Source organism: Sediminibacterium sp. FW305-C-61, from assembly GCF_058231065.1.
In genome coordinates this window covers 461,374-692,059 of the sequence record NZ_JBIQXR010000001.1, presented here as the reverse complement: position 1 = coordinate 692,059, position 230,686 = coordinate 461,374, and the positions used below count along the sequence as shown (strand labels likewise).

Annotated in this window: 166 protein-coding genes, 2 tRNA genes and 1 pseudogene (2 of these 169 running past the window's edge); 52 read left to right on the top strand and 117 right to left on the bottom strand. The window is 40.6% G+C overall.

The window, feature by feature from the left end; translation table 11 throughout:
* The 33 genes from ACH30E_RS02885 to ACH30E_RS02725 form a co-directional block, all read right to left on the bottom strand.
* On the bottom strand, nucleotides 1-471 hold the 5' portion of the coding sequence (locus tag ACH30E_RS02885; RefSeq protein WP_490823597.1) for an alpha/beta fold hydrolase. Its footprint begins 252 nt before the window's first position; 471 of the gene's 723 nt are visible here — the first part of the coding sequence; its start codon is at nucleotides 469-471; its stop codon lies off the left edge, out of view.
* Nucleotides 472-577: 106 nt separating this feature from the next.
* On the bottom strand, nucleotides 578-1,429 hold the full coding sequence (locus tag ACH30E_RS02880) for a methylated-DNA--[protein]-cysteine S-methyltransferase (protein ID WP_490823596.1): 852 nt from the start codon (nucleotides 1,427-1,429) through the stop codon (nucleotides 578-580).
* Nucleotides 1,430-1,645: 216 nt separating this feature from the next.
* Entirely contained in the window at nucleotides 1,646-3,115 is a 1,470-nt protein-coding gene (locus ACH30E_RS02875; RefSeq protein WP_490823595.1) for a serine hydrolase domain-containing protein, read from the bottom strand.
* A gap of 100 nt (nucleotides 3,116-3,215) precedes the next feature.
* Nucleotides 3,216-3,773 (bottom strand): helix-turn-helix domain-containing protein, encoded by a 558-nt coding sequence (locus ACH30E_RS02870; RefSeq protein ID WP_490823594.1) that lies wholly within the window; start codon nucleotides 3,771-3,773, stop codon nucleotides 3,216-3,218.
* Nucleotides 3,774-3,843: 70 nt separating this feature from the next.
* Nucleotides 3,844-4,314: a hypothetical protein gene (locus ACH30E_RS02865; protein WP_490823593.1), complete on the bottom strand. Its 471-nt coding sequence runs from the start codon at nucleotides 4,312-4,314 to the stop codon at nucleotides 3,844-3,846.
* A gap of 58 nt (nucleotides 4,315-4,372) precedes the next feature.
* Nucleotides 4,373-4,903 carry a GrpB family protein gene (locus ACH30E_RS02860; RefSeq protein ID WP_490823592.1) on the bottom strand — a complete coding sequence of 177 codons (531 nt, stop codon included), beginning with the start codon at nucleotides 4,901-4,903 and terminating at the stop codon, nucleotides 4,373-4,375.
* Nucleotides 4,904-5,019: 116 nt separating this feature from the next.
* Entirely contained in the window at nucleotides 5,020-6,108 is a 1,089-nt protein-coding gene (locus ACH30E_RS02855; protein WP_490823591.1) for a serine hydrolase domain-containing protein, read from the bottom strand.
* An 82-nt stretch (nucleotides 6,109-6,190) separates the two neighbouring features.
* Nucleotides 6,191-6,760: a Crp/Fnr family transcriptional regulator gene (locus ACH30E_RS02850; RefSeq protein ID WP_294988792.1), complete on the bottom strand. Its 570-nt coding sequence runs from the start codon at nucleotides 6,758-6,760 to the stop codon at nucleotides 6,191-6,193.
* A gap of 145 nt (nucleotides 6,761-6,905) precedes the next feature.
* Entirely contained in the window at nucleotides 6,906-7,253 is a 348-nt protein-coding gene (locus tag ACH30E_RS02845; RefSeq protein WP_490823590.1) for a VanZ family protein, read from the bottom strand.
* Between the two features lie 632 nt (nucleotides 7,254-7,885).
* On the bottom strand, nucleotides 7,886-8,833 hold the full coding sequence (locus ACH30E_RS02840) for an alpha/beta hydrolase (RefSeq protein ID WP_490823589.1): 948 nt from the start codon (nucleotides 8,831-8,833) through the stop codon (nucleotides 7,886-7,888).
* Nucleotides 8,834-9,057: 224 nt separating this feature from the next.
* Nucleotides 9,058-9,516, bottom strand: a complete 459-nt coding sequence (locus tag ACH30E_RS02835) for an SRPBCC family protein (protein ID WP_490823588.1) — start codon at nucleotides 9,514-9,516, stop codon at nucleotides 9,058-9,060.
* Nucleotides 9,517-9,968: 452 nt separating this feature from the next.
* Nucleotides 9,969-11,624, bottom strand: a complete 1,656-nt coding sequence (locus ACH30E_RS02830) for a serine hydrolase (protein ID WP_490823587.1) — start codon at nucleotides 11,622-11,624, stop codon at nucleotides 9,969-9,971.
* 125 nt (nucleotides 11,625-11,749) lie between these two features.
* Nucleotides 11,750-12,190, bottom strand: a complete 441-nt coding sequence (locus ACH30E_RS02825; protein ID WP_490823586.1) for a DUF6249 domain-containing protein — start codon at nucleotides 12,188-12,190, stop codon at nucleotides 11,750-11,752.
* 41 nt (nucleotides 12,191-12,231) lie between these two features.
* Entirely contained in the window at nucleotides 12,232-12,699 is a 468-nt protein-coding gene (locus ACH30E_RS02820) for an anti-sigma factor family protein (RefSeq protein ID WP_490823585.1), read from the bottom strand.
* A gap of 2 nt (nucleotides 12,700-12,701) precedes the next feature.
* Nucleotides 12,702-13,268 carry an RNA polymerase sigma factor gene (locus tag ACH30E_RS02815; RefSeq protein WP_490823584.1) on the bottom strand — a complete coding sequence of 189 codons (567 nt, stop codon included), beginning with the start codon at nucleotides 13,266-13,268 and terminating at the stop codon, nucleotides 12,702-12,704.
* A 235-nt stretch (nucleotides 13,269-13,503) separates the two neighbouring features.
* Nucleotides 13,504-15,228, bottom strand: a complete 1,725-nt coding sequence (locus ACH30E_RS02810; protein WP_490823583.1) for a tetratricopeptide repeat protein — start codon at nucleotides 15,226-15,228, stop codon at nucleotides 13,504-13,506.
* A gap of 210 nt (nucleotides 15,229-15,438) precedes the next feature.
* Nucleotides 15,439-15,909, bottom strand: a complete 471-nt coding sequence (locus ACH30E_RS02805) for a DUF559 domain-containing protein (RefSeq protein WP_490823582.1) — start codon at nucleotides 15,907-15,909, stop codon at nucleotides 15,439-15,441.
* A 105-nt stretch (nucleotides 15,910-16,014) separates the two neighbouring features.
* A complete protein-coding gene (locus ACH30E_RS02800) occupies nucleotides 16,015-16,146 on the bottom strand; it encodes a hypothetical protein (RefSeq protein ID WP_490823581.1) in 132 nt (43 codons plus the stop codon).
* Nucleotides 16,133-18,595 carry a hypothetical protein gene (locus ACH30E_RS02795; RefSeq protein WP_490823580.1) on the bottom strand — a complete coding sequence of 821 codons (2,463 nt, stop codon included), beginning with the start codon at nucleotides 18,593-18,595 and terminating at the stop codon, nucleotides 16,133-16,135. The genes ACH30E_RS02800 and ACH30E_RS02795 overlap by 14 nt, the downstream gene beginning before the upstream one ends.
* Nucleotides 18,596-18,849: 254 nt before the next feature.
* Nucleotides 18,850-19,611 carry a GIY-YIG nuclease family protein gene (locus ACH30E_RS02790; RefSeq protein WP_490823579.1) on the bottom strand — a complete coding sequence of 254 codons (762 nt, stop codon included), beginning with the start codon at nucleotides 19,609-19,611 and terminating at the stop codon, nucleotides 18,850-18,852.
* A gap of 226 nt (nucleotides 19,612-19,837) precedes the next feature.
* On the bottom strand, nucleotides 19,838-20,560 hold the full coding sequence (locus ACH30E_RS02785) for a hypothetical protein (RefSeq protein WP_490838977.1): 723 nt from the start codon (nucleotides 20,558-20,560) through the stop codon (nucleotides 19,838-19,840).
* A 171-nt stretch (nucleotides 20,561-20,731) separates the two neighbouring features.
* Nucleotides 20,732-21,487, bottom strand: coding sequence for a hypothetical protein (locus tag ACH30E_RS02780; protein ID WP_490823577.1), 756 nt, complete (start codon nucleotides 21,485-21,487; stop codon nucleotides 20,732-20,734).
* A 172-nt stretch (nucleotides 21,488-21,659) separates the two neighbouring features.
* On the bottom strand, nucleotides 21,660-23,507 hold the full coding sequence (locus ACH30E_RS02775; protein ID WP_490823576.1) for an amidophosphoribosyltransferase: 1,848 nt from the start codon (nucleotides 23,505-23,507) through the stop codon (nucleotides 21,660-21,662).
* Nucleotides 23,508-23,561: 54 nt separating this feature from the next.
* Complete coding sequence (locus tag ACH30E_RS02770) at nucleotides 23,562-24,125, bottom strand: NADPH-dependent FMN reductase (RefSeq protein ID WP_490823575.1); 564 nt, start codon at nucleotides 24,123-24,125, stop codon at nucleotides 23,562-23,564.
* A 282-nt stretch (nucleotides 24,126-24,407) separates the two neighbouring features.
* Complete coding sequence (locus ACH30E_RS02765) at nucleotides 24,408-24,791, bottom strand: OsmC family protein (RefSeq protein WP_490823574.1); 384 nt, start codon at nucleotides 24,789-24,791, stop codon at nucleotides 24,408-24,410.
* A 173-nt stretch (nucleotides 24,792-24,964) separates the two neighbouring features.
* Complete coding sequence (locus ACH30E_RS02760) at nucleotides 24,965-25,492, bottom strand: YceI family protein (protein ID WP_490823573.1); 528 nt, start codon at nucleotides 25,490-25,492, stop codon at nucleotides 24,965-24,967.
* Nucleotides 25,493-25,632: 140 nt separating this feature from the next.
* Nucleotides 25,633-26,505, bottom strand: coding sequence for a pirin family protein (locus tag ACH30E_RS02755; protein WP_294988820.1), 873 nt, complete (start codon nucleotides 26,503-26,505; stop codon nucleotides 25,633-25,635).
* 1 nt (nucleotide 26,506) lies between these two features.
* The gene (locus ACH30E_RS02750) at nucleotides 26,507-27,226 is read right to left on the bottom strand and encodes a pirin family protein (protein ID WP_490823572.1); all 720 of its coding nucleotides are present in this window, start codon (nucleotides 27,224-27,226) and stop codon (nucleotides 26,507-26,509) included.
* 52 nt (nucleotides 27,227-27,278) lie between these two features.
* Nucleotides 27,279-27,737, bottom strand: coding sequence for a MarR family winged helix-turn-helix transcriptional regulator (locus ACH30E_RS02745; RefSeq protein ID WP_490823571.1), 459 nt, complete (start codon nucleotides 27,735-27,737; stop codon nucleotides 27,279-27,281).
* 207 nt (nucleotides 27,738-27,944) lie between these two features.
* Nucleotides 27,945-29,336, bottom strand: a complete 1,392-nt coding sequence (locus tag ACH30E_RS02740; RefSeq protein WP_294988828.1) for a peptidylprolyl isomerase — start codon at nucleotides 29,334-29,336, stop codon at nucleotides 27,945-27,947.
* Between the two features lie 160 nt (nucleotides 29,337-29,496).
* Nucleotides 29,497-32,394, bottom strand: coding sequence for a translation initiation factor IF-2 (infB, locus tag ACH30E_RS02735; RefSeq protein ID WP_490823570.1), 2,898 nt, complete (start codon nucleotides 32,392-32,394; stop codon nucleotides 29,497-29,499).
* Nucleotides 32,395-32,530: 136 nt separating this feature from the next.
* A complete protein-coding gene (gene nusA / locus ACH30E_RS02730; protein WP_294988834.1) occupies nucleotides 32,531-33,781 on the bottom strand; it encodes a transcription termination factor NusA in 1,251 nt (416 codons plus the stop codon).
* A 68-nt stretch (nucleotides 33,782-33,849) separates the two neighbouring features.
* Nucleotides 33,850-34,320, bottom strand: coding sequence for an LSm family protein (locus tag ACH30E_RS02725; RefSeq protein ID WP_294988837.1), 471 nt, complete (start codon nucleotides 34,318-34,320; stop codon nucleotides 33,850-33,852).
* A gap of 180 nt (nucleotides 34,321-34,500) precedes the next feature.
* On the opposite strand from ACH30E_RS02725, the gene ACH30E_RS02720 reads away from it, so the two are divergent.
* Nucleotides 34,501-34,737, top strand: a complete 237-nt coding sequence (locus tag ACH30E_RS02720; RefSeq protein ID WP_490823569.1) for a hypothetical protein — start codon at nucleotides 34,501-34,503, stop codon at nucleotides 34,735-34,737.
* Nucleotides 34,738-34,839: 102 nt separating this feature from the next.
* Here the strand turns inward: ACH30E_RS02720 and ACH30E_RS02715 are convergent, their stop codons facing one another.
* The 18 genes from ACH30E_RS02715 to ACH30E_RS02630 all read right to left on the bottom strand — a co-directional run bounded on the left by ACH30E_RS02715 (nucleotide 34,840) and on the right by ACH30E_RS02630 (nucleotide 67,603).
* Nucleotides 34,840-35,454 carry an HAD family hydrolase gene (locus tag ACH30E_RS02715; protein WP_490823568.1) on the bottom strand — a complete coding sequence of 205 codons (615 nt, stop codon included), beginning with the start codon at nucleotides 35,452-35,454 and terminating at the stop codon, nucleotides 34,840-34,842.
* A 42-nt stretch (nucleotides 35,455-35,496) separates the two neighbouring features.
* A complete protein-coding gene (locus ACH30E_RS02710; protein WP_490823567.1) occupies nucleotides 35,497-36,375 on the bottom strand; it encodes a PfkB family carbohydrate kinase in 879 nt (292 codons plus the stop codon).
* A gap of 173 nt (nucleotides 36,376-36,548) precedes the next feature.
* Entirely contained in the window at nucleotides 36,549-38,618 is a 2,070-nt protein-coding gene (locus ACH30E_RS02705; RefSeq protein ID WP_490823566.1) for an alpha-glucuronidase, read from the bottom strand.
* 56 nt (nucleotides 38,619-38,674) lie between these two features.
* Complete coding sequence (locus ACH30E_RS02700) at nucleotides 38,675-40,048, bottom strand: family 43 glycosylhydrolase (RefSeq protein ID WP_490823565.1); 1,374 nt, start codon at nucleotides 40,046-40,048, stop codon at nucleotides 38,675-38,677.
* A 9-nt stretch (nucleotides 40,049-40,057) separates the two neighbouring features.
* Nucleotides 40,058-41,725 carry a glycoside hydrolase family 43 protein gene (locus tag ACH30E_RS02695; protein WP_490823564.1) on the bottom strand — a complete coding sequence of 556 codons (1,668 nt, stop codon included), beginning with the start codon at nucleotides 41,723-41,725 and terminating at the stop codon, nucleotides 40,058-40,060.
* Nucleotides 41,667-42,626 carry a glycoside hydrolase family 43 protein gene (locus tag ACH30E_RS02690; protein WP_490823563.1) on the bottom strand — a complete coding sequence of 320 codons (960 nt, stop codon included), beginning with the start codon at nucleotides 42,624-42,626 and terminating at the stop codon, nucleotides 41,667-41,669. Before ACH30E_RS02690 ends, ACH30E_RS02695 begins: the two co-directional genes overlap by 59 nt.
* Nucleotides 42,627-42,642: 16 nt before the next feature.
* Nucleotides 42,643-44,703 (bottom strand): alpha-L-arabinofuranosidase C-terminal domain-containing protein, encoded by a 2,061-nt coding sequence (locus ACH30E_RS02685; RefSeq protein WP_490823562.1) that lies wholly within the window; start codon nucleotides 44,701-44,703, stop codon nucleotides 42,643-42,645.
* A gap of 7 nt (nucleotides 44,704-44,710) precedes the next feature.
* Complete coding sequence (locus ACH30E_RS02680; protein ID WP_490823561.1) at nucleotides 44,711-47,170, bottom strand: glycoside hydrolase family 95 protein; 2,460 nt, start codon at nucleotides 47,168-47,170, stop codon at nucleotides 44,711-44,713.
* A gap of 5 nt (nucleotides 47,171-47,175) precedes the next feature.
* On the bottom strand, nucleotides 47,176-49,590 hold the full coding sequence (locus tag ACH30E_RS02675; RefSeq protein ID WP_490823560.1) for a glycoside hydrolase family 127 protein: 2,415 nt from the start codon (nucleotides 49,588-49,590) through the stop codon (nucleotides 47,176-47,178).
* Nucleotides 49,591-49,607: 17 nt separating this feature from the next.
* On the bottom strand, nucleotides 49,608-50,453 hold the full coding sequence (locus tag ACH30E_RS02670) for a sialate O-acetylesterase (protein ID WP_490823559.1): 846 nt from the start codon (nucleotides 50,451-50,453) through the stop codon (nucleotides 49,608-49,610).
* 24 nt (nucleotides 50,454-50,477) lie between these two features.
* Nucleotides 50,478-52,397, bottom strand: a complete 1,920-nt coding sequence (locus ACH30E_RS02665) for an alpha/beta hydrolase-fold protein (RefSeq protein WP_490823558.1) — start codon at nucleotides 52,395-52,397, stop codon at nucleotides 50,478-50,480.
* 58 nt (nucleotides 52,398-52,455) lie between these two features.
* Entirely contained in the window at nucleotides 52,456-53,502 is a 1,047-nt protein-coding gene (locus ACH30E_RS02660; protein WP_490823557.1) for an alpha/beta hydrolase, read from the bottom strand.
* A complete protein-coding gene (locus ACH30E_RS02655) occupies nucleotides 53,474-55,414 on the bottom strand; it encodes a glycoside hydrolase family 97 protein (RefSeq protein ID WP_490823556.1) in 1,941 nt (646 codons plus the stop codon). The genes ACH30E_RS02660 and ACH30E_RS02655 overlap by 29 nt, the downstream gene beginning before the upstream one ends.
* A gap of 9 nt (nucleotides 55,415-55,423) precedes the next feature.
* The gene (locus ACH30E_RS02650; protein ID WP_490823555.1) at nucleotides 55,424-57,532 is read right to left on the bottom strand and encodes a thioredoxin domain-containing protein; all 2,109 of its coding nucleotides are present in this window, start codon (nucleotides 57,530-57,532) and stop codon (nucleotides 55,424-55,426) included.
* Between the two features lie 5 nt (nucleotides 57,533-57,537).
* A complete protein-coding gene (locus tag ACH30E_RS02645; RefSeq protein ID WP_490823554.1) occupies nucleotides 57,538-60,879 on the bottom strand; it encodes a VCBS repeat-containing protein in 3,342 nt (1,113 codons plus the stop codon).
* Between the two features lie 13 nt (nucleotides 60,880-60,892).
* Nucleotides 60,893-62,350 carry a vanadium-dependent haloperoxidase gene (locus tag ACH30E_RS02640; RefSeq protein WP_490823553.1) on the bottom strand — a complete coding sequence of 486 codons (1,458 nt, stop codon included), beginning with the start codon at nucleotides 62,348-62,350 and terminating at the stop codon, nucleotides 60,893-60,895.
* A gap of 291 nt (nucleotides 62,351-62,641) precedes the next feature.
* Nucleotides 62,642-64,429, bottom strand: coding sequence for a RagB/SusD family nutrient uptake outer membrane protein (locus ACH30E_RS02635; protein ID WP_294988890.1), 1,788 nt, complete (start codon nucleotides 64,427-64,429; stop codon nucleotides 62,642-62,644).
* A gap of 18 nt (nucleotides 64,430-64,447) precedes the next feature.
* On the bottom strand, nucleotides 64,448-67,603 hold the full coding sequence (locus ACH30E_RS02630; protein WP_294988893.1) for a SusC/RagA family TonB-linked outer membrane protein: 3,156 nt from the start codon (nucleotides 67,601-67,603) through the stop codon (nucleotides 64,448-64,450).
* A gap of 1,049 nt (nucleotides 67,604-68,652) precedes the next feature.
* Between ACH30E_RS02630 and ACH30E_RS02625 the strand changes: the two genes are divergently transcribed.
* A complete protein-coding gene (locus tag ACH30E_RS02625; RefSeq protein ID WP_490823552.1) occupies nucleotides 68,653-69,693 on the top strand; it encodes a LacI family DNA-binding transcriptional regulator in 1,041 nt (346 codons plus the stop codon).
* A gap of 55 nt (nucleotides 69,694-69,748) precedes the next feature.
* On the opposite strand, the gene ACH30E_RS02620 is transcribed toward ACH30E_RS02625, so the two are convergent.
* From ACH30E_RS02620 to ACH30E_RS02575, 10 genes are all read right to left on the bottom strand, one after another.
* Nucleotides 69,749-70,519, bottom strand: a complete 771-nt coding sequence (locus ACH30E_RS02620) for a GLPGLI family protein (protein WP_490823551.1) — start codon at nucleotides 70,517-70,519, stop codon at nucleotides 69,749-69,751.
* A 6-nt stretch (nucleotides 70,520-70,525) separates the two neighbouring features.
* Nucleotides 70,526-73,228, bottom strand: a complete 2,703-nt coding sequence (locus tag ACH30E_RS02615) for an outer membrane beta-barrel protein (RefSeq protein ID WP_490823550.1) — start codon at nucleotides 73,226-73,228, stop codon at nucleotides 70,526-70,528.
* Between the two features lie 364 nt (nucleotides 73,229-73,592).
* Nucleotides 73,593-74,495: a transporter gene (locus tag ACH30E_RS02610; RefSeq protein WP_490823549.1), complete on the bottom strand. Its 903-nt coding sequence runs from the start codon at nucleotides 74,493-74,495 to the stop codon at nucleotides 73,593-73,595.
* Nucleotides 74,496-74,521: 26 nt separating this feature from the next.
* Nucleotides 74,522-75,538 (bottom strand): cytochrome-c peroxidase, encoded by a 1,017-nt coding sequence (locus ACH30E_RS02605; protein WP_490823548.1) that lies wholly within the window; start codon nucleotides 75,536-75,538, stop codon nucleotides 74,522-74,524.
* A 4-nt stretch (nucleotides 75,539-75,542) separates the two neighbouring features.
* A complete protein-coding gene (locus tag ACH30E_RS02600) occupies nucleotides 75,543-76,322 on the bottom strand; it encodes an MbnP family protein (RefSeq protein WP_490823547.1) in 780 nt (259 codons plus the stop codon).
* 214 nt (nucleotides 76,323-76,536) lie between these two features.
* Nucleotides 76,537-76,911: a hypothetical protein gene (locus tag ACH30E_RS02595; RefSeq protein WP_294988913.1), complete on the bottom strand. Its 375-nt coding sequence runs from the start codon at nucleotides 76,909-76,911 to the stop codon at nucleotides 76,537-76,539.
* 117 nt (nucleotides 76,912-77,028) lie between these two features.
* Nucleotides 77,029-79,212, bottom strand: coding sequence for a multicopper oxidase domain-containing protein (locus ACH30E_RS02590; RefSeq protein WP_490823546.1), 2,184 nt, complete (start codon nucleotides 79,210-79,212; stop codon nucleotides 77,029-77,031).
* 4 nt (nucleotides 79,213-79,216) lie between these two features.
* A complete protein-coding gene (locus ACH30E_RS02585) occupies nucleotides 79,217-79,699 on the bottom strand; it encodes a DUF3347 domain-containing protein (RefSeq protein ID WP_490823545.1) in 483 nt (160 codons plus the stop codon).
* 40 nt (nucleotides 79,700-79,739) lie between these two features.
* On the bottom strand, nucleotides 79,740-79,955 hold the full coding sequence (locus ACH30E_RS02580) for a heavy-metal-associated domain-containing protein (RefSeq protein WP_294988922.1): 216 nt from the start codon (nucleotides 79,953-79,955) through the stop codon (nucleotides 79,740-79,742).
* A gap of 126 nt (nucleotides 79,956-80,081) precedes the next feature.
* On the bottom strand, nucleotides 80,082-80,657 hold the full coding sequence (locus tag ACH30E_RS02575) for a helix-turn-helix domain-containing protein (protein ID WP_490823544.1): 576 nt from the start codon (nucleotides 80,655-80,657) through the stop codon (nucleotides 80,082-80,084).
* A gap of 156 nt (nucleotides 80,658-80,813) precedes the next feature.
* Between ACH30E_RS02575 and ACH30E_RS02570 the strand changes: the two genes are divergently transcribed.
* From ACH30E_RS02570 to ACH30E_RS02560, 3 genes are all read left to right on the top strand, one after another.
* Nucleotides 80,814-83,051, top strand: coding sequence for a heavy metal translocating P-type ATPase (locus tag ACH30E_RS02570; RefSeq protein ID WP_490823543.1), 2,238 nt, complete (start codon nucleotides 80,814-80,816; stop codon nucleotides 83,049-83,051).
* Nucleotides 83,052-83,289: 238 nt separating this feature from the next.
* Nucleotides 83,290-84,087 (top strand): helix-turn-helix domain-containing protein, encoded by a 798-nt coding sequence (locus tag ACH30E_RS02565; RefSeq protein ID WP_490823542.1) that lies wholly within the window; start codon nucleotides 83,290-83,292, stop codon nucleotides 84,085-84,087.
* A 171-nt stretch (nucleotides 84,088-84,258) separates the two neighbouring features.
* Nucleotides 84,259-84,903: a cupin domain-containing protein gene (locus ACH30E_RS02560; protein WP_490823541.1), complete on the top strand. Its 645-nt coding sequence runs from the start codon at nucleotides 84,259-84,261 to the stop codon at nucleotides 84,901-84,903.
* A gap of 726 nt (nucleotides 84,904-85,629) precedes the next feature.
* Here the strand turns inward: ACH30E_RS02560 and ACH30E_RS02555 are convergent.
* The 4 genes from ACH30E_RS02555 to ACH30E_RS02540 all read right to left on the bottom strand — a co-directional run bounded on the left by ACH30E_RS02555 (nucleotide 85,630) and on the right by ACH30E_RS02540 (nucleotide 88,708).
* A complete protein-coding gene (locus ACH30E_RS02555; RefSeq protein WP_490823540.1) occupies nucleotides 85,630-86,280 on the bottom strand; it encodes a response regulator transcription factor in 651 nt (216 codons plus the stop codon).
* Nucleotides 86,280-87,062: a sensor histidine kinase gene (locus tag ACH30E_RS02550; RefSeq protein WP_490823539.1), complete on the bottom strand. Its 783-nt coding sequence runs from the start codon at nucleotides 87,060-87,062 to the stop codon at nucleotides 86,280-86,282. Before ACH30E_RS02550 ends, ACH30E_RS02555 begins: the two co-directional genes overlap by 1 nt.
* Entirely contained in the window at nucleotides 87,041-87,691 is a 651-nt protein-coding gene (locus tag ACH30E_RS02545; RefSeq protein ID WP_490823538.1) for a hypothetical protein, read from the bottom strand. The genes ACH30E_RS02550 and ACH30E_RS02545 overlap by 22 nt, the downstream gene beginning before the upstream one ends.
* 84 nt (nucleotides 87,692-87,775) lie before the next feature.
* A complete protein-coding gene (locus tag ACH30E_RS02540; protein ID WP_490823537.1) occupies nucleotides 87,776-88,708 on the bottom strand; it encodes a hypothetical protein in 933 nt (310 codons plus the stop codon).
* Nucleotides 88,709-88,876: 168 nt separating this feature from the next.
* Between ACH30E_RS02540 and ACH30E_RS02535 the strand changes: the two genes are divergently transcribed.
* The 3 genes from ACH30E_RS02535 (at nucleotide 88,877) to ACH30E_RS02525 (ending at nucleotide 93,432) form a co-directional block, all read left to right on the top strand.
* Entirely contained in the window at nucleotides 88,877-90,175 is a 1,299-nt protein-coding gene (locus tag ACH30E_RS02535) for a hypothetical protein (RefSeq protein WP_490823536.1), read from the top strand.
* Nucleotides 90,176-90,178: 3 nt separating this feature from the next.
* Nucleotides 90,179-91,507 carry a hypothetical protein gene (locus ACH30E_RS02530; RefSeq protein ID WP_490823535.1) on the top strand — a complete coding sequence of 443 codons (1,329 nt, stop codon included), beginning with the start codon at nucleotides 90,179-90,181 and terminating at the stop codon, nucleotides 91,505-91,507.
* Nucleotides 91,508-92,190: 683 nt separating this feature from the next.
* Entirely contained in the window at nucleotides 92,191-93,432 is a 1,242-nt protein-coding gene (locus tag ACH30E_RS02525; protein ID WP_490823534.1) for a tyrosine-type recombinase/integrase, read from the top strand.
* Between the two features lie 89 nt (nucleotides 93,433-93,521).
* Here the strand turns inward: ACH30E_RS02525 and ACH30E_RS02520 are convergent, their stop codons facing one another.
* Both ACH30E_RS02520 and ACH30E_RS02515 read right to left on the bottom strand, forming a co-directional pair.
* Nucleotides 93,522-95,939: a TonB-dependent receptor gene (locus tag ACH30E_RS02520; RefSeq protein ID WP_490823533.1), complete on the bottom strand. Its 2,418-nt coding sequence runs from the start codon at nucleotides 95,937-95,939 to the stop codon at nucleotides 93,522-93,524.
* 71 nt (nucleotides 95,940-96,010) lie between these two features.
* Entirely contained in the window at nucleotides 96,011-96,535 is a 525-nt protein-coding gene (locus ACH30E_RS02515; RefSeq protein WP_490823532.1) for a phosphatase PAP2 family protein, read from the bottom strand.
* A 187-nt stretch (nucleotides 96,536-96,722) separates the two neighbouring features.
* Between ACH30E_RS02515 and ACH30E_RS02510 the strand changes: the two genes are divergently transcribed.
* The 12 genes from ACH30E_RS02510 (at nucleotide 96,723) to ACH30E_RS02455 (ending at nucleotide 106,733) form a co-directional block, all read left to right on the top strand.
* A complete protein-coding gene (locus ACH30E_RS02510) occupies nucleotides 96,723-97,400 on the top strand; it encodes a response regulator transcription factor (protein WP_490823531.1) in 678 nt (225 codons plus the stop codon).
* The gene (locus tag ACH30E_RS02505) at nucleotides 97,397-98,656 is read left to right on the top strand and encodes a sensor histidine kinase (RefSeq protein ID WP_490823530.1); all 1,260 of its coding nucleotides are present in this window, start codon (nucleotides 97,397-97,399) and stop codon (nucleotides 98,654-98,656) included. Before ACH30E_RS02510 ends, ACH30E_RS02505 begins: the two co-directional genes overlap by 4 nt.
* Before the next feature lie 66 nt (nucleotides 98,657-98,722).
* A complete protein-coding gene (locus ACH30E_RS02500; protein WP_490823529.1) occupies nucleotides 98,723-99,145 on the top strand; it encodes a PepSY-like domain-containing protein in 423 nt (140 codons plus the stop codon).
* Between the two features lie 127 nt (nucleotides 99,146-99,272).
* Nucleotides 99,273-101,681 (top strand): TonB-dependent receptor, encoded by a 2,409-nt coding sequence (locus tag ACH30E_RS02495; protein WP_490823528.1) that lies wholly within the window; start codon nucleotides 99,273-99,275, stop codon nucleotides 101,679-101,681.
* Nucleotides 101,682-102,181: 500 nt separating this feature from the next.
* The gene (locus tag ACH30E_RS02490; protein WP_490823527.1) at nucleotides 102,182-102,511 is read left to right on the top strand and encodes a helix-turn-helix domain-containing protein; all 330 of its coding nucleotides are present in this window, start codon (nucleotides 102,182-102,184) and stop codon (nucleotides 102,509-102,511) included.
* On the top strand, nucleotides 102,508-103,401 hold the full coding sequence (locus tag ACH30E_RS02485; RefSeq protein ID WP_490823526.1) for a DUF8464 domain-containing protein: 894 nt from the start codon (nucleotides 102,508-102,510) through the stop codon (nucleotides 103,399-103,401). Before ACH30E_RS02490 ends, ACH30E_RS02485 begins: the two co-directional genes overlap by 4 nt.
* Before the next feature lie 89 nt (nucleotides 103,402-103,490).
* Entirely contained in the window at nucleotides 103,491-103,847 is a 357-nt protein-coding gene (locus ACH30E_RS02480; RefSeq protein WP_490823525.1) for a plasmid mobilization protein, read from the top strand.
* Nucleotides 103,844-104,758: a relaxase/mobilization nuclease domain-containing protein gene (locus tag ACH30E_RS02475; RefSeq protein WP_490823524.1), complete on the top strand. Its 915-nt coding sequence runs from the start codon at nucleotides 103,844-103,846 to the stop codon at nucleotides 104,756-104,758. The genes ACH30E_RS02480 and ACH30E_RS02475 overlap by 4 nt, the downstream gene beginning before the upstream one ends.
* Nucleotides 104,759-104,773: 15 nt before the next feature.
* On the top strand, nucleotides 104,774-105,307 hold the full coding sequence (locus tag ACH30E_RS02470; RefSeq protein ID WP_490823523.1) for a hypothetical protein: 534 nt from the start codon (nucleotides 104,774-104,776) through the stop codon (nucleotides 105,305-105,307).
* A 33-nt stretch (nucleotides 105,308-105,340) separates the two neighbouring features.
* Entirely contained in the window at nucleotides 105,341-105,634 is a 294-nt protein-coding gene (locus ACH30E_RS02465; protein WP_490823522.1) for a DUF6922 domain-containing protein, read from the top strand.
* The gene (locus ACH30E_RS02460; protein WP_490823521.1) at nucleotides 105,609-106,352 is read left to right on the top strand and encodes a nucleotidyl transferase AbiEii/AbiGii toxin family protein; all 744 of its coding nucleotides are present in this window, start codon (nucleotides 105,609-105,611) and stop codon (nucleotides 106,350-106,352) included. The genes ACH30E_RS02465 and ACH30E_RS02460 overlap by 26 nt, the downstream gene beginning before the upstream one ends.
* Nucleotides 106,353-106,385: 33 nt before the next feature.
* The gene (locus ACH30E_RS02455; RefSeq protein ID WP_490823520.1) at nucleotides 106,386-106,733 is read left to right on the top strand and encodes a DUF6922 domain-containing protein; all 348 of its coding nucleotides are present in this window, start codon (nucleotides 106,386-106,388) and stop codon (nucleotides 106,731-106,733) included.
* A gap of 204 nt (nucleotides 106,734-106,937) precedes the next feature.
* Here the strand turns inward: ACH30E_RS02455 and ACH30E_RS02450 are convergent.
* The 7 genes from ACH30E_RS02450 to ACH30E_RS02420 all read right to left on the bottom strand — a co-directional run bounded on the left by ACH30E_RS02450 (nucleotide 106,938) and on the right by ACH30E_RS02420 (nucleotide 123,342).
* Nucleotides 106,938-107,011 (bottom strand) — tRNA-Ile (locus ACH30E_RS02450).
* A gap of 297 nt (nucleotides 107,012-107,308) precedes the next feature.
* Nucleotides 107,309-107,890, bottom strand: coding sequence for a PhnA domain-containing protein (locus tag ACH30E_RS02445; RefSeq protein WP_490823519.1), 582 nt, complete (start codon nucleotides 107,888-107,890; stop codon nucleotides 107,309-107,311).
* A gap of 248 nt (nucleotides 107,891-108,138) precedes the next feature.
* Nucleotides 108,139-118,221 (bottom strand): LamG-like jellyroll fold domain-containing protein, encoded by a 10,083-nt coding sequence (locus tag ACH30E_RS02440; RefSeq protein WP_490823518.1) that lies wholly within the window; start codon nucleotides 118,219-118,221, stop codon nucleotides 108,139-108,141.
* 228 nt (nucleotides 118,222-118,449) lie between these two features.
* Nucleotides 118,450-120,489, bottom strand: a complete 2,040-nt coding sequence (locus ACH30E_RS02435; RefSeq protein WP_490838976.1) for a tetratricopeptide repeat-containing sensor histidine kinase — start codon at nucleotides 120,487-120,489, stop codon at nucleotides 118,450-118,452.
* A gap of 13 nt (nucleotides 120,490-120,502) precedes the next feature.
* Nucleotides 120,503-121,231, bottom strand: a complete 729-nt coding sequence (locus tag ACH30E_RS02430) for a LytR/AlgR family response regulator transcription factor (RefSeq protein WP_294988992.1) — start codon at nucleotides 121,229-121,231, stop codon at nucleotides 120,503-120,505.
* A gap of 350 nt (nucleotides 121,232-121,581) precedes the next feature.
* Nucleotides 121,582-122,268, bottom strand: a complete 687-nt coding sequence (locus ACH30E_RS02425) for a hypothetical protein (RefSeq protein WP_490823516.1) — start codon at nucleotides 122,266-122,268, stop codon at nucleotides 121,582-121,584.
* 39 nt (nucleotides 122,269-122,307) lie between these two features.
* A complete protein-coding gene (locus ACH30E_RS02420; RefSeq protein ID WP_490823515.1) occupies nucleotides 122,308-123,342 on the bottom strand; it encodes a toxin-antitoxin system YwqK family antitoxin in 1,035 nt (344 codons plus the stop codon).
* 51 nt (nucleotides 123,343-123,393) lie between these two features.
* Here ACH30E_RS02420 and ACH30E_RS02415 point away from each other — a divergent pair, with 51 nt between their 5' ends.
* The 5 genes from ACH30E_RS02415 to ACH30E_RS02395 all read left to right on the top strand — a co-directional run bounded on the left by ACH30E_RS02415 (nucleotide 123,394) and on the right by ACH30E_RS02395 (nucleotide 128,711).
* Nucleotides 123,394-124,074, top strand: coding sequence for a GNAT family N-acetyltransferase (locus ACH30E_RS02415; RefSeq protein WP_490823514.1), 681 nt, complete (start codon nucleotides 123,394-123,396; stop codon nucleotides 124,072-124,074).
* Nucleotides 124,075-124,145: 71 nt separating this feature from the next.
* Nucleotides 124,146-125,051 carry a sugar phosphate isomerase/epimerase family protein gene (locus tag ACH30E_RS02410; protein ID WP_490823513.1) on the top strand — a complete coding sequence of 302 codons (906 nt, stop codon included), beginning with the start codon at nucleotides 124,146-124,148 and terminating at the stop codon, nucleotides 125,049-125,051.
* A 79-nt stretch (nucleotides 125,052-125,130) separates the two neighbouring features.
* Nucleotides 125,131-127,302 (top strand): penicillin acylase family protein, encoded by a 2,172-nt coding sequence (locus ACH30E_RS02405; RefSeq protein ID WP_490823512.1) that lies wholly within the window; start codon nucleotides 125,131-125,133, stop codon nucleotides 127,300-127,302.
* A 41-nt stretch (nucleotides 127,303-127,343) separates the two neighbouring features.
* Nucleotides 127,344-127,778: a hypothetical protein gene (locus ACH30E_RS02400; protein WP_490823511.1), complete on the top strand. Its 435-nt coding sequence runs from the start codon at nucleotides 127,344-127,346 to the stop codon at nucleotides 127,776-127,778.
* Nucleotides 127,779-127,964: 186 nt separating this feature from the next.
* A complete protein-coding gene (locus tag ACH30E_RS02395) occupies nucleotides 127,965-128,711 on the top strand; it encodes a DUF2490 domain-containing protein (protein WP_490823510.1) in 747 nt (248 codons plus the stop codon).
* A 75-nt stretch (nucleotides 128,712-128,786) separates the two neighbouring features.
* Here ACH30E_RS02395 and ACH30E_RS02390 read toward each other — a convergent pair whose 3' ends face one another.
* Nucleotides 128,787-129,227, bottom strand: a complete 441-nt coding sequence (locus ACH30E_RS02390; RefSeq protein WP_490823509.1) for an SRPBCC family protein — start codon at nucleotides 129,225-129,227, stop codon at nucleotides 128,787-128,789.
* 120 nt (nucleotides 129,228-129,347) lie between these two features.
* Between ACH30E_RS02390 and ACH30E_RS02385 the strand changes: the two genes are divergently transcribed.
* Nucleotides 129,348-130,328 (top strand): GlxA family transcriptional regulator, encoded by a 981-nt coding sequence (locus tag ACH30E_RS02385; RefSeq protein ID WP_490823508.1) that lies wholly within the window; start codon nucleotides 129,348-129,350, stop codon nucleotides 130,326-130,328.
* A gap of 90 nt (nucleotides 130,329-130,418) precedes the next feature.
* Here the strand turns inward: ACH30E_RS02385 and ACH30E_RS02380 are convergent, their stop codons facing one another.
* Genes ACH30E_RS02380 through ACH30E_RS02370 form a run of 3 tightly spaced genes read right to left on the bottom strand, consistent with a single transcriptional unit; the run spans nucleotide 130,419 to nucleotide 131,709 of the window.
* Entirely contained in the window at nucleotides 130,419-130,877 is a 459-nt protein-coding gene (locus ACH30E_RS02380; RefSeq protein WP_490823507.1) for an SRPBCC domain-containing protein, read from the bottom strand.
* 48 nt (nucleotides 130,878-130,925) lie between these two features.
* Complete coding sequence (locus tag ACH30E_RS02375; protein WP_490823506.1) at nucleotides 130,926-131,315, bottom strand: hypothetical protein; 390 nt, start codon at nucleotides 131,313-131,315, stop codon at nucleotides 130,926-130,928.
* Nucleotides 131,305-131,709 carry a hypothetical protein gene (locus tag ACH30E_RS02370; protein ID WP_490823505.1) on the bottom strand — a complete coding sequence of 135 codons (405 nt, stop codon included), beginning with the start codon at nucleotides 131,707-131,709 and terminating at the stop codon, nucleotides 131,305-131,307. Before ACH30E_RS02370 ends, ACH30E_RS02375 begins: the two co-directional genes overlap by 11 nt.
* 536 nt (nucleotides 131,710-132,245) lie before the next feature.
* On the opposite strand from ACH30E_RS02370, the gene ACH30E_RS02365 reads away from it, so the two are divergent.
* Nucleotides 132,246-132,974, top strand: coding sequence for a YoaK family protein (locus ACH30E_RS02365; protein WP_294989036.1), 729 nt, complete (start codon nucleotides 132,246-132,248; stop codon nucleotides 132,972-132,974).
* 471 nt (nucleotides 132,975-133,445) lie between these two features.
* Here the strand turns inward: ACH30E_RS02365 and ACH30E_RS02360 are convergent, their stop codons facing one another.
* The 4 genes from ACH30E_RS02360 to ACH30E_RS02345 all read right to left on the bottom strand — a co-directional run bounded on the left by ACH30E_RS02360 (nucleotide 133,446) and on the right by ACH30E_RS02345 (nucleotide 139,011).
* Complete coding sequence (locus ACH30E_RS02360; protein ID WP_490823504.1) at nucleotides 133,446-134,474, bottom strand: S41 family peptidase; 1,029 nt, start codon at nucleotides 134,472-134,474, stop codon at nucleotides 133,446-133,448.
* Between the two features lie 76 nt (nucleotides 134,475-134,550).
* Nucleotides 134,551-135,165 carry a WG repeat-containing protein gene (locus tag ACH30E_RS02355; protein WP_490823502.1) on the bottom strand — a complete coding sequence of 205 codons (615 nt, stop codon included), beginning with the start codon at nucleotides 135,163-135,165 and terminating at the stop codon, nucleotides 134,551-134,553.
* A 137-nt stretch (nucleotides 135,166-135,302) separates the two neighbouring features.
* Nucleotides 135,303-135,692 (bottom strand): hypothetical protein, encoded by a 390-nt coding sequence (locus ACH30E_RS02350; RefSeq protein WP_490823501.1) that lies wholly within the window; start codon nucleotides 135,690-135,692, stop codon nucleotides 135,303-135,305.
* Nucleotides 135,693-135,804: 112 nt separating this feature from the next.
* Nucleotides 135,805-139,011, bottom strand: coding sequence for a S41 family peptidase (locus tag ACH30E_RS02345; protein ID WP_490823500.1), 3,207 nt, complete (start codon nucleotides 139,009-139,011; stop codon nucleotides 135,805-135,807).
* 591 nt (nucleotides 139,012-139,602) lie between these two features.
* Here ACH30E_RS02345 and ACH30E_RS02340 point away from each other — a divergent pair.
* The 5 genes from ACH30E_RS02340 to ACH30E_RS02320 all read left to right on the top strand — a co-directional run bounded on the left by ACH30E_RS02340 (nucleotide 139,603) and on the right by ACH30E_RS02320 (nucleotide 147,115).
* A complete protein-coding gene (locus ACH30E_RS02340; protein ID WP_490823499.1) occupies nucleotides 139,603-140,685 on the top strand; it encodes a DmpA family aminopeptidase in 1,083 nt (360 codons plus the stop codon).
* Between the two features lie 102 nt (nucleotides 140,686-140,787).
* The gene (locus tag ACH30E_RS02335) at nucleotides 140,788-141,603 is read left to right on the top strand and encodes an aminotransferase class IV (RefSeq protein ID WP_490823497.1); all 816 of its coding nucleotides are present in this window, start codon (nucleotides 140,788-140,790) and stop codon (nucleotides 141,601-141,603) included.
* A 195-nt stretch (nucleotides 141,604-141,798) separates the two neighbouring features.
* Nucleotides 141,799-144,870 carry a ligand-binding sensor domain-containing protein gene (locus ACH30E_RS02330; protein WP_490823496.1) on the top strand — a complete coding sequence of 1,024 codons (3,072 nt, stop codon included), beginning with the start codon at nucleotides 141,799-141,801 and terminating at the stop codon, nucleotides 144,868-144,870.
* Nucleotides 144,871-145,075: 205 nt separating this feature from the next.
* Complete coding sequence (locus ACH30E_RS02325) at nucleotides 145,076-146,497, top strand: S41 family peptidase (protein ID WP_490823495.1); 1,422 nt, start codon at nucleotides 145,076-145,078, stop codon at nucleotides 146,495-146,497.
* A 6-nt stretch (nucleotides 146,498-146,503) separates the two neighbouring features.
* Nucleotides 146,504-147,115, top strand: coding sequence for a class I SAM-dependent methyltransferase (locus tag ACH30E_RS02320; RefSeq protein ID WP_490823494.1), 612 nt, complete (start codon nucleotides 146,504-146,506; stop codon nucleotides 147,113-147,115).
* A gap of 96 nt (nucleotides 147,116-147,211) precedes the next feature.
* On the opposite strand, the gene ACH30E_RS02315 is transcribed toward ACH30E_RS02320, so the two are convergent.
* Together ACH30E_RS02315 and ACH30E_RS02310 are read right to left on the bottom strand one after the other, a co-directional pair.
* The gene (locus tag ACH30E_RS02315; protein WP_490823493.1) at nucleotides 147,212-148,213 is read right to left on the bottom strand and encodes a PorP/SprF family type IX secretion system membrane protein; all 1,002 of its coding nucleotides are present in this window, start codon (nucleotides 148,211-148,213) and stop codon (nucleotides 147,212-147,214) included.
* Between the two features lie 157 nt (nucleotides 148,214-148,370).
* Complete coding sequence (locus ACH30E_RS02310; protein ID WP_490823492.1) at nucleotides 148,371-154,658, bottom strand: PKD domain-containing protein; 6,288 nt, start codon at nucleotides 154,656-154,658, stop codon at nucleotides 148,371-148,373.
* Between the two features lie 1,319 nt (nucleotides 154,659-155,977).
* Here ACH30E_RS02310 and ACH30E_RS02305 point away from each other — a divergent pair.
* A complete protein-coding gene (locus ACH30E_RS02305) occupies nucleotides 155,978-157,375 on the top strand; it encodes an MATE family efflux transporter (RefSeq protein ID WP_490823490.1) in 1,398 nt (465 codons plus the stop codon).
* A gap of 107 nt (nucleotides 157,376-157,482) precedes the next feature.
* Here the strand turns inward: ACH30E_RS02305 and corA are convergent, their stop codons facing one another.
* The 9 genes from corA to ACH30E_RS02260 all read right to left on the bottom strand — a co-directional run bounded on the left by corA (nucleotide 157,483) and on the right by ACH30E_RS02260 (nucleotide 171,333).
* Nucleotides 157,483-158,580 carry a magnesium/cobalt transporter CorA gene (gene corA / locus ACH30E_RS02300; protein ID WP_294997092.1) on the bottom strand — a complete coding sequence of 366 codons (1,098 nt, stop codon included), beginning with the start codon at nucleotides 158,578-158,580 and terminating at the stop codon, nucleotides 157,483-157,485.
* An 87-nt stretch (nucleotides 158,581-158,667) separates the two neighbouring features.
* On the bottom strand, nucleotides 158,668-160,401 hold the full coding sequence (locus tag ACH30E_RS02295; RefSeq protein WP_490823488.1) for an ATP-binding protein: 1,734 nt from the start codon (nucleotides 160,399-160,401) through the stop codon (nucleotides 158,668-158,670).
* The gene (locus tag ACH30E_RS02290) at nucleotides 160,401-161,525 is read right to left on the bottom strand and encodes a sensor protein KdpD (protein ID WP_294997095.1); all 1,125 of its coding nucleotides are present in this window, start codon (nucleotides 161,523-161,525) and stop codon (nucleotides 160,401-160,403) included. The genes ACH30E_RS02295 and ACH30E_RS02290 overlap by 1 nt, the downstream gene beginning before the upstream one ends.
* Nucleotides 161,525-162,604: a porin gene (locus ACH30E_RS02285; RefSeq protein ID WP_490823486.1), complete on the bottom strand. Its 1,080-nt coding sequence runs from the start codon at nucleotides 162,602-162,604 to the stop codon at nucleotides 161,525-161,527. The genes ACH30E_RS02290 and ACH30E_RS02285 overlap by 1 nt, the downstream gene beginning before the upstream one ends.
* 7 nt (nucleotides 162,605-162,611) lie before the next feature.
* Nucleotides 162,612-163,163, bottom strand: a complete 552-nt coding sequence (locus ACH30E_RS02280; RefSeq protein WP_490823485.1) for a K(+)-transporting ATPase subunit C — start codon at nucleotides 163,161-163,163, stop codon at nucleotides 162,612-162,614.
* Nucleotides 163,164-163,261: 98 nt separating this feature from the next.
* Nucleotides 163,262-165,304, bottom strand: a complete 2,043-nt coding sequence (gene kdpB, locus ACH30E_RS02275; RefSeq protein ID WP_490823483.1) for a potassium-transporting ATPase subunit KdpB — start codon at nucleotides 165,302-165,304, stop codon at nucleotides 163,262-163,264.
* 10 nt (nucleotides 165,305-165,314) lie between these two features.
* Nucleotides 165,315-167,015, bottom strand: coding sequence for a potassium-transporting ATPase subunit KdpA (gene kdpA / locus ACH30E_RS02270; RefSeq protein ID WP_490823482.1), 1,701 nt, complete (start codon nucleotides 167,013-167,015; stop codon nucleotides 165,315-165,317).
* 480 nt (nucleotides 167,016-167,495) lie between these two features.
* Nucleotides 167,496-168,833 (bottom strand): sigma-54-dependent transcriptional regulator, encoded by a 1,338-nt coding sequence (locus ACH30E_RS02265; RefSeq protein WP_490823481.1) that lies wholly within the window; start codon nucleotides 168,831-168,833, stop codon nucleotides 167,496-167,498.
* A 148-nt stretch (nucleotides 168,834-168,981) separates the two neighbouring features.
* Nucleotides 168,982-171,333 carry an ATP-dependent helicase gene (locus ACH30E_RS02260; RefSeq protein WP_294997105.1) on the bottom strand — a complete coding sequence of 784 codons (2,352 nt, stop codon included), beginning with the start codon at nucleotides 171,331-171,333 and terminating at the stop codon, nucleotides 168,982-168,984.
* 331 nt (nucleotides 171,334-171,664) lie between these two features.
* Between ACH30E_RS02260 and ACH30E_RS02255 the strand changes: the two genes are divergently transcribed.
* The 3 genes from ACH30E_RS02255 (at nucleotide 171,665) to ACH30E_RS02245 (ending at nucleotide 173,188) form a co-directional block, all read left to right on the top strand.
* The gene (locus ACH30E_RS02255) at nucleotides 171,665-171,895 is read left to right on the top strand and encodes a helix-turn-helix domain-containing protein (protein ID WP_490823480.1); all 231 of its coding nucleotides are present in this window, start codon (nucleotides 171,665-171,667) and stop codon (nucleotides 171,893-171,895) included.
* 118 nt (nucleotides 171,896-172,013) lie between these two features.
* Nucleotides 172,014-172,670, top strand: a complete 657-nt coding sequence (locus ACH30E_RS02250; RefSeq protein WP_294997109.1) for a response regulator — start codon at nucleotides 172,014-172,016, stop codon at nucleotides 172,668-172,670.
* Between the two features lie 227 nt (nucleotides 172,671-172,897).
* Nucleotides 172,898-173,188, top strand: coding sequence for an isoamylase early set domain-containing protein (locus ACH30E_RS02245; protein WP_490823479.1), 291 nt, complete (start codon nucleotides 172,898-172,900; stop codon nucleotides 173,186-173,188).
* Between the two features lie 86 nt (nucleotides 173,189-173,274).
* On the opposite strand, the gene ACH30E_RS02240 is transcribed toward ACH30E_RS02245, so the two are convergent.
* On the bottom strand, nucleotides 173,275-174,471 hold the full coding sequence (locus ACH30E_RS02240; RefSeq protein WP_490823478.1) for an NAD(P)/FAD-dependent oxidoreductase: 1,197 nt from the start codon (nucleotides 174,469-174,471) through the stop codon (nucleotides 173,275-173,277).
* Between the two features lie 167 nt (nucleotides 174,472-174,638).
* On the opposite strand from ACH30E_RS02240, the gene ACH30E_RS02235 reads away from it, so the two are divergent.
* The 3 genes and pseudogenes from ACH30E_RS02235 to ACH30E_RS02225 all read left to right on the top strand — a co-directional run bounded on the left by ACH30E_RS02235 (nucleotide 174,639) and on the right by ACH30E_RS02225 (nucleotide 176,688).
* Nucleotides 174,639-175,601, top strand: a complete 963-nt coding sequence (locus ACH30E_RS02235) for an L-threonylcarbamoyladenylate synthase (RefSeq protein WP_490823477.1) — start codon at nucleotides 174,639-174,641, stop codon at nucleotides 175,599-175,601.
* Nucleotides 175,567-176,211 (top strand): annotated as a pseudogene (locus ACH30E_RS02230) (ATP-binding cassette domain-containing protein); the annotation flags it as partial. The gene ACH30E_RS02235 and the pseudogene ACH30E_RS02230, both read left to right, overlap by 35 nt.
* A 69-nt stretch (nucleotides 176,212-176,280) precedes the next feature.
* A complete protein-coding gene (locus ACH30E_RS02225; RefSeq protein WP_490823932.1) occupies nucleotides 176,281-176,688 on the top strand; it encodes a TOBE domain-containing protein in 408 nt (135 codons plus the stop codon).
* Here ACH30E_RS02225 and ACH30E_RS02220 read toward each other — a convergent pair.
* From ACH30E_RS02220 to ACH30E_RS02200, 5 genes are all read right to left on the bottom strand, one after another.
* On the bottom strand, nucleotides 176,685-177,767 hold the full coding sequence (locus ACH30E_RS02220; RefSeq protein WP_490823476.1) for a serine hydrolase domain-containing protein: 1,083 nt from the start codon (nucleotides 177,765-177,767) through the stop codon (nucleotides 176,685-176,687). The two genes, ACH30E_RS02225 and ACH30E_RS02220, sit on opposite strands and share 4 nt — an antisense overlap.
* Nucleotides 177,768-177,829: 62 nt before the next feature.
* Nucleotides 177,830-180,271, bottom strand: a complete 2,442-nt coding sequence (locus tag ACH30E_RS02215) for a TonB-dependent receptor (protein ID WP_490823475.1) — start codon at nucleotides 180,269-180,271, stop codon at nucleotides 177,830-177,832.
* Nucleotides 180,272-180,322: 51 nt separating this feature from the next.
* The gene (locus ACH30E_RS02210; protein WP_490823473.1) at nucleotides 180,323-181,630 is read right to left on the bottom strand and encodes a sugar porter family MFS transporter; all 1,308 of its coding nucleotides are present in this window, start codon (nucleotides 181,628-181,630) and stop codon (nucleotides 180,323-180,325) included.
* Between the two features lie 144 nt (nucleotides 181,631-181,774).
* Nucleotides 181,775-182,734 carry a 3-keto-disaccharide hydrolase gene (locus ACH30E_RS02205; RefSeq protein WP_490823471.1) on the bottom strand — a complete coding sequence of 320 codons (960 nt, stop codon included), beginning with the start codon at nucleotides 182,732-182,734 and terminating at the stop codon, nucleotides 181,775-181,777.
* 510 nt (nucleotides 182,735-183,244) lie between these two features.
* Entirely contained in the window at nucleotides 183,245-185,122 is a 1,878-nt protein-coding gene (locus ACH30E_RS02200; RefSeq protein ID WP_490823470.1) for a CocE/NonD family hydrolase, read from the bottom strand.
* A 377-nt stretch (nucleotides 185,123-185,499) separates the two neighbouring features.
* Here ACH30E_RS02200 and ACH30E_RS02195 point away from each other — a divergent pair, with 377 nt between their 5' ends.
* A complete protein-coding gene (locus ACH30E_RS02195) occupies nucleotides 185,500-186,747 on the top strand; it encodes a hypothetical protein (RefSeq protein WP_490823469.1) in 1,248 nt (415 codons plus the stop codon).
* A 153-nt stretch (nucleotides 186,748-186,900) separates the two neighbouring features.
* Here ACH30E_RS02195 and ACH30E_RS02190 read toward each other — a convergent pair whose 3' ends face one another.
* The 6 genes from ACH30E_RS02190 to asnS all read right to left on the bottom strand — a co-directional run bounded on the left by ACH30E_RS02190 (nucleotide 186,901) and on the right by asnS (nucleotide 194,328).
* Nucleotides 186,901-187,539, bottom strand: coding sequence for a response regulator transcription factor (locus tag ACH30E_RS02190; RefSeq protein WP_294996699.1), 639 nt, complete (start codon nucleotides 187,537-187,539; stop codon nucleotides 186,901-186,903).
* Nucleotides 187,540-187,549: 10 nt separating this feature from the next.
* Nucleotides 187,550-188,323 (bottom strand): sensor histidine kinase, encoded by a 774-nt coding sequence (locus ACH30E_RS02185; protein WP_490823468.1) that lies wholly within the window; start codon nucleotides 188,321-188,323, stop codon nucleotides 187,550-187,552.
* A 1,548-nt stretch (nucleotides 188,324-189,871) separates the two neighbouring features.
* Nucleotides 189,872-189,944, bottom strand: a tRNA-Phe gene (locus ACH30E_RS02180).
* A 242-nt stretch (nucleotides 189,945-190,186) separates the two neighbouring features.
* Entirely contained in the window at nucleotides 190,187-191,785 is a 1,599-nt protein-coding gene (locus ACH30E_RS02175; protein WP_490823467.1) for an MORN repeat-containing protein, read from the bottom strand.
* Between the two features lie 185 nt (nucleotides 191,786-191,970).
* Nucleotides 191,971-192,747, bottom strand: a complete 777-nt coding sequence (locus ACH30E_RS02170) for a DUF3050 domain-containing protein (RefSeq protein ID WP_294996691.1) — start codon at nucleotides 192,745-192,747, stop codon at nucleotides 191,971-191,973.
* A 132-nt stretch (nucleotides 192,748-192,879) separates the two neighbouring features.
* Nucleotides 192,880-194,328 carry an asparagine--tRNA ligase gene (asnS, locus tag ACH30E_RS02165; RefSeq protein WP_294996690.1) on the bottom strand — a complete coding sequence of 483 codons (1,449 nt, stop codon included), beginning with the start codon at nucleotides 194,326-194,328 and terminating at the stop codon, nucleotides 192,880-192,882.
* Nucleotides 194,329-194,597: 269 nt separating this feature from the next.
* Here asnS and ACH30E_RS02160 point away from each other — a divergent pair, with 269 nt between their 5' ends.
* The gene (locus ACH30E_RS02160; RefSeq protein WP_294996687.1) at nucleotides 194,598-195,569 is read left to right on the top strand and encodes a PAS domain-containing protein; all 972 of its coding nucleotides are present in this window, start codon (nucleotides 194,598-194,600) and stop codon (nucleotides 195,567-195,569) included.
* 327 nt (nucleotides 195,570-195,896) lie between these two features.
* Nucleotides 195,897-197,474: a transcription termination factor Rho gene (gene rho / locus ACH30E_RS02155; RefSeq protein ID WP_490823466.1), complete on the top strand. Its 1,578-nt coding sequence runs from the start codon at nucleotides 195,897-195,899 to the stop codon at nucleotides 197,472-197,474.
* A 182-nt stretch (nucleotides 197,475-197,656) separates the two neighbouring features.
* On the opposite strand, the gene ACH30E_RS02150 is transcribed toward rho, so the two are convergent.
* The 10 genes from ACH30E_RS02150 to ACH30E_RS02105 all read right to left on the bottom strand — a co-directional run bounded on the left by ACH30E_RS02150 (nucleotide 197,657) and on the right by ACH30E_RS02105 (nucleotide 212,215).
* Nucleotides 197,657-199,123, bottom strand: a complete 1,467-nt coding sequence (locus ACH30E_RS02150; protein WP_490823465.1) for a calcineurin-like phosphoesterase C-terminal domain-containing protein — start codon at nucleotides 199,121-199,123, stop codon at nucleotides 197,657-197,659.
* 124 nt (nucleotides 199,124-199,247) lie between these two features.
* Nucleotides 199,248-200,687 (bottom strand): SusD/RagB family nutrient-binding outer membrane lipoprotein, encoded by a 1,440-nt coding sequence (locus ACH30E_RS02145; protein WP_490823464.1) that lies wholly within the window; start codon nucleotides 200,685-200,687, stop codon nucleotides 199,248-199,250.
* Between the two features lie 48 nt (nucleotides 200,688-200,735).
* Nucleotides 200,736-203,966, bottom strand: a complete 3,231-nt coding sequence (locus ACH30E_RS02140) for a SusC/RagA family TonB-linked outer membrane protein (RefSeq protein WP_294996675.1) — start codon at nucleotides 203,964-203,966, stop codon at nucleotides 200,736-200,738.
* Nucleotides 203,967-204,042: 76 nt separating this feature from the next.
* Nucleotides 204,043-205,098, bottom strand: a complete 1,056-nt coding sequence (locus ACH30E_RS02135; protein WP_490823463.1) for a FecR family protein — start codon at nucleotides 205,096-205,098, stop codon at nucleotides 204,043-204,045.
* A gap of 73 nt (nucleotides 205,099-205,171) precedes the next feature.
* Nucleotides 205,172-205,738: an RNA polymerase sigma factor gene (locus ACH30E_RS02130; RefSeq protein WP_294996669.1), complete on the bottom strand. Its 567-nt coding sequence runs from the start codon at nucleotides 205,736-205,738 to the stop codon at nucleotides 205,172-205,174.
* A 138-nt stretch (nucleotides 205,739-205,876) separates the two neighbouring features.
* Nucleotides 205,877-208,342: a S9 family peptidase gene (locus tag ACH30E_RS02125; protein WP_490823462.1), complete on the bottom strand. Its 2,466-nt coding sequence runs from the start codon at nucleotides 208,340-208,342 to the stop codon at nucleotides 205,877-205,879.
* A gap of 457 nt (nucleotides 208,343-208,799) precedes the next feature.
* Nucleotides 208,800-209,630, bottom strand: a complete 831-nt coding sequence (locus tag ACH30E_RS02120) for a universal stress protein (protein ID WP_490823460.1) — start codon at nucleotides 209,628-209,630, stop codon at nucleotides 208,800-208,802.
* A 39-nt stretch (nucleotides 209,631-209,669) separates the two neighbouring features.
* Nucleotides 209,670-211,229, bottom strand: a complete 1,560-nt coding sequence (locus tag ACH30E_RS02115; protein ID WP_294996662.1) for a carbon-nitrogen hydrolase family protein — start codon at nucleotides 211,227-211,229, stop codon at nucleotides 209,670-209,672.
* A gap of 156 nt (nucleotides 211,230-211,385) precedes the next feature.
* A complete protein-coding gene (gene nadD, locus ACH30E_RS02110) occupies nucleotides 211,386-211,958 on the bottom strand; it encodes a nicotinate (nicotinamide) nucleotide adenylyltransferase (protein ID WP_490823459.1) in 573 nt (190 codons plus the stop codon).
* A 29-nt stretch (nucleotides 211,959-211,987) separates the two neighbouring features.
* A complete protein-coding gene (locus ACH30E_RS02105; protein WP_294996657.1) occupies nucleotides 211,988-212,215 on the bottom strand; it encodes a FeoA family protein in 228 nt (75 codons plus the stop codon).
* 85 nt (nucleotides 212,216-212,300) lie between these two features.
* On the opposite strand from ACH30E_RS02105, the gene ybeY reads away from it, so the two are divergent.
* The 10 genes from ybeY (at nucleotide 212,301) to ACH30E_RS02055 (ending at nucleotide 228,568) form a co-directional block, all read left to right on the top strand.
* Nucleotides 212,301-212,744 carry an rRNA maturation RNase YbeY gene (gene ybeY / locus ACH30E_RS02100; protein ID WP_490823457.1) on the top strand — a complete coding sequence of 148 codons (444 nt, stop codon included), beginning with the start codon at nucleotides 212,301-212,303 and terminating at the stop codon, nucleotides 212,742-212,744.
* A gap of 512 nt (nucleotides 212,745-213,256) precedes the next feature.
* On the top strand, nucleotides 213,257-213,871 hold the full coding sequence (locus tag ACH30E_RS02095; protein ID WP_490823455.1) for a hypothetical protein: 615 nt from the start codon (nucleotides 213,257-213,259) through the stop codon (nucleotides 213,869-213,871).
* A gap of 29 nt (nucleotides 213,872-213,900) precedes the next feature.
* Entirely contained in the window at nucleotides 213,901-215,769 is a 1,869-nt protein-coding gene (gene mnmG, locus ACH30E_RS02090) for a tRNA uridine-5-carboxymethylaminomethyl(34) synthesis enzyme MnmG (RefSeq protein ID WP_490823454.1), read from the top strand.
* Nucleotides 215,770-215,893: 124 nt separating this feature from the next.
* A complete protein-coding gene (locus tag ACH30E_RS02085) occupies nucleotides 215,894-216,898 on the top strand; it encodes a proline iminopeptidase-family hydrolase (protein WP_490823453.1) in 1,005 nt (334 codons plus the stop codon).
* A gap of 177 nt (nucleotides 216,899-217,075) precedes the next feature.
* Nucleotides 217,076-220,138 (top strand): amidohydrolase family protein, encoded by a 3,063-nt coding sequence (locus ACH30E_RS02080; protein WP_490823451.1) that lies wholly within the window; start codon nucleotides 217,076-217,078, stop codon nucleotides 220,136-220,138.
* 11 nt (nucleotides 220,139-220,149) lie between these two features.
* Nucleotides 220,150-221,469 (top strand): amidohydrolase family protein, encoded by a 1,320-nt coding sequence (locus ACH30E_RS02075; RefSeq protein WP_294989859.1) that lies wholly within the window; start codon nucleotides 220,150-220,152, stop codon nucleotides 221,467-221,469.
* Nucleotides 221,470-221,760: 291 nt separating this feature from the next.
* Nucleotides 221,761-224,208, top strand: a complete 2,448-nt coding sequence (locus ACH30E_RS02070; protein WP_490823450.1) for a DUF5916 domain-containing protein — start codon at nucleotides 221,761-221,763, stop codon at nucleotides 224,206-224,208.
* A 101-nt stretch (nucleotides 224,209-224,309) separates the two neighbouring features.
* Nucleotides 224,310-227,162 (top strand): DNA polymerase I, encoded by a 2,853-nt coding sequence (gene polA / locus ACH30E_RS02065; protein WP_490823449.1) that lies wholly within the window; start codon nucleotides 224,310-224,312, stop codon nucleotides 227,160-227,162.
* A 48-nt stretch (nucleotides 227,163-227,210) separates the two neighbouring features.
* Complete coding sequence (locus tag ACH30E_RS02060; protein ID WP_294989850.1) at nucleotides 227,211-227,678, top strand: nuclear transport factor 2 family protein; 468 nt, start codon at nucleotides 227,211-227,213, stop codon at nucleotides 227,676-227,678.
* 119 nt (nucleotides 227,679-227,797) lie between these two features.
* On the top strand, nucleotides 227,798-228,568 hold the full coding sequence (locus tag ACH30E_RS02055; protein WP_490823448.1) for a sterol desaturase family protein: 771 nt from the start codon (nucleotides 227,798-227,800) through the stop codon (nucleotides 228,566-228,568).
* A gap of 53 nt (nucleotides 228,569-228,621) precedes the next feature.
* Here ACH30E_RS02055 and ACH30E_RS02050 read toward each other — a convergent pair whose 3' ends face one another.
* Nucleotides 228,622-229,140, bottom strand: coding sequence for a DUF2480 family protein (locus tag ACH30E_RS02050; protein ID WP_490823447.1), 519 nt, complete (start codon nucleotides 229,138-229,140; stop codon nucleotides 228,622-228,624).
* A 148-nt stretch (nucleotides 229,141-229,288) separates the two neighbouring features.
* A protein-coding gene (locus tag ACH30E_RS02045) for a peptidylprolyl isomerase (RefSeq protein WP_490823446.1) crosses the window boundary here: on the bottom strand, nucleotides 229,289-230,686 show its 3' portion. 693 nt of this gene lie beyond the right edge of the window; 1,398 of the gene's 2,091 nt are visible here — the last part of the coding sequence; its start codon lies beyond the right edge, outside the window; it ends in the stop codon at nucleotides 229,289-229,291.

Sequence of the window (230,686 nt, the reverse complement as noted above, 5' to 3'; positions counted from 1 at the left end):
GGCTAATTCAGTAATATAGTCTTCACAATCATGGTACAGGCCTTCTTTATAAATTTCCGTTTGCAAAGTATGTGAGCCTGTTTCAGGGTAACGTGTAACATAAGGTTTCAATACCCCGTTTATATCCTGTGCAGAATATTCAACTTGCGTTTTCCCGTTGGGAATAAGATAGGCAGCCAGGTAAATAAGTTTTTCTATTTTATGCGGGCGATACTCTGCTGCCTGCGAAATAACGATACCGTTTTTGCTATGTCCTACCAGTATTACTTTTTCATCTGCTTCATCAATCATCTTACATAATTTATCTACTGATTTCTGAAGGGTTACTGTTTCAATTGGTGTTTTATCTCTTCCCATTCCCGGAAGGTCGATAGCAATAGCGGTATGTCCCTGCGCCTCCAGGATAGGAATTACTTTATGCCAGTTCCAGGCACTATGCCAGGAACCGTGTACGAGAATAAATGTTTTCATTATTGTATGTTTATTATCAGACCTGGTGTTCTGCGTTTAAGACAGAGTGGGAATGAACAGAAAAACAGAAGAATAATGAATATCCAACTTCGAAGTTGGATGTTCATTATTCAATATTCTTCTGTTCTTTCGCGCTTTCCCAGCCTATAATCGCTGCTTTGCGTGTTGGCCCCCACATATACCCTCCAAATTGGCCTGTGGATTGTATTACCCGGTGACAGGGTATCAAATAAGCTACGGGATTACTTCCTATTGCAGTACCTACTGCACGTGAGGCTTTTGCATTTTTTATTTGTGTGGCTATATTTCCATAGGTAGATAACTTACCCATAGGAATTTTTAAAAGTGTTTCCCATACTTTTAGTTGAAAGTCGGTTCCTTTTAAATGAAGTTTTATATTTTTTAAATGAGACCAGTCGTGCTGAAAAATAAACAAGGCATTTTGTTGCAGCATATCTAACTTTTGCTGATAATCCGCATTGGGGAATTGTGTTTTTAGATCATTTAAAGCTTTTGTTTGATCTTCTTCAAATGCCATATAACAAATACCTTTTTGCGTAGATGCAATAATGAGACTGCCAAATGGACTTTCTGCATAACTGTAGTTGATGGATAGTTGTTTGCCTCCATTTTTATATTCGGCTGGTGTCATGCCTTCAATATTGATAAACAAATCGTGCAGTCTCCCTGTTCCGGACAATCCAAGTTCAATAGCTGTATCGAAAAGAGTTGCCTGTTGTTCTTTTAGTAATTTTTTTGCGTGTTCTGTACTGATGTATTGCAGAAATTTTTTTGGGGTAGTACCTGCCCATTCGCTAAAGAGGCGTTGGAAATGAAAAGGGCTCAGGTGTACTTGTTGTGCAAGTTCTTCCAGACTGGGTTGTTGTTTGAAATGTGTATGAATATATTCAATAGCAGTAGCTATACGATTATAATTGAGCTGTTGCTGTTCGTTCATAATATTGATTGGAACACAAATTTCAGGGTTCATCAACCCTTACACAACCCGAAAATTGCGGAATATGAAGATCAGAAAAATCTTTTTTTTCTGTGCCATTCAGTGTCTTCAGTGGCAAAATAGTCCGAAAGTCAGCCCTTCCTTCGTTAGGGTGACCGAAAGTCCGGCGGAAATTGCCACTGAAGACACAGAAAGACACAGAAAAAAAGGGAAGATTTATTTTTTGTTCCAGAGTTCAGCACCCATATAAAGCTTTTGGGTGAGCAGCTTTTCGATCAGTTTCATATCATTATCTCCATTCAGAAATATGAGCCAGCCATTTTTACTTTTCGGAAATATAACAGCCAGTGTACTTACACCGGGGTCTTTCCCAGAATGGAGCAATACAAATTCATCATTGCTGAAGCCGGTTATTTTTTCCCAGCCTAAACCGAAATAGTCATTTTCCTTAAGCTGTACCTGATTTTTGTGCATTTCATCCTGCACCTGTTTTGATAAACCTGCTCCCTGTAAAACATACACCAGAAACTTACCATAATCTTCAACGGTGGTTAATAGGTTAGCAGCAGCATTTGCTTTGTAATACTTTACTGTTTCATGCGCATTGCCATTCTTATCATAATTGCGAACATACCTTGTCGTATCCATTGTTGTATCCCACCAGAAATGCGTATCCTTCATATTTGCCGGTTTAAACAACAGTTCATCTGCCAGTTGCTCCAGGCTTTTCCCAAATTTTTGTTCCAAAGATTTACGTAGGTACTCAAACCCTTCTCCAGAATATTGAAAGCGGGTGCCGGGTTCAAATTCAAAGCTTAGTTTTTTATCTGCATGCAAATAGCGCCAGTTTGGAAAACCGGTTTGGTGCGATAAAATAATCCTTGGTGTTAGTTTATGCATCCATAGATTATTTGTCAGGTCAGGGTCTTTCCAGTATTTATCCAGAGATTCATCAAGTGCCAGTTTTCCGTCGCTTACTAATTTTAATGTTACCAATGCTGTAATTGGTTTAGTAAGGGACGCCACTTTAAAAATCGCATTATAGGGAGCGGGTCTTTCTTTATCAAGGGTTCCGAATACATTTATTTTTTGCAGCTTACCATTGTTTATGATTCCTAAACCCATTGCAGGTACTTTTTCCTGCAGCATCAATTGTTCAATTTCCTTTTCAAAGTTCGAGGAAACTGGCTGGCTCGATGGATTATGATGGTCATAACTCAACACCTCTTTTAGCAACCATTCCCCATTATTCAAAAGCCAAACATGGGTAAATCTGGCTTTAGTGGTTGGTCTGTCTGGTTTATTGGGTTCTCTGATATAAAAATTATGTACCCCATGTTGAATGGCGCCATATAATTTCCCCTCCTTGTATAATGGGAATACTTCGAGACTGTTAGCCTCGAGTTTTCTGATGGGTTTTTGGTTTGGATTACCACAGATGTTCTTTTTCACACTTTCCAGGAAATCTGCCCGGTTTTGTATACCGCCCTGGTCGTGGAAGAAAATCAGGTCGGGGTGGATAGCTTTACTGAGGTATTCAAGGTCGCAAAGGTTAAAGCTTCGTTCAAAAAAGACGCTGTCCTGCTTTTGCAATTGCACGTAGAGTTCAGCGTCTTTAGCCACTTGTGCTTGTGTATGACTATAGGTAAACAGGGTCAATAACAGTAGTGCAAACCATTTTTTCATCTTAGGATCTTTTGAAGCAAAGATGAATGGTTGAACTGGTTTTTGGGTTGAAAACAGCCCGCCAATATGCCGCCAGCCAGGCGCCAAATCCTTTACAGGCTTATATCAGGCTGAATTTCACCCCTATTGCGGGTTTTTTGTGTTTATCAAGTGAAATGGCGTTCCAGATGATGAGCATAATATTGCTGAGGGCCAATAATATCATTACGATTAAAGTGAACTTATTACTCCAAAAAAACCAGTTTCTGACAAAAGCTGCCAACATAAATAATACAAAAGAACCAACCGTCCATAGTATCTGAATGGTGACCAATTGTTTGGCCATGGCACCAAATTCCTTTTTAAGGAACATAATCAGCAGGGGTAAAATAATATTCAGGGGCGGCAGAAACGCTATCGGTAAGGAAGCCAGGTTAATCAATTTCATCAAACCTATGTTTACTGGCCGGGGTACTTCATTTGTACTCACCGGGTCATTTTTACTCACCAGTTCATTAGGCTCAATATGTAAGGTTTTGGCTAATGCTTTTAAAGTATATCCTTTGGGATCGGTTCCGGCTTCTATTCGTTGTATGGTTCTTACTGATACGCCCGATTGAGTGGCCAGTTCTTCCTGGGTGAGGTTAGCTTTCTCACGGGCTAATTTTAATTTCGACATCCCTATCCCTTTGTTTTACTGCCTGCAAAATATAGATAAGTGTTGGTTGAACAGTAAAAACGGGTAAGATTCATAGCCCTTGTCTTACCATTTCCCGGTATTTATTTCCGGCAATATCACTTCTTTTAAGTTCTATAATATATGCTTTAGCCATTGCTGTTGTAAGGATAATACGATAGGGGAAACGTGAAAAATAGGTCGTGTCGTTGATTTTTGTCCAACGGTAATACTTATCAGCTAATATATTATTCAGGAATTGCTGGTAACAGCTATCACAGGTTAATACTTTTCTTTCTTTATAACAACGGTTCTTGTTGTCGAAATAAAGTATAAGATCCAGGTCTTGAACAGTTTTGTCGCGTACCAGATAGCTGAGGGTTGTATCTGTTGCTGAAATACTGATATTCATTCCGGAATTATTCAATTTTGACTTTTCCAGCTTCTTCATGGCTTTTTCCTTTGTCAAATCAATATAACCCTGAGCAAACAGGGTTTGACCAATGCCGCAGAATAATAATAATAGTAGTGGAAGTTGTTTCATACTATCCATTTGCGTGAATTATTGTAAAGGTTGGGGTTTAAATGTAAAAACAAAACTATTACTGTGTATTACTCTCTTCTTCTATCATGATATCGATAAAGTTATTTACCAAATCCTCTTTTAATGTTGCATATTTCTTTCTGTCTTGCCCGGCCCGATCCGCAATTTCATATTTCATTTGCTGGTATTTTTTCCTGGCCCATTCATTTTTCCGAAGGTAGTTTCTGGAAAGCAGGTGTCGTTCAAGTGCTTTGCTGTTTGTAGAACAAACATAAAGATGATGAGGAATGGTATCTAGTATACCATGTTTTTGAAGACCATCTCTCTTAAACACTTCACGATCTTCAATACCCTGGTTGCCATTATGATAGTACCCGGCTTTTTCAAGCCTGGTTTTTATAAGCTGGAAATCATTTTCATTATAAAAGATGATATCTATATCTATAATGGGCTTGGCATCCAAGCCGGGAACAGCAGTGCTGCCAACATGCTCAATAGTAAAGTTGAGGTTTTGAAGGAATTTTTCAAGTGCGTCTTTGATATTGTTGAACTGATGAACCCATTCAGGCCTGTACTTTTCAATAAGCATGTTACCTATTTCTTTATATAGCTAATTAGCATTGAAAATTACTAAAAATCAGTACCGTAAAACAGGCATTCGGATAAATGGCATCACAACTGGTACGACTGGTTAAAACAGGGGTACTACTTCTTGTTATGATTCTCTTTCAGTTTTCTCATAAGAAGTCTTACCCCCTGATGGGTTTCATCATTGTAACAATTGGTAAAGATAATATAGGCCATCTTATTTACCCGGTCAATTTGTGCAATAGTATAATAGGTGAATGCACCGGTTCCGGAATGGGTAGAAAATTCCTGATTGTTTTCAGTTATATTGAACCAACCCATTGAGTAATGTTCTGCACCTTTATGAAGAAAATGATAGGTTGAGCTTTTTAAATAATTAGACTGACCTTTTAGTCCTTGCAAATTCAGTTGGATAAATTTAATGTAATCTTTGAGTGTAATATTTATATCCCCGGCAGGTTCTGTATAATCTAAATGATAATCGAATGTTGAAGGAATCGGTTTAAGTTGATTGCTATCGGTACTATGTCCCCAGGTATCTTTTCGTTTTTGGTTCTCGGGCCATGACAGTTGTACATTCAGTTTTAGGTCTTTATTGAAAACCAGATCTACCAGCTCTTCCCAGCTTTTACCAGATGCCTTTTCTACCATTAATGTTGCCAGGGTATAGCCTGCGTTTGAATAAATAAAAGGATTTGTTGTATCAGGTTTAACCGGGTCAAGGGTTAAAACAAATTTTCCGAATTGTCTTCTTTTTTCCTGATTGGTTCCCGTAAAATCTGGAATTACCGGATCATTCTCTCCCTGAAATGGTTGTATTCCTGCTCTGTGTGAAAGTAAGTCTTGCAGGTTTATATCCTTATAAACTTCTTTGCCTGCTTTTTTCCATTCAGGGTAGATTTCATAAAACTTTGTGGTCCATTTTAATTTTCCCAATTCTACATATTTGGCAATAATGAAGGCAGTCATCGCTTTAGTGTTAGAGCCAATATGAAATCTGTCTTGCAGTGTTGCTGTATCTGGCAGAGCGATAGAATGATGCCCCAAAGCGGCTATTTCAATAGTTTTTGCATTATCTATTACAGCATACGACAATTCAGGAATATGGTAATAATTCCTGATAGAGTCTGCAAAGCGAACTGTTTTTTGACTGTAAACAGTAGTAAGCTGTGTAAGTATAAGTACCAGTAAACAAATTCTAATCATAAACAGACTTGCATTTACGCTCTTTGTAATTTTTACTTAGTACAAATGTAAAAGAGTAATGCCTGTAATGATTTGACCTAGGTCAAGTCTTTAGTTTTTGTCTGATGCGGCTTAGTCTTTCCTGCGTTATCCCTAAAAAAGAAGCTATTTGTGAAAGCGGTATATTTTCAATAACCGAAGGTTGTTGCTGTAACAACTGTTTGTATCGCTGCTCTGCTGTTAATGAAATCACTTCAATTACCCGGTTTTCCAGGATTGAAATATAATTAGCCATTATATTGTTGGTAATAGTTGTATACTTTTTAGCAGAACAGGCTTTCTGAAAATCTTTTAATTCACAAATCAAAACACTGCTATCTACGACTGCTTCGATGGCAAAATTATTAGCTATCCCTTTTAACAGGGAAGTTGGACAACAATCTACATCACCTTCAAATGTGAAGCCGAGAGTGTAGGCTTTATCGTTTTTAATAATTGAAGTTTTAAATGCTCCATGCAGGATGTAAAAAAAGAAAGAGGGATGGGCGCCATAGCGTACAATAGTTTCCCCTTTTTTAATCCTTTTCTCTTTCCCAATTTTCTGAATGATTGAGTAAAAATATCTGGACTGTTTTTCTGATATTTTTCCAAATAGGAATTCAGGTGAAATCATGGTATAAAAGCTGTCATCATTTTCTTATGTGAAGCAGACAAGCAAGTTTGGGAAAGTTTCGGAACTTTCCAAAAGCTAAGGTTCAAGGGGTTGGATTATCCCTTTTTCACCGGCGACAGAAAAACTTCGAATTTTAGTGTTAAGGTCAGGATTTACTATTCCCATTGCTTTGGCTCGTTGGAGGCTTTTTAATAAAAAAACTAAATCCAACATAAACAATCCATAATACAGAAAAAGCAATAATTCCTTTAAGGTTAGCCAAAACATCTTCTTTATCATAACGGCCATGTATTCTTACCTGAAAGAATTTGTTAGAATAGGCCTGAGCATATTCAATAGACACACCTAGCAGGTAGAGGAAAGCGAATATGAAAAGGTGAACAGTAAATTTTTTATTCGCAAATAAGATATTTAGAAATGCTGCTGCTAAAAAATAAAATAGTGAATGCAACTCTTTATCATGGTGTCTGAAGACTGATGGTAATTTCACCATGAAGCCGATAATTGAACACACTAAAAAAAGACAGGTTAAAATTATTTTACCCTTTCTACTTAATAACAACTTCATTGATGGTGTTTATTGATTGAATGTTCTGGTAATAAAATAGTTGCAGCATTTCTAAACTTAAGTGTGTTCTTTCCTTTCATAATCTTTGGCTACAGCTTACTTAAATGCTGAAAGTATTAGCTTCTTTTGTTTTAAGGTATTCTTCATCACCTTCTCTTTAATTGCCGGATTTTCACTATATCTAAATCAACATACTCAGTTGGTACAACCTGTCATGATAACCTATAATTATCCTTACATCGTCCGTAAGAGCTTTCTTCACCGCCATTTTCGTGAGTGCATCGCAATAGTAAACTGTTTCTGCCTGTTCTTTTGTATTGATCACATAAGAAGCAGCTTCATTAAATTGAATAGCACCCCGACTGCTAATATATGGAACTATTGAGCAGAGAAGATAATTAACGAACCAATTAAATTTTGCCGAAGCTTTTACTCCAGGAAAAATTTATGAAAATCTGTACAAGCTTAATTAGGAGGAAGGCTATTTACATGCCTGGAGACAAGAAACTTTTGGAAAGTTTGGGAACTTTCCAAAAGTTAGCATGCAAAGGATCAATTTATTTTGCTTTTAAAAATTTGTTGACGTCTAACCAATGTACAAAAGCATCAAACCAACGGTTACTGGTTCTACCTGGGTTACCAAGTCCGAAACCATGACCACCATTCTGGTAGAGGTGAAATTCAACAGGTATACCTGCTTTAAACCAGGAGTCGATCACACCAAACTGACCACGGAAAAGAAAATCATCGGATGCGATTACATTAAACATAGGAGGTGCATTCTTTGGCACATTAACCGGACCCATTCCACCGTAAATCGGTCCTATGAAAGCCAGCTTCATAGTCTTGGAGTTAAGTGTTGAATGCATGGTTAAACCAGCACCGGCTGAAAATCCGATCATTCCAATTCTATCGGTATCTACTCCCCACTCTTTGGCACGATTTACAATCATGGCATAAGCTGCTTCAGCGTCTGCAAGCTGATTAGACAAATCCATTTGCTGCGGAGGTGCGGGTGCTGTACCTTTTTTTGACGTGTCGGCTGGTGGAGGTGCTGCTGTGCGTGGGCGGTTCATCCAGGCAGTAAAGTCTTCCAGTTTATCCGGAGTAGGGTGAAGACGGTATTTGAGAACAAAAGCAGCTATGCCCTTATCGGCGAGTGCCTGTGCTACTTCCCAGCCTTCATTACCTAAGGAAAGCCAACGAAACCCACCGCCCGGTGCTACTATTACTGCTGCGCCGTTTGCTGTACCTGGTTTTGGAAGAAAGGGAGTAAGGGTTGCAGTTGTAATATTTCTTGCCATAGGATCACCCCATTGGCGGAACCATGATTCAGATGCCGGCTGGTCTTTAACACCACCGGTACCAAGTAATATGGCATTGGGTTCTGGGGGAGCTTTTAATGGATAAATGGTACCATCTTGTGCCATCGCAGAAACTGAAAAGATCAGTAAGGCACTTGCTAAAAAAGATGATTTAGCAAAGGTTTTAAGATTGCAAGTCATGTTAGTGTTGTTTTATGATTAAAAAGAAGGTCAGTCTTTTTTGCACTAATAAAGAGGACTATGCGAAGAAGCATGGCAAGTTTCAATCGTTAATAGACCCAGATTAGTATTGACCAAAATACTAAAATTAATTGTAAAAAATACAATTAATAAGGTGATTTTTAGTTTTGTTATCCCAGATGAAAATCATGTGGAAGATTGATTATCAGCTATCTGTGTGCCTTTTATTGTTCTGAAATTTCCTTTAGTTTATCCAATGCATTTGGATAAGTTTTGTGAAAGTAGTCCTGGTATTCTTCAAGTGAGTCGATCTCTACGGTTACAGTGGTAGTATTGTTGTTTTCCAGAAACTGATAATTTTCATGACTACCTGCCCATTTTTCTACCTGCTCTCCTGTTGTTATTTCCTGATCTCCATCAATGAAACCGTAATGGCGAATGGAAATAAAGCTGGCAGGTATATGTTCCTCTATTTCCGAAATCATACCACCTCTTTTGCCATTTTCATCTGTTCCCACAAAAAGAATTTTACCCCCTTTGTCCCAACTGCCTTCATAAGTAGATGTTGGGTTGAAGGCTGCCGTCCAATATTCGTAAGTGGCTTTGTCTTTTAAGCCCAGCATGGTTTCATATACTTTCTGAGCCGGGGCATTTATTGTTTTTGTGAACTGTATTTTTTGCATATGCGTAATTATTTGTGTGAATACTGTTGCATCCTTGCATCTCTAACCATGATCCCCTTTGCAGGAAATCATCCTCCCGGATATAGTGAACAAGCTGCCCTATCCACAGAAAAAGACCCAGGTTAGCTTAACCAAATTACAGAAGTTTAGCCAGTACTAAGGGCAAAACTGTATGATATACATGCTAATTCTGCCCATATCTCTTTTCGATTTTTCTTTTGCACTAACTCCTATATAAGCCCGATATAAGCCCGATATAAGCCGGATATAACCCCGATATAAGCCCGCTCTTTAAAGGAGGTGGTTAAATAGGTGTTTTAACGGGTTTAAATAAGCTAAGTATATGGTTTATTGTAAACAATGCATCGAAGCAGGTGCTTAGATGGTTCCTGTAAAACGGCTAAAATGACGTATGAATGGAGTCGCTGCGGGTTAATGCCTGGTGATTTCGCCTACTTCACTTTCTTTCCTTCCATCTTGTTTCCACCCTGAGCAAATACAAGGCTTTGTACTGTTCCGTCGGTATTAATGTGAAACAGCACCTGGGCGCCTATTTCTTTAATAAAAAACGCCTGCTCGCTTGCTGCAAAAAGTTCAACTGGCGGCTGTCCGGTTGCGGTGGCCATCAGGCGGCCGTTTTGTATTTCAATGCTTACCTGGAATGAGGGTGCCAATTCATACACACCTGTATACCTTGCAAGTTGTGCTGGTGTCAATTGTATGGCTTCCTGTGCTGTCAATGGTTGTTTATCTGTTTCAACACCCCTGCTTTTGGCAATCCGGTCTGCATAAAGCACTCGCTTTTTTCCATCGCTTACAGCAAACTGATAGGTAGCGAAACTGTTTTCAAACTTATATGCATCAGCTGCCAGTGGCACCAATTTGAGTGGGCAGCCGCCCTCACGCGTGCTGTAAAGCGCCCCTTTTTCGTAACTGATAAAGCGTACCACATCTTCAAACTGATAAGCTCCCACCCATTTTTGCAATGCCTGTTCCGAAATGGCTGCAGCGGGTTGTTCGGTTATGGGCTTTCCTAAAAGTGCCGCTACCGCTTTTATATTATAGGTTGCCGGACCCTTACCATCATCGAGGTTGCTTAATACAATGGCATACATGTTTTGTTCCGGTACATAAATACCAGATGTAGTAAAACCATTGATTCCACCCGGGTGTTCTATGGTGCTGGTTCCTGCTATTTCATTGATCTCCCAGCCGTATCCATAATTGTTGTGTTTCCCATTGTTTAATGCATAGTTGGTAAAAGCCAGTTGCCTGGTTTTTGCCGAAATAAGTTTATTATGGTGTATGGCTTTACTCCATAAAAACAGATCATCGATTGTAGACATTAATGATCCTGCAGCATATGGAATTGTTGGACTCATGTATTCAGCGTTTTCGTATTTGCCTTCGTACAACAGGTAACCATTTGCCCTGTTCGGAATTATGCTATAACTATCCGCATAATAAGAGTGCTTCATGCCGAGTTTGTCGAATATATTTTGCTGGATAAACGCTGCATAACTCAACCCAGTTACTTGTTCTATGATATATCCTAAAAGCAAATACCCCGAATTGCTGTATGCATATTGTTCATTGGGGTTAAAGTCCAATGGCAGGTTTTTAACTGTGTTAATGATTTCTTCCGGGCTGAGGTCAAGCCGGGTTTTGGTGCTGAATGCTGGCAGGTTGGTATAGCTTTTTATACCTGATACATGATTCAGCAAATGGTGAATGGTTATTTCGTTTCCCCTTGGATAGTCTGTTATGTATTTCGATAAGCTGTCTTGCAGGCTTAGCTTTCCCTGTTCCATTAACATCAAAATAGCTACACTGGTAAACTGTTTGGTAATAGATGCCAGTTGCATTACTGTTTCTGGTTTCATGGGTGTGTTCAATTCCAGGTTCGATTTACCAAAGGCTTTTCGATACATAATTTTGTCGTCTTTGGCAATCAGCACTGTTGCTCCTGGCCCGTTTACCGGGTATGCTTTGTTGAAAATAGCATCCACAGCTGTTGCTGTATTTTTTGTGAAAGCTGTAGCCTGTTTTGTCTGTGCAATACTTATTTGCGCTACTAAAATGGCGATACATATGCCTATATATTTCATGTTTGCTGTTTTTAAGATTCGTGTGTATAACCCTTGCTGCTGATGTGCAGGCAATGGTTTACCAGGCCCAGGACATTGAGCATTTTTGGGGTTTGCCGGAAATGGGTGAATGGGTTTGGCCTTTGTTATTTACGCAGGTAGAAGAAATACGCCAGGTAACTCAGTCCAATGCTAAATGCCATGATAGCGAGGGAATGAATGTCAACGGGTGCTGTTAGATAGGTTAGTGCCAACCCTGCACCTATGCCACAAAACAGTATCGCCATTTTAACGATTTCCTGCTGTTTTTCCTGGTCGTTTTTGTTTAATAAATAGGCTGATAGTTGTTCGGCCATGCCCCGGTCGATCAGTTTGTTTTTCAACCGGTATTCTAAAAAATATTTCACCAGTGAGGTGAGTATGAATACCAGAAAGGCAATAAACAACACAGGTAGCAGGATGGAACTTACAGGATCTGTGGATGCATGCTTCACAGCGTTTGATGTATCAGCTGTGGTTGGATTGTGCTGTGCGAATACCGGCACTGTGGCCAGTGGAATGAGTATAATTGAAGCTATTTTTTTCATGATTGATTTGATTTTGAATGATACTTTAATTAGACAGCACATTAAAGTGTCGGTTGCAAATTATGGTGGAATATTTTTTTCATTTTCGATTTGTATTGCCGGGTTATATCGGCCAATAAAAATAGGAAAACAGCTATGCCGGTACCTATTACCAATAGTGCTGTGAACATGGGTTTTAAGGCTAACATGGTTAGTATATCGGGTAGGTATGGAATGGAAAAAGCAGCAATGCCGGTTACCAGCAAAACCAATAGACCCCAATAAACAATGTTTTGTTTTTTCTCTTTTTGCTGTTCATAAAGCGCAATCTTTTGCATGGCCAATGTGGTGAGGTCGAAAGCAAAGGTTTCGGCTTGCATTTGCTGCACGCCTTCGATCAACAGCTGGTATTGGTGCAGTTTTTCGTGGCAGTTGGGGCATTGGGCCAGGTGTTCGGATATGCGATCATCCGCTATCTCTTTTAATAAGTATGCCTGCAACATGTCGTCTGTTAAATGGCTGTTTTCCATGATTACTTATTTTTTGCTTGTTGATTGATCTTGTCTTTCAGTATTTTTCTTGCCCTGTGCAGGTAACTTTTGATGGTTCCTTCGGGCAAATTGGTAATGGCGGCTATTTCTTTATTGGGCAATGCTTCAAGGTGGTACAGTATGATCAGTGTTTTATACAGGGGTGGCAGTTGTTCAATGGCTGTATGCAGCATGGCCAGCGTTTCTGTTTTAATGGCAGTCAGCTCCGGCGTTTCGGTTTCAACGAACTGGTTTTCCATGGGTGTTTCCAGTTCTATGATGGGAATCTTTTTCTTTTGAAGGTGGTTGATGGTGGTATGGTATGCAATACTTGCCACCCAGGTTGATAGTTTGGATTTGAATTGAAAGGATGGCAGTTTTTGGTAGGCTTTCAGGTATATTTCCTGTACCAGGTCTTTTTGTGCTTCTTCATTGCTTACCATCTTACGCACTATCTGGGTTACCAGTTTTTCCGTATGCTTTACCACAAGCACAAAACCCTGTATGTTACCATTCAGGATATTGGTTACCATAAGTTTATCAGAAAAATGATCGCCTTCTTTGCGCATATTTCTTTATTAGACCAGCAACGGTAATTTCGGTTGCAAAATATTTGGTTTTAACTGGTTCGGCAACAGGTACTTGTAATTGGTTGTTTATACCAGCAATTGCGGAGCTGGTGTATTGATAGGTCTAATTGTTACCTGCTTTTCGCATGGTAGTAAAAATTGAATCGGGTGTTTAGGTGCTTTGTCAGCAACAACATCCAATTCATGCTTATCTCCCTTCTCCTTTGTAACATTATTATAGGCCAAAAGACGCGTTTATTTTAATGTCGGCGTACCTCCATGCTTTTTCAAAGCGACTTTGCACAAGCTGTGCCTCGGCTGTTTTACCCTGCTGTTGAAGTGCCTGCTGCAAACCAATCAGTGCCCAGCCATTTTCTTTCCAGGTGCTCAAATCTTCCAGGTATATTTTTTCAGCTGCTGCATAGTTTCCCGCCTGCAGCAAAGCCGTACCCAGGTGGTGGCGTACTGAGAAAAACCAATCGGGTGGTTCGTTATAATTCAGGTTGTCCTCAAAAGCAATGGCTTTGCGGAAAGCGACAATTGCTTTTTCATATTCTTTTTTGCTTCGGTAAATTTCTGCGGTGAGCAGGTTTTGTGCTATTTGCACAATATCATGCATGTTGTTAATGTCCCAGATGGTCAGTTCTTTTAACACAGGGTTTTTAGCCAATTCATTTAATTGAGATAGCTCCTTTACTGCTTTTGTCAAATCCTTCTTTCCCAAATAAGCCATTCCTTTGGCATAGTGCAGTATCGCCCTTGGGTATACCAACTCGTTTTCCAATGGTTTTATGGCAAGTAGTGAATCCCACATACCCAGTTTTACCCCTACATACCAGGGAATGGTATAATAATGCTGAAGCGTTCCCCAGCCCGGCTGCAGCATCACATCTTTAGCCGTTTTTTCCTGCACTTGTTTTGCGGCCTCCCAGGCCAGTTTTGCATTTCCTTCGAACATGGCCATAGCTGCTAAATAGTGGTAATTGTGCGGATAATAAGCAAGTGGGTATGCGCCTTGTGCATGACAGGTGGTTACATATGTACTATCTGTTTTTACTGCTGCTATATTGGATAGCACACCCAGGTGGTAGTCGCCTGTCCAGATGTAAATATGTGAGGGCATATGCACCAGGTGTCCGGAGCCTGGTACCAGACTCATCAGCAGGTTGGCAGCTGCAAGTCCACGCTCAGGCGTTTTCGAAGCTTCTACAGCATGGATGTAAAAATGAGGTGCACCGGGATGTTTGGGATATTGTTTGATTAATTTTTCCAGCACAGCTACAATTTCCTGCGCCCAGGGTCGCGGTTCTTTTGTTTTTTTATCGTACATATCCCAGGGATGCATATCCATCAGCGATTCTGCATAAAGCGCGCTGATATCCGGGTCTGTGCTGTATTTTTCATAAACTCTTTTCATGGCGCTGGAATAGGCCACATCGAGCTGACTGCGGTCTTTGGGTGGCTGCGGTGCATAACGATAAGTGAGTGCCTGAATAAGCGCTTTTTCTTTGTCGGTACTATTAACAGCATGCAACAGGGCTTTTTGGGTTGCTTCATATGCTCTCTGGTAATTATCGTCTTCCATACCGGCATTGTAGTTGGGGCCCAGTACATAAGCAAAACCCCAGTATGCCATGGCACAGGTTGAGTCGAGCCTTGTGGCTTCAAAAAATGACCGGGCCGCTTCTGCATGGTTAAAGCCATACGACAACATGAGTCCCTGGTTGAAATAATACTGTGCTTCCCTGTTGCTGGTAGTAATTTTAAAATCAATGCCCGCGAGTCCATTTAGCTTAGGGGCTTTGGTGCCTGCTGAATACCAGGCTTTATCTGTGGTTGGCGATGTACAGCCTATTACATTCTTTTTTCCAATAGCTGTTTGCGCATTTTCTTTTTCATTTGTTTGATGGCAACTGATTACCATCACAAAAACCAACACATAAGGAAACAGGTTTTTCATGTTGCTGCGTTTTAGGTGAATGAACGAAAAATAAATACTACTAAGGGATGTTGCTTTCGCTAGGGGTTGTTGCGAAGAGGTGTTGTCTGTGATCTGCCAGTTGGGGTGTCTTCGCGTAGGTTAAGATACAAAAGATGATGAGGATTGCAATAGGGTGAGGGGGATATTCTGTTGGGGAGCTTTAGTAAAAAACTGATATCACTCGAATTATTAGAAATACCGCTTTCTATTTTGACGCCTACTCTCAGTCAGGTAGTCTGTTATTAAATCTGCAGTTTGCTCTAAATCGTATTCAGCAAGCGAGTTTGGAATACGCAATGTCGAATACCCTTTTTTAAATGAGTATAAAGTTCGCTTTAAGTCAGACATGGCTTGCAGTCCATTATAAGCATGATGCATACCATCTACTTCAATATTCACCTTTGCATGTGGAACTGCGATATCAATCGATTTGAATCCATCTGACTTCTCAAGTTTTGCTGGTACTCCTCGATCCTTTAGAGCAAAATATAATTCAATTGCATTGTCTGTCACGCTAGTATATTCTAAAATATCATTGAACCAAATCTGACATTTTCGGCACAGTGGGTGACTATAATTTTCTAGTGAATAATTAAATACTCTAATGTCTATTATCGAATCACATTCTATACAACCAAGATTTCGATTATATTTTTTCATATGAGTTTTGATATTTCTGCGACGTTAAAGCATTGGCGATGTGGCGATATTCTGTGTTCCGTCTGCCCGGTGCCGCTGCTGATTAAAGATACAAAAGCTCATTGTTTATTCTGTTGCCTCGGCGTTATTCGTCTGCTGAAATCGAAGCTGAATAGTGAACAAAAAGCTGAGAATATATTCGTCGCCCCGCCATATTGCCAATGCCATGTTACCGGCAGTATTTTTAGATGTCTTCATAAACCTCGTCTTTGTCTAAGAAGCCAAATTCTTCTATTTGCGGTAAAATCTTTTTGGCAAGTGATTCGTTTGTCTTGCTTAGTTCTTTTATTTCGTCTGTAGCTAAATTGTGTTCGGTCAAACAACGTCTGATTTGATACCAACCTGCATCCCAAGTGTCAATTTTCCATTTGTTGGTTGCCATTTGGTTTAGGTTAGCGTAAAAGATTTTGTAAACTTCTTTTGCTTTTTCAATCACCTGGTTTGCTTCATCCGACAAGTTGTTTTTTGAAAGCCAATCCGCAACAAACCGATTTTGATCGTTTATGATTTGCAGTTTAAAGTCGGTGTCTTTAATTTCCCATTTTTTTATTTCTTGAAGTCGAAAAGGAAAGAAGTTGTTTTTTATTTGGTAAGTGTTTCCCAAATATTGAACATTCTTTAACGCTGTTGTTTCGTTAGAATTAGCGAACAAACTCCAAACTACACAGTCACTTAAAAACTCTTGTGTAGGCGCGTTACGTGGAATTAGAAATTGATTTCTGTCATTCAACCAAGTTTGTTTTGGGATTTTTCTTACTGCATGAAGTGTCAATGCTTTTTCAAAATTCTCTTTGTTTACTGTAAAAGCACCAGCACTTACACTTGGCGATGAAAGAATAGAAACGTAGCTATTATTTTGAAAGTCGTTGCCTTTACTACAAATAGAAGCTAAAAAATCAGGTCTTGCACGGTGTCTTGTATCTGTGTTGTCATCTCTTACAGTTATGCCATTACTCAAAGGTGGTAAGATGTACTCGTTAGAATTTTGAGGTCGAGGAAACCAATTGTTTAAAACATCTTTCTTTTCAATTAGCTGCAAATGTTTAACTCCAATGGTTTGAGCTTCTTCATTTGAAATGTCAATTTCAACGGATTTCTTTTGGCTTGGACTTGACAAGTTCCAAATCAAAAAACCGATTGGATATTTTCCTTTTACACCATGAAAAGTTGTTGACTTAAATAGAAATCCTTTCTCGTATTTGAAATTAAAAAACTTATCCCTATATTCGATGCTGTCTGGGGCATTTAAATACTTCAATTTGGAAAACATTCCTAAGTAAGATTTCTTAGGAAGTTCGTGAGCAATGCGAAACATAAATTGAGCAAACAACTCTCTTTTTACATGCCCTGCATCTTCTTTATCCATTGCAAGTTCAACTTTAGTTTTACTTACACCTTTTTTGCTTTCTCCTGTTGCCCCGCCAACTTGTGCTGTAGCAAATGGTGGGTTAATGTAGACAACCCACGTAATATTCGGGTCTGCTAATTCGTCTCTTAGTTTTTTTGGTAATTTCCAATTAGGTTCAAATGGCAAGTTGCCTTTGTTAAAAACGTATTCTACATCGTCATTCAGGTAATCGTATTGAAAACAAGTGGCGTTTGGAAAAACTTTTTTCAAATGGTCTGCTTCGCTTCCATGAAGCGTGGACATATACAGATACTTGTATGCTTCGGCAGGCAAATGATATTCAAGGTTACCCGTTCCAGCAGCCATATCCCAAATTCTGAACTTACCTGATTTGTACCAATTTTTTCCAAGAACTTCGTTCCAATAATGAACAGCCTTTTGTCCAAAACGCAAAGGCGTATAAAACTCACCTTCAAACCTTCTTTGGCTTTCGTCTGTAAGTCGGTCTAGCTTTGCGTGAATGCCATTTATGGTTTCAGCCTTTTCTACATAATCATAAACACTCCAAAAATAGTCGTAGTCCTTCATCAGGACTTTTTGTGTTTTTGAGTTTTTATCTTCAAATGTGAAAACTACACGGCTATTATCTTTATCTATAATTACTTTATCTCGCTGGATATTGGCAAGAAAATAAAATGATGGTTTGTAGCCATTTACGATGTAAGGTCCAATAACAGATTTCCAATGTTCAAAAACGGCTTCAAAATTTTCTTCATTGATTACCTTCTTATCACCAAAATCCAATATCATTTGTGGATTTAAAGCATTGTCCAGATTTTTCTTAAATGCTTCCTGCTCTTGTTTTTTAGTAATAGAATAAACATGAAGTTTCCCTGTTTCTGGTTCTTTTACCAAATGGTCAACAAGTTTCGGGTCAGGCTTGCTTGCTGGTCTTTCCCAATCGTAAGCGTCGTTGGTATAGTAAGTTGTCCACTTACGAGTTTCCGTAATTGTAGCTTCGTTTTTGTCGGCAATGCAAATAAAAAATGGAATTGCCTTTTCAACCTCAATATATTTCAGTCGTCTAATGTAATAGAGCGATTGAGCAAGAATTGTCGCAAGGGCTTTTAAGTTGTGAAAGTTCTTATCTGCTTTAAATTCAAAAAGAACTTGAGGTGTATATAAGTCGTTTCTGTGTGACGTGTTATACTTAATCTTAAAATAAGTAGCGTAAATACCTCTTACTTCATCCTCCTGTGTCGATTTGTCAAGCTGTCTTTTAAATTCTTCAAATGTCATTTGTCCTGTTTGCTTGTAAATTTAGGGTGTCTCGTAATATTGCCGGTAACGGACAGGGCTTTATGCAGGCTGGGAATTAGTATTCCGTCTGCCCACAACCGCTGCTGATTGAAAATATAAAGTTGAATTTAAGAACTAAAGTTGAAAGTTGTTTGTCCAGCCCTAACCAAAGCCAGGATTTGCAATTTGTTGATGTTTGCTGGTCACGCCCAACTTGCATAAAACCCAATGTTGTGTGTTCGTTTTTCTTCGTGTCAAGATAAACGAACTGCAATTGGCGAAATAATGTCAACCTTCATTGTGTCGTTAGGTGTAAAATTATTTTTAATCCAGTTCCGAAGTTCTTTGCCACCCATTATTCTTGGTGTTCCGTTTTTATTTGCTGTCCGATTGATGTAACCTTGAATTGTTGTGTCGCCACTTGAGCCAAGTTGTATGTCAATAGTAGCATTGTCAGCCCCAAACATTTCCGAATATTCTCGTCCAACATTGAAGAAGCCTTGATTGTAATAAGCCTGTCCAAGTAAAATATTAATAGTCGATAAAACAGGAATGAGTGCGGTAGTTGGTTTTGGCTCTTTTGAAAGCTCTGGCTTTTCACTTTCTGTGTCAATTGGAATTAGATTTAGTCCAGATAAATTCCAGTCAGGATTTATCTCATAAATCAACGTGTCTTCAAGTCCTGCTGCAAGATTAATTCTAAAGTCGCCATACCTTAAAAGTCCATTGTCGGTTAAAATGAAAATGTCAACTGGCTGGTCGTTGTCAAGTAAATTTTTAATTGCTGTATTTACTCTAATGTTTGTTGTCTGCGAAGGACCTGGGTTTTGATAGCCATACATTCTTTGCGACAACTGCATTTTGGTTTTGCCAATATATTTGATGTCGCCATTAGAAATAAAACTATAAAGAACATTTGTTGTCGTGTGGTGTGAAGTCAAATTGTATTTAATTGCTTCGTTATTAAGTGTCCAGTGTCCTACCGAAATAAAACCGATGTTTAATAATCTGTTCATAAGTGAAGGGTCGTTTTAAAATGAAATACAACGTTGAAGCATTGGCGATGTGGCGGCATTCATTGAACGTCCAGCCCGGAACTGCTGCTGATTAAAGATACAAAAGCTTATTGTTTATTCTACCGCTCGGCGTTATTCGTCTGCCAAAACCGAACCTGATTAGCGAACAAACAGATGAGAATTTATTCGATCGCCAGCATAGCAGCAAACCCCATGTTTTACTCAGTCATTGAGTTTTATAGTCCAAAAAAATCAAAATACTTGCTAGTCTTTCACCCGATATTTTATCAAGTGATTCGCTCAACGACTTTAACTCTGGATCAGCTGTTGATACTTTTGCCTTTCTTGATTTTAAGTCATTTAATGCGATAGAAAGGAACTTTAAAATATTTCGGTTAATATTTCTTGTAAAAACTCTTTTTAAAACATTTTGATCCTCATCTAAAAGTTCTTCTTTAGAAAGTAAATATTTAATGAAATCAATTGAGTCAGATATAAAAGTTACCGTTTGAATAATTCGATCTCTATTATTATTTGTGAAAATTTCAATACTCTTATCCGAGTCCTTTATCGTATCATAAAAATCAACGGCTGCATTAAAATCAACAAAGTTTGGTTTTTTCCAAATTTCATCTAGGTTATTGTCGAATTTAAATTCTCGAAGCGCTGAGTTAAATGTGTTTACTTGAGATGAAAGTAGATTTAGGAGAAATTCTAATTTAAACCGGTACTTTGAATCTTCAATTTCTTTTTGTTGCAATATAAAGGTGTATGCAATCCCCAAAAATGCTATTCCAGAAAAAAGTGCATTTATTGCACCGAACATATCGCCAAAAGTTCCTCGCTCGGTAGGTTCTTTAAAGATATAAAATATCGCAAGACCTGAACCGGCCCAAAGAATAAAAATTGCAATGGCTATTTTAATTATAGAGTTCATATTTTTCATCATGATAGGTTGGAACTTTTGATGTCATCAGCATTGCGTATAAAGGTTTACATATTGCTGATGGTTGAGAATTTGGAAAACTCAATCCAATCATTTGCACAAATTCCCAGTTGAATTACAAATGTTAAGTTTACACTATCAGCCCTATTGTCAATGCAATGTTATATGCAGGATTTACCTAGTTCTCAGTGCCTCAAAAACTTCTTTATCCTGAAATGTTGAAATACCTGACTTTACATTGTTACAAAAATAGTCAGGATATTCATTTACAATTATTCTGTCAGCTATCTTTTGGGGTGTTGGATATTGTTTTCGTTCTGGCTTGGTAGCTGTCGCTATAATAAAATCAAAGTCATTTAGTTTGTCTGTCCAATTGAAATTTAGTAAACCTTGTTTATTAAGTACTGGCAATTCCTGTCCAATCTTATATTCGTCTGGATTAAAGCCATTACTGTATTTTTTGCTCCAATAGGACAACATCAATTTTGCTTGATTAAATTTCTCTGAAGTTTCAATTAGAATTTTAGGGTTTACCGAAATTGTCAGTGTACCCCAACCCCAATTAAATTTGTCATTGTCAATAATTGTTTTTTTACGTTCTGATTTTATTAGCTCTGCAGTTTGTCCTTCCAATTTTTTAAAGTCTATTGGATTGTTCTTAAAGGGAACAAATACTGCTTGTCCTATTTGGCTGTCTTCGTTACAGTCGTTTGAAAAAACCATAGAAAACGTACAACTTCTTTCCGATGAAACCCTACCATAGCGAATTGGTGCTGGAACTAAAATTTGTTTGTCAACCGCTAAAGAGTTATTACGCCAATTTTTTCTCTGTTCGTCGTTGTCCCAAAGAAGAGAACCAATTATAAGAATTCCACCGTTTAGAGAAATATCCATTTTTTCGTTTTCTTTAATCTTTTGAAGTGTGTCCATAAGCTTGCATACAATTCATAAATATACACAACCACTCACATATATACAATATATAAATACAATTGAAACTCAATATTCTACCCAATTTTCAATAACACATTACTTACCAAAAAACAAAAGCACCCTATTCTTCATAAGATGCTTTGCGTTCTATCAGTAAAATCAATTTGTATCAATACCCCCTCACATTCTTTCCTTCAATAAAATTCAAAAATGCTTTATTCACCACTTTATTACCGCCCGGTGTTGGGTAATTACCGGTAAAATACCAGTCGCCGGTATTGGTGGGGCAGCTGTGGTGCAGGTCTTCAATGGTTTGGTAAATGACTTCTACCGGTGTATCTATTTCAGCCGGTGTAATGAGCTGTGCAATTTTCTCTGAGATCTCTTCAGGCGTAAATGGCTTGTATACCTGGCGAACCACGTTCTCGGTATGTAACTGACCATTACGTGCCAGCTCTTTTATTTTCTCATGTACTTCGGTAAGTACATGTTCCATATTCTTTTCTTTCAGTAAAGCAATGGCGGCACGGAAAGCAATAAAATCGCCCAGTTTACTCATGTCTATACCATAACAATCCGGATAGCGGATCTGCGGTGCAGATGATACCACGATTATTTTTTTGGGCTTCAGCCTAGCCAGCATGCGCACAATACTTTCCTTCAGGGTAGTACCTCGTACAATACTGTCGTCTATCACCACCAGTGTATCTTCACCCGCACGTACGGTACCATAGGTTACGTCGTATACGTGCTGTACCATTTCGTTACGGTTGGCATCCTCAGTTATGAATGTGCGGAGCTTTACGTCTTTGATGGCTATCTTCTCCTGGCGAATTTTCCGGTTCACCATTTCTTCCAGCTTATCGGGCGTAAAATCGTTGCCCCAGCTAAGTATACGCTCTACCTTTATTTTATTGAGGTATTGCTCCATTCCTTTTACCAACCCATAAAATGCTACTTCGGCGGTATTGGGTATATAGGAGAAGATGGTATTTTTTAAATCGTGGTTAATACGTTCCAGCACCGTCTGGCTCAGGTGATGACCCAGCGCAATTCTTTCGCGGTATATTTTTTCATCGCTGCCACGGGAGAAATAAATGCGTTCAAAACTACATGCCCTTCTTTCCTGTGGTTCCAGTATTTTTTCTATCGCATAATTGCCCTTATCGTCTACAATAATGGCCATACCCGGCATCAGCTCCATCACTTCATTCTCACCCACATTAAAAGTAGTTCTGATGGCAGCACGCTCACTGGCCGCTACAATTACTTCATCATTGATATAATAATAAGCCGGACGAATACCATGCGCATCTCTCATAACAAAACTCGATCCGTTACCCAATAAACCTCCAATGGTATATCCTCCATCGAATAAAGGCGTGGCTTTTTGTAAAACAGCTTTTAATTCTGCCGCATTCGGACGTAACTCATCTTCCTTAGCCAGAAAATGATGTAATACTTCCATCATGGCAGCCAGGTCACTTTGTTTCTGGAAATCACCAGGACTCATATTAATGAGGTCGAACAATTCATCGGTATTTACCAGGTTGAAATTACCTGCCAGCGCCAGGTTTTTACCCGGCATGAGGTCGCGTTTGATAAAAGGGTGACAGAATTCAATATTATTCTTACCCTGTGTACCATAACGCAGGTGGCCAAGCAACAGTTCTCCCATAAAAGGCAGGTGGCCTTTCATTAAACCAGGATGTTGTTTGATGTCGGCCTGGTATTTCTCCAGTTCCTGAATCTCCTGGCCTATTTTAAAGAAAATATCGGCGATGGGTTGTGGCGCACTGCTTCTTAAGCGATAGAGAAAGGGGTTTCCTGGCTCGGTATTCAGTTTCACAGCGGCGATACCCGCACCATCCTGGCCACGGTTATGCTGTTTTTCCATCAGCAGGTACAGCTTGTTCAGGCCGTAGGTTACCGTTCCATGCTTTTGCAGATAATAAGAGAAAGGTTTCCGGAGTCGAATATAGGCGAGCCCACATTCGTGTTTGATCTCGTCGCTCATGATATATTTTAAAAAGAAGTGGCGAAGTTAACAACTCCGCCACGTTTTATAAAGTTAATTGTACAATGTGCTCATTTCCGGTCTCAGGGTTTCGGCCAACCAAAGGAACTCATTGGTAAACAGGTCGATAGACTTACTAAAAGATTCATCTATCAAATCACCGTTTTCATTGAATTTTTTATCTACAAAGGGTGTTACCAGCATATATGGTGATGTAATACCAAATAAAGCCGGTACCAGCAGCAATAATTGCTGACTCGCCCTCATCCCCCCCATTGCACCGGTTGATGCGGTAACCAGTCCAAATGGCTTATGGCTCTGCTTAGGGAAATGATCCATCAGGTTCTGTAATGCCGGCGAATAACTGCCATTGTATTCCGGTGTTACCAGTATAAAAGCATCTGCGGCAAACATTCGTTCTGCCAGTGGTTTGAAGGCTTCTGGTGTATTTTCTACCGAATTAAATACTTTCTCAAGTAGCGGTAATTTCCAGTCGCGCACATCAATAATATTTACCTGGTGCTGTGTAGTGGCTGTAAGGTGTTTTTGTAAGAACAATGCCAGCCTGTGTGTTACGCTATTTGTTCTGGGACTTCCAGAAATTATTTCTATGTTCATTTTTTGCAAGTTTGGGGTGCTTGGTCCATGGTTAGCGCCATTTTTTTTCTTTTCCATGGACTATGGACCATCGACTATGTACTAATAACAATAATCTTTCTCTTCTGTTCAGTATGCAAGCTACTATACTATGCTGCTCGGGTACTTGTTGCAGCTCATTTCTATGAGATTCTTCCGTTTATCGAAAATTCTCTGCGAAACCACTGCTTACTCCTTTCTCTGCGGTGAACCTACACGAATATTCACCGCAGAGAAAGGAGGTAACGGAGTTTTCACAGAGATTTATTGGGTTATGGAGGTATGCATTTCAATACTTCCACTCAGGGTTTTGGAGACGGGGCAGAGTTTGGCTATTTGTAAGAGCCTTTCTTTCTGTTCAGTATCCAGGTTGCCTTTTAGCGTAATATTTCTGGTGAAGACTGTTTTGCCATCTGTTCTTTCCAACTTTACGTCTACCTCTACTCCTTCCAGTTGCCACTGTTTTCTGTCGGCATACATGCGCAGGGTTACTGCAGTACAACTAGCCAGCGATGCTTCCAACAATTCATCAGGTGTTGGAGCTGTATCCTGTCCTCCCTTCTCCTCGGGTTCATCCGCTGCAAATAAATGCCTGCCGTTATCCAATTGTACCCGATATTTTGTTGTTGCAATGCTGGCTTTTGTCATACTGATAAATTTTTGGGTGAATTGTCAATCGTGAATGGTGAATAGGGAGTGGTTATAAATTATAGCATTATATTATTTCCGGGACTTTTGTAATTTAATCAATCTATCGTCATTTCTTCCTACCGTAAAACTAAATGCTCCTCATTCACCATTCACCATTGACAATTCACAACTTACGCCTGCTTAATCATCTGAACCGCTAAGTGCAGTTTTACTTCATCGCTTACTACTACACCACCTGCTTCAGTTACAGCTCCCCAGCCGAGACCGAATTCTTTACGGTTGATTTTACCGTTGATTTCGAAACCGGCTTTTGCCTGTCCCCAAGGGTCTACCATTGAACCACCAAATTCAACTGCCAGGTCTACTGTTTTCGTTACATCACGAATGGTTAAATCGCCTGTAAGGGTGTATTCATCGTCAGATTTTTTAGTAAAGCTTTTTGATACGAATGTAAGCTTAGGGAATTTTTCAGCCGCAAAGAAATCATCACTTTTCAGGTGACCATCACGTTGTTCGTTATTTGTATTCACACTATCAACATCTGCTTCGAAAGAAATTTTCGCATCGCTGAAATCAGCGGCTTCGCTTTCCATGGTTGCATCAAATTTGGTAAAGCTACCGGTTACATTGGTGATCATCAGGTGTTTTACTTTGAAAGTAATTTCACTGTGTGCTGCATCGATTTTGTAAGTTGCCATTTTGTTTGAGTTTTTATTTTTGTTTTAATATTTATTGCCACTGAAGGCACTGAATAACACTGAATTTTTAGTGAATGGTCAATTGTGAATGGTGAATGCATTGAACTATTATTCACCATTCACAATTGACCATTCACACCTCACTCCTCAATCAGCACCCCCATCTTACCAAGCTGATAGTCGCGGAAGGCTTCCATGAGTTCGGTTTGGTTATTCATTACGAATGGACCATGAGAGGCTACGGGTTCGTTGAGGGGTTCGCCGGTTCCGATGAATATTGTACTGTCTTCTGTTGCTGTTACTTCAAAACCTGTACCATCGTTGTTGAATACGGCTACGTATTTCCCATCTACTTCTCCGTCTCCTGTTATGTTTACTTTTCCCTGTAATACATAAATGAATGCATTATGTGTTTCAGGTATTTCAAAAAAGAATTTTCCGCCTTTGCTGAATGTTGCTGTGAATGTGTTTACGGGTGATAAGGTTTTGATCGGACCTTTTACGCCATTCAGCTCACCAGCAATGATGTTTATGCTAACGAGTCCATCAGCCGTTTTTACAACAGGTGTCTCTTCTGCGGTTAATGGTTGATAAGAAGGCTGATCCATTTTATGTTTAGCAGGAGTGTTAACCCATAGCTGAATCAGTTCCTGGCGTCCGCCAATTTCATGGATATCTGCTGGTGGTCTTTCGCTATGAATTACGCCCATACCTGCATTCATCCATTGTGTACCACCGGCATAAACAACATTATCGTTACCTCTGCTATCGCGGTGGTGTACGCCTCCTTTGAATATAAAACTCACGGGTGAGAAGCCACGGTGAGGGTGTGCGCCTACACCTGCATGTTTTACATCAATATGTGTAGGTACTTTTATATCTGCGTGGTGCAACAACAGAAAGGGATCTATTCTTTCTGCTTTCTGTGATGGAAAGGGTTGCCTTATCGGCATTCCGCCCATATCCATCGGTGTTGCGTATAAAATACTTTTTATGGTTCTGTATGTTTCCATGTTATGCCTCCTTTACGGTCATTGGAACATCAATTAATAAAATTTCTGCAGCGGTATCGGCTTTAATGTCGAGGGTAGTTGTTTCTGTAATACCTAAACCATCTCTTGTATTCAGTTGTTGTCCGTTAACGGTAACATCTCCACTGATTACAAAAACATACACCCCGTTTTCTTTTCTTTTGATCTCGTATTTTTTCTCAATACCTGCTTCCAGGTTAGCCAGAGAAAACCATGCATCCTGGTTAATCCATACTGCATTATCATCATCGGGAGCTACAACGGTAAGCACCTGGTTCAAACGATCTTCTGGTTTGAAGGATTTTTGCTGGTAGCGGGGTTCAATATCCCTTTCTTTAGGGAAAACCCATACCTGTAAAAATTTTACTTCTTTGTCATGATTAGCATTGGTTTCGCTATGTGCTATACCACTGCCTGCACTCATTATCTGAACATCGTGTTGGCGGATTATTTCATCCCTACCGGTTGTGTCTTTATGGTGCAGGTCGCCATATAAGGGTATGGATACGATCTCCATATTATCGTGTGGGTGTTTGGAGAAACCCATACCGCCCTGCACGCTATCGTCATTCAATACACGCAATGCACCAAAGTGTAAGCGATCTGGATTGTAATAATGACCAAAACTGAATGTATGAGAGCTATTGAGCCAGCCATGGTTTGCATGTCCACGTGTACCGGCTTTGTGTAATACTGTTTTCATTTGATTTCCTTTTTTATAATACATGTATATACATGTATTTGTTTAAAAAATTTTAGTTTTCGTTTTCCCTTATTTTTTCCAGGAGCTCATTGATACTTGCTGCATCTGTTTCACAGATGGTAATGTTTTCAGCATAGGCTGCATCAAGTTGTTTGGTGCTGGCTTCCAGTACTGCAATACCACTTTGGGTAAGTGATATCACGGTTTCTCTTTTGTCTGTTTCAGAAGTAGCCCTCTTTACCAGTTTCTTGATTTCCAGTCTGTCAATGATCCTTGGAACATTAGAGTTCTTCTCAATCATTCTGCAGGCTATATCTTTTACACACATCAATTCAGGGTGTTTCCCCTTGAGAATGCGCAAAACATTGTACTGCTCATGTGTTAATCCGAACTCCTTCAATTCTTTACTCATCACTGTCTTTAGCCACCAGGCCGTGTACAGTATATTCAATCCTGCCTTCTGCACTTCGCTTTTGAATTTTGTACTTTGTATGGCTTTTTCGAGTTTCACAATACAAATGTATGTACATACATCTAATTTTCCAAATAAATTTTTATTTTCCTGTAATATGACTGATTATCAACAGTTTACAAGAAACTCTATAGCTCAAAAAATTAGATGTATAAATCAAGGAGGGGTTGGAAACAGAAAAATGTCCAATCTCCAACCCTTCATTTGGACATTGGACATTGGACATTTCTCTGTTCCTCTGTTGTCTTAGTTCTTTCTGTCTTTAGCTGCTTTATCCGCGGCTGCTTTCCAGTCTTTCAGGCTTTCGCAACTCACGAAATCCTTATCGATGGAAACAAAATAGGTTGGGATATGCGATTTGAACCATTTCTCCAGGGCCTCATTCTTCTTATACTCCAAAGCACGCTGTGCAATACGGTTATAATCGTCCATCAGGTTTTCTCTATGTGGTTCTGTTCTGCGTTTCAGGTATAGTAGGCGTACTGCTTTTCGGCCACGCTCATCGGTATAAACCTGTGGTGCAGAATATTCACCTGGTTTCAGGTCTTTTAATGCAACAACCATATCCTTATCGAGCATATCAATACTCAGGAAGATATTGCCATCCTGACCAGAAGTAATCGCACCGGCATTGAACTTACTGTTTTCGTCTTCACTGTATTTGCTTACGGCTTCACCAAAACTGATTGTACCAGCTTTCAGTTGTGTTCTTACGGTATCTAATTTAGTTACGGACTCTTTAATTTCATCTTCCGTTACCGGTGGTATACGCAATATATGACGTACTACCGCTTCATCACCCGAACGCGACAATAACTGAATAATATGTAATCCGAATTTTGATTTAATTACCTGTGATACCTGGTTTTCCTTCAAACGGAATGAAGTCGAAAGAAAGGTAGGATCCCAGTTGCGATCGTTTCTATTCAATGTGTATTGTCCACCAGCGTCTTTACTTCCAGGATCTTCTGAATAAAGTTTTACCAGTGCCTCAAATTTCTGTGCGCCACTTTCTACCAGCTTTTTGTATTCATTCATCTGCTTCATCACATATTCTTCCACATCGCGGTTGGCTTTTGGAATCACTACGATCTGACTAAGCTCCACTTCACTTTCATAGAAGGGTAGACTGTCTTTCGGAATTTTATTATAGAAAGCTTTTACCTCAGTAGGCGTAATTTTTACCGTTTCAATGATTTTGCTTTGCATCTGCTCGGCCATCTTCTGCTCACGGAAACTTGACCTGAAATCTTCTTTTAACTGGTAAATGGTTTTACCAGCGATTTCTTCGAGGATATCTTTTGAACCATATTGCTGAATGGCAGCTCGGATACGGTTATCGATGGTAGCATCAATTTCTTCTTCGGTTACCGACAGCGAATCTTTTTCTGCCTGCAATACCAATGCTTTTTGGATGAGCTGGCTTTCAAGAATCTGGCATTCGGTAGGAATAATCACATTTTCTTGTCCCTGGTACTGCCTTTTCATATCTGAAATAGCATTCAGTACATCAGAACGAAGGATGATCCTATCACCAACCTGACCCACAATTTTATCTGCCACTACTTTTTTAGTCTGGCCCATTACAGATACCATTGCGGCACCAAGCATCAAAACAATCAGAAATACCTTTTTCATATTTATACTATGATCGCCAAATTTAGGCATTTGGCTCTTCTTTCCCTTTTCAGGTCTACGTTTTAACAAAAAAGCTACAAGCTTCAAGCCGCAAGCCGCAAGCTTCTGGCTTTTTGGCGTTTGGCTTACCGCTTGTAGCTTGTGGCTTGAAGCTTATGGCTTATAAAGTTCTCTTCACTTCCTCTTCCTCAAAAGCTTCCACGATATCACCTACTTTAAGGTCGTTGAAGTTTTTGATGGTAAGACCGCATTCCATATTCGATACTACTTCTTTCACATCGTCTTTGAAACGTTTCAGGCTGCCCAGTTCTGCTGCCTGTCCTTCACCTTTCGGATATTCCACGATACCATCACGGATGATACGGATTTTACTGTTCCGGCTGATTTTACCTTCGAGTACAAAACATCCGGCAACGGTGGCTTTATCGAATTTGTACACTTCGCGTACTTCCACGTTGGCAGTAATTTTCTCCTGAATCTTCGGTTCAAGCATCCCTTCCATCGCACTTTTAATTTCGTCGATAGCGGTATAGATGATTGAGTATAACTTAATCTGTACACCTTCATTTTCAGAAAGGCGGTTTGCCTGCATTGATGGACGAACGTTAAAGCCAATGATGATGGCATCTGATGCAGTTGCCAGCAATACATCACTTTCAGAGATTTGTCCAACCCCTTTGTGTACCACTCTTACCGCAATTTCTTCGGTAGAAAGTTTCTGTAATGAATCGCTCAACGCTTCTACAGAACCATCCACATCACCTTTGATGATGATATTTAGTTCCTTAAAGTTTCCGAGTGCCAAACGGCGTCCGATCTCATCAAGTGTAATATGTTTTCTTGCACGTAATCCCTGCTCACGTAATATCTGTGCACGTTTGGTTGCTGTTTCTTTTGCTTCACCCTCGTCTTCAAACACTTTAAATTTCTCACCGGCCTGAGGTGCACCATTCAAACCAAGTATTACTACCGGTGTAGATGGTGGTGCTTCTTCAATACGCTGATTACGTTCGTTGAACATGGCTTTAACACGACCATAGTGCTGACCCGATACAATCAGATCGCCCTGGCGAAGGGTACCGTTCTGTACCAGGATGGTGGCAACATAACCACGTCCTTTATCGAGCGATGCTTCGATGATGGTTCCGGCAGCTTCTCTATCCGGGTTTGCTTTGAGGTCGAGTAATTCAGCTTCAAGCAATACTTTTTCCAATAATAGATCTACATTCAAACCTTGTTTTGCAGAAAGTTCCTGGTTCTGGAATTTACCACCCCATGCTTCTACCAGGATATTCATCTGGGAAAGTTGCTCGTATATTTTCTGCGGATTAGCTCCGTCTTTATCAATTTTATTTACCGCAAAAATCATCGGCACATTCGCTGCCTGTGAGTGACTAATAGCTTCACGGGTTTGTGGCATCACTGCATCATCTGCTGCTACGACGATGATAGATATATCCGTCACTTTCGCACCACGTGCACGCATCGCGGTAAAGGCTTCGTGACCCGGTGTATCCAGGAAGGTAATGGCTTTACCATTTGGTAAGGTTACTTCATAGGCACCGATGTGCTGGGTAATACCCCCTGCTTCACCAGCTACCACATTCGCATTACGGATATAATCGAGCAATGATGTTTTACCATGGTCAACGTGACCCATGATCGTAACGATCGGTGGTCTTGGAACCAGGTCCTCTTCGCTGTCATCATCATCCTCATCATCAAATTCATCTGTTTCATCAACACCGATAAACTCAACTTCAAAACCAAATTCACTTGCTACCAGTTCAATAACTTCTGCATCCAGGCGCTGGTTAATAGACACCATGATACCGAGGTTCATACATTTACCAATTACATCGGCAAAACTTACATCCATGAGGTTAGCCAATTCACTTACGGTAACAAATTCTGTTACCTGCAGTTTATTGTCTTCCGCCATTTCATTACCCATGGCTTCGGCTGCTTCATCACGTTTTGCTCTTCTATATTTTGCTTTCAGGCTCTTTCCGCGACCACCTGTACCGGCCAGTTTGGCCTGTGTTTCACGGATTTTTTCCTGAATTGCTTTTTGATCTATTTCTTTTTCTTCTACCTGACCACCGCCACGTTTTCTATCGCGGTTACCACCTCCACGGTTATTACCGCCGGCATTATTACCACGGTTAAATCCACCGCCGCCTTGTTGTCCGCCACGGTTATTGGCCGGTACGATCGGACGGTTTGGACCTGTTAACGGACGGCCATCCGGACCAACCTGCGGTGGTGCGCCACCTTCTTTTTTGTCTACAGGAATGCGTTTGCGTTTACGCTTTTCATCCCTTGCAGCAGGTTTTGGACGTGTATCGCTGTTAACAGGAAGTTCAATTTTGCCGAGGATTTTTGGTCCTTCCAGTTTTTCTGCCCTGATATTTTCAATCACGGGTGGTGCTTCTGTTTCCTCAGGAGCCACAACCGGAGTTGGTGCTGGTGCCGGAGGTTCAGGCGTTGCGGCCGGAGCAGGTTTTGCTTTTGTTTCCGTAGGTGGCGGAGCCGGTGTTTCTTCTTTTTTCTTAGCCGCTTTTTTAGGGCGGGTAGAAGAATCGATAGCCGAAAGATCAATTTTATTGATCACTTTTGGCGCTTCTATTTCCGGTGCTTCTGCTTTTACTACCTCTGGTGTTACTGGTTTTTCCTCAACTGGAGCTGGTGCCACCGGTGGTTCAGGTGCTTTTTCTTCTGCTACCGGTTCTGGTTTCACTTCCGGCTTAGGCTCTTCTTTCGGTGCTGCTTTCTTTTCCTCTTTTTTAACAAAAGAAATTTCTTCTTCGTCTTTTTTCTTCTTCGCTTCTGCCTGTGCGGCTTTGGGTATCTCTACCTGATCGGCCTTGTTTTTGGCAACCTTATCCCCCTGGAACTCTGCCTGGAGGGCATAGTACTGGTCTTCCGTAAGCTTTGCGGTAGGCTTCAGGTCATCTTTAGTAAATCCTTTCTTCACCAGGAAGTCAATCAGGGTATCCTGACCTATATTAAACTCCTTGGCGGCTGCTAACAGTCTTGGTAATTTCAGTTCTGACATTCAAAGTTTTTTGGTCCATAGTCCATAGTCAATGGCCCATGGACTATGGACTATTGTCCATGGACGAATTTATATGGCTATATCTGACCGGGCTTAATACTTAAGTTCCGTACAAATATAGCTTGTTATTAGCTGCTTACTCCTCTCTGTCGAATTCTTCCTGCAAGATTCTTCGAACTTCTTCGATTGTTTCCTTTTCCAGGTCTGTTCTTCTTTCCAGTTCTTCGGCTGTAAGATTCAGGATACTACGGGCAGTATCGCAACCGATGCGTTTGAACTCATCGATAACCCATGGTTCAATTTCATCGCTGAATTCATCCAGGTCGATATCAAATTCATCTACTACTTCTTCATCTTCTCTAAACACATCAATTTCATAACCGGTTAACTCACAAGCCAGTTTAATATTTACCCCGCGGCGACCGATAGCCAATGATACCTGATCGGCCTTGAGGTATACTTCTGCGTGTTTCTTATCGTTATCCAGCTCCATATAACTAATCTTAGCTGGTGTTAATGAACGTTGAATCAATAACTGGATATTGGTAGTGAAATTGATTACATCAATATTCTCATTCTTCAACTCACGAACAATACCATGAATACGGCTACCTTTCATACCCACACATGCACCTACAGGATCGATACGATCATCATAAGATTCAACCGCCACTTTCGCACGCTCTCCCGGATCACGAACAATTTTCTTGATAGCGATAAGTCCATCAAAAATTTCAGGTACTTCAATTTCAAGGAGCTTGGCTAGGAAAGTCGGACTTGTTCTTGACAGGATAATTACCGGTGTATTATTTTTCAGATCTACACGTTCAACTACAGCACGGATATTTTCTCCTTTTTTGAAATAATCCTGAGGTATTTGTTCAGACTTTGGAAGGATGAGTTCATTGCCTTCTTCATCAAGCAGTAATACTTCTTTTTTCCAAACCTGGTACACTTCTGCACTGATGATTTCACCAATACGATCGCCATATTTTTTAATCAATACATTCTTCTTCAAATCGCTGATACGACTGGCCAATGTTTGCTTTGCAGCAAGGATGGCGCGGCGACCAAAGTCAACCATATCAACCTCTTCATACAGTTCTTCCCCAACTTCGAAATCTGGTTCAATCTTCACTGCATCAGAATAACCTACTTCAGCCAATGGATCAATTACCTCTCCATCTTCCACAATCATTCTTCGACGAATAATTTCCAGATCACCTTTCTCTGCGTTTACGATTACATCGAAATTTTCATCGCTGCCATATTTTTTACGGAGCAGTGTTTTAAACACATCTTCTACCACTTTCATCATCGTGGGACGATCGATATTTTCTGCGTCTTTAAACTCCTGGAACGCTTCAATGAGGTTTATACTAGCCATGTCTTTAGTTTTAGAAATTCCTTGCGGGAAGCTATTAGCTATTAGCTATTAGCCATTAGCAATAAGAATCAGAATTTGATTTGAACTGTTGTTGATTTTATATGATTAAATGGAATAACCAATTGTTGAGTAACCGCCTTCTTACCTTTTCCTTCCGTATGCTCCACAATAATATCTGCCTCGGCTACTTCAAGCAGCTTACCTTCTTTTTTGGTGCCATCCAAAAAAAGCACTTCAATAAAACGACCGATATTTTTCTTGTATTGGCGATGTAATTTCAAAGGCTCATCAAGACCAGGTGAAGAAACTTCAAGCGAAAATTCTCCTTCAGGGTACATACCTGTTTCTTCAATGAGTTTATAAAGCCTGCGGTTGAAAGACACACATTTTTCAATAGCCAAACCTTCATCCCCATCTAGAAAAACTTTTACATTATTGGTAGGTTTGATACGGATGGATACCAGAAAATAGGCAGTTTCCTCTGCCAGCATCTCTGTTATCAGCCCTTCTATCCTTGTAATTTGTGTTTCTGTTGACATATTAAAATAGAAGAAGGGAACGCTTCCGTTCCCTTCTGTTGTTCTTTTCCTGATGCAAATGTACGATAAAAGAAGTGAATGTTCCAAATTTACTCCTCACCCCGGCTTTGCTTCGCTCGCCACCCCTCTCCACTCCGTGGAGAGGGGCAGGGGGTGAGGAGAATGTTTTATTTTTGTGGGATGAAGATTATTTTATGGGGTTTACTGATCTACTTTCTGTACAACCTGATATTTAAGATTGTTGTACCGGCTACCAAAGTGGCTTCCGACATGAAAGACAAAGTGCGTGAAATGCAGGCGCAGCAAGAGGAAGCACGTAAAAAATTCGAACAGCAACAACAATACCAGGCCCAGGCCCAAAAAGCCGCAGAAGCTAAGAAAAGCGATGATTATATTGATTTTGAGGAGGTGGGGTAGTGAATTGTCAATTGTGAATGGTCAATTGTGAATGGTCAACAGGTAATGGCAGGTTATTACAAAAACCAAACTACCTTCTTCTTAAAATTGACAATTCACAATTCACATAAAAACCTCCTGCAGCACCATCCCTGGCTGCAGCCAGAGGGTTTGGAGGCCTGCTGCCTTAGCTCCTTCTATGTTTTTTAGGGTATCGTCTATAAAAAGGGTTTCGCCTGCTTCCAAGTTTTCTAATTTTAGGAGCTGTTTGTATGAATCTGCATAGGGCTTTCTCAAGCCAAGTTCGTGTGAATAATAGGCTTTTATGAAATAATCATTGAAGTTTTTACCCCCGAATTTATCTTCAAACATCTTCATAAAGCATTGATAATGAATGATATTTGTGTTTGAATAGAGGTAAACCGGGTATTTTTCTTTGATACCCTCCAGCCAAGTGAGTCTTTCAGGAGGAAAATCCAGCAAAAGTGCGTTCCAGGCCACCTCGATTGTCTTATTACTCAAGTCAGTGCCTGTTTCTTTTCTGAATGCCTCATAAAATGTCTCTGGATCAATTTTACCCGTTTCCAAATCCTCGAAAAGTGTATTGGAGAATTGCTGGTTAAAACGTTGTCCAAAATCAGCTATGCCCAAATCAATAAAAGCCTGTTCAGTTAACTGGTAGTTGATATCAAGAAAAACACCACCAAGATCGAAGAGAATATTTTTGATGCCTATCATGGTACAAAGCTATTGACTGATTCCTTACGCTTAGCTATTCGTTTATAGTATGACGTTATCGTGTATAATCTTTTTAACTGCTGCTGCTGTTTCGTTAAATGGACCAGAAGCTGCAATTTTTATGGTGGCCATGGCTGCACCAAATTTTCCGGCGGCTTCTATCTCTTCTCCCTCAATACGCTTATATAGGTAGCCAGCCATATAAGTATCCCCACAACCGGTAGCATCTTTTACTACTGCAGGTTTGTAAGCAGGAATATTGAAGATTTTATTTCCATCATATATCAGTGATCCTTTACTGCCCATGGTAATGACTACTTCCTTCACTCCCATGTCAAATAATATTTTTGCAGCATGTTCCACATTATTGCTTCCTGTAATGGTAAAAGCTTCTGTTTCGCTTGCTTTAATAATGGTAATATGTGGAAGAACAGTTGCTTTTGCTGACCAATCTATGGCTTCCACATGCTGGTTAATTACTGTTCGCAAAAAACCTTGTACATCCAATGAAACGGTTGCCCTTTTGGATAAAGATTCAATAAAATCTGCAGACATATCGCGTGCCAGTAATGGCCCGAGATGAAAATGTTTAGCCTGGATATTTTGCAGGTCTTCTATGCTAAAAGGGTCTGCTTCAAATAATACTTTTTGCTGTCTGTCATCGCTGTTGCTGGTATAAATATTTTCAAAGTAAACAGTGTGCTTACTGGGAACAATCGTCAGGTCTATACCCTCCTGTTGTAATGCCTCGGTAAAAATCAGGTCGTCTGAAGATAAGGCTGTAACCAGATGATAGTTTAAAGGAAAATTTTTCAGTGCATGAGAGAAATAAAAAGAGGTACCACCAGCCATATGCACAGTATCGGATGGTGTAACTATTTTATCGTGTGTGAGATGGCCTATGCAACAGAGATCGTACATGTAAACTAAATAATACAGAAAGATACAAATACTGGATTAGTAACGACTTTGAATTTAGGTAAATTGAATATTGTAAGTATTGATATGCCACAGAGGGCACAGAAGTACACTGAAAATTTCTGTGTTATTTCTGTGCCCTCTGTGGCATAATTAATCAATCAGGAGCTAGCTGATTAACTCCCCGGCCTTCTCCTTACCATATCATTCGCAATAATTTCATCCAGATTATGAATCGGCTTTTCTACATCCATCGGAATAGGCATTCGGCTGAATGTTTGAAAATAAAGAATACATGCATCTTTCCACAAAACAGCATTCGCCGTTTGTGTTCTTAGTTTTCTTTGAATGGCTTTATGTCGGGCGGTATCAATATATGGCGCAGCACCATCCCAGATTTTTTGAAATACACGCACCTGCTTAACTCCCTGGTCATACTTAGTACAAATATCATCCCATAGTGTACGCCCCGATTTCATTTTATAGGTCCAGGGTAAATGATGAAACCACAACAATAATGTTTCAGGACAAGTAGATGGATCATTGAACATGGATGCCAATGGTTCTTTATATTGACTTACCGCATCACTACCCATTTTTGTTCTATTAAACCCTACTCCATTTGAATCGGCCTGGTGATAATATGGCGGTGTCCAGTCTGCACGCATCCTTGCCGGCCCCCACCATGGGCCCGGACCATAATGTTCATTGGCCGACATGATATGATGAAAGCCATAAGGCATCATATAATTTACAGCAGCCTCCCTGCTATCAAGCATCATTCGCTTAACCGGTACCAATACATTTTCGGTCCAGTCAATACCATGCACCGTTTTAGATGGTTGATCGCTGTTTCCAGCAAATGTTTGCTTGATCCACTCATCCGCAATGGCTTCACTTGTTATACTGTTGTTCCAGGCAAGTCTGCCAAAGGCATACCAATTTGATTGTGCGAAATCATGACCACACCAGTTGGTATCCAATCCTACATTCGATACCCCGGCAATGGCTGTATATTTTTGATTGAATACTGTTCCATCAGTACAACGCGCCACTGTACTACCTGGTCCTTCCTGGTAAGTATCGCTTTGCAAACACTCTTCCCACATGGTTGATAGGAAAACAAGGTGTTTAGAATGACCAAGGTACTCTTGTGTAATCTGAAACTCTGTCATCACCGGTGTTCTTTTCATTGCACCGATCAGTGGACTAAATGGCTCTCTTGGCATAAAATCAATCGGACCATTTTTTACCTGTATGATTATATTGTCTTTGAATTTTCCATCGAGTGGTACAAATTCATTGTATGCTTGTTTAGCCCTGTCTTTGTCATTCGGACTATACACAAACGCCCTCCACATGATGATGCCACCAAAAGGTTGTACCGCATCGGCCAACATGTTGGCACCATCGGCATGGGTACGACCAAAATCCTGCGGACCTGGCTGGCCTTCACTATTTGCTTTTACCAGAAAGCCACCAAAATCAGGTATCAACGCATAAATTTCTTTTGCCTTTTCTTTCCACCAATTGATCACGGCAGGGTCAAGCGGATCTGAAGTTGGTAATCCCCCAATCACTTTAGGGGAAGAAAAATTAATCGACAAATAAGCTTTCACACCGTAAGGCCTCAGCACTTCTGCAATAGCTTTTACACGTTTCAGATAATCTGCATTGAGGATATTGGGCGATGCATTCACATTATTGAGCACAGCACCATTAATACCAATCGATGCATTGGCACGTGCATATTCCTGCCAACGCTTTTTATCATTTTCTGTTACTTCATAAGGGTTGTCTCTCCTCCAGAAAATAGAGAAGCCCGCATAACCTCTTTCAATAGTTCCATTTAAATTATCCCAATGGTTAAGGGTCCTAATATCATAAGACGGATTAGAAACCATTTCCTGTATTAACTGTCCGGTTTGTTGTTTGCGTAGCAATTCATATACCCCATACAGCAAACCAAATTCAGTATTTGCCTCAATAGCATTATTGAGCAGGCGAAAACCATCTTTCTTTAGGGCTTTGTCTTTTTTGATGACGAGGCTTATTGTTGCGCCAGCTTTACCCAACCAACCTTGTATGAGTTCCTGTTTTGCAATAGCGATTGTTGGCGAATTCAATGCACAGTTTACCGTTACCGGCAAAGCCTTTTTGTTTCTTAACCAAAGTTGATGTCCATCTTCTGCCTGTATGTTCAAAACAGCACATAGCAGCAATAGACTACAGAGAAATGTTTTCATTTTTTTTGTTTTGGTATCGTTTATCAATTTGAGCTGAAAGGTTTTATGCAGGGGTATTACTCAAATTTGATCCAGTCTATGTCTAAGGCCGATCCTTCTTTTAGCACAAGCACCAAATCCTGTACACCTGTGGTCTTTTTTTGGATATCGGCTCCAATAGTCATCCAGTTATTGTCTCGTTGTACACTAGCTGTTCCTATCAAAGTACCATTTATTCCGCCTATCCTTATTTCTACTTTACAGTTCTCACCGGCTTTTGTTTTTAAAATAATTTTCTTACCAGGTTGTTTACCAAAATCAACTGCATTGTATTGTATCCAGGCTCCCGGATTTTTGAAAGTTGTTTTCCATCCCTGGAATGTATTTGATGTATCCAGAAAGCTGATCTCCGTGTTTGCTGCATCGAGTTTACTGTATCGGTCTATTTGAATTTCACTCTTAGCATTTGTTAACCCGGCACCCCTTAAAGTTGGTATCACTTTTTGAATGGTACCATCTGCATTAAACGACAAACTATCCATCCTTATTGATCTTGCTTTGTCGAATTTGGGTGAGTAATCGTTGTGGTGATAAAAAAGATACCACTGTTTTTTGTATTGAATAATAGAGTGATGGTTTGTCCAACAACCAGTGGGAGATTCATCCATGATTACACCTGTCATCTTAAAAGGCCCCATTGGGTTATCGCCAATTGCATATTCAAGTCGCTCTGTCTTATTTTCTACATGTGGGAATGTGAGGTAGTAAAGTCCATTTCTTTCAAAAACAAACGGACCTTCTTTCAATCCCTTTGTTGGTAAATTAGGAATGGTTACTACTTCAGATGCCAGTTCAACCATGTTTTCTTTCAGTTTCGCCACATAGATATTTCCCTGCGACCAATAGAGATAGGCCTGGCCGTCTTTATCAATAAATACATTCGGATCTATTCCCCTAACTCCTTTAATAGGTGTTGGTTCGGGTACAAACGGACCTGTAGGTTTGTCTGATACAGCCACCCCTATGCCAAAGCTTCTGCCATATACGGCAGTGTCTTTAGGTAATGTTGGGAAGTAGAAATAATATTTACCATTGCGCTCTACACAATCGGGAGCCCACATACTATATCCGGTAGGATTAGCCCAGGGCACGGTAGTCTGACTAACAATCATACCATGGTCGGTCCAGTCGGTAAGATTTGCTGATGAAAATACATGGTAGTCTTCCATGCAGAACCAACCAACTCTTCCTTTTCCTGGCTGGGCAAGGATATCGTGAGATGGGTAAACATAGACCCTATCGCCAAAAACCCGTGCAGTTGGGTCAGCAGAGAACTGGTTTCTAACGATAGGGTTTTGTGACCTGGCTGATTGGCAGATACAGGCTACAAATAACATCACTACAAAAGATTTGATGCAGTGAATGGTGGTTTTATGAACAAGCTTTTTCATTGTATGGATTTATTTTTTGTCAGCAATAGTATCTGTGATATGAAAGAAGTCGAAATCAGCTGCACCTCCCGTTGTTTTGGTGGCATAGTTGAACAGGGTAAATCGATAGCCAATAAATTGTGGAATGGTATAAGCCATTTTTAGTTGTGTGCCTATCGCATTCCAGGTTTTATTATCCAAACTATAATAGAAATGGGCGGTATCTTTTCTATTGGTGAAATCGCATGCTGCTTTTAGGTAAACTACTGACTGCGTTAAAGGAAGTTTGGCTACCTCTACCGGTTTTCCTGAGCTGGCATTGATCATCACCAATTCTTTTTCAGTTCCATTGATCCTCACGCCTAATTGTCCAAAATTCTTTTGTAAAAGTGCCAGTCCGGCAAAATCACCATCTTTCATATTGCTAACATCCAATGCTGTGCTGCCAGAACAAACAGGCCCGATGGTTCTTTGTGTAAGCGAGTTTCTTGCTAATAAAAAACTGGTATCAATTCTTCCTGTTTTCAAGCGCAGGTATCCTTTTCTTTCTGTTACCGACCATAAATTGTTATCCGGATTATGGTCCCACTGCCATACTAATGGTAAAGCGGGTTCGCCTTTTTTGCGGGTGAAATCATCTGAAGCTACAATGCCAGGTATAAATCCTTTACCTGCCGGAAGGTCAAGTGTAGCAGGCACTTTACCATCTATTCCCAATACAGGCCAACCATCTTTCCATTCAACAGGCACCAGATAAGGAATACGCCCTACTGCACCATAATCGCGGAATAAATAAGAAAACCATCTGCCATCGGGCATGTCTATTAACCCACCCTGCGCTACACCCAGATCCTGCAAGGCAAGCCTGCCTTCCCATGGACCAGTTAATTTATCCGCACGATGAATAACCACTGTTCTCATTCCGCCGCGTGGCCAGGTGATATTGAAGAGATAATATTTACCGTTTACTTTAAAGAGTTGAGAGCCTTCTCCTAAACCACTATTGCCAACTGATTGACTCGGTGCGGTTACATCTTCAATAACTGTCTGGTTAACGCCTCCTTCTTTTATTCCGGTTAAATCATCTTTCAATTCTACCAATACAAGTTTGCGGTTGCTATAAAGCATATATACTTTACCATCATCATCAAAGAACAATGAATGATCGTGTAAGCTTGGCTTAAATGACCAGGATTTCCATGGCCCCTTTTCAATATTTTTGGTGGAATAGATATGCGTTCTACCAGTAGTTTGCGCAAATGTGGTTACATAAAAAACTCCTTTATGATAGCGTATACTACTGGCCCAGGAGCCGCGTCCATAGGTACTTTTACCATTGGTGAGGTTTAATTCATCCAAGCTGGCCAATGTATCATAAGCATAACCAATCGTTTTCCAGTTTACGAGGTCCGTTGATTTCATAATAGGTACACCCGGACTCATGTGCATAGTGGTACTGCTCATGTAATAGGCATTTCCTACCCTAATCATAGCAGCATCGGGAACATCGGCAAAAATGACTGGGTTGGTAGCTTTGTCAGATTGTGCAGTTACTGGATTAACACAAGCCAACATCATCAGCAACTGTGAAAACAAGACGCTATATGTAGTGTTGATTTTTATACGCATGATCTGGTATTTATTGGGTAACAGGTTTAACGCCTTCTTTTGTCTGAATAATTTTTTGGATCGTTCCATCTTCATTGTAATACATATAGTCTACGCAAACAGATCGCCTGTAACTTCCACCTGTTGGTAGTGTTCCGTTGTGATAGAAGAAATAAGATTTCCCCTTATAGTCAATAATTCCTGGGTGTGTCGTAAAACTATTGGGAACATTTTCCTGGATGATACCCTGGTAATTCCAGGGACCCATTGGACTATTTGAAGTGGCATATTCAATCATTTCAGGTTTTGTGCCTCTGCCTGCATATACCAGGTAATAGAGACCCTTTCGTTTGTACAACCATGGACCTTCAATAAAATTTTTCACATCTACAACTGTTATCGGTCCTTCGGTTTCAGTCATATTTTCTTTGAGCTTTACCCATTTACAACTACCATTACCCCAGTAGAGGTAAGCCTGTTTATCATCATCTATAAATACTGTTGGATCAATATCATCCCAGGCATGTGGTTTGTCTTTGGTCATTTCATTGGTGATTAAGGCTTTGCCAATGGCATCTTTAAACGGACCCGTTGGACGATCAGACACTGCTACACCAATAGCAGCCCCACCATTGCTGTTGCTGTCTTTTTTATGAAAAGTAGATACAAACCAATAGAACTTGCCATTTCTTTCAATACACTGAGCTGCATAAGCATCTCCTGTAGCCCATGAAAAGGTATGTGGTGAAAGAAGCGCACCATGGTCTTTCCAATTCACCATATCGGTTGTTGAAAACACATGCCAGTCGGGCATTTTATAATTTGGTGCTGTAACTGATGCAGTATCATGACCTGTGTATAGGAAGAGTGTGTCTTTGTACACAATGGGAGATGGGTCTGCAGTAAAAATGTGTTTGATGATGGGGTTTTGAGCGTCAGATTTTTCTGCCGCTACAAAAATCAGCATAAGAATGATTATCCTAATTTTCATGGTGTATGGTTTATGATTATTGGGTATTTACTTTTATAAGTGTAAACGACATAGGTGGCAATGACTGTTCAAAATTTTTAGCTATTGCAATCTGCTCAGACACTGGTTGAACAATATTCTTTGATTCAAATCCATTTTTTGCATCAGCACTTGCGCTTAGTATTGTCTTTGTTCCGGCTATACCTACAGCTTTAAACGCTGACAAATCTATCTTTACAGATTTTGTGGTGTTTCCCGCGTTGACAAGTTTAACAATGATATCTCCAGACTTACTATTATAAACACATGAGCTTCCAACTAATGAGTCTAAATTGTCTTTTAAGATTATACCATCGACATAGTAGTCGCCCTGGTTAGCGCTGAACATTTTTTGAACATGATAATTAGGTGTGAGGTAATAATCACTATTGTTGAAAAATATCATATCAGTAGTCCATTGTGTAAAATTTTGTTTAGCAAACAATGGCGCATAAGATGCCATACTTACCACATCACCGTTACGCTCAAGTCCTGTCATAAACAACGCTTCAGTAATTGCATTGTACTGTTTATTCCCCCATGATGCATATTCACCTAAGTAAACCTTTCCGGCATTGCGGTTATAATTATCATATCGATACTGGTTTGCAATAAGCCATTCGGGTTGTACATAATAATGTTCATCTACAACCGCAACTTTCAAATCATTCGCCAGTTTCCAGCCCTTATCAAAATCCTCCCCACTATGAAAAGGTCCGCTTGTTCCGATTAATTCTATATCAGGATATTTTGCTTTTACTGCATCATGAATCATTTTAAACCGCTGCTCAAATTCAGGTGTAATCTTATCTTCATTACCTATGCCAATATATTTCAGGTTAAATGGCGTGGGATGCCCGGCTGCTGCGCGTTTTGCACCCCAGGTAGAACTCGCAGAACCATTTGCCCACTCCACCAGATCAAGCACTTCCTGTATATAATCTTTCATTTCTTCCATTGGTAATGCCTGCTGTCCGGTTCCACCAACCCGCCAGGTGCCACCAGAATTCTGGCAACTCACTGCTGCAGGTAATACAGGTAAGGGCTTTGCGCCTATGTCTTCACAGAACTGGAAATACTCATAGTAACCTAAACCTGCAGTCTGGTGATACCCCCATAGGTTTTTTTGTTCTACCCTTTGCTCCAATGGACCAATCGTATTTTTCCACCGATACATATTTCCTACACCATCACCATGGGCCAAACAGCCACCCGGAAAACGAATAAAGGCCGGCTTCATATCGGCCAGTAATTGGGCCAGGTCTTTACGCAAACCATTGGGCCTGTTTTTAAAAGTGTTTTGTGGAAACAAAGACAAAACATCCAACGCCAGCTTTCCTTTTGAAGTGGCAAGTAAAACTACCTGGGTGCTGTCGCAGTTTTCATCTGCTATTAATGAAGTACTATAATTGTTCCACGACTTTTTATCAATGACTATTTTACTTTCAGCAAGTACTTTGCCTTTTGTGTTCTGTAAACTCACATAAATATCTACGGGTGAAACAGACAGTTGTTTTGCAAAAACTGAAAAGGTAAAACCTTCCCCCTTTTTTACCACAATGTTTCCAAATCCGGAGTTTTTAATCCCAACACCTGGTCTACCAGTGGTGATTGATGCTGGCAAAGGTTGCTGTGCGTTTCCTCCGGTTCTTGGTGGCACTGTTCCTATATGTTCAATGTTTAAGACAGCATAATGCGGATTATTTATATGTACCGGCTGATTGGTTTCTACATTAAAAGACCCATAAGAAAAACCGGGTGTTATATACTCCCAAAAAGAAAGTGGATGCCACTGCCGATTATCTGTCGGACTGTATTCAAAAGACCTGTTTTGTATCAACTCTGCATACAATCCGCCATCTGCCGCATAATTAATGTCTTCAAAGAAGAGCCCAAATAAATCTGTGCTGATTTTTTTGGCCGTTTTTGGGATCAGCGTATTTTTTGGTTGTGCATAGGTTGACAGATTTATGGTAAATGATAACCAAAGGGACAAACAGATACACCAGCAATGAAACCGTAGCTGTGAATGATTTTTCTCAAAAAATTGTTTAGCCATAGTACTACTATTGATGCATAATAAATTGATAGGTTTTACCTTTCTCTGTTGGCAAATCGTATAACCATGTTGTATTTAGTATCGGAGTTTCAATATTTGCCTCAGACGATACAATCGGATCTGTTACTGCTACGTGATAAAAAAACGGGTTTGGATTTTCACCTGTAGCTTTTTTCAAACCTGCACTATTGTTTGCGTTCATTTCATTCGGCACCCTTATCCTTAAGTTTCCGCCAAGTGTTGATTTAATGATCAGGTTAACCAGCTTACCAGATTTCCATTCCATTTTTACTATCTCAAACCCACCAATGGTTTTCAGGCCACTTATCGTTCCCCTATCTTTCCAGATATCTGGTATTGCAGGTAACAGATGAATTGCGCCATCAGCGCTTTGCATGAGCATTTCGGTAATACCGGAAGTACAACCAAAATTGCCATCAATCTGAAATGGCGGATGGGCATCAAATAAATTATTGTATGTACCGCCACCACCTTCATTGGTACCTACTGGTGTTAACTGTGCCTGAATGAGTTTATATGCATGATTACCGTCGAGCATTCTTGCCCACCAGTTTACTTTCCATCCCATACTCCAACCGGTGGATACATCTCCTCTTTGTATCAAGGTATTCTTTGCTGCACTGTATAAAGCAGGTGTGCGGTAAGGAGATATCTGGTTGGAAGGAAATAATCCATAGAGATGTGATATATGTCTATGCTTGTCATTCGGATCATCCAGGTCATCTAACCATTCCTGTAACTGACCATGCCTGCCTATTTGCATCGGTGGCAATTGTTTCCTTAATGCTGTAAGGGTATCAGCAAAACTTTGGTCCCTTTGTAAAATACTGGCAGCCCGAATAGTAGTACTGAAAATATCGTATACTATCTGGTTAGTCATAGTTGTACCTGCATCAATAGATGCTCCCTGATGGCCGGCAGGAGAATTTTCGGGCGACATATCCGGGTTAATAACCAGCCATTGTTTCTTTGGGTGCTTCACTAAAAAATCAACATAAAATGTAGCTGCCGATTTTAAAATGGGGTAGGCCGTAGATAGAAATTTTGTATCACCTGTATAGAGATAATGTTCCCACAAATGCTGACTCATCCAACCTCCTGCTGCATTCCATACGCCCCATAAAGCACCATCAACCGCGCCATTGGTGCGCCATATATCTGTATTGTGATGCGCAACCCAGCCTCTTGCACCATACATTACCCTGGCTGTTTGTTTACCCGTTTCAGACAATTCCTTTATCATTCTCAAAAACGGTTCATGCAGTTCCGATAAGTTGGTTTTCTCTGCAGGCCAATAATTCATCTCTGCATTGATGTTGATGGTGTATTTACTATCCCATGGTGGTCTTATTCTGTTGTTCCAGATACCTTGCAGGTTGGCCGGTTGTCCACCAGGCTTTGATGAGCTGATGAGTAAGTATCTTCCATATTGGTAATACAGGGTTACCAGATTTGGGTCGTTTGTTTTATTAAAATTTTTTAATTGCTGATCGGTAGGTAAAGTGCTCACTTCTGCATTACCCAGGTTGAGTTTTACCCGATTAAAATATCGCTGGTAAGCTTTTACGTGCGATGCTGCTACGGTGGTAAATGATTTACCATAAGACTTTACCATGTCTTCCGTTGCCCGCTTTTTTTCGTCTCCTGAAATATCCTGGTAATTATTAAACCCTGTTGCTATAGTAATATAGATCGTGGCTTCATCGGCATTTGCTATTACCAAAGATGTATCGGTTCGGTGTTGTGTTCCACCCTTCGCATTAATTTTTACTATGCCCTTAAACTTCAATAGTCCTTTTACAGATTCATGGTCCATGGATGTTCCGGTAATGGATAGTTCATTGTTGCTCGCAGTTTGTATCGATACTTTTGGTTGTTGCGTTTTTAGATAGGCAGTAAAAGAAATGCTTGCTTTTTTACTTGCAGTTAAATGCAGCACTATTACCGGATCGGTAAAGGATGTTAAAGCTTTTCTTGTATAAGTAACACCCGCCACATCGTAGCTTGTTTTTGTAATTGCTTTTTCAATGTCTAATTCACGGTAATAATTGGTGTATTGATCATGCCCGTTGAACAACAATTGCAGGTCACCAAGCGGCTGAAACATTTGTCCATGAGATAACTTCGTAATGATGGTTTTATTGGCTACCCGTTCTGCCTCCTTAAACCTGCCGTCGAAAATGAGTTGTCTTAATAATGCCAGTGAGTCTAATGCCAGTGGATTGTCGTTCCTGTTCGGACTTCCACTCCAAAGCGTATGTTCATTTAGCTGGATGGTTTCTTTAGCAACATTTCCGTAAACCATAGCCCCTAGTTTTCCATTGCCGATAGGCAATGCATTTTCCCATGTATTGCCTGATGGTTGATTATACCAGAGTTTTAAAGGCTGCTGGGCATAAAGCATCACATTAATACAGCAGCAGAAAAAGAGGCTTAGTTTTTTCATATTGCTTAATTTTTTCTGACCAACCGAACCTGATAGAATGCACCTGCTGTACTACCTTGTTTTGCCTGAAACTTTATAGTTACCTGTTTTTTATTTGTCAGCATGGATGCAGGAATCTGGTAAGTCACATCTTTAAACTCTTGTACATTCCATTTATCGGTCAGGTCTTCTGAAATCAATAATTGATCATCGATCATGATATCAAATTTTCTACTACCCCTTTCAGCACCCCAATAACGAATCATCAATGAGAGGGAGGTTTCGTTATTGGTTGATAATTGATAGCTTATAAAACCTCCGTTACGTGCTTCCCGCCAAAATTCATCGAGGCGGTTACCGGTACCAGTATTTATTTGCTGCATCTGATGATCTGCTTCAGGTTGTTGTTCACCTGCTATCACTACATCAACAGTTTTTTGTTGTAAAGCAATCCTGTCGGCTTCTTTTTTTGCTATTGAATCAACATAGGTTTTGTACTGGTTTTTGTTAAGTGTCATCCAGTACATCATATACCTTGCGTCATGCACCTTGTAAAAAGGCTCAAGTTCAAGTGGTATTTCATTACCTATTGCAATATTTGAAAACTTAAAGTGTAAGGGTTTATCTTTTATCTGCACCAGGCTATTAACAATACTTGCCGGCTTTTCAGTAATTAATATAGGGGCTTTATCAACAGGCAGTCTTTTACCATGTGCAATATGTCCCCAGCGACTATCATCGGCCACGAGCCCGTTTAATGACTCATTGCCAGTTTTGGCAGCCAGTAATATCGGACCATACATCACAGCATTGTAATCAACCACATAAGGTAATTGCTCAATATTGAGATGCATGGGTAATGCAATTTCAATTATATCTCCTTTTTTCCATACCCGGTCAATGGAAACATAAGATGATGGTTGGGAGTTGTGTTTGTATTCTTTGCCATTAATGGCTATACGAAATGCACCGGGGGCTACCCAGGATGGATAACGGATTTTAATATTCCTTTTCCCTGATCCTTCCCTGATACGTAAAATAGTTTTTTCACGTTGAGGAAATGCTGTTTCCTGTTCAAGCATAAAATGCTTTGCTTTCCAGTTTAATGTTGAAGCTACAAAGAGGTTTACAAACAAAGTATCCTGTTGGTGCGTATAAATTAACTCATTGTATTTACCATGATTCTCCATACCACTTCCTACACAACACCACATGGCTTTATTAGGAGATGAATAAACCCTGTAATGTCTTGGACGAACAGGTGTAAAATATACATATCCGCCATGTTCAGGATGCTGTGTAGACAGGATATGATTATACATGGTTCGTTCATAATAATCAATATACTTTGCATCTGCATTTACCCTGAACAAATCAGCGGTTAGCTTGAGCATGTTATAAGAATTGCAGGACTCGGGGCCTTCCACTTCTGTAATAAAATCAGTACTGGATGCTTTGCTCGGAAAAAACTCTCTTCTGCTATTACCACCAAATGCCAGTGTTCTGTTTTGTGTTACCGTTTGCCAGAAAAATTCACCGGCAATGGTGTAAGCCGGGTCTTTGGTTAGTTCTGCTATTCTTTGAAATCCTATGGCTTTGGGAACCTGTGTATTAGCATGTTTATTATCCAGGTTATCATTTCGCTGGGCCATGGCATCTAAAATTTGACGGTGTGAAAACCGTTTAGCTGCATCCAGGTACTTTGATTCTCCTGTTATTTGATAGGCATCTGCAAAAACTTCATTCATGCCACCATGCTCAATATCTAACATAGATTGCATCTGCGTTTCGTTAAGTGTTGAAACGACATTTATTCCCCAGGCACAAAAAATTAAGAACAGTTGTTTTGCCTGCTCATTACCGGTATATAACCATGCATCGCGTAAGCCATTGTACATTTTATGGAGGTTATACCAGGGTACCCATGCAGCTCGAAATGTAGTAAAATCACCTTGTTTGAGTGTAGACCATATTTTATTGCTATTTGGTACGGCACCGATATAACCAACTCCCCAATCTGGGTATAGCTTACCATTGGCAGCAGCACAGGCGCCCAGTTCTTCAATGATATAATCAAGCCGCTTTTTACATTCCGGGTTATTAGTGGTAGCATAATTCATAGCCATTGCTGTCAGGTAGTGTCCGGCTATATGACCATCTAAACCATCCCAGTTTGAATAAATTTTAGCTTTTTCCGGGAGTCCGGCTATTTTTCTAAACCCAGCTAACAAGCGATCAACATCATATTGTACCAGCGTTTGAATATTCAGGTCGCGGGCATGTTTAAAGATTTGATCCTTTAACACCACATCGCCCAAAGGGAAACTATTGTTATACAAACTCGTTTGAGCTTTTATATCATTGCCCTGAATACTTAACAGACATATCCATAACAATAAAAGTTTGGCGAATTTGTATGTCTGGTGTTTTATTGTTTGCATACCTTTTTAAATTAAGGTTACTTTCTTTTGTTTAGCAATGCGAGCATTTTTTCTGCATAACGTTTTCCAAGTATCCGATAACCCTCTGCATTAAAATGCAGGTTGTCTCGAGCATCTGGCACTCCACTCGATGAAATTACATGCGCATTTGGAATGGTATTAGGCAAGGTAGCAATGATGGCATTCATGCTTGCGCATACACCACCCTGATCAGCATTTACGGTTTCACCAGCTAATAAGGGCACATCTTTCGCCTTTAACTTCAGGTCTTTTAAAAGATTGGTATAGACCTTATTTACTTTTGCAGGCCAGGTTGAATCGTTGGTATTCGATTCTCCCTGGTGGAGTAAAATACCTTTTATCACTCCATCTTTTTGGGCCAGCTTCGCCATTTCAACGAGACGCTGGTAAGGATTACCATCATATTCTTTGATCATGCCCAACATCCAGTTAGGTGCCGTAGTAATATAGGTTTGATAATTGTCCTTGTCGAACAATTCAATCTTACAGCCTCCAATGGATACATTGATGACACCTACTTTAATTTTTTCCGGCAAACTATCTACCAGTGTTCTGCCGAAATAATCAGCGGGAGTTAATCCTGTTTTACACCTGCATAAAGGAGGCACTGCAGTATACCATTGCCCTTTTGTTCTACCCAGATTAGGACAGTCTACTGCTTCCATTACTTTAAACCTGCTGTTTACAATCGTATCCTGTGGTTCAAACCTTGCATTGCCTTCCATATTCGACTGGCCAAAGCATAGGTATATATGAAAGTTTTTGTCTTGCGAATAACCAGCGATGCTGAACAGCATTATAACTGCCAGAACGATTGATCTTTTCGGTTGCTGCATATTCATAGTGAATGAATTAGTTGATAAATACTACTTGAACAATAATTGTGCAAAGTTGAACAGGTTATTTCTCCATACCGGCCATGTATGTCCACCAGGATATTCACTATAGGTGTACTTAATACCTATTTCATCAAACTTGCCCATCATTGTTTTGCAGTTGTTGTAGGCAATATCTTCTTTACCACCCATGGCAATCCAAAATGATTTGATATTACTATTGATAGCCGCCGCATTCTCTTTCATGAACTGGTATTGCGGGTTTGATAAAGCAGGTTGGTTACCGAACCACCCTGAACTGAATACACCCAAATGCGAAAACATGTTATGATTGCGTACACCTGCATACAAGGTTTGTATACCTCCCATTGATAGTCCGGCCAAAGCTCTCTGGTCAGGCGTTGTGTTTACGCGAAAATTCTTTTCAACAAAAGGAATAACATAATCTTTTAGTTCATTCTCGAAATTCTTGAGTGCCTGCTCCCCAAAACCACCGATACCGCCACTACTCAAATTACCATCCATCATTACTACCACCATTGGTTTTGCTTTTTTTACCGCAATCAGGTTGTCGATGATTAAATCTGTTTTACCCTGTGTGGCCCATCCAGTTTGGTCTTCGCCACCACCATGTAAAATATAGAGTACCGGATATTTTTCAGACTGGTTCTCGTCGTAACCGGGAGGTGCATAAACATACATCTGTCTCCAAGAATTGGTTACACGTGAGAAATACTTTTTGATACGGATATCACCATGGGGCACATTCTTCATCGCGTAATAATCGCCGCCAGCAAAAGGTATTTCAATACCACTTGCCATGCGTCCCATTCCGTAAAATGTTTGACTACCCGGATCTGCTACGGCCAGTCCATCAATGATTATGGAATAATAATGGAAGCCTTCACCAACCGAATCGGTAGTTGCACGCCAGTTACCTTCTTCATCTTTTACCATATCATATTTCTTACCCAGGTCTACCTGTACTTTTTTCGCATCAGGTGCTTTTATGCTGAAGATGACACGGTTGTCCGGTAATATCTGCGGATAAGCTGCATTCCTCACATTGCTGGCAGCAGGTGCTCCTGCAACAGGGTATTTTGAGAAAGAGGAGGTGTCTACCGGTTTAAATAATAATTGGGAGAACATGTATAATCCATTCTTCCAAACTTTAAAATCATGCACCCCTGGTTCTATAAAATAAATATGCGGCAGTCCATTCTTGTTGGCATATTCATGTAGGCGTGTGCTGAACCTTATAAGGCCGTCGCTGGCTCCGCATGACAAATACAACAACTTGATTTTTTGTTTTGCAGCTGCAATATCCGGTAAGAGTTCTTCAGGAGTCTTTGTATTGGGCGCAGACGAGAATCCTCCGATCCATGCAAATTTGTCCAGGTTACCTAATCCAAAATTCAGGGATTGTCCACCACCCATTGATAAGCCGGCAATTGCCCGATGCTCTCTGTCGGTTAGTGCTGAATAGTTGGTTTCAATAAAAGGGATAAGGTCGTTCAGCAGGTCCTTTTCAAAAGTAGCGAAGGCCTGTACTTTATCTGGTGCCATTATATTACCTGTTGCCCTATCATCTTTCATGGCCCTTCCGTTTGGAAGTACCACAATCATTGGTTCTATTTTACCTTCTGCCAATAGGTTATCGAGGATAATATGTGGCTTACCACCTGTTAACCATTCTTTCTCATCTCCTCCAATACCATGTAATAAATACAGCACCGGATATTTTTTGTTTTTGGAATACCCCGGCGGTGTATACACCAATAATTTTCTGTCGTTACCTACTGTTTTAGATGGGTAGGTAATAGAATCAATTTTTCCATGCGCGATATTTTCTTTCAAAACATCAAATCCTGCAGATGCTGGTTTTATGATGCCTTGTGCGAGTCCATTCAGGCCAAGCGCAAGTAGTAAAATAATTAGTACTGGTTTCATGATTGTTGCTTTAAGTGTGTTCGTTGTTTTTATAGGTATTAAGTTTTTTATAGCCTGTTTAATTCGACATAGGTTTTGGTTTGATCCAGTTGTTGTTTTTCAACCATAAAAAAAGCGGGTCAACCCAATCCTTTTGTCTAAAAATAAATCCATGCCCACCCTTTTGGTATAGATGCATTTCAACGGGTATCCCATTTTCCTGTAATGCTTCATAGTAGCGAATACTATTACGCACATCTACCAACTTGTCGTCAGATGCATGTGTTATATAGGCAGGTGGCGATTGCTTGGTTACCTGTAATTCGTTTGAAAACAAATTCCTTGTTTCATTGGTACTATTGGCTCCCAATAAATTTTTTCTTGAATCAGGATGTGTCAATGCATCCTGCATACTAATAACCGGATATACCAGTATTTGAAAATCAGGCCGTACACTGGTGTTTTTTGAGTCTTTAATCTGCGGTTTATCAAAATGTGTAGCAACAGTTGAAGCAAGGTGGCCACCAGCAGAGAAACCCATGATACCAATTTTTCCAGGGTCTATACCCCATTCTGCTGCCCGCTCTCTCACAAGTTTTATAGCCTGCTGTGCATCTTGTAAAGGACCAACCGATTTATCCTGCATTAATGCATTATCCGGTAAACGGTATTTTAGAACAAATGCAGTGATTCCTTTTTGCTGAAATGCTTTCGCCATTGTTACCCCTTCTCCATCATAAACAAGCACGGCATAGCTGCCTCCCGGGCAAATAATTACTGCTGTACCAGATGCTATTTCTTTTTCGGGCAAATAAGCTTCAAGTGTTGGGTTGGTTACATTACGAAATAGCCCACCATCTTTAGTTTCTGTTTTATTATTAGCTATTGATCCGGGTATTGAACCAGAGTAGATATTTATTATTTCCTGTGCTTTTATAACAATGGGGTTCATGCATATAAAAACAAAAATGGCCATTGCGGCAGCGGGTTTTATCCTGCACTGTACAACTGATAATTCACCCATTGCACTTGCAATCGATTGCACATAGCGGGTAAAAAAAAGGTGGCTGTTTTTATGCATAACTGTTACAGGTATTTTATTGTATGATGATAATAAAGCCATCATTCGCTTTGAGTGAAATATTTACTTGCCCTGATGCCAAACTAAGCTCCTTCGATTGGAAGGATGTTTCTGTCTGGTTGGTATCTCCTGTGCAGATTAATGTTGCTTTTTTATTTTTCAGGAAGGAAAGATCAAGGCTTAGGTCTTTTGTTTTATTCTCTCCATTTATACCTGCGATATACCATTTAGTTCCTGCCTTTCTGGCTACCACATAATGCTGACCTGGGTATCCGTCTATAAACTTTACATCGTCCCAGTTATTTGGTAACTGACGCAGGAAATCTTGGATGTTTGCAGGTACATGTTCCATTCCATCCGGACTCTCCGCATAATGCTGTATGCCAGACAGGAATAATACTGCGGTTGCCAGCTCAAATACCGGTGTGGTTACTTTCCTGATCCTTGGAATTTTATAGAGATTCATCGGGGTAAAATCCATCGGATCAAATGCATTCCTTACCATGGCACTCATGACGGCATGAGCAGGATACATATTTGCATCTCGCTGGTTAAAAGTGATCATTTCATAACCGAGTACCGCTTCAGCGGTCATAAGGTTGGGGTAAGTTCTATGCAATCCCCTTGGTAATGTGGCCCCGTGGAAATTTACCAGTAATTTAAAGCTGGCTGCGTCTTCAAGTATATCCTGGTAATAATTGATCATTGATTGTCCGTCGCCGGAAAAGAAATCAACTTTAATACCCTTTATACCCATTTGCTGAAGCTTGCTGAATTCTTTTACACGACTTTCATGCGTGAGTAATTTATCTTTCGGCGTAAATTTTACAGTATTCCATGAGCCTGCTGAGTTATACCATACAAGCAATCCAACATTTCTTTCCTTGGCATATTTTGCCAGTATCGCTGCAGAATCGTAACCAATCAGTTTATCCCACATTGCATCCATAAGGCAATATTGCCATTTCATATCAGCAGCAAAATCAATGTACTTTTTCTGTACGTTGAATACGGTTGAATCGTCCTTCTTAATTATCCAGCTCCATGATGCTTTGCCTGGCTTAATAAAGGATGGATCCATTTTTTTTGCAGGGAATGCCAGATCGGTACCAAGTGTTGATTCAGTTACTGTTTTTAAGTCCCCGATTACCAAAATGCGCCAGGGTGTTTTCCATGGCAGTGATGATTCAGGATTGAGTGTGGGTACGCCATTGGTAAATACTTCCGGTGTTTGTGGAAAGTTTATTTTGTATTCGTTGTTGATTGAGAACTGTTGTAAAGCGGTTCCACAATAAGTTCTACCCAATGCGGCTTCAGTAAGCATGATCCAAACATCATCATACCTGAATAATGCCGGATATACCCATCCATTTTTCCCAGGAGATGCAGTACCTGTTGCAATATCCATCATATAATGAGCCTCGTAAGATGGGTTGGTATGTTCGAACCCTGTTTGTGCTTCCGTTTTAGGTTGCAACCAGGCCCTTGTTCCATTAAAAAAATGAAAACTGGTTGCTTCTGTATCTATTTTCTTTACCGTTTTGTCTTTCTCAGGAAACTCATATTGAAATGCCACCCCATCATTCGATACCTGAAATACAAGGTTCATTTTCTTACCACCTTCCGTCTCTAATGCAATGATGCTTTTTGTGGCAACATAAAGCATACTTCTTTTTTTTGCGTTAAGCATGCTATACTTGTCTTGTATCTGTACAGGAGCTGAAGCTTTAATGAATCGTATTTTACGGGTAAAATTTTCGTCGCTTCGTACCAGTCCCAATTTTGAACGTTCCATCACTGCCCGACCCTTATAAAACACCTGGTAGCTGATGGAATCATCAATAGTACAAGACACTGCAATTGTTTTATCTGGACTTGCAATGCTTACTTCTTTTTTTTGGGCAACACAGAACAGCGATGAAGAGCATAAAACAATTATAGCGCTTAACTTTTTCATGTATCCTTTTTATTTATTCGGTTTTATTTGATCAACAGCTTTAGGCACTTCTTCTTCAGGTCGTTTACACACTTTATTACTGCATACATATATCAGTGTTTTACCAAGCACTTGTTTTTGTTGTAACAATGGCAATTTTTCATCCGCCACACTTCCGATGATAATACTGGTAGGCAAATAATATTCCTGTAAAGAGCGGTTTTGTATCAAGGCATTTTTTCCTGTAATGGCTACCTCATAACTATTTGCGGCAAAAAAGCCACTTATGATGGCCCATTGAAGGTGGTATCTCGACATTTGTTTTACCCTTTCAAATACTGCAGCCGACATTCGGTTGCTTTGGTTTACATAGTCTTCCAGGTCGTAAACTGTACCAATGGTATACAATACTTTTGCCATTACCGCATTTGCCGATGGAAGATCGTCGTCTGTGAGTGGTGTTTTTTGCATGACCAGATTGGTCTTGGCAGGATCAGCATAATGGAAATAATCGTTTTGTGAATTGCGCAAATTAGTTACAGCATATTCTGTAATTTTTTTTGCGGCGTCAATCCATTTTTGCTCAAAACTCACTTCATATAAACGGATAAAAGCGGTGGCTGTCCACGCATAATCATCCAGAAATCCATCAATCGTTGCTTTACCGTCTTTGTAAATGCGTTTGAGTGAACCATCCTTTCCAAGCATATTTGTTTCAATAAATCCGGCACAGATCTTTGCTTTTTTAAGATAGTCCTCATTACCTGTTGCTGCATAAGCATCCGCATATCCCTTTATCAGGATTGCATTCCAGGCAGTTACTATTTTAGTATCTACTGTTGGTTTTTTTCTATCGCCTCTTGCTATTATTAATTTTCTTTTTGCATTAGACAGATAGTTTTTAAAATCTTCAATCAGCATATTGTTGCGAAGTGCAAATGCTGATGCTGATAAACTTGTATAGAGTATGTTTTTCTTTTCTTTCCAGTTTCCGTTTTCTTTGACATTGTAATAGTCAAAAAACAACTGATAATTGGAGCCGAGTATTGATTTTAATTCTTCCACTGTCCATACATAATATTCCCCTTCTCCTTTTTCCGAGTCTGCGTTTATAGAACTGTAATAGCCGCCACCGATTGCCAGAAAAGTTTTTTCAACAAATTCAATCGTCTCTGCAATCACGTCTTTATAGGCAGGATCTTTAATCAGTTGGTAAGCATGTGCATACAGACTGATTAACTGACCATTATCGTAGAGCATTTTTTCGAAGTGAGGTATTCTCCATAAGCTATCGGTAGTATATCGTGCAAAGCCTCCTCCTATTTGGTCGTATATACCACCCATGGCCATTCTGTTCAGCATGGTTCTTGCAGCTTCCAATGCTTTCTGTTCGCCGGTAACATAAAAATGCTGCAATAAGAATTCAGCTAATACCGGTGTAGGAAATTTTTGAATCCCTTTCAATCCTCCATGGCGCAAATCTAGTGCAGCATAAACGCTGTCGAAAATTTGGTTGTATTGTGTCTTACTGTTTTTAATGGCGTTAGTGGCAGCGGTATCAATTAACCTAAACTCGTCTGTTTTCATGCCATTCAGTAAGGCATTCGCCTGGGTTATTACCAGTTGTTGTTTTGTGTTATAGGTGTTGCTGATACTTTGGAGTAAGCTCTTCCAGCTTTTATTGGTATAATAAGTTCCTGCAAAAAAAGGTTTGCCGTCTGGCAAGGCAAATGCATTCAAGGGCCAGCCTGCATTACCAGATATTAGTTGTAATGCATTCATATAGATATTGTCTATATCTGGCCTTTCTTCCCGATCTACTTTTATACAAACAAATTTTTCATTCATGATCCTTGCTACAGCGGTATCCATGAATGATTCTTTCTCCATAACATGGCACCAGTGGCAGGATGCATAGCCAATACTGATGAGCAGGGGCTTATTTTCATTCTTAGCTTTTGCCAAAGCTTCCTCACCCCATTCATACCAGTCTACAGGATTATCTGCATGCTCCTGTAAATAAGGACTTGAGGCGTATTGCAACCTGTTTTTCTTTGCTGAACAGGATACCAATAAAATAGTGAGCAACAGAAAGCTGCTGTACAAGACAGAAGTAGTAAAGTAATTCCGCTTAAACATATTCTTTACCTCGTTGAAAAAATCCTTAAACGATCATTATTCGCAGTCACCAAAACTCCCCAACCTGTATTTGTTTTAATGAGTTGCAGGTCTTTAACATTATACGGCGCAAAAAATCCACTCTCCAATGGTTTTTTTGACATGAAGTTCATGTTTCCATCTCCTTTCAGGAATAAGCCAGGTGATGCATCAGCTGGCGTTGTTTCTACTTCCACATCAAATTTATTTCCAGCCAGCAGGATGTCTTTTTTACCATCTCCGTCAAAATCTTTTACAATAAAACCATTCACCGTTGAAAGCTGCGCTTCTATGGGCAATCGTTTAGGAGTAAACTTCCCTTTATCATTTGTAAATACCACCGTTGAGAACAGATGTGTTTTATAATGCAATGCTGTTTTCATTTCTGCCTCTCCTAAAATGCCGGTGAGGTCGCTTTCTGCAAAGGAGAGATAAGTAGGAAATTTCTGCGCAATCATCGGGCACTGTTGCGATGTACATTCTCTTCCCCTGATGGGCACTATAGTATTATCGCTCAGGTGGCGGGCAAGGAATATATCATTGGTGCCATTGCCATCAAAGTCTTTGGCCCAAACTTCAAATGGTTTTTGTGCCGATGCTTTAAACTTATAATTTTCGCCCAGGTTACCAGCCAGTAAATCCACATCTCCGTCACCGTCTATATCATCTGCTACCAGTTTGTTCCACCATCCTTCTGTTTCACCAAAACCATAACCGGCAGACTGGTCTTTTAACTTACCGCTTTTATACGCAAATACTTTTATGGGCATCCATTCGCCAGCTAATACAAGTTCCTGTTTTTTATCGCCATCAAGGTCGGCCCATAATGCAGATTTTACCATACCAATTCTACTTAGTTCTGGAGCAACATCATTGGTGCGATCTACAAAAGTTCCTTTTTCATTTACAAGTACATAGCTCTGCGGCGCTTGAGGATATTTATGTGGAAGCACTTCACCACCTCTGAAAATATCGAGGTCGCCATCACCATCCATATCGGCAACCGCAATACATGAACCACTACTGGCAGTTACTGGCAATGACTGGCTCGACCTTGCAAAGTTGCCCTTGCCATCATTCAGGTATAGCCTGTCCTGGTACATCGGCGACCCCTCATCAAACTCACTTCCCCCGCTTACCACATACAAATCCATATCGCCATCTTTGTCGGCATCAAAAAACATGGCTCCCATGTCTTCAAATTTTTTGTCTGCCTCGAATGCCGGTATCGACTTTGCAATAAATTTTCCTTGTTGTTGCAGGTATAAACTACCCGACTGGTCCTTAGCGCCTCCTACATAAAAATCATCTTGTCCATCACCATTGATATCACCAGTTGTAACAAATGGCCCGCTTCTGCTGAATTCGTGTGGCAGCAATACCTGGTCTACGTATTCATCGTATTTATTCTCTTTGTGCTCAAATGGTGTGCTTAATAATTGATTGCTTGTTTCGGCAAATAATGGTGCATAAGCAGCCATATGGTTGATGCCTGAAACTGCTGCTTTATATTCCGCTTTAACTACCTGATTGATGCCAGGTTTTTGAATGGTATTCGATTTTCCGTCGGGCCATATCACCACTATACTGTCAACCGCTGTTGTTTTACCGAGTCCGAAATGCACTGCCGGTTCATTGGTTGACAAATAGCCCCTAACGAGTTTTTGCTGGAAGAACTGTTGCAATTTTCCATCCTGGTACAGTGCCACTTTTGCACCGATGCCATCTCTGTTTTTATCTGGCCCTTCTAATTTTATACGGAGAAAATTGTTTTTGTTGTTTACCACATTTTCAAACAAATCAGATTCACCATCTAGGTTATTTACCACAAGATCGAGGTCGCCATCATTATCAAAATCTGCTACGGCTGCACCATTGGAGAATGTGCTGTCTTTAAAACCCCATGCTTCAGATACATTTTCAAATTGCAGTTCGCCTTTATTTTTAAACAGGTAATTACGCGCTTTAATGGGTGTATAAATTTCCATGTACTCTTTAAAGCCTTTGGTAAACATTTCTTCTGATGAAGTATACTTATGTGCATTGGCCTGTATATACATATCCTGCTTCTGCTGCAGGTCGCCATCAAATAAATCGCGGCGATAGCCATTGGCCACAAAAATGTCGCGGTTACCATCGTTATCGAAGTCTGCTGCGATGGTAGACCAGCTCCATTCTGTTTTTGAGATACCTGCCATTTGAGAGATATCGCTGAAGAATCCGTTACCATGGTTCAGGTGCAGGGCATTGTGCATGTACTGTTTTTGGAAGCCGCTGTCTACAATGGCCCAGAAACCTTCCACATCCATACGTGGCATGGATACTTTTGAACGCTTATAGTTTTCCGGTAACATCTCCATTACGAGTATATCTTCCAGTCCGTCATTATTGATATCTGCGATATCTGCACCCATGGAGAACAAGGAGAGGTGATTGGTCATTGACTTCACTTCATCTTTGAATGTGCCGTTTTTCTGGTTGATGTAGATATAGTCGTTGTCAGCATAATCGTTCGAAACAAAAATATCTGTATAACCATCGCTGTTAAGGTCTGCAGTAACTACCGACAATGCATAACCGAAATTGTGGTTAATGCCTGCCTGCTTACCTATTTCTACAAATTTACCATTGTCGTTTCTGAATAATTTATCCCTTGCATCATCTGGTGGATTTCTTTTTCCTGCAACCATTTGAGAGAGTCCTAAATAAAAATCTTTCGGGCGACTGGTCAGGTACATATCCAGGTCGTTATCGTTATCCATATCGAAAAAAGATGCATGGATAGAATAACCAGCATCATCGAGGCCATATTGTTTTGCTTCGTCTTTGAAAGTGAGGTCACCCTGGTTTATAAAAAGCTGGTTTCTTCTTTCTGCTGCTGTTTCTTTGGTTGTACCACCTTTACAAACATAAATATCCAACCAGCCATCGTTATTGATGTCTATTAGTGAGACGCCATTATCCCAGCCGGTAGTACCTTCTACACCTGCCGATTTACTGATATCGGCAAATTTCATATTGCCTTTATTAAGGTAGAGTTTATTGGCTACTTCATTGCCCGTGAAATAAATGTCCATCAGGCCGTCGTTATTAAAATCTCCGGTAGCTACACCTGCGCCATTGTACACATACGCGAATGTGTCGAAATAATTTCGCTCATAATTTTCGTCAATACGGTTACTGAATGAAATACCACTTTCAGTACTGTTTACTTTTCTGAATACGGCATCTTCTTTTTTTACTGTTTCCGTTTTACATCCTGGTAAAAGGGTTATGATAAAAAAAGCGCTAAACATAACCGATAAGGCTAAAGCAATTTTTCTGGACATACGCTAATTTTTTCTATGCTGGTTTCCCGGTGATATGATAGAGGTATTTCTTCCATACTGCGTGTGCAACATTTCGGCCTAATTTTAATCCTTCTATATTTTCACACTGTATATGATATCCGCCCAATACCCGCGATATACCTGCCATTTCAGCGGTTGCGGTGAATGTAGGGAACTGAAGGGTAACTTCTTTTCCTACATGATCTGGTTCTGTCATTTCTCCCGGAATTCTTTTTACAGCCACTCCGAAAGTATCTGCTCCGGTATACAATTTAAGTATTTCGGCACAAGCGCCGCTTATGGTGCTATGTCCGGATACATAACTCGGAAAAGGCGGGCATAAAAATGTTTCCGGAGAATAAGGGCGCCATTCCTGGCCAAGCATGTCGATCATGCCTTTTCCCGGGCCTCCCCATCCTTTAATTTTTTTGTCTTTATAGTAATAATGCACCAGAGAATAAGGTCGTGCATAATCATATTCCATTTTAGTATCCCAGCAGGCAATAAAACCATCCATAGCGGCTGCTTCTACGGCAAAATACATTTTTACATCTTCATCTAAAGTATGTTGATCGCGTACAGAAACATCCTGGGCAAATATGAGCCAGTGTCCGGCCTGTTGAACTGATCTTGGACCATCGCGCATAAATTCAACCAATGCTTTTTGGCTATCGCTAAGGTTAGCCTGCAGCATTACTACTTCTTCAATTTCTTTGGCGAGTTGTTCAGATCCGATGGCGGGTGGTGCAATGCTTCTGAATTGGCTGGCTGAGTCTATCAACAGTGGTTTTACCTTTCCCCAATGTGGTGTAAGGCAGCCGGGGGCAAATTTTCCTCCTTTACCGTCTGCAAAATATTTAGGTTGCCAGCGTTTGATATCACGTAAAGTGTCTGCGCTATTTTTGGGGGCATAGCCGGTATAATCGGCATAGGTATTTCCGTTTGAACCTGCCATGGTTCCCAGTTGGTTTGAGCCATCGGCTAACCTGGCTTCGATAATGGTTTTGGCAGCGAGATTACCAATGCCTTCTGGTGTAGAAGGGTCAAGTGAATTGTTATCGGGATCAAGGCCCAGGTCTTCCATCTTCTTTCGCAGCATTGCTTCATCTGAGAAAAAATAAGTGAGCATGCTTCTGTAGGCAGCATAGCTGATGGCAATTTCTTTGTTGGCGAGGGTTCTTTCTTTTTCGGGTACACGTTCAACCTGTGTCAGGTAAACGGGAATGGCTGTATTGTCATACCTCGACCATGCATCGAATACAGCAGTTTGAATGAGGGCCAGCATACGGGATGTTACGGTTGGCCTTGGTCTGAATTTTTCGGTATCGTTGGCTGTGGCTTCGAGGGCTGTTTTTGCCCATTTATAAGCGATGTTCTGGTTTCCTTTTGGCTCATCACTTTGTTTATTTCCGCAACTAAGAGAGAAGAAAACGGAGAGAACGGTTACTATGGCTAATGCATATTTTTTCATGCAAATACAATTCAAAACAATTACAGAAAGAATGATAAGAGACTCATTGGGTTATAAGAGCCTGTTTAAGATATAATCTACTAGTTTATTATGAGCTATTTTCGAGCGAACCAAGGCGAATTTTGCAGCCATAGTCTAAACGCCTAAGGCGAAAAATTCAACGAAGGTGCAGCCGAAAAGAGCCATAAGAAACTAGTAGATTATATCTTAAACAGGCTCTAAAGCTAATAAAACCGGGGACTTATTTATGGGTCCCCGGTTTAAACAATCACGCTTCATTCAAATATTTAATTAATATCCGGTATTCTGCGGGTATTTAGGTCCTTCTGTTACCAGATCGATCTGCGATTGCGGTATCGGTCTTAACATATTAAACGGTTGTACACCAGCAGCTGCTTCGGTATTGTGTAGTTGAACCCTTTCCACCAGTTTTTTGGTACGGGCAAGATCCCACCAGCGGCAGTCTTCTGCATAAAGTTCGCGGCTTCTTTCATCCAGGAGGAAGTCGAGCGTAACCTGTGCAGCAGTAATCTGCTGTGCCACAACAGCTGCAGCGTATTCAGCAGGAGTTTGTCCGGCTTTCAATGCTGCCCTTGTTCTCAGTACATTGATCATATTTGCTGCATCCTGTAATGTTGCACCACCTCTTAGAGCTGCTTCTGCGGCTATCAGGTATACTTCAGAAAAACGGAAGAGTATGTATGGTCTGTCTGAGTAGTCGTTCATGTGACCTCTTGTAGAGTCATCGAATTTGCGAACGCTTGGGAACAGTGCTGCGGTATATTTTACAGTAGATCCAGGGAGGTGATCAGGCTCAAGGATAACTCCTTTAAACCTGGCACGCTCTGCAGGTGTTACCACTCTGTCGGCCATCCAGATAGAAGTATCTACGCCATTGATCAATACACCACGTGGTGTAGTAGCTCCTGTTGTTCCGGTTGCAGATTCAGGAGTAGAATTTGATAACCAAACTGTTTGGAAAGTACCTTCATAACGTGAGTCTGTAGCTCTGTTTGCAAATGCTACATCCATTACGTATTTGGTATTTGGTCTGAGACGCACGAATGGACGACCATTTCTTGTATCACGAACGGTTACGTTTGCGCCACCACCAGCTGGGAAGTTGGCATTCAGTGTAGGATAGTTAGGTCTCCAGAAGAAGTTTGCCTTGTTTTCACTGAAGCTGGTAGCACCTGCACCTACTGCAGAGTTCTGACCGAATTTCAGGTCTTTGGTATGGTCAATAACCATTAATACTTCTGAACTGTATTCATTTCCTTCTCTGAATACATTACCGAAATAAGGTAACAGGTCTAAACCATAAGTTGCCTTGTTATCGATGATACTTTTAGAGATGGTATATGCCTGCTGATAGTCGTTCGCTTGTGCAGCAGCAGACCAGCCTCTCCATAAATAGGTTTTAGCGAGCAGGAATAATGCAGTTGATTTAGTAGCGGGTTTACCTGTACCAGGTGCTGGTACATTTGGTAAATCGGCAGATGCTTCTGTAAAGTCTTTGATGATTTGTGCATACAAATCAGCAAGTGGTGCAGGAGCATCGGCTGCAGAAGCTGTAGTACTAAAGGTTGTGTGCAATGGCACCTGACCAAAAGTAGTTACGAGGTAGAAATAACAGAAACCGCGCAGGAATTTAGCCTGTGCCAATAACTGTGTTTTTGTTGCAGCAGGAATATTGGCATTGGCACCATATTCCAGTACCCCGTTGGCGGTATTGATATCAATAAACAAAGTATTCCAGAAACCTTCGTAGTTATTGGTATTACTTCTGATAACCGGGTTATTGTAAACAAACCAGTGTACAGCTCCGTTGTCTACGGAACCACCGCGTAAACTTTCATCAGTTCCGCTGTTGAATAACTGGGTCCAGATCTGAGTGGCCCACTGACCTCTGAAACTGGAATAGATACCCGCTATCGCGCCCTGAATACCATCATTGGTACTAAAGAACGAGGGAGTAAATCCTGTTCTGGGTTGTTCCTCCAGTAGCTTTTTACAACCGCTGGCAGTAAAAAGTACGATGCCAAGGAAAAGGCTGTATTTTAATATTTTATGTCTCATTAAATTAAATTTTAGCAATTAAAATTTCACATTGATACCGAAAATAATCTGACGTGTTGGAGGAACACCCATACCAACAGTGATAGCACGACCAGCAACAGCAGTTGCACCACCACCTTGTGTTCCTACAGCATTACCATTACCATTACCCTCTGGATCAATACCCAGACCATCTCTTACAAGTGGAGCCCATAAGATGAATGGATTCTGTGCTGATACATAAGCTCTCAAAGAAGTGATACCAGTTTTTGCCAGCAGTTTACTTGAGAAATTATAACCAAGATCAATAGTTCTGATTTTGATGAATGAACCATCTCTGTAAGTAAGGGTAGAAGTAAATGGAAGACCATCTACAGCAGCATCAGGCTGAGGGAAATCGTTGGTTGCATTTCTTGGTGTCCAGTAGTCAACTTTTTGTTGGTTCACACGGCTATTCAGGAAGAATGGATAACCTGCGCCACCACCATCAGCAGACAAATAAGTAGCAACTACTGTTTGACCGAAACGACCAAACATAACGATGTTCAGATCAAAGTTTTTGTATTCAAAACGGTTCGTTAAACCCGCAACAAGTGTTGGTTGGAAATTACCTACTACACTTCTGTCAGCGGCTGTGATAGCATTGTCTTTGTTCCTGTCTTCAATTTTGATATCACCTGGTTTTGCACCATATACAGCTGCCTGAGTGGCTTCGCTGGTTTGCCAGATACCTAATTTTTTGTAGTCAAAAATTACGGTAACAGGGTAACCAACAAACCAACCATTACCTAAATCCTGTGAAAGGTTATTCTGTAATGCATCGATACGCTCTCTGTTAAAGAACATGTTCAGGTCAGAAGTCCAAGTAAAGCCTGTTCTGCTCTTAATGTTCACACTGCTTAAAGAGAACTCCATACCATAAGATGAAGTACGTCCGGCATTGGTTAAGATTGAGTTGGTACCATTACTACGTGGCAACTGACGTTGTAAGAGGATATCTGTTGTTTTTGTATTATAGTATTCAATAGAACCACTCAAACGATTTTTAAACAATGAGAAATCAACCCCGATATTTAAACCTGCTGTTTTTTCCCAGGTAAGGTTCGGGTTAGGACTTGTATTGATTGAATAACCATTTACATAGTTCGTTCCGATATTGGTTCCTTGTCCGAAATTGTAGAAGCTGGTTCCTAAACTACCCAGGGTAGTATAAGGGTTGATACCGGCATTTGAGCTGATACCATAACCTGCTCTTAATTTCAGGCTTGAAACAAACTTCACATTCTCCATGAATTTCTCTTTGTCAATATTCCAACCTGCAGAAACGGCGGGATAAGTTACCCACTGGTTTCCTGGAGAAAGTACAGAAGCTCCATCTGTTCTAACGGTAGCGGTGATGCTATACTTATTATCGAAAGTATAGATAGCACGACCCATATAACCAATTACAGCAGACTCACTGAAGTTACCACCTTGTGGTGTAACAGTATTAACCTGCTGCCAGTTATAGTCTTGCATGAAGTCTGCAGGTACACCAACACCATTAAATTGTTGTGCCCTGAAATGGTTCTTCTGAACTTCCTGTAAGGCAAGTACCTGTAATTTATGTTTGGTACCGATGTTTTTGTTGTACTCTAATGAGTTGTTCAACGTGTACTGCCATCCTTCTGAGTTAGCAGTGCTTAAGCCAGCGTTTGCTACGTTGGTGTTAACATTGAATACGGTATTTGGACCAGTATAGTTGCTGTTGAATGTCTGTGACCAACCAAAACCGAATGTTGATTTAAATTTCAGGTCTTTGATGATACCCACTTCTGCATAAAAATTATGCTGAACCTGGTATCTGCGCTGAAATGCTTTGATGAGGTCGTTGTTACCTATAGAGGTAAGTGGGTTGATCTGCTGATCATCCACACCCTGGCTTGAAGCCGGACGGAAATTCAGCGTACCATCATCATTATATGGTTTGAACAATGGTCCGAGTCTTGTACCCGCACCATATGCGTTTGTTCCAAGTCTGTTTGATCTTAATAAAGTATTGAAACTGGTAAAACCAACTTTAAGGCGATCAGATACTTTATGATCGATATTTACATTGAATGAGAAACGCTCCAATTTCTGATCGGTAATAATACCAGTTTCCTGATAATAACCCATACCAAAGAAATATTGCGTTCTATCATTACCACCTCTAACATTAAGGTCGTGACTGGTTCTTAAACCAGTGGTAAGTAAAAGTTTCTGCCAGTCTGTGCTTACACCTGCTGCGAGGTTTGTTTGTTCAATCGGGCGAAGTGCATAGAGGTTGGCACCAGCAGTGGTTGAATTACCTTCAGCGGCATCTGCCTTGAACTGGGCATATTCAGCACCATTGAATAAACGGTAAGTATTAATAGCGCTTACCACACCTACATAACCATTATAGGTTGTTTCTGGTTTTCTGGAAGAGCTACCACGTTTGGTAGTAACGATGATTACACCGTTCGCACCACGAGAACCGTAGATAGCAGTTGCAGATGCATCTTTTAAGATATCTACACTGGCAATGTTTTCCGGGTTCAGGTCGTTTACGCTACCGCCGTAAACCATTCCGTCTACTACGATCAATGGGTTATTATTACCTGTAATTGAACGGTTACCACGAATTCTGATTTCACCACCTGCGCCGATTTGTGAGCTATTGCTTACAATATCAACACCTGCAGCGCGTCCTTGCAACTGGTTAAAGATGTTTGGCGCTTTGATTTCGTTGAGGGTTTCACTTTTAATGGTGATGGTTGAACCGGTAACATCTTTTTTCTTCTGTGTACCGTAACCAATTACCACTACTTCACCGAGGTCGTCGGTGATACTGGTAAGGCTTACATTCACTGTATTACTACTACCGACCGTTATTTCGCGGGGGGCATAGTTAACACTAGAAACTACCAGTACGGCACCACGTGCTGCGGCAATACTATAATTACCTGCATTGTCGGTGGTGGTACCGGTGTTGGTGCCTTTAACCTGTACGGAAGCACCTGATAAAGGCTCGCCGGAAGCATTTGTTACACGGCCGCGCACAGTGTTTGTCTGTGCAAGCGCATTGTCGGATATGCTAAGCAATCCCAACAATATCACTCCAGACAGCACCCATGCTTTAACCCGAAACAAGCTCTGTAAGATTTGTTTTGTTTTGTTTAGAGGCTTTTTCATATTTAATTATCGCTTTGAGAAGTATACATAATTATAGATAGGTTGTGTTGAGTAGCCAGAAAGCTATCCATCCCTAATGTTGAACTTAAAAGGATGCCTGTCGCGGATAGAAAAGAGACAGGATTGCAGTACCGCTGAGGTATTGGTATGATGAAGTAAGTAAGGTTGGGGAAACAGAACTGCCCGGCCATCGTGCATATAGACGCGCACGATGCATGGAAGAGAAAGTGGCAAGTTCATTCTATTCATCATATAGCAGCAATTGGTCGTAGAACTTTGTTTGACAAAGTTTTTATGCAATCCGTTGCACAAGTGTAAAAAAAACAATTATTCTGGTGCTGATTGCCTTTTCAGGCTATCCCCAGCTTATCCGGCACACTGCATACTTTCGTATGTATTGGCTTTTGAAATGCAGTGTGGATAAGGGTTTCACAGCTCTTTTACCACTATTGCTTCGGAATTGCGCTTGATTTTCGTTTGACTAATGTAAACAAATTTTTAATAAAAATGCAATCGCTTGCATAAATTTCTAAAAAAATTGCTTTTTAGCCCATTTTCGCCCACCCATCATACCCGGGATTCGAAAATTTCTCATCAGTCAAGCGCCACTTAGAACCAGGCCAGCCGTATAATTCGGATTATGCGCACTACCAAACCTACCCAGGCTCCTGCTCCAGTCAAAAGTTGACTATCGTTTTACCATTTGAAGATGAAGACAAGACTGTTTTAGGACCAAAACGAATTAATTATGCCCACTCTTTGCATATTTTAACCCTGCTCACGCTTATAATAACCCATTAATCTCTCTGGTACTTCCTTTAGGCTACATTATCCCACCTCAAGCGTGTTGATTTATGAAATCGGTGGAATATATTCTGGATTAATTTTGCGATCCGGTTGACAATTGGATGACTAAACCAACTGATTTTTGTTCGAAATGATCGCTTTGCAAAATTTTTAAACCCGCAATTCATATGCCCGTGAACACTTTATGATTGATTTCTTTGTAAATTGTATTTAATATAAAAAGCCCTCGCAACCGATTGCAAATGAAGCCTAAAAAAGAGACTACGATCTATGATATAGCGGCACACCTTAACCTCTCATCAGCCACGGTGAGCCGCGGATTACAAGATCATCCCGCTATTAATAAGAATACCAAGAAACGCATCCAGGTTGCCGCCAAAGAACTCGGTTACCGACATAATAATTTCGCCAGCAACCTCCGCAAACAAAAAACCAATACCATTGGTATCATGATGCATGAGTTGAACAGTAACTTCATGTCTTCTGTACTTGCCGGTATTGAAAAGATTACTACAGAAGCCGGATATGATATCATCATTGCACACTCTTCAGAAAGCTATGAGAAAGAAGCAGCCAATGCCATGAACCTTTTTCATAAAAGGGTCGACGGACTAATCGCTTCTCTCTCCTTCAATACAAAGAACCTCGAACATTTTGAACCCTTTAATGAAAAAGGTATTCCCATCGTATTTTTTGACCGTGTGGAGGAACAAAGTGAGAATACCAAGGTAATTATTGATAACCAGAAATGTGGTTACCAGGCAACCGAGCACCTGATTGAACAGGGTTGTAAAAGAATTGTACTCGTAACCGCCAACCTTCAGCGAAATGTATATGCCCAGCGCCATAAAGGTTATGCAGATGCACTAAAAGACCACCATATCCCATACGATAAAAGCCTTGTACTCATTAAAGACCTTAGTGAACAAGGTGGCAGAGAGGCCGCCATGGAAATCCTGAAAATGAAACCATTACCGGACGGTGCATTTATTACCAACGATTTCTCCGCTGCTGTTTGCATGAAAACACTCAAAGAAAATGGCATCCGTATTCCGGAAGATATTGCCATCGTAGGTTTTAACAACGATGCCATTAGTAAAATTGTAGAACCACAACTTACCACCATTCATTACCCCGGTATCGATGTAGGAGAAATTGCCGCACGTAACCTGATTAACCACCTGAAAGGGGTTTCTAATTTAAAACATACACAAACTATTGTGGTGAGGTCGGAATTGGTGATCCGGAAATCGTCTTTGAAAAAAGGTTTGAAGAAAAATTAGTGTTGTTGATTAGGCTACTAACAACGGCAGTATCGGCTATGTTGTGAATCTATACTTATAAAAAGTACCCAGAAGCGAATACTTGTTTCGCAAATGCTTCCGGATCAGCTATGCCAAGTTCTGTTGCCATTTTTTTCAGTTTGGCTTTTTGCTCCTCTTTCGTTAGTCGTTTTCCCTTGGTTGTTGGAGGCGCTACTTCCGACTCATCTACTTCCGCAAGTTCAATTTTAGTGGCAGTCCATACGGAACTAAGTCTGGGTATTGCCAACTGCAAAATCATCCCGGGCAAGCCAGAAAAACCTTCTGGTCCACCTTTTATTACCAACTCTTCCGCATAAAAAGCAACTACATACAGTGTATCGAAAATGCGTCCTATCGCTTTGCGGCAATTATATCCGGCAATACTCCTTGTTTCCTGCTCAATTTTCCATTGAACAGGAGATATGCTGTCTTCAAGGATTAGTGTTTCCTGAATTATTTGTTTTTTAACCACACGCTCACCTTTACCATAATGACTGTACATGATGTTTGGGGTTTTACCAAAACTCACATCTTGCCCATCCATCTCTTCCGATAAACGTGTTTCTTCTTTTCCAGCCTTATATAATGCCCTTTCTCCAGAAAATGTTAACTCAAAAAAAGAAGTTACTGATTCCGGGAATACCATTCCATTCGGTAATTGAGCATTAGAACGTGCGAACTGCTTTCGTATGTTATCTTTTTTTTCATAAAAAATTTTTCCTTTTGTAACAAAATCCTGGGCACAAATTGTGTTACCCGCTAGTAGCAGTATAACAAAAGTTAGTAAGCGATATTTTAATTTCATATTCAGTTATAATCTGGTAGAGAAATTCCAAATAAAGGACAATAGTGCATACCTGGGTATATAATTATTCGACGATTCATAAAAACCATTTCCATTTATACTTCTATAGAATCCAGTATATTGATTTAAAATATCAAAAACAGATAAATTAAGTATCGCCTTATCATTTTTTAAAAACTTCTTTTGTAAGGAGGCATTCCATTTAACTATATTTCGGGCATTTCCGAACGACCCGTTTGCCGGCTGAAACTGCATATTGGCATTGGTTTCCAGCTCTACCCTCCAGGGTAAATAAATAGTGGCTTTGGGGGTATGATTATGTGTAAACATTTTGGTTGCACCGATATTACCAATATTGGCATTACTCGCAGTAAATCTAACTTCAAAAGAATATTGGAGCGTTAATTTATTGTATTTGAAATACATCAAATTGGCTCCTACTGATAAACCCTTCTGTCTGGTAATGATCTCCTGATCATTCAATATTTGCAAATAACCATAACTAGATCCATTAATATGAATACCTAAATTGACAGATTTTGTTGAGTTTGATTTTAAGAGTGGTTTGTTGAAATAAAGAAAGAAAGAACCAGAAGGAAGATTGTTTCGATTGATGTATTCTGTTACAGATCGGTTGAATTGGTCAACGGTTTGCTTACTTGTAAAAGCATTAATTGTTTGTTGCCAGCTAGCTGATAAATTCAAACTATTTCCTTTGAAATCATATTTTGAAAAACTAATTCTCAGCGAATGATCAAATGATGGGCGAAGATTTGGGTTACCGATAATGGTATAAAGCGGATTACTATTATCTCTTAACGGTTGTAGTTGTTCAATTGAAGGCTGGCTGGTATTTCCGTTGTATTGAAACTCTATTCTGCTATGTTCTTTCAACGAAAGACTTATCCTTGCTGTTGGAAAATAATTGTTGAACCTTCTTATTACCGTTTGTTTAAGGTTCAGGTTCTGCTGTTCCAGTTCGCTAAGATTAATTTTACTTCCCCCTGAGATGGAAACTTTTTTGGTTTTAAACTGTATTGTCAGACCGGGTATGTGTGAACGAATATTAAAATGATAATTATTACTCAATGTATCAATCGGATCATCGTATTTACCCATTGCACTTTGACCAAATACATTTCGGTTTCTGTCGCTGGCAATGGAGCTCCAGGTATATTCTGAACTAATGAGCAATTTTTTGGAAATTGGTTCTGTGAAAGTTAACCTGGCCTTGGTTTTATTTGTTTTCCCCGAATTATCCTGTAATTGGTTCAACGTGTCTGCAGTTGGGTTGTTATTACTATAAAAGAAATTAGTTGTTTCTGCCAGCTTAGTAGATGTTCTCTCCTGGTTGTCCTTTTCAAAATACAAACTAGCCACTCTGCCTATTTTGCGAAACCTTTTTTGCCAGATAAAGTTACCTGCTACCGATTGCTGTTTGCCATTCTGGGTAACTTGCTGATTGCTTTTATTCAGAAAATTACCCATCCCATCTTTTGATTCTTCATAATTATAGTTGGCACTGCTTGTTTCTCCTGATAGGCCGTTCAATGATATTCTTACCATAGAGAAAGAATCAATCTTTGTTTCATATACTGCAACTGCATTGTGTTTATTGTTTAATGAAAAGAAATTGTTATTGCCTTTACTTGCCCTGATACTATTGTCGGGCAGGAGTTGTGATCCGCTATGTGTTTCCCACCCAGTTGACTGTACCCTGCTGAAGGAATAATTAAGGTTGATGTACTGTTTGTCTTGTTTCCATTTATTTACATACTGCGAACCCACATTTGTACTGGTTGGAATACCTGAAGAATAGCCTTCATCAAAATCCATTTCATACATTATTTCATCGTCATCCTCTATGGAAATCCTACTCTGTGTATTAGTTAAGAATTTAGCTCTGTCATCGTAACCTAACCCCATTCTACCAGTATTAGAAGAAATCCCAAAAACAGCCATTTTCTCTTTTCTGTTGAATTTATTAACCATGCCTTCATGGCTGTAAAAGCCATCCCCATTTGAGCCTGCAGATAATTTTCCGAATAAACCTTTTTTACTATCTTCTTTAAGGGTGATATTCATGGTTTTGTTGGTAACACCATCATCAATTCCTGAAAACTCCGCTTCTAAGGATTTTTTATCAAAAACCTGTACCTTATCTACGGATGATGCTTTCAGGTATTGGGTTACCAAGGTTGGGTCGTCCCGAAAAAATTCATCCCCATCTACCAAAACAGTATTTACAATTTTTCCCTGCGCTTTTATTTTTCCATCCGGACCTATCTCAATACCTGGCAACCTGCGCAATAATGCCTCAACATTTGCACCAGGTGCAACCTGAAAACTATCTGCTTTGTACTCAAGTGTATCTCCCCTCATCCTGATGGCTTTTCCAGCCCTTACCGTTACTTCCTCCAGGAGGTGGTAGCGTGATGTCATTACTATTTTACCAATATCCAATATACCTGTGTCAGCCAGGTTTATGTCTATCAGAAAATCTGCCATTTCCGGATAGGTAAGCATCACCGTATATGATCCAGGTTTAATTTTTTCTAATTGAAATTTACCCTCCGTATTACTGCGAATGGAATTAATTAATGTAGAATCTGCTTTACTGATTAAAGCAATTACAGCATAATGTAATGGCTGCTTTCCGGTTGTGTCAGTTATTGAGCCTTTAAACCCCGCTTTTTGTCCATATAGCACCGCCGTACTGAATAGTGCCAGTAGAAATGTAAGCTTTAAACGGTTATAGAATTGGTGCAGATAGCAGGCTTTGAACTATAAATATAATAATAAAATATATAATAAAAAGTTATAGTGAGGCTTTTAACTTTTGGCTATTAGTCTTTGCGCTCTGATTGCCATTAAAGTATGTAGACTGAACTCTTGCGAGGAACAAATGGAACACGGATTTATCATGATTATCATGATTTATCATGATAAATCTGCGTTCAATTTATTTCTTCTAAAAAATATTGAAATCTATTATTTATAAGGCCTTCTAATTGTCATTGAGTAAATCACCACCCTAAACAACTGCTAATAGCTAATAGCTAATAGCTAATGGCTACAAAAAAACACTACAATGCACCATCACCCTATTCTCTGCCTTAATCATGCCCTTCATCAGGTTTTGCCGAAGCGGTGTTTGCCAGTTGGCGCCGAATGAAAATTTACCGGTTCCGCTTTCAAGTCCAATGGTTCCCATGAGCAAATTACCTCCCGATAAATTTACTTGCAATTGTTGGTCGCTGTCTTGTGAGGATTGTTCATATTGTAAACCCATATTTGGTGCAAACAACCATTTTCCATGAACCCGGAATTTATAGTATGCCTGTAAACTATTACTCCATTTATTGCCATACTTATACTGATAGTTGTTTACTGTATTTATCTTGTACATGGTATTGGCATTCAGTCCAACATCCTGAAAGCGTATATCATACATGGCATGCAAACTAAAATCAGTACTGCCTGTGCCTAACTGAAACAGGTTTGTATTTTGTGCAGATACATTTTTATCTGTCGGGTTATATTTTCCTGTTGCGAATTTAATAGAGCTACCTACCCAAAGACTTTGCACCAATAGTTTTGTATTGACTTGTTTTCTTGTATTGATCAACGGATAATATCCTGCCACACTTATATCGCCTATTCCCTGCTTTGCCTGTTTCAATCCCTGGTTATATTTTTCATTCAGGTGATAAGGCAGGTTTGCCATTATCCTGAAACGTTTTGAGATATTGAAGCCCGTCCAGCTTTCTAAGGTTCGGTAATGCTCTTCGGTAGTGAGGTATGAAGCTGTACCACCTGTTGCAACATGCGTTAGTAATGCATTCGTCCGATATCGGATACCAAATACCTTTTGCTGAAAATCTGGAAGTATGCCTATATATGCATTGCCTACTCCGCACCCGCATATATCACATGCATAAACTTTTACCCTGCCCGATGCCATCATTATTAGCATACATATTATTATTCTGATTTTATAATTCATGGTTCTGACAATAATTTATTGGTGATAAAACTGCGATCGTTCAGTGTTTGTAAAAATGCTAATAGTGCTGTGCGCTCTTCTGTTGTAAGACTGATACCATTCACTAGTAAAGGATCGAGGTTAACGGTTGACTGCACCCCACTTACATAATGATCAAGAACTGCATCTAATGTGAGTAGCCTTCCATCATGCATATAGGGTGCTGTGTATGCCAGGTTGCGCAGACTCGGTACTTTAAACCTATACCTGTCTGTAACCTGCTGGGTAACGAGGTAACGGCCTTCGTCGTTTACCAAAGAAGGAGCTAAACCATTGTTTCGAAATGAATAATCTGTAAACAATGGTTCTACATGGCAGGTACTGCATTTTGTTTTGAATAAGGCATACCCTTGATTTTCAAGTGGCGTAAATACTGCTTGCTTTCTCATCACACTATCATACCGTGCATTAGCACTTACACAGATCAGCATAAATTGAGAAAGCGCTTTTAAAAAACGCACCCCGGTAATTTCAGGATCACCGTAGGCTTTTGAAAACAGGGTTGGATAAACAGCACTTGCTTTGAGTTTTTTCAGCACATTATCCATCGTTTCATCCATTTCCAGGTGGTTGGTAATGGGTGCTATGGATTGCAGGTCGAGATCGAATATGCCACCATCCCACATAAATGATGTATTCCAGGCAAGGTTCATGATGGGTGGACTATTACGCGTTCCCATTCTGTCGTAAATACCGTGACTCAATGCATGTCCGTGGTGCGTAAAAGCGGATGTTTGAATATGACAGGTTCCACAACTAATGGTATTGTTGGCAGAAAGAATGGGATCATAAAATAATTTCCTACCCAGCTCAAATGTTTCTTTATTTAGTGCATTGGTAGAAAAATGATAGGCCGGTGCAGGAAATCCTTCGGGTTGCACAAAGCCGATAAATGCATCGCGGATCACTTCCTTGCTGCACGCTATTAAAGCGGCAGCAAGGAAAAATCCGATGACCAACTGATTTCGTTTCATGGTTTTAGTTTTCAGTATGATCGTGTGTAAACATGAAGGCTGCATTGTTGGCCACCGGTGTTCCGGCAGTAGCTGAATGTATCATGGCTACCGATGCAAAGCTCATATTGGTTGTTCCGCTAAAAGCTTTCAGCAGATCTGCAAACAAGTGTATGTTGGATGATTTGTTTGCTTTCACTTTGGCCGTGCCTCTTTCCGTAAGACTTAAGGTTATTTTTCGCAGGTTATTTACTGTTGCAGTATTGTAGCCACCAAAGCCACCAACATGGTAGGCAAAATTTCCGCCATTGGCTGCTGTACTTGTTCCTTCTGCTTTAAAGAAAATATATCCGCTGTTCCATCCCCAATACATATCGGCCGCGGATGTTGTTGGGTCTAGTACACCTGTGCGTTTCGATACATCCATGGTGTTTCGTAAACTGTCTACACCCAACACAAAACTGAGGGTTTTATATTCACCCTCGGGTACTTTTAACATTGGTCTAGTGGATGATGAAGCTGATTCATCAATCAGAAAATAGCAACTGTCTTGCGGAACAGTATAGGTACTGCCATCAACTTTTGTTAAGCTAAAGTTGCTTACATAATATTTCAGCTTGGTTACTTTAAAGCTCTCCCCTGCTGCATTGATATAAGTAGCGGTATTTAATTGCAGATCTGATGATCCTGAGATATTATCGAACTCTACAGAGAGGTTTCCTGTAAGATTACTATTATATGGGTTGTCAGCTTCTTTTTTGCATGAGGCAAAAAGAATTACTGACGCAAAAATGATGCGTTTCATTTTGTATTAATTAAAATAAATCAATAGAATTACTGATCGCTTGCGAACGAACGATTAAAATGCGGGACTATCAATGGTTGAGAATTGGGAACTTGCGTATGGGCCATAGACCAAAGACCATAGACCATAGACCATAGACCAAAGACCATGGACCATGGACTATGGACTATCGACCATAAGCTCTTCCAACCCTTGATTCGCCTAATATGTACTGTTAAACCGTGGGTGGATGAAACACAGATTGTGCAATGCCAGAAAATTTTCCTGGCTGGTAGTAATCGAAATAAGTTGATCTTAATGTAGTAAGCTTTGTAAGAGAAGGATAAAATGATTTAGAAGAAAGCACCACTTCATTTTTATTATCTAACCTTCGCTCAGGATTCTGCTGGTCTTTTTTCTCTTCCGCTTTAAGTTGCTTCATCATCTGGCATTTACCATGACAAGCCAGCTGTGGTTTTGCTTTGTTCTCACAGTTTTTTTCGTAGGCTGCTTTATTGGTATAATAGCTGGTAACAATGGCTGCACGGTTAAATAACTGACAACTAAATGCCAGTAATATTATTGCCGTGAAGAATTGTTTGAGGAACAAGAGAAAAATTTTTGCAAAGATATATTAAGCATGATATGATTGAACTAAATGACTAAAATATATTCTTTTGAAATAAAGTCATAACCGACTTGAAAAAAATTTATGAAATAGAAAACATCAATAACTAATAGATACACCAGCTCCAAATCCCATATCACTGTCGTAATGCGATGAGAGAGATATGTACTTACTAAGTATGTACCTAAAGCCGGTCATATACTCTTTATCTGTGTTCCACATAAAATTAAAACGAAGTCTGCTGGTGAGTGGCATATCTTCTCTGCCAAACTGAACCCTGATTTTTCCATCCATATCAACTCGCGCATCGGCTCTTAACAACATTGGTAATGTATATTGTACTCCTACACAAATAACTCCCCGTTGATCTTTTGTATTTGTTTGCCCAAACAGATTCTTCTCAACCTTATCATGCTTTCGATATCGCCAATCGAAACCAAGGTATGGCATTAGCCACTGATTACGACCTACTAAACGGCCCACATGAAATTCATTTTCGAAACCCTGTTCCTTATTGGTACCCAGTCGCCATTCATTTTGAATCATCCACCTGGTATTAGAATACATGAGTTCACCATCGGAACCGTTTGTTTCCAAACCAATTTGTACCCCGAGGTAAAAACGCCTATCGTCAGCATAAACTTTTCGTAAAGCTTTTTTTGCATCTGGTATTTGCGGATTAGGTGGTGAGTTTTCATAAGAAAAAATACGTCCCATGCCACTCATCATGTGATAGAGAATATGACAATGAAAATACCAGTCGCCATATTTTTCTGATGCATGAAACTCAATTGTATCGGTTTCCATTGGCATTATATCCAATACGGTTTTCAACGGCGAGTAATCGCCCTGTCCATTCAGCGTACGAAAAAAATGTCCATGCAAATGCATAGGGTGTCGCATCATGGAATTATTGGTCAGTATGATCCTGATATTCTCACCTTGTTTGATCAATATTTTATCTGATTCCGAAATTGTTTTATTATTCAATGTCCAAACATACCTGTTCATATTGCCCGTTAGCTCAAATTTCATTTCGCGTACAGGGCCCTCGGGTAAAGTGGTTTTCTGTGGAGCTTTCAGCATGGCATAATTCAGTGTAACAATATTTTGGTTGCTGTCTACAATCTCCGGATACATCACCGTATTCATATCCATCTGTTGCAGGCTCATTTTCATACCCATATCATTCATCGTACCATCGGCATTCATCATATCGTTCATCATCTTCATTCCCTCGAAATATTTCAGCCTTGGTAAAACCGGTGCGTACTTTTTTTCTCCCGAACCCAACCAGAGTGAGGTACTGCGTGTTCTGTCTTCCGCTGTTGCCCGTAACTCTACACTGCCCGATTCTGGAACCGTTACCAGCACATCGTAAGTTTCTGAAACGCCAACAATAAATCTATCCACTTCAACCGGCGTTACTTCAGCCCCATCATTAGCAATAACAGCCATTTTCCCTCCGCCATAACCAATCCAGAAATAAGTTGATGAACTACCATTGATGATACGAAGGCGAACCTTATCGCCAGGCTTATACGATGGTTTTACCTCCTCTGTTTTACCATTGGTAAACAGCGCATCATAATACACATCACTTACATCCATGGCCATCATACGTTTCCACTCATTCGTTATTTTTACGCCTAACTTCTTTTCTTTAATTGCCTGCCAATAATTTTGTGTGGCCCCCTTTTTAATGGCATACCAGTCTGTTGCATAATGAAGTGATCGTTCAACCTGGTTCGGATTTTCATCTGTCCAGTCGCTCAATAACACCACTTCTTCCGGAATATTGGTTTTTTCTTTCGGTTGAATAACAATTGCGCCATACATGCCACTCTGTTCTTGTAACATGGTATGCGAATGATACCAATAGGTACCATGTTGTACTATTGGAAACCGAAATACATGGGTACTATGCGCTTTAATAGGAGCAGTTGTTAAATAAGGAACCCCATCCTGTTCATTGGGCAATATCAATCCATGCCAGTGAATGGATGTTTCCATGTGCATCAGGTTATGCACCTGAATTTCTACGCTATCTCCTTCCGTGAAATAAAGTGTTGGCGCCGGTATACTGCCATTAATAGCAACTCCATTTGCTTTTTTACCAGTATAATTCACCACAGTATCTGTAACATATAAATGATACAACAGTTTATTACCTACCCTTGTAACAAAAGGCTTTCTATTACCTTGTTCCATCGCAGGCATGTACTGTGCTTTAACACCGGCGAATAATATCATCACAAAAAAGAAAAGAGCGCAGCGTTTCATCCTTCTATTGTTTAATGGTTTCTTTTATACTTCCACAGGTTAACATCATATTTCCATAATACGGGTTCTTAATGGGTTTTTCGATGCTTAACCAGGATGCTTTTTTCATCGGGCAATAATCCACATATAATTCTGCTTCGCTTAGTGAAGTGGTTTTCGCCAACCGTATCATCTGGTCAGATAGTGCGGCAAAAGCTTCCCTTTGCTGGGCTATTGACTGTTCTTTTAAGAACAGTTGTAAACTGCCTAACAGTTTCTCCTTTATCGGACTAACTGCTTTCCAGGTTTCTTCATCAACAGACTTTGACTGAATAGCTTCAAGTGCTGTTTTTAAATCTATTGCTGATTTTTTACTATTTGCTACATTACCGGCCACCAGCTCATTTTTTAAACCGATGTAGTTCTTAAGCACATCCTGCATAGGCTTTAATTGTGCCGATACCAGTTGTGTAATAAACAGGAAAAAAAGTGTTACTAATTTTTTCATATAATGGTTTGTTGGTTACATAATAGTAAAGCAGTACCTGTTATTCAACAGGCGCTGCTTTATATCCGGCCTCCTGTACTGCTTTAATAATATCCGCCGCCTGCACTGATCCGTTCGTCTGAACCTCCAGAATTTTATCAGGATGCTGAATATCTACCTTCCAGTTGTCATTACCGGCTACTTTGTTGAGGTTGGGTGTAGCATTAGCCACACAACCCATGCATTTAATGGTTGTTTTAAATTGTAAGGTTTCCATGTTGCTTCATTTCATTATCTGAGGGAATATCCCATTAGATTGATAATGCAAAGCTAGTATTGGCTCAAGGCTGAATTGTTATATAATCGTTGTTCCGATGTATATAATTTTCCGAAACAGTTACAATTAGTCGTTGATTTTATCCAACGGTTTCCTTTTATTGTCTTTCAGTTGTTTAAAATGCGAGGGAGTAAGACCGGTTGTTTTTTTGAATTGTTGTGATAAGTGCTGTACGCTGCTGTAACCCATTTCAAAAGCTATTTCACTGAGGCTTTTCTCATCATACATCAACAATTCCTTCACCCGTTCAATTCGCTGTAAAATAGCATACCGTTCAATGGTGATGCCTTCAACAGCCGAAAACAATGAGCTTAAATAGTGATAGTCCAATCCTGTTTTTTCTTCAAGAATTGCAGAGAGTTTCAGGTTGAATTCTTCATCCTGGCTACCATGTATCAATGATACAATGACCGTTTTGATGCGTTCAACCGTTTTTGCTTTCTTGTCATCCAGTAATTCAAACCCAAGCTCCTGCAGCCTGTTTCTAAGTATTTCCAGTTGTGTGGTATCAGGTTCTGTATTCAGGGTTATTTGTCCGAGTTGAATATTAGAGAGACTATGTCCGTTTTGTTCAAACAAATCCTTTACCACCATTATACAGCGATCGCAGACCATATTCTTTATGTGGAGTGTAACAGACATTGTACAAAGGTAAAATATTCCTGCTTGACTGCTAGCTTTCTCTATGATGGTCTATGGTATTAACAATACCGGAACAAAAAATTATATACATGTTATAACTAATTGTGTAAAAATACAACCAGTGGGTGAAACTAGCTTTGCAGTAAATATTTCTTTATGCAAACAGAACAGTCATCCTCTTCCTTTATAAAAAAAAGATTTCCGGTTCTTGAAATGACCTGTGCCGCATGTGCCGTAAGTGTAGAATCGATGTTACAATCCGTTGAAGGCGTGAAAGAAGCCAATGTAAACTTTGCCAACCAGGATGCCTGGGTTATTTATGATCCCTCCATTGCCAGTCCGGAGAAGTTTCGATTAACAGTTCGTTCCATAGGTTACGATCTTGTTATTGAAGAAGACAACCAGCAACAGGCAAAAGAAGATGCTCAACAAAAGCATTATGCCCGTCTCAAAAAAAGAACGCTCTGGTCTACGGTTTTATCTATACCGATCGTTATGATAGGTATGTTCTTTATGGATATGCCTTATGCCAATTATATCATGCTGGCGCTCTCCACGCCTGTGGTATTTTATTTCGGACGCAGTTTCTTTACTACTGCCTGGAAGCAGGCTAAATACGGGAAAGCCAATATGGATACATTGGTGGCCTTAAGTACAGGTATTGCCTGGGCTTTCAGTCTTTTCAATACTTTCTTTGCTTCCTTCTGGCATAACCGTGGTTTGCATCCGCATGTTTATTATGAAGCCGCGGCAGTAATCATTGCATTTATATCGCTGGGCAAATTGCTCGAAGAAAAAGCCAAATCAAACACTTCTTCTGCCATTAAAAAGCTGATTGGTTTACAGCCCAAAACAGTAACCATTGTATTAGACAATGAAGCAACACAGGAAATACCTATTGCTGCTGTACAACAAAATGCAATAATACTGGTGAAGCCCGGAGAGAAAATTCCTGTGGATGGTATCGTAACCAGTGGCAGTTCTTTTATTGATGAAAGCATGATTACGGGTGAGCCGGTACCTGTAGAAAAGAATGCAGGAGCTGCTGTTTATGCAGGTACCATCAACCAAAAAGGAAGCTTTCGTTTCCGGGCTGAAAAAGTGGGTGCAGAGACTTTTCTTGCACAGATCATCAAACTGGTTGAGCAGGCACAGGGTAGTAAAGCGCCTGTACAAAAACTGGTAGATAAAATCGCCGGCATTTTTGTTCCTGTAGTAATGGGTATTGCCCTACTAACTTTTATCGTTTGGTCTTTTTCGGGTGTAGAGAACGGCTTTACACTTGCGCTCCTGAATGCGGTAACTGTTTTAGTCATTGCATGTCCATGTGCTTTAGGACTTGCCACACCAACTGCTATTATGGTTGGTATTGGTAAAGGTGCTGAAAACAATATACTGATTAAAGATGCTGAAAGCCTGGAGTTGGCACATAAAATAAACAGCATAGTATTAGATAAAACAGGCACTATTACAGAAGGAAAACCGGAACTGAGTGATATCGTGTTTGCTGAAAATACGGATGAACAAAAAATGAAAAGCCTGCTACTGGCTATTGAAGCACAGTCTGAACATCCATTGGCAGAGGCCGTGGTTAGGTATCTTGAAAATGACCATACCACAAAGGTGATGGTTGAACAGATAACCAGTATTACCGGTAAAGGCATTCAGGCAAACTACCAATCGCATGTTTACCTCCTGGGGTCTCCGGTATTGATGAAGGAGCAGCAGGTAATAGTTGATGCTGCTTTAAGTGAAACCGTACAACGTTTACAGCAGCAGGCAAAAACGGTGATTCTTTTTGCAGAAGACCGGCAGGTGAAAGCAGTTATTGCCATTACAGATAAAATAAAACCCAGTTCAAAACAAGCTGTGGAGGCATTAACAGCAATGGGTATTGAAGTATTTATGCTTACAGGCGATAATGAGCAAACAGCGAGGGCCATAGCAACAGAAGTGGGAATTACACATTATAAAGCGGAGGTATTGCCAGCAGATAAGGGCGCATTTATTGCTGCATTGCAGCAGCAGGGAAAAACTGTTGCCATGGTTGGAGATGGCATTAATGATAGTCATGCACTTGCATTGGCAGATGTTAGTATTGCCATGGGTAAAGGAAGTGATATAGCGATGGATGTTGCTAAAATAACCCTCATCGGTTCTGAGCTTACAAGTATCACCAAGGCAATCAGGCTTTCTAAGTCTACCGTTGTAACGATTAAGCAGAATTTATTCTGGGCATTTATCTATAACCTCATTGGTATACCTGTTGCTGCGGGTTTGTTGTATCCTGTAAATGGATTTCTGCTGAATCCTATGATTGCCGGCGCAGCAATGGCACTAAGCAGTGTAAGTGTGGTGGGTAATAGTTTGAGGCTAAAATTTTCAAGGCTTTAGGGGAGGTGGAATAGTTTATCGTGCGATTGGATGGAGGAATTTTTGGAAAGTCTCCATTGATTGTTGGTCGGGCGACCAACGATGGCGAGCGACCAACAATGGCGAGAGACAAACTTCTCTGGATGTAGATGAAAGATATGTCCACATAGCTGCACCATACCGCTTATGACCCTAAAATACCAATCAGCCTAAAGCATTCGATACATTGATCGGCTTTTATCAGTTTTGCAAACTGAAGATGAAGTCGAAAGTTTATATACCATCACGGTCTGCACTGAGTAGCTATATAACTACTATATGGGAAACCCAATCGCAGGGTATTTCTAAAGAAATGATTTTACCAAAAGGGATGGTAGAAATGGTCTTCAATTTATCGGACCCCATGATGGGTATTTTACCTCATCAATCGAAAGCCAGTAATGCCCCCAACTGTTTTGTTCAGGGCTTAAATACACACCTGGTAAATGTTCGTTATTCAGGCGAACAGCATTTGTTTGGTATTAACCTGGAAACCTATATGGTAAAACCTTTGCTGGGAATATTGCCATCTGAATGCAAGGATACTTTAATTGATCTCACTTTAATCAACCCGCTTTTTAATCAAGTCTGGCATCAATTAAAGGAAGCTGCCAGCTTTCAGGAAAGAGTGACTGTTATTGAACATGTTTTCCCTGATTTGGACCAGGTAAAATGTACCAGGACACACCATTTCTGTAACATCTTCTCCAATTCAATGATGGAAGTGCCAACTTCTGTTGATATGCTTACAAAACATATCTGCTATTCTTCGAGGCAGTTGAATAGAAAATCTCAAAGTTTATTTGGACTAACCACCGAAGAACTCCTGATCCACAAAAAATTCCGGACTGCAGTATCACTCATGCATGATGATGCCAAACCATTGACCAGTATTGCCTATGAAGCCGGATTTTATGACCAGGCACATTTCTGTCGTGTGTTTAAAAATTATACCGGTCTCACCGCTAAAGATTACCAGCTCCAAAAAAGCGACCTCCCCTTTCATATTTTTTCATGAGCTGACCAGAACCATGGACGATAGACCATAGACCATGGACCATGGACTATGGACTATGGACTCCTATAACAAACATGTCCGATACGTACAATTTGAGTGATCGTACTATGAACACCTTTGTACGAATAAATGACAACTACTATGTTCAAGAAAAAATTAAAAAAGACAGCTATGTATTTTCTCATTATGCTGGCAGCCTATCTCGCTATTGGCTACTTATTGCATCTGGTAATCTTTCCAGAGAAAAAACCCGAAATCAGTAATTATTTTAAACCGGGCGATGTTTTTTATTCTACCCAAGAAAAGGTTAGTCAAACCGTTGTTAAACAGGAGAATGGATATGTGTACTGTGCCTCCGAAATTCAACCTTATGCGCCCGGACCACCCGTACATATTCATACCACATTTGATGAAGTGTTTGAAGTAACCAATGGCGAATTGAGTATACTGGTAAATGGTGAAGTGAAAAAGATACGTCCGGGTCAGTCGTTACATATTCCCAAAGGCACACCCCATAAGCCTTTCAATGAAACGGCAGATACCATTCGCACCAAAGACCTGATTGCATTTCCGGAAGAGTTTGCTTTTTACCTTGTACAGGTGTATGGTTTGCTAGATCATGATCCCAAATTTGGTAAGTCGATTGGTACCATGTTTCAGATGACAATGCTAAACAGTGCAGGGTTCGATTCTTACCTGGATAAACCACCGGTAATTTTACAAAAGCTAACCGGGTTTCTGCTAACACCTGCCATCAGGCTATTTGGGTATAAGAGTTACCAGAAAGTGTATGATGTGAATGTGAGAAAGCAATAGAAGTAAAGCGTTTTGGAAAGTTTAGGAATTTTTCGAAATGGTTCGATGGTATGAAAAATGCCACTGAGTACACAGAAGGTCACTGAATATTCCTCGTATCAAAGTCGTGTTTTCTTCGGTAATCCTTCGGTACTTCCCGAAGCCTCTTCGGGGTTTCCCGAAGGATCTCCGAAGGATGTACGAAGGATCCCCGAAGAAAACTACCATTTTCCCGAAGCGCTACCGAAGAACGCCACCCTTTTGATCGTTTTTTAGGTTGAAGAATATGAATTTTATAACAACTATGATTTCATTTTCAATAGGTTAGCAGGGGTGGCGCCACCCTTGCCACCCTTTTGGTTTCATTTGCTGGTTTAGGTTTGCATTGATATAGGTATAGATACACACTCCTTTAGGATTGTCAAAAGTTATTGCTGACAGCATTATAAAGTAACTAGCGATGATGGATATAGCAAAACGAAAGCCGCAAAAAGCTGCTAATCACTTAACTGGCGTATTTAACTAAAAACTTGGCATGTAAACCACAGTTCAGGAAGCAAATGACAATGACTACAATTTCATTTTTTACCTGGGAATACAAGGCTAAGACAGTCACGCTGGAATACTTCAGTATCATTCTGTCTAAACATTACTGGTACCTGTATTCAACATTGAGCATCAGGCAAACACCGGCAGATAATGTTATAAGCAAATAAGCAGCGAGAGAAACAAGTTTTTACTACGCAATCAAAACGAGACCATTTTATTACGGATGGCGAAAAGAACGAGCCCGACCCTGCTTTTGATCTCGAGTTTTTCAAAAAGACTCTCCCGGTAGTTGTCAACCGTTCGCGATGCAACACCCATAATATCTGCAATCTCCTTATAAGTTAATTCCGACACGCATAAGCGTATGAACTCTTCTTCTCGTGACGTAAGATGAAAAGTTTCAATGGCGACACCTGTTGGCGATTGAAAGCTCCGCAGCATTTTACCCGATACGCGTTCGTTGAGATATACACCCCTGGCTTTAATTTCCGTAATAGCGCGGTAGAGCTCGGCCGGTTCCGATTCTTTGAGTACATAACCTCCAGCACCTGCTTTTAGCATATCAATAACAGCAGCGTCTTCATCAAACATGCTTAATGCAAGTATGTGTACCTGTGGGTACTCTGTTTTCACCCATTTGGTGGCATGGTAACCATCCATTACAGGCATATTGATATCCATCAAGATCACATCAATATCGGAATGTGCAGCGAGTGCTTGCTGCAGCTCCTTACCATTGGAAACGTCAAATTCAATATGGATATCCGGTAATTCAAGCAACAGATTGGCAATGCCGCGTCGAAACAATGCATGGTCATCAACCAGCGCAATATTTATTTTTTCAGTCATCAGGGATATGGAATTTCAAATGTTATTGTTGTGCCTTTCTGTAAAACCGATTGTATGTTCATCGAGCCATGCAACAGACTAATCCTTTGCTGCATATTCACCAGTCCGAGGCCACTCTGTTCCTGCATTGCTTTTTCAACATCAAATCCTAAACCATTGTCGCTAACCATGAGTCTGATATTTTCTTCTTCATAATCAAGTCTCACCTTGAACTGGTCGGCACCCGAATGTTTGAGTGCGTTGTTGATCGATTCTTGCAGAAGGCGGTATAGAAAAAGATCTTTGGTGGTATTGCTTTCATGAGATAAGGACCCGCATGAAAAATCCACTTTATAAAATCCGTTGCGTTGCAGCCAGGTTACTTCCTGCTCGATGGCTGATATCAGACCTTTCCGGATCAGGTGTTCACCATGGATCACTTTGGAGAGCTGGCGTAGCTCCTTGATCGATTTACCGATCAGTAACTGTATGTCATTTATCTTCTGGCGTGCTTTTTCTTTGTCGTCGAAGTTAACGGATGCGGCGGTTACATGCGTAAGACTTAACAATTGGCCGATATTATCATGAAGATCACCTGCCAGTGTTTTACGTGTCTGCTCCTGCACTTCTACTTCTGTTTTGATGAGCTCAAGTTTAAATTTTTCTTCTTTGATCAGCAGCTCTTCATTGTGCTGCAGGCGTTTTTTTTGGTATCTCCATAAGGAAAGAACGATCACAACCGTACTGGTTATGAATAGCAGCAGAACCGTGATAATTGCTATCAGTATTTCATTTTCCGGCATAGGTAAGCGTATGTAAAAGAATAATACATGATTGCATTGATACACATGGTAACAAGCAACATGGATTTTGAAAGCGACAAAGAAATTTTATTCAGCACATTCAGTATACCGAAGTAGGGAATCTGGCAAGAATAAAAAAGGATCATGCCGATTGCTATCCAGAACTCCGATCGGTTAGCCAGCCGCGTAGCATCAGTATGTGCCGATGAATGGTACACATACAGCAGCGAAAACAATACGGTGAAATAGGCGCCGATGGTAAGAGCGGTGCTGTTCCAGGCCTTGTAACCATATTCAAAAAATGTGGTGTATACCCAAAGAACAGGAAACAGACAGATAAAAAAAATAATCAATTTTTTTACCTGCCTGTTTTGGATCACCTGATAATAAAAAACGCCGTATAGCATAAACTCAAACAGCGCAAAATGGTTGTATAGAGCAGATCTGTATCCTTTTATATGCATCATTTTCAAAAAGAAATTGGCGGTTAACTCTACCAGCAGGGTAATTCCCAATAGGATAGAAAACATTTTAAGATGCTTCGGAAAATTATATACAAAGCTGCGCAGGCTGGCTATCCAGGCAAGTGCCACAGCAGACAAATAAAAATACAAGACCAGTGTAAACATCTTAAAGGGTATGTGCTTGTTTAAAATAACAAAAAATGTAATAGATCGGTCATTTTCTTATCTTTTAAACAAGCCATCTGCGTTTTACAGCGAATAACCATAATCGCAGTTTTCAGCCGGTGGACAAGGAACACCGGTATCATACTCACCCGAAAAAAATGGGGGTGCGATACCTGCGATCTTTTTTTTCTTCTTGTATGCGTTGAACATTTTCAAGAATAATTGCTGGCGGGCATCCTGTTGTAAAATGGCTGCATCCTTAACATGAAAAAGTAGGGTAAGCTTACCGCTAATAGCTAAGTCGCCTGTGGGCTTAGGATTCGCTACCCCCGTGAAAAAAGAAAGATCCTTATCATACACACCCCAGAAAAGATCGATCGTGTTAACAGGCGAATTGATTTGTTCGTGCTGGCAGATCATTTCATCGTGCCATTCCATTACATCACTGCTCCTGAACCAGAGGGATTGTGTTTCATCTTTTTTTGGGGTCAGTTCAGGAATGAATTTATTCCTGTAATGGTTAACCCATGCTTTTGCAGTTGTGTCGGTGATTTTCCTTAACCCGTTTTTCTGCAGCACATCGGGTATATAATAGACTTTCAGGTCTTCGTTGTAGACAATGCTCCCATTTGTTTTTTCCATCGTGGGCACAAATATGGGTATTAGTGTGTTTTCCCGACCAGTAACATAAGGTGCGTCTTTGGTGCCAATATTGTTTTTTGTAATGGCAGCGAAATAAATACGAACACCATTGCCCTTGTTGGCGATTTCTTTCAGCTTGGCGAAGAATTCTGAAAGATTCAAACCGATGATGCCTTCAGGATGCAGCGAACCCTGCAGGTTATTGAGTTTTTGATACTTTCCTCCATTTTTAAAATCGAGGATGCGCTGGTCGAAGCTGGATCTCTGGATCTCGAGCTGTAAACGCGCGGGAGAACAAATTTCAGCTTGGGCCTGAGCCTGTGCCATCCCGTAGCCACCCAGCAGGAAAAGTAACGCGATGCATTTGCGTGTCATAATATTTGGTTTTAGTTGGATACAATGTTGATACAAAAAGCCAACAATCCAATAAGGTAGTTTTCCCAAAGTACCCACGTAAAAATACGTGGTACTAAAACGTTGAATCACCCTTTCCTGCCGCTGCGGCTGTTTACATATTTGTTTTTTAAAACAAAACTACCGCTTATGAAAACGTTTATGGCTCTCTTTGTTCTATTGTCGCTTACCGCATCGCGGGTTGTGGCGCAGGATATTTTGATCTACCACGGACAAAACAGTGAAACATCTGTGTATGATCACCTGAAAAATCCTGTCCTCAATCTTACGTTAAAGAAAAAACAGGGTGATCATTTCAGGGTAAGGATCGTGAATCCCAATCCCCTATTCTATAAATATGAAATAAAATACGAGCAGCAGGCAGTGCAATCCGAAGAAGAATCGATCACCGCCTTGCTGTTGGCTTTTAACCAGCAACTCACCGACCGCTATATGGCTGCAGAAAAAGGGCAAGATGAGAATGAGGATACAGATTATATTAATTATAAAAGAGCGATTGAATCGATCGCCCGGGAAATCATCTCGGCAAAATCTATTGTGGAAGCTTCCGATGTTCCCGAACTACCACTTGATGCATTAAGCTATGCACGCACAGGCGGACTTCGCTACGCCATTGAACAGTTAACCAATCCTGCCAGGTCTGTTAAGCTTTCCACCTCTGCAACAAAATTCCATAGCCCCACATTAGCTGCCGACCTGGATGCATTGCTGGAAAAGGCTTCCAGCAACAGTATTGGCTCGCTTGCCAAAGAGGAATTGAAACTCTTAAACCAATCGCTGGTAAAAAAAGTAGAAGAGCTGAAAGTCGGTATGGCCGGCTCCAGAATTACCACGGTGATCAATTCCGACTTCGTAGTAACCGATAAAATAACAAAAGTGTTTCTGTTAATCACACCTATCGATGCGAACAATAAAAACCTGGTAAGGGATACCTACACGGAAAGCAACAAAATAGAAGTTGCCACCATCATTCCCTTATACGATCGTAAAACGCTCGAACTGGTACCCGTGGGTAATTTTCTTTTTGCGAATAATGTACTGGAGTATTACCTCGAGAATAAACTGGTTCAGTCGCGACAGGTAAACAAAGTTTCTTTTTCGCCGGGGGTGGTGCTTAATATCAATGCCGCAAGATTTGGTGAAGCAAAAGAAATGTCCGTAGGTTTTGGTGCAGGGTATAAATTTTCGAATGATTCAAAACTGTTACAGAACTTTTACCTGTCTACCCTTTTTAGTTATAAAGATTTTTTCAGGATCGGTATCGGTGTCGGCTTCTCCCAGTATCCTTCGCATCTAAAATCCGGCGCAGCCGTTAATCAGGCTTTGCCAGACAATATTGCGAACCTGAAGGATATGATCGATTACAAAGACAAACTCACGGGCTTTCTTTCCATTGCTTTTACAGGACTTAAACTTTCAAAAAAATAAAGTATGAAAAATAAATCATTGCATACGCTGATAATCTCTGTTCTGTTGCTTGCTTCCACATCTTTGCTTGCGCAGGGTAGCAAGTGGCCAAAAGAATTGACCGAGGCAGAACAAAAGGAACTGATCCGAAAACTGAATAGCCTTAAATTTCTTATTCCTCATGGAATAGCATCGAAATTATTTTCTACAGAATCACCCCTGCTTCCGAAACAGGGACTACCAGCTGTAAAAGATTCGGATGGCGATGGATTAACTGATGTACAGGAAACCTCCATCGGCACCAATCCGCTTGATCCCGATACCGACAAAGACGGTTTAAAAGACGGTTGGGAAACAGGTGTGCTGGATGGAATGGATCTGAAAAAAATGGGTGCTTCGCCCTTGCACAAAGATATTTTTGTGCATATGGATTATATGAAAAGAAGCACAGCCACTAATGGTTTGGGTCCTAACACAAATGTGTTATTCTCCATACAGCAGGCATTTGAGAATAGTCCTGTGCAGAATCCCGATGGGAAAAGCGGTATTAATATCCATCTTATTACCGGTAAGGAAATTCCTTATGACGATGACTTGCAACCCTTACAGATTGAATTTGCAGCTATCAAAAAAGCCAATTTCCCTTCGGTGCGGGCGCGTGTTTTTCATTACATGATCTGGGCAGATGCTTATGACTCGGGTACTTCAAGTGGTTATTCGTTCGGTATACCCAGTGCCGATTTTGTGGTTACACTAGGACGATGGAACGATGGCGCAGGTGGCATTGATGATGAAAAAATCGGCACTTTTATCCATGAGTTGGGGCATAATTTAGGTCTGCACCACGGTGGTACAGAAGATATTAATTACAAACCCAATCACCTTAGTGTTATGAATTATTTTTTCCAGGTGAGTGGAGTGATCCGCGAGCAGAACAGCGTGCGGCAATACATGCATACCTATCAGCCCTTCCGTCTTCCCGAATTGGATGAAAACCTGCTGCATGAAGAAAGAGGGATTAACGGTATGCCTTATACAAAAGATTATTATACGCATTATTTTACTCCTTACGGAGACCTTACAACCGTAAAGGCATGGGAGCGTGTTGACTGGAACCAAAATAATAAACAGGATAATACTGCTTATCGGCAGGACATCAATCTCGATAACAATATGGGTTTATTACGTCCCACACCCAATGAATGGATGATGTTGAACTTTCGTGGCGGATTGATCGGCTCTCCCGGTCCACTCGCTGGCGTACTTGAAAAAAGTGTGAGCCTGTTTAAATTGCTGCCCTTTAAAGAGCTTGACGAATCGCTCTCGCGCAGACTAAAACTTTTAAAAAAATAATCGGTAATTAGGTGGATATAAAAAAACCTCAATAAAATAAAAATCCTGACAACAATCAAACTGTCAGGATTTATTTCTGCTATTAGTCTTCTGCTTCCTGGGCCTCGTTGTTTACATAAGTTTCGGCAACCCGTATAAGCTATTCGTTTGCCTGCTTTTCTTGTTGAGTTTTTCCACAAGCAGATTTTAAATTGCTTCCAGTCTAAGCACACCAGCCTGTCTAGAAAGTTCGCCGTAGGTTGCGATCTCGTAGTGTTCCACTTTTATGCTGCAAGAATATTACCCACGTCGGGTATGGCCATGCATGCTTCCGTTTCTTCAAGGATGCACTGATCAGCCGAGCTTCTTTAAACTAAAAAAGCGAAGATTTTCATCTTCGCTTTGTGGGCCCACCTGGGCTTGAACCAGGGACCCCCTGATTATGAGAGCGATTTTTGCCCTTTTCTCAACTTTACCCAGCGTTACCTAAATTCAATGAAACCGTTTGCCAGTAGGGGTTTTAGCGAAATTTTAGCATCGCAGCGTTACCGGCTAAAAACCGGCTTAATGTACTTTTGTTTGCAAATTGTTTGCACACTTTTCGGCACTTTTCCCTTGGGGAGACCTCCAAATTCAGGCCATTTTGTTTGCAAATTTCAGCTATCTCTATTCAGAAAACCAGTGCCTAAAAATCAGGGGGTCCTATGATTACAGTTAAATTGTTCCATGATACCAGACGTGAAAAAGTGACCGGAACCTACCCGGTTAAAGTCCGCATAACCAGCGATCGCCGGTCAAAATATTACGAAACCGGCGTAAGCCTATCCGAAGCGGAGTTTAAGCGCATATTTATGACGCGCGTTCCGGCAGAGCTGCTGGAAAAGAAGGAAATGCTTGCAGAAGCCGAATCGAAAGCAGTGTATCTCGTGAAAGAGATCAAGCCGTTTAACTTTCCGGTTTTCGAGCGACGCTTTCTTCAAAAATCTTTCGATGGATCTTTTGTTGAAACCATCTTCAATGAAGTGATTGAGAGATTCAGACAACAAGATCGCATCGGCACTGCCGAAAGCTACAAAGTAGCGCTGCGAAAACTTTTAAAATTTAAGCCCAGGCTCCGGTTCGAGGATGTAGATGCCACCTTTCTCTATAAGTTTGAAGAATGGATGCTGGAACAGGAAAACTCGATAACTACTGTCGGTATTTATACGCGTGCTTTACGGGCAATTTTTAACGAAGCGATTGAGAGAAACCTGATTTCAAAAGAGTATTATCCTTTCACTAAGAGGCGCTACCAAGTGCCCATCGGTAAAAGCGTCAAGAAAGCCTTACCGCTGGCTGATATAGGGAGAATATATCATTACGAACCTAAGACACCACAGGAGGAGAAATCAAAAGCCTATTGGTTATTTAGCTATTTCGCTAACGGCATGAACATAGCAGATATTGCGCGGCTGAAGTACAAAGATATTTCCGGCGATTTTATTCACTTCGAACGGGCGAAAACGATCCGGTCGATGCGAGGCAATCCTAAAGTGATTAGTGCTGTTATGAATGATGATATTCGGTCAATTATTAAGAAGTGGGGCAACTGGAATAAAGCGAAGGACAACTATATATTTCCGGTATTAGATGCAGGATTAACTTCAGCGCAAGAGCGCGAGCGGATCAAAGATCTGATCTGGCGCATCAATAAAGGATTGAAAGCTATCGCAACAGAACTGAAATTTGACAAACCACTAACCACTTACACTGCACGCCACTCGTTTTCGACGGTCTTGAAGAGATCCGGTGCAAGTGTTGAATTTATTTCAGAATCGTTAGGCCATCGTTCAGTACAAACCACTGCACATTATTTAGACAGTTTTGAAGATGACATGAAGAAGAAATACAGTGCATCGTTGTTGGGCTTTATGGATACTGGTGCGGCAGCCTCTACTGCGAATTAAAGACAGTTTTTTCAAACGATATATGTTGAAAGTGAATGGCGAACAAAATCAGTTTCCCCAATTGATCTAAGATTTAATATACTTAACTCCTAAAATTTATAGCTGTACCCGATTCGTATTACCTGTGTTTCGAGATAATCTGTGCTCGTCAAAACGAAACCATTTCCAGTAAGTTGTTTATTAATTCGAAGTGTGTTAAAGAGATCGGTTGCATTAAGGAAAAGTTCGCCTTTACCTTTTTGAATTTGCTTTTTCGCACCTAAATCAATTGAAAACCTTGAGCCAATTCTGCCTTGCGGGATGATATCCGGTGCTAACCAAACGGATGTCAACTGGACATCTGTTTTGCCTGGCAGCTTGAAAAATAGGTTTGCCTTTATGTTACCGGACGTTATACTTTCCTCCGGCGCGGAATAAGTTGTGGGAACAGGGTATTTGTTCTGCACGGTAAATGCGTGTATCGTGTTACGGTAAACAGCAGCGCTGAAGTTTGCGGTTAATTTTCCGGAAAGTTGATGCTGGAGGAACGTTTCTATCCCGGTGGCCGCGCTTGTACCTGCATTCTGGAACACATTGTAGATGATCGTGCTTCCGGGAACGATGGTAGCGATACGGGTGATGGTTGCGGTAGTTGCCTTGTAGTAAAGCGAAGTAGCCAGGTTACTACGCTGCCAGCTTGTTTTGTAACCTAACTCGAAACTGTTTGTGAATTGCGGGCGAAGACCGGGGTTTCCTACTTTCAATAATTCCGGTTCATCGTATTTCGGAAAAATGCGGATGTCAAGTTCGCTCGGGCGGTCCACGCGTCGGTTGTAAAATGCTGTGAGCGTATTTTTAGGATTGAGTTTGTAACCGAAACGAACATTGGGAAAAGGTTGTGCGTAATCGTAGCCATCGCTTTTGTAAGTGTTGTGATTGGGGTTTACGTCGTAATCCACTTTCACGTATTCGAGACGAAGTCCTGCCTCTAGTTCCACTTTACTGTTTTCATACACGTAATTTCCATAGAGTGCGGGGATCGTTTCGCGGTAGGTTGCGGGGCCACCTGCGTTGGAATCGATCGGGCTATTAATACCAGGATAAAAATCCATGTTAGTCGGTATAGAACGGTAGCGGAATTTCAATCCCGTTTCCAGCCGTCCATGTTTTAAAGGGCGGATATAATCGACAGAGAGATCGGATACATGTTCATCAGATAATAATTTGAACGCATCCGTTCCGGTATAGCTGGGCATGATGTTGGTGAAAAAATACTTTTCATCCTCCCTGTGGAACGTGTAATTTAAACCAATGTTGAGTAACCTGCCGGGCTGAGGGAATTTGTGCTGGTAGGCAGCGGATGCAACCGCCGTATACTTCACTTCATCTTCTAGGAACTGCCAAAGGCGCAAGCGTTGGGTAAAATCTTTGTTGAAATAAGGAATGTCGCCGTTGTCAGCAATTTTCTCGCGGTTGAAATAGCCTGATATAGTAAGGCTGTTCTGTGCATCAGGTGTCCAGTCAATGCCGGTTTTTGCCGTACTGAATGTTGTTGTGCGGTTTCGTTTTACCTGCTGGTTGATCATTGTTCCATCGGTATAGATTCGCTGCGCAAATTCGTTGCGATTCAGGGTTTGCGTGTAGAGCCAATCGGCCTGCAGAAATGTATTCAGTTTGTTTTTTCGATAATTCAGTGAGAGCGATGGATTGAGCTTTGGTGTAGCGTGGTATTGTGGGCGGATAGTGGGCAAATTCGCCTTTCTTTCCCAGAGCGCACCCAGGCCACCGGTGAACCCAATCTTTCCGTTGAAACCTTCCTGCCTGCTTTTCTTGTAAATGATGTTGATGATACCCGCGTTGCCGTTGGCATCATACATCGCGGAAGGATTGTTGATGATCTCAATGCGCTCGATGGCGGAAGCGGGCAAATTATCCAGACCGGTTTGTGCGTTAAATCCGGTAAGTGCACTTTGTTTACCATCAATGAGAATCGCTACTTTATCGTTGCCGCGCAGTTGAACCTTACCGTCTTGCACCGTTACACCTGGCAGGTTCTGCATGGCTTGCAGTACGGAGCCGCCGGACTGGCTCAAGTTGTTTGAAAGCGTGAAAACTTTTTTATCCATCTTATCACTCACGCCATCTTTCGCCCGCGAAGAACTGACGGTTACACCTGCGAGGGCGGTTTCGTTTTCTTTGATTAGAATCGTACCTAAATCAAGAAATGGGCTGAGTGTACCGACGACCAAATCCTGTTGTGCTTTTTCATAACCCGTGTAAATGGTTTGCAGCATGTAAGTGCCCGGTTTTACATTGCTGAATGTAAACCTGCCCTGCTCACCGGTGATCGTTCCCGCTACAAAACTGCTGTCTGTTTTTGCGCGAAGTACGAGATTTACATACGCTATGGGCGCTTTGCTTTTTGCGTCATTCACGACACCAGAAACGGTTACCAGGGTTTGCGCCTGAGAAATATATGGAAGAAATAAAAGACAGAGAATGACCGCGGGATTGAACAGGCGTTTCATAACATTTCCGGTTTAATGGTTCCGGTGCAAGTACCATCCCGATCCTGTAGGAATTCTGTAGATATTAAAAGTTAGCGTTTACGGGGAGGCCAGATCTTGCGGGAGAGCCAAGCCGACAAGAGCGCGCTACCGGCTCCCACTGCTGCACCTGTGGCGACATCGCTTGGATAATGTGCGCCGAGGTAAAGACGCGAATAACCAACGCACGAGGCCCAGGTAAAAGCTGGTACTACTACCCACCATTTTTTGTAACGTAAACTCAACGACATGGCTGTGGCGAAAGCAAAGGAAGTATGTTGCGAAGGAAAGGACGGGCTGAAGTCCTGAGGTTCGAATGGATGGATCAAACCGGGGTAAGTCACGTAGGGTCTATCACGCTGAATGGTGTATTTGAGAGATTGGGTAATCGCAGCTGAAACAACAATAGCACTTGCAACGTACAGGGCGGTAATCTTTCCCTCCCTGTTTTTTGCGAATTCATTTACCGCATAAAGTCCTACCGGAAGACCGATAGTAACCGGGGCGACCGATGCGCTGAAACCCCGCCAGATACCGCTGGATGGGACGCTTGGATTGATCGCTTTTAAAACATCCATGTCTACGTTTTGCGCGAGGCAGTCAAGGGAACAAATGATTAGGAGACATAAGAAAAAAGTGCGTAACGGGGCAGTCATCATCATTGTGCAAATCAAGCTAGCGATCCTGTTGAAATTCTGAAATGAAGTGGCGGATTTCTACAGAATTACTACAGGATTATGCCGAACTTTGCTGAAAAGTCGTGATTTGAAGATTCTGGTCATAGAAGACGAAGAAACGCTGAATCTTTCGATGGTGGAATTCCTCACCTCGGCCGGTTACCGCTGCGAATCAGTGTTCAGCTATAAGGACGGTCTTGAAAAGATTGATTACCACAGCTATGACTGCATTGTGCTGGATATCATGCTGCCGGGTGGTTCGGGGCTGGAGATACTACGATACATTAAAGAAGATCGGAAGACGGACGGAGTGATCATTATTTCCGCTAAAGGCGCGCTCGAAGACAAGATCGAAGGGTTGCAATTGGGCGCAGATGATTATCTCATCAAACCGTTTCATTTATCGGAACTCAGCGTCCGCATCGCAGCCATCATCCGGCGCAAACAATTTAATGGCCAGTCGGTGGTGAACGCCGGCGAAATACAGATCGATACGATGAGTAAATCGGTGCGCGTGAACAACACACCCGTTGACCTTACACAGAAAGAGTTTCAGCTGCTTTTGTTTTTTGCGGTTAACCGTAACCGTGTGCTTTCCAAAAACGCGATCGCGCAGCACCTGTGGGGAGACGATATGGACTACCCCGATAACTACGATTTTATTTATTCGCATATCAAAAACCTACGCAAAAAAATTCTTGCAGCAGGAGGCACAGATCCTGTGCGTTCCGTTTACGGGGAAGGTTATAAAATGCAGTCGCCATGAAACTATTCACACGGTACAACCGCATGAATATTGCGGCCACTATGTTTACCTTCCTGGTGGGCGCTATCGGTTTTTATTTTGTGCTGGATCTGGTACTCACACGCCAGCTTGACCGAAGCCTTTTTGTAGAGGAGCAGGAGATTACTAAATATGTGACGGAACATGGTAAACTGCCGTACATCCCTGATACCAAACACCAGTGGATCACGATCGACAGTGCAAGGGAAATCATTCGACAACCCAAAGCTGAAAACGCCAACGCTTTCAATTCCGCCGAAGGTGAAGCGGAACCCATACGCAAACTTGTTTTTTCGATAGGGGCAGGCGGTAAAAATTACCAGATTACGGTCAACCAATCGAAGACCGAAAAAGAAGACCTGCTGCAACTGATCATTATAGTTACCACCGGCATGATAGCGCTGCTATTACTCTTGAACTATTTTATTAACAGGCGGCTGATCGGTTCGCTGTGGAAGCCTTTTTATGACACACTTGACAAGATCCGCCGCCATCAGGTTTCGGTGCAAGAGCCAATCCATGTCACAAAAACCGGAATCGATGAGATCGACTTGTTAAACGATGACCTGCATAAGATGACGCAGCGAATAAACGATGATTATGTTGTCTTAAAAACTTTCACAGAAAATGCTTCGCATGAAATGCAGACGCCGCTTGCGGTGATCCGATCCAAGACAGAAAACTTGTTGCAGTATGCAGAACAGAATAAGGATCTGATGCAGCAGGTGCTGGCCATCGAAGCCGCAGCAACCCGGTTATCCAAACTTCACCAATCGCTTCTCTTGCTTACCAAGTTGGAGAATCGGCAATTTACTATACAGGAACCGGTCAACCTGGATGCGGTTGTAAAAGAAAAACTGCAGGAAAAAGAAGAATTGTTTGCAGAGAACAAAATCGAGATGGTCGTGATCACCGAACCGGTGTTTCTCAACTTTCATTCCCACCTGGCAGAGATCCTTGTCAATAATTTGTTAAGCAATGCGATCCGCTACACACCTAAAGGCGGCGTGGTTGAGATCAGGCTCGGGCATGATCACCTGACGATCCGCAATTCAGCCAACGGCGGTACGCTCGATACCCATAGAGTGTTTCAGCGGTTTTACAAGGAACACGTTTCCGCCGATAACACGGGGCTCGGCCTTGCGATCGTAAAAGAAATCTGCGTGGTAGCGGGATTTACACCCTTGTATGCGTTCCAGGGAGGCAAACATTGCTTCAGCATCCGATTTTCTAAGTAAGGTTTTCAGTCTTCAGAATGTCTACAAAATGGAGCAGGAGATTTGGGTTTCAATAAAACAACTACCATGAAAAAGATCTTATTAGGGCTCGCGCTTTCGATCGTTGTGATCGCGGGCGTACTTGCCCAAAAAGGCGGCGCGCCTGATGCGGCCAAAGCCGCGTTTGCCAAAGCACACCCCTCTGCCAGCAAAGTGAAATGGGAAAAGGAAGACGGTAACTATGAAGTGTCGTTCACAGAAAACGGAACCGGGTATTCCGCCATCTATGATGCGAAAGGAACGAGGCAGGAACTGGAGCAGGAAATCAAAGTAAGCGAACTGCCGGCAGCGGTGACCGGGTACATGGCCTCACATTACAAAGGGTCAACCGTGAAAGGTGCAGCCAAAATCACCAAAGCGGATGGATCCCTGGTGTATGAGGCTGAACTGAAAGGCAAAGATGTTTTGTTTGATGCGAAAGGGAATTTCCTGAAGGAAGTAAAAGATTAAGTATAGCTGGTTTTAAAAAAAATCTAAAAGGTCCTGCCGCAAGCGGGGCCTTTTTTATCAAATTAATTAGCTTCAAATTGTCTACAGATTCGGGCAATAGTTTTGGCCCTCAAACATCAAAACTATCGTGAAAAAAACCTCTTTACTCAGCACTTTTATACTGCTTACTTTTTCTACACTTAGTGCTCAACAAAATACAGCAACTGTTTCGGGAACCGTTGCCGAATCTTCCTCCAAAGCAACGATCGAATTTGCAAATATCGAGCTGCTTCGTGCGAAGGACAGCAGTGTTGTAAAAGGAACGGTTACCGATGGAAAAGGTAAGTTTTCAATGGAACAGGTGTCTTACGGCAATTATTTGCTGCGTTACAGTTTTATCGGGTATGAAAAACGCTACACGCCAGTTATTGTAAACAAAGAAAAGATCAATCTTGGGCAGCTTCTCATTACGCCGGAAAACGCACCGATGCAGAATGTTACAGTCATTTCCACAAAACCGATGCTGAATACTTCCATCGACCGCAAATCTTATGATGTGACCAAAGATATCATGGCGCAGAGCGGAACGGCGAGCGATGTACTAAAAAACATTCCTTCAGTTGAAGTGGATATTGAAGGCAATGTGGCTTTGCGCGGTTCGGGTGATGTGATGATCCTGATCAATGGCCGCCCTTCGCCGCTGCTTGGTAAACTCAACAAAGCCGAAGTGCTGCAGCAGTTTCCTGCGAACACGATTGAGCGAATAGAAGTCATCACCAACCCTTCCGCGCGTTATCGACCAGATGGCACTTCGGGGATTATCAATATTGTGTTGAAGAAAAATGTAAAAGGCGGGTGGAATGGATCGCTCACTGCGAACGCCGGTAACCGCGAGCGATATAACGCATCGGCCACTTTTAATTACAAACCGGGTAAGCTGAACATTTTCGGTAATGCGGGTATTCGCAAAGACAACCGACTTCGAACCATCACCACCACGCGTGAATACGATGATGCAACCACGGGCGCACAAACGGGTTTTTATGATGAAAACGGAAGTGGGATCACAAAGCCGTTGACGAAACTCGCCACACTCGGGTTCACCTATGCGCCGGATAGTGTCAACAGTTTTGGCCTGTCGGGAAATTACCAGCAACGTGACCAGTTAAAAAATGAGATCAACACAAAAATCTTTTCAGATAAGGCGCATGTCTATACCAATTATTTTGACCGTTTGCGCACCGACCCTGAAACGGAAAAAGAAAAAGATGCAACGGCATTTTACGAACGCAAACTCCCCGGAGAAGACCATACTTTGCGGGCAGAGTTAACCGTATCATCCTCCAAAGAGCAGGAGAACAACGCGTACAGAAATGTTTACCATGCGCCGGGCAGCGGCAGCACGATGGACAACAGCCGCATCTTCCAGGGTGATGACCAGCAACAGTTCACGGTTGATTATACGCATACGATCTCAGAAAGTTCCAAACTGGAAGCAGGTTATTCGGGTTCGTTTAACCAGCAGGATTTTTCTTTTTTCTTTGAGAACTATGATCTGGGTTCTGCCAAATTTATTACCGACGCTGTAAAGACCAATCGCTTCCTGTTTCGACAATCGATACATGCGTTGTACGCTACTTATCAGAAGAACTACGAGAAGTTTGGGTATTCGATCGGGTTACGACTGGAAGATGCAAAGATCAACGGCTACCAGGTGACCAAAGACACATTGATCGAAAATCATTACCTCAAATTCTATCCTACACTTCACCTGGCTTATGAGCTGAATCAAAAAAGTCAGCTGCAGCTCAACTACAGCCGTAGGGTTCACCGCCCGGAAGGAGACGACATCAACCCGTTCCCGGAATACCAGGACCCCTATAATGTTCGTGCCGGTAATGCGAAACTGTTGCCGGAGATCATTCATTCTGTAGAGTTTGGTTTCAAGTGGCAGAACAAACAATACTCTTTTGTTCCGAGCCTTTACTACCGATATAAACAAAATGGTTTCACGCAAGTGACCGTTCCGTTAAATGACAGCGTGTTACTCACTACGCAGCAGAATCTTTCGAATGACCAGTCTGCAGGTCTTGAACTTATCTTCAGCGCGAAGGGAAAATTCTTTTCATCCAACCTAAGCACAAACTTTTTCTACAACCAGATCAACGCTGGCAACTTAGGGTATTTCGATAAAAAAACGATCTTGTCTTTCAGCACCAATTTCAACAGTACGATCACGCTTTCACCCGTAACCATGATACAGGTCAGTGCTAATTACCGATCGGCAAGGCTTACGCCACAAGGGAAAAACTTTCCTTCGTTTGTGCTGAACATGGGTGTCCGACAGGATTTTTTAAAGAAAAAAATGTCGGTGATCCTGGCAGTGTCGGATGTCCTGCAAACGCAGCAGCAACGCTCAATCCTGAACACAAAGACCTTACAGCAAAATACCGTTCGGCTTGCTGATAGACCGGTCATTTATTTAGGTGTGAGTTACCGTTTTGGAAAAGCGATTCGTAAAGGGGAGGAGAAAATGCAGTTTGATGCGGGGATGTAAAAATGATAGTCGTACCACATTTATCCAACCAAGATCATTAACGTTTTCCTGGCCGAAAATTCGAAATGACAATTGTTAAATATTAATTGAAAAATTAAGCGCTAGAAGTAGGCTTGTTCATATTTACTTTTCTCAACTTTCCGTCCCTTTACTTCTTTTTACCGTTCAACCACTGCCATGCAGCGCATTTTACCATACGAATGTTAAAGACATCAAATGTTACTTGCCTAAATTTCAGGCAAGTAACATTTTGTTTCCTAAAGCACTATAACTTTACATGTCGATCGATTGTGTGATAGGAAATGATGTGTAGAATGGAAATGACAAAACTAGAATGGCTTACTTCTCTTGCCGTGTCCGGCATTTATCTTCATTTATTTCGCTTTTCTATCTGTTATAATCGCTCTAAAAATGGAGCCGACTTGGAATTCCCGCGTACTTCTCCCTGTAATTTGACAATATACCAGCTAACCTTTTGTGAAACAGATAAATCGTGATGTATGCAGGAAACTCCTATGTTGTTCCCCTATGCTCCCTCAGAATTTTGGAAGCAGATTAAAGTTGTTGTGTCAGAAGTTGTAGATGCGAAAATTGCCACCTTGCAAATTGAACAACCTTCCAGCCAGGATATGCCGGAAAGGACATTGTTAAAAGCGGCGGAAGTCTGTGAAATCTTTCGTGTTTCGAAGCCGACGTTATACGCGTGGATCAGGCAGGATAAACTCAAAAGCTTCAAAATCCGATCCCGTCGCTATTTCTCGCGAGCGGAAATTGAAATGCTTATCCGGCAAACCCAACCAGGAATAGCCATTAAAACGAATTGCAAATGAATTGCCAGCAAGTCAATCAAATTGATCTGGTAGACATACTCGCATCCATTGGATATACGCCAGATAAAATCCGGGCCGGTGACTATTGGTTTAAATCACCATTCCGGTCTGAGAAAAATGCCTCCTTCAAAGTAAACCGTGTGCGCAATATTTGGTATGATCATGGTGAAGGTGTCGGCGGCAGTGTAGCGGATTTTGCTATGCGATATTACAAGTGTGATCTTTCGACAGCTTTAGAACAGATTTCATCAGGTCATACTACCGCCTTAAATAGCGACTTTGTACCACCGGTAAATTCCGATTCCAATAAGGCAAACAAATTAGTAGTAATTGATGCCATTTCGCCGATCCAATATCAACCCTTGCTTGACTACCTCAAATTCAGAAAGGTAGATCCAGGTGTTGCGTCAAGATTTTGCCGGGAAATTGTATATGAAAACGATTCAAACAAATTCCGTGCAATCGGGTTTAAAAATAATGCCGGTGGCTTTGAACTTCGTTCACAGCACTTCAAAGGAAGTAGCTCACCTAAATATGTCAGTTGGTTTAACAACCGGACGAACACGATTACCGTATTCGAGGGTTTCTTTGATTTTCTCACATGGCAAACCATGAATAAGTCGCGGGCGCAGGTACAGACAAATTTTCTAATCCTGAACTCCCTTTCTTTTTTCACCCGCAGCTTACTTCTTCAGGAAAAGCATGAACGTATCCATTTGTATTTGGATAATGACGATGCAGGCAGGAAATGCGCGCAAGAGATTGTCAAACGCAATCCCGGAAAAGTAATTGACGAAAGCCGGCAGTATAAAGATTTCAAAGACCTAAACGACTGGTTCATTGAAAAGAGCATCAATGTTGTAAAGCAATCGAATCGTTTGAGGCTATAAATTTTGTTGTAGCAAGCGGTGTTTTTGTTGCACAAAAACCTTTCCGCTTGCTTTTTCTCCCGTTGGTCGCAAAAGAAAAAAATATTGAGATGAGTGGTATCAGTTCGGAGAGCAAACGACAAGGCGGCAGGCCAAAACAGGCGATAAGGCGAGAGGCTGCCACAGGAGTCCGATTTACGAAGGCAGAATATTTCATCGTTAAAAGCAAAGCCGCTAAGTCAAATCACAAGCTTACAGAATACATCAGAGTGATGGCCGTTGAAGGTGTTGTGATTTGCAGGTTTAGCCCAGAGGAAAAGGAGATCATGAGGAAGTTAGCCGGTATGGCCAATAATCTGAATCAAATAACAAGGTTGGCCCACAAAGAAAGGTTAATAACAGCCGTATTTGAAATTGAGAAAATAAGATTGGATTTTGATCGGTTACTAGAACGATTCCGCAAATGATCAGTAAAGTTATTTCGCCGGGAAAATCATTCATCGGCTTGTGCCGATACCTGTATCAAAACAGAAGCGGTGCGGAGGTGATTTTAAGCTCAGGCGTGCGCGAATATGACCATTCAAAAATGGCCGCAGATTTTACCGTTCAGGCTTGTCAAAATCCGAAACTTAAATCGCCGGTGTTGCACATTATTTTGTCATGGCCACCCGGCGAAACAGTGTCCTCGGAATTTATGGCAACAATAGCGAAGGAATACATGGAGAATCTTCAAATACAAGATACACAGTTTGCCGTTGTCAGACATGACGACAGGAGCCATCAACATCTGCATTTAGTGATAAACCGGGTAAGCAATAATGGTAGGACAATCAAGGATAATTATATCGGGCTGCGAGGGAAAAAAGTTGCGCAACAACTCAGCGTAAAATATGGCTTACAGCAGGCAATTCAAAAAGACTTGGTTCGCACCAATCTGGATCGACTAAACGGTTATGATGCGATGCGCTACGAGCTATTTGAAATTATTCATAAGTCGTTGCCACACTGCAGGAATTTTGAGGAGTTCCAAAAGTTGCTTGACCAAAAGGGAATAACGGTTATTTATAAGTACAAAGGTCAGACAAAAGAAATCCAGGGAATAAGTTTTAGCAAGGGAGAATTCAAGTTCAAAGGAAGTGAGGTTGATCGGGCTTTTTCTTACCTGAAACTTCAGAAGCTGTTTGCAGCCAAAAAGCAGCAGCAGTCCGTTAAAACCGGTCGCCCGAATCGTGTCCAGATATTTAAAGAAGGACCGGAGCAACTACCGGCTGCTACTAAACTTCTTTATGAATTAATGAAGCCTGAGTTCACGCCAGATTGGGTGCCAAATGAACTTATGAAAAGAAAGAAGAAAAAGGGTAAATCATTGGGTCTATAATTCAAAATCGGGTATATGTCGGAATTACTATTACAAACTATTGTCGAGCGGCTTGATGCGCAGGATTTGTTGCTCCAAACTATGTCAAAGGATGCCGATAAGGCACAGATTGAATGGAGGAAAAAGATGGTCGATCTAAGTATTGAAATCTCTTCTCACCAACCGCCACAAATAGACTTAAAAGAAATCAAGCAACTAAGCCTTACAGTTGAATCGTTAAGCAATTCGATTTCTCAATCAAAACCAGTCAAATCTGAAACCAAATTTCTATACAGAAAGTCAACATGGTTGGTATCTACAGGGTTTGTAATTTTTGTATTAATGGCATGGGGTTGGGGTTATACATTTAGGTGTTTGACATTTTCAGAAATGGATGCGTCAAAATATCGGTATTTACAGAGAATTGACAATCCGGCGCTCGTCCGTTTTTGTCGGCAAGCGGACAGCTTGTTTTTCCTCAATTCGGGGCACCCTTCGGATACTCTACCGCCTTTTTTTGCGGGTGAAAAAAGAAAGGGTGGGGCTCGTTCCAATCCCAAAACTCACTGAGGTTCCGCCTTTAAAAAGTCGTACCTTTATATCATGAAAAGCAAGTCAATTTCAGCCAAAGATCTCGCACCATATGCCTTTTGGGATACGGATGCAAGCATGTTGGACTTGCAAACCGATAAGGATACGATTGTTTCCAGGATTTTTGAACGGGCCAAACTGGAAGATGTTTTGAATACAATTGCTTATTACGGTGTTGACGTGTGCGCATCCGTAATGACAGCAAACAGATATATTTCCCGGCAAGCTATGTTCCTGGCCCATCTACTGCTCTCGGTTCCGTTGAAAAAATTTGAAGCGTATGCTACACCGCGAAACCATTTCTGATGGTCTTTTTGAAACTCTGCAAACGTTAACCAAGGTTCCCGAGTTAAATGATTTTTATCTGGTTGGAGGAACTGCGCTAGCATTGCAGATTGGGCATCGTAAGTCCGACGATCTTGACTTTTTTTCCGAAAAATCTTTCGACACCCATAGCGTAAAACAGGCCTTAAATAATTTATCTGGTGAAGCCACGTTGCTGGCGGAAAAACCCACTGGCCTAAGCTATATTTATGACCCCCCAAATAAAGACGAACACTTTAAAATTGACATTTATAACTGGGGTGTAAAATTTATCAGGCCTGCTGTTGTAGTTGGAGATATTAAAATGGCCGGGTTAGAGGATATCGCAGCATTTAAACTGGATGCTATTAGCTCCCGAAAAGAATATAAGGATTATGTTGATCTGGCTAAACTACTGGAACACTTTTCATTTCGCGATCTGATGAACTTTCACAGGGAAAAATTCCCTTATGCTGATCCGCGTGTGATTTTGTCGGAGATCAGTAATACGGATGGCATCGAAAAATCGGTAAAGCCCAAGATGCTACACACACTGTCGCCGGTTGAAGGTGTGATGAAAGTGTATGAAGCAGTAAAAAGGTACAGTCATGATCTGGTTGAAAACCGGATAAATCAGAACACACAGAGAGAGGATCAAATTAAAAAACTATTGGAAAAGAAATCACGATCGCAATCAAAAAAGCAAGGCCCATCACTCTAGCAGTTATCCGGAAATTATCTGTAAAGCAAACCTGTGAAAGCTAATAGGACACGGTTAAAATGGAGGTGTTACTTCAAGAAGGTAAAACCGGTTCTGAAACCAAACTTACCTAAGAGACTTTTTTGGGAATTCAGATATGAGGATTTCGATTGGCAGAAAGGTGCAAGTATTGTTATCGAACGTGTTGCCGAAAGAGGGTCTGCTGAAGAATGGGAAGAAATGATCAAGTTCTACGGCTTCAAAAAATCAAAAACATCGCTTAAAAGAACCCGGTATTTAAATGACAGGGCCATTGCGAAAGTTTGTGACTATTTCAATCTCCGACCGGAAGATCTTAGATCGTATCGGCGAAAGCAAACTCTTGCCCGCCATTGGTATTAATAGGTACCAACCCAGTTTCCATAGCCGAAGACTCTATCAATATTATCGATTACCCCAATATAACTTACCTTAGATAAACCGATGTTTACCATCAATGTACATATAACCCCATCTTCACCCTCAAGCAGTTATGTTTGCAAATTGTTTGCACAAGCACAAAAAAAGGCTTCCATCAAAATCGATGAAAGCCTTACTGGTAAAGGGTGGGCCCACCAGGGCATGATCCTGGGACCCCCTGATTATGAGTCAGGTGCTCTAACCAGCTGAGCTATAGGCCCGAAAACAACATATTAAGTTGTCTTCAAAATTTGTTCCTAAAGCAAGCACTATCAGGTGCTCTTACTCCGCCTCAGGCGGAAACTATAGGCCCAGAGTACCCTTTTCAGGTTGCTCGTGGGCGGCAAAAATAGTGAATTGTCATTAATTTTTGAAAGCTATTCAAGGATAATGCTATTCTATGGCGTTTATTAGGAAAGGAGTGAGGGGTTAGGCGTTAGGGATTAGGGATTAGTTTTTTCAACCTAGTACCTAACCCCTCACCCCTCAGACCTCACACCTACTCAAATCCATAGACATTAACCTTGTTTTTTTACGTATTTAGTCAATATCACAATCATCTGGTTTTCAATCTTACCCTCAATCTGCTCTATATTATCCCTTACCAAACGGATATTCTTTACCACCGTTCCCTGGCGGGCCGTAAAACTGGTGCCTTTTACATCGAGGTTATTTACCAGTACCACCGTATCGCCTTCCTGTAAAAAATTGCCAAAAGCATCCGTATGTAATGCAGCTTCCCCATCCAGTTCATGATCGCCCAGCGCCTTGGCCCAGGCAAGGGTTTCTTCGTCGAGGTACAGCATATCCAATTGATCTACCGCCCAGCTTTCTTTACGTAACCTGTTCAACATGCGCCAGGCCATTACCTGTACCCCCGGCACTTCACTCCACATTGTTTCAGTTAGTTTCTTCCAATGGTTGTAATCCAATGGCTCTTTTTTTTCTGCCTGCGCCTCACATTTGGCACAGATCATCACGGTGTTTTCTGGATAAGCATGGTCTTGCGGCGGCACTTTATACATTTGAAGTTTTTCATTCGCCCCGCATAACTCACAGGCTTGTCCTGCTCTTTGCTGTAAAATTTCTTCCAGTTTCATTTTTAAGGATTAAGCCCACAAGGTAAAGAAACAGAAGAATAGAAGAACAGAGGAATATCGAATGTCCAATATCCAATGTCGAAGTGGTATGCTGCTGGTAGCTGTATATCACTTCGACATTGGATATTCTTCTGTTCCTCTGTTCTTCTGTTAAAAAAAGACCCGCCATTAATCACGGCGGGTCTGGGTTGTATTCAGCAGGGGGTAATTTAAGTGCAACTCGTTTTTAATCCCCCCGGACTATGTACTTATCGCACTTTTATTAGCTGAATAGTTTTTCTGCGATTACCCTGCACAAACTCGGCGAAGTAATTGCCAGCATTATAATTGTGTCCTACCTGTATAGTGCTGTTCGATCCGATCTGAGTACGGCTCTCTACCACTCTGCCTGATGCATCTACCATTCTCATGGTTACCGGTGCATCATACTTGCTTTCCAGCTTGATGGTAAAGAATGTTCTGGTCGGGTTCGGCATCACTACCACTTTCAACTCTTCTTCAGATTTGCTTGCAGCCTGCAGCTTGAGGCTTGAAGATTCTTCCGTAACAGTTGCTTTGTTGTTGCTCGATACTACTGCATCTACCGGTGCAGAACCTGCACCACAACTAAAGCTGTTCCAGATTACGTTTTTACCCTCGCTTTCTACTTCTTCTGCAATGAAGAGACCTGTCATGTAAACATCATCACGACAATCTTTGTCTCCATGTCCGCGGTGGTCGCAATCATGGTGACCATGGCCTCTGTGGCGGCAACTGTTTGAACTGTGTGGTCTGTGATCACACTTGTCATCACCATAATTACCACCCGTTACTTTCAACTTACCATCTGGCAGTATGATATTGGCTGTAATACGTGTATCATCGCCCTTCACATGGAATTTCTCTTCATCTCTTCTGTTATCGGCCATATAGAATGTTACCTGGTAGGCTTCCGGATTCACAATTACATCGCTGCCAATTGTTACCTTCTTACTCACCCTGATGCTTGTGTTCGGTGCAAATCTGATATAGCTGTAACCTCCGTTCTTAGGTCCTTTTTCAATTTGTATTTCAGCTACATCAATGGTGGTTGAAGTAAAGCGTACGCTTGCGCCTTCTTCCAGTTTAATTTTGCCAAACACCGTACCCGTTAAGGTTACATTCGATCCTTTCTTCAGGGTTACTTCATCATAGTTTCCACTTACCGTTGCAGTAACATTTGAGTTGATGGTTTTATCCTGCAGGTATCTTGTGTTACTTACATTATACTGCATCGTTGGCAGGGTTACACTTGCTACTCCATAGATCTTACTGTTGATGGTTACACCTTTATCAGTATCGATTCTTGGTGCTTTTACAAAGCTTCCCGCGCCTGTTACTGAACTGTATTTCTCAAACTCTGCCTCTCCTCTGCTGCTCATTACACCTACACTTCCGCTTTCTACCTTATCGTACTGACCGAGTTTTACTTCTTTTGTAGCTAAGATGGTATAGCTGCTCACCAGTGTTTGTTTCTGGTAGTTATAGGTAGCAGGCAGTTCACTTCTGCAACCATTTGCATCAGTTGTGTATACGCTGTATACTCCATCTGCATCTGTTAAGCCAAGGCTTAACTGTTGGGTAGTTGCTTTGGTGTTGTTGCCGAACATCCACTGGTAGGTGAATGGTCCGCTGAGGGTGCTGTTGGCAGTTAATGTAAACTGGTTACAGAATGCATCTGCTGTTGGTGCCGCAATGCTGGCTACCGGTAGCGGATTAATGGTTACGGTGAAACTACAAGTGCTTACATTTCCATGGATATCTGTTACAGTATATGTTACTGTTGATGTTCCGATGGCGAAGCTTCCGCTTGCATTTGTGCCGCTTCCTGTTCTATTGGTTGCACCGGTTATACTGTACGTAGTACTTGCAATACCACAGTTGTCTGACTGGTTAAGTGCAGGAACAGTGTATTGTGTATTTCCACCAGTGTTGGCACAGAATACCTGATTTGCTGCACAAGCGATTACTGGTTTTTCATTGTCAGTCACCACAATGGTTTGTGTGGCTGTTTTAACATTACCATTTACGTCTCTTACAGTCCAGGTAATGATGGTTGTTCCTACAGGATAATCTTCTGTCAACAGTTTATTATCGCTGCGAACACCCATTACTGTTGCCACACCACAGTTGTCAGCGGTTTCAGGTAGACTAATCGCTACGGTTGCTCCACACTTACCGGCATCATTATTCACGCTGATGTTATTTACCGTTATGGTTGGGTTCTCATTGTCTATCACCACCACCTCCTGTGTGGCCGTATCTGTAACATTACCGTGGATATCGGTAACTGTCCAGCGAACAATGGTTGTACCCACTGGGAACAATGCTGGTGCATTATTCGTTACAGTTGCCACTCCGCAGTTATCGCTGGTTACCGGAGTACCCAGGTTAACACTAGCTGTGCATAAGCCTGGTGTATTTACCACGCTTACCATGGCTGGTGCTGTTATGCTTGGTTTTTCATTATCTGTTACTACAATGGTTTGTACCGCTGTTTTAATATTTCCGTGTATATCGGTAACTGTCCAGGTAATGGTTGTTGTACCTACAGGGTAAGTTGCGGTTAACGGTTGGTTATCGCTACGTACACCAACTACCGATGATACACCACAGTTGTCTGCTGTTTCCGGCTGATCTACGGTTAGAGTAGCAAAACATTTAGTAGCATCGTTGTTTACACTGATATTACTTACAGTGATGGTCGGATTCTCATTATCGATCACCACTACTTCTTGTGTAGCCGTATCTGTTACATTACCATGTATGTCGGTAACAGTCCAGCGAACGATGGTAGTACCTACAGGGAACAATGCTGGTGCATTATTGGTTACTGATGCCACACCACAGTTGTCACTGGTTTCAGGTGTACCCAGGTTTACTGCTGCCATACATGAGCCAGGTGTATTCACTACGCTCACCATGGCCGGTGCTGTAATAGATGGTTTGATATCATCTACCACAGTTACTACTGCAGTTGCTGTTGATACATTACCATTTACATCTGTAACAGTTAGTATCACATTGTTTGTTCCAACATTGTTGCAACCGAAACTGGTTTTGCTTAAGCTGATAGATGCAATACCACAGTTGTCGCTTGATCCGTTATTGATCTGCGCCGCAGTTACGCTTGCTGCACCATTCGCATCAAGGTTCACTACCAGGTTTTGTGCAATAGCTATTGGCGGTGTGATATCTGAAACAATCACATCAAACTCATTCACTACCGTACTACATGGGTTAACAGCAGTTACCACCACATGTGTTGTTCCTTTGTTGAAGGTTTTTCCACTACCTGTTCCTGCACCGCTACCTGTGGTTGCGCCGCTGAAACTATAGCTTAATCCCGGTGCAGGTATACCTGTTACCGACAATGGATAGTTTACTACTGCATTACATGTTGTGGCTGTTGTATTGGCCTGTACCTGTGCATTGGTATTTACAAATACCGGATTGGTACAGGTTACTTCTGCTTTCACGGTAAAGCTGTAAGCCGCTTCTGTGCAGTCGTTGTTATTTACCGTTACCACCGCAGTTTGTACACCAAGTGATACTGAAGCAAAGCTCAGGGTAAAGCTGGCCGACTGACCAGGCTGTATGGTTGCTGGTAAGCTGATACCACTTCTGGTGAAGGCTGCATTGCTGATATTGATTGATGATATAGTAAGTGCGGCAGTACCGTTATTGGTAATTACATAAGTTTTACTGATTGAACTACCTGGTATGGTGCCTCCCAGATCTGTATGATCTGTTGCAGATGGTGTATTATCACCACTTACTATTTCTGTTGCATTACCACTGATGCTGATCTCTGGTGCATTTACCGTTACGGTAAAGCTACAGGTTGATTTATTACCTGCCAGGTCAGTAGCTTCAAAGGTATTGGTGGTTGTACCGATCGGGAAGGTTGAACCTGATGGCAAACCTGCTTTCTGTACAATTGATATAGATGGACCAGAACCGATACCGAAGGTTCCGCAGGTGGTGCTTGCACTACCAATGCTCCATCCGGTATAATCGCCTGTTTCAAAGCTACCGTTTACGAGGCTGCTGCCTGGTAAAGTGATATTGTCTAATTGTACATCTATAAAGTAATTATTAATAGTTGCATCTACTACCTGCAAACGCACTTGCTGACCAGCATAAGCCGACAGATCGAATGTGTAGTGCGTCATAGGTGTTGATTGTGCTGCACCCGGATTTGTTTTAAACAGGGTTGCAATGATTGCATTGGTTGAAGGATTTCTTAACTCAATAGCAATAAACTGACTTGCACTGAAACCAGATGCATAATGGTTGGTGTACTTCATGTCTAGCCCAAGTGAAATAGGACCACTTGAAGGCAGGGTAACATTCTGGTACATATAATGGGTAGAACCACAGTTCACAAGGAATACCGCGAGTTTCTGTCCGTCTGTTGGGAAGAATGTCATTGGTAAACCTGGACTGTTCTGTGTTTCCATCCTGTTGTCTGCATAGTCAAAGAACTGAGTACCGCTCGTTAATGTATGCACGCCTGATGTGCCAGATGAACAATTATCTGTTACGGTAGGCTGAGGGAATGTTACTACCGCACCACACTGGTTATTTGATGCTATGGTGGTAATAGGTGCAGGGCAGTTGATTACCGGTGGTGTAACATCTTTCACAATCACAGTTTGTGTTTGTGTGCTGAAGTTACCTGCGGCATCTGTGTATTTCCATACGATGGTATATGTACCCTGTGTATTGTAAGATAACGGACTGGTAGTGGTTGCTGTAATTTGTGCGTTACAGTTGTCCGTAGCTTTCGGAATAGCTGTTACAGTTACTGAACACTTTCCATTGATATCAGGCAATGTAGCCACATTTGGTACAGGTGCTGTTTGATCTTTCACCGTTACCGCCTGAGTTGCCGTTGCAATATTACCTGAAGCATCTGTTACTGTCCATACCACATTGGTAGTACCGATTGGGAATACCGTTGGTGCATTATTGGTTACTGATGCTACCGAACAATTATCTGAAGTTACCGGTGTGCCGAGGCTAATGCCTGTTGCACTACAGCTAGCGCCTGCCGGTACAATAAGGTTGGCCGGTGCTGTAATTACAGGGTTTACGTTATCTGTAACGGTTACAGTAAATGAACAGGAAGCTGTCTTGCCACAAGCATCTGTTACGGTTGCTGTAACGGTTGTCGTTCCTATCGGGAAGAATGAGCCCGATGGATGAGAATAGGTGATTGTTGGGTTAGCAGGACCAGCCGTTACCACTGCATTAGGATAACTAACATTGGCACCACACTGGTTGGCCAGGCTGTTAGTGGTAATATTTGCAGGACAACTAATTGTTGGCAATGCATAATTACTTATTGATACAGGTGCTGATGTAGCTGAGCAACCATTTTCATTGGTTACAGTTACTGCATAATTACCTGCAGCGGTTGCAACAATCGACTGACTGGTTTCGCCGGTTGTCCAGAGATAGGTATTGTTTCCGGATGATGCTGATGCAGGTGCATCTGAAGAACGTGTTGGATTATTTACCAGCGTTCCATTGTTTACGCCAGTAGCATCAGTGATCACATTACCCGAAGCTTCATTGAATGAATAAGCAGCAACCAGTCCACTGGTTGATGGGCTTACCGATTGATTATAGAATGCACTAATATCTGAAGCTGTTCTTGCGAAGTTCCATACACGTACTTCATCAATTTTTCCATTGAAGAACCTTGAATTAGCACCCCCATTAACACCATTACCCGGACCATCATATCCACCAAAATACATATTAGCTACATTCGGCGTAAGGGTATATGGCCAGCTTGTTTGTGATGTTAATGCACCATTTACATACAGTTTAATATGGTTTGATGAAAGACTTGCATCAAATACCACTGCAATGTGGTACCATGTATTCAGTGAAGGTTGGAAGCCGGTGTTCCACTGAATCGGGTTGGTCCAGGTACCAAGTCTTGAATGAACAACCGATAATTTAGTTGGATCACCTGTTTCACCCATATTCACCATCCAGCCTCTGTTGTTGTTATCATCTTCAAATTTAGAAATGATGGTTCCGTATTGGTAACCATTCACTTTAATCCATGATTCAACGGTGTACTGAGAGGTGAAGTTTAAACTATTATTATGTGGTATTACGATATTATTAGATCCATTGAAATCAATAGACTTACCAAATGTTTGTCCGCCAGGAGCTGTTAATGTAACCGGGCTACCAGCACAAACCAATGTAGGACCAGATGTACTGATTACCGGTGTGGCTGGTAAAGGATTTACTGTTACGGCTACCGCTGCAGAATTATTGCCACATCCGGTTGCACTGGTAACGGCAACACTATAATTTCCGGATTGTGATACAGTGATAGATTGCGTTTGCTGTCCGCTGCTCCATAAATACGAAGCGCCAGCAGGTGCAGATAGTGTTACAGAACCTCCCTCACAGAAAGTGGTTGGTCCATTAGGTGTAACAGTAACCACTGGAGTTGGGTTAACCACAAAGTTTACCAGTCTTGAAGTACCACAACCCATTGTTTCACCTTGGAAATAAGATACAACCAGGTAGTTGGCATTCACTGGCTGACTGCTGCTGTTAACCGCAGTAAACGAAGGAATCACCGCGCCTTCTCCATTGGCTAAACCAATGTTTACAGAAGGATCGAGGTTGGTCCATTTAAAGGTAGCACCTGGTACAGGGCTGGTAATATTTATAACTGCCGATTGTGCGCCATTACACAATGTTTGTGTGGCAATCGGATTGATAACAGGAATTGGGTTCACACGAATCACAAAACTTACCGGTGTACCAGTGCAGGTATTTCCATCAACAGTAAATGATGGTGTTACTGTAATGTTGGCATATACTGGAACTGTACCTGGATTTTGTGCCGTAAATGAGGAGATATTACCTGTACCACTTGCACTTAAACCAATAGAAGGGTTATCGTTTGTCCAGCTATAGTCGGCACCTTCAACAGAACCGCTGAAATTGATAGCTGGAACAGCTATACCATTATGACATACTTCAATATTGGTAACCGGGTTTACAGTTGGTAATGGGTTTACCGTAATGGTCGGTGTTGCTGACATCTGTTGGCTACATACAGCTCCACATACAACATTTCCGGCAGCCCAGGTTGCAGTTCCTACAATATTGCCATTATTAGCCGATTTTGAATCAACAACTGTTGAACCATTTCCATCATCCATTTTATACAATGCAATGAGGCCTGTTTCAGTACCGGACAAACAATTGTTCATGCCCCCAGCAATTTCTGAAGCTGAGCGAACTGTGTTCCAAACACGAACATCGTCTAATTTTCCGTTGAAGTAATTACAGCCACAACCAGTACCCTGACGACCGATAATCAGGCTTTCTGTATTATCATTGATCTGAGCAATAGGGGATGTTTTATTGCCCACATTAACACCATTCAGGTAAAGTTTAACCGAAAGGCTGGATCCGTTATCCTGTACAGTAACTGCTACATGACTCCATGTATTAGCTGGTACAGTTACATTAGACCAGGTATCATAAGCATTTCCGGCTCCCTGATCCCAGAAATATAATCTGTTAGATGCATCTATCGCCATTCCATAACCATAAGCACCCTTCATCAGAATATTTCTCCATTGGCCAGTGATAGCCGGGTTAACCCATGCTTCCATGGTTAACTGTCCACCTGCGCTAACATTCAGGTTTGCATTATGTGGTATGGTTACGTAGGTTGACCCATTTAAACTAAGTGCACCTGTAGGACCAGTTTCTGCCAAAACATTATAAGTAGTTGTGGCAGAAATATTTCCTGTATTGAAGTTAATAGCTGCACCGGTTCCAGCGATAGGACCTGCTATAATAGTATTATCAGCATTATTACGTAGGGTATAGTTAACGCCTAACTGAGAGGCAGCAAGTGTTATTGTTGACGACCCAGTTCCACAAATATTGATAGGTGCTGCTGTAACAGATTGATTATTGATAGTTGTTACAGTTACCGTTTTTGCTACCGAAGTAGCTTTACAGCCTCCTGCTGAAGCCACTGTTACACTGTAGCTACCTGCCGCACTTACTGTTATTGATTGAGTAGTTGCACCATTGCTCCACAGGTAACTGCTTCCCGCTGACGCAGTTAATGTTACAGATCCTCCTGCACATAAATTGGTTGATCCATTTACAGTTATTGTTGGAAGGGTTGTTACATAAGCGCCACAAGTACCGGTATTCGTAGATCCTGAAGTTGCCCAGTTTGAACTAGTACCATTCAGTGTAAAATTATTAAGGGTACCATTTCTGTTCTTGCCACTAAAATCAGTTAAAGTAGTAACACTAGAATTGTTTTCATTTACATAGCCCTGATTGAAAGTATAATATTCTTCAAGACCATTTTGCGTAGCTGGGTTTAATAGCTGGCAATTCTTATTATTGTTAATTTCATCTGCACATAGCTCGCGGCTCCATATACGCACTTCATCAATGGTCATGGTTGCATACCTGTTATTCGGATCATTATTTGGAAAATTGCGGGTTGCGTATCGTACATCTTTCCCGATATGAATAACTGAAGCAGCATCAGTTATAATATTACCAGATACACCAGGACCAGTATGCACAAGCACTCCGTCCACATAAAACTTAGTGCTTGTTGCACTGGATGTTGCCGCATAATGATGCCATGAGCCTGCTATTATGTTACAATTGGTTCCCCTTAAAGTACCACCATCATTCACATAGAAAGTCATGGTGCCATTCGTATTCGGGTGCATTAACCATGAATAATTCTGATCAAGATTTGTAGGGCCCTGACCCATTACCGACCCGAAAGGCAGGTTAGCATCGGGAGCGTACATCCAGAATTCAACTGTCATTTCTTTTTGAAAGGCTCGGAATGGATTAGCTATATCCACATAATTGAGTCGGCTATTATCTCCTGCCGGTAAGCTAGGGTCAAACTTCAAAGCACTGGCAGGTATTAACACCGGTGCAGTAACCGTAACAGTAAAGCTGGTACTTCCTGCATTAAAATAACCTGATGCAGCCTGATTAGCAGTAATGGTAGCCGTACCCTGTGCATTCAATGTAAGTGTATTACCACTTACTGACACAACAGAAGGATTGCTGCTGGTGTAAGTAATTGCACCATTGCTATTGCTGGTAGGATTGGTAAGGGTAATAGGGCCCTGATTAAGTGCCCTTGAAATATTAGGCATCGCAGATATGGTAGGAGCACTATACACCGTGATGGTAAAGTTTTGGTCGGCTGTAGCAGAACCATTGGAAACACGCACACTGACATTATTTACTCCCATTGCTGATAATGGTGGGGTTCCGGTTAAAGAAGCACCAGTTTGTAATTTGGCTATACGGTTTCCACTATAATCTCCAAATACTAATGCACCAGTTGGCGTAATTGACATACCCCAAACATAACTTGAGGTAGTGTAAACGGTTATAAAAGAGGAAAAGTTAGGTGTATATTTTCTTACATACTGGTACCCTGAAACATATACATTGTCGTAGGCATCTACTTTTACATCACTCGGATTTTGTAAACCTGTGACTACAGAAGTTAACACATTTGTAGCAGGATTAAACGAGTAAATGGTTCCACTTGTGTAAGATGCAACATATAAAATACCGGAAGAATTAAAACCAAGCCCGAAAGGACCGCTAATGTTGGTTATAACATCGTTTGCAACATTGTTGCTCAAATTAACCCGAATTACCTTAGACAATCCATAACCAGCAATATATAAATAACCTGCTCTGTGAGTCATCGAGAGAAAGGCAGAGCCAGAATTAGGATTTAGGTAAACATCTGTTTCTCCTGCTCCGGGATTTGTTAAAGAGATTTTAGTGATTTTACTCCTCGAAACGGTAGAATTATAATAGTATGAAACATACAAGTAACCATCGTATGCAAACATACCATATACGTTTCCGGATTGTCTGGTAAACCAGTTTGTAGTAGTTCCATCCGGAGCAATTTTATAAATAGCGGTGCCATTTAACTGGGTTGCATAAATATTTCCTAGATCATCGCCTGCTACACCACCTGGTGTTGAAATAGTTGAACCAAACTGTGAAGCAGTACTTTGGCCATTATTATTCAACGTTAACCACGATGGCAATGTAAGTGCCGAGAAATTGAGCGTGTTGTTCGACGGATCAGTTGCCGATATACCATAGGTATATGGACTTCCCACTGTGGCTGTTGTTACCGGCGTAGAGGTAAAAGTTGGTTGAGCTGTTAAAACACCGATCGCCGTCGTACATGACAGCAATAACAGGCTTACTACTTTGCGTAGAGCTGATTTCATAATAGTTAGTTTGGTTGTACAAAACGTTATCCGCAGATAATCGTCTGATTCAAATAATCACCTGGTAATGATCTTTTCGGGGATATTGGATATGTATGTGATGCTGAATAGCTACGAAATAATGGTTCGCAACCATTCGAAATCATATGAAAATTATAAAGAGGGAAGCGCAACTTTGAATAAATGGTACCAAATGCAACAAAAAGGGTATGAAATATAAATATGATACTATGCCTTAAGCCTGCTTTGAGGAATATTGAAAATAAAAGATGTTCCGTTATTGACTTCGCATCTAACAGTGCCTTTTAGCTGACGCGTTAATTCCCGTATAATCAGGAAGCCTAAGGATTCGGACTTATGTTCTTCAAATGAGAAAGGCAATCCTCTGCCATTATCCCTGACTATAATAGTTAATATCTCATTCGAATTAGACTCGCAGGAAATGGTAATCGTGCCTTGCTGATTTTCATCAAATGCATATTTCAATGCATTGGTGATTACTTCGTTTAGTATGAGACCTAATGGAACAGACCTTTCAATATCAAATTCAAACTGTTCTGCCGGTGCGGTGCAGATCAGTTCAATATGGCCTTTATTATATAATTGCCGCAGATCGCTGTATAGTTCACGGATATAGTCTGTAAAAGATACGGTACTCAGGTCATCAAATGCATAGAGGTTTTGGTGTATCAATGAAATGGCTTTTACCCTTTTCTGACTCGCCATCAATGCATCAATAGCTTTCTGGTCAGTCATGGTAGCAGCCTGCAGGTTCAGCAAGCTCGATACTACCTGAAGGTTGTTTTTAACCCTGTGGTGTATCTCTTTTAATAAAATATCTTTCTCCTCGTTCTGTCTTTCGATCAACTGTTTCTGGTTTTCGAGTACCTGGTTTTTCTGTTTGATTTTTCTATTAGCAAAAATGATGAACAAGGCGGCAAGTAATAAAACACAGGCAACAGCAGCAACAAAGAGATTACTATTGCGCAATCTTGCGTTTAAGGACTTCAGCTCAACATTCTCTTTTGCCTGTAATGTTTCTTTCATCCTGTTTTCTGCATCAGCGATGGTTTTCTCTTTGTTCTCATTGAAGATGCTGTCGTTCCAATATTTATACTGCTTAAAGAACAGCATGGCACTGTCCAACTGTCCGCGCTTTTCCGCTACTTCAGATAATACCTTATTGGCATTCCGCAGGAATAGTTTCGATTTATATTGTTGGGCCAGGTATAAGAGAGTTCTTCCAAAATCACTGGCTTTATTATACTGGTTACTTTCAATGTAAAGGTTGGATAAGGCGGATAATACGATGAGTTTATTGTCTTTTGTTTTTAAGCTATCGAGAATCTGGTAGGCTTGCAACAGGTATTGTTCGGCTTCTTTGTAGTATTTAAGTTTGGTGAGGATCTCTCCAATATCTGTTGCACAGGTTGCATACACATAACCTTTGGTCTTTACTTTATTCAGGTATCCAATAGATATGTTGGCTTCCAATTTGGCGGAATCGGGTTTGTTCACCATCATATATTCTTTGGCCATATTGGAATGAATCATTCCGGCATATTGCCAGTTTTCCCTGGGTAATACTTCTTTCAAAGCCTTCTCATAAAAGGGTCGGGTAAAACTGATGGGTCTTCCGGCATCTGAGTAGGCTTCTGCTATACAGTTGGCACTGAAGGCAATCATTTCAGAGCTTTTGCTTTCTTCGGCGGCTTTATTTGCTTCTAAAAAATACTGTATGGCTTTATCGAAATCAGCTTTATCCTGGTACATGCCCCCTATCAGGTTCAGGATGGATGACTCATAATATTTACTTTTTGCCTTCTTTGCATAGAACATCGACAGTTCATACATTTTAAGACAACCTTCGATATCCTGGTTCACCACTTTTACAAAACCCTTGATGCGGTAAGCTTCTGCCAGTCTCAGGTAATCGTTGCTACTGTTCGCAATCATTACCATACTATCTGCCAGTTCTACTGCTTTTGGCTGATTGGAAAAACGTATTTCCCAACCCAGTATTCCATAAAGCCTGCATCGGGTTGTGTCGCTTTTCGCCTGGTTTATTTGTTGTCTTATTTGTTCGGTATCTACATAATTATATTGTGCCTTTGATTCCGTCAGGAATAAAAAGCAACAAATCAAAGCAGGTGTAAGCCTGACTTTGGAGCATATCGACAACAATTGTAACATGGTGGTCTGTAAATATGCAGTAAATGCGAGGATCGGGCAAAAAACAGGTACCAACTGCCTTATTTTGGGTACCATTTGGCTCAAAAGGCTATAAAATTCTTTTTATACAGGCAAAAAAATCGTCTTTATACATTCGACTGAGTGGTATTTCCTTTCCGTTGATGGTGATATCTGTATGTGAAAATGCATCTACTTTATTGAGGTTAATCATATATGATTTATGTACCTGTAAAAATTTAGCATCTGATACATGTTGTTGAAAGTCGCGGAAATTTGAGCGTATAATATGTTTGCCTTTTTCGGATATAATATAGAGGTAGTTATGTTCTGATTCGATCCACTGTATATCATCAATATTAACCCGAACAAAATTTTTATCGTTCTTTATAAACAGGGCATCTTTACAAACTACTGCAGTATTTTCCTGTTCTATTATATCCTGTCCGCTGTAATTACTCAGTGCCACTTCAATGGCGGTATACAGGTCATTCGATTCGAAGGGTTTCAGGAGATAGCCATTGGGTTTGGTTCCCAAGGCATCATCCATGGTTTTTTTATCTGAATGTGAGGTTACATATATAAAGGGTATACGGTATTGTTGTTGTAATAAGGCCGAGAGGTCAATACCAGTTTTGGTATCATTCAGGGTAATATCTAGTAGTACCAGATCCGGTTTATTTTGTTCAATGGATTGAACAGCGGAAGCATAACTATTTACATTGGGTATTATATCATAGCCCAGGTTAAGCAGCATACGCTCCATATCCATAGCTACAAGCGACTCATCTTCAACAATGAGTATACGGCATGGTTGCATTAGCAAGGTTAGTTTGGTATAAGCAATGCCAAAATAATTGCTTTAAACTATAAAACAATGATTTTCTGAGAGATATAAGGGTATTTTAAGCTGCAAGCGACAAGCTGCAAGCTGCAAGTTTATCGTAGGATAGAACACAGATTTTCATGATTTTCAAGATCTATCATGATAAATCATGAAAATCTGTGTTCTATTAATAACAGCTAGTGCATTTACAGCAATCTAATATTTCTTTAATCACCTTATTTAAAATAGCTAATTCTCGGGCCTTTTCATTTATCCAATTATTAGCAGAAAGCTTAAAATATACTCCAATCAAGGCTTGCAGCTTGCGACTTGAAGCCCTCTACTTACTCCGCTGATTTAAAAATAGCTTTTGCGCCTTCTTTTTGTTGTTCAGTAATACCTATAAAACCATACTTCCTTTCCAGGTCGGTATACATAGCAACTGTTTTTCTGATCCGGTTAAAATCTGTTTCAGGAATTTTATTGATTTCTAAAGCTTCCTTTTGCTTCCATACCTCGGCTTCTATCAACATATCAGCTTGCTTTCCGTTTACTTCAAGCTTATCCATCAGGGTTCTGCGGAATTTGGTGCGGAACATTAATTGCAATTGTGGCTTGGCAATAGTATCGTAGTTTTTATTGACTGTCAGGGTAATGAGCGGACAGGGTTCACTTAGACTTTGTTTTCTTTTCTCCGTTAAGTTTTTTAACTGATCGCCGGAAAGACCCAATGCTTTGTATTTTTTAATGACAGCTTCTTCTACTTCACCATCGGTAGCAAATGTGTCGTTCGCATTTTTCTGGATTTGTATTTTGGTAAGCCTGGCCCAGTGATTGATCTGTCCAATTTTATCTGCATTGGCTTCGGATATCTTAAGCTGTTTAATGAGGTAGGGTTTTTCGCAGTAACCAAAAAGTTCTACCTGCTGCTCAGGCGTCCATACAGGTTCATTGGTTTGTGCCGACAGTGTTTGTACAGACATCAATAAAAAGGATACAATCGTAAACTTAAAAAGAGTTGACTTGACCATATTTCATGTGTTAAGGCACAAAGGTATTTATTCAGCATGCTAATAACGGACACCTAATGTTAAAGATTGCCTGTGTGTAAAAGGTATAACCCTGTTATTGTGACGGGCAGGAATCCATTTTTTTGACTTTCGAAAAATACTTAGCACATCTGCATCAAGGGTCTGGTTGTACGTATTATCAAGCATTATTTCTTTGGGATCTCCTGTTGTGGTCACAGTAAATTGAGCAATATAAGATGCGGGCTTTTCGAGGTTACCATGTTTTTGCATTATACCACTCATGATATTTGTTAAATAGTTCGTCCATGCACTTACCCCTTTAGGATATTCTGGCAGCCTATTCTCAATTTTACAACCCGCCTGTTGTATGCCATTCGTATCGTAACAGATGGCATTTGTATATTTAATGGTGGAATCATAATAAGCAAATTCAAAGTGATCTGGCATTATGTTGCTGGTAAGCCCATTCCATGCATCTTCCAATGTTTGATATTGCAAAACAGCCGCGCGCTGTCCATTGGGATGGTAATAAAACCAGTTACCTGTTTTTCTTAATCCCGGCGCAAGTTTCCCTTTAAAAGAAACTATTCCGTCGGGGAAAAAACCAATAACAAGTCCAGATCCTGTACCCATGGTATCTAACTGCATTTCTGTTCGCAGGCTACCATCCGGATACCAGCTTACACAAACACCATATGGCATATCTTTTTTGAAACGGAACGAGTCGCTTAAAAATCCATTGGGATACACCATAAAATCAAGTCCGGTTTTTTCATTGGCTTCAAAATATTTTATGCCACTCACTGAGCCGTTTCCAAAAAACGATTCAAAAACGCCCTGTTTGATGGTACATAATGAGTCTTTATAAAAACCATGCTTCAGCAATTTTTCTGATGCAATTGAATAATCTACCCGATACCATCCCTTCTCTGTTTTTTCCAGCTCACTAAAATAAATGGCTTTAGATTGTTCACATGGTTCCCATCTTCCATTGTAATAAACACTGGTTTTTTGTGCGAGTGATACATTTATACAAAAACAAAACAGTACCAGAATGCTCAGTCCAGACTTCATTTACTCATATATTATATACCAATATACTATTTCTGTTTTTAACTTTACAGTATGAGCACTTTTCTTGCCAATCCCGTATGGGAAGCACTGTCTACTTATCACCAGTCATTTAACCAGGGCAATAACAAACTAAAATATTACCCCGCCGATGTTTGTCCATTTGTTGGACTGGAAAACTGGAACAAGGAAGACCTGACTCAACTTGTTACTTTATTACCGGCAGACAGAACTTTTTCGCTGCCGCTTGCTAAGCCAATACCATTACCAGACAGTTTTGAGGAGTTGTTCAATATTCCTTTATACCAAATGACTTGTCATCATTTTCAACCATACGTAAACAGGGAAATAAGTATGGTTCCGCTTTCAGAAAAAGATGTGACGCAAATGCTCGTGCTTACCGAATTAACCAAACCTGGTCCATTCTATGGACGTACCATTGAGTTTGGTAATTACTATGGCATTTTTCAGGCAAACAAGCTTGTTTCAATGGCAGGCCAGCGCCTTCAAACCAATACCCATACCGAGGTAAGCGCTATCTGTACCGATCCACAGCACCTGGGTAAATCTTATGCCAAAGCACTTACATCGCATGTCTGTTCTTTGATAATTGACAGTGGTAAAATTCCTTTTTTACATGTGCGGCAGGATAATGTTGGTGCAATTGCTTTGTATAAAAAATTGGGGTTTGAAATCAGTACAGCTATACATTTTTCCGTTTTCAAAAAGAAATAATCGCATATCCCTGCTCCGGATTTAAATCCGGAGCAGGGATATGTCTTATATTTATTCCATAATTGTTAGCCATGCATTCATCCAGAAGATCTTTTTTAAAGAACAGTAGTTTAGCACTAGCAGCAACGACTTTATTACCGCGCAACTTATTCGCACAAGGCAATGCCAAAATGCTTACCGGTGTTCAGTTATATTCTGTTCGTGCCGCTATGGGTAAAGACCCGCTGGGTACTTTAAAGGCACTGGCAGAAATGGGCTATAAGTATGTAGAGCATGCTAATTATGTTAACCGCAAATTTTATGGCTATACTGCCAAAGAGTTTAAGAAAATACTGAACGATTTAGGCATGCAAATGCCCAGCGGTCATACAGTAATGGGTAAAGCCCATTGGGATGCCGACAAAAAACAATTCACCGATCTCTGGAAATATACCATTGAAGACGCCGCCATTATGGAGCAGGAACTGGTGATTAGTCCATGGTTAGATGCCGACTTACGCAAAACCTACGATGAAATGCTGGCCTATATGGATGTATTCAACAAAAGCGGAGAACTATGCAAAGCCGCCGGTATGCGCTTTGGTTACCATAATCATGATTTTGAGTTTACGGCCACCCTCAATGGACAAAAAGTATATGATATCATCCTGAAAAATACAGACCCATCATTGGTTGTTCAGCAGCTTGACATGGGTAACTTATACCACACAGGTGTTAATGCACTTGAAATCGTTAACAACTATCCCGGTCGCTTTGTATCTATACATGTAAAAGACGAGACCAAGACGGCCGATGGTAAATCTTTTGAGAGTACTATACTCGGCAAAGGTGTTGCCAATACCAAAGCCATAACTGATCTCTGCAAATCAAAAGGCGGCACATTACATTTTATCATTGAACAGGAAGCCTATCAGGGTATTGACCCTATTGAATGTGTTAGGCAGGACCTTGCTGTGATGAAGCAATGGGGCTATTAATCCAACCCTGCACCGGACTTAAGTCCTGTGCAGGGTTGGGAAAGGTTGTCTATATTTGGTATTATTCAAAAACAATACCATGAGATTACTGCTCTGCTGTTTGCTCTTTTCTTCTTTTGCTTATGCACAGTCTTTCACTCCCGCTGAAATTAACCGTTGGGAAGCGCAGGCAAAATCAATCAACATTATTAAAGACAAATGGGGCATTCCTCATATCTATGGTAAGTCTGATGCAGACGCTGTATTCGGCTTACTATATGCACAATGCGAAGAAAATTTTGCAAGGGTAGAAAGAAATTACCTGGAAGTATTAGGCCGTCAGGCTGAGGCTGATGGAGAGCGCATGCTCTATGCAGATTTACAAATTCGTCTGATTGTAGATAGCGCTGAAGCAATTAAGGATTACAATAATAGTCCTAACTGGTTTAAAAAACTCCTGAATGCTTTTGCAGACGGTATTAATTTTTACCTCTATAAACATCCGGAAGTTAAACCGAAAGTATTAACCCGTTTTGAGCCATGGTTCCACCTGATGTTCACCGATGGCAGCGTTTCCGCTACACGTACAGGTGGTATAGCGCTTGATGAAGTGAAGACTTTTTATAATGGCAACACAAATGCAACAGCTTATCAACCCATCATTAATAAAGATATTGAGCTGAGTGGCTCGAATGGTTTTGCCATTGCACCCAAACTTACTACCAGTGGGAATGCCATTCTCTACATCAATCCCCACGTACCTTTTTATTTCAGACCAGAAATGCATATGGTTAGTGAGGAAGGTTTAAATGCTTATGGTGCTGTTACCTGGGGACAAATGTTCATCTACCAGGGCTTTAATGAACATTGTGGATGGATGCATACTACCAGTTATGCTGATGTTGCCGATCTCTATGAAGAAAAAGTTTCGAAGGTGAATAATAATTGGGTGTATGAATATGAGAAGGAAATGAAAGCGGTAAAGACAAAACCTATCACGGTAAAATACCTGAAAGATGGTCAGCAGGTAGCCGTTCCTTTTACAGGTTTCTACACGCATCATGGCCCGGTAATGGGCAACAGAAATGGTAAATGGCTGGCATTGAAAGAATTCAATCGTTCATTAAGTGCACTGATTCAATCGTGGGTGAGTATCAAAGCGAATAACCTGGAAGAATTTAAGAATGCCATGCGTATGGTTTCCAATACTACCAACAATACTGTTTATGCGGATGATAAAGGCAATATAGCCTACTGGCATAATGACTTTGTTCCAAAACGTAACCCTGGTTATGATTATACCCGTCCGGTAGATGGAAGTATAAAAGCTACAGAATGGCAAGGTGCACATGCACTTGAGGAAATTGTTCAGGTACATAATCCTTCTGTTGGCTGGATACAAAACTGTAATTCTACCCCTTTTACCTCAGCGGGAAAAGATAGTCCTGATAAAAATAAATATCCTTCTTATATGGCCCCTGACGGGCAAAATGCCCGCGGTATCAATGCCGCACGTTTACTGGAGAATGCCAATAATATTACCCTCGACAAAATCATTGAAATCGGTTATAATCGTTACCTCGCAGCATTTGATTTCCTGATACCTGCACTGAATAAAGATTACGACTTCTACAATGGCCCATTAAAAGCTGAACTAAAAGAAGCAGTGGAGCTATTGCGTACCTGGGATAAAACAGCCGCACTCAACTCTGTTGCAACTACCATTGCTATTGACTGGGCCAACCAACTCAGCAATTTTGTTCCTCGCGCCGAAACCATGGAAGAAGGTACTAATGCTGTGAAAAGATTTGAAGACATGGCCAAAACAACCCCAGACCAAAAAATGCAATCACTGAAAAAAGTATTGGATGATCTTACCAGAACCTATGGTAACTGGCACCAGCCATGGGGAGAGATCAACCGCTATCAGCGCGTGCCTGATGGACAAAGATTCGATGATAACAAACCTAGCATCGCTGTACCTTTTTCTTCCTCTCGTTGGGGCTCTTTACCTGCTTTTGAAAGCAGATCGGGCAATGGTTACAATAAACGTTACGGCACATCAGGCAACAGCTTTCTTGCAGCTGTTGAATTTGGTAAAAAGCTAAAAGCCAAAACCATTCTTACCGGCGGACAGAGTACCGACCCTAATTCACCAAACTTTACAGACCAGGCAGAAGGGTTTGTAAACGGGAAGTTTAAAGACATTTACTTTTACAAAGATGATGTTGAGAAACACAAAGTGAAAGTGTATCATCCGGGAGAGAAATAAAAAATAAAGCCTGCCCTTGGCTTGTCGAAGGGAAATAAGCAATGAAGAAGTATTTATCAGCAGTATGTTTGATAGGTTTATTATTTGCATCTGGGAAAGTTGCAGCGCAATCAGCCGTTTATGTATGTGAGAAAACAGGAAAATGGGGAGCAACGGGTGATAATGGTGAAGCCCCCAGAGCTACCATGAAGGAAGTTAAAGATGCTGCATTAAAAATGTGTAAAGAAAGTGGAGGTGAAGATTGCGTGTTATACTATAGCAGCACTAAAAATGGGTATTTTAGTTTTATGGGTGGGAATAGCAGAGATCAATTTGTTTTTGCCCTCGGAATATCGCAACAATCTGAAAGGGATGCTATGAAAAAGTCTATGGACAACTATTTAAAACAAGGAGGCATTGTCAGGATTGGATTAGAATCCGTTTCCTGGCATTGTCCAAAAGACCCAGTTCAAAAAAAGAAATCTACCAAAAATTAGTCGTTGGGTTTAAGATCCGACTCGGTTTTAAAATTGAAATTTTCCTCAATTAACCCAGGTTGTTTCTCAACTACTATCCTGTAACTTTACATAGGTTTTATCTGAGCAATAATAACAACAGTACCCTCCCTTTCTAAAACTTTAGATTGGACCGTATTTCTGGTATCTATTAATCAGATAAATAAAATGATAAAACAGCCTTTGTTATGCATCCTTTTATTACCGGCATGCATATTTGCGCAAGACAAAAAAATTAATAACACCACACAACTGTGGTCTGAGATTGACCTCGCCGGAAAATTCAGCAAGAAACTAAAATGGCAATGCGATTTTCAGTATTCCAGACAAAGTCCTTATGAGAAACTAGCATTTCTGGAATATGGAGAGCAGTTAACTATCAGACCATGGATTCACTATTTCCCCAAACCAACTGTTAAGCTTTCTGCCTTCGCGGGTATCTGGTATAATTATTTTATCGGCGACAATGTTAACCAAAGAGCCTATCCTGAATACCGCACCGCTTTGCAAGTGCAATTATTCAAAGTGCTTAACAGAAACACTTTCTCCTTCCGGTTCAGAACTGAATTAAGAGAAATAAAAGACAAACTTCAACACTTTGAAACAGTATTCAGAGAAAGAACCATGTTCAAGTTCCAACACCTAATTACCCATAACAGTTACGACAAAAACAGCACCTATTTTATAGCCCAAGACGAAATCTTTATCAATGATGGCAGCCCTGTTACTGGTCATCACCTCTTCGATCAGAATCGGATTTTTCTTGGGCTTGGCTATAATGTAACCAATAATATCGCTGTAGAAACCGGCTACTTTAACCAATTCATTCACCACGCTAAAGATGATCACTTCGATTCAAACCATGTTTTACAACTTACATTGGTAGTGGATAATTTGACTGGGGTGAGGTTGTGAGATGTGAATTGTCAATGGTGAATTGTCAATAGGATGGCGATCTCATTCACCATTCACAATTGACAATTCACAGCACTATCGCCCCCCTCCTATCAACGGTAACAACTTGCCCTGTAAATATTGTGCCCAGGCTGGGGTACAGTTGTCAAAACATTCTGAAGCGGGGGTTAGGCCCTCGTGGGTAAACTTTACATTAGTTTGGTCTCCTTCGCTGGAAATTTCAAATATTATTTTGGTGCCGGTCCATTCGTCCTGCTTTTCGAGAAAACTTAGTTTACTGTCTGTTACCAGCCTCACGACTTTTTTATTGGGCACTAGTTCAATCAGCTTTTGTTTTGAGTAATGAGCCCCTTCTCCGGCATGAAAGATGAACTCTTCGTTTAATTCTGTTGATATTCCTTCAAAACTTTCCGCAAAATATCCCGACCACCAGCTCCGTACATTTAAAACGGTTTGGAATACCTGTTCTGGTGATTGTGATGTGGTTAGCGTTCTGGTAAAATCTGTAGTGAGCATTGTTCAATCTTTAATAAGTCAAACCTACTGTCTAAAAGAGATATCGAAGGGGTGTAAAAAGGACATTCTTAGGGTGTAATTAGGACAAACTGTTGTGCTACCTTTAAACAAATTACTGGTATGAAACATATTACCATCCTCGTTCCCAATGGAAATAATAATCTAAGCAGTATTGTCGGCACTTACAAAATACTTACCAGGGCCAATAATTATTGGAAACAAAAACACAGGCGAACAATTTATACCATTGAAATGGCGGGCGTTTCAAAGGAAGTAGATTTTCATGGCGGATTATTTAGTGTTAAACCACATACCCATATTAATAATATACCCCGAACTGACTTAGTTATTATTCCATCATTGAGTCATAACTACGAACAAACCATAACAGAAAACAAAGCGATTGCAGTTTGGATAGAACATCAATATAAATGCGGGGCTGAGTTAGCTAGTATTTGTACCGGTGCTTTTTTACTGGCTTCATTAGGATTACTTGATCATAAAAGTTGCTCCACACACTGGGCCTTTGCCGATAGCTTTAGGGAAATGTTTCCCAAAGTAAATTTACAGACCGATAAGTTAATCACCGATGAAAATGGTATTTATACCAATGGCGGTGCTTTCTCCTTTTTGAATCTTGTATTGTATCTGGTTGAAAAATATTTTGACAGAGATACAGCTATCTTTTGTTCCAAAGTATTTCAGATTGAACCTGACAGAGATATTCAGTCGCCCTTTATCATTTTCACTGGACAAAAACAGCATAATGACGATATCATTAAGGAAGCACAGGTTTATATAGAAAATAATCTGCAGGAAAAAATATCAATAGATTCCCTTTCTTCATTGTTTGCTATTGGAAGGAGAAACTTCGACCGGCGTTTTATAAAAGCTACCGGTAATTCACCTTCTGCATATGCGCAACGTGTAAGGGTTGAAGCAGCTAAAAAACTATTGGAAACAAGTCGTAAAAATATCCATGAAGTGATGTATGAAGTTGGGTATACAGATATAAAAGCGTTTCGTGATGTATTCAAAAAAGTAACAGGCATATCTCCATTAGCTTATAGGAATAAATATAATAAGCTTGTTTTTTCTTAGCTGGCAGTTGAATTATTAAGCTTCCCTTTGCGTATTTATTTGTTGGCCACAGATGCACAGATTATAAACGATTAATCTGTGCATTTGTGGCTAAATCATTCCCATTAATACTACCTCCAGCTTGTCAAAATTTTCTTCGTTTTTGTCCACCACAAATGGTTTCATTTTTCTACAGGTCTCAGCATCCTCAAAAACCATATTGAAAACCAATTTTGTACTATTAGCAGAAACAGGTTCAAAAACTGCCCTTACCTGAAATAAGGGTTGCGAATAGCGTTTCCATGCAATTAATGAAGGTGCTTCAATTTGAATAAACTCACAATCGTTTTCATAATTTCCCTTTTCTGGTCCATGCATGGTAAAGCGCCACCTGCCTCCTACCCTAAAATCAAATTCATGAAAAGTATTGGTAAACCCTTTAGGTCCCCACCAGTTTTTCAGGTGCATTGGGTCGGACCATGCACGAAAAAGCAGTTCCTGTGAAACTGGAAAGATCCGTGTACTGGTAATAATGGTTTCAGGTGTGGTATTGGGTATTTCAGTTACCATACTGCGATTATATTAATTGAATGATGATTGAAAACAACAAAACATGTTTTATGACCTGTTTTTGATCATATAGACAAGATATGGCATAAACAAAAGACATAAAAGAAATACCAGCCAAATACGTCCGGTTAAAATATTGTAGTTCTCAAACAGGTATTCCCAGGATTTGTTTGTTAACCGACCCAACGTAAATTCAAATATTACTGTAAGTACTACCCATAAGCATCCGACTACTATTGCTTGTCGTGGCTGCTGAATATTCAGTTGTGGAAATATAAACCAGGTGTAAAAAGCACAAAAAACAATCAGTGTAAGTGTTGATAGCTGATGTGCCCGAAATTCGCCATACTGTTTTATAAATAGCACTTCCCTCAATGTTGCATTGGCAAAGGCAATTACAATCATAGGGAGCCAGTATAAAATCTGCTTAGTGATCATACTTTCTAAGTAATAGGGTTAGTATAAGAATAATAACAGCAACAATGAATATTACAGGTTGTAACCATGATACATAACCGATGATTGCTACCTGTACTGTTATCCATCCAATAGTTATGCTGCCAGCTATAAGCGCTGCTTTAGTTGCAAACTTGTGATGTTTAAAAACCGCTATTCCAGCCACTAGAGCAGTACCGCCCACACATACAAAGAGGATAAGCGACGGAATAAAATAACTGTGAAATATACTTCCCTTTAACCATGCCAGTGGAACGGCATCTGCCCCTGACATTCCATAATAGCCGCCTCCAAATGCATTGATCGCTACCAGAAGGAGTAATGTGCCCAAGCTGTAACGCACTATTTTAGAAGGTAATGTATGGTTTATTTGCATTGCCTGATTATAAAGAAGCATTCCGGGGTTTAAAATAGAGTATTGGCTGTTTCTTTAAAGTTAGCAAGCTTTTGCTTAGATTAAACTGATTTTAAATAAAAGCTCCCTCATATTGGTTAAGGCTGCGCTGTGTACCCATTGCTGTCCTGGAAAAAACAGCTTCTAGCCACTAGCTGCTGGCTACTAGCTTTTTTTTGCTATTAATTTAACCATCTACTAGCGTAAATATGGTAATTAAATATTTATTCTAAGTAGGGTTTTTACAAAACAAATTCGCAAGCCCTGTCATTTATTCAAATAATAGCGGAAAACCTAAAACAAGCACCAATCAAGGCTTGCAGCTAGAGGCTAGAAGCTCATAGCCTATTTTCCCCGGACAGTTCTGCTTTGTACCCATTGCTGTCCGGGGAATGATGTAATTTTATCAAGCTTTTCAGCATTAGTAAAAGCAAATCAGAACGCATGTTACTTAAGCATATAAGGACGACCGCTACTTGCCAAAATAATTTCAGTTTAAACAAGTAAAGAAATAGCAGATGTTCAGACACCAGGGCAAGACAAGAACATTAAGTCATAATTTAAAAATCGCCTCTTTATTATCATTTATTGCGGGACTGGTAAATGTTGCAGGATATTTTGCCGTACAACGTCTTACTACAAATGTAACGGGCCATTTTGCCTTTTTTATGGATGAAGTATTCAAACTAAATTTTTGGGAAGGCTTTGTTTACTTTCTCTATATCTTCTTCTTCTTTGCCGGTTCTTTTCTTTCTAGTTTTATAATAGAAATTATTGCCAAAAAAAGTGATCATTATATTTATATTATTCCAGCTTCTATAGAATGCCTGATACTTTTTGTTTTTGGCATTTTTGGCACTAGCCTGATTATTGAAAGCCCAAATACCATTGCATTTGGATTGCTATTCGCCATGGGTCTGCAAAACTCACTGGTAACAACTATCTCAGGTTCTGTTGTCAGAACAACCCATTTAACCGGTCTATTCACTGATCTTGGTATTGAATTATCACAGTTGTTTTTCTATAAAGAAGTACAGCAAAAAATCAAACTTGTGTCTTCCATCAAACTACGATTTACCATTATCGGATTCTTCTTTATTGGAGGTATTGTTGGTGGATTTTTATATTCAAAAATTGGACTTCATTCATTAACCATAGCTGCTATTGTATTATCTGCCGGTCTGGTATATGATAATATTAAGTTTCGTTTTATTTTATTGAAGAGAAAGCTCAAAAGCAATGCTTAAAAGGAATATAGTATTGCTGTTGGGGGAAAACAGTCTTTAGCTTTTAGCCATTAGCTGTTAGCTACTAATGCGAATCAAGGGTTAAAATTTCACAAGAGCGGGCAATGGAACGCAGATCTATCATGATAAATCCGTGTTCTATCTAACCAGCCAAATAAGATTAGGAGGTATTATTTTATAGGAGCCTGCTTTAATGACTTCAAAAGACCACTCTATCGATGATTTTCTCATTTTTGGCAGATTTCAACCCTTGATTTGCATGACTAGCTTTTTTTGCTATGAATGTAACCATGTCCGAGCAGAACTGAGGAAATTAAATACTTCTTTAAAGCAGGGTTTTTAAAAAAAATCATAAGACCTATCCTTTATTCCATTATTAGCAGATAGTCCAAAACAACCGCCAATCCTGGCTAATGGCTAAAAGCTAATAGCTGTTTTTTCCTCGACAGCAATGGATACGAGCTTTGGCTATCATTTCTTTTTCACTATCCACTCAACCGCCCGTATTATTTTCAGGTCTTTTTCCAGTTCAGTAAAATTATCGCCTCCCGCTACTGGTATATTTGGTTGAATTACTTCATCCAGTCTTTTCCCTTTACCGTCCTTTAATACCCCAACTGCAAGGTTAAAGCCTATATTATTTCCCGAAACCATGAATCCATCATTACCGTTGGTTAATCCCATACTTTCTTCTCCAATTAAAACCGATGGTGACCTGTATGTTAATGATGCTGCCGTACATTCTCCAGCACTTGCTGTGGATGGACCTATTAATACCGCTACCCTTGTACGACTATAATCTATATAGTTGCTAATTTTAATTTTATAATACTCACAGATCAGGCTATCGTTGCGAAATATAACAGGACTAATATTTTTATCCTTAAATTCATATGTATATGATTCGCTTATGCTTCCTGACTTATACAGTGATCTTAAACCAGCAATCATCGGGTACATATTACCTCCCTGGTTTAACCTTAAATCGATGATCAATCCTTTTGGGTTTCTTTTCAAAAGGCTGGTTACAGAATCGTTCAACCGATTGGCGAATTTTAAAACACCGGCACTGTCCTGAACCGAAACAAATGGAATGCGTACATATGCAATTCCGTTATTCAACATCATTGCAACCAGCTTTGGCCCTTTTTTCAGCTCCTCATACGTTACTTCATTTATTTTATCGACATTCTTAATTTTCCCCGTACTCCTGAATGCAGTGTCTTTATAATAAAATGCACCATGGGCATCTTTCAATTCGTCATATAATCTGGTAAAAGCAAATCCCGCTTCTTTTACAGAGTGTACATTTGCTGTTGCTGCTTTAAGTTCTTTCGTAAGTTTTTCCCAATTTACCAGATCAGCATTCAAGGCTTTTTTTTGCATGATGGCAATAGTGGTATCAAGTAGAAAATGTATGGAGTCTACCGGCGAATTAATTTGAGCTTTTGAAAATAAGCTTAGGGCAGCAAAGCCACATATAAAGAGGAATCTAAACATTTGACAAAAGTATTACCCTAAGTACAATACGGGTATCACATATTTGTGTGAGACTAAAGGGTGGTCTAATTTATAGTTAGTACTCCTGTCTCCAGCCTATCTTCTTTTGTATCTCTTCAAAAGTCTTTTTACCCATGTATAGTATCTGTCCTTTGGTGTTAATGTACCCTGTTTGTTTGCAGGTTGTTGTATAATGTTTATCCGCATATTCACCTTCGCAACACCACAACTCTTTTTTGCAATCGTAGCCGATAATGGCCCGACCTTTATAAAAGCTTGATACTATTTCAAATTGTGGTTTAATAACTATTTTACCCTTGTAATCAGCAAATCCTATTTTATCATTTTCATCTACTATTCGTATCAATCCTTCTCTCAAAACATCGGGCGTAGGTTCTCCAATACTCGTATTGTATACACGGAATAATGGGTTTTCATTTTTATCGATGGCCCACCAGCCCTTCTGGTGTTTAATACCAACAATCGCAAAATGGGTAATGGTATCACTAAAACAAATAAAATACTTTGCAGTATCCAGTCTGGTAATAGTATCGCTTTTAGAATTTGTAAATACATAAGCAAATCTTTGCTTTCCTGATGTATCATATTTTACAACCAGGTAGTCTGTTTTCTTTTGGGCAAAAGAAACAATAGACAACAGTAATATTATTACTATCAACAAAGACTTCATGGTATAGTACAAAAAAGAAATGAATTAACTAACGAAAGGTAAAATACTAAAGCCAACAATAAATCAAATACCGGCTGGCTATATACTGTTACAAATAATTGTTAAACAAGTTATGTAACGCGATGTATTATTCGCGTTTAAACAACACTATAAATTATCAGTACGCCAATGGCTATTGCAAAGGGTGCTAATAGCTGAAAATAGAAAGGCTTTAAGATAGCTGCAGCCCTTAATGAAAACTGGTGATGCAGTTTTCTTGGTACGAGGTATAATACAAAAGAAGTGGCAAGCATAAACCAGCCAAAGACTTTAAAAACTTCCGGGTATCTGGAAATATCGGCTGCTAAAATCAACGCTGCTGCAGGAATCATACGAATGGTTATTTCTGCATAGTTGATAAAATTGGTACTACCGGCCTTCTGCAAAGTAGTCCTCGCTTTTAGCGGATTAAAAAGCATCAGCAATCCGGCAAAAATGAAAAACAGGCCAAATACTACAACTACCCACCCTGCAATGCCAGCTATCATAACTAATTGTTTGATGGTTTAAAAAGAAATTCCTCAGTTATTTTGTTTACGCAATAACTGAGGAATTCACTTTCTTATTCCCCTTCGACAAGCTCAGGGCAGGCTTTATTTATCATTTCTTAATCTCTTTCATCAGTTCATTCACCGCTGCTTCCAATTGTTGGTCACGGCCTTTGATTACAATATCATATTCATTCATCAGTTTAATATCCGGTTCTGTCTGGTAGTTTTCGAGGTATTGGTTCTTCAATCCTTTTACGCCCAGTGGTGGTACACCCCAACGTACGCTGTTATCCTGCAAAGATTCCCATCCTGCAAAAGTACAGGTGCCCGGTACCGGCATACCTACGAGTTTGCCAATTCCCAATTCTTTATAAGCATAGGCATAACAATGTCCATCACTGTAATTTGCTTCATTGGCAATTGATATACTTGGTTTGGTCCAGCGGAAGTTGGGTTCAAATCCATTGCTTCTGGTATCGGTGGTATAGTCCATGAATTTTTTACCGCTCAGGAACATAGCAAGGTCTGCTACCAGGTCGCCGCCACCATTGAAACGGGTATCAACAACTATTCCTTTTCGGTTTACATATTTACCCATGATTTCTTCATACGTAGTTCTATAGGCACCATCATTCATTCCTGGAATATGTACATAACCCAATTGTCCGTTACTTAGGCGGTCTACTTCATCCTGATTGCGCTTGATCCATCTTTTATATAAGAGGCCATTTTCTTCGCCAGTTGAAATTGGTTTTACAATGATTTCACGTTTGGTGTTCCCATCTGCTACCAGTAATAAAGTATTCTTTCCTGCCTTACGGTTCAGGTATATTGGCAAGTCGGTATCAGCAGTTATCGTTTCTCCATCTATCGCTTCAATGATCATTCCTGCTTTAATATTGAGTCCGGCTTTGTCGAGCGGACCATCTTTTATTACTTCTTCAATTTTATATCCAACTCCTTTGTATTGCTGATCGTAGAATGCACCCAATGCTGCAGTTGCATCGCCACCGGGATTGAATGATCCGTAAGATGAGCCACTATGACTCACATTCAACTCTCCCAGTAACTCACTCAATAATTCTGAAAATTCGAAGTTGTTACCTATATGTGGTAAGTGTTTTTCATAGTCGGCTTTGTAACTGTCCCAATTAACACCGTGCATGGTTTTGGTATAGAAAGTTTCTTTGGTTCTGCGCCATACATGTTCAAACATAAATTGTCTTTCAGCAGCAACGTCTAAGGTCATTTCACCACCTATACCTACCGATTCTCTTTTGCCACTGTTCGGATCAATTTTAGAAATACCTCCGTTGGCAAGTAGGAATATATTTTTCTGGTCCTTATCCCAAACCATACTTCCACCACCTGCATTTAATGGTACAAGCATTTTTGTTTCGCGGGTGCGCAGGTTGGTTGTCCAGAGATTGGCGCCTCTTTCGAAACGAGCAAGGTAATAAAGGTTCTCCCCGTCTTTACTCACCAGGGCATCACTCATTTGTGATGAATGGATGGTAAGTTTAGCTTTACGGGTAGTCATATCATCCCATTCAAAAATAACGCTGTCTTTTTTAGCTGTTGCTTTTTTGCTGGTATCTGCTTTTGCTTTGGTCTCTTCCATTTCTTTTACCAATGCTGCATCTTCTTTACTTAGCTTAAACTTGTCGAAAGATTCCTGGGTAAAAAACATGGCATAAACATCTGCCTGTGCGCCACCGCTTTGGGCCACTGATTTCAGGCCATCACGGTTACTGAACCACATCATGGCTTTACCGCCCATGATCCATTTAGCGCGACTGTCATTAAATCCACTTTCAGTCAGGTTAATTACATTCCCTTTTCCATCGGCAGATACCAAACCAACTTCACCAGGAGCTATGCCTGGCACTGCATAATCGAACAAGAACCATTTTCCATCGGGACTCCATTGAAAATACTGGTCGTTATCGCCCATAGAGAAAAGTTCTTTATCGGTAAGAATGGTTCTGGTTTGTTTACTGGCAATATTGTACACTTTCAGTGTCATCCTGTTTTCTATAAAGGCAATCTCTTTACCATCAGGTGAATAAGATGGCTCATAGTTTTCATTGTTGTTAGCTATTATAGCTGTTTCATTTAAAACAGTAGATGCATAGAAATAGGGTTCTTCTGCTCTTTGCTTTTTTGTTTCGTAGATTTTCCAGCTATTACCTCTTTCAGATGTATAGAGTAATGTTTTACCATCGGGAGAAAAGCTAACCAGTCTTTCCTGCTCGGGTGTATTGGTAATACGTTTGGTAATACCACCATCAACACTGCTCACAAAAACTTCACCGCGAAAAATATAGGCTACTTCTTTTCCATTCGGAGAAACAGCCATATCTCTTACACCACCACTAACAGGAACTATACGGGTATTATTGGTTCTTGCATCTGCAACAATACTTACACTTACTTTCTGTGGTTTACCGTTTCCTTTCATGGTATATAGTTCTCCATCATAACCAAAACAAAGTGTTCCATCGTTAGCCAGGCTAAGAAAACGTACAGGATGTTTTTTGAAACTCGTAAGTTGTTGTGATTTGCCTCCTTCCAGTGCCATTTTGTGTACATTAAAAGAACCGCTCTCTTCACTCAAATAATAAAAAGCTTTATCGCCATCGGTAAATACCGGGTTACGGTCTTCACCGTTAAAGTTGGTAATCTTTTTATGTGTTTTGGCATTGTTATCGTAGATCCAGATATCCCTGGCAATAGAAGATGTGTGGTGTTTGCGCCACTGGTTTTCACCTCCTTTTTTATCCTGGTACAACATGTACTGACCGGTATTGCTGAAGCTCACCCATTCTGCTGGTGTTGACAATACCTGTTCAACACGTCCGCCATTTAAGCCCACTTTATATAATTCTGGTTGAGAACCTGTGGGGTATGTTCTGTTGCTGGCCATATCCATACGGGTTGATCCGAAGATCACCGATTTATTATCGGCTGAAAAACTATACGGGTATTCAGGTGCTGAGTGCCAGGTTATTCTTTTTGCTTCTCCGCCTTCGGCAGGAATAACAAATACATCAAAATCACCAAAGCGATCGCTGGCAAATGCAAGCTGTTTACCATCCTTGCTCCAGATCGGCATCAGGTCATTGGCTTCATGAAAAGTAAGTGGGGTGGCTGATCCGCCGGAACTAGGAACCTTATAAATATCTCCCTTATAAGTAAAAGCAATTGTTTTACCATCGGGTGAAATAGCACCATAACGCATCCAGTTTGGTTCGGATTGTGCTTCTACCTGCATATACGCTACCAGCGAAAGCAGGGCAAGTGATAGTTTTCTCATAAAGATGTTTAATGAAGCGGTAAATTAAGAAAGAACTGTGAGGATTTCAGGGTTGATGTGAGGGATGGATAATATTGCTGTCGGGGGGGAACAGGCTATGAGCTATGAGCTGCAAGTTGCAAGCCAGAACTGTCCGGGGAAAATAGGCTGCGAGCTTCTAGCCTCTAGCTGCTAGCCTTGATTGGTGCTTGTTTTAGGTTTTCTGCTATTATTTGAATAAATGACAGGGCTTGCGAATTTGTTTTGTAATAATCCTTTTTAAAATAAAAATTTAATTACCATATCCAAGCTTGTGAATGGTTAAATTAATAGCAAAAAAAGGCTAGTAGCCAGCAGCTAGTGGCTAGAAGCTGTTTTTTCCCGGACAACAATGGCTGCAAGCTGCAAGCTTTTTTAAAATGAGACGGCTTGTGAATTAATTACTATTAATACACTATTTGAAGACCCAGTACAACACAAAAAAAGCTCACAGCTCATAGCCTGTTCCCCCTGACAGCACTGGATGAATAATTTGAGTATCTTGGGATATCGGGTTTTACAGCACTTATGAAAAAGGGTTATTGCATATTACTTTTTATTTGTTTTAGCTTAATGGCCGCTGCGCAGCAGCGGGCAAGGAAGCTCGGATTAAAATTTGGCGTATTGGAGCCCGGTAAATACAATGCCATTACAGATGTAAAAGGGGTACGGGTTGGACATACCACACTCATTAAAGGCGATAATATAAGAACCGGCGTAACTGCTATAATACCGGCTCAGGGTAATATTTTTCAGGAAAAACTACCAGCCAGCATTTATGTGGGAAATGGCTTTGGCAAATTGGCGGGCATTACACAGGTGAAAGAACTGGGTAATCTTGAAACACCCATTATACTTACCAATACCCTTAGCGTACCGGTGGCCATGGATGCCGTAATAGGATATACACTTGAACAAAAAGGCAATGAAAATGTTCAGTCGGTAAATGCTGTTGTGGGAGAAACCAATGACGCAACCATTAATGATATCCGCGGCAGACATGTTACAAAAGAGGATGTATTAAATGCCATCTACAATGCAAAAGACGGACCAGTTACCGAGGGTTCGGTTGGCGCAGGAACAGGTACCATTGCTTTTGGATTTAAAGGTGGGATTGGAACGGCCTCAAGAAAATTACCCGCTATCATGAATGGCTATACAGTTGGTGTATTGGTGCAAACCAATTACGGTGGTATGCTCGAAATTGCAGGTGTTCCAATTATGCTGGAGCTGGCAAAGCAAAAACCCCTGGATGAGCTTCAGAAAAAGGCGGATGGATCTTGTATGATTGTTATTGCCACTGATGCCCCCTTAGACAGCAGGAACCTTGAAAGACTTGCCAAAAGAGCTTTTATGGCTTTGTCGAAAACAGGAAGCTATGCCTCAAATGGCAGTGGTGATTATGTAATTGCTTTTTCTACAGACAGTTCCTTGCGTGTGCCTTATAATCCACGTATTAAAACGACCAACCCGGTTTTATTACAGAATGATGCGGTAAACGGATTATTTCAGGCAGCAGTGGAAGCAACAGAAGAGGCATTGATTAATTCCCTGTTTATGGCTACCCCGGTTAAAGGCAAGGATAATAAAATGATACCTGCATTACCGGTTGATAAGGTGCTTGAAATTTTAAAACGATATAACAGGATTTATTGAGGGGCCATTGGTTTATTGTCCATGGACCATGGTCTATGGTCCATGGACAATAAACCCACTCAACCCATAGTTCACATTATAAAGTTTAACTTAGCCATTCCTATGATCTGTTATGTAAATGGACAATATGTTGAACTAAGCACAGCATCTGTGCCAGTTAGCGATTTAGGTTTGCAACGCGGGTATGGGGTTTTTGATTTTTTGAGGGTTAAGGGGTCGATACCCCTTTTTATTGATCAGCATATCAACAGACTTTTCCGGTCTCTTGATACCATGCGACTAACCATTAATTATACCAAGGATCAATTAAAAGACATCATCAAAACCTTAATCAATAAAAATCAACTAGAACATTCAGGTATACGTATTACCATAACAGGTGGTGCTTCTCCGGATGGCTATACGCCGGTAACACCACATATCATGATTGTTCAGCAAGCCATTACCCCACCACCCGATCAACTACAAAGCGGAGAATATAAACTATTAACACACCCTTATCGCAGACAATTGCCCTCTGTAAAAACCACGGATTACCTGATGGCTATCTGGCTTCAACCGCTGTTAAAAGCGCAAGGGGCACAAGATGTGTTATATCATTGGGAAGGAAAAGTTTCTGAGTGCCCGCGTTCCAATTTTTTTATTGTTACAAAAGACAATATTCTCGTTACCCCCAATACAGGTATGTTGAATGGTGTTACAAGGAGTAATATACTCTCCGTTGCCAATGGTTTAATTCCAGTTCAGGAAAGAGATCTTACACTAGATGATATCCGTTCGGCCAAAGAAGCGTTTATCTCCAGCTCAACCAAACGCATTATTCCTGTTACACAGGTAGATGATACAGTTTTCGACGCCTACCCAACCAATAGCATCGCCTCCATCCTATTCGGGCAATTAAAAAACTTAGAAGAATAATTATTATTCAGAAAACTTCAATAGCAATAACCCCTCAGTGCCCTTCAGCGCCTTCAGTGGCAAATTTAAATGCCACTGAAGCCACAGAAGGGCACAGAAAGATCCTCTTCCGGTCTTCCGGACTTTCGGACTCCCGACTCCCCCTCACATAAATATGCTGTTTTTTATACTCAATCCTATCATTAGATTTGTAAAGTGCCGCTTCGTTTATCCAGCTTACTACTACTCTTTTTATGCTTTGCAGCTTCTTCCACTGCACAGGAGAACTATACTTTCACCCATCTGAATACCGATGATGGTCTTTCAAGCAATGATGTTCGTTGTTTGTATCAGGATTACAAAGGCTTTATGTGGATCGGAACAGCCAATGGATTACAAAGATTTGATGGAACCAAGTTCATCATGTTCTCCATGGATAATAAAAAAGGTAGTGACCCCTTGCCTGTTTCCATGCTCGAATATATTGTTCCTGGTAAAAATGGAACCCTTTGGTTATACTTTCCGGAATTACGTGAGGTTGGTGTTTTTGATCCTGCCAAGTTTCTTTATAAAAAGATTGCTATTAAACCTTCTACCCCATTGCCTGCACGTATTAATGCCAGGTTATGGAACGATAGTAAAAACAATATCTACCTAAGTATTCAACCCACAGGAATTTTACAATACGATGAAAAGGAGCAGGCTTTCACTGCGTCAACACCATTTCGTATTCCAAAAAACTGGAGTGTCGGCATTGCGTCTGCCGAGGATAAGAAAAATGGATTAATCTGGTTATCCTGTTCAAATGATGGATTAGCAGCATACGATCAAAAAACCGGAGAAACGTATACTCGTTTATACAATCCTAAAAATATACCCCTGCTTAATAACTGGCGTGTACAGGAAGGACTCACAAACATTTTCATAGATCGTCAGCATCGGTACTGGCTATTTAACTGGCCTGTATGGGGTGGTGGTGCAGAAATGCTTCATCTGCTCGACTCAACAGGTCGTTATTACCTGAAAGACACTGTTGGACTTAGTTTCACGAGGGGCAAATACAGGGAGTTGCGGCATATTTTAGATTTTCCGAAAACAGGTATTTGGTTATCAGGACTAAATACTTTGTATAGCTATAACAGAAACCTTAAGCAATTTAATTATTATAAGAACGACCCGCTTAGCAGTATTGCTATCCATTACCAGATTGCTCACCAGGTATTGGAAGATAAAGAAGGTGGTATTTGGGTGGCAACAGATGAAGGCATTTATTTTACTTCTCCGGGAACAAATGGAAATGGCGTTCAAAACATGATTTTTTCGGAGGAAAAGAAAAGCAGAGAGTTTACTGATATTATTGAACTCAGTAATGGTGATTACTGGTTAACCAACTGGGGAGATGGCGTAATTACCATGGATAAAAACTTTCGTCCGAAATCATATTCAATTTTTAAAAACTTCCCCTCCAAATGGATTCTGCCGCAAATAAAAGGAGTAAAACTTACCTGGTGCATGCACGAGGAAAAAGCCACCCGCGATGTTTGGATTGGCTCAAACGGTGGATTGATTACACGTTTTAACCCATATACCAACAAAACACAATTTTATAATCCTCCTGAATTCCAGGAAGCTACCGTTCGATATATAACAGAAGATAAAAAAGGGCGTATTTGGTTTTGTACACAAAGGGGAAGGGTTATTCGATTTGAAAACAATGTGTTTACCGTTGTAAAAGATTTCGGCACCGCTGTTATTCCAAAAATATTCTTAGATAAAGAAGGCTGGGTTTGGGTAGCTGTTCAGGGAACAGGACTATTCGCAATCGAACAAGAAAGTGGTCGTATCCTTCAGCAATATGTAAAAGGAAATGCGGATAACAGTCTTTTTTCCGCCATGGGTCATGATATCGATGAGCTTAACGACAGCACCATTGCATATGGTGCCGGCGCCCTTAACCTCATCAACAAAAGAACCGGTAAGGTTCGTATTATTGATTATGCACATGGTTTGCCTTCTAATTCAGTTCAACGCATACGAATCGACAAATCAGGCTATTTATGGATCGTAACAAACAATGGGCTTTGCAGGTATAATCCTTTCAATGATAATATTACCCCCTACAACAAAAGGGATGGTGTGGTACTTGGTGAGAAAACAACAGCGGCAGACTATCTATGTAGTGAAGGTTATGTAATGTTTGCAGGTAGTAATTCATTGATGTTTTTTCACCCGGAATCTTTTGCTACCAACCAGCAACCTCCGGATGTAAGTATCACCGACTTCAAACTAAATAATGCTTTTCTTCCTATTGACTCCGTTACTGCTCAATCTGCATTAAAGGTTGATTATGATCAAAACTCCTTCAGTATTTACTTCTCCTCATTGAGTTTTGTGAACCGTGATAAGTTGATCTATTATTATAAAATGGAAGGGGTGAACAATCAATGGACAAAAGCCGACAGGCAAAACCTGGTTAACTTTTCTTTATTACCTCCCGGACATTATACTTTCCAGGTTTACTGCGAAAACATTGATGGTATTCGTTCCAAAAACATCACCCGTTTTTCTATTTATATAAGACCTCCATTTTGGAGAAGGTGGTGGTTCTTAAGTATTGTGGCGCTGGCTTTAGGTGGATTACTTTACTTCATTCATCGGCTACGTATCAACAAAATACTTGCAGTAGAAAACCTGAGGAACAGAGTGGCAAGAGATTTACACGACGATATGGGGTCAACACTTAGCACCATCAATATATTGAGTACGATGGCCAAGAGTAAGTTGAACACTGACAATGTAAGGGCCAGCGAATACCTGGGTAAAATAAGCGATAATAGTCAGCGCATGATGGAAGCCATGGATGATATTGTATGGAGCATCAAACCCATGAACGATTCTATGCAAAAAATTACGGCAAGGATGCGTGAAATAGCGACCAGCGTTCTTGAAGCAAAAGATATTGACCTGTTATTTCATACAGATCCTTCCATTGATGAAATAAAGCTGAACATGGAAGCACGTCGCGATTTCTTTTTATTGTTCAAGGAAGCCATCAACAATATCGCTAAATACTCAAAAGCTTCACTTGCTACGGTTCATCTCACTGTTCACCATAAACGCCTGTTGATGATCATCAAAGACAACGGTATTGGGTTCGATATTGAGCAGGCCGATGGTAATGGTTTGGGTAATATGTATAAAAGAGCCGCGTCACTGAAAGGGCGCATCCAAATACAATCTAAACTGAATGAAGGAACACAGATTACTTTAAATATTCCTGTTCAGTAATTTGAGAGAAAAAGAATACCAAACTAAGTTTCCAGAAAATTGTTTCCAGTAACAACAACGATTTCATCAGTAAAACATTCACATATTCATGTGGTTGCAATATAAAGCATGCGTGGCGAGCTTTGACTGAATCATTAATTACTGTTTTTAGAGTCTCTTTTAATTTTAAACAGGCTTTAAGTGATTACAAAAATTCAGCCTCAGAATGATTTATAGATTATTTTTCCTTCTCATAGTTTTAAGTACGTTTAATACAAGTGTATCTTCTCAACAAGACGCTTTACACCTTCGGGTTTTTAGCGTAAATGAACTACTTAGAGATTATGATACTTTATATAAGATTATCACCCAAAACCATCCCGATCTTTGGGCTAAATCAGACAGTTTAAACACAGAAGTTTTCTGGAGAAAAACAAGGGCAAAAATTACCAAGCCCATGAAAAGATGGGAGTTTCTTGAATTAGTAGCCCCTGTAACTACACAATATAATGATGGTCATACAGCACTCAGTTTTGATTTTGATTTTGAAGAAGTAGAAGATTTAACTAACAGAAAAGGGAAACTATTCCCATATCGTGTGAAACTATATAATGACACTTTATGGATCATAGAAAACTGGAAGGATAGCAGTGATTTATATAAAGGATCTATTGTTACATCAATTAATCATGTTCCCGTAAATGATATTATCAAAAGAATTCTTCCTGTTATTCCGGCTGACCATTACAGAATGAAGGAAGCTGGTTTTTCCAGATTATTTCCCTTCCTTTTATGGTCCGCGTATGGTTGGGAGAAAGATTATCTAATAGATTGTTTTGATTTTTCTTCTAATAAGCCTACACTAATATCTACAGAAGGAATTACACTTGATGGTTTTTTTAGTCGTCAGTTTCCAAAAAGGAAATGGAATTTGCAGCTCTTTAATGATCAGTCATTAGCAATTATTTCATGTAGTGGTTACAATAATTATATGGAAGGAATTCGATTTATTGATTCAGCATTCGCCATTATCAAACAGAACAATATTAAACATCTTGCTTTTGATATTCGTAATAATGGCGGGGGAAATTCTTCTATAGGTGATCACTTACTGAATTATGTTTCAACAAAACCATATATGGATGTGCTGAGTAAAACCCTTAGAAACGGACCAATGATGCAAGGGTTTAAACAAAGCAGTGGCATGTATCGATCAATGCAAAATTTTATTAAAAATGGAACAAGAAATGGTAGTGATTATACTATTAGGTTTAATTCAAAACAACCTGACACAACCATAAAACATGAAAATCGTTTTGCGGGCAATTTTTATTTGTTAACGAGTCCTATAACTTATTCTTCTGCTCACATGACTGCCCTGGCCGTAAAATCATCTGGTATGGGTGTTATTATTGGTGAGCCTACAGGAGAGCGTATTGATTTAACCGGTGAAAATGCAACATTCAAACTTCCTGTTACAGGTCTTTATGGATATTGCGCATTGGCTCTTTATGAGGGTGCCTATTCAGATAAAAAATCAAATGGGGTACCCCCGGATATTTTTATACCTTTCCAGCCTTCTAATCTTCTTGCAGGTAAAGATCCTGTTATTGAAAGATTGTTAGCACTTGTCGCAACAAATAAATAATGCTGCTTGGTTTCCATTGAAAAAATATATCATTTTCCTCCTTTAAATATCAAACTCATTCTTCCCGACCCTGCATTGCTGCAAAAAACCTGGGAGGAAAAACAATTAAAAGATTTTCCTTTCTGGGGAAAATGCTGGCCAGCAGCTATTGCGCTCTCAACATTTATTACTAATCATTCGAAGCTTATTGAGGGTAAGTTGGTGCTTGAACTGGCTGCCGGACTTGCACTACCCTCTCTGGTTGCGGCAAATTTTGCAAAGAAGGTCATAACCAGTGATTACCTTCCGGAGCCTTTAGATTTTGTAAACGCATCTATCCGGGAGAACAATATTTCAAATATTGAAACAAGGATTATTAACTGGCAGCATATTCCTGATGATTTATCTGCAGATGTACTTTTACTCAGTGATATAAATTATGACCCCCATGCATTTGAAATGCTTGATCAACTGCTGACTTGTTTTCTTGAAAAAGAAACACTCATAATACTGAGTACGCCTCAGCGCATTATGGCCAAATCTTTTATTGATAAATGGTTGTCTTTTCAGGTGATGCAGGAGGAGTTTGTTGATGAGCAGGGGGTGCGCGTAACCGTATTCCTCCTAAAAAAGCAGTAACCTTCAGTGTACCTCAGTGTATTCAGTGGCAATAAATTATTTAAAAAGGGTTATTGCCACTGAATACACAGTGGGCACTGAAAGATTTGATAGTATTTAAAAGAAACATGGAATACTATTCCGTTTATCTTTTTGTTTGAAGAAGTAGATAAAAGATAATTCACTACTCCCCGTAAACCCATTTGCTTTTTTAAGATCAGAATGCGTGATATCGTAACTAACCCCGAGCTGGTAACTTCCTGTTCTTAATCCTATATAAGGATAAACTGCGTCTTTGGCTCTTATCCATGCACCGGTATATAAATGGCTATCTGTATTTCCTATTCCCCATCCATAAGCCATACCGATTACCGTTTGATTATTTCTGGCCTGTTGCATAAGGTTGGCGCTGATAAAAAATTCATCCCGATCACTCACTTGCAATAGTCCACTGGCATGAACAGCATAGCGCCTTGCCAGTCGGCCGTTTTGTCCGCTAAAGAAACCAAGTGAAGGGTTTAACAGATGATAGACAGATGCGCCGATATTAAAATTATTTCCCGTCTCATCACCATAATTATACAATGCACCAATATTCAGGTCTGCAAAACCCACTGAACGGTTATTGATAGTTTCTCCACTTGGCACCGAAAGATCAAAACCACTGCTGGTAAACTGGTTGGCAAAACTTATTTTACTAAAGTCTACCACATGTCTTGCATAAGCCGCCTGAACACCAATACCAATTGACTGGTAACCATCAGCATCCAGTCCTTTATTAAATCCGGTTGATACTGCGATATAACTGTTTTTATAAATACCGCTACCCGCCTCATCGTACATAGCTTGTATGCCCAGTCCCCATTTATCATTCGAAGCAATTTTATTCTCCATGATCCTTGTTTCATAAGAAATTGATCCTGTCTGATAGGGTGAACTAATATTGGCCCATTGGTTTCTGTAATTAACGGATAGTCGTTGCGATGCATTAAAATAACCCGTGAGTGCAGGGTTAAAAGTTAATGGTGCACTGAAGTACTGTGAGAAATAAGGATCCTGTGCAAACAGTGTTTGGCTGCTGCAGAGGAGGCTTAAGATGCAAATGATATATTTTCTCATACTTTTCGTGAATTGTCAATGGTGAATAGTCAATAGGTGCTCTATTGTTGTTATTCACTGTTGATTTAATCTCTCTTTTTACTTTTCGTGAATTGTCAATGGTGAATGGTCAATCTTAGCAGCATATTTATTGACCATTCACCATTGACTATTCACCCTATTGCAACAGCAAAACTGTGCCTGTTTTTCTTACTATATTTCCTTGCACATCAACTGCTTCAGCTATCCAGGTATATGTGCCTGTTGGCTGCATTACACCGAGGTATAAACCATTCCAACCTGATTGTGGGGCGCTGTCTTTCGTAGTGAAAATCATATTACCCCATCTGTTGAATACCCTGAAATAATTTAGCTGACGCATTCCCACCAGTATCGGATACAGGCGATCATTTTGTCCGTCATTATTTGGTGAAAACCCTTTTGGCACATAAATATCAACGCCTGGAATTACTTTAATCAATACTGAATCAACAGTGGTGCAACCAATATCATTGGTGATGGCAACGGTATAATCTGTTGTAATATTTACCCTGATGCTTGGTGAAGCAACGTTAATATTATTTACTCCTGTTGCCGGGCTCCATACATAACTATTACCAATATTTCTTGCCGGAACAGTTACAGGAATATCTTTCAATACTTCAACATCCTTATATCTTATACCCGGAGTTGCTGATTGAACTGTATAGGTTTTTAAAGTAGTTTCATTAAAGCCAGTACAGATTGGACTGGTAGCAGTGAGGCGAACTATATAATTGCCCGGGGTTGTATAAATATGACCTGGAGAGAAGAGATTTGAGGTAACACCGTCACCAAAATCCCACAGCCAGTTGATGCCGCCGCTGGCGCTGGTAACGGAGGTGTTACTGAAATTAGCAGTTACCCCTGCGCAGGCATTTGATACGGTAAACTGTACTGTAGGCTTTCTTAGCAGTTCAAGGTTAATGGTATTGCTTGAAACAGTTTCACAACCCTGTGCTGAAATAAATTTAACTGCGTATATACCAGCTTCTGTTGCATTTAAGTTGGCGGCGGTTGCACCACTAATAGGTTGTTGGTTCAATAACCACTGGTAGCTGTTGGCGCCAGAGGCATTAAGTGTTAGTGAACTGTTTTCGCAGATGATATTTCCGGTTGGTATTTGCAGTATGCCTTGTGGTGCTGCATTAATTTGAACGGTTACTGGTGCTATACGGAAGCAACCGGTGATTGCATCTGTTGCCCTGATATAAAATATTCCTGAGTTGTTTACATTCTGCGCATTGGTAACAGGCGTAGTTAATGCAGCATTAGCGAAATAAGCAAAATTCAGTCCGCTACTGCTGCCTGCAGTTATAGATGCGTCGGCAAGGTTGATCACCTGAGGTGAACAAACCGCAGCAGGATTGTTAACAGTTAAAGTAGGCAAGGCATTGATTGTTACGGTAACCGGAACAATGGCGCTACAACCCGTAGCAGGTGTTCCTTTAATATAATAAACGCCCGAACTGCTTACTGCATTTGCATTTGTTAAAACATTGGTTGCAGCGGCATTGGTAAAATAAGTATAGCTGAGTCCGGCAGCACTGCCATTTGTAATAGCTGCGGCAGTTAGGTCAACAGTGCCTGGCGCACATACAGGTGCGGGTGTATTTATCTGCATAGCGGCCTGCGGATTAATACTAACAATTACAGGTTTTATACTTGCACAATTCGTTGTTGTATTGGTGCCTTTTATATAAAAAGTGCCTGCAGTACCGATAGCAAAAGGTGTTGTGAGCGATTGGGTAGCAGCTGCATTTGTCCAATAAGTATAAGATAAACCAGTAGTACTGCCAGCGGTAATACCTGTAGCAGTAAGATCAACAGTACCTGGTGCACAGACTGCTACTGGATTGGTAATGGTTAAATTTGGAATAGCGTTCACCGTTATGGTTACAGGTGCTGAAGTGGCAGAACAATTGTTCTGGTTGGTTACGGTTACAGTATAAGTTCCGCTGGTGGTAATATTACTAATAGAAGGTCCGGTTGATCCATTGCTCCACAGGTAGTTTAATCCGGTTCCGGAATTTGCGTTTAAATTAACTGAGCTGCCGGTGCAAAAAGTTGTTGGGCCACTTGGTGTAATTGTTGCTGCTGGCAGGGCATTGACTGTAATTGTAGTTGGTGATGATGTGTTTTTACAACCATTGCCATCTGTGACGGTAACCGTATAAGTTCCGCTGCTGGTAATATTACTGATAGATGATCCGGTACTTCCATTACTCCACAAATAACTACTCGCAGTATTTGCACTTAGGTTTACGCTACCTCCTGCACAAAAGGTTAGTGAACCATTAGCTAAAATTGAAGCTATCGGTAAAGGGTTAACGGTTATCGTTGCAGGTGATGATGTATTCTGACAACCATTACCATCTGTTACGGTAACAGTATAGGTTCCACTGCTGGTAATATTACTGATAGATGATCCGGTACTTGCGTTGCTCCACAAATAGTTATTACCTCCGCTCGCAGTTAGGTTTACACTTCCACCTGAACAGAAAGTGAGGGGCCCGCTTGCATTGATTGAAGCGGATGGTAGTGCATTAACTGTTATAGTTGTAGGTGATGATGTATTCTGACAACCATTACCGTCAGTAACAGTAACAGTATAAGTTCCGCTATTGGTGATATTGTTGATCGATGGTCCCGTACTTGCATTACTCCACAAATAACTGTTACCTGCACTTGCTGTTAGGTTTACACTTCCTCCTGCACAAAAGGTTAGTGGTCCATTAGCATTGATAGAAGCAGTGGGTAAAGGATTAACTATTACAGTTGTTGATGTGATATTTTGACAGCCATTACCATCGGTTACAGTAACACTATAGGTTCCGCTGTTCGTAATATTTGTTAAAGCTGCGTTTGTTCCGTTGCTCCATAAATATGTTGTTCCTCCGGTTCCGGTTAGGTTAACTGAATTACCTACACAAAAAGTTAAAGGTCCACTCGCTGTTATACCAGGAGTTGGTAAAGCGTTTACTGTTATTACAGTTGGGGAGGAAGTGTTCTGACATCCATTACCATCCGTAATGGTAACAGTATATGTTCCACTTGTACTGATATTGCTGATTGATGAAGTGGTATTGGCATTGCTCCACAAATAACTGTTTCCAGCACTTGCAGTCAGGTTTACACTACCACCAGCACAAAAAGTTAAAGGGCCATTGGCATTGATAGTAGCTGTTGGCAATGGGTTAACGGTTACAGTAGTTGAAGTAATATTTTGACAACCATTGCCATCGGTTACTGTTACGCTGTAGGTTCCGCTTGTAGTGATATTTGTTAGGGCCGCATTTGTTCCGTTACTCCATAAATAAGTTAAGCCACCTGTTCCGGTAAGGTTAACTGAATTACCTGTACAAAAAGTTAGTGGGCCACTAGTGGTTATACCTGGGGTTGGTAACGCATTTACAGTTACGATTGTAGAAGTAATGTTCTGACATCCGTTCCCATCTGTTACGGTTACACTATAAGTGCCACTTGTAGTAATATTCGTTAACGCTACATTAGTTCCGTTGCTCCATAAATAATTTGTTCCGCCAGTTCCCGTTAGGTTTACGGAATTGCCCACGCAGAATGTTAATGGGCCACTAGCTGTGATGCCTGGTGTTGGTAACGCATTTACTGTTACGGTAGTTGATGTGATGTTCTGGCAACCATTGCCATCTGTTACCGTTACGCTGTAAGTTCCACTGGTGGTAATATTCGTTAATGCTATATTCGTTCCATTACTCCATAAATAACTCGTTCCACCAGTTCCCGTTAGGTTTACGGAATTTCCCACGCAGAAAGTTAATGGGCCACTGGCCGTGATGCCTGGTGTTGGTAACGCGTTTACAGTTACTGTAGTTGATGTGATGTTTTGACAACCATTGCCATCTGTTACCGTTACGCTATAAGTGCCACTTGTAGTGATATTTGTTAACGCAATATTAGTTCCGTTGCTCCATAAATAATTTGTTCCACCTGTTCCGGTAAGGTTTACTGAGTTGCCCACGCAGAAAGTTAATGGGCCACTGGCTGTGATGCCTGGTGTTGGTAATGCATTTACTGTTACAGTGGTTGATGTGATGTTTTGACAACCATTGCCATCTGTTACGGTTACACTATAAGTTCCACTTGTAGTAATATTCGTTAACGCTATATTAGTTCCGTTGCTCCATAAATAGCCTGTTCCACCTGTTCCAGTAAGGTTTACCGAATTGCCCACGCAGAAAGTTAATGGGCCACTGGCTGTGATGCCTGGGGTTGGCAAGGCATTTACAGTTACAGTGGTTGAAGTGATGTTTTGACAACCATTGCCATCTGTTACCGTTACGCTATAAGTGCCACTTGTAGTGATATTTGTTAACGCAATATTAGTTCCGTTGCTCCATAAATAATTTGTTCCACCAGTTCCGGTAAGGTTTACTGAGTTGCCCACGCAGAAAGTTAATGGGCCACTGGCTGTGATGCCTGGTGTTGGTAATGCATTTACTGTTACAGTGGTTGATGTGATGTTTTGACAACCATTGCCATCTGTTACCGTTACGCTGTAAGTACCGCTTGTAGTAATATTTGTTAACGCTATATTAGTTCCGTTGCTCCATAAATAATTTGTTCCACCAGTTCCCGTTAGGTTTACGGAATTGCCTGCACAAAATGTTAATGGACCGCTGGCTGTGATGCCTGGTGTTGGTAACGCATTTACTGTTACGGTAGTTGATGTGATGTTCTGGCAACCATTGCCATCTGTTACCGTTACGCTGTAAGTTCCACTGGTAGTAATATTTGTTAATGCTATATTCGTTCCGTTGCTCCATAAATAGCCTGTTCCACCTGTTCCAGTAAGGTTTACCGAATTGCCCACGCAGAAAGTTAATGGGCCACTGGCTGTGATGCCCGGGATTGGTAACGCATTTACTGTTACCGTGGTTGATGTTATGCTCTGACATCCATTGCCGTCTGTAACTGTTACACTATAAGTTCCGCTTGTAGTAATATTCGTTAACGCCACATTTGTCCCATTACTCCATAAATAACTGTTGCCTCCTGCTGCTGTCAGGTCTACAGAGTTACCTGCACAAAATGTTAGTGAGCCGTTGGGTGTAATAGTAGCTGTTGGTAGCGGATTAATCTGAAAAAAAGATCCTCCTGGATCACTTTCACATCCTGTAATGGCATTCCTTACAGTTAGCGTGCCAGAATAGGTTGTTGCTTGTGCTGTAGCAGTTGGAATTGCAACCGTTATTGGCGAGCCCGAAGTAAAATTATTAGCAGTATAAGCCACATTTGTAAAGCCATCAGTTATTGCTGCTGGGCTCCAGTCTATCTTATATTCGGTAGGGGTATTTGAATATGTAAGGGTAACATTGACAAAACTTGCACCATAACAAATCTTTGGAATGGCAGGATCTATCGTTTGAAAAACAGGTTTAGGGTTTACCGTTATGGTTATTGAAGATGTTTGTGCATTTACACAATTTGTTACGCTACTTTGAACTGATATTAGCTGATAAGTAAGTGTTGCGGCCGCATTGACTACGGGTGTTAGAGTAGCAATACCTGCACCATTTGTAACAACCGTTTGATTTCCCCCTGTAACACCGTTTGTTAAAATTTCGTAGGTAACAGTATAAGGAGCGGTTGCACCTGTAGCAGTAATGGTAATAGTAGGGGCTGTGGAATTTTGACAGGCGGTTAATGTATTTGCACCAATTATTGCAGTTGGCAATGGGCTTATAGTCATTGTTAATGTAGCTGTTGAGGCATTTGTACATGTTGTTGAACTTGCGTCCTGAATTTGTAGCAATTCATAAGTGTACACTCCTGTTTGGACATTTGTTGGAACAGTCAATTGTGCAAGATTACCAGTAGATTGAATTGTTTGATTACTCCCAACATTTCCTAAAGGGTCTGTAATTCTATAAGTAAATGTAAATGGAGCTGTTCCAACCACACCTGTAATATTTACTGTAGGAGAAGATGCATTTTGACAAGCACTGTTAATTCCTCCTAATGCGGTGAGAGTTGCGGTTGGATTCGGATTAACTGTTATAGTTAATGAATTTGAGGTTGTGAACGCAGGTGGTATAGTTTCGAAATCCACATCATTTGATGTAGGACCAAAAATCATTGTAAAAACATGTGTTGTTTGTGCACTAAATAGAACGGCAGCATTAAAGTTAAATGAGTAATTAAAATTACCAAAGCCATCAGGAGTCGTAGCTACAACTGGTCCAGTAGCTGTTATTGTGCCATTGGTAACTCTCACCCACTTAACAAAAAGAGCATTTGGATCATTTGAGGTTCCAGTTATACCAACCACTGTGCTTTGACAAACTGTAGTAGGATTAGTCGGAACAGTTAAACCAATTGTAGTTTGTGCATTGAGAGATTGTCCGACAAAAATTAAGAGTCCAACTACAAAATAACATCTAGCCACCCAATGGCGGCATACTTGAATATTGGACAATATTTTCCTAAAGCAGTTCACGGGGGGATATTGAACTTTGTTTTAAAGTTATAGTATTATGATATTCAACGCATTACTGATTCTAAATTTTATAGACTTTTAATATTAGTATATACGCAGATTTCCTTGTTTTGGTATACCGCCATTCGATTTTTTTCTACTAAAACTTTCCTTCAGGATAAAACCACCATTTAATGCGAATCACGGGTTGAAATTGCATAAGAGCGGGAAATGGAACGCAGATCTATCATGATACTCATGATAGATCTTGATAAATCCGTGTTCTATCTAAGCAGCCAAATAAGATTAGGGGCTATTACTTCTTATGAGCCTGCTTTAATGACATCAAAGACTCCTCTATGGATGTTTTTCTCATTTTTGGCAGATTTCAACTTTTGATTCGCATTTTTACGATTGCAGCCCCGTAAAAATCAGCCATTAGCTACCTGTCAATGCTATGCGAAAAAAATTCTAAGTGGTTTGGTTTTAATCCATAAAACACGAAATTCTAATTCGCACATTATCAAGGATTTACACGAACCATCAACACACCATCAACACAGCAACAACACATCACAACACATATTAGTGTTTTGAAGTGCTGAAATACCGTTATTACCCTGTAGATCTATTGGAGAAGACTCTAATGAAATATAAGCCTGCATTACATATACCCGCACTTGTAAATGTTATTATCCTACTTTATGTGGAACCCCACCGGGGTAAGAAGCATTGATGTTCAGGGGAAACAGCTGCTTCACAGGAGTTCTTCGGACAAGCCTTGATTTGTGTTTGTATTAGGCTTTCTGCTATTATTATGAATAAATGGGCTTGCGAATTTGTTTTGTAAAAATCCTACTTAAAAGAAATATTTAATTACCACACTTACGCTTATGGATGGTTGAATTCATCGTAAAAAAAGCTAGCAGCTAGTCCGAATGACTCCCTTGGAGAAGCCATTTCTCCAGACTGCAATGACTTCAAGCCATAAGCAAAACGCCCCTACTTCAACCATTATTCACCAGACACCATATACTCACGAGTTTATTGAATACGATCATGTCGAATATTTACGCCATTCATCCATATTTATTCCCCGACTTTGCAGAAAAAAAAGATATTTTTGTTTTGCCCTCGGTATAATTCAACCAAGGGATACGTCTACGAATACTTTTTTTATGAACTATTAAGTCGGGATTGCAACGATTTTGCTGCATCCCTAATCATCCCGCTGAATTTTATTTATACGCCTTTGGCGTATACTATTCTCTATTTAACCTATTCAACCAATGACGAATATTCAACCAACAAATACGCCCAAAAAGGGTTTCTTTAGTTATTTCCGTGAATCACTGAACAGCGAACACCAGGACTTTACACAAGGCAGCATACGCAAAGCCGTATTCATGCTGGCCATTCCTATGATACTGGAAATGTGTATGGAATCGGTATTTGCCGTTGTAGACATATTTTTTGTAAGTAAACTGGGGGCAGGAGCAGCAGCTACTGTAGGGCTTACCGAATCTTTCCTTACACTTATTTATTCCATCGCAATCGGTCTTAGCATGGCCGCAACCGCCATGGTGGCCCGTAGGGTGGGTGAAAAAAATCCGGAAGAAGCCGCCCATGCAGGTGCACAGGCATTATTACTCTGTATCGGCGTTTCAATACTGGTAAGTGTTATCGGTCTCTTCTTTGCCGCAGACGTGTTGACCCTCATGGGGGCGGATGCGAAAGTGGTAGAAATGGGTACTAATTACACGCGTATCATGTTAACCGGTAACATAGTTATCATGCTCCTTTTTCTCATCAATGGTATTTTCAGAGGAGCTGGTGATGCTGCTATGGCCATGAAAAGTTTATGGCTGGCTAATATCTGCAATATCATTCTCTGCCCCATTCTCATTAACCAGTTTGGTTTAACCGGTGCAGCAATGGCTACTACTACAGGTCGCGGTATTGGTGTGCTTTACCAGCTTTACCACTTGTTCAGAGGAAAGAGTATTATCCGCATCCTGAAAAAGCATTTTATACCTGTGCCGGCTATATTGAAGTCAATCGCCAATATCGCCTCCACCGGTACACTTCAATTCATCATTGCATCTGCCAGTTGGATCGTAATGGCCCGTATCATCACCGGATTTGGTAGTGATGCAGTAGCAGGATACACAATTGCCATCCGCTTACTCATCTTTTTCCTGATGCCGGCATGGGGACTCAGCAATGCAGCGGCTACACTTGTTGGACAAAACCTCGGCGCTAAACAACCAGACCGTGCGGAGCAATCTGTTTGGAAAACTGCCCGCTATAATGCCGTATTTATGGCTATAGTGTCTGTACTTTTTGTGGTAGGAGCAGAGTTCTTTGTTGGACTTATAACCCAGGATCCAAACGTAACCGTAACAGCCGTTTCGGCCCTGCGTATCGTAAGTATCGGGTATATCTTCTACGGTGTAGGTATGGTAATGATCAATGCTTTCAATGGTGCGGGTGATAGTCGCACCCCAACCTGGATACACTTATTCTGGTTCTGGATATTCCAGATTCCTTTCGCATTACTGCTATCCAAAACCCTCAACTTCGGCACCACCGGCGTTTTCATCGCCATCGTAGTAACCGAAACCTGTATCAGCATTACCAGCGTAATACTGTTTAAGAGAGGGAAGTGGAAATTGGTGAAAGTGTAGGAAAAAAACAGAGAAACAGAGAAATAAGAAATAAGGAATAAGAAAGGAGTTAAAGATTTGATCTTCACTTTCTCATTCCTTATTCCTTATTTCTTATTTCTCTGTTCTCAAAACCACCCTCTCCTTTTAAACAACACCAGCATCCATATTGGTATGGCCAGCATTAGGCCTACGGCGATGAAGAAGCCGTAGTGGTGGTGGAGATAGGGGATGCGGTCGAAGTTCATGCCGAAGATGCCGCCTATTACTGTGGCTGGAGCCAGTAGGCAGGTTACGATTGCCATCACCTTCATTACCTCATTGGTTTTTAGGTTTACATTGCTGAGGTAGAGATCTTGCAGGTTCATCATCATATCGCGGTAGTTCTCTGCGAGATCATTCGCCTGTAGTATATGGTCGTAAATGTCTTTGAAATATTTAGTTGTTCGTTCTTCCAATAAATCACTTTCACTGCGGATAAATCCATTGATCAGGTCTCTTACCGGACTCACATTTCGTTTCAATACGATCAGCTCTTTTCGCAAACTATTTATAACTGCTAGTGTACGGGTATTACTACCTCTTATGATTTTCTCTTCCAGCTGTTCTATCCTGTCGCCTAATTTCTCCATCACGAGATAGTAATTATCTACTATCATATCTAACAAGGCATAACATAGATAATCAGCACCGCTCGACCGAAGTTTACTGGTTGTTAAACGAAGTTTATCGCGTATCGGATTAAATACATCTCTTCCTGCATCTTCCTGAAACGATAGTACAAAGCCTTTTCCTAAAACAATACTTATCTGCTCAGTTTCTACCGCTCCTGTTTGTTCATTGAAGTATAACATATTGAGCAAACAGAATAAAACATTCTCCATCTCATCCATTTTCGGACGTTGGCTAACACTCATAATGTCTTCTACTATAAGTGAGTGGATACCAAAATGGTTACAGGTAGCTTCAACATCTGCTTTACGTATGCCGTCTACATTAATCCAGGTTGTATGAACATTATCACGATAATTAAAACATTCTTTAACGTCTGTTAAGGTAGTTTCTGAAAAAGTCGTTGCTGAATAATCGTATACCTTAACCTTGATTTCACTTGCCTCAATACGCTCGGGTATTACAGTAGGGTTTACATGAAAGATATCACGCGTCCGCTTTGTATCAAATAGCGTAAGCGGGTTCAGGTATTTGAGGTATTTGGCGCCGGTCATAGGGTGAAGTTAAGAAAACAGAAGAACAGAGAAATATCCAATATCCAATTTCGAAGTTGGATATTGGATATTTCTCTGTTCTTCTGTTCATCCCCCTTTCTCCAGATAAAAAGCAAACTCACTTCCCTTACCATATTCCGAAACCAGCTCCATTCTGCCGCCCTGGGCTTCAATAAATTCTTTGCTGATACTGAGTCCGAGACCCGTACCTTCTTTTTTGGTTCCGGGAATACGGAAATAGCGATCGAAAACACGATCGATATAACGTGGTTCAATACCCTGCCCGGTATCGGTTACACTAAAACGAATCTGATCCTTTTCTTCTTTTGCAGTTATATACACCGTGGCATTTTCATAACTATAACGGATGGCATTTGACACAAGGTTATTGAGTACCCACGCTGTTTTGTCTTTATCGGCCAGCACCAATGAAATATTTTCTGGCACTTCTATTGAAAGGCTGATTTTTTTATCCTCTGCCGCTACCTTATTGGTGTTGATTGCGTATTCCATAATTTCCTGCACAGATGCGGGTTGTACCGTCATTTGAATGGAACCTGTTTCCACCTGCGTCATATTCAGCAGTTCGCCCGTTATTTTCAACAGCCTTGCAGTATCTTCTTTAATACTTTCTACCATATTTTTCTGCTCACTGTTTAGTTCGCCTAGCTGTTTGTTTTCAAGCAGGTCGAGACTCATGCGGATAGATGAAATAGGTGTTTTGAGTTCATGAGATACCGTAGCAATAAAATTGGTTTTGGCAAAATCCAGTTCTTTATAAGGCGTAATATTTTGTAGCAGTATTACATTGCCAATCAGTTTTTCTATTTGTTCGCCTGTTGGAATAATCTTGATAGGAATAATTTCCTTTTCAAAATAACTCTCTTTATTATCGGCATATATTTTTACCGGCAACTTTGCAGTTGTTGATGGTGAACCATTATTGTACAGGTCCTGTACCAGCGAGCGTATCAGGTCGTTGTTAAGCGCCAGTTCTTCAGCGGTTTTCCCTGTAACTTGTTCTGTTTTAAGCCCCGAAATTTTTAGGGCCATATTGTTCATGAACAATATCCTTTTATTTTCATCCAGTCCAATAACAGGATCGTTCATGTTATTAATCAGTGTTTCAATTCTTTTCTTCTCCATCAGTAATTTCTGAACGCTGCTGGCCTGGTATTCTTCCAGTTTTTCTGCCATAGTATTAAAAGATGCCGCAAGTTCCCCAAACTCATCTTTTTTATTAAAATGTAGTCTCCGCGAATAATTTCTTTCTGCAATTTCCTTAATACTGTCTGTTAACTCTTTTATGGGATTGGCAATATTCCCAGGCAGGTTAAACAGCAGGGTAAAAGCGATGATAAAACAAATGGTTCCTATAATACTGATCCAGAAAATAGAATTATCTGATGTAGTTTCTGCCACTTTATTCTTGCGCTGTATAGCCTGCATATTCAGCAGCATGATATTGGAAATATCTCTGCGGATATTTTTTACCAGTTGCGAATCACTTAAATTCTGTTGTAACAAACTAAAATGTGTTGCCAGTCTGCTGGTTAGTTCAGCCTCTCCTGCTTCGGTAATATTTTTCTGCTGTAATGCCAGGTTTTCAGAAAAGAGTAGCTGGTTTTCAGGTAACTGGATATTATTATCCAGCGCCATCTGCATTTTTCGCGAATAATCAAGCGTATTATAATTGGCCACCAATATATTTTTGGTGTCATTACTCAGCCTGTTGATGTAAAACACACTGATTGATGCCAATAATAATATCATGGCAAAGAGCAGCCCCATACCTAATTGCAGTTTCTGTTTAATTTTCATCAGCTTAAAATTACAAGGTCAATATCGCTACTCGACAATTTTTTCAGCAACTCATTAAATACATTGGTAGCCAGTATAAGGCGAAACAGGCTTAAGTGTGGTTTGCCTATACAAATGGTGGTAATCTGTCTTTCGTCGCACTGTTCCATAATAGCTTTGGCAATATTAGGGCTTTCCGCTTTGATGATTTCGGCTCCCAGTTCTGTGGCTAGTTTAAAATTGTTGATCAGGTGTCTTTGCTTATCCAGCGCAATTTTATCGGTGGCTTCATCGGGTGTTTGTACATACAGTACATACCATTTGCTGTTATAGTAATTGGCCAATCGCGCCGTTTTACGAATCACTGTTTTGGCTGTTTTGTCATTGGAGCTGATACAAGCCAGAAATTTTTCGTGTTTAATAGCATTCGCTTTCGTAATTTCTGTCTCCACTTTTCGCTCTACCTGCGATGCCACTTCTTTCAGTGCCAGTTCGCGCAGTTGAAGAATATGTTCACTCTTAAAGAAATTACTAAGTGCTGTTTCAATTTTTTCCTGTTCATAAATCTTCCCTTCCTTTAAACGGGTCACCAGTTCATCGGCAGTTAGGTCTATATTCACCACTTCATCGGCCTGTGCCAGCACACTATCCGGTACCCTTTCTTTTACCTCTACACCTGTTATCTGTTTTACTTCTTCATTAAGGCTTTCAATATGCTGAATGTTTACCGCACTGATGACATTGATGCCCGCATCAATTATTTCGAGTACATCCTGCCATCGTTTTTCATTTTTACTTCCCTCAATATTGGTATGTGCGAGTTCATCTACAATAACCACTTCAGGCCGTAAGTTAATTACGGCCTGAACATCTAATTCCTCCAGTTCCTTCCCCTTATAAAAAAGTTTACGTCGGGGTATTACTGGCAAACCATGCAACAGTTCATGCGTTTCTTTCCTGTTGTGGGTTTCAATATATCCGATCTTAACATCGATGCCATTTCTTAATAATGCATGCGCTTCCTGTAACATGCGATACGTTTTACCTACACCGGCACTCATACCTATGTAGATTTTAAACTTCCCCCTTTTCGATTTTTTAATCAGGTTCAGGAAATGCTGTACTGTCTGGTCTTTATCTGGCATTAGAATGAAATGGCTAGTGCAGTGGAAATAAAGAAATTATTGTTTGCGATATTGCCGTTCTTCTCAAAAACCCTGTCTTTCGATGAAAATCCTCTTGCTTCTATGCGCCAAATGGCCTGGTTGCTGATAGCATGATCATAATTCAAAGAATACCCCCATGTTTTAAAACCATTGGGTGTAGCAGTGGCAATGATTACTCCATTAGCATCATTATAATATTCGAGCCTGGCTGTAAAACTGTTCTTTGCATCTGCATTTATTTTTGTCATTACGATAGGTGTATACCAGGTATTGTATTTGCTGCTTCCTTTTTGTTTTTGTTCAAAACCAATATCAAATCCAGTAGTGATGGCTAAAGCATCAGACAACTGAAATATGCCATATAAATTATGGAAATAGCGCATCTGCTTAACGCTATCTGGTTTATCGTTACCAATAAATGAGCTGCTGTTCAACGTGATTTTTGCATTGGGTTTATAGGTTAACTGGTGACCAATTCCAATGGTACTATTACCCGGCACTCGCTGAATACGCTGCCAGCCATTGAGCAACAATCCACCCATGGTCCATTTTTCGTTGGGTGATGTATAAGTGAGTTTTACGCCAGATTCATAATAAGGAGAGTTATCTGCCAGTATTCCTCTGGTGAGTGCCCAGCAATCTTTACCTATAACACTTTCAAAACCAATATGTGAAGCAAAAATGCCTGCATCGATCCAGAGATTGGATGTCTTCGATATTTTAACACCTGCATTTGCTTCAAAAATATTTTTCAATACCCCGGGTTCTGCAGCGAGGTTGGCGTTCATATATGTTCCCGCAGCAAGGGCGAGGTTGGCCCTCACACCATTTTGCTGATAAGCAGCTTTTACCATACCAAGGTTGAGGTTGAACTCGTTGTGTCTGTTATGCGAATACACAAAAGAGGGCCTGTTTTGCATAGCTGGTTTCCCGAAATCATAGCTGTAATACGTTTCGAGGTAACCACTAAAACTAAGTGGACTGGTTTCGTTTTTTTCCTGCGCCTTTGCTGATAACAATGCACAAAAACCTATAATCGTCAAAAACTCCCTTTTCATCTTGTTGTTAATTTAATTGATCTAATGCAATATTTAATTGTAAAACGTTAATTGTTTTGGGGCCCACTGCCGGTTGCTCTGTGTAAGTACGTATCAATTCACGCAGATTGGCCTCTGGTATGTTGCGGATATTTGAAATTCGCTTTATCTGTACCTCGGCCGCCGCCACTGAAATATGCGGATCAAGTCCGCTACCGCTGGCTGTAACCAAATCAACCGGGATATCTTTTTTATCGATACCGGGATTATGCACCAGAAAACTATCAACCCTTGCCTCAACCGTTGCGAGGTAATCAGGATTGGATGGACCTTTATTACTGCCTGCAGAACCTGCTGCATTATAATTTACTGCCGATGGTCGGCTATTGAAATACTTATCATCTGTAAATGACTGCCCGATATTGCAGTAATATTTTTTACCGTTGGCTTCAATCAATTCACCCTTTCCTTTCTGTGGTGTGAGTTTAGCAACGCCCCATATTGTAAGTGGATAGATACCTGATAATACAACCAGTAATACAATGGTTAATTTGATGGCTGGAAAAAAATGTGTTTTCATAAATAATTTTTCCTCTGCGTAACCTCTGTTTTCTCTTGTTCTCTGCGGTGAAAATTCACCGCAGAGAAAGGGGGGTGCGGAGTTTACGCAGAGAGTGATTAATAGAATAAGGATACGACGATGTCAATTAGTTTAATACCTATGAAGGGAACGATGATACCTCCCAATCCATAGATAAAAAGGTTACGCCTAAGCAATGCACTGGCTCCAATGGGTTTATAGGCTACTCCTTTTAATGCCAGCGGAATGAGTAACGGAATAATGATGGCATTGAAAATAACTGCGGAGAGTATAGCTGTTTCCGGGCTGGTGAGTTTCATAATGTTAAGCGCCTGCAATGCCGGAATAGCACCTACAAATAAGGCGGGTACAATGGCAAAATATTTCGCCACATCGTTGGCAATACTGAATGTGGTGAGTGTTCCTCTTGTCATGAGCAATTGTTTTCCGATCTCTACAATTTCAATCAGTTTGGTAGGGTCATTGTCGAGATCAACCATATTACCTGCTTCTTTGGCGGCCTGTGTTCCACTGTTCATGGCCACTCCTACATCGGCTTGTGCCAGAGCGGGTGCATCATTGGTACCGTCGCCCATCATTGCCACCAATCTTCCTTCCGATTGTTCCCTACGGATATAGTTCATTTTATCTTCCGGCTTGGCTTCCGCGATAAAATCATCTACTCCTGCTTTTTCTGCAATATATTTTGCTGTTAAAGGATTATCGCCTGTTACCATTACCGTTTTAATACCCATTTTACGCAGGCGTTCAAAACGTTCCTGTATACCGGGCTTAATAATATCCTGTAATTCAATTACACCAAGTACCTGTTCATTTTCTGCAACTACCAATGGCGTTCCACCATTTCCGGATATCTGCCTGATACGCTGGTCAATGATATCCGGAAAAACATTTCCTCTTTTCTCACAGAGTGTACGAATGGCATCTGCGGCTCCTTTGCGAATTCGTGTTTCTTCAAAATCAATACCCGAACTCCTGGTTTCTGCTGTGAATTTGATAAAACGTGGTTGTATTATCGAATAAGATGAGGGCTGTATGCCTGCCAGTTCAATGATGGATTTTCCTTCGGGTGTATAATCAGCCATTGAACTGAGTACCACTGCTTTCATAAATCTTTTTTCATCAACACCTTCTATCGGATAAAAATGCGTGGCTTTTCTGTTTCCGATGGTGATGGTTCCTGTTTTATCGAGCAGTAACACATCTATATCACCGGCTGTTTCCACCGCTTTACCACTCTTGGTAATTACGTTAGCTCTTAATGCCCTGTCCATACCCGCAATACCAATGGCTGAAAGCAATCCACCAATAGTGGTAGGAATTAAGCAAACAAACAAAGAGATAAATGCTGCTATAGTTATAGGCGCTTGTGCGTAGTCGGCAAAGGGTTTCAATGTTACGGTTACAATAATAAATACCAGTGTAAATCCTGCCAGCAAAATAGTGAGTGCTATTTCATTGGGTGTTTTTTGTCTGGATGCACCTTCTACGAGTGCAATCATTTTATCAAGAAAACTTTCCCCTTGTTCGGTAGTTACTTTTACAACGATTCGATCGCTCAATACTTTTGTTCCACCTGTTACACTACTTTTATCGCCACCTGCTTCACGTATTACAGGTGCGCTTTCGCCGGTAATAGCACTTTCATCTATGGTGGCTAATCCTTCCACTATTTCGCCATCAGATGGAATAATATCTCCTGCTTCACACACAAACAGATTCCCTTTTTGTAATTGAGCGGAGGAAACGATTTTTATTTCGCCCACAAACATTTCACCAACAGGTTGTATGAGTTTAGCCGGTGTTTCTTCTCTTGTTTTACGTAAGCTGTTGGCCTGCGCTTTTCCCCTTGCTTCCGCAATAGCTTCGGCAAAGTTGGCGAAGAGGAGGGTGATAAAAAGAATAGCCGTTACAATAATATTGTACACAAGACCTCCCTGACTTTGTTCGCCCGCAGCTACCCATATACTTACGCCCGCCATTACCAATGTACCTATCCAAACCATAAACATTACCGGGTTGTGAAACATTTTTGCCGGACTGAGTTTTACAAAAGACGCTTTTAAGGCTTCTGCTACCAGTTGTTTTTGAAATAATGTATTGGAATTTGTTTTTTTCATCTTACGTGTTTTAAATCATGGAAAAAAATTCAGCTATCGGACCGAGTGCCAGTGATGGGAAGAAGGAGAGTGCAGTTACAATAAGTATTACCGCAAAAATCATGATACCGAATGTGAATGTATCTGTCTTGAGTGTACCGGCACTTTCGGGAATATGTTTTTTTGATGCCAGTAATCCGGCAATGGCAACAGGACCAATAATGGGTAAGAAGCGACCAAGTATCAGTACAATACCTGTGCTGATGTTCCACCATAAATTATTATCGCCCAATCCTTCAAAACCACTTCCATTGTTGGCTGATGCAGATGTAAACTCATACAACATTTCACTGAAGCCATGATAACCCGGATTGTTTAGCCAGCCCCCATAGGCTTCAGGATTGTGGACCAGCATATAACTTGATAATGCCGTACCCGCAAGTATTAGAAATGGATGCAGCAGCGCAATAATCATCGCAATTTTTATTTCTCTTGCCTCAATTTTCTTTCCCATGAATTCCGGTGTGCGACCTACCATTAAACCACTGATAAATACAGCGAGAATAATAAAAATGAAAAAGTTAAGCAGTCCTACTCCACAGCCTCCATAAAAACTATTCACCATCATGGCCAGCATTTCGTTCATACCGCTGAGAGGCATAGTACTGTCGTGCATGGCATTTACAGAACCAGTAGATATAACGGTAGTTACAATACTCCAGAATCCCGAAGCCGCTGCACCAAAACGAACTTCTTTTCCTTCCATAGCACCAGAACTGTTATTGATGCCCATTTTAGCGATGGCCGGATTGCCATTTATTTCCTGGATAATATTAGGAATAGCTAACAGGAGAAAACCCACTGTCATCACACCAAAAATCATCCATGCCAGTTTTTTTCTTTTGATGTAATAACCAAAGGCGAAAATCATAGAAAATGGAATGATCAACTGTGCGATCATTTGAATGATATTGGTGAAGTAGGATGGATTTTCTAGTGGATGTGAACTATTGGCTCCAAAAAATCCTCCTCCGTTGGTACCCAAATGTTTTATTGGAACAAATGCTGCCACAGGACCCCTTGATACCTGAACAGTATCGCCTTGTAAACTGGTATAACTATCTTTCCCTTCAAAACCCATGGGCATTCCATTCAGCAAAAACAGTATCGCTACTATAATAGAGAGTGGCAATAAAACCCGGGTAATGGATTTTACAAAATACAGATAGAAGTTACCCAACTGATTGGTGGCTTTTTCTCTAAATGCTTTGAATAATATTACCGCGACTGCTATACCTGTTGCGGCACTTACAAACTGTAAAAACATCAGGTATAACTGTCCCAGATAACTCAATCCGGTTTCACCTGAATAGTGTTGAAGATTACAATTCACTACGAATGAAATAGTAGTGTTGAAGGCCAGGTCGGCACTCATATCGGGGTTTGCATCCGGATTGAGTGGCAACCAATGCTGGTTCATCAATACAAACATGCCCAGTAAAAACCAGACCAGGTTAATGAACAACATAGCACTCATGTGCTGTTTCCAGTTCATTTCCTGTGAAGCATTGATGCCGCTTATCCGGAAAAATAATTTTTCAACCGGCCCCATCACCCTGTCGAGTATGGTGCGGTTTCCTGCAAACACATTGGCTATGTATTTACCCAATGGAACAGCAAACAATAAACTTGCACCGAACATGATAACGATGCCTGTAATTTCTGAATACATAATGGACGATTAATTTTTGAAACAAATCACTACCTCTAGTTCAGGAGTGTGTTAGAATTTTTCTGGTTTTACCAGCACATAACACATATAACAGAATACAGCAATGGCAATGATGAATAAATACAGCATAGCTTAAAATTTTTCGAAGTAATTAATTGATCTGAAGAGGAGCAGAAAACAGGCAAGGCCTGCCACTGTAAGAATGGCTGTAAGCATAGATTAGTTTTTAAAAGTTCTATAAATGAGTCCGGCAATAACAATAATGGAATAAAAGCCCGCTACCAGGTGCCAGAACTGTAATATGATCTTGGGTTTCATGTTGCATCTATTGTTGATGCCAGAATGAGGCAATTCAAATGCCTGAATGGGCAGGAATGGATATAATGCAATAACAGTAAGGGTTTCAGGATTTAGGAAGAGGTGATGACAATAAAAAACCCTTTCATTTTGAAAGGGTTAAGACTATCGTTTTGAAAGGGATTAACCAATCTTATATTCATCCAGCTTACGGTATAATGTAGTGAGTGCAATATTCAGGAGTCTGGCTGCTTCTGTTTTATTGCCCTTTGTATAACGTAAAACTTTCTGTATATGTATTTTTTCGGCAGTCGCCAGATCAAAAGCGGAAAGCGGGTTATGGTCTGTAACGCCCTGCTGAAAATCGGCCGGAAGGCTGTCTGGTGTTAGCTGCTGGGCATTGGTAAGGATCATGCTTCTTTCAATCACATTTTTCAGTTCTCTGATATTCCCTTTCCATGGATGAGCTTCTAATGCCGATAAATACTCTTTTGATATTTGCATCTGCTTTTTATTGAGTTTATCGGCAAAACGAGTTACAAAATAAAGTGCAAGCTCTTCTATATCTGTTATACGCTCACGTAATGATGGTAAGTATATTTGAAAAACAGATAAGCGATAAAATAGGTCTTCACGAAAATGTCCCTCTTTAATTTCTTCCTGCAGGTTTCGGTTGGTCGCCGCAATAATTCGTAGGTTAACCTGTGTGGCTTTACTGTCGCCTACTTTTAAAAACTGGCCCGTTTCCAGTACACGTAATAGTTTGGCTTGTAAATCGATGGGCATTTCTCCAATCTCATCAAGAAAAACGGTTCCGCCATTGGCTTCTTCCAAAATACCTTTGGTATCTTTTATTGCACCAGTAAAAGCTCCTGCTTTATGACCAAATAATTCATTTTCCAATAGCTCTTTACTGAAAGTGGCACAATTCAACGCAATGAATGGTTGTTTGCTTCTGTTGCTGTTATTGTGAATGGCCTGTGCAAAAACCTCCTTACCTGTACCGGTTTCACCGTTTAATAGTACAGTGGCATCGGTTACAGAAACCCTTTCCGCTGCATCAATTGCCAGCTTTATTATTTTTGATTTACCGATAATACTGTTAAAAGAATATTTATTACCCAATCTTTTCTCAAGTTGTACCAGACGCTTTGATAAAGCCGCTTTCTCCATGGCTTTATATAAAAGCGGAATTATTCGATCGTTATCATCACCTTTGGTGATATAATCGAAAGCGCCATTCTTAATGGCCTGTACACTATCGGCAATATTGCCAAAAGCGGTTAAAAGAATCACTTCTATTAGTGGATACTTTGTTCTTATCTGTGCTGAAAGTTCCACACCATTGGCATCAGGCAGCTTAACATCGCAAAGTACCACATCAATTTCCTGCTGTTCCAGTTTTTTGAGTGCCAGTTTTGCATTACCTGCCTGCACCACTTCAAACCCTTCCAATGAAATGATCCTGGACAATAATGTCCGCAGTTTTTCTTCGTCGTCAATAATAAGGATCGTGTTCAACAGCAATATTTATGTAATGACAAAGATAGCAGGAAGAGAAACAGAAGAGCAATAAACAGAGGAATAAGAAATAAGGAACAGAGAAATCAGAAAGTGAACGGCAAATTACTTTCAGATTTCTTATTTCATGTTCCTTATTTCTCTGTTCTCACACAATTCGCAGCTTCGCATAATTCAACATAATCTTCTTCTCACCGTTTTTTTCAAACTGAATAGTAGCCACGGGGTTGTGTGCCGAGCCTTCCACACTTGATACGGTTCCAAAGCCAAATTTCTGGTGTTCCACTTTTTGTCCGGCCTGTAATTGTGAGGTATCGCTTGCCACAAAATCAGCCGATGGTACATGTGCCACTACTTTAGGTGTTACCGGCTGTATGGGAAGGTATTCTGGTTTTGATGATGGTTTACGACTTGGTGGTGGACCATATTTTCTCTCTGCCGCTGCAGCATTTCCGTTTCCGTAACCAAAGCCACGTTGCATCCTTTCAAATGCACTGCCCATATCGCTGCCCGCATTGTTTCTTGCACCTCCGCCTGCATAGGTTTTGTCGATATATTGTTCGGGCATTTCTTCAATAAACCTGCTTGGTTCATTCTGTACCAACTGGCCAAAACGATACCGTGCATTGGCATATGTGAGCCAAAGTTTTTGTTTGGCCCGGGTAACAGCTACATAAAATAATCTTCGTTCTTCTTCCAGTTCTTCGCGTGTATTGATCGACATACCACTGGGAAATAATGTTTCCTCCACCCCACCTACATACACACATTCAAATTCTAGTCCTTTAGCAGCATGTATCGTCATCATTTTTACCGCATCCTGTTCACCTTTGTCGTCATCTGCATCCGTAAGCAGGGTAATTTGTTGCAGGTATGAGCCCAGTGATTTATCGCCCAATTCACCATCTTCATTACTCGGACTTTCGGTCCATTCTTTAATGGAGTTCAGTAATTCCTGGATGTTTTCGTAGCGTGCTAATCCTTCGGTTGTTTTATCGTTAAAGAGTTCCTTTACCAGGTTTGTATGTTTCCCTACCTGTACAGCCACTTCATAAGCATTTGTACTGGTTAGCATACTTTGGAAATAGCGAATCATGGTGGTGAAATTCTGCAGTGCTTCAAGTGTGCCTGCTTTAAAACCAAATTCACCGGCTCTTGACACCACTTCATACATGGAGATATTCTGTTCATTGGCAGCTATCACGCATTTTTCAATCGTTGTTTTCCCGATGCCACGAACAGGATAGTTGATGATACGCTTTAGTGCTTCTTCATCTCTTGTATTGGCAATTACGCGCAGGTATGCAATGAAATCTTTTACTTCCTTTCGCTGGTAGAAACTTACACCTCCGTAAATGCGATAGGGAATACCCATTCGGCGAAGGCTTTCTTCAAAAGAACGGCTTTGCGCGTTGGTGCGATATAAAATGGCGAAATCTTTATTGTAAAAATGGTAACGTAACTTTTGTTCCTGTATACAGTCTGCCACAAAACGACCTTCGTCGTTATCTGTCATGGTACGCACCAATACAATTTTGTCTCCCTCTTTATTTTCGGTCCAAAGATTTTTAGGTATTTGTCCCTTATTATTTTTGATGACTTCGTTGGCTACATGTATGATATTCTGACTGCTACGATAATTTTGTTCGAGCTTAACCACTTTTACATCGTCATAATCTTTCTGGAACTGTAAGATATTTTCGATAGTAGCTCCCCTGAAGCTGTAAATGCTTTGGGCATCATCGCCCACCACACAAATATTTTCATGAACTGCTGCCAGCAGTTTGGTAATCTGGTACTGCACCGGGTTTGTATCCTGGTACTCATCGATTAATATGTATTTAAATTTGTGCTGGTATTTATGTAATACTTCCGGGAAGTTTTTCAGCAATTCATACATCTTAAGGAGCAGGTCATCAAAGTCCATTGCGCCATTTTTAAAACAGCGGTTGGCATAAGCGGCGTATATCTGTGCTATTGCCGGACGATTAGCCCGCATGTCTTCCTGTTGAATATAATAATCGGTGGCATATTCTGCAGGACCAACCAATGCGTTTTTAGCGGATGAAATGCGGTTACCTACCACATTGGGTTTATAATGTTTGTCGTCGAGATTTAGTTCATTAACAACAGTTTTTATCACCGAGCGGCTATCGTCGGTATCATAGATGGTAAAGCTGTTGGGATATCCTATTCTGTGTGCTTCGGCCCTAAGGATGCGTGCAAATACGCTATGGAATGTTCCGATATATAAATTCCTGGCTTCTGCATTTCCGAGTATACGTTCAATACGCTCTTTCATTTCCGCAGCGGCCTTATTGGTAAAGGTGAGGGCGAGAATATTGAAAGCATCCACTCCCTGGTTCATCAGGTGGGCAATACGTGTAGTAAGCACTTTTGTTTTCCCGCTACCAGCTCCTGCCACAATCATAAGTGGCCCTTTAATATGGGTTACCGCTTCTCGCTGGGGTTCGTTCAGTCCATTCAGGTAATCTTGCATGGGCGCAAGTTAATCAGTTGAGCGGGTATGATAAGCTATGGTGAATAAGTTAACCCGTTTTTGGAATAGCTTGTTAAACTAAATACGCTTGTCGCTGTTTTTAGAGGGTGTAGTCTTAGAAAGCTTTGCTTTTTGATTAATGGCTATATCTCTGGCAATTGAGTACAACATTTTATGCCATACTTTTTTAGAAATTCGGGTCGATTTTACAGGTATATGTATCGTAGACATAGTTATAATAGAAATTCTACTATAAAGTTACAAAGAAATTTAACACCGGCATACGATCATACGCCAGATAAATTCTCAATTCAATTGACCTTGTTCGCGCATGGACAGGGATATATTATTGGTATCTTTTGGTAAACACCTTACACAAATAAGGAAGGAAAAAGGGCTGAGTATTCATCAGCTTGCCCTGGCATGCGACATGGAATACAGTCATTTACAGCGCATTGAGAAAGGAAAAGTAAATATTGCCTTCACTACTTTATGCAGTATTGCCCGTGGACTTGAACTTAATCCTGAAGAACTATTACATAAATTTAAGCTTCCAAAATAAGCGGATACCTGGCATTATTTCCTGCTAAAAAAGAGTAGATACCACCATATTTAGAGTAATTACCACATTAGTTGGGTGCATTAGCTGCATTTATTTCACATTGTCTTAATGCAGCCTTATGGAACGCAACAAAATTAAAGTGGTGATTGCCGATGATCACCTTATTTTCCGAAAGGGATTAAGAAAGATCCTGGATGAAGTTCGTTCACTTAATATTGTTGGTGAAGCATGCAATGGATCGGAGCTGGTTACCATCGCAACCAAACTTAAACCTGATATAATTATTGTAGATGTATGCATGCCCATTATGGATGGGGTTATGGCTGTTAAGGAAATCTGCAAAAGGAAAATTACCAAGCGCATCATTGCGCTTTCTGTATTCAGCCATGAAACCCATATCATGGAAATGCTGGAAGCCGGCGCCATCGGCTACCTTACCAAAAGCGTTGGCAAGAAAGAAATACTGGAAGCCATAGAAGCCGTATATGATTACCGCCCTTATTTCTGCCCTGAAAGCAGTAAACAGGTGAATGACCTGATTACCAAATACAATTCCGACTTTCGCGAACACCTGGTCGTTTTTACAGAAAGAGAAAAAGACATCATCACCCTTATCTGCGAAGGCTCTACCAGCAAAGATGTTGCCCGCCTCCTCCATATAAGTCAACGCACCGTTGAAGGCCACCGAACCCGCATCATGCATAAAATGAAAGTAAAAAGCATCGCCGGACTTGTTGCATACGCCTGTGAGAAAGGTTTGTATCTGGCAGGGTGAAGCAAGCTGCGTGTTTTAGGCTTCAAGCCGCAAGCTGCAAGCTGCAAGTCTATATTAAGCACAATTCAAACCTTGTAGCCTGCGGCCTGCAGCTTGAAGCCAATTTCCCCCGGACAGCAATGACTTGCAGCTTGCAGCTTGCGGCTTGCAGCTTGCGGCTTGAAGCTTCTCTCCCATGGGTTACTTTTACCATCATTTGGTATTAAGGGCAAGCAAACCAACCAACAATGATTCAAAAAACCATCTACAAAACAAAAGACTACTGCAAAGTAAAATTCAACCTGGATATACAGGATAAAGAAACGGCTTCTATCCTCGGACTTAATGGCGACTGGAACAATCCCGTTCCGATGAAAAAGAAAAAAGACGGCAGCTTCACCGCAGAAATACAATTACCGAAATCAACACAACACGAGTTCCGCTATCTACTCAATGAAACCGAATGGATCAACGAACCCGAAGCCGACGGCGAGGTAGAAAACGTATACGGCTCAAATAACAGCGTGTTACATCTGTAAAACAAGGGAACAGAGAAACATCGGAATATCCAAAGTGAGCATTCACTTTCTCATTCCTTATTTCTTATTTCATATTTCTCTGTTCCCTAAGCTTTCCCTTTAAGTATCTTATGCCAATACATCCACGGTAGAATGTATTTTTTGAGTATCCACATGCTCCATCTTGGTTTTGACTGGTCGAAGGGGAATGTTTCCATTATTTTATTGTCGTAACCGAATTCTGCAAGAATCAGTTTTCCATAACCTGCAATAAGCGGACAACTACCATAGCCATTATACTTTGCCAGCATGGGTTGTTTGTTCAGGAGGTTCAAAAGATTTACAACAAGCACTGGCGCTTGCTTCCTTACAGCAGCACCGGTTTTGGCATTGCTTGTGCCTATGGCATCACCAATACCAAATACATTTGGAAACTTATTATGCTGTAACGAATATGCGTCTACATCTATCCATCCCCCAGCATTCGCAACAGCACTGTTTCGAATAAAATCAGGTGCAGACTGTGGTGGTGTTACATGAATCACATCAAATTTCTTGGTGATGGTTTGTCCGCCCAGTCCCTCCATTAGTTTAAAGGTAGCCAGCTTTTTTTCACCGTCAATCGCTATGAGGTCATGTTTGAAGTTTAGCTTTATGTTATAACCCCTTATAAGCTTCATCAATGCTTTTGCATATTTCTCTACGCCAAAAATTACACCCCCACCCGATACAAATTCAACCTGTACCTGTTTTAATATACCTCGTTTTCGGAACAGGTCTGCTGCCAGGTACATAATTTTCTGTGGAGCACCCCCACATTTTACTGGTGTAGCCGGACTGGTAAATAAAACAGTATTACCGGGCTCAACCTGTTGCAATGCTTCGTAAGTGTATGGGGCTTGATCAAAAGCATAGTTACTGCACACACCATTTTTACCCAGCGTTTCTTTTAACCCCTGAACAGCAGACCAGTTTAACTGTATACCCGGAGCGAGTACCAGGTAGTCGTAGCTGTATTCATTACCAGTTTCACAATGAAGTTTATTTTCTGCCGGTTTCAACATGGTTACCCTGTCCTGTACCCAAACAGCACCCTCAGGTATAACCGATTTTTCAGGACGAACAGTTTTCTTAATATCATACACTCCACCACCTACAAGTGTCCAGGCAGGCTGATAATAATGTTTAACTGATGGCTCTATAATGCCAATATTTAGTTTAGCATCTTTTAATAACAGTTGGGCTGCAACAGAAATACCAGCGTTTCCTCCACCTACAATAAGAATCGAAAAATGTTGTGTCATGACTAAGGGTTTTTGCTAAAGTAATACCCTGTATGCACCATTCCCGTGACTGAAATCACAGGCATATATGATTTTTATCAGGCTTTTGCAGAGCCGTATTCAGGTAAAGCATCATACATAAAAAAAAGCTTGTAGCTTGCGGCCTGAAGCTTGTAGCCGCAACACAAATGCCGATAATTACACAAAATATTAACCTGGTAGCAGAAAGCTTAGAGAAAGAAGAAGTAGCTGCTATACCCACCGAAACAGTGTATGGACTGGCAGGTAATATTTATAGTGATAAAGCTATTCACAGCATTTTCCGTATAAAGCAAAGACCTTTATTCAATCCTCTGATTGTTCATCTGCCAGGTGTACAGGCATTGGATGAAGTGGCAGCAGAAATTCCTGTGATGGCCAAAAAACTGGCCGATCATTTCTGGCCGGGACCGCTAACTCTTTTGTTACCGAAAAAAAATTCGGTGCCCGACCTGATTACTGCGGGTAAGTCCACCGTAGCTGTTCGTGTTCCCAATCACTCGGTTACATTGTCTTTATTAAATCATTTATCTTTTCCCCTTGCTGCCCCCAGTGCTAATCCTTTTGGCAGCATCAGCCCCACTACTGCAGATCATGTAGCAGGATATTTTAAAAACGATTTTCCTTATATACTCGATGGCGGACCTTGTACAAGCGGTATCGAATCTACCATTATCGGATTCAATACAGATGGCGCTGTTATTTATCGCTACGGATCTCTGGCCATTGAAGATATTATGCCAATCACAGGTCCATTACAGGAATGGATTAAAGATGAACAAACACCAGATGCACCAGGTATGTTACTCAGGCATTATGCCCCAAAAACAAAAACTATTCTTACTGAGGATGTAAAAGAAACTTTGAACAACTACCCTTCTAAAAAAATCGGGCTACTTTTATTTTCTGATAGTTCATCTGATTTACAGGCAAACACCAAAGAAATTCTCTCGCATAAAAGTTCATTAGAAGAAGCCGCCTCAAACCTATATGCAGCCATGCACAGGCTCGATCAACAGAATTTAGACCTCATCATAGCCGAACGTTTTCCTGATAAAGGACTTGGCAGATCTATCAATGATCGCCTGCAAAGAGCCACACACGCGTTGTAATATCCAACAGCAGAACAGAGAAATTTTCAACTTCGAAGTTGGATATTCGAAATTCTTCTGTTCATCTGTTTCTTTCTTCCTCTGTTCCCAAAGTTTATTTACTTTCACGGCGTTCATGGAGCATTCACCATTATTAGTTGTTGAGGGTATTTCAAAGACCCAATCTGGTAACCTCATTTTACATCCGGTTAGTTTTCGGTTAGTGGCCGGAAAAAAACTAGCGATCGTTGGTGAAACAGGATCGGGTAAGAGTACTTTATTGAAAATGATTGGCGGACATATTGCCCCCGACTCCGGTAAAATATTGTTTAATGGTGAAAGGGTATGGAGTCCGCCGGTAACACTGTTGCCTGGTCATAATGGCATTGCTTATCTGTCGCAGGATTTTGAACTTCGTAATAATTATAAGGTACACGAATTATTAAGTTATAAAAACCTGTTGACTCCTGAATCGGCCGCTCAATTATACCAGGTATGTAAAGTAAGTCACCTGATGAATCGTAAAAACGATGAATTATCGGGTGGCGAAAGACAAAGGGTGGCACTGGCCAAATTGCTGGTTGGTGTTCCACAATTATTATTGCTGGATGAACCATTCTCTAACCTCGACCTTCCACAGAAAAAAAACATCAATGCCGTTATTCATGCTATAAGTGAGCAGTTGAAAATTACTTGTATCATGGTTTCACATGATCCGGTTGATACACTTAGCTGGGCCGATGAAATAATGGTATTGAAAGATGGAGTATTAATGCAGCACGATACACCACAACAAATTTACCTGCAACCCGCCAATGAATATGTTGCCGGATTATTCGGACCATATAACTTAATAAAAATGAATCACCATAACTTTCACCTCAAATGGGAGTTGAACAATAAAACGGTGAACAGATTTATAAGGCCTGAGCAGTTATTATTGTCCGATACACATGAAAATGCTGTTGATTGTGTGGTTACGCAGGTATTATTCTGCGGCGCTTACTGGTCTGTTACTGTAAGCAATGGCGAACAGTCGCTGATTATTCATACCGATAAGTCAGGTATTCAAAAAGGCGACCTGATTTGGATTGCTTATAAGCACTAAAAAACACCCGCTATTTTTAGTTTACCCCATAATTCATTGTCAAAACTGGAAACTGCAAGTTGTGTTTGTCCGGCAGATTCACCCATTCTAATAACAACCAGTTGTTGAGAAGGTACTACATAAATTTTCTGGTCATTTTTACCAAGAGCGGCGTATAAATCTGTAGGTGCATTTGGCATAAGGTTGCCCGTAAACAAAAACTGAACAGTGGGCAGCATATAATAACCTTTGCCATTGAGCCAGGTAAGGTAACCATAAGAAGGATTCAGACTCTGAGAGCTCATAGTCTGGGTTTTAATATAGTTTGTATCTCCTAATACCGTTATTGCATCCCATTTACCTTTCGCCAGCAGAAGCAATCCAAAACGCGCCATGCTTCTTGCCGTACTGTAATACACATTATTATATCCTACTCTTAACCATAACCCATTCATACCAATTCTATCCCTGATCTTTTGCTGGAAATAGGTGTTGAAATTAGTGTTGGTAGCAGATTCAATTACCTTATCAAGTAATGTATATGCGGCATTATGGTAGGCCCATCTTGTACCAGCATCTGCCTTGTATTGCAAGCAGGATGGTAATGTACAATCCACATCTCCAACACCATCGTCTAAACCTGATGTCATGGTTAGCTGGTGCTTAACGGTAATAAGGTTTTCTTTTTCAAGGGGAAGGGATGTCCATCCGGTACCGATATACTGTGATGTTTTATTATTAATATTCAGCTTACCCTGCTCCTGTGCAATGCCAGTTAAAAAAGCTGTCATGGTTTTACCTGCAGAGGCCCAATACCAATTGCTGTCTGCAGTAAAACTGCCAAAATATTTTTCAGTAACTATCTTCCCATTTTTTAAGATGATAAATGCTTTTGTGTTTTTCTGTTGCAGGTAACTATACACATCATTCAATCCGGTTTCGTTCCATTTAAGACTGGCGGGTGTTACCGATTGCCACTCTGAACCAGTACTGGGAGGAAAATACAATGAAGAAGTTGAGCTAATAGGATCAACAGGTGCTGATTTCTTACAAGAATACAGTACCAGGACACAGGATATGATTAGCAGGTGGTTTTTCATAAATGCACCTTTTTGACCCTAATTACCTTTTTTGGTTTAATGCATCACCTCTGATTCGGGAGTTAGAATTCAATGATTAATCCAAAGGTAGGTGTTACCTGAACATCTGCGTTAGACAATATTAATGGAATGGCATTGCTCCCATTCGCCGCTATGGGTTGTCCATTGGTGGTTACGAACGCCTTATTATCTGCAGTTCGCTGAAAAGTATATTGTGGAACACCACTCACTTTAGCACCATACCAATTTGTTATATCAAGAAAAAGATTAAGGGTGGTTTTTTTATAGTTCCATTTTTTATCGATACGGATATCACTTGCATGGAAGGAAGGTAATCTGTTAGAATTGAATTTTGTATAATCCAACACACCTGTACCCAGACTTAAATAATTTAGTTGAGATGCCGCCAGATCAAATGGTGTTAAAGGAGCTGCTCCCTGGTATCGAAATTTTAAACCTAGCTCCCAATTACGTGGAAGTTTGTATCCCATGGTAATACTTAATAGTTGGCCATTGTCCCAGGCTGCAGGCAAATAAACATTTGCACTATTGGTAAATGCTGATTTATATAAGGTATAACTAAGTATTCCGAAGAAGCGTTTGGTGAGTTTTTTTTGCATAAACAATTCCATTCCATACGCTTTTCCCTTACCCATTTGATTCACTGCTTCATTACCTATACTACCAAACTCTGTTCCTTTGTTTGCCAGACTTATTCCATCTGTTATACTTACCGGATATTGGTTATATCGTTTATAAAAACCTTCCAGGGTTAGTCGGAAACTTGTGGAAGGAAGGTATTCTATGCCAGCAGTATAATGATTGGCATGAATATAATTTCCTGAATTGCTAACCCCTGCCTGCACAAATGCAAGTTGTGTATAAGATGGCAGTTTATAATATGATCCTACACTCAAATTAAGGTTCCACTTATCGGCCATTGCATAACTAAATGAGATACGTGGTGATATTTGTTTAAGCGGATTCGATTCACTATTCCCCAAACTATTTCCATCCATTCTGATACCGGCACTAAAGGCCAGTTTGTCTTGTGCCAATTTTCTTCCTGCCTGGAGAAATAAACCATAACGTACAAAATCAATATTACTATTGGCATTGATCCTTACTGCAGGCTGAATGATATTACCATTCTGATCGCGTAGTTCTTTGCGATAAAGGTTTTCAAAACGATTTACAAAATCAACATACTGCAGCACAGCGCCATAACTTATTTTCCAGTTCTTCGTGTTAGTTGTAACATCAAAACGTAATTTGTTTTCTGTTTCCCTGCTATCTGTGTATAAAGTTTGTGTAGCAGGAGTTAGATTTTCATTGTCTTCAAATTTCTCTACATTATTATTAAGCGTATTCCTGCTCAATGCCAAATTCCAATATCCCTTATTGGTTAGCTTTTTCAAACTCATACCGAATGTATAATTCCATTGGTTGATGATTGGATTGCTGTTGATCACATACAATTTCTCTGGCGTTGCCTTCTTAGGAGCAGCAAACCTGAATTCATCGATGGCACCTAAGCCAAGAAAGCTAAGTGTGGTGGTCGGATTAATTCTTGTAGTGGTTTTAAATTGAAGATCCCAATAATTAGGTCTGATAGGGAGATCAATTGCCTGAAATAACAACTGCAAATAGCTTCTTCTGATCGAAGCGAGATAAGTGGTTTTGCTGCTCAATGGTCCATCAGCCGTTAAGGCCAGTTCAGTTGCGCTGAGTATAACATTACCCTGTGTACGTGTGCTGTTGCCTGTTTTTTGTTTGAATTGCAGAACTCCACTCAGCACATTATCATATCGGGCGTCAAATGCACTTGAACTCAATTTTACTTCTTCAATAAAATTGGCGTTCAGTATACCCTGCGGCCCACCGCCGCTTCCCTGTGTACCAAAATGGTTGATCAGGGGAATCTCTATTCCATCCAGGTAATACACATTCTCGTTAGGTGCTCCACCACGTATGATGATATCATTTCTGAAACCTCCTCCACCAACACCTCCGCCAACACCGGGGAGCGATTGTACTACTTTGCTTACATCAAAATTACCCCCGGGGTTTCTTTTAATTTCTTCTATCGTCATTCTCTGTACACTCAGAGGTGTTTCAATACTCGCTGCACGAACCGTATTTCTTCTACTGGTTACAGTTACATCTGCCAGTATAGAACTGGTTGGTTCCATTTCAACGCTGAGTACGTTGATATTACCATTGGTGACCAATAGGTTGGTGAGCAATACGGATTTATATCCTAAACAATTAATGGTGAGGTTATAAGTGCCGGGAGTTAAACTGGTAAAGCGAAAAAGACCGGTGCTATCTGAAATAACGGTAACTCCAGCCGGACTAAGCTGTACGGTTGCTGCATTAAGGGGGCGTTGGGAGTTTTTATCGGTAATAGTTCCCGAAAGTATCCCCTGTTGGGTAGTTTGCGCGAAAGAGCCGGTGTATAAAAACGCCGTGAATAATAATAGCTGTGCCAGTCTGTTTAACATAATGCCGGTTTGTTTAGCTATAAACAATAAAAAGACCAGCTTGTTCAAACATTAATGTAAAACTATCTGCTGTTCCATGTCTTCCAGTGCCACCCCTTTTGTTTCTGGCATCATTTTCCATACATACAGCAGTTGTAAAACCATCATGAAGGCAAAGAACCCGAAGATGTATGCGCCGGGTACATTGGCAGCGAAAAAGGGAAATACCTGAGCTACCAAAGCTGCAAACACCCAATGGGTTAAACACCCGAAAGAAGTACCACTCGCCCTCACCGCATTTGGAAACAGTTCAGATAAAAACACCCAGATCACAGCACCTTGTCCTACAGCATGCGCCGCAATAAACAGGAATACATAATAAACGATCATGGAACTATTACCACTGCTGAATGCAAATGCTATCAGCGATAAGGATACAATATATCCGATTGAACCGAGGTACATCAATGCCTTTCTTCCAAACCGATCAATCAGGTACCAGCCGGTTAAGGTGAAAATGAAATTAACAGCTCCAATACCTACACTTGATAGCAAAGCGCCGTTTCTTTCAATACCAGCCATTTCAAAAACCTTTGGAGCAAAATAGATAATAGCATTGATACCAGAGAGCTGGTTAAAGAAAGCTATGAGAAATGCAAGTATTAATGGTCTTGCATATTTTTTGGAGAAGAGTTTTTCTTTTACGCCAGATACCGATTTGCGGATGGTTTCAATCATTTCATCGGTGGCTTCGCCTGTAATGGATAAAACCTTTTTCGCCGCAGTAGCATCGTTTTTATACAATACCAACCAACGTGGTGATTCTGGTGTAAACAGCATCAACACAGAAAACAACAAAGAAGGAATGGCAACTACACCAAGCATCCATCGCCAGTCTTCTGCGCCGCCTGTACCTTGTAAAAGATAATTGGATAAATACGCCAGCAATATACCAGCTACCACATTCAACTGAAAGGAAATTACCATGCGGCCACGGTATTTGGGTGGGGCGATCTCTGAAATATACACTGGTGCCACAACTGATGAAGCGCCGATACTCAACCCACTCACAAAACGAAAAAACATAAAGCTGTATACATCCATCGATAGTGCTGCACCGATAGAAGTAATGAGAAAGAGTATACCAATCCAAAACAAGGTTTTCTTTCTGCCTATTTTATTGGCGGGAATATTACCCATTGCTGCACCCACTACTGTTCCGTACAATGCCATGGCTATGGCCGTTCCATGCATCCAATCACTAAGGTTCCATAACTGTTGAATAGCTTGTTCCGCTCCGGAGATTACAGCAACATCGAGACCGAATAGAAGTCCACCCAAACCCACGGTGATGGACCAGAGAGCGAGTTTTTTATGCATACGGTTTTATTTTAGACCGAAAGTCCGGATGTCGGAAAGTCCGAAAGATGGATCGCTGGTGGCTAATTGCCACTGAGTGCACAGAAATCAATTTAGTCATAAAGACCTCTTATCTTCCGGACCCCGGACTCTCGGACTTGCGGACTATCTAGCCGGCGTAATAATAATATTTCTATACTCTACAGGACCATGATCACCTTGTAACAAAATTGGACCCGGTTCTCCTTCTTTACTATCGATTGCTCCTCCTGTAATACCGGGGATAATCTGGTCTACAATAATGGCTTTACCATTTGCTACTACGGTTACCCTTCTTCCTATAAGGGTTATATCAAAACTTTGCCACTCACCTGCTGGTTTGGCTGCCATTTCGTTTGGTGTAAGAAAACCATATATACCGCCGAAATAAGTAGATGATGGTTCTTTACCTGCATTATCTTCTACCTGCACTTCATACCTGCCGCGCAAATACACGCCGCTATTACTTCCTGCAGGATAACGTAGTTCTACATGTAATTTGAAATCGTTGAATTTTTCAACGGTCATCAGGTTGCTGCCCGATTTGGGGCTGGTAAGCACGCCATTGATATTTTGCCATTGATTATTGCGTCCTTGAGCAACCCAACCATCTAAATTGGTTTTGTTGAGCAGGTGAATGGGTTTACCCCAACTAACAGGGGCTGTTCTTTTTAACAGAGGTGCTCGCTCACCGGTGAATGTATAGGTTCTACCATTGCTGGCATAAATAGTTCCTTTGAGTTGGTCGTTTTCGAGCGTAGCTTCAAATACCATTTCCTTATCTGTACGCTCCCACTGTGCAGGTATAGAAAAAGTTATTTTTCCTTCTTTCACTTTCACCTGAGCAATAGGTCTTGCACTACCGCCATCGGCAACAAATTGCCCTACCAATGTTTGAATCCCCGATAGTTTCACCTCCAACCAGGATGGTGCAATACGATCGCCCATATTTACGGTAAGATCCCAGCGACCAATAATGGCCTGGTCGTTTTCTGCGGCAATATTTTTATCAGAAAATGCAGAGATGGTAATTAATAGGGTTGATAATACAATGCATAGAATTGAACGGAACATGGTCGGTTTCATATAGCGTGGTTTGAACCTTGAAGATAAAGAATCTATCGATGATATTTTGTTTGATAAAACAAAACGGGAGTAGTTGGTTACTCCCGTTTTTTTATACAAACTATAAGCTCGTTTTAATTGAAACTTTTTTTACTCAGGCCGCAGGGACTGGTATGAGTTTTATTCGCTTAGATGGTTTATTTTTTATGCTTGTAGTTCTACAAAATATATGCTCGCTTTATTCGATATACTTTTTACTCAGGCCGCATGGCCTCGTCCCTACTACCGGGCTGCATTGGCCTCTGATCAGATTAGCTTCGCATAATCTGATCTGTCATCGCTTCGCTCGACACCGACCCCAATGAGGCCCGTCCGCAGGGACTGGTATAGGTTTTATTTGCGTAGATGGTTTAATGTCGAAAGCTTTTTTGTTTTACAACCAACATTTGAATTCAAAATTCAAAATTCAAAATTCAAAAAAATCTGATATCTGCCATCTGACATCTACCATCCTTTCCTATTTCCTATTCCTTATTTCTTCTGCATCGGCAACTTAATCACCGAAGGATACTTCTCTGAATGGTGAATCTTATTCTCCACTTTCACTCCTGTTGCTTCATCATAATTATTTCCTCCTGTGTTCATGTTTCTTTCGAAGCGGGGGAAATTGCTGCTGCTAACTTCTATGCGTATGCGGTGACCGGCGGCGAAGTAGTTGCTGGTTACCATGGGAGTGAGGTCTACTTTGTATACTTTGCCTTTTTCCATGAAAACTTCTTTATCATACCCTTCTCTGTAACGCAGGCGCTGGATGGTTTCATCGAGGTTGTATGCTTTGCCATCGGGATGCACATCAATCAACTTCAAGGTAATATCAGTATCCGGACCAGAAGATGAAACAAACAAAGTAGATTCAATAAAACCTGTTACCTCCACACCTTCTTTCAACACATCAGAAGTGTAAACCAATATATCATCACGCAGTTCCATCTTCGACTGATCAAATGATCCGCCTTGAACTGCGTTGCCGGTGCAGCATACATTACCGCCATAAGAAGGAACAGGATTCATCGGGTCGTATTGAAATGCATCGGGTTTGTCTTCTTTAGGAGCAGCGCTTATAAGCTGTCCATCGCCGTTAAGTGTATTTGCTTTACCGCCACTGGCTAAATAAAATGATTGCATCTCTGCGCCTGCTGGTGGAAATGTTTCAGACTGTTGCCATTTGTTACTACCCATGGTATAATAACGTACCCTTGGATTTTTTTCTTTGAAATCGTTTTTCTCTCCTTTCAACAACATATCGAACCAACCCCAGGTAAGTTCATCATAATTCAATCGTGCATCACCCACGCTTCTTTCTCCTACAATAGTATTTTCGGTAGCACGTTTGTAAGAGCAGTGTAATACCGGTGCAATAACCAGGTATTGGTTATCGGCAATAGCTTTGTTTTTTGCGCTATTGCGTACATGGTTAAACAGGGCAATATTGGGAGCCGATGATACGTCGTACCAGGATACAAACCAGTAGGCAGGTACATTCAACGGCATGTTATCGTGGTATAGTCCACCCTTAAACCATTTAGGGTCGTTGGGTTTACGACGGATCATATCTTCATAAACACCTTCAGAGCCCTTAACATTTTTAATGATATCCTGTACCGGCAGGTGACGAAGTCCTACGGCCCAATCAACCCTTGGCGCTTCTGTAGCCATATCATAGAAGCGTTGTAAACGTTGTAAATCTTTTTGCTGAATATTTTTGGGGAATGTGGGTTTGAATTTATCGTTCTGTGTACCATAGAGCCATGCAGTAAACAACATTTGTTGAGCACCGCCACGGTACCAGTTACCCTGTTCCATGAATTTACCTACACGGCCTACCCCGGCGCCAAAACCCTGTGCCACCATGGCTGCCAGTGCCGGATGGTTTTGAGATGCTACAGCCATCTGCCATTCCGCAGTTGATGAACAACCGATCACACCTATTTTACCATTACTCCAGGGCTGTTTACTCATCCAGGTAAATGCATCGTAACCATCAGTAATGGGTGCGCCTAGTATATCCCATTCGCCTTCGGAGAAATAACGGCCCCTTTCATTTTGTACCACATAAGCATATCCACGCGAAACAGCATTGTATGCTTCTTCCATGGTGCGGGTGGTCATTTTACCATCTACCCAGGTATTGAATTGATAAGGTGTTTTGGAAAACACAATGGGCACTTTCTGGTTGCCTTTGGGTCGATAGATATCGGTAGCCAGTCGAATGCCATCGCGCATGGGCATCATCACTTTCTGGTCTATGATGGCAATTTCCTGAAGTTTAAGGTAAATAGCAGCAGTATCCTGCGCAAAAGAGGTAATTACCAGCAATAGGCTAGATAATAAAATTGTTAGTTTTTTCATATGCATGTATTGTAAGTAGTTGCGGACTAACAAGATAGAAAAATAAAATGAGCATTGTTGGATGGTAGATGGCAGATGTCAGATTTTTTCTTTTGTAATTATTTGTATTAGCAAATTTTATTGCCACTGAGTGCTCAGAGGGTCTCAGAATAGTCGTTCAATTACTGTGATTTTTCTGTGTTTTCAGTGGCAATAAAAATGATTAAGCCATTGATTCACAGATTATAAAGGTCGATCATGATAATCCGCGTTCCATGCCTCCCAACCGAAATCTGACATCTCTCAATTCATATCCGACTTTAGCCATCAGACATCAGCCATATAATCTTTTTTGCCTCTTTCTCAAATAATCAGTATACTACCTAAAATGCTTAATTATGAATGATTCCAAAGTAGTTAATATCGGCATTGGGTTTGTTACTGGTCGGTTGCTCTTTCAAAATGTATTAAAAACCTATATCAATAATTGGATTGAACATGGGTTACTCAAGAACACTAAAGTGCGTATTCATGTATTGGTTTGTTATGACTTACGTTATAAAAATACCAATACCAACGATTATAAAAATGTGCCTGCTGAACTACAGGAAACCGTTGCTTCAATTCATTTCTACGGTGTGAATGAAGTAAAGAATGAAATACAAATGCTGGTTGATACCGATAATACCATCGACGAAAAAGATTGTCAACTGCTTTTTGGAGAAGGTTATGCCAAGAAGAGAAATATTGTAACCTATTTCGCCATCAAACTTAAAATGGATAAACTACTATTCATTGATGATGATGAATATCCCCTGGCTAGTTATAAAAACAAACAGGATAATTTATTATGGATGGGACAAAGCATTCTCAGTACCCATTTAAAATATAACGACGACGCCGACATAACCCATGGACTTCACTGTGGGTATATCTCTCCCATTCCTTTTATCGAATTCAATAATTTACTTTCGGAAAATGATTTCAGGATGTTTATTGAAGCGCTAAGTAACGATATCATTACCTGGGATAAAATGAAACAGGTAACTATTCAGCAAAAGGGTGTTACTTATGCAGACGAGCAAATACTAAACAACGCTTATGCCTATGAAGTGACTGAACAGCATGGCATGAAATTTATTTCCGGAGCTAACCTTTGTTTCAATTTAAAGAACTACCGCGATTTTCCACCTTTCTACAATCCACCAGGAGCCAGGGGCGAAGATAGTTTTATGAGCACCGCATTGAGCAAACTAAAAGTCGTGAAAGTACCCTGTTATACTTTTCATGATGGTTTTTCTATGTACAATAATTTATTAAACGGTGTACTACCCGTAGAACTTAAACCCGTTGAAAACAACACACGTGAAGTGCTGATGCGTTTTGTGAATGCAGCTATCGGTTGGGTACGTTACAAACCACTACTAGTATATATAACCGACCGCTCCTATTTCGAAACCACCATGGAAACCATGAAAACCAACCTGCAAGTTACCATCCCCAAACTCTGCCAATACTTTAAAACCGAAGAGTTCCATAAAATACTCACCGAGTTCGACAAATACCGCAAGCTGGTTACCAAACACTTCCAGGACTTTGAACACACTAAAACCACGTGGACAAGGCTGCTAAGGAATGCGGTTTAATATGGCTGATGTCTGATCGCTGATGTCGGATTTGGGTTGTTGGATGGCAGGTGGCAGATCTCAGATTTGAGATAGTGTGAATAGAAAACGGATTATCATGATTGTCATCATAATCAGTGTTCCATACTCCACATTATATATATTCTTCTGTTTCTAAAGCTTTATCAATCCTCTTCTTAACGCCTCCATTGCCAACCCAACCCTGCTTTGTACCTGTAGTTTTCCGAATAAGGATTCTCGATAACCATCGATGGTTCTTTCACTCAGCTTCATTATATGGGCAATTTGTTTGTATGTCATGTCGGTGCATGCATATTGTAAAAAGCTTAGTTCCTTTTCGGTTATTTTATTTGTGTCTTGCCGTTGTTCTGCAAATAAAAGTCTTCGAAAATTTATATTAGCCGCATCGGCATTGTAGTATCCTTTGGAATGTATTTCGTTGAGTGCTTTTTCCAGTTCATCGGGGTGTGTATCTTTTAGCAGATAGGCACAGCAGCCTGATCGAAGCATATTAATGATCGTATGATCCTCATTATTCATGGAAAGGGCCACCAGCTTAATATTTGGATAAAGAGCATTGATCTGTTTTGTTGCTGCAGGACCATCCATTACGGGCATATTTACATCTATTAAAATAATATCCGGCTTTATGGATAAGCCGGGCAGTTTATCGCATAATTCTTTTCCATTCAGCGCTTCCATCACCACTTTATAATTCCCAAAACTGTGTAACATCAGCGTAAGAGATTTTAAAAACAACTGATGGTCGTCTGCCAGTGCTATATGAATCATATGAGGGTATTTATGCATGCTCAGAGAATAATGGTATAGAAATATGAACTGTAAGTCCTGCAGCTAAATCACTTGGGGTCATTTGCATATTACCTCCGAGTATCTCGCATCGTTTATGCATGTTGATAATACCCATACCTGCTAAGGCTGTTTGTTCAGGGTGGTAGCCGATGCCATTGTCAGATATGCTTATATGCAATGTCTGATCTTTTTCACTGATTTTTATTACTACTGTATTTGCCTGACTGTGTTTAATGACATTTTGTAGTGCTTCCTGAATAATACGAAACAGTATCAGTTGCTTATCTGAAATCAGTTCAACCTTTTCTATATCTGTTTCCAGTGATGCACTAATGGTTCCGGAAGTATTGATTCTTTTTATTTCCAGTGAAATATTTTCCAATAACCGAAACTGCTGCAGCCATTCTTTGTCTAAGCTTTTTGAGAGGTTTCTGATCTCACCAATGGCATTGCCGAGTATTTCGTTAGCCGTATCAAGTATAGCTGGCGGGTTCTCGATTTCCCTTTGTGCCACGCCGATCAGAAGTTTGGTACTGTTCAGAAGCTGACCCACATTATCATGCAGTTCTCTGCTGAGTGCAGAATAAGTATGTTCCTGTACCTCAAATTGAGATTGCAGCAATTGTTCATCAAACAGCCGCTGCATTTCTTTTTTTTCAGTTGCATGCTTTCGTTTTCTTTCGTTGTATAATAGTATATAAGCGAATAGAAAACTGCCCGTTACAAAAAAAAGCAGTACTAGCAATAGTATACTCTTGATCATGTTATCTGCTTCTGTCGAATTTTAAATGCGTACACCCAAAAACCATAAAATAGGAGATTTAATACACTCATTGCATAGAATCTTATCGGAAAACCTTTTTGGGTATGTATAAGCGTTAATTCATGAAAAAAATAAGTGATAGAAAAACTTATAAAATGGAAAAAGAAAAGCCCCGTTACAATCCAAAAAGGTGCATATTTTATTACTTCTACATGATTCGTTTGTTTTAAAAAAAAATAATAGTAGAGAAAACATCCAATCAATAGGTAAAGTGTTGCAAACAAATCTGTGTTAACCAGGTAAGTATTTAATGAAACAGTACAAAATTCAAAAAAGAAAAGGCAAAAGAACAAAATCACAACTGTTGCATAATACCTCTTAAGTAATCTAAATTGCTTCGAAAAAAAGAATAACAACCAGCTGTGAAAAATCGTTTCTATAGGTAGGTATATTTTATAGAAAAAGTAATTTCGTCTTATCTCATATCCGTGGAATACTGGTATCATAGCATATAAATAGGCTGAAGATTCCAGGACAAAAACAAATAACAAAAACCATTTAAACCATTTCCACGGATTCTCCTTTTCATTTCTCAGATATTTAAAAGCTGCAATAGCTGCAATCAACTCAAATATTAAGCTAAAGGGTACCAGGTGTAGCATCCCCTAATTTATGAACTTTACTGCAACCCGCTTTCTTTCTCGAAGATTAGTAATCAATAATAATTTTTGTGGGGGAGTATTTGCTATTCGCTAGTTGCCCTGAGTTAACAATTATTATTTCAGTAAAAGAACGAAGAATAAAATAATTAGAGACCGGGAAAATTCCCGTTATAAAAACAGGAAAACCCCCTTTACAGAATTATCCATTTTAATTCCTTTGCAATAGTATTTATAAACCCCTCAAGGGTTCTTTATGGAAACATATTTACGTCTTCATAATTATTTAAACAAAGTAGACTTTCTGCAAAGTGAGGTTGGTTAACAGCATTAATTCTCGTGATATAAAAAATGACAAACTAGTTAGTGTAAATTAATCATACAGGAAAAATAATCCTTTTTGAAAGCGTTTGGAAGTTGATATACAAGTATTATCGGGGGGTAATATCTGTTTTTATTAACTTCCAAACACTTTGGCAGTATCATCTTTTGTAAAGGGTGATATTTATATGTATACACTTTAGGTTGAATTATTGTTGAATACAGTTTCGCTTGCATAATGAGCAGGGGAATTTATCTAGCCGAAATATAAGCTTCATTAAAAATATTCCTCATTTCAGGGCCACTGTGTGTACAGATGAGGGGCAAAGGCTAACGGATAATTATTATTCAGAATAACACACATGGCATTTCTGAGCGTGGTTTCTCCAAGCATTTTTGGTCGCCTAACCAACAAAAACATTTTTGGCGTGATCTTCGATATTCCTCCTTTTCTAAAGCTTAAGTGGCACGCAATTGGCGGGTAACGCCTTAAAAGCAAAAGAGCCCCAACATTTCCGTTGAAGCTCTCTAAGTTCAGTCCACCTTCGCTAAAGCTATGGTGGACAAGTGGTGTGGGCCGGGATCGAACCGGCGACACAAGGATTTTCAGTCCTTTGCTCTACCGACTGAGCTACCGCACCTTCGCTGAAGCTTCGGTGCGCAGGCGCACTGAAATACTTCGCATTTAAGCCTTTTCGGGCTTGCCCGCTGACTGCGTGTCGCCTTAGCTTTAGCGGTGGCGCAAGCTTTAGCGTAAGCGGGGGGGCAAAAATAGGGGGTTTTCACATATAATCCACATTCAAAGGAAGATTTTTGTTGGAAAAAGGGTTAGGTATTAGGAGGTAGTTGGACATTTTAGCCAAAAACCTAGCAACTAGCATCCCTACTGCTTCTTTACAAACCTTCCCGCGCCATTGCATTCATTACAGGTTACTTTGCCGCTGTGTTTTAGCTCGGTTCCATAGGAGTAGTTATAATAGGTTTCTTCCCTATAGCCCTGGGGGGTATTTACCGTGCGGCTCATCATGGGACTTACAGAGGTTACCACCTTGGTATTGTTATATTGCTGTAATACGCCTGTACCCACGCATTTTTTACAGGTCTCGAAAAATTGTCCGCTGCTTTCATTCAGCTTTTCAAAATCTGTCCCGGTTTTCAACATACTGCCATCGTGTAGTTTTACATAACCCCGCAAGGTTTGATAGGTATTCGGATCCCAGGGGTTTTCAATAACTGCATATTTTTTCCCGTTTACCCGCACTACATCACCAACACGCAATGAGTTTACGGTATAAGTCGTAGTTCCTGCCGTTAGTTTACCCTTTACAAAATTGCCAGACACAACCCTGCCATCTGTATATGTTTGTTTGCCGGCTCCGTTTAACTGTCCATCTTCAAAATAACCCTCCTCATATTTCAACTGCAACATCGAATTCATCTTAACGCCATAACCACTGGCCAAAAAAGCAGCGTTTATTTCACCCCTATAATACGAACTCCAGATACCTGTTAATGCCCTTGCAGCTACTCCATTATTAAACTGTGCCACCGCATAACCATATACTATTTCCGGGCCTTTCCCCTGGTTGATATCGAAGTTCAATGCTGCCAGTCCATGTAGTTTTCCATTTTTAAAATACCCAAACTTTATCCAGAGATAATCATTACTCATCCACTCGCCAAAACCTTCCGGCACACCATTTACAGTTTCGCCATTGTAAATACCATTATCAAAATTTAACTGCTGCACCGGTTTTCTGTTGGGGTCGTATACCGATTCGGAAAAGGGTAATACCAGCGCATCATTCACGCTGATATTATCACCAAAAGGAACAAGCTTCGAAGTATCATTTTTTATCTCGAGCCTCAGACCTACAATCGGACAATAATTGGCAATCCAGCCCTGGTTTGGTAATACAGCCGCTGCACAAAGAAAACCGCGGTACACCTGTTTTTGGCTCGGAATACTGAGTGTACCAAACACAACGGTTGACCTATCATAAAACGCATCCCAGATTCTGTTATAGCTATCAATATACATGCCCCTGCGCATCACACCTCCTATAAAGTATCCCGCGCTGGCATCATAGAAATCATTGTTCAACGACTGCAACACTTCATTCATCATACGAAGCGAATCATATGGCTGTGGTTTGTATTGTTTAAAAGCATCCTGCGTAAAAAACTGCATCACTTTTCCAAAACCACTAATTCTTCCATTGATAAAATTGCCTTCTACCGCATAGTATTCTGCTTTATTTGTCCAGTCGCCCCAAACTTTTAGTTTGTATTTAAACTCTACCAACAATGTACCCTGTCCATTCTCACAGTTTCCAGTGGCACATTTAAACGATTGCGATCCGTAACGATAGGTTGAAGTGGATTCCTTCTTTAAAGGATAAGGTTGATTAAGCGTCTGTGCGCTTAAAGCGATGGAAGCTACCATCAGCACTATACAAACCATTACCTGCTTTTGTAACATGTGTAAGGGATTTGTATAAATATAATAATTTGGGTTTAAGAATTTTTACTAATCAAGGGTTGACATGTTATCTGAGCGAGAAATGGAACGCAGATTTATCATGATTATCATAATAGATTATGATAAATCTGTGTTCCATCTAAATAGCTAGTTAAATTTTTTACCTAAAAGCTAACTCCTAATACCTAACCCCTAACAGCCAAATCCAACACCGCATCCCATAAATATTTTCTTTGTTTCAGGCTGGCTATTGCAGCTTCTGTTGCCTGCTCCCATTTTAACGCATCTTCGCCACATAACTCGGCTACCATTTCCATGGCAAGATGACTGTGGTGATCACCATCTACTTCTATATGTCGTTCGAGGTAGTATTTGAATACGGAGAGCTGTTCGGGGTATTGTGCAGAAAGGTCTTTTACCAATCCCATAAACATATCGGGTATCAGGTCTTCCCGACCGAAAGTAAATACTGCTGCCTGTACATGCACAGGTGCTTTTTCGATGATGTTAAAAGTGTATCCTACAAAATCTTTTATGGCATTTGGCAACTGCAACTGCTCCATGGCCTGTTGAACCGATATACCATTTTGTAAATAGATCAACAGTTGATCTATCGGTGTGGTATCAGCACCCATTTTTTTCATGGCGTTGAGGTACAACTCAAAATGACTTGTTCTGTTTCCCGATTCATCTACATCACTTTCTTCGCCCAATACAATTTCATTGATCAGGTATCTTGTATTGGCCGAACCAATAGGTACCCATGGTGTGGTTGTACAGGTTAATTTTTGCTGCAATGATTTCAACAAACTCATAAAATCCCATACCGCAAAAACATGGTAGCCAGTAAACAATTGCAATTGTTTAATATCTTCTAACCGATGGTATAATGCATGTTCAACAAGTGAGGGCCGCACTTCTTCCAGCTGCTCTTTAAGCCTGGTAATATTTTCGTTTTGCATGTAATATATACGTGTGGGGAGGGAAAAATGTTTTTGAAAAGCAACATAATTCAAGCTTCAAGCCGCAAGCTACAAGCTGCAAGCAAAAATCTCTCGCTTGCAGCTTGTAGCTTGCGGCTTGAGGCTTCTTCCCTAAAATTCACAATTCTTTGGAGTGCGTGCGAAGGCGATTACGTCGCGGATATTCGTCATGCCAGTAACAAATTGTACCATACGCTCAAAGCCTAGTCCGAAACCAGCGTGTGGTACTGTTCCGAAACGACGGGTATCGAGGTACCAGCTCATTTCTTCGAGTGGTATATGCATGGCTTGCATGCGTGCTTCAAGTTTTTCGAGTCGCTCTTCTCTCTGTGAACCACCTACTATTTCGCCAATACCTGGCGCGAGGATATCCATTGCAGCCACGGTTTCTTTACCTGGTTCACAACCATCATTCAATCGCATATAAAATGCTTTGATGGCTGCGGGATAACCTGTAACGATAACAGGCTTTTTAAAATGCTTTTCTACGAGGTAACGCTCGTGCTCACTTTGCATATCAATACCCCATTTCACATCGAACTTGAATTTCTTTTTCTTGTACGCTGGTGAGTCGAGCAAAATCTGAATGGCTTCTGTATAAGTGATGCGTTCAAATTTATTGTCAACCACAAAACGCAGTTTCTCCAGCAGTCCGAATTCCTGTCTGTCATTTTGTGGTTTTTGTTTTTCTTCTTCTGCCAGTCTCTGATCAAGGAATGCAAGGTCTTCTGCATTGTTTTCCATCACATATTTAATCAGGTATTGAATGAACTCTTCTGCCAGGTTCATATTGTCTTCAATATCATGAAAAGCCATCTCTGGTTCAATCATCCAAAACTCTGCGAGGTGACGCGTTGTATTTGAATTCTCTGCACGGAAGGTTGGACCAAAAGTGTAGATCTCACTAAACGCCATGGCGCCCAACTCGCCTTCCAGCTGTCCGCTTACAGTGAGGTTGGTACTTTTACCGAAAAAGTCTTCTGCAAAATCAACACTACCATCCTCTTTACGCGGAGGATTATCAAAAGGCAAAGTTGTTACACGGAACATTTCACCAGCACCTTCCGCATCACTTGAGGTAATAATTGGTGTATGCAGGTAAACAAACCCTTTTTCGTTAAAGAATTTATGTACCGCAAATGCGAGTGCGTGTCTGATGCGGAATACAGCACCAAATGTATTGGTACGGAAACGCAGGTGCGCAATCTCACGTAAAAATTCGAGGCTGTGTTTTTTGGGTTGCAGGGGATATTTCTCTCCATCGCTATCCCCCAATATTTCAATAGTATTTGCTTTCAACTCTACTGTTTGTCCCTTCCCAAGCGATGGCACTACCGTACCAGTAACTTTCAATGAAGCTCCGGTGGTAATGCGCTTTAGGGTGGCATCGTCTAATAAACCCAATTCCGCTACAATCTGTAAATTATTATTGGTGCTCCCATCGTTCAATGCTATAAACTGGTTGTTACGAAATGTACGTACCCAACCCATAACGATAATGTCTTGTCCGGTCTGACCGCTTTTCAGCAGGTCTTTAATCCTTGTTCTGTTGTTAAACATTGCTTGCTGTTGCTTGATATGCAGCAAAGATAAGCAGAAGCTGTGAGCTGTAAGCTACAAGCCACAAGCCACAAGTTGAAGGGCTTTAGTCTGTATGTTTTGATTGACTGTGAGGCTCGCCAAAGGTAAGGTCAACTACTTGCAGCTTGTGGCCCAAAACTTGGTGTCGGCTTTACAAACAACTATCCAGCCAAACACCAAGCTTTTCTTCAAATTTTACCTCAAAATGTATACTTTTAACCGGTTTTCAGACTCCATATCCAAACCGCATGATCCAATCCAATCTGTTCAAATCATTGATTGAACTCACCTCTGATGCGGTGTTTATAGTTCGTGTAGACCCGGGCGGTAAGGAGTTCTATATGGAATATGTAAACCCGGCCTATCTCACAAAGTTTGGCGTTACACCAGAATCTGTTATAGGTAAGGAATTCAAAGAAATGCTGCGTGATAGTATCCTTGATTCGATTCGGCTTCGTTTTATAGAATGCGTTGAAAAACAGCAATCCATCAGTTTTGAAGAAAATTTTGAAGATAATACCACCAGTCTTAGTGAGTTATTCCCCATAAAAAATGAAGCTGGTCAGATTACGCATATTGCCGGTATTTCAAAAGATATTACTGAGCTGAAACAAAACCGCGACCAGATTGCTGCTTCGGAAAGAACCCTTCAATCTATCATCAATAGCTCAGACAATGTATTGCTTTATATCAGCAAAGACCTTCGTATTAAATATGCCAACCGAAAGGCCCAACAACACGCCAATAAACTATTTGGCCGCCCCTTTGAAACCGGACATTTGCTCGCAGAATATTATCCGGAAGAATATAATACCATCGGAAAGGAGTACATGCGTTTAATATTTGAGGAAAAAAAATCTATTTCGCATGAACACCTGGTAATTTACCCCGATGGGGAACAAAAATGGTACCATCGCAGGTCTTTTGCCGTGTTTGAAGATAATGGAGATGTTTCCGGTGTTGTTATCGCTTCTACCAATATTACCAAACGTAAAACGCAGGAGCTCCAAATTCAAAAGCACCTGGATGCCCTAAAAGAAATCGCCAAAATACAGTCCCACGAAATACGCCGTCCTGTTGCCAATATCACTGGCCTTACCGACCTCATGGACCTAAAAAACAAATCGGTGGAAGAAAACGAGCAGATATTACAATATTTAAAAATAAGTGCTCATGAGCTGGATCAGATGATCAGCAGAATCGTGTCGAAGACGCAGTAAGGCTATTAGCAGTTGGCTTTTAGCCTTTAGCTTATCGTTCAGGCATGAGATAAGTTTGTTATTTATAAGATAAAACAAACATAAACAACTGGCTTATAGCTAATAGCTAATGGCACAAGCCCCAATTTTTCTTTTGTTTTTAATTTTTTTCCTTAACATTGCATCGGAAACCAAGCTGATTTAGTCCTTCAATTAGCGCTCGACGCATCAGTTTATCCTCTTCCAAATCAATAACAATACCCAAAAGTTTTTCCGATCTGAGCCTGCAATTCCCTTAGACTGGATTTTGAACGATGACAATTTGAATTTTTTCTATCAATAGTTTTTATGTACGATATTCTGCAATTAAACGACATGTTGCTGCCCGAGCTTCTTGACATTGCTGAGCAATTAAAGATTACGGGAGCCAAAAAGCTCGACAAACAGGGTCTTATCTACAAGATCCTCGATAACCAGGCTGTTCAGGCCAGTGAGTCGAAAGACGATCCTAAGAAAAAGACAGCCCGCGCCCGCAAGCCGGTTACCGTTAAAACCGCCAACGGCACAGAAGAAGCGGAAGTAATGCAAGACGCTCCTGAAAAAGCTGCGCCTAAACGTGGCCCGGTTAAAAAAACCAGCAGGAACGAAAAACCTGTACAGGCCGCTACGGAAGATAATACTCCTGCTGAAGCAAATGAGCAGGCCACTGAAGCTGAAACTAGTCAGGCGCCGGAAAACAGCTTACCAGCCGAAGCTCCTTCCCAGCAACCACAGCGCCCGCACAAAAAAGAACCTAATTTTAATATTGAGTTTGAAGGGGTTATCCTCGGTGAAGGTGTACTGGAAATGATGCCCGATGGTTATGGCTTCCTCCGTTCTTCTGATTACAACTATTTATCATCTCCAGATGATGTGTATGTTTCTCCTTCTCAAATAAAATTATTCGGCTTAAAAACAGGTGATACCGTTCAGGGCGCTGTTCGTCCGCCAAAAGAAGGTGAAAAATATTTCGCGCTCCTTAAAGTGGATCATATCAATGGTAAACGTCCGGATGAAGTACGCGACCGCGTTCCATTCGACTACCTTACCCCTTTGTTCCCTTATGAAAAACTGAACCTCTTTACTACCGCAAATAATTACAGTACCCGTATCATGGACCTGTTCACACCAATAGGTAAAGGACAGCGTGGATTGATTGTGGCGCAACCTAAAGTGGGTAAAACCATGTTGCTGAAAGAAGTGGCCAATGCCATTGCCGCCAACCACCCCGAATGTTACCTTATGGTGGTATTGATTGATGAGCGTCCGGAAGAGGTTACTGATATGGAGCGCAGCGTTAAGGCAGAAGTTATTGCTTCTACCTTCGATGAGCCCGCAGAAAAACACGTTAAGGTTTCTACCATCGCTTTACAGAAAGCAAAAAGACTGGTTGAATGTGGTCATGATGTAGTCATCCTCCTCGATTCTATTACCCGTCTGGCCCGTGCGCACAACACTGTTGCACCTGCCAGTGGTAAAGTATTAAGTGGTGGTGTGGAAGCTAATGCCATGCAAAAACCAAAACAGTTCTTTGGTGCTGCCCGTAAAATTGAACACGGTGGCTCACTCACCATCCTGGCAACTGCCCTTATTGAAACAGGTAGTAAAATGGATGAAGTGATCTTTGAAGAATTCAAGGGCACTGGTAATATGGAACTATTACTTGATCGTCGTCTGGCCAACAAACGCATATTCCCTGCTATTGACCTGGTTGGTTCTTCTACACGTAGAGATGACCTCTTACTGGATAAAGAAGTTTTACAACGCATGAATATTCTTCGTCTATACATCAACGATATGAACACCGAAGAATCTATGAATGAATTACTCAAGCGCATGAGAGGAACAAAAGACAATGAAGAGTTCCTCGCTTCAATGAACAGGTAAGAAATTCAAAAGTAAAAAGTCAAAATTAAAAAAGCGGTAAACAGGAAAATGTTTACCGCTTTTTTATTCAGTGGTTTTCTGTGCCCTCTGTGGCAATCAATTTTTAATTTATAACTACCGAATGTAGAATTGTTATGTATTGCCACAGAGGGCACAGAAAACCACTGAAAGAAGACGCTTAACTATACCAGACGAATTGTTTCGCTGTACACTTTACCAAAACGATCTGTCGCTTTTACCGTTACCTCCTTTGCATTCGCTGATGGCTTAGCAAAAAATAAATGGTCCGCCAGCGTGGGTTCAACAAACGGATGCTTGGATGGTAATGAAGGACCAGCATACAATTCAATCGCCCACGGATCTCTGGCTACACGTTGCTCCATCTTTCCTTTAGCAACACCATCTTCCCACCATTCTACCTTCCACTTAGTATCCCAGTTCCAGACATTGACAACAATTTCTTCCGGTGCATCTTTTAGTCTTCCCTTTTCATAAATCCTTAGCTGGTGGTTTTTATCTTTTCCGGTTGATTTATAATACCACTGTATATCATTCCCATTTACTTCATATACACCATAACCCATCGGTGTTCCGTCGCCACAGATTGGGCCGGTCCACCAGGCGCCGCAAACTGTACCGTGGTTATGTTCCATGATATTGTTTTCTTCCCATGCTTCATTAAAATGGGTATGGCCCGACATGATATGCACTTTATACGGTGCCAGTATTTTATATAACTGCTTTCTGTTGGTAACGGTTCCCCCCATTTCTTCCTCTTTCTTGGCCCTTCTGGCAGCACCGGTATTTGTAGGAATATGTACACTTAATACTACTGTTGTTCCTGGTTTAACCAGCTTCAAATCCTGCTCAAGCCACTGCAACTGGTTTTCTGTGATATAACCAATGTATTTTTTTGCAGTGCCTACAAAGAACACATCATCTAATACTACATAGTGTACCTGTCCGCGATTGTAAGAATAATACGTTGGGCCGAATTGCTGTTTGAAGGTTTTGGATGAGAAGTCGTCGGTGCGTGCATCCAGATCCATATCATGGTTGCCGATTACATTGAAGAAAGTTACTCCGGTTGCAGCAATAGCTTCTTTATAATCTTTGAAGAACTGAAATTTATCCCAAACAAGGTCACCACATCCAATACCATGAAAAAGACTGTCTTTCGGATAAGAAGCTACAAGTGACTTTAAATCTGGTACCGCTGTTGCTTTCAACTGATCGCAGTCTGCCTGTGAAATCATTTGCGTATCGGCCCAAACCACAAACTGGTGTCTGTTATCATCTACCGATAATTTTTCAAGAGAAAAATCTGCTTTGGCATTTAATTCGTCTGCCGCTAATGTTTGGTAAAACCAGGCAATATGGTTTTGCTGGTTGAATGTATATCCTGCAGGTGTACTGATATATACAAACTCTGCATTGTTATGAACATCTATATTATAATTACCCTGTGTGTCTGTATTAACTACAGTATAACCATCCGTTACCGCAACATTTGCAATACCTTTTCCATTACTATGCACTTTACCGGATACTGTTCTTTGCTTTGCATTAGTGGTTGCACTACTAATTGCAGGTGCACCCAATACAATGGTTGCTAAACTGAAATTTTTTAAGAATGATCTTCTTTGCATAAAATATATTTTATTCAGTGCTCTTCTGGCCCTCAGTGGCAATTAACGGCTACTAATATAACTACTGAAATGATTAATAGTTATTTATTGCCACTGGGGACACAGAATGACACAGAAAGGATAATTACTTTTCCCACCAGCCTTTGGCGTTGAAGTTATCTCCGCCCATGGCTTGTGCTGCTTTAGTATAGTTCTCTGTATTTGTTGAACGCACATTGATCGGATACATATACCGCACAGGTACTTTTTTGTTGTTCACCATTCCATCGGCTGTTGGTAAAACGGGGAACCCGGTTCTTCTGTATTCAAACCATTGCTGATGATCCACAAAAAACAAAGCAATATATTTCTGTAACATGATTCGCTCCTGTGTTCCGTTAAAAGCAGCCGCCGTATTATTAAAATAGGTTGATGGCATTACAGCACCCCATTGTTCGACAGAAGCTTTCACGCCTTTTTCATAAGCTGCTTTAGATGCAGTTAAATTGTTAAACGCCAACTCTACTTCAGATTTAATAAATTCTACTTCAGCATAAGGCATCAATACACAAATCATTGGTGCAGTTACCAGTGCAATATTTAAGTTGGATGGAATATAATTAAACTGAGATTCGCCACCTGTATATCCGCTTGGTATACCCATATAACCCAGGTTACCTGTACCAGTTGAAGGCCTCGCAGTAGTTGAAAATTTATCACGACGCGGATCGCTGAGGTTGTTCAACTGATCAAGGAAAAATTTTCCCATTGCCCTGAATGTAGTAAAATCAATGGCCCTACCCCAGGGAGATACATTCGGTACCAATCCGCTTACTTTTAATACAGCCGCCTGATCATTGCTGGTAAACACCGGATATTTAGTCGGGTTGTCGATCATCGCACGAAGTTTGGCCATAGCATTGAGCTCTGTTCTTTTCGATACGCGCAACAACAAACGCATTTGCAATGAATTACAAAAACGTTTCCAGTTAGTTACATTATTCGCATACAAAATTTCTGTTCCGAAATTCATCGCCCTTGATGTAACAAAAAGGTTATTCGCAGAATCCAGGTCACCAATAATCTTAGTATAAATATCTTTCTGACTATCAAATACCGGACGCAGAATACCTTCATCGCCCCTTGCTGCTTCTGTCATAGGTACATCCCCAAAACAATCGGTGAGGTTAGCATAGATCCATGCATTTAATGTAAGCGCAATCGCCGTATAGTTTGGGTCATTCAATTCAACCGCTGCGTTATACATTTCCTTCACATTGGTTAACCAACGATAGTAGGTTGTCCAGGTAGAGCTACCCGCATTTTCTGCAATATCATAACGGTGTACACCACCAGATGCACTTGGAAATGGTAAAGCAACCTGCATCAGGTTAAACGTAAAATCATCGGCTCTTCTTGCATTAAATGCAGATACCTCATAAATAATCGGGTTCAATAAAGTACCCGGACTTATTTTATCGATCCTATTCGGATCTGTATTTACCTCTGCAAAATCTTTATCGCATGCACTGAATAACAGTGTTGATGCAAGCAGAAAAAAAGTATATAGTTTATGCTGTTTCATCTTTTATCTTTTAGTTGATTTTCACACGCTGGTTCTTTATTATCAGTTTTAAAACTTAATGGTAATATTTGCACCAAATGTTCTGCTCGACGGTAGTTGACCCATTTCAACACCCGGCAATATGGTAGAACCATTGAGGGCTGCTGTTTCCGGATCGAAAATTGGGAAGCTTGTTATCAGCAGCAGGTCGCGACCATATAAAGCCAATGTTACCTGCTTAAACAATGTTTTGGCCAATAATCGCTTTGGCAAACTATATTCAAGTCTTGCTTCTCTAAGTTTTATAAATGATGCATCAAATGTGTTTGATTCAACATTGGCCCTACGGTAATATTCAACATAATAATCAACCGGTAATACTTTGGTTGTATTAGGTGAATAAGATTTATCCGGGTTTTCCACTACGCCATCACCAATAATAAAGTTCTCTTCTCTTCCACGCAGTGTATGCTTTAGTTTACCCTGCTCGGTCATTTTATGGTGTGTTTGAGAATATATTTTCCCTCCCAGTTGTCCATCAAACAATACACTGAAACGAAATGCCTTATAAGTGACTTCGTTACGTATTCCACCTTTCCAGTCGGCATAAGCAGTACCTATATATTGAATTTCTGCAGGACGCACAGGTAGACCCGCACTGTTGTAAATGATTTTTCCTTGTGGTGAACGGGCAAATCCAAACCCATAAATATCGCCAGTTGTTCCGCCTACCCTTGCCTGAATAGTTGCATTACCTCCGTAGCCAATATCCTGTTTTCCATCCATACCTTCAGCCAGTTCCATTACCCTGTTCTGGTTTTTAGACCAGGTAAGAATTGTGTTCCAGCTAAAGTTTTTTGTTTTTATCGGGTTGGCATTTATCACCACTTCAATACCCTGGTTACGAACAGCTCCTGCATTCAACACTGCTCTTGAATATCCGGTTGTAGGATCAAGAGGTACATCCAGGATCTGATTCTTTGTAAGGTTGCTGTATACGGTAAGATCCAGGTTCAGTCTGTTTTTAAACAATCGAATATCTAAACCAGCTTCATAGTTGGTAGAAATTTCCGGTTTGAAGTTTACATTATGCAATATGGTTGGAACAGAGGCAGAACTAGGGAAATCACTCATGCCATAATACTTGCTTGTTTTATAAGGATCGGTATCATTACCCACCTGTGCCACAGAGAATCGCAGTTTGGCAAAAGATATTTTTTTCGGGAGTTGAAATACATCGCTCAATATGATACTTGTATTTATAGATGGATAAAAGAAGGAATTGTTCTGCAGTGGCAATGTACTGGACCAATCATTTCTTCCGGTTACATCAACAAAAAATTTGTTTTTGTATGCGAACGATGCTGTTCCATAAACACTGTTCACTTTCTTGTTGCTGTTAACATTTGTCATCAGTGGGTTACTAACACCATTGCTCAATTTGTAAACAGCCGGTGTAACCAATCCTTCAACAGTACCATCTACACGTTTATATGAGCGACTCATTGCATTGGCACCTGCTGATGCAGTGATGTTGATATTTGATCCGATTTTGTTTTTATAAGACAATAAAACATCTGTATTAATCTCATAATCTAAAATGGTTTGTTGCTTATAATATCCTCTCTGGAAGTTAGCGGTGCTATATGGACGTTTTTGTTCGCGTTCTTCATTCGTCATGCTAACACCAGAACGCACCATGAAATCTAATTTTTTAGAGAACTCATAAGTAGCAGCAATATTACCCACCATCATATTGCTTTTTACGGCGTTGGTCATTTCATAAGCAATCAGGTAAGGGTTGTCGATGAATGAGCTGAAAGGATGCACCTGATCAATTTGTGTTTGCCCTTTTTTCCAGATTGGTCTATACCAGGCGAGATCCACATTTGGATTCTGGAATATCATGAAATAAGAAATCGACTGGTTATTATAACCTGTTGCCGGCAGGTTATCGCTTTGTTTATTGGTATAATTAATTTTTGAAGTAATACGGAGCTTCTCAGATATTTTCTGGTTTACACTCAGCGCTGCTGTGATACGCTGATAGCCTGTGTTTGGCATGATCCATTCATTTTTAGAATGGGTCAGTGAAGCACGTACAGAGCCATTTTCTCCACCACCTTCGAGGGCAATATTATTAGTGATGGTTGAACCCGTTCTCCAGAATCCTTTAATATTATTGGTATATGGTCTCCATGGAACCCTCGTCGGCGATTGACCCTCAACTGTTGGATCGTACTGGAAATAACTTTGTCCATCAAACCTTGGTCCATATGCACTGCTGGTTCCGCCGGTACTGGCTCCATCAGCAGAAGCGCCATAGGAATAATATTTCTGTCCACTTGAATTAAGTGCCTTTCCTGTTCCCTGACCATATTCATACTGGTAATCTGGCCAGCGTAATACCGTATTAAAACTTACATTGGTATTTACGGTTACGCCGATTCCCTTGTCTTTTCTTGCGCCAGACTTAGTAGTAATCAATAATGCACCGTTGGCTGCGCGACTACCATACAACGCTGTTGCGCCCGGGCCTTTTAGCACGGTTATACTTTCGATATCATCCGGGTTAATGTCTGAAATTCCGTTCCCAAAATCAATTGGAACATCATTACCAGATCCTGCTCCATAAGCATTACTCACACCCGATGAAGTAAGACCGCTGTTCATAGGAACGCCGTCTAATACGATCAGCGCATTGTTTCCTTCCGGATTCATGGACGCATCACCACGAAGTGATACACGTACAGAATTCAATGGACCAGAGCCCGGAGATATAAGACTCAGACCAGCAACCTTGCCAGACAAAGAGCCAACCCAGTTATTCGAACGGGCATCATTTACATCATTTTCTTTAATGGTCTGGGCCGCATAACCCAATGCCTTCTCCTGGCGCTTAATTCCAAGGGCCGTTACCACCACTTCATCAAGACGGCTATTTTTTTCTTTCAATCTAATCAGTATAGAATTGGTTTGTGCCTGTTGTTTTACTACAAACCCATTCTGTGTTCCATCTTCATAACCCACAAAAGAAAAACTAAAGTTATAGCGGCTACCAACCTGTAGCTGTTTGAAAACAAAAACACCTTTTTCGTTTGTTGTTGCTGTTACTAATTCATTAGCTGGTGCGCCTTGTTTTCTAGCTACAATAGTAACGCCTTGTAATACTTCTCCCTTTTCAGTTAACACAGAGCCCGTTACGTCGGCTGCTGTAGACTGTGCATTTAATTGTGCAATGGAAATTACCATCAGCATCAAAAAAGACAACAGTTGCTTGGTCTGTTTCAGCTTTCTCATTTTATTTTGTTTCGGTTATTGCAAAAAGATTCCCGCACATGGTTGTCCATGTGTTAATGCCTTGTTTATATGTTATCTATTGCTTTTTAGTTAACTGAAAATGGTTACTTCCATTTTCTTTAATCGTTAATCCGTTCATATTTCCAATTACATGCAGCAGTGTTTCGGCTGCATCGGTTGGCAAAACTTTTCCGGTGAAATAATGATTGTCAATAACTGTTTCATCGTATTTAATGATAACACCATAACGCTGCTCTATTGCTTTCAATACATCTGCTAGTGGTGCATTATCAAAAACCAGTTCTGTTGTTATTTCTGTTGTTTTCTTTTTTATTAATCCATGTTTTTTTGCTGCTACCAGTAAAGATTTTTCAGGCACAAATCCTGCAACCGTTGTACGCATTTGTTTAATGGAGTATGTCATAGCGGTTCCTGGTAATAAATAAACAGGTCCGCTCCAGTTTTTGTATGACCCGATTTTATTTACCACAACCTTACCCGTATATAATTTTACGGTAACGTTTTCAGCATTTTCTGTAACGCGGAAAGATGTGCCCAATGCAGTGGTGGTTATATCACCCGATACTACAATGAACGGGCGATTCGGGTTTTTGCTCACTTCAAAAAAGCCGCTGCCACTCAGTATTATTTTTCGTTCTTTTCCTTTAAACCCTTTCGCATATTTTATCACAGATCCCGGATCAAGTACTACCGTAGAACCATCGGGCATATTAATATTAATAGGGGCATTGGTGGTATTGGTTCTAAATACTGGTTTTTCCTGCTGCAACTGAACCAATTGTGCCGTAGTCTTATCCGTATTTTTGTCAGTAGTAAAAAACATCCAGCTACAGAGTAATAAAATAAACGCTGCGGCTACAGAAATATATTGTTTTACCCGTATGCTTCTTACCGGTTTTTCTATTTCCACTGACGCTTTTACCCGCTTCCATAATTCATTCCTATAAGCTACAGGAATGGGGATATCCTTGCCTGCCTGTTGCCAGTCGGGTCCCAACCATTGTTCTACTACTTCGGGATTATTCCGCAGGTATGATACAACAGTGTCTGCCTCTTCGGCTGAACACTGTTGATCATAAAAACGCTGTAAAAGGTTTTCGGTTACCTGCATAAAAAATAAACGCTGCTAAATACTAATACGCAGAAAAGAATAGTTTACCCCTGCTGGTAATAATTTGGTAACACTATGAGTTGATAAAGAGGAAGAGTTGTGATACAGTTGCAATTGACCTTAGTTGACGAAGTGCTTTGGAATAATGATCTTCTACTGTTTTTACAGATATGGAAAGCGCTTCCGCCACTTCTTTGTTTGAATAACCATGTACCACTTTGAGTAAAAAAATATGCTTCCTGACTTTGGGCAAACTGCTGGTAGCGGCTTCAATATAATTAGTGGTTTCAAAACTACCATCTGCATGAACCATGGCAGTTTCAGCCAATTCAAGATCCGTTGTTTTTGTAGATCTTTTTATTGCTGTGCATGATCTGATATGATCAATTAATACAGAAGATGCAATGGTAAAACACTGTGCGTCTAAACTATGTTCTGTAGAAAGTGTATGCCGGCTTTGCCATATTTTGATGAAAGTAAGCTGTGTAAGCTCACCTGCTATATCATGCTGCCCCACCCTTTTTTGAAAAAATCGAAATAATTTAGAATGGTACTCATTGAATAATGCCGTGAATGCTATTTCAGTGCCTTCTTTAACAGCTGCTACGCTAACCAGTAAAGAAGCACTTTCTGTATACATAGAATTACGTCGATTTTGAGACCGTAAAATTGGCACAGAAATAGACTGCTTGAGATTATCTGATTGTTAAGAAACCATACAAAAAGAGGGTGCGTGTTATTCACGCACCCTCTTCTGAATCTTAAAGCCTGAAGTTTTTTACTTCTTCAATAACTTATCATTAAATAATTTCAATATCCGTTTATATTCATCTGTCCAACTGCTCGGTTCCACAAATCCGTGGTCTTCCATCGGATAAACGGCGAGTTCCCAGTTGTCTTTACCCAGTTCAATCAGTTTTTGTGATAAGCGAACCACGTCCTGAAAATGTACGTTTACGTCTACCATACCATGGCAGATAAGCAGGTTGTTTTTTAAACCATTCGCAAAATTTATAGGTGATGATTTTGCATAGGCAATACTATCATTAAAAGGTTCATTCAATATATTGGAGGTATAGCCATGGTTATAATGTGCCCAATCGGTTACGGGTCTTAGCGCTGCACCTGCTTTAAATACATCTGGAGTGGTAAACAATCCCATAAGGGTAATAAATCCGCCATAGCTTCCACCATAGATACCGATCTTACCCGCATCAATTCCATATTTACTTGTCAGGAATTTTGCGGCGTCTACATGGTCGTCCAGGTCTTTTCCACCCATGTGGCGATAAATACCTGTTCTCCAATCGCGTCCATATCCACTGCTTGCTCGATAGTCGATATCTATTACAGTATAGCCCTGATCAGCCAGTAAATTATGGAACATATATTCACGGAAATAAGAGCTCCACCAGTAGTGTACATTCTGTAGGTAGCCAGCACCATGTACAAATATTACTGCAGCTTTATTCTTCTTGGCTTTGGTTGGTTCATAAAGTCTTGCATAAATCTGCTGACCATCACGAGCCGGAATGGTAATCATTTGCGGGTCTCTCCATGGGTAGGCTTTGAATTCATCAGAAACCGCTTTATTGGTAATTTGTGTAGCGGCTTTACCTGCTGAATTTTCCTGTACAAACAATTCCCATGGCTTATTGCTATAAGAGTAACGGTAAGCAATCCATTTTTCATCCGGGGAAAGACTCACTTCGTATCCACCTGTTTTATCGGTAATTTTTTCTTTTCCGTTACCATCTTTCTGAATGCGGTACCAGTTTAATTTACCAGGATGCTCTTCATTGGTAAGCAGGTAAAAATATTGACTGTTATTGCTCAAGGAAACGGATTGTACTTCATACTTTCCACTGGTAAGTGCTTTTTTGTTGTTAGTCTTAATATCGTAGGTATAAAGGTGTGAGTACCCTGTTGCTTCACTCTGAAAATAGAACTGTGCATCATCTATCCAACCAAGTGTAGCACCAAAACCGCTGACACCAGGTCCGCCAATCCAGGCATCATCGCGCTGGCGGTCGAGTAATTTTAATTTTCCTGTTGCGGCATCCAGTTGCATGATCCAACGATCTTTATTATCCTGCGACCGGATATCTACAATAGCAGCCGAGCCAGAAGGGTTCCAGTAAGGACCATTAACCATTACCCCACGAACAGGCGCCCTGCGGTTACCAAATTGTTTAGGATAGTCTTTTACATAATCAGGTTGGTCTGTTATGCCAGGAACAGATAAAGAGTCTAATACAAGAGGAAATACTTTGTCTTTTGTTTTATCAAAAATGTAAAACTCATAACGACCCAATGGTGCCCCAACTTTTGTTCTTGCAGGAATATCAGTGGTAAAACCAGATTCTGTAACATAGTCAGGAACAATGGTATTTTTATTACCAGTTGGTGCAGTATAGAGGCGATAGGTTACAAAACGACCGTCTGGACTAATCTGCAGGTTTTGAAGGCTTTTTTCTCCGATACCGATGGTACGAAGTTCTACAGAATCCCTGTGGTTACGCATAAACTCGGCGCGGGCATCTCTTTTTTCTTTTCTTTCTTTTAATACTTCAAAAAGATCGAGTTGCTGATTACGCAACCAGGGCTCCTGTGTTAAGGTGTTGGATGATGTTGGAGGAGCTTGTCTTACCTGCCCCTGGTTACCACCACCACCAAATCCTCCGCCAAAACCGCCACGTCCTCCGCCTCCGGCAGTTATAACAGAAGTTACTGTTGCTGATTCGGTTCCCCTTGTAATATTAGTAAGCTGAAGGGTTATACCGTTTTGGGTATTCCATCCGTATAAGTTCTGATTACGGTTATATACCACCCATTCATCATTCAAAATAAAACGTGGCGCAAACTCCTGATCTTGTGTTTGCGTTATGCGGGTTGTTTTATTGGTTGCAAGATCAACCATGTAAAGATCGCCGCGGAATGCGTAAAGCATCTTGGTTCGCTTATCATTATAAACCGCATTATTGGTTGCCTGTGCAAGCTGCACTTCTGATAAAGAGGCTTTCTCCGGAGCGGCTGCGCCAATAGTATATACATATACGGAATCGGCTGATTTTTTGTCTGGGTTCCAGTTAAAATAGATTTTTTTACTGTCTGCGCTCCAAAAAGCGTTTGAAGGTGAGGAGCCGATCCATTTAGGATCTCGCATAATTTTTTCTACGGTTAACTGAGCATTAACCGAGCTGCCGACCAGGAAAATGCCGACAATAAGCAGTTTATTTTTCATTTGGGAAATTTATCCGTTAAAGCTATTGTATGCAAATGGGAAGCAAAAATGAATTTTATGGGTGGATGAAATTAGCGGGTAAGAAAATTTGGCTGCAAGCTACAAGCCGCAAGCCATTACTGTCCGGGGAAATTTAACCGCGAGCTGCAGGTGTTGCGTATGATGGAACACAGATCTTCATGATTTTAAAGATCTATCATGATAAATCCTGAAAATCATGAAGATCTGTGTTCTATTAATAGCAGATAGTGCATTTACGGCAACCAAATATTTCTTTAAGCAACTGACTTTAAAGATTCTAATTCCCAAGCCTTCCGTTTAACTACATTAAAAGCAGAAAGTTTATAATAAGCATCCATCAAAGCTTGCAGCTTGAAGCTTGAAGCCAATTTTCCCCGGACAGCTTCGTATACATTATACATGCTGTATCGATCCGGGGTTCCTTAACGTGGAGAAATTATATCCACTGTAAATAAGGATACTCTGCATTATCAAAATATCCGGTGATTCGTTGCCACAGGTTCTTTTTTGCTTTTTGGGCCTTGTTGTTTTCCATCAAAGCATTTGCCTGAATTTCATCGGCATAAGCCATTGCTGCTTCATGTAATTGCTTACCCTGTATTTCACGGCAAACCACTCTGGCATTATACCTTGCTTTAATAGCCTGGAGTGAGTTTACCAATAAATGCAAAGGTCTACCAGCTCTGCCTAATGCCCTGAGCGCTACCAGATGAATAGTAAATCGAAATCTTTCCGCAAAAGCGGCAATAGTATTGATCCTTGTTTCAGGCACAAAGTCGGTTATAGGAATAACCACATCGCTCCATTCAAATGGTTGTCCAGGTACTTCAAGTAATGTTAATACAGGAACAGATAATTCTTTCTGCAGCATATCTGTTTTCGTGCCGAAGAGTTTTTGCCAGAATGACTTTTTATGTTGGTCGTATAATATTACCAAATCTATATCTGCTTCATTTGTATAGGCTTTTATCTGTCCGGATATACTCCCTTCCAGTAAATGCGTTTCAATGGGTACATCAAATTTTTCTCTTACCCATCTTTTAGTGGTTTCCAGTTGCGCCTTTTTCGATTGCCAGAAGCTTGAATAGGCATCAGGCATTATCTGTTGCACTTCTGGTGTTTTTACAAAGGAGCCGGCAAAATAATTGGTTACATGTACCAGGTGAATGGTAGCATTAAGCTCACCAGCCATAGTGGCTGCATGTAGTAGTGCTTTATATGCCGATTCCGAAAAATTGGTTGGTACCAATATCTGTTGTGTTTTCATGGTCTCGGTTTTTAAAGGTTAATAATAATGCCGGTAGTTTTATACTATCAGCGTTGTTTCGTCTTCATGGTAAACTATTTGGTATAAGTCTTTTTTTCTGTCGTTCCAGGTTCGGGCATTACCCGCCACACGGTTCTTTTGTAAGAGGTTCATGTCGAGGTCCTGGTATATCAATGTTTCATCGCCTGGTTCTGCAATAGCGGCAACCGCATCGCGGTGAAACTCTACATCCGATGGTGTAAGAATTGCGCTCTGTGCATATTGTATATCAATATTATCAACCTGTGGCAGGTTTCCCACACAGCCGGCAAGCACAACATATATCTGGTTTTCAATAGCCCTGGCTTGCGCACAATAACGAACCCGGTTATATGCTCTTCTATCATCTGTATTAAATGGAACAAAAAGAATATTGGCTCCTTTCATAGTGGCTATTCGCGCCAGTTCTGGAAATTCAACATCATAACAAATAGATATGGCAATCTTTCCACAGTCAGTATCGAACACTTCAACCTTCTTTCCCGACTTTACTCCCCACCATTTTCTTTCATGTGGCGTGATATGAATTTTGTATTGTTTGTCGAATGAGCCATCTCTTCTGAATAGAAAAGAGATATTATATAAGTCGCCATCTTCTTCTTCTGTAAGATGGGAGCCGGCAATGATATTGGTATTGTATTTCACTGCCATGCTACTGAAGAATTGTATATACCGTTCTGTGAATGCGGTAAGCTGTCTAACAGCCTTACCCGGTCTTTTATTGGGCAGAAAGGAAAGCAGCTGCATGGTAAACATTTCGGGAAATAGAACAAAGTCGCTTTTATAATCTGATGCAACATCAATAAAATACTCGCAGTGACTGGCCAGCTCTTCAAAACTATTTACCAGTCGCATTCTGTATTGTACTGCACAAACCCGTACATATGGATTTAGTTTTTGTGCGTTGATACCATCTGGACTATAATCCAGGTTCACCCATTCCATATACGTGGCATAACCACAGCTTTCTTTATCGCCAGGCAAATAATCTTTGATAATGCGTTTTAGTTTAAAATCGTTGGCGAGCTGTGTAGTTAGTACAGGATCAAATATTTTTTTATCGGTTACTTCCTGTACATATTCTTTTATGGTAAGATTGTCTGCATAACGATGGTAATTGGGTAAGCGTCCGCCTACCACTATACGTTTGTAATTATTTTGTATGGCCAGCTTTTTTCTTGCTTCATATAAGCGCCGGGCCAGTTTCATACCCCTGGCTTTGGGAGATACCATTATTTCAATACCGTATAAGGTATCTCCTATGGGATTATGTGTAGACAGGGTACCGTTACCGGTGATCTGTAACCAGGAATGAGAAGAAGAAAATTCGTCAAAGTTCAACAAAAGTGAACTTGATGAGGCAACAAGTTCATCATTCAGAAACACGCCTATTTGTCCTTCAGGAAAAGTGGTAACAATTTTCTCCCATTGCTCTTCGCGCCAGGGTTTCATTTCCGGAAATGCTAAAAGTTGCAGTGAGGAAACTGCTTCATAATCTTCTATACCAAGCTGACGTAGTGTAACCTGGTTTTGTAGTGTATCTATTGTATTTAACTCCATGGCTTCTGTTTTTACTGAATCTATTATCTACCCTGCATGCAGCAGCCCAGATGGTTTATCCAATAATAATGCTAGAAGCTTAGGTGCTAATTAGTTTAATGTTAGAATGAAATTAGAATGTGCAGGGATATGTTAAAGCGCGTTCAATTACGCTACTTAATTGCGATAATAATTGTTGCGCTCTATTTCTTCCCTCACTTTATCGGGCACGAGGTAACGAATAGATTTTCCTTCGCGTAAGTTGTTGCGGATCAGTGTAGCAGAGATATCTAGCATGGGTGCATCTAGTACCAGAACATTGGCGTTCCAGGTTTCGGTAACCTCAAAACCGGGTCGTTTATAAATAATGAAGGGGTATTCTTTAATCAATAGTTCGGCATTCTTCCATTTGGGCAGGTTCTGAAATCCGTCGCTACCCATAATTATGCTGAACTGGTGTTGCGGGTATTTTTCTTTTAGATAGGTAAGTGTATCGATGGTATAAGAGGGTCGGGGTAATTTGAACTCAACATCTGATGCGCGGATGGATGTTTCGTCGTCTATAGCCAAACTAACCAAATGCAGTCTGTCGTATTCGTTTAGCAGTCCGGCGGCTGGTTTAAATGGATTCTGTGGCGATACTACCAGCCATACTTGTTGTATATCGGTCTGGTTTACTACATGAGATGCAATAATAAGGTGACCGGTGTGAATGGGGTTAAAAGAGCCGAAATAGAGTCCAATTTTCATTTATCTAATTGATAATCAATTGATTATAATTATTCTGTTTCCTCTACAAAGATACTTCTTGCTTCGCTGATCCTTAGGCTTAAGTGATACCCTGCCACGGAAATTGATATCGGGTCGCCCATAGGAGCCACCTGTTCAACCTGTACAATTTCTCCTGGCACACAGCCCATTTCCATAAGTTTGATAAAGATCTCATCCTTTTCGAAAGAATTGATCACCGCTTTCTGACCTGCTTCTAAATCTGACAGTCTTTTCATCGCCTGGTTATAAATATTCTATAAAGGTAGGATGGTGCAATAGGTTTTTGTTACGAATTTTGGAGTATTAGCAGATTATTCAGATATGAACAAGATTAGCTTTCGTTATGCAGACCGCCGATTAAATATTGCACAGAAAACTGTTATCCGCTCATTTATTGAAACCTTGTTCAAAAAGGAAAAGCAATCACTAGGAGGCATTAACTACGTATTCTGTTCCGATGAATACCTGCTCGAGATTAATCGCAGTTTTTTACAGCACGACTACTATACTGATATCATCACTTTTGGACTCTCTTCTCCCGGCGAGCCTGTTGAGGCAGAGATCTATATCAGTACCGACAGGGTTAAAGACAATGCCAAAAAACTGGGCATCCCCTACCGCGATGAGATGTTGCGGGTAATTTTCCATGGCGCTTTACACCTATGCGGTTATAAAGACAAGAAAAAAGCCGATATCGCGCTGATGCGGAAAAAAGAAGACCACTATTTAAGAGGAATGGGGAAATGGCTGATGTTTGATCGCTGATGGCGGATATGGATTGAGGAATGGCAGATGTCTGATCGCAGATTGGGGTTGTACAACGGTTAAACGACTATTCTGTGTATTTCTGTGCTTTCAGTGGCAAGAACTTAACAGAAGAACAGAGGAATGAGGAAATAGCTGATGTCTGATCGCTGATGGCGGATATGGATTGAGGAATGGCAGATCGCAGATCGCAGATTTGGGTTGTACAACGGTTAAACGACTATTCGGTGGTTTTCTGTGCTTTCAGTGGCAATAACTTAACAGAGGAATGGGGAAATGTCTGATCGCTGATGGCGGATATGGATTGAAGAATGGCAGATGGCAGATCTCAGATTTGAATATTCGATATTCGAAATTGGATATTCAACATTAATCACCCTCTACTTTCCTATTAGAATCAATTGCTTGTAAAACAAAGATGTTCCACAAAACACAGTTTCCCCCCGGAACATTAGGTTTGGAATTGTTTCACGAAACACAGTTTCAGTCTGAAACATTGTTTAATTTTGGGTATGGCTAGAAAAAGATGGACCGCTCAAACTGAAATTACTGATTCTTTACTTCGACTAAGAGAAAAAAGGAAGTGGCAGCTTGCATACAGGAGGTATGTGGTTGAGCAGAAACCAAGTGAAACCTATGGTCACTACTTTGGATTAGATATAGCCACGCTTAGAAAATGGTATGAATTACAGTTTTCACAAACAATTAGTTGGAACAACTACGGCAAATCATGGCAGTTTGAGCATATAGTTCCTACCTCTTTCTTTGATTTTTCAGATGAATCTGAACTCAAGTTGTGCTGGAACCATCTAAACATTAGAGTGCAAATGGTGGATGATACAGGACAACCGGTTGAAACATTCAACCTTTTATCTGCTAAGGCCTATTTTGAAGTTCTTCAGAACAAGACTTCTATAGGTATATGTGGCCAAATGCTTTTAAAACTTAAGGCCATTGAAGAGGAATCGGTTGTAATTCCAGATAAAATATTACGCTTTCTTACCGAACAGGCCGAAGAATTAAATCAAATACAATCGCTCAATAACGAAGAGCTGGATCAATTAAATAGAGGTATCGAACTGAAACAACTTCTTCTCGAACGTGAAATACTTAAAAAGTTCAGCTAATCCTTAAGCCTGAACTATCTTTGCAAACTATGTTTCCGCAATATGATGTTATAGTTGTTGGTGCAGGTCATGCCGGTTGTGAAGCCGCTGCTGCTGCCGCCAACCTGGGTAGTAAGGTTTTACTGGTTACCATGAATATGCAAACCATTGCCCAAATGAGTTGCAACCCTGCCATGGGTGGTATTGCCAAAGGACAAATTGTTCGTGAAATAGATGCTTTGGGCGGATACAGCGGAATCGTGTCTGATTTAAGTACCATTCAATTCAGGATGCTGAACCGCAGTAAAGGTCCGGCAATGTGGAGTCCACGCACACAAAACGATCGAATGCTCTTTGCTGCCAAGTGGAGAGAGATGCTGGAGAATACGCCCAATGTAGATTTCTACCAGGATATGGTTCGCTCTATTATTATTAAAGATGGTAGAGCATCGGGTGTTGTAACCGGACTTGGTCATCATATAGAATCGAAGACAGTTGTCGTTACCAGCGGAACATTTTTAAATGGGATCATCCATATTGGAGAAAAACAATTTGGTGGTGGCCGTGTAGCAGAAAAAGCAGCAACCGGAATAACCGAGCAATTGGTTGAACTAGGTTTTGAAAGCGATAGACTGAAAACAGGCACTCCTCCCCGTGTAGACGGACGAAGCCTCGACTACAGTAAAATGGAGGAACAGAAAGGCGATGAAGAAATTGTTGGTTTCTCCTATACCGATACACCAAGAATAAAAGCAGCCGATCAACGCAGTTGCTACATAACTTATACCAACGAAAAAGTACATGATATACTAAAAACCGGTTTCGATAGAAGTCCAATGTTTCAGGGAAGAATTGAAGGAACAGGCCCAAGGTATTGCCCAAGCATTGAAGACAAAATAAACCGATTTGCAGATCGCGAACGTCATCAACTATTTGTAGAACCTGAAGGCTGGAATACCGTTGAAATATATGTAAACGGATTCTCTACCTCATTACCAGAAGAAGTACAGTACGAAGCGCTTCGTACTGTGCCTGGCTTTGAAAACTGCAGAATTTTCCGACCTGGTTATGCCATTGAATACGACTATTTTCCACCAACACAATTACAGTATTCACTGGAAACAAAACTGGTTCCGAATTTATTCTTTGCCGGTCAAATAAACGGAACCACCGGATATGAAGAAGCGGCTTGCCAGGGGTTGATGGCAGGTATCAACGCACACCAACGTTCCCGTGAACTTGATCCGGTAATCCTACAGAGAAGTGAAGCATATATCGGCGTATTGATCGACGACCTCATTAGTAAAGGAACCGATGAGCCTTATCGGATGTTTACCAGCAGAGCAGAATTCAGAACACTACTAAGACAAGATAATGCCGATTTGCGTTTAACAGAATTAAGCTACAGACTTGGGCTTGCTTCTCAGGAAAGAATGGATAAAGTAGTCAGCAAAAGAAACAATGTCAGTGGTATCAAAAAAATATTACAGGAGCTGAATGTAGAACCAGAACAAATCAATCCATATTTTGAAAAAATAGGGTCGGCTTTAATAACAGAAAAACAAAAAGCTTCTAAAGTTATACTCAGACCAAATGTAGATCTCCCCTCACTTGTACAGTACATACCAGCATTAAAAGATGCACTTGCAAATTTTGATGTAGATAGTATTGAGCAATCTGAAATACAAATAAAATATGAGCGGTATATAGAGAAAGAACAGGAAATAGCAACACGAATGAGTCAAATGGAAAACACACAAATTCCAGACACATTTGATTACGATCGAGTAGCTGCACTTTCTAACGAAGCCTTACAAAAATTTAAACGAATACGTCCACGCACACTAGGCCAAGCTAGCCGTATCAGTGGAGTTAACCCGAGCGATGTGCAGATATTGATGGTGTATATGGGTAGATAAACAATCTAATTATAGCCACAGATGCACAGATTACTTTTACTGTAATCTGTGCATCTGTGGCTATAATTATTTCTACTATCCTGCTAAAAACAATAACTTTAGTAACACACAATCAAATCATGCCATGAGAATTGTACTTGCGCTATTCATAACCACCCTTCTTTTTTCCTGCCAACAAAAACAAACATCCGTTGCAGAATACTTTGCTCACAGCGATACCGGAGTTCAGGTTGCGGGAATAAAAATGATACCGATAACCACACCGGTAGGCAGATTCAAAGTTTGGACAAAAACCATCGGCAACAACCCCCGAATAAAAGTATTGTTATTGCATGGTGGTCCGGCAATGACCCATGAATATATGGAAGCTTTTGAAAGCTATTTTCCAAAAGAAGGATTTGAATTAATAGAATACGATCAACTAGGTTCATACTATAGCGACCAACCAACAGATAGTAGCTTATGGACAACAGAAAGATTTGTAGAAGAAGTAGAACAGGTGCGCAAGGCTCTGGGTTTAACAAAGGATAATTTTTATATCCTTGGTAATTCATGGGGTGGCATACTTGGTATGGAGTATGCGCTTAAATACCAGGAAAACCTGAAAGGCCTAATCATTTGTAATATGATGGCCAGTATACCGGACTATGAAAAATACAATGGAACCTTACGCGCTCAAATGAGGCCTTCCCTTATCGATTCACTTCAGTCCTATGAGTCAAAGGGACAATTCAAAGACCCCGTTTATCAGGAACTCGTTTTCAAAGAATATTATAACCAACACCTTTGCAGATTACCAGAGTTACCGGACCCTGTAGCGAGATCATTTAAACATATAAACGAAACAATATATGTGATGATGCAGGGACCAAGTGAATTTAAGGTTGGTGGCAGATTATTAACCTGGGACAGAAAAGCTGACTTACCAAAAATTACCGTACCAACTCTAACCGTAGGTGCCAAATACGACACGATGGACCCAGCTCATATGGAATGGATGAGCAAACAGGTAAAAAACGGAAAATACCTCTACTGTCCCAACGGCAGTCATCTCTCTATGTGGGAAGATCAGAAAGTATTCATGGAAGGTGTAATTAAGTTCATCAAGGAAACAGATGGAAGACCATAGTCCATAGACCATGGTCCATGGACTATGGACTATGGTCACCGAGAAGCCACGGTATAGGTCACCCCTCATTCCACCGATTCATTTCTTCCATTCATCCTTAAAACACTAAAACCTTTTTTGTAGCCTCGCTTAATTATGTAGCTTTAAAGTCTTCCAAAAACCAATCTAAACACTATCATGAGAAGACTAAAGCTCCTGTTTTCAGGGCTCCTGTTTGCATCGTTGCTACAGGCCCAGGAAACATTTCAGGTCAATGGTGTTGGTGATAAACGCGACGGATGTTATGCGTTTACCAATGCCACCATCGTTAAAGATGCACAAACCACATTAACCAACGCAACGCTCGTAATACGAGATGGTAAAATTGTTGCGGTAGGTACTGGAGTAAACATTCCCAAAGACGCAGTAGTTGTTGATTGCAAGGATAAATATATCTATCCTTCTTTCATAGATATCTACAGCGACTACGGTATGCCTCAGGCACAACGCCAGCAAGGCGGTGGTGGTTTCAATTTTAACCAACCAGCACAGTTAACCACAAATCAGAAAGGCGCTTATGGCTGGAACCAGGCACTTAAGTCTGATGTACAGGCATACAAAATATTTAGTGCCGATGAGTCACGCGCGAAACCATTGCGTGACATGGGTTTTGGTACCGTACTCACACATCAGAAAGATGGTATACTTCGTGGAACAGGTACAGTAGTAACCCTTGCAAATGAACCCGATAATTTTCTGGTAGTTAAAGAAAAAGCTGCTTCCTTACTTTCATTTAATAAAGGAACATCTACACAATCTTACCCAGGATCATTAATGGGAACAATTGCCCTTTTGCGTCAAACATATTTAGACGCACAGTGGTATAAGAATAATCCAGCCGCAGCTGGGTTACAGGGAGATGGTGTAAATATTACCCTTAAATATTTTAATGAGCAACAATCACTTCCACAAATTTTAGATCCGGCTGCAAGAGGTGGCGATGATTTTTGGAGCCTGCTTCGTGCAGATCGTGTGGGGGATGAATTTGGTGTACAATACATTTTAAAAGCAACCGGAAAAGAATACCAAAGAATTAAAGAAGTGGTGGCAACCAAAGCTCCTTTGATTGTAGGTTTAAACTTCCCTGCTGCAATGGATGTAGAAGACCCGAATGATGCACGCCTTGTTTCCTTGGCCGATATGAAAAACTGGGAACTTGCACCAACCAATCCTGGAGCAATTGAAAAAGCAGGTATCTCTTTTGCCTTAACTTCTGCTGATCTTAGAGATGCTCGCACTTTTATGGCCAACCTCAGAAAAGCCATGGAAAACGGATTAACAGAAAAAGCTGCACTGGAAGCACTGACTAAAACACCAGCTACCTGGTTAGGCGTATACGATAAAGTAGGAAGTATCGATAATGGCAAACTAGCCAACTTCGTAATTACTACCGGTCCAGTATTTGGTGAAAGAACCACATTATTACAGAACTGGGTACAGGGTGTAAAACATGCAGTTAACGAATCAGCATGGAACAGCGCAAGTGGTTTATATACCCTTACTACCAACAGTTCTAAAGGAACCAATACATATACAATAGATGTAAAAAGCAACAGTGCAGCAACCGTTATCGCAAAAGATACCGTTAATGCAACATTTAGCTTTGATGGCAAAGTAGTAAAGTTCAGCTTCGCATCAGAAAAGCGTTCACGTAACACCATACGTTTCAGTGGTTTCAACAATGGTGGTGGCGACTGGAATGGTATGGCTGAAGATGCAGAAGGCACCAGAATGACCTGGACCGCTAAACTAAACAGCACCAAGCCTGATACTGCTACGGCACGTACAAGACCAACGCCTCCAAACCGTATTGGTAAAACAATGTATCCGTTTACGGCTTATGGTACTGATTCAACATTGCCACAACAGGGAACATACCTTATTAAGAATGCAACTGTTTGGACCAGTGAAAAAGAAGGCAAACTGGAAGGTGCAGATGTTTTGGTAAAAGCAGGCAAGATTGCACGTGTAGGTAAAAACCTAAGTGATGCTTCTGCAACTATTATTGATGGTACAGGAAAACACCTTACTGCCGGTATTATAGATGAACACTCACATATTGCTTCTGCATCAACAAATGAAGGAGCACAAAGTGTTACCTCAGAAGTGCGTATGGGAGACAACCTCGATCCGGATGATATTAATATATATCGTCAGTTAAGCGGTGGTGTAACAACTTCACATATTCTCCATGGTTCTGCCAATACCATTGGTGGACAAACACAATTGATCAAATTGCGTTGGGGTGTAAATGATGAAGAACTCAAATTCAAAAACTGGGATCCGTTCATCAAGTTCGCGTTAGGTGAAAACGTTAAGCGTACTTCCTCAACCAATAACAACCGCTTCCCTGATACACGTATGGGTGTTGAACAGGTATTAACCGATGCGTTTAACCGTGCTGTAGCTTATGAGAAATCAATGAAAGCTGATCCTAAAGGCACACGCCGTGATCTTGAACTGGATGCGCTGGTTGAAATCATGAACAAGCAACGCTTTATTACCTGTCACTCCTATGTGCAAAGCGAGATCACCGCTACTATGCGTGTAGCTGAAAAATTTGGTTTTAGAATCAACACCTTTACACATATTCTGGAAGGATATAAAGTAGCTGATAAAATGAAAGCGCATGGTGCTAATGCATCTACCTTCTCAGACTGGTGGGCTTACAAAGTAGAGGTTACGGATGCTATTCCATACAATGCTTATATCATGAACAAAGTGGGACTGAATGTTGCCATTAATTCTGATGATGCTGAAATGGCTCGTCGCCTTAACCAGGAAGCTGCTAAAAGTGTAAAATATGGTGGACTTACAGAAGAAGAAGCATTAAGAATGGTAACAATTAATCCGGCAAAAATGCTGCATGTAGATGATAGGGTTGGTAGCATTAAAGTTGGTAAAGATGCTGACCTGGTGCTATGGAGCGATAATCCGTTAAGTATTTATGCTAAAGCAGAAAAGACCATGGTAGATGGTACGATCTATTTCGACCGTGAAAAGGATGCTGCAATGCGTAAGCAGGTATTAGCTGAGCGTACAAGACTGATCAATAAAATGGTAGGCGAAAAAAGAGGTGGCCGTCCAACAATGCCGGCAACTCCTAGTTACAAATATGTACACACCTGTCTGGATCACTCTCATAAGCTTGGTATGCTTGAAATTGAGGCAGAAGAAGAAATACACGGCGATAACCAATAAAACATTCTAACATGAAAAAATCATTCTTATATATAAGTGCGCTGACGCTGCTCTTGTCTAAAAGTGCAGTTGCTCAGGATGATGTTTATCCTGCAGCAAAACAGGCCAAAAAAACCGCCATCACAAACACAACGGTGCATGTTGGAAACGGAACCGTTATTGAAAACGGTACGGTTGTATTCGACAATGGTAAAATAACCTATGCTGGTGCAGCATCAAGTGCACCATCTGCAGAAACCACCATTGATGGCAAGGGTAAACATGTTTATCCAGGTATCATACTTCCTGCTTCTAACCTCGGTTTGATTGAAATATCAGGTGTACGCGGAAGTACCGATGTAAACGAAATTGGAGAACTGAATCCATCAGTAAGATCCATTGTCGCTTATAAAGCAGAATCAATTGTAACCAATACTATTCGTGCAAACGGAATTTTATTGGCACATGTAATGCCTGGCGGACAACTAATCGCAGGTCAATCATCTGTTGTACAATTAGATGCATGGAACTTTGAAGATGCCGCCTATAAACCTGATATGGGTATGCAGTTTTATATGCCAAGTCTGCTCGCCCGTCCGGGTGGTGGTCGTTTTGCTGCATTGTTTGCCCAATTTGGCGGACAGCAAGGAGATCCAATTAAGGCTGCACTGGATAGAATTGAAGGTGTAAAAGCGTTTTTCAGAGAAGCCAAAGCTTATCATCAGAAAGATGCAGGCAAAAGCATTAACCTGAAATTTGAAGCAACAAAAGCTTTATTTGAGAAAAAACAAAAGCTGTTTATTCATTGCTCTCAGGTTAAACAAATGCTGGTAGCTATTGATTTTGTAAAAGAGTTTGGTTTTGATGTAGTACTGGTAGGTGCTGGTGAAAGCTGGCAAATTGCTGACCTGCTCAAACAAAATAATATCTCTGTTATCCTCACCCAGGAACATAACCTTCCTACCCTTGATGACGACGATGTTGATCAACCTTATAAATCAGCGACTTTCCTTCAGAAAGCTGGTGTATTATATTGTTTAAATGATGATGATCCGCAGAATCGTGGTAGAAACCTGCCCTTCAACGCAGGTACTGCAGCAGCTTATGGTCTTGGCAAAGAAGAAGCATTAAAAGCCATTACTTCTAACACTGCAAAAATCCTGGGTATCGATGATAAAACAGGAACTATAGAAACAGGTAAAGATGCCAATATTGTAATTAGTGAAGGAGATATACTCGATATGAAGAGCAGCATTATTACAAATGCATTTATTCAGGGTCGTAGTATCAGCCTGAGCAGTAAGCATACTCAATTGTTTGAGCGCTATAAACACAAGTACGGTATTAAATAAATTCCGCCTTACAACATACTAAAAGCAAAGCCCCGGCAAATCATCTGTCGGGGCTTTGCTTTTCCCCCTTCACCGGAATTAATACTGGTTCAGGGCTAGGGGGTTAACAAAATATTTACAGACACATCCTCGTAATCAGCCTTCCTTCTTACCCATTTACCGCTCATCGTTCTTGTGCACCCTTTAACAGGGCTTCGTATGTAACGTTTCTACATTTACTACGTTTAGTTTCGTATAAATCGCCAGGATAATGTGCAAACCCTGGAAAATGATACACTTTAAACCGACTGAATGAGAACCTTATTAACCATGCTATGTTTAATTACCTCATTAACTGTGTTAAAAGCACAGCAAAATGAAAAACAGGTAAAGAAAATAGCCGCAACCAGAACCACCAAAAAGATCGTTATAGATGGTATTATAAACGACTCTGCCTGGGCAAGTGCACCCATAGCCACCGATTTTATAGAATGGCGACCAACTTTTGGAAATAAAGAAGAGGAAAAAAATCGCACAGAAATTCGGATTCTGTATGATAACAATGCGATTTATATAGCTGGATATGCACACGAGGCAAGTGCCGATAGTATTACAAAGGAGCTCGTAGGACGTGATGTCGTTGGTGTAAACGATTTTGTCGGAGTAATCTTCGATACTTATCATGATAAAATCAATGGCTTCGGATATTATGTAACTGCATTAGGCGAGCAATTCGATGCGAAATATTCCTCCAATGGTGAAGATGGTAGCTGGAACAGCGTATTTGAAAGCAATGCCAAAATACAGGCAGATGGCTGGACCTTTGAAATGAAAATACCTTATTCCGCAATTCGTTTTGGTAATAAGAAAATTCAAGACTGGGGCATTAATATCACCAGAAGGCGCAGTAAAAGTGGTAAACAAATGATGTGGAGCCCGACGGACCCTGCAATTGGCGGTAACTTTTTAGCACAGTTTGGCTTGTGGACGGGTGTTCAGGATATTAAACCACCTGTAAGACTTTCCTTCTCTCCTTATTTATCTACCTACGCAAATCATTATCCCTATAATACACCCGGGGTTAAAAACACGACGACCTCTATCAATGGAGGTATGGATGTGAAATATGGTATCAATCAGGCTTTTACACTCGACATGACACTGGTACCAGATTTTGGTCAGGTACAAAGTGATAACCAGGTTTTAAACCTTACTCCTTTTGAAGTACAGTTCAATGAAAACAGAACCTTCTTTACCGAGGGAACGGAATTGTTTGGTAAAGGTAATCTCTTTTACAGCAGACGAATCGGTGGAACACCAATGCATATTGGTAAAGTAAACGGACAATTACAACCCGGAGAATCTATAACCAAAAATCCACTAGAAACACGGTTGCTAAATGCAAGTAAAATAAGTGGAAGAACCAGTGGCGGACTTGGTATTGGTTTCTTTAACGCCGTAACCAAAGCGCAGCATGCATCCATAGAGCAAAACGGAGAAGAGATTCGTAAGATTGAAACCAATCCTTTGACAAACTATAATATCATTGTATTTGATCAAACATTAAAAAACAATTCAAGCGTATCACTCATCAATACCAATGTAACAAGAAGTGGTACAGATTATGATGCAAATGTAACCGCCGCATTATGGGATATCTATGATAAGAAAAACACCTGGAACGTAAATGGTCAGGTAGGTGTAAGCCAGTTAATTGGTTATGAAGCCCCTGGAAAAACGCTTACTGGTTATAACCACACACTCGGTTTTGGTAAAACCAGTGGCCGATTCAATTTTAATGTTTGGCAAGAGCTTGCTGATAATAAATATAACCATAACGACATGGGTTATTTTACCAACAACAACTATTTCAACAATGGTATTTGGGTTGGTTATAGATGGTTAAAACCTAAGAAATGGTACAATCGTATCAACGCTAATTTAAACATGAGCTATTCGATGCGTTATAAGCCGATGGATTATCAGCGCTTTAATTTCAATGCGAATGTAAATGGACAATTAAAAAATCTTTGGTGGGCTGGTATCAATGTTAATATAAATCCGGAACAAAACGACTTCTTTGAGCCAAGGGTAAATGGTAAAGTGTTCAAGCGTCCTGGAAGCTATATGTGGGGATTCTGGTTTGAAACAAACAACGCAAAAAAATATTCGGCCGTAGTAGAATTTTATAACCGGACATTTGATAAATATGGTAGTAATACACAAGAGATTTTCTTTAGGAATAACTATCGCTTCAACAAAAAACTCACTATTACTACCAGCACTTTCTTACAACTGGCACATAATAACCTGGGTTACGCTACTATGTTCAGCCCGGACAGTATCATCTTTGCGCTTCGTAAAAGAAATACCGTTGAAAATGTTTTGAACGTCAAATATAATTTCAATAATAAAATGGGCTTGTCTTTCAGGGCAAGACATTACTGGAGTAAAGTTGCTAACAAGGAATTCTATAAACTACGTGAAGATGGCTATCTAAACCATATTCCAGGGGGCATCAGCAGTAATGTAGATTACAATGTGAATTATTTCAATATTGATATGGTATACACATGGCAGTTCGCATTGGGAAGCTTTATTAATGTGGTTTGGAAAGATGCCATCAGTACTTTTGATCAGGATACCCGAACAACTTATTTTAAAAATATAGGAAACACCCTAAACGCCAATCAGCAGAACAGTATTTCCATCCGTATTATTTACTTTCTGGACTACCTGAACCTTAAAAAGAAACATTAAAATACGAAATCAGCAATCCCGTATCCTTGATTTTCCAAAAAGCATCCCGTTTATAACCGGATGCTTTCTTTTTTGCCGATAACGTTCATTACCTTAGCTATATGGCTAAAAAGTTATTTTTATTGGATGCGCTGGCGCTAATATATCGTGCCTATTATGCCCTTATCAGAAACCCGCGTATTACTTCTAAAGGAAGAAATACCAATGCCCAGTTTGGGTTTACCAATACCTTATTCGACCTGATCAATAAAGAAAAACCTACCCATCTGGCGGTTTGTTTTGATACACATGCGCCCACAGAGCGGCACACAGATTTTACAGATTATAAAGCAAACAGGCAGGAAGCGCCAGAAGATCTAATTGATTCCATTCCTGATATACAAAGAATCATCCGGGCCTTTAATATTCCCGTAGTAGAAATGGATGGATATGAAGCAGATGATGTTATCGGAACAGTAGCCTGGCAGGCTGCCGACAAAGGATACGAAGTATATATGGTAACACCGGATAAAGATTACGGTCAGTTACTTATTCACCCACATGTATACATTTATAAGCCTGCCGCATTCGGAAATCCATCTGAAATACTTGATGCCGCAAAGATCTGTGAACGTTGGGATATTCAACGCGTTGAACAGGTAGTAGATATGTTGGGTTTAATGGGAGATGCAGTAGATAATATACCAGGCATTCCTGGAGTTGGAGAAAAAACCGCTGCCAAACTTTTGAAAGAATACAATACGCTTGAAAACGTATTGGCCAATGCAGACAAAATTAAAGGAGCCGTTGGAGAAAAAGTGCGCAATGCCGTTGACCTCGCGGTAATGAGTAAAAAACTGGCAACCATTATAACCAATGTGCCGGTTGAGTTTCATGAGGAAGACTATCGTTTGAAAGAATGGAATAAAGAAGAATTAAATGAGGTGTTTACAGAGCTGGAATTTAAAACCCTTGGAAAAAGAATACTCGGCGACGACTTTAACGCTTTTCATGCTGCGCCACAGGGAATTCAGACAGACCTTTTTGGAAATACAGTTGCGCCGAAGTCTGCTGCAAAAACAACGAAACAAGCTGAGCCTGAAAAATCAACACCCGTTGCCGGACCAGAAACAGAACAATTGGGCTTAATTGCAGAAAAAAATATTGGAAACACACCACACAATTATCTGTTGGTTCAGGGGGAAAAAGAAATTAAGGATCTTATAAACACACTACTTCAACAAACAGAAATTTGTTTCGACACAGAAACAACCGGAACTGATGCAAATAATGTAGAATTAGTTGGATTAAGTTTTTCATTTACTCCCGGAGAAGGATATTATATACCCTGTTCTCCAAATCAAGAGGAAGTAAAACAACTCCTTGCTTTTTTCAAACCATTATTTGAAAAAGAAACTATTACTTGGGTCGGACAAAACACTAAATACGACTTACTGGTTTTAAAATGGTATGGTATAGAAATAAAAGGGCAACTCTTTGATACTATGCTAGCCCATTACCTGATTGAACCGGAAGGAAGAAGAAGCATGGATCTGCTGAGTGCTCAATACCTTGGATATGAGCCGGTTCATATTGAAGAACTGATTGGCAAAAAAGGAAAGAACCAGGGAAGCATGCGTGATGTGGAATTGGAAAAAATAAAAGAATACGCTGCAGAAGATGCTGATATAACCTTACAACTGAAACAGGTTTTTGTACCACTATTAAAAGAAAAAGAAGTAGAACCGGTATTTGCACATGTTGAGAATCCACTGGTGAGAGTGCTTACAGATATGGAGTTTGAAGGGGTAAAAATTGATGTGGAATTTTTGAAACAGTATAGTAAAGAATTAGAAACAGAAGCAAAACGCTGTGAAGAAAGCGTATACACACAAGCTGGAGTTCGTTTTAATCTCGCATCGCCGAAACAACTTGGTGAAGTATTGTTCGAAAAACTACAGCTAGATCCAAAAGCAAAAAAGACAAAGACCGGTCAATATGCCACAGGTGAAGATGTATTACTGAAACTGGCCAATCAACATAAAATAGTAGATGATATACTTGGATTCAGGGAATTAACTAAACTGAAATCTACCTATGTTGATGCATTACCCGAAATGATCAACCCAAGAACAGGAAGGGTACATACCAGTTATGCGCAGGCTGTTGCAGTTACCGGAAGACTTAGCAGTAATAATCCCAATCTGCAAAATATTCCTATCAGAACATCAAGGGGAAGGGAAATAAGGAAAGCCTTTATTCCAAGAGAAGAAGGGCGTGTATTACTGAGTGCAGACTACTCACAAATAGAACTACGCATTGTTGCTGCCATCAGTGGCGATCCGAATATGTGTGAAGCATTCAGACAACATAAAGACATCCACACAGCTACTGCATCAAAAGTATATGGAGTTCCGGAAGAAGAAGTAACCAAAGAAATGCGTTACAAAGCAAAGAGCGTAAACTTTGGTATAATATATGGTCAAGGTGCTTTCGGGCTTGCAGATAACCTCGGCATTTCCCGAACAGAGGCAAAAGAAATTATTGATAACTATAAGAAAGAGTTTCCCAACATCCAGCGATATATGGATGAGCAGATAAATTTTGCAAAAGAAAATGGCTACGTACAAACATTGGCAGGGAGAAAACGCTGGCTTAAAGATATCAACAGCAGTAATTTCACCGTTCGGGGATTTGCAGAGCGGAATGCCATCAACTCTCCTATTCAGGGAACAGCGGCAGACATGATTAAGTTAGCCATGATTAAGATTCACGATGAAATGAAAGCCGGCAAATGGCAATCGAAGATGATTTTACAGGTACATGATGAATTGGTTTTTGATGCAGTCCCAGGAGAAGTTGATACCCTGAAAGAATTGATCATCCGCTGTATGACATCAGCCATGCCACTACCAAACGAGGTTCCCGTTGAAGCAGAAGTTGGCATGGGAGGCAATTGGCTTGAAGCGCATTAGGAATAGATGAATGATAAGTTCGGCTTACAATGTTCTAGATTTACAAATATGCATAACAACGAAATAACCATACACAAATTCTACGACGCGTTTCAACAACTCGATTACCGTACTATGCAATCCTGTTACCATCCGGAAGCGGTGTTCAGTGATCCGGTATTTGGCCTCTTAGATTGTAATGAAGTGAAAGCCATGTGGGAAATGCTCTGCACAAGAGCCAAAGATTTTACCCTAACCTACGATAACATTAAAATACTGGATGAAGAATATACCACAACCCATTGGAATGCGGTATATACTTTTACCCAAACAGGCAGAAAAGTACAGAATGATATAACAGCGCACATGCGCTTTAAAGATGGTCTAATTATAGAACATTCAGATGCTTTTTCCATTTATCGCTGGAGCAAACAGGCTTTTGGCCTAACCGGTTGGCTGATGGGATGGTCTGGCTATTTTCATAAAAAATTACAACTGAAAGCTAAATTCGGATTACAGCGATTTATGGAACAATAAGGATCCCTTTTCTTTTGCAAATAATTAAGCTTTTTCTAATACTCAGGAGATGCCATACATTTTATATAAATAGTATATTGGATGGGTAATTTTATCCCTCTATGGCTAAATCTTGATAAATGAACTGGACCGCTGCCTGGAAAAACGCTGAGCTAATTGCTTCCAGATATTTTCTGCTGGCCCTTTCTGCTTATCTCATATTTTACCTGGTATTCAGGAATAAATGGCTCTATAAAAAAATTCAGCAAAGATTTCCAAAATCTGAAGATTATTTCCGGGAGATTGGCTATTCGCTGATAACGATGGTTATTTTTAGCCTGGTTTCTTCCTTCATTTTTACGAGCCCTTTATTAAGACCCCATACTACATTCTATAAAAACATCAGTGATTACGGTTGGACCTATTATATCGCGGTGTTTCCTCTGATGCTAATTATACATGATACCTATTTCTATTTCCTGCATCGATTAATGCACCATAAAAAAATATTTAATTACGTACACCTTGTACACCACAAGTCTACCAACCCATCTCCCTGGGCAGCCTATTCCTTTCACCCGATAGAAGCATTTATAGAAATTGGGGTGCTCTTTCTTTTTGCTTTTACTTTTCCTATACACCGTACGCACCTGCTAATATTCTTCTTCTTCATGATTGTGTATAATGTATATGGTCACCTCGGTTATGAGTTATACCCAAAAGGATTTCACCGTACAAGAGTAGGAAGATGGATCAACACATCGGTGAACCATAACCAGCACCACCAATACTTTAAAGGAAATTATGGTTTATACTTTTTATTCTGGGACAGAATACTCGGTACTATCCGGGAAGATTACGATAGCAGGTTTGATGAAGTTAAAAACAGAGAAATAAGGAATAAGAAATAAGGAACAGAGGAACTGTGAATCCTTCCCTTTCTTATTTCTCTGTTTCTTATTTCTTATTCCTTATTTTTCTGTTTCTTAAAAATGGGAACCGTGCTGCAAGGTTCGCCGTACATGATACTTTTTGCAACCGGACGAAGTTTATTTGTAATAGCAACATATGCAGCTTCAGGAATCGCTATATCACCACAACCTTTAACCACAACTCGCTGGTCAGTATATTCTGTAGCATCAATTGCATCAATATTTTTCAGCATTAACTGATTAATCAATTCAGTTTCGGTTCCAACAATTACATGTTGTGCAACAGGTTCAAGATAACTGGCAACCAACATATATGCCCACATAGGTATAATAGCGTCTGCAGAACAAGTAATAGCAACATCTGCTCCGGCATATTCAGACCAATCCATTTGTAACAGAGCGGCACGAAAATCTTTCTCCTTCAATATTAAACCCATAAATAAATGATCTTTCAGATCAAACACTTTACGGATCGATTTGGGATAATATTCCTCCAGATCAAAACTGATTAATCCACTCTCCGCTACTTTGTTTACAATCACTTCAGACATACACTCAAATTATCTGTAAAATTACCACATTCTGTGAAATGCTGCTTTCGGTAAAGGGAAAGCTATGGCGGAGTAACTGTAACGAATTGATTTTCAATAAAAAACCCCGGTCTTTAGAACCGGGGTTGTAAAATATTAAAGATTAAGCTTAATAGAATTTAAAGCGGTTATCTTTTATAACCGCTGCACTTTTCAAAGCCTGAACACCGCGGAAAACTGCAACGCGACTTCCTTGTAAAAGTGTTTGTTTGATTGTTTCAGCATCCATTATTCCGGCACGTGCACTATTGCTTTCAACTTTTAATGCAAAAACACCAGTTAAGCCGGCAATTGGGCTGCTAACTTTTCCTTGTAAAGATTTATTGAAAGCGGCTCCAATAATTTTAGGCTCGCTTCCAACATTTGGAAGGAAAGGAGTTGAGAAGCTCAGGCTATCTGCACGCAATACCTGCGTACCGATAGAAGAAGCAATTGCTTCTAAAGAAGCTCCTTTGAACTTACCATCCAGTATTTGTTTTGCTTTTTTCTCGTTGCGGATAAATCCTTCAACAAGTGGTCTTGCTTCTGCAGGAGATAAGGTTCCTGCTGGATTAATACCAGAAACTATGGCAACTATATAACGGTCACCAACTTCAACCGGTTCTGAAACAGCTCCAGTTTTATTTTCATAAACCCAACGAACCAGGGAGCGTGTTTGTCCAACTCCATTAATATTAAAATCATTCTGCTTAATATCTGCAGCAGTAAGAATATTCACATTGCTTTTTAAAGCAGCAGAAGCAAATTCTTTACTTCCTTTTTTAGCGGTAGCAGCAAATTGAGAAGCTGCTGTATTTGCAGCACTTATTGTTTCACTACTTGCCAAAATTGGTTTCGATAAATAAGCGATTTTATACGCAGGGTTAAAGTTCTTTTGTCCCAACACTTCTACATAATGGTATCCAAAATCTGTTTTTACCACACCTTTAGATCCAACAGGTTTATCAAAACAAAAATCATTAAAAGGGATCACCATTTTACCTTGCTCAAAATATTCATATACACCACCGGTGTTTTTGTTTCCATCATCAGAATATTTTGCGCAAAGGGCAACAAAATCAGCACCACCTTTAATGGCTGCTTCAATACTATCAGCCAGTTTCTTAGCTGTTGTATCCGGACGTGTAATTTGACCTGTTTGTGGGTTCTGTGTTGCAATCAGGATATGACGTACACGAGCGCTGTCTGGCCAGTTTTTAACACCAACCATTTTAGCGATTGTATAATTACCACCATCAAGGTAAGGACCGTAAAGGCCTCCAACAGGAGTTCTGGTAATTGAGTCTTTATTAGGCTGTTGCATTCTTGCTTTACTAAAGTAGCTATCGTAGTAAGTAAGTTCGGTTCCTACTTTGCTTAAGAAAGAAGCAACTTCACTTGTTGTAGCGAATTCATCTTTCAGGCTCATTACCTGATTTAATGTATTCAGTGTATCTGCGCCATTAGGAGAAGCATTGAAGTAAACATAGTTGATAGAACGTGTTTCTTCTTCTTTCTGGTATTCTTT

Bases quoted from the DNA above. Each gene is read 5' to 3' on its own strand.
- ACH30E_RS02880 (WP_490823596.1), bottom strand. From the start codon at position 1,429: ATGAACGAACAGCAACAGCTCAATTATAATCGTATAGCTACTGCTATT.
- ACH30E_RS02875 (WP_490823595.1), bottom strand. From the start codon at position 3,115: ATGAAAAAATGGTTTGCACTACTGTTATTGACCCTGTTTACCTATAGT.
- ACH30E_RS02870 (WP_490823594.1), bottom strand. From the start codon at position 3,773: ATGTCGAAATTAAAATTAGCCCGTGAGAAAGCTAACCTCACCCAGGAA.
- ACH30E_RS02865 (WP_490823593.1), bottom strand. From the start codon at position 4,314: ATGAAACAACTTCCACTACTATTATTATTATTCTGCGGCATTGGTCAA.
- ACH30E_RS02860 (WP_490823592.1), bottom strand. From the start codon at position 4,903: ATGCTTATTGAAAAGTACAGGCCTGAATGGGTTCATCAGTTCAACAAT.
- ACH30E_RS02855 (WP_490823591.1), bottom strand. From the start codon at position 6,108: ATGATTAGAATTTGTTTACTGGTACTTATACTTACACAGCTTACTACT.
- ACH30E_RS02850 (WP_294988792.1), bottom strand. From the start codon at position 6,760: ATGATTTCACCTGAATTCCTATTTGGAAAAATATCAGAAAAACAGTCC.
- ACH30E_RS02845 (WP_490823590.1), bottom strand. From the start codon at position 7,253: ATGGTGAAATTACCATCAGTCTTCAGACACCATGATAAAGAGTTGCAT.
- ACH30E_RS02840 (WP_490823589.1), bottom strand. From the start codon at position 8,833: ATGACTTGCAATCTTAAAACCTTTGCTAAATCATCTTTTTTAGCAAGT.
- ACH30E_RS02835 (WP_490823588.1), bottom strand. From the start codon at position 9,516: ATGCAAAAAATACAGTTCACAAAAACAATAAATGCCCCGGCTCAGAAA.
- ACH30E_RS02830 (WP_490823587.1), bottom strand. From the start codon at position 11,624: ATGAAATATATAGGCATATGTATCGCCATTTTAGTAGCGCAAATAAGT.
- ACH30E_RS02825 (WP_490823586.1), bottom strand. From the start codon at position 12,190: ATGAAAAAAATAGCTTCAATTATACTCATTCCACTGGCCACAGTGCCG.
- ACH30E_RS02820 (WP_490823585.1), bottom strand. From the start codon at position 12,699: ATGGAAAACAGCCATTTAACAGACGACATGTTGCAGGCATACTTATTA.
- ACH30E_RS02815 (WP_490823584.1), bottom strand. From the start codon at position 13,268: ATGCGCAAAGAAGGCGATCATTTTTCTGATAAACTTATGGTAACCAAT.
- ACH30E_RS02810 (WP_490823583.1), bottom strand. From the start codon at position 15,228: ATGAAAAACCTGTTTCCTTATGTGTTGGTTTTTGTGATGGTAATCAGT.
- ACH30E_RS02805 (WP_490823582.1), bottom strand. From the start codon at position 15,909: ATGAAAAAATATAATCGAAATCTTGGTTGTATAGAATGTGATTCGATA.
- ACH30E_RS02800 (WP_490823581.1), bottom strand. From the start codon at position 16,146: ATGAAGACATCTAAAAATACTGCCGGTAACATGGCATTGGCAATATGG.
- ACH30E_RS02795 (WP_490823580.1), bottom strand. From the start codon at position 18,595: ATGACATTTGAAGAATTTAAAAGACAGCTTGACAAATCGACACAGGAG.
- ACH30E_RS02790 (WP_490823579.1), bottom strand. From the start codon at position 19,611: ATGAACAGATTATTAAACATCGGTTTTATTTCGGTAGGACACTGGACA.
- ACH30E_RS02785 (WP_490838977.1), bottom strand. From the start codon at position 20,560: ATGATGAAAAATATGAACTCTATAATTAAAATAGCCATTGCAATTTTT.
- ACH30E_RS02780 (WP_490823577.1), bottom strand. From the start codon at position 21,487: ATGGACACACTTCAAAAGATTAAAGAAAACGAAAAAATGGATATTTCT.
- ACH30E_RS02775 (WP_490823576.1), bottom strand. From the start codon at position 23,507: ATGAGCGACGAGATCAAACACGAATGTGGGCTCGCCTATATTCGACTC.
- ACH30E_RS02770 (WP_490823575.1), bottom strand. From the start codon at position 24,125: ATGAACATAGAAATAATTTCTGGAAGTCCCAGAACAAATAGCGTAACA.
- ACH30E_RS02765 (WP_490823574.1), bottom strand. From the start codon at position 24,791: ATGACAAAAGCCAGCATTGCAACAACAAAATATCGGGTACAATTGGAT.
- ACH30E_RS02760 (WP_490823573.1), bottom strand. From the start codon at position 25,492: ATGGCAACTTACAAAATCGATGCAGCACACAGTGAAATTACTTTCAAA.
- ACH30E_RS02755 (WP_294988820.1), bottom strand. From the start codon at position 26,505: ATGGAAACATACAGAACCATAAAAAGTATTTTATACGCAACACCGATG.
- ACH30E_RS02750 (WP_490823572.1), bottom strand. From the start codon at position 27,226: ATGAAAACAGTATTACACAAAGCCGGTACACGTGGACATGCAAACCAT.
- ACH30E_RS02740 (WP_294988828.1), bottom strand. From the start codon at position 29,336: ATGAAAAAGGTATTTCTGATTGTTTTGATGCTTGGTGCCGCAATGGTA.
- infB (WP_490823570.1), bottom strand. From the start codon at position 32,394: ATGTCAGAACTGAAATTACCAAGACTGTTAGCAGCCGCCAAGGAGTTT.
- nusA (WP_294988834.1), bottom strand. From the start codon at position 33,781: ATGGCTAGTATAAACCTCATTGAAGCGTTCCAGGAGTTTAAAGACGCA.
- ACH30E_RS02725 (WP_294988837.1), bottom strand. From the start codon at position 34,320: ATGTCAACAGAAACACAAATTACAAGGATAGAAGGGCTGATAACAGAG.
- ACH30E_RS02720 (WP_490823569.1), top strand. From the start codon at position 34,501: ATGAAGATTATTTTATGGGGTTTACTGATCTACTTTCTGTACAACCTG.
- ACH30E_RS02715 (WP_490823568.1), bottom strand. From the start codon at position 35,454: ATGATAGGCATCAAAAATATTCTCTTCGATCTTGGTGGTGTTTTTCTT.
- ACH30E_RS02710 (WP_490823567.1), bottom strand. From the start codon at position 36,375: ATGTACGATCTCTGTTGCATAGGCCATCTCACACACGATAAAATAGTT.
- ACH30E_RS02705 (WP_490823566.1), bottom strand. From the start codon at position 38,618: ATGAAAACATTTCTCTGTAGTCTATTGCTGCTATGTGCTGTTTTGAAC.
- ACH30E_RS02700 (WP_490823565.1), bottom strand. From the start codon at position 40,048: ATGAAAAAGCTTGTTCATAAAACCACCATTCACTGCATCAAATCTTTT.
- ACH30E_RS02695 (WP_490823564.1), bottom strand. From the start codon at position 41,725: ATGGAACGATCCAAAAAATTATTCAGACAAAAGAAGGCGTTAAACCTG.
- ACH30E_RS02690 (WP_490823563.1), bottom strand. From the start codon at position 42,626: ATGAAAATTAGGATAATCATTCTTATGCTGATTTTTGTAGCGGCAGAA.
- ACH30E_RS02685 (WP_490823562.1), bottom strand. From the start codon at position 44,703: ATGGCTAAACAATTTTTTGAGAAAAATCATTCACAGCTACGGTTTCAT.
- ACH30E_RS02680 (WP_490823561.1), bottom strand. From the start codon at position 47,170: ATGAAAAAACTAAGCCTCTTTTTCTGCTGCTGTATTAATGTGATGCTT.
- ACH30E_RS02675 (WP_490823560.1), bottom strand. From the start codon at position 49,590: ATGCAAACAATAAAACACCAGACATACAAATTCGCCAAACTTTTATTG.
- ACH30E_RS02670 (WP_490823559.1), bottom strand. From the start codon at position 50,453: ATGAATATGCAGCAACCGAAAAGATCAATCGTTCTGGCAGTTATAATG.
- ACH30E_RS02665 (WP_490823558.1), bottom strand. From the start codon at position 52,397: ATGAAACCAGTACTAATTATTTTACTACTTGCGCTTGGCCTGAATGGA.
- ACH30E_RS02660 (WP_490823557.1), bottom strand. From the start codon at position 53,502: ATGATGGCTTTATTATCATCATACAATAAAATACCTGTAACAGTTATG.
- ACH30E_RS02655 (WP_490823556.1), bottom strand. From the start codon at position 55,414: ATGAAAAAGTTAAGCGCTATAATTGTTTTATGCTCTTCATCGCTGTTC.
- ACH30E_RS02650 (WP_490823555.1), bottom strand. From the start codon at position 57,532: ATGTTTAAGCGGAATTACTTTACTACTTCTGTCTTGTACAGCAGCTTT.
- ACH30E_RS02645 (WP_490823554.1), bottom strand. From the start codon at position 60,879: ATGTCCAGAAAAATTGCTTTAGCCTTATCGGTTATGTTTAGCGCTTTT.
- ACH30E_RS02640 (WP_490823553.1), bottom strand. From the start codon at position 62,350: ATGAAAAAATATGCATTAGCCATAGTAACCGTTCTCTCCGTTTTCTTC.
- ACH30E_RS02635 (WP_294988890.1), bottom strand. From the start codon at position 64,429: ATGAGACATAAAATATTAAAATACAGCCTTTTCCTTGGCATCGTACTT.
- ACH30E_RS02630 (WP_294988893.1), bottom strand. From the start codon at position 67,603: ATGAAAAAGCCTCTAAACAAAACAAAACAAATCTTACAGAGCTTGTTT.
- ACH30E_RS02625 (WP_490823552.1), top strand. From the start codon at position 68,653: ATGAAGCCTAAAAAAGAGACTACGATCTATGATATAGCGGCACACCTT.
- ACH30E_RS02620 (WP_490823551.1), bottom strand. From the start codon at position 70,519: ATGAAATTAAAATATCGCTTACTAACTTTTGTTATACTGCTACTAGCG.
- ACH30E_RS02610 (WP_490823549.1), bottom strand. From the start codon at position 74,495: ATGCTAATAATGATGGCATCGGGCAGGGTAAAAGTTTATGCATGTGAT.
- ACH30E_RS02605 (WP_490823548.1), bottom strand. From the start codon at position 75,538: ATGAAACGAAATCAGTTGGTCATCGGATTTTTCCTTGCTGCCGCTTTA.
- ACH30E_RS02600 (WP_490823547.1), bottom strand. From the start codon at position 76,322: ATGAAACGCATCATTTTTGCGTCAGTAATTCTTTTTGCCTCATGCAAA.
- ACH30E_RS02590 (WP_490823546.1), bottom strand. From the start codon at position 79,212: ATGAAACGCTGCGCTCTTTTCTTTTTTGTGATGATATTATTCGCCGGT.
- ACH30E_RS02585 (WP_490823545.1), bottom strand. From the start codon at position 79,699: ATGAAAAAATTAGTAACACTTTTTTTCCTGTTTATTACACAACTGGTA.
- ACH30E_RS02580 (WP_294988922.1), bottom strand. From the start codon at position 79,955: ATGGAAACCTTACAATTTAAAACAACCATTAAATGCATGGGTTGTGTG.
- ACH30E_RS02575 (WP_490823544.1), bottom strand. From the start codon at position 80,657: ATGTCTGTTACACTCCACATAAAGAATATGGTCTGCGATCGCTGTATA.
- ACH30E_RS02570 (WP_490823543.1), top strand. From the start codon at position 80,814: ATGCAAACAGAACAGTCATCCTCTTCCTTTATAAAAAAAAGATTTCCG.
- ACH30E_RS02565 (WP_490823542.1), top strand. From the start codon at position 83,290: ATGAAGTCGAAAGTTTATATACCATCACGGTCTGCACTGAGTAGCTAT.
- ACH30E_RS02560 (WP_490823541.1), top strand. From the start codon at position 84,259: ATGTATTTTCTCATTATGCTGGCAGCCTATCTCGCTATTGGCTACTTA.
- ACH30E_RS02555 (WP_490823540.1), bottom strand. From the start codon at position 86,280: ATGACTGAAAAAATAAATATTGCGCTGGTTGATGACCATGCATTGTTT.
- ACH30E_RS02550 (WP_490823539.1), bottom strand. From the start codon at position 87,062: ATGCCGGAAAATGAAATACTGATAGCAATTATCACGGTTCTGCTGCTA.
- ACH30E_RS02545 (WP_490823538.1), bottom strand. From the start codon at position 87,691: ATGTTTACACTGGTCTTGTATTTTTATTTGTCTGCTGTGGCACTTGCC.
- ACH30E_RS02540 (WP_490823537.1), bottom strand. From the start codon at position 88,708: ATGACACGCAAATGCATCGCGTTACTTTTCCTGCTGGGTGGCTACGGG.
- ACH30E_RS02535 (WP_490823536.1), top strand. From the start codon at position 88,877: ATGAAAACGTTTATGGCTCTCTTTGTTCTATTGTCGCTTACCGCATCG.
- ACH30E_RS02530 (WP_490823535.1), top strand. From the start codon at position 90,179: ATGAAAAATAAATCATTGCATACGCTGATAATCTCTGTTCTGTTGCTT.
- ACH30E_RS02525 (WP_490823534.1), top strand. From the start codon at position 92,191: ATGATTACAGTTAAATTGTTCCATGATACCAGACGTGAAAAAGTGACC.
- ACH30E_RS02520 (WP_490823533.1), bottom strand. From the start codon at position 95,939: ATGAAACGCCTGTTCAATCCCGCGGTCATTCTCTGTCTTTTATTTCTT.
- ACH30E_RS02515 (WP_490823532.1), bottom strand. From the start codon at position 96,535: ATGGATGTTTTAAAAGCGATCAATCCAAGCGTCCCATCCAGCGGTATC.
- ACH30E_RS02505 (WP_490823530.1), top strand. From the start codon at position 97,397: ATGAAACTATTCACACGGTACAACCGCATGAATATTGCGGCCACTATG.
- ACH30E_RS02500 (WP_490823529.1), top strand. From the start codon at position 98,723: ATGAAAAAGATCTTATTAGGGCTCGCGCTTTCGATCGTTGTGATCGCG.
- ACH30E_RS02490 (WP_490823527.1), top strand. From the start codon at position 102,182: ATGCAGGAAACTCCTATGTTGTTCCCCTATGCTCCCTCAGAATTTTGG.
- ACH30E_RS02485 (WP_490823526.1), top strand. From the start codon at position 102,508: ATGAATTGCCAGCAAGTCAATCAAATTGATCTGGTAGACATACTCGCA.
- ACH30E_RS02480 (WP_490823525.1), top strand. From the start codon at position 103,491: ATGAGTGGTATCAGTTCGGAGAGCAAACGACAAGGCGGCAGGCCAAAA.
- ACH30E_RS02475 (WP_490823524.1), top strand. From the start codon at position 103,844: ATGATCAGTAAAGTTATTTCGCCGGGAAAATCATTCATCGGCTTGTGC.
- ACH30E_RS02470 (WP_490823523.1), top strand. From the start codon at position 104,774: ATGTCGGAATTACTATTACAAACTATTGTCGAGCGGCTTGATGCGCAG.
- ACH30E_RS02465 (WP_490823522.1), top strand. From the start codon at position 105,341: ATGAAAAGCAAGTCAATTTCAGCCAAAGATCTCGCACCATATGCCTTT.
- ACH30E_RS02460 (WP_490823521.1), top strand. From the start codon at position 105,609: ATGCTACACCGCGAAACCATTTCTGATGGTCTTTTTGAAACTCTGCAA.
- ACH30E_RS02445 (WP_490823519.1), bottom strand. From the start codon at position 107,890: ATGAAACTGGAAGAAATTTTACAGCAAAGAGCAGGACAAGCCTGTGAG.
- ACH30E_RS02440 (WP_490823518.1), bottom strand. From the start codon at position 118,221: ATGAAATCAGCTCTACGCAAAGTAGTAAGCCTGTTATTGCTGTCATGT.
- ACH30E_RS02435 (WP_490838976.1), bottom strand. From the start codon at position 120,489: ATGGTACCCAAAATAAGGCAGTTGGTACCTGTTTTTTGCCCGATCCTC.
- ACH30E_RS02430 (WP_294988992.1), bottom strand. From the start codon at position 121,231: ATGCAACCATGCCGTATACTCATTGTTGAAGATGAGTCGCTTGTAGCT.
- ACH30E_RS02425 (WP_490823516.1), bottom strand. From the start codon at position 122,268: ATGGTCAAGTCAACTCTTTTTAAGTTTACGATTGTATCCTTTTTATTG.
- ACH30E_RS02420 (WP_490823515.1), bottom strand. From the start codon at position 123,342: ATGAAGTCTGGACTGAGCATTCTGGTACTGTTTTGTTTTTGTATAAAT.
- ACH30E_RS02415 (WP_490823514.1), top strand. From the start codon at position 123,394: ATGAGCACTTTTCTTGCCAATCCCGTATGGGAAGCACTGTCTACTTAT.
- ACH30E_RS02410 (WP_490823513.1), top strand. From the start codon at position 124,146: ATGCATTCATCCAGAAGATCTTTTTTAAAGAACAGTAGTTTAGCACTA.
- ACH30E_RS02405 (WP_490823512.1), top strand. From the start codon at position 125,131: ATGAGATTACTGCTCTGCTGTTTGCTCTTTTCTTCTTTTGCTTATGCA.
- ACH30E_RS02400 (WP_490823511.1), top strand. From the start codon at position 127,344: ATGAAGAAGTATTTATCAGCAGTATGTTTGATAGGTTTATTATTTGCA.
- ACH30E_RS02395 (WP_490823510.1), top strand. From the start codon at position 127,965: ATGATAAAACAGCCTTTGTTATGCATCCTTTTATTACCGGCATGCATA.
- ACH30E_RS02390 (WP_490823509.1), bottom strand. From the start codon at position 129,227: ATGCTCACTACAGATTTTACCAGAACGCTAACCACATCACAATCACCA.
- ACH30E_RS02385 (WP_490823508.1), top strand. From the start codon at position 129,348: ATGAAACATATTACCATCCTCGTTCCCAATGGAAATAATAATCTAAGC.
- ACH30E_RS02380 (WP_490823507.1), bottom strand. From the start codon at position 130,877: ATGGTAACTGAAATACCCAATACCACACCTGAAACCATTATTACCAGT.
- ACH30E_RS02375 (WP_490823506.1), bottom strand. From the start codon at position 131,315: ATGATCACTAAGCAGATTTTATACTGGCTCCCTATGATTGTAATTGCC.
- ACH30E_RS02370 (WP_490823505.1), bottom strand. From the start codon at position 131,709: ATGCAAATAAACCATACATTACCTTCTAAAATAGTGCGTTACAGCTTG.
- ACH30E_RS02365 (WP_294989036.1), top strand. From the start codon at position 132,246: ATGTTCAGACACCAGGGCAAGACAAGAACATTAAGTCATAATTTAAAA.
- ACH30E_RS02360 (WP_490823504.1), bottom strand. From the start codon at position 134,474: ATGTTTAGATTCCTCTTTATATGTGGCTTTGCTGCCCTAAGCTTATTT.
- ACH30E_RS02355 (WP_490823502.1), bottom strand. From the start codon at position 135,165: ATGAAGTCTTTGTTGATAGTAATAATATTACTGTTGTCTATTGTTTCT.
- ACH30E_RS02350 (WP_490823501.1), bottom strand. From the start codon at position 135,692: ATGATAGCTGGCATTGCAGGGTGGGTAGTTGTAGTATTTGGCCTGTTT.
- ACH30E_RS02345 (WP_490823500.1), bottom strand. From the start codon at position 139,011: ATGAGAAAACTATCACTTGCCCTGCTTTCGCTGGTAGCGTATATGCAG.
- ACH30E_RS02340 (WP_490823499.1), top strand. From the start codon at position 139,603: ATGGCCGCTGCGCAGCAGCGGGCAAGGAAGCTCGGATTAAAATTTGGC.
- ACH30E_RS02335 (WP_490823497.1), top strand. From the start codon at position 140,788: ATGATCTGTTATGTAAATGGACAATATGTTGAACTAAGCACAGCATCT.
- ACH30E_RS02325 (WP_490823495.1), top strand. From the start codon at position 145,076: ATGATTTATAGATTATTTTTCCTTCTCATAGTTTTAAGTACGTTTAAT.
- ACH30E_RS02315 (WP_490823493.1), bottom strand. From the start codon at position 148,213: ATGAGAAAATATATCATTTGCATCTTAAGCCTCCTCTGCAGCAGCCAA.
- ACH30E_RS02305 (WP_490823490.1), top strand. From the start codon at position 155,978: ATGACGAATATTCAACCAACAAATACGCCCAAAAAGGGTTTCTTTAGT.
- corA (WP_294997092.1), bottom strand. From the start codon at position 158,580: ATGACCGGCGCCAAATACCTCAAATACCTGAACCCGCTTACGCTATTT.
- ACH30E_RS02295 (WP_490823488.1), bottom strand. From the start codon at position 160,401: ATGAAAATTAAACAGAAACTGCAATTAGGTATGGGGCTGCTCTTTGCC.
- ACH30E_RS02290 (WP_294997095.1), bottom strand. From the start codon at position 161,525: ATGCCAGATAAAGACCAGACAGTACAGCATTTCCTGAACCTGATTAAA.
- ACH30E_RS02285 (WP_490823486.1), bottom strand. From the start codon at position 162,604: ATGAAAAGGGAGTTTTTGACGATTATAGGTTTTTGTGCATTGTTATCA.
- ACH30E_RS02280 (WP_490823485.1), bottom strand. From the start codon at position 163,163: ATGAAAACACATTTTTTTCCAGCCATCAAATTAACCATTGTATTACTG.
- kdpB (WP_490823483.1), bottom strand. From the start codon at position 165,304: ATGAAAAAAACAAATTCCAATACATTATTTCAAAAACAACTGGTAGCA.
- kdpA (WP_490823482.1), bottom strand. From the start codon at position 167,015: ATGTATTCAGAAATTACAGGCATCGTTATCATGTTCGGTGCAAGTTTA.
- ACH30E_RS02260 (WP_294997105.1), bottom strand. From the start codon at position 171,333: ATGCAAGATTACCTGAATGGACTGAACGAACCCCAGCGAGAAGCGGTA.
- ACH30E_RS02255 (WP_490823480.1), top strand. From the start codon at position 171,665: ATGGACAGGGATATATTATTGGTATCTTTTGGTAAACACCTTACACAA.
- ACH30E_RS02250 (WP_294997109.1), top strand. From the start codon at position 172,014: ATGGAACGCAACAAAATTAAAGTGGTGATTGCCGATGATCACCTTATT.
- ACH30E_RS02245 (WP_490823479.1), top strand. From the start codon at position 172,898: ATGATTCAAAAAACCATCTACAAAACAAAAGACTACTGCAAAGTAAAA.
- ACH30E_RS02240 (WP_490823478.1), bottom strand. From the start codon at position 174,471: ATGACACAACATTTTTCGATTCTTATTGTAGGTGGAGGAAACGCTGGT.
- ACH30E_RS02235 (WP_490823477.1), top strand. From the start codon at position 174,639: ATGCCGATAATTACACAAAATATTAACCTGGTAGCAGAAAGCTTAGAG.
- ACH30E_RS02225 (WP_490823932.1), top strand. From the start codon at position 176,281: ATGGTTTCACATGATCCGGTTGATACACTTAGCTGGGCCGATGAAATA.
- ACH30E_RS02220 (WP_490823476.1), bottom strand. From the start codon at position 177,767: ATGAAAAACCACCTGCTAATCATATCCTGTGTCCTGGTACTGTATTCT.
- ACH30E_RS02215 (WP_490823475.1), bottom strand. From the start codon at position 180,271: ATGTTAAACAGACTGGCACAGCTATTATTATTCACGGCGTTTTTATAC.
- ACH30E_RS02210 (WP_490823473.1), bottom strand. From the start codon at position 181,630: ATGCATAAAAAACTCGCTCTCTGGTCCATCACCGTGGGTTTGGGTGGA.
- ACH30E_RS02205 (WP_490823471.1), bottom strand. From the start codon at position 182,734: ATGAAACCGACCATGTTCCGTTCAATTCTATGCATTGTATTATCAACC.
- ACH30E_RS02200 (WP_490823470.1), bottom strand. From the start codon at position 185,122: ATGAAAAAACTAACAATTTTATTATCTAGCCTATTGCTGGTAATTACC.
- ACH30E_RS02195 (WP_490823469.1), top strand. From the start codon at position 185,500: ATGAATGATTCCAAAGTAGTTAATATCGGCATTGGGTTTGTTACTGGT.
- ACH30E_RS02190 (WP_294996699.1), bottom strand. From the start codon at position 187,539: ATGATTCATATAGCACTGGCAGACGACCATCAGTTGTTTTTAAAATCT.
- ACH30E_RS02185 (WP_490823468.1), bottom strand. From the start codon at position 188,323: ATGATCAAGAGTATACTATTGCTAGTACTGCTTTTTTTTGTAACGGGC.
- ACH30E_RS02175 (WP_490823467.1), bottom strand. From the start codon at position 191,785: ATGTTACAAAAGCAGGTAATGGTTTGTATAGTGCTGATGGTAGCTTCC.
- ACH30E_RS02170 (WP_294996691.1), bottom strand. From the start codon at position 192,747: ATGCAAAACGAAAATATTACCAGGCTTAAAGAGCAGCTGGAAGAAGTG.
- asnS (WP_294996690.1), bottom strand. From the start codon at position 194,328: ATGTTTAACAACAGAACAAGGATTAAAGACCTGCTGAAAAGCGGTCAG.
- ACH30E_RS02160 (WP_294996687.1), top strand. From the start codon at position 194,598: ATGATCCAATCCAATCTGTTCAAATCATTGATTGAACTCACCTCTGAT.
- rho (WP_490823466.1), top strand. From the start codon at position 195,897: ATGTACGATATTCTGCAATTAAACGACATGTTGCTGCCCGAGCTTCTT.
- ACH30E_RS02150 (WP_490823465.1), bottom strand. From the start codon at position 199,123: ATGCAAAGAAGATCATTCTTAAAAAATTTCAGTTTAGCAACCATTGTA.
- ACH30E_RS02145 (WP_490823464.1), bottom strand. From the start codon at position 200,687: ATGAAACAGCATAAACTATATACTTTTTTTCTGCTTGCATCAACACTG.
- ACH30E_RS02140 (WP_294996675.1), bottom strand. From the start codon at position 203,966: ATGAGAAAGCTGAAACAGACCAAGCAACTGTTGTCTTTTTTGATGCTG.
- ACH30E_RS02135 (WP_490823463.1), bottom strand. From the start codon at position 205,098: ATGCAGGTAACCGAAAACCTTTTACAGCGTTTTTATGATCAACAGTGT.
- ACH30E_RS02130 (WP_294996669.1), bottom strand. From the start codon at position 205,738: ATGTATACAGAAAGTGCTTCTTTACTGGTTAGCGTAGCAGCTGTTAAA.
- ACH30E_RS02125 (WP_490823462.1), bottom strand. From the start codon at position 208,342: ATGAAAAATAAACTGCTTATTGTCGGCATTTTCCTGGTCGGCAGCTCG.
- ACH30E_RS02120 (WP_490823460.1), bottom strand. From the start codon at position 209,630: ATGAAAACACAACAGATATTGGTACCAACCAATTTTTCGGAATCGGCA.
- ACH30E_RS02115 (WP_294996662.1), bottom strand. From the start codon at position 211,229: ATGGAGTTAAATACAATAGATACACTACAAAACCAGGTTACACTACGT.
- nadD (WP_490823459.1), bottom strand. From the start codon at position 211,958: ATGAAAATTGGACTCTATTTCGGCTCTTTTAACCCCATTCACACCGGT.
- ACH30E_RS02105 (WP_294996657.1), bottom strand. From the start codon at position 212,215: ATGAAAAGACTGTCAGATTTAGAAGCAGGTCAGAAAGCGGTGATCAAT.
- ybeY (WP_490823457.1), top strand. From the start codon at position 212,301: ATGAACAAGATTAGCTTTCGTTATGCAGACCGCCGATTAAATATTGCA.
- ACH30E_RS02095 (WP_490823455.1), top strand. From the start codon at position 213,257: ATGGCTAGAAAAAGATGGACCGCTCAAACTGAAATTACTGATTCTTTA.
- mnmG (WP_490823454.1), top strand. From the start codon at position 213,901: ATGTTTCCGCAATATGATGTTATAGTTGTTGGTGCAGGTCATGCCGGT.
- ACH30E_RS02085 (WP_490823453.1), top strand. From the start codon at position 215,894: ATGAGAATTGTACTTGCGCTATTCATAACCACCCTTCTTTTTTCCTGC.
- ACH30E_RS02080 (WP_490823451.1), top strand. From the start codon at position 217,076: ATGAGAAGACTAAAGCTCCTGTTTTCAGGGCTCCTGTTTGCATCGTTG.
- ACH30E_RS02075 (WP_294989859.1), top strand. From the start codon at position 220,150: ATGAAAAAATCATTCTTATATATAAGTGCGCTGACGCTGCTCTTGTCT.
- ACH30E_RS02070 (WP_490823450.1), top strand. From the start codon at position 221,761: ATGAGAACCTTATTAACCATGCTATGTTTAATTACCTCATTAACTGTG.
- polA (WP_490823449.1), top strand. From the start codon at position 224,310: ATGGCTAAAAAGTTATTTTTATTGGATGCGCTGGCGCTAATATATCGT.
- ACH30E_RS02060 (WP_294989850.1), top strand. From the start codon at position 227,211: ATGCATAACAACGAAATAACCATACACAAATTCTACGACGCGTTTCAA.
- ACH30E_RS02055 (WP_490823448.1), top strand. From the start codon at position 227,798: ATGAACTGGACCGCTGCCTGGAAAAACGCTGAGCTAATTGCTTCCAGA.
- ACH30E_RS02050 (WP_490823447.1), bottom strand. From the start codon at position 229,140: ATGTCTGAAGTGATTGTAAACAAAGTAGCGGAGAGTGGATTAATCAGT.